Origin of the sequence: Bacterioplanoides pacificum (assembly GCF_042648445.1) — a bacterium.
Classification (GTDB): Bacteria; Pseudomonadota; Gammaproteobacteria; order Pseudomonadales; family Oceanobacteraceae; genus Bacterioplanoides; species Bacterioplanoides pacificum.
Genome location: NZ_JBHRYB010000013.1, coordinates 1 through 230,686, shown reverse-complemented (window position 1 = coordinate 230,686; position 230,686 = coordinate 1). Strand labels below are relative to the sequence as shown.

The window sequence follows — 230,686 nt, the reverse complement described above, 5'->3', positions numbered from 1 at the left end:
TGAAAGTGGTCATATCGAAGGGCCGAATTACAGCTCTGAAGCAACCCGCTTTGAAGTCTACGATGGCGATACCCTGATTAATGTTATGACGCCGGAAAAACGCCGCTATACCGCCCGTGGCACTGTGATGACGGAAGCTGAAATTGACGTCAACCTGTGGCGTGATGTGTATGTTTCCATGGGGGAACCATTAAATGACGGTGCCTGGGGAATGCGGCTGCAGGTCAAACCTTTTATGCGTTGGGTCTGGCTGGGCGCCATCTTTATGTCGCTGGGTGGCCTGATGGCGATGCTGGATAAACGGTACCGCCGTAAACAGGATGTGGCCGTTAAAGCGCAGCTGGTTTCCGGTATAACAGCACAGGAGCAACAGGCATGAACCGGGCATTATTATTTATACCGCTGGGCATTTTTATCGCCATGGGTGTGTTGTTCTGGGTCGGGCTTGGCAAAGAAAATAAAGACGTTTTGCCATCGCCGTTAATTGATCAGCCGTTCCCTGAATTTGCCGCAAAGGCGCTGGAAAGCGGCACCGGAGTATCGGCGAAAAGCCTGTTGGGGCAACCCATGCTGGTGAATATCTGGGCTACCTGGTGTCCGACCTGTAAAGCCGAACATGAGTTTTTAAATACCCTGGCGGCGGACGGCATCCGTATTATTGGTATTAATTACAAAGACGATGATTTTAAAGCCAGGCAATGGCTGACGGCTTATGGTAATCCGTACGAATTTAACGTTTCCGACCCGGATGGCAAGCTGGGGCTGGATCTGGGAGTGTATGGCGCCCCGGAAACCTTCCTGGTCGACAGTCAGGGGATTATTCGTGCCAAACATGTTGGAGATCTGAATCCGCGGGTCTGGAAAAAACTCAAACCCCGGTTTGAGGCGATGCAGTAGGAATGATGATGAAAACCGCTTTCTTTGTATTCAGCTTAGTGTTCAGCAGCCTCAGTCTGGCCGTGGTTGAAGGTCATAAATACCCGTTTGATAATCAGCAGGACACCGAACGGTTTAATCAGCTGGCTGAGGATTTACGTTGCCCTAAGTGTCAGAATCAGAACCTGGCCGATTCTAATGCACCGGTGGCGCGGGATATGCGCGACAAAGTCTACGAACTGATGCAACAAGGAAAAACCGACGATGAAGTGGTGGGTTATATGGTCGACCGTTACGGCGATTTTGTCCGTTACAACCCACCGATGCGGGCAGAAACCTTTTTATTATGGTTTGGTCCGGCGATCTTATTTGTTTTTGGTTTGATTTTACTGATTGGCATCCGGCGCAGTTCAAAAAATACCAGTAATCAGCCATTAACCGCTGAGGAAAAAGCCAAGCTGGAGCAGTTGAAAAATGCTGCGCAAAGGTCATCGGAAAAAGGTCAGAAGTCATGATTTGGGCGTTGTTGTTATTACTGGTTCCACTGCTGGGGTTTTTAATTAAGCCGGTGTTTTTCCGTGGCAATGTGCAGGTGATCAGCCAGAGTGAAGAAAATTTGCATCTGTATCAGGAGCGCTGCAGCGAGTTGAAAAACTCCGATCTGGATGAGTCAACCCGCGAGGCACTGCAGCTGGAACTGGATCGGGAATTCCTCGCCAGTGCCGATGAGCAGCAACACTCAGATGTTGATGTTGGCGGGAAAAACCGCTGGTTGCTGGCTCTGTCGCTTTTTGCCGCGACGCTGGCAGCAACGTTTCTGATGTATCAGCACTGGGGAGCGGCTAATGAAATCCGTGCCACCGAATTGCTGCGCAAAAGTTCAGAGGCCCAGCTGAGTGTGCCTGAACGTGAAGAGTTGTTATCACGGCTGGCATTGGCCGCCAGTAAAAATCCCGACGAAATTGAATGGGATTATTTGCGGGCGCGGTTATTAAATGCAGAAGGTGATTTTGCCCAGGCGGCGGCGGTGTTTGCTGATATCCTGGTGGCATTACCGGAAGAAGCGGTAGCCGACCGGGCAACGGCGATGACCATGCTGGCTCAGGCGCAGTTTTTTGCCGCTGATCAGCAAGTCGAAACACAACATTATGAGTTAATTCAGCAGGCGCTGCAGCTGATGCCGGATAATCGTCAGGCGATGGGTCTGGCAGGTATTTTTGCCTTTGAATTACAGCATTACAACGATGCCATTCAGCACTGGAAAAATATCTGGCTTAGCTTGCCGGCTGGCCAGGAAGCGGCGTATCTGGAGCAGGGTATCCGGCGTGCTGCAGAACGTCTGACACAACAAGGCGAAGCGGTTGACCTGAGCTGGTTGCAGCGTCCGGAAATTAAAGTTCTGGTGGATATTTCGGTTGCGGCTAAAGCGGCAGCCCAGGCACAGGATACCGTGTTTGTGCTGGCAAAAGCGGTGTCGGGTCCAGCGATGCCACTGGCGGCACAACGGCTGACGGTAGCCGACTTACCACAAGTGATTACCCTGAGTGACGCTCAGGCGATGATGCCAGGGATGAATCTGTCATCTTATGATCAGGTTACGCTGGTGGCCCGGGTATCTAAATCCGGCCAGCCGGTTGCACAGGCCGGTGACTGGCAGGTGGAAAAAACCCCGGTCAGTAATAAAGAACCGGCGCTGATTAAACTGGTGATCAGTGAGCTGGTTCAGTAAACGCATCCATTAGCCCTCGTAAGAGGGCTTTTTTATAGCTGCGTGAGCCCTCTCATTTATTTTGCTATTTATGTAACAACAACTTTATAAAATCGGTTTAACAACTCAGATCATGGCAACGTCGGCGTTATTTCTTTCTACTTTAGGCGGTTTATTGTTATTAGGGCTGCTGACCACCACTCTGGCCGAACGCACTTTTTTACCCCGGGTGACTCTGCTGCTGATTTTTGGTGCGCTGATCGGCACGGAAGGCTTTGACCTGATTCCGCCAGGCTTCAGCCAGCATTTTAATTTAATTGCCGAAATGACGTTGATCATGGTTGGTTTTCTGATCGGTGGAAAATTAACGCTGGAGCAGCTGCGTCAGTCGGCAACGGAGGTGTTCTGGATTTCTGCGGTGGCAGCGGTTTTTACCACCTTGTTAGTTGCCGGCTGTTTATGGCTGCTTGGTGTTTCGCCGGAACTGGCGTTATTACTGGGTTGTATCGCCTCCGCCACGGCACCGGCAGCGCTGCTGGATGTGGTGGAGGAAATTAATAAAAAACGTGCCACCGAATCGCCGTTCGGACGGTTGTTGTTATCGATCGTTGCCATCGATGACTTCTGGGCCTTGTTATTATTTGCTGTCGGTTTGTCAGCGGTAACAGCATTAAATGGCGGCGGTCTGGATGCCCATTTTTTTATGGAAGCGGCCCGGGAAGTTGTTATTGCGCTGGTGCTGGGAGTGGCAATTGGTTTACCGGCGGCCTATTTAACCGGTCGTGCCTGTCCTGGCCAGCCAATCCTGATTGAAGCGTTGGGCATCGTTTTTTTATGTGGTGGGCTGGCGATCTGGCTGGAAGTTTCTTACCTGATTACGGCTATGACGGTGGGAGCCACGGTTGCGAATCTGGCAAAACATCACGAATATCCGTTTCATGCCATTGAGGATATTGAGGCACCTTTTATGGTGATCTTTTTTATCCTGGCTGGCAGTGCGCTGGAGTTTGAGGCATTACAGGCTCTGGGGCTGATGGGTCTGGTGTACCTTCTGGGTCGCTCTGCGGGTAAATATCTCGGGGCGTTAATCGGAGCGCAACTGGCGGGTTCGCGTCCGGCGGTTAAACACTGGATGGGCCTGGCGCTGCTGCCTCAGGCCGGGGTGCCGATTGGGATGGCACTGGTGGCCGCGGCGGAATTTCCGCAGTATCGTCAGGTGTTGTTATCTGTTGTGGTCAGCTCGACCGTGTTATTTGATATTGTTGGCCCGGTATTGGCTCGGGTGGCTATTCGTCGTGGAGATTCAGCGTAAGTTGTATCGGTCATCTGTGGTCTTATTGTCGGTCATTTCCGGCATAGCTGGCAGGAAAGACCGCAGTTAGTGAGCAGAGGGGTGACAGCCGAGGCTAAATCTGTACACTGCGCGCCAACTGTTTCCCCATTCTCAGCCATCGTGACCTGATATTCCCATGATTACTGAAATTATCCGTTCTGTTTATCTCAATCGTAAAAACAAGCAACGCCGCGATTTTGCGGCGCAAGATTTTTTTGCGCCGACTAAACGTCGTTTTCGTGTTGGTTTACGCGATATCGATTTTAATATGCACATTAACAACGCTCGTTATATGGTGTTTATGGAGCGTGCCCGCTGGGATCATCCGGTGCAAACCGCGACCTGGGATAAGATGCTGGCGAATAAGCTGAACTTTATTGTGGCGGGTATCGAGATGGGTTATATCCGCGAATTGCGGTTATTTGAAACCTTTGAGGTGGAAACCTGTTATCTCGGCTGGGATGAAAAATACATTTATATGGAGCAGCGCTTTATTGCCGATGGCAAAATTCACGCCTATGGCCTGGTAAAAGCCGTTTTCCTGCAACAAGGGAAGCTGGCCTCGCCGGCCGCGGTCGCGGCCTTGCTGAATATTGCCCAGCCTGAGCAGCCACTGCCCGAACATATTGAGCAATGGCAAAAAATGGCGATCGCCAAGCGGGCGTATTCTGACAATGCCAGCTTGTCCGGCGCGAACAAAGACAAGGATGTATTAAAAAACAGTGCCTGATATTAACGGGCTTTATTAATGTGGAAGCCCGTTAAGCGGATTATTTCCGAATCGTCTGACTCAGCCAGACACAGAAAACAATCAGGCAACAAAACAGCAGTTGTAACCAGCCAATGCTTTGCTGTAACAGCAGGCTGATGAACAACAGGGTAAAAAATGGTTGCAACAGCTGCAGCTGGCTGATGCGGCCAACACCGTGAGCAGCCAGTGCCTGATACCAGAATTTAAAGCCCCATAACTGACTGATCAGAATCAGATACAGCAGTGCCATGATTGAGGTGTCGGCGATTGGCCCGGTGCTGGCGGCCTGATCTGCCCAGCTGTTTCCCCACCAGAAAGCCGATACTGGCAGGTACAGCAGCAGCGTCCAGCAGATGGTTTGCCAGCCCGCCGCCGGGCCACTGATCAGCGTTGCTGCTTTGGCTCCGGCACTGTAGCCAATTCCGCCCATCAGCAGGGTTGCCAGTAATAACCCCAGGTGGCCGCTGTCAAAGACTGCTGACCCGCCCGTGTTGAGCAGTACATAGCTGGCCAATAATAAGCCGCCGCTGATGGCGGCTAACCAGAACCCGGGGCCATGGCGTTCGTGCTGGATCCAGGCGCCCATTAATGCGGTGGTTAATGGCAGTCCGGCTAACACCACCCCCATATCGGCTGCGCTCACCTGAGTCAGACTCAGGCTTAATAAATAGGGAAAACCAATCACTACGCCGCTGCCGGCTAATAATAACCAGGGAATTACCCGGGCAGCGGGAATTTTCCAGCCGTGTTTGTAAATAATTATCCAGGCCAGCAGTCCGGCTATTAATGCCCGGCTGCTGGCAATAAAAGCGGCCTGAAAATCGGCCAGTGCCAGTTGCGTGAATGGCACGGTTAATGAAAATAACATGACGGCAAATAACGCCTGCAGCGTTCCGTGGGAACGATCTGAGTGCTGTTGTTTCAGGTTAACTGTATTGCTGATCATCTGGATTACCTCCCGGGTGTAATTGGGCCTCCCGGCCTGACGCTCAATCGCAGTGCTGAGCGGTAATCCAGTGTGAGTTTTTGGCGCAGTAAATGGCAGAGGCAGTGGCTGTCGACAATGGCAGTACAGCAGACGGTTTGTCATCACTGTACTGCTATGGATGACGGCTAACTGTACTGTTGCTTCTGTTTTTGTTTTCCGTGCTGAGGGTGATAGCGTCGTGGTTCTGATCGCGGCTATAATCGGGTTTCTGTTTCCTTTCGTTTTTCCTTCCCGAGTTATTATGAGTTATTCCCTGAGTCAGAAAGATTATCAGGCCAGCCTGAAGTTATCGAACAACAAACGTTATGAACTGTTTCTGAAAAAAGCCGCACAAAGCGGCGAAATCTGGAGTCTGGCCAACGATGAGGGATGGGTGACTATCTCTTCTGAAGAGGGCGAAAACTGTTTGCCGGTCTGGCCACATCCACAATACGCCGAGGCCTGGTGTAACGGTGAGTGGAGCGATTGTCAGCCCAGAGCGGTTGCACTGGATGTCTGGCTGGAGCGCTGGACGCCGGGGCTGGAGCAGGATGAAACACTGTTAGTGGTGTTTCCCAATCTGAAAGAAGAGGCGTTATTAGTCGATCCTTACGAACTGGACGACGGTTTACGCGCAGCGCTGGATGCGTTGTAACTGTACTGGCTGATATGGCATAAACTGTAACGGGTGTCAGTACAGTTATCTGGCTAACATATCGTTTTTGATCCCTCCCGCGACAGGAAGATGCCATGTTACAACGCCAGGCCGAACAACCTTTATATCTGCAGCTTGCTGATCAGCTGGCGGATGATATTCGCGACGGTGTTTACGCCTGCGGGGCAAAAGTGCCGAGTGTCCGTAAACTGGCGCAGCAACACGCGGTCAGCATTTCTACGGTGACTCAGGCGTATGGCTGGCTGGAGGATCAGGGCTGGATTCAGGCCCGGCCACAGTCGGGCTATTACGTTCGTTCGGAGGTTATGCCTGATGCCAGCGAACGGCCACCTTTGTCACTGGGGGATGAGCCGCGCGATGTGACCAACGCTGAGTTTATCAACCAGATGCTGACCCGCATCAATCAGCCCGCTACGGTCAATCTGGGCGCCGCCATTCCCCATATCAGCTGGTTACCACAGCGGGCGTTACAAACTCATATTCAGAAGGTCAGCCGTTTCCAGACCGCTGCGGTGCTGGACTACAGTTTCTCTCCCGGTCTTGAGGAGCTGCGGGCCCAGATCAGTGTACGCATGCGCGATGTGGGTGTTCGTTGTAACAGCGATGATCTGGTGGTGACTCACGGCTGTGCCGAGGCTCTAACGCTGTGTCTGCGGGCGGTGACTGAACCCGGCGATCTGGTGGCAGTGGAATCTCCCTGTTATTACGGTTTCCTGCAAACTGCCAAGTTGCTGGGGCTGAAGGTGATTGAAATCCCCACTGATCCGCAAACCGGTATCAGTGTTGAAGCATTAAAACTGGCGTTACAGCAATGGCCGATCAAGGCCATCGAACTGAGCAGCCGGTACTCCAACCCGACTGGCTGTTCGGTGCCCGCGGCACAACAACAGCAGCTGGTAGCCCTGGCGCGCCAGTATCAGGTACCGATCATCGAAGATGATATTTATGGTGATATCAGTTTCCCCAATCATCGTGGCCCGCAGCAGGCCCCCAATACGGTATTAAAAACCTACGACGATGACGGCTGGGTATTATATTGTTCGTCGTTTTCTAAAACGGTGTCGGCCGGATTACGGGTTGGCTGGTGTATTCCCGGACGCTGGAAAAATGCGGTGATGCAACGTCAGACTTTTACCACATTTTCGGCGGCCAGCTTATCGCAATATGCCATGTTGTCGTATTTGCAAAACAGCCATTATGACCGCCATTTGCGTCAGTTCCGGCTGAAAGCGGCCACTAATATGCAGCGTTTCAGTGAGGCGGTACGCCAGTATTTCCCGCCGGGAACAAAAATCAACGACCCGTCAGGCGGATTTATTTTATGGATTTCTTTACCGCCGGATGTGAACGCTATGGAGCTGCATTACGCCGCGCTGAAGGAGTCTATTGTCGTGGTGCCGGGGGACTTGTTTTCCAATACCGGGCATTTTTCCAACTATATCCGTATCAGTACGGCAGTGCCCTGGAACGATAAACATGAGCAGGCGATTAAAATCCTGGGGCAGCTGGCAGCCGCTCAGTTAACGGGTAAATAATAACGCCCGGCTGTTTTCTGAACAGTCGGGCGTTTTTTATGGCAGCGAATTATATGGCTTAGTTATTGGCGTGTAATTCGTTGTTCAGTTCAATCGCGGTTTTGTTGGTAACACATTGCAGTGCGCCGGTAATAGAATCACGGCGGAACAGCAGGTCGGATTTACCCGCCAGGTCGCGTGCTTTAACGGTTTCAACCACTTGTTTGTTGTCATCCAGAACCTGGATCTTGCTGCCCGCGGTGATGTACAGGCCGGCTTCTACGGTGCAGCGATCGCCCAGTGGAATACCGATACCAGCGTTAGCACCCAGTAAGCACTTCTCGCCGACAGAGATGATGATGTTACCGCCACCGGACAGCGTACCCATGGTGGAACAACCGCCACCCAGGTCAGAACCATCACCAACCACAACACCGGCAGAGATACGCCCTTCAATCATGGAAACACCCATGGTGCCGGCATTAAAGTTGACGAAACCTTCGTGCATGATGGTAGTGCCTTCACCGATGTAAGCGCCTAAACGGACACGAGCGGTGTGAGCGATACGAACGCCGCTTGGTACCACGTAGTCAGTCATACGTGGGAATTTATCGACGCTGTTGACGGATAACAGTTCGCCGTTTAAACGTGCTTGCAGTTGTGCCTCCGGCAGTTCGGCCAGATCGATAGCACCTTTGTTGGTCCATGCCACGTTGGGCAGCAGGCCGAACATGCCAGACAGATCGATGCCGTGTGGCTTAACCAGACGGTGAGATAACAGGTGCAGCTTCAGGTACACTTCCGGCGTACTGGCCGACTGCTGGTCAGCTTCCAGAATAGTAATGACAACCGGCTTCTGGCTTTCGGTACAGGCGCGGGCTAATGCTGCCTGGGCCGCATCTGTCGCTTCGATCGCATCAGCAAAGGCGGTCAGTTCACCACCGTCAGCTTCGATGGCCTGATTGCCACCTTCATAACCCAGTGTATCTTTGGCAGCCGCGACCAGTTCGCTGGCTGGATTTAATAAAGGTTGCTGATAGAAAACTTCTAACCACTCGCCTTTGCTGTTTTTAGTGCCAACGCCGATGGCCAGGGCAAATGTGCTCATTGGGTATCCTCAGAATGTATAAGGTTTTGGGTTAAGCAGGGGCTTTGTTCAGCTGAACAAAGCCTGGTATTCATCGGCTTTAAATCCCAGTACTTTCCGGGAGCCGGTGTCCAGTAACGGACGTTTGATGATGGACGGGTTGTCCAGTATCACAACTTTCGCACTATCGCGATCCATATTGTCTTTTACGTCATCTGGCAGCTTGCGCCAGGTGGTGCCACGTTTGTTGATCAGAGCTTCAAAGCCCAGTTCATCCAGCCAGCTGTCCAGCTGCGCTTCACTCAGGCCGTCTTTTTTGTAGTCATGAAACTGGTATTCAACACCGTTTTCTTCCAGCCACTTTCGGGCTTTTTTAATGGTGTCGCAGTTCTTGATGCCGTACATGGTAATCAAGGCGTATTTCCTCTGATGCAGTGCGGGTTTCTGGATGCAAAACGGTCGCTATGGTAGCAGAAGTGGACTCTGAGGTGATCCCCAAAATAGTGAAATTCATCTAAAGATCTCTCCGTACTTGCCGATAGTGACTTCTATGTCAGCTATCTGCATGGAGCTATGAGTAATGGATTCTATCTCAACAACTAACCTTGCCCCTGTTGTGCCGAAAGAAGCGCCCCAGCCGAGGCAAAATGTGTCTCGATCAGACGGGCCGGAGTTGTCCATTGCAAAGCCAAGCTATAAGGGTGATATCGTTCGCTCTGCCTTGCCAGAAGATCAGGCATTGGCTCTGACCAGACCACCCAGCGTGCTGATAACGCATGGGGGCATATTGTTGAGACCACATATGATATGCGTAATGTGTATGCCGATGTACAGTCCGATCTTCTTCGATCTAATCCATCATTGCTGGAAAAAGATTGGGACTTTACTGTGGACGCAGACGGCGAGTTATTAATTGTTGAAGGGGATGACCAACTAACAAAGCGTGAGATTGAAACGATCACGGGTGTGCTGGAAGAGTACGGCGTCGATGATTATATGAAAAATCTTGCCGAAAATATTGTAGAACGGGGTGCTGCAAGCCGAGGGCCAGAGATGCGTATGAGTGAACATGGCATCGGTTCTTACGATATCTCCATGGAAAATATGTCTGATGTTCTTCGGAGACGTGAATTGATGAACGATACAAAAATAAGGCAAGTTAACCGAGGCCCTAGCCATATTTGGCAACCGATTGATGCGTATAATCAAGGTAAGCTAAATCCATTGGATGCTGTTTTGAAACAGGTGTCATCCCGGGCTGAAAATATCTATGGATATGATCCTCATGATCATAGATAGATTGTGTACCAAGAAGCGCACAAAGGAGTGATCATGGAAGCGTCCTCACTGGGAAACGATTTTCAGAACTATTTCAACGTTTTTAAACCGCGAGAGTTTAAACCTGATAATCCTGCTGTAACGTCAGAGAAGCGGTCAGCGGAAGAAATCCGCCAGATGGTGGAGAGTTCGAAAGGCATGAATAGTGGCGTTGTTGTTACTATTACTCCTCCTGAGAAATTAGCAGCAGCCGTCGAACCAAAAATCTACAGCGACCTCCAGACCGTTATTCCTGAAGCCGGGAAAATTGTTCGAAAAGACCTTAACTCAAGCGTTCCTGCTGATGATTTTTTGGCTCAGCGCATCACTCTGGCCTCTGTGAAGGGAGGTTCTGAAGTGCTTGGTGATGAGGTAATGAAAAGTTTGCTTGATAAGGCAGCATCTCAAAAGATAGATCTGTCCGGTATTGCTCGCTTAACTGGTGCAGGCAATAACGATTCACTTTCAACAGTATTTGAAAGTCGTGTGGAATTAGGGGAGTTTCATGGTGTTTCCCCCATACTTTCAATGCAGGGAGATGTGGTGGGTTACCTTAACAGAAGAGCTGCGCCAATGAGGGTTGGCTCCGAAACCAATATCTCGTTAGGAATGGCAACCGAAAGTGGAAATAAGCTTTCGATCACTGTGTCTGTATATGATCGTTACAATCAGAATAATTTGGCAGATAAATCGACTCATCATGTTGGGATGGCCAGAGATATTCAGTTTAGTATTACGTCTGACTCTCCTTTATCTGATAAAGAAAAGGAAGTGATGTATAAAGCACTTGAAGCACTCACACCTCTGACAAATGCTTTCCAGGAGAATCTGTCCGTTACCCAAGGCGAACTCTCTGCACTGACAGACATTACTGATAGTTCTGATAGCGGTGTTAAAGCTTTATCTCTGAGGATGTCGACCTATGAGGGCAGGCATCAGATTTCATTGGATAAGGTTTCTGGCGAGCAGGAATCAATTGCTACGAAGGCTTACGCCGATGATTTCTATCGTTTGCAAGCTCAGGGAACGTCATCTGCTCAATACTATTTGAGACAATATGATTCTTTGTATTCAGAAAAACAGTGGGAAAACATGATGTATGCGCCAGCGCCCGAATGGCAAAGAGACATTATCAGTGTTGCCCATCAGGACTTTGGATATGGAGTTCGATCTTGGCTTGCATCGAATTTAGAATGACTAAAAGACGGTTTTAGCTATTGAAGTGGTTATATGGTTTAACTCACAAAAATAGCTCGCAGTTCTTGATGCCGTACATGGTAATCAAGGCGTATTTCCTCTGATGCAGTGCGGGTTTCTGGATGCAAAACGGCCGCTATGGTAGCAGAAGTCGGCAAGGCTGTTTAGAGGCTTAGGCCTGGCTGCGTTCCGGGGCAAAGGCTGCAGAATAAGAAAATTGTCGTATCTGTCAGAACGGAACTGGCAGGCCGTATGAATCCAGCTAGTTTGAATGTATTGAGGGAGGGGGGAGTATATGGATTTCCTGCGTAACGCCAGTGTGAAACATAAATTTTTATTACTGCTGCTGACGCCGTTAGTCGCGTTGTTGTTATTTCAGGGCATGTTGCTGAAGAGTCATCTGGATGGTGCCACGTCCATGGACCATATCACTCAGCTGGCGCAGCTGTCCGGGGTTAACAGCGCTCTGGCTCATGAGTTACAGAAAGAGCGTGGCATGTCGGCCGGGTATCTGGGCAGTGCTGGTAAAAAGTTTGCGGATGCTCTGCCACAACAACGACAGCTGACGGATCAGCGTCTGAGCGAGTGGCGGAGCTGGCTGCAGAACAATGACTACCAGAATTATCCGGCGATTATGAAGGAGCTGGAGCAGATTCGTCAGGGGCTGAGTCAGCTGGCTGAGGTGCGCGGTAAAGTGACTCAGCAACAGGCCGAGCTGGCCAGTGTACTCAGCTATTACACCAGCAATATCGGCCATTTGCTCAGTGTGCCAGCCATTGCTACCCGTTATACCCGCGACGGTGATATGTCTCGTGAATTACAGGCCTATTATAATTTTCTGCAGGGTAAAGAACGTTCTGGTATTGAGCGGGCGGTATTGAGTAATGCCTTTGGTCGTGATGCTTTCGCCCCCGGATTGTATGCCCGTTTTGTTGAACTGGTGGCCGGGCAAAGGTTTTTTTTAGGAAACTACCGATTGTTTGCCGATCCGGGTTCGGTACAGCAATTTGATGCGTTTTTGCAGAGCGCGGAGCAACAGGAAGTACAGCGTTACCGCGATATTGCTCATCAATTTCAGCGTGATGGCGGTTTTAATATTGAGCCCGCCAGCTGGTTTGCCGCGTCAACGGCGCGGATTAATCAGCTGAAAACGTTAGAAGACCAGTTTAAAGATGCCATGTTAGCCAGCGCCAGGCGAGCCGGAGCTGAGGTTCGCTCCGCCATGTGGAGTACTCTGTTGGTTGCGGCTGTTACCCTGATTGTGACTGTTACGATTGCCTGGTGGATGTCGGCATTAATGTACCGTCAGATCATCGAAGTTTCGGAAACGATGCACCAGGCCGGGCGTGAATTCCGGCTCGACAGCCGCAGCCGGGTTTTTATGCATGATGAATTAGGTAATGCCGCTGAAGCGTTAAATGAGATGTTAAATAATATCTCTGATTTAGTGTGTGAAATGGACCTGACGTCGCATCAGCTGGAGCTGATTTCCATCCAGAATCACTGCACTGTGTCGCTCAGCAGTAAGGGTATGCAGGTGCAACAACAGGAAACGGAAAGTGTGGTGGTTGGGGTAACCGAACTGGAGCAGGCGACCCGGGAAATTGCCAATAATATCCAGACGGTGGCTGATCGTTCTGAGCAGGCACGCCAGGTATCTCACGAAGGCGGGGATGTGGTGGAGCACAGCGTTGAGAGGATTTCTCAGCTGAATCAGCATATGGGTCAGGTGTCAGCCACAATCCGTGAATTACATGAAAGCAGTGGTGCCATTGGTGGTGTGTTAAATGTGATTAAAGCCATCGCAGAGCAAACCAACCTGCTGGCACTGAATGCCGCTATTGAAGCCGCCCGCGCCGGTGAGCAGGGACGTGGGTTTGCGGTGGTGGCCGATGAGGTGCGCACGCTGGCGCAACGAACTCAGGAATCGACAGCGGAAATTGAAAGTATTATCGGTAAATTCCAGCAGGAATCGGAAGCGGCTTTTAAAGCCGTGGAACAGTCTCAATCGGCGGTGGAAGAAAGTGTGGCGATGTCGGGCAAGCTCGACAGTGCGCTGCATGCCATTCGTAAAGCGATTCAGGATATTCAGGATATGGCCGATCAGGTTGCATCGGCTGCAGAGCAGCAGGTTGCCACCAATAAAGAGCTGGGTGACAGCATGCGCAATATTCACAATATTGCTGACCATACGGTCGCGACGTCTGAGTTTATGCGTAAAACCTCAACCGAACAGCGTGAGCTGTCGCAGCGGATGAATGAGCAGGCTGCCCGGTTTAAGGTATCAGCCGAGGCACTGGCGAATAAACGCCGCGATTTCCTCTAGTTCGGCATCACAGACTTCATGCTGAATCGGATAACTGTGCCACTCTGGTGTCAGACCTTGCTGTTGCAGGGTTTCGCAGGCTTCCTGGCCAAGCATCACCGGCACCACCATGTCCTGAGTACCGTGAGCCAGGAAAATCGGTAACTGCTGGTTGGCCGGCTGAATACTGAGGTCGGTTGCGATGTAGGTCGACAAGCAGATCAATCCGCCAAGGGTGTGCCGGCATCCCAGTGCTGCCTGATAAGCCACGGCTCCGCCCTGAGAAAAACCGGCAACAATAATACGCTCTGCAGGGATGCCGGCATCCACTTGTTGCTGAACCAGGCGCTGAATGGCGTCGACCGCCAGATTAAACTGTTGGCTGTTAATGGTACGTCGTGGTGATGCCGCCAGAATATCGTACCAGGCGGGCATATTAACGCCGCCGTTAATGGTGACGGGCAGTTGTGGCGCATGCGGGTAGATCGCCCGTAATCCTGGTAAGTCGCAGCTCTGGCGTAAAACCGGTGTTAATGGCGCAAAATCATAACCATCTGCACCGAGGCCGTGTAACCAGATAATGCAGCTGTCTGCCTGGCTGTCCGGCTCATGGCATACCAGTTCCAGGTGATTAAATTCAGACAGGGTTTTCCAGCGATTTAACATGACAATACCTCCGTAGCGCAGCAGTATAAGCGATATTGTCGTGTTTAATAATCGGCTGGCAGGTATTTAAGCAGCAACCAGCCGGTCAGTTTTTTGGGTAACAGCAGCGCCAGGCGGATGAGCCATCGGCTGCTGGCCGGGAACAAATGATCGGTTTTAGCGCTTTCCATGCCGTGAATTATATGTTGTGCAGCACGGCTTTCAGAAATTTCCAGCGGTGAGGGAATGCCGTCGTTGGCTACACGTTCGGTCGCAACAAAGCCGGGATATAAAGACACAAAATGAATGTTGTCGTTTTTCAGTTCCAGGCGGCAGGCATCCATTAATATGCGGGCGGCGGCTTTTGCCGCGGAATAGGGACCCTGCATTGGCAGTCCGAGAAAACCGGCCAGGGAGTTTGTGTGAGCAATTAATCCCTGTTGCCGGGTTTTCATATGAGCAATCAGCGGCACTAAAAAATTCACCAGTGACAGATAGTTAACATTCATATTATGACGGATGTCGGTCGCGCTGGTCGTTGCCATATTAAATGCTGGCCCATCGCCCACATTTAATAACGCGACGTCAATGCTTCCATGGTGTCGTATTGCCTCTGCAACGGCTCGTGCAGCGTCTTCTTCACAGGTTGCGTCACAAACAATTACCTGTGCCCGGCTACCCAGTGCCTCAACCTCCTGAGCCAGCTGTTGTAACTCTGCCTGACGCCGGGCGACTAATATCAGCCGATTATGTTGCTGCGCCAGCTGCAGTGCGACACAACGGCCGATGCCGGAGGAGGCGCCAACCAGCAGGATAGTCTTATGACGGAGTTTCATTGCCTGAATCAGCCGCCAACCAGGCTACGGGTGGCGTAGGCAACCGCAACGCCGAGATAATTACCAATCACATAGCCGGCAATTGCCGCAGCAAATCCGGGGATAATAATTTCACGATTTTTTAACGCACCGGCTATCACCGGAATAAAAGGCACCGACATAATGGCGGCTGAAGAGGTAATCAAAAATGTATCGATATCAATCTTCAGTAATTTGCAGATCAGTGCCTGTAACATCAGCGAACCAATCAGAATAAAGCCGATATAGGCAAACAGATCGAGGTTTAAATTGGTAATAATGCTGGTGTCGGTCATGGTTCCCATGGTGAAACAGAATACCAGGATCAGATACATGCCCAGCTGAAAACTATTAGCCAGCTGGCGTACATAAGGAATAAAGGATGCTGCCAGGCCCAGGCTGGTAATGGAGATAATGGTTACGGCGGATGACATGCTTTGCGGAAACAGTGAGGCAATCGCCACCGCGGCGCCGACACACACGGCAGAAACCACTAATGCCAGCAGTGTTTGCGGCAGGGTTTTAACCTGAGTCAGGGTTTTATAGCTATTCGCTGTTTCATCGGCCAGGTGGGCAAACTTATGATCGTGGTGTGAGTCTTCGTGCACGCCGCTGGATTCAAATGGCCGTAATAATAAACTGAAAATAGGTTTGGCCAGCGTCATCACAAACATCAGGTACAGTGCCGATAATAAAATATCGTAAGTCGTCATAGTGACAAAAATTTCCTGATCGGCCTCAATCGCGGTTTTGATCGCGGCCATATTCGGGCCACCACCGGTATAAGCCCCCACCGACATGCCGGCAATCTGCCAGATATGATCAAGTTTGTGCTGAAATAAAAATGCACCACAGGCACTGATCAGCATGACGGAAAACAGCGCAACGGCCATGCTTTTCATGGTGTCGCCCGCCATATTCAGCGAGTGTTTTACATCAATGGAAAACACCAGCAAGGGTAACGCCAGTGCAATGGCAATTTCGGATAACTGGGTCTGCACACCGGTCAGGGTTTCGGCACCAATCAGCTGGGGTAAGTCCAGTCCGGCGCTGAGCGCGATGCCTGTGCCAAAGGCCAGTACCACAACGCCGATTTTATCTAGCAGGCGGCTGTTCTGGCATAACAGAATTAACAGCGCAGGAAAAAGTAAACAGATCAGGGCGGTTATAACGGCAGTCACACAAAACTCCTTAAATAATCAGTGGCTGGTGGTTGCGGTGCTGTCTGCTACGACAACTTCCTGGCTGGGATATTGAAAAACCGGCCAATATTCGCTGATGTGGCCACTATCCAGCAGCGCGATATCGCCAAACTGTAACAACACGGCTTCGCTCTGAGTGGGGCGGAAAAACATAAAGTCATCGATCTGTAGCGGGTGTCCGGGAGGCACTTCATACAGCTCCTGGTTACTGGAATGGCCAAGGATATCCGAGCGTTTGCTGTCCGCCGGGTAACACGGCTGTGCCAGCCAGTTACCGCCATAAATAAATACACCACGCGGGGCTGATAATCCGAGTTTGCGTAATATGGCAGACAACCAGCCGGCCATGGGAATGTCCGGGTTGCTGACATCTTTTAATACCGGTGCCGCGATAAAGGCAGCTGGGTCATGATGCTCCAGGGTGAATACATCAAAGTCGGTTGGCTTGACCAGTGCGGAGGCCGTGGCGATTTCATTCACCGGCAGTTTGCCCTGGTACAGAGGGTAGGTGCTGCTGCCGCCGGCATTCAGGCACATGTTACTGACTGCCTGCTGGCCGAAAACATCCACGGCCTGGTCGACACAATGCTGATAACGCTGCATGGCGATGCGGAAGGCTTTTTCTGCACCGCCTAAAAACGCCGGTATCTTGCTGACGTGGGCCTCGTAGCCCATCAGGCCCGACAAGGTTAACCAGGGGCTTTCTTTAATATGTTGTAGCGCCTGGCGGAAGGTGTTGTCCTGATTAAAACCACCGCGATTCAGGCCAATATTGATTTCCAGATTAATCTGAAGCGGTTGCTGCTGTTGTTCGGCGTAATGCTGGTATTGCTGCAGCCGCTGGGGGGAGTCAACCAGCCATTGCAATTGTTTATCTGGCCGGAAATCGCTGACGTTGTGCGCCTGCCAGTCATAAAAACACCGTACCGCGCTGATGGGCATGGGTTTACCCAACAGGATGTCGGCTTCCGGAATCTGCTGAATAACGTGCATTAAAAACGGCAGGTGAAAACTCATCAGGCGGTGGGTGCCGGCGCGGTTCATGATATAACGCAACATGCCGACTGATGGCAGCGATTTCGCGACAATCCGGTATTGGTAATGAGGCTGAATGGCGCTCAGCAGATGGTCGATATTGCGATCCAGCCGTTGTTTATCAACCAGCAGGGTTGGCCGTGCTATACCGGCGTGCTGCAGGGCGTCAGTTAATTGCCGGAAGTAAAGATCGTTCATGGAAGTATCCGCGATATTCATGACGTTATCAGTATTATCATTGTTATGTTGTACGTTTGTACCATAAAGTTCTTGTGGCTGTCACCGTCAGTGCCGGGTTTGCGGTCAATTTCCCTGTTATCTGTAAGGGCTGCGCGGTAAACTAGCGGCTTCGTAGTGACTATGAGGAACAGACGTTGAGTTCTGTCGACCCGCAGAGGCGAGTGTTATCCGGAATGCGACCAACGGGTCGTCTTCACCTGGGCCATTATCATGGTGTGTTAAAAAACTGGGTGAAATTACAACACGAATACGATTGCTTTTTTTTCGCTGCCGACTGGCACGCGCTGACCAGCAATTATGAGCGCAGTGGTGATATAGCCAATTCCACCTGGGATATGCTGATCGACTGGCTGGCGGCGGGCATTAATCCTGGCTCTGCCACCCTGTTTATCCAGAGTCGCATTCCTGAGCTGGCTGAGCTTAATCTGTTGTTGTCGATGGTAACTCCTCAGACCTGGCTGGAGCGTGTCCCCAGTTTTAAGGATCAGCAGGAACGTCTGAGCGATAAAGAACAAAGCACCCTGGGATTTCTGGGGTATCCGCTGTTGCAGAGTGCCGATATCCTGGCCTTTCGCGCTGGGTTAGTGCCGGTGGGGGCTGATCAGGTAGCGCATATCGAGCTGGCGCGCGAAATTTCACGGCGTTTTAATCATCTTTATGGTCGTGAGGCCGGTTTCGAGACCAATGCGCAGCTGGCGATCAAAAAGCTGAATAAAAAAGTGGCGGGACTGTATACCCAGTTACGCAGCGCCTATCTTTCTCAGGGTGATGCCGAAGCCCTGGCAACCGCGCAGGCACTGGTAAAAGAACAGAGCAGCCTGACGCTGGCGGATACCGAGCGTTTATTGGGCTATCTCGAAGGAACCGGTAAAACCATTCTGCCGGAGCCGCAGGTGTTACTGGCCGATGCATCACGCTTGCCGGGGCTGGATGGCCACAAGATGTCGAAGTCGAACGGCAACCTGATTCCGCTGCGGGCGGAGCCGGATGAAGTCAGTAAAAAAGTGCGTACTATGCCAACCGATCCGGCGCGGATTCGGCTGAGTGATCCGGGGGATCCGGATAAATGCCCGGTGTGGCAGTTTCACCTGACCTATTCCGATGAAGCAACCCGTGAGCGGGTGCAGACTCAGTGTCGTTCTGCCGGCTGGGGTTGCCTGGAATGTAAACAACCGGTGATCGATGCGATTATTGCCGAGCAGGAGCCGATTCGGGAGCGTGCACGTCAATACGAAGGGAATCGTGATCTGCTGCGCAGTATTGTGGTGGAAGGTACGGAAAAAGCCCGGGACGAAGTGCGCGACACGCTGGAAGAAGTACGGGAAGCCGTAGGGCTGGATTATTTGTGACACAACAACCAACCGCAGAGCCGTCCGGAGCATCGGAAGCCGGCATCGATGAGACCCGGCCCGGTCAGCAGGAAATGCCGTTTGCACTGGTGCAGGGGCAGCCGCTGACTCAGCTGCCGCTCGATCTGTATATTCCGCCGGATGCACTGGAAGTGATTCTGGAGCAGTTCGAAGGACCACTGGATCTGCTGTTGTATCTGATTCGTAAGCAGAATCTCGATATTCTCGAAATTAACGTATCAGATATTGTCGACCAGTATCTGGAATACATCGATATGATGAAAGCCATGCAGCTGGAAGTGGCCGGTGAATATCTGGTGATGGCTGCTATGCTGGCGGAAATCAAAAGCCGCATGTTGCTGCCGCGAAATAAAGAAAGCGGAGACGAGGAAGAAGAGGATCCGCGCGCGGAACTGATTCGTCGTTTGCAGGAATATGAGCGCTTTAAAAGTGCCGCGGAAAATCTGGATGAATTACCACGTCTGGAGCGTGATACCTGGTTGGCGGATGTGGATGCGCCGGAACGTATTCAGGAGCGTATCCATCCGGAAGTGGATATGAAGGAGCTGATGCTGGCTTTTGCCGCGGTTGTGCGACGCACCGAGCGGTTTGAGCATCATGAAATTCAGCGCGAGCAATTATCGACCCGCGAGCGCATGACCCAGGTGCTTGATCAGCTTAAAGGTGGCAGTTTCACTACCTTTAAATCGCTGTTTGATCCGCAGGAAGGTAAACTGGGGGTAGTGGTCACGTTTCTGGCCATACTTGAGCTGGTGAAAGAGTCCTTGATTGATATTGTGCAGCAGGATACTTTCGGCGCCATTCATGTAAAAACCCGGGAAGCCATCAGTCCTCATCGCCAGGCGCGGGATGAGTCAGCGGATGAATAACCTGCGGATGAATAAATAACGCCGCTGTCGTTGTTTATACCAGCCGTGATAATTAAGACCGTCGTGAGACACTCTTTATGGAACGACCGCCGTTAAAAAATATTCTCGAAGCTGCCCTGATGGCCGCTGGCAGCCCGTTGTCACTGGAGCGCATGCAGAGTCTGTTTGACGACCATGAACAGCCGAAAAGCACCGAGCTCAGGCAGGCGCTGACCGAAATTAAGCAGGATTTGCTTGGTCGCGGAATTGAGCTGATCGAAGTCGCCAGTGGCTATCGTTTGCAGGTGCGCACGCAAGTGGCGCCCTGGGTGGCACGCCTGTGGGAAGAGAAACCCCAGCGTTACTCCCGCGCTCTGCTGGAAACCCTGTCCCTGATTGCTTACCGGCAACCCATCACTCGTGGTGATATTGAAGATGTCCGGGGTGTGGTGGTCAGTTCGCAAATGATGAAAACCCTGATCGAACGGGATTGGGTGCGGATTGTTGGTTATCGTGATGTGCCGGGGCGTCCGGCGATGTACGCCACCACCAAAGAATTCCTCGATTATTTTGGTCTGCAAAGTCTGGAAGATCTGCCCAGTCTGGCGGAAATCCGTGAGCTGGATGATGCTAACCGCAAGCTGGAGCTGGGTGAAGACGCTCAGGCACGTCAGGAAACACCAAAAGAATACGACTTCAGCAGTGAAGAAGAAGTGGAGCAGCGCGGTGCCAGTGTACTGGATGCCACCGAAGACGACCTGGCCAAAGCCGCAGCGCTGGTGGAGCGGGTGGAAGCTAATGTGTTTGCTCGTCCGGAGGACGAACAGGATGGCGCAGAGACACCGCAGGATCTGGGTGACCTGTTAAAACGTCTGGAAGACGCTGAGCAGGGTCGTGAGCCGCCCGTGCAGGATGCTGCTGAAGGCGACGGTGTTAGCGGTCATGCGGTTGTTGCTCAAGACACTGTTGTTATCGATGAGACTGTTGTTACCGATGAGACTGTTGTTACCGATGAGACCGCTGTTACAGAGCCGGTGGCGGCACTCGGTGCGCCGGAGTCTGGTGCAGCTAGTGTCACAGAACAGATGGCGGTGACTGACCTCGATCAGGAGCGCAATCATCAGGATGCGCCAAAAACACTGGAGGATGCTCAGCGGGCCAGGCTGCTGGCCGAACAGCAGGCTATTAAGGACCGAATTCTGGCGGAGATCGCCGCCGAACAGGCAACCGCAGGCAACGAGGGTGAAAGCCTTGGGGCAGAGCCGGAAGCCGTTGATCATGTCCCGGATGATGACCCGCTTGGCATGCCGCCTACTGCGGAGCAGGATGCTGATGAGCAGGAAAGGCTGGAGCAGGAGCGGTTGGAAGCCGAAGCACTCGCTGAAGAGTTATTGATTCAGCAGGAAATTGAAGCAGAAAAAGCCCTGCTGGCAGAGCAGCAGGAAGAGCAACCAGATGATGACGATGATACGTCACCGTCCGGGCCCAGTTTATTTGGCTGATGTGCTACAGCACCTCAGCAACAAGCGAATGTTAACTAAGTGAATTTATGAAAGAACGAGTACAGAAATTATTGGCCCTGGCGGGTGTGGCATCCCGTCGAGAAGCGGAACGTATGATTGCGGAAGGGCAGGTTACTGTGAACGGTGAAACCGCAAAGCTGGGTGATCGTGCACACCGCCTGGATGATGTGCGGGTGAATGGCCGGCCGGTTAAGCTGGATGAAGCGGGTCGTACCCGGCGGGTGCTGGCGTATAACAAACCGGTGGGTGAGGTGTGCTCCCGTAATGATCCGGATGGCCGGCCGACGGTGTTTGATCACTTGCCGAAAACCAAAAATGAGCGCTGGATTAACGTTGGCCGACTGGATATTAACACCAGTGGTTTGTTGCTGTTTACCACCGATGGTGATCTGGCCAATAAGCTGATGCATCCATCGTCGGAAATCGATCGTGAATATGCCGTCCGGGTGCGTGGTGAGGTTGATGACGCCATGATCGAACGGCTGAAGCAGGGGGTTATGCTGGAAGATGGGCTGGCACGTTTTACCGATGTGCAGTTTTTTGATGGCGAAGGTCAGAATAAGTGGTATCACGTTGTTGTGATGGAAGGCCGTAACCGCGAGGTTCGCCGTTTATGGGAAAGTCAGGGGATTGAGGTCAGCCGTCTGAAGCGGGTGCGTTATGGCTGTATCTTTATGCCGGCCAATATTCCGGTAGGTACCTGGGTTGAATTAAAACAACGTGAAGTCAATGATCTGGCTGATCTGGTGGGGCTGGAGCGTAAGCGTACCAAGCGTCTTATCGGTAAAGAAAAAGAGCAGTTTGTACGTCAGCAGAAGCGCCAGAAAGTAAGGCAGTCAGCCGAGAAGCGCAAAAAGCACTGAGTCTGATAGCTTTTACTTCCGACACGAAAAAGCCCGACCAGAAATGTTTCTGCTCGGGCTTTTATCTTTTGTCTGAGTTAAATCGTTAAACGATTAATCAGAAGCTCTGGCGCAGGCTAACCATAAAGGCTTGCACTTTACCGTCATCGCCGTAGTCGGCTTCTTCAAACTCGAAGCCAGCCAGGCGGTTGCCGCTCAGTTGATAGTACGCACTGCCGAAGATGTTGCCATCCAGCTGCAGGTTAGCTTTGTTGTCGTCTTCACCCACGCCGTAACCCAGGTTAACGGTCAGCTTTTCGCTGGCTTTATATGCGGCTGCAACGGTGGTTGAGGTTTTGCCATCGTCGTCACCGGTATCACGATCCGCTACGCGGTATGCCAGGCCGAGCTCCAGTTGTTCTGTTGCCTGGAATTTACCGCCTAAGCTGTAGATCATTGGCGCTGCAACATCGATGTTTGCATCTTTAGCTGCACGGCTTTCTTTAACGAGAGATTTAATGCCAACTGCGTTCAGCGTCAGGCTGCCGAAGGTTGCTGCGCCACCGACGGTTACAGCTGTAATGCCACTGTCGTTCAGTAATTGCTTGCTGCCACCCTGAGTCAATGGTTCGCCATTAACCAGAACCGGGTTGCCGCCAGCTGTTACTGGTTTTGCGCCTACTGTAGTTTCTCGGCCATCTTCTGCAATATGCAGTGCAACGGTTGCAGTGAATGGGCTGTTGGAGAAGCCGCCACCGCCAAAGGTGTAGTTAATGGTGCTGTCGTTACGGTAGCCGTAACCGACGGAGCCTGGCATGACTTCAGTGATGTAGAAGTAAGTGCCCATGCCCTTAACTTCGCCACGGTGTGTGTTCCAGGCGCTGTATTCAAAGAAAGGTGACCACTGTGCGCCTACTTTGATGCTGTGCTCGCCGTTAGACAGGCCAAACCAGCCTAAGCGGGTGCGTGCAAACTGACCGCCGTCATCCAGCACATTGATACGTGCTTCGACGCGGTAGCTACCGGTCCAGCCATCGCCCAGGTCCTCTTCACCTTTGACACCCAGACGAGACTGAACGCCGTTGGTTAACGCAAATTCACGGTCGTCGCTGTTGCCGTTGGCGGCGTTAGCCGGATCATCGGAGCCACCGCCCGCAAACACATGAGGGGCCTGATCCTGTGGAGAATTCAGACTCGAGGAGTAGGTTTCCAGGCCAATATCAACGAAACCATAAAAGTTTACGCTGGGTGCAGCGACAGCAGTTGAGGATAAGGCGACTGTTGCCACGGCAATGGCCAGTGGAGTTTTGTAAGACATATGTTCATACCTTCTTTTAATTCTTGTCGTGTCTCTCCAGACGAAGACGTTCCGCGAGGAGAAATCACGAAATCCACGCAACCTTACCCAATTTTGACTAAATGGCCAGTTCAATTTTGGTCTGATCTGACACACTGATTTGCAGCTGTTTAATTTCTGTTCAGACGTGATATGACCCTGATAAGGAAATTCGCGACGAATTGGTGTTATTATCTGAACAAATCCCGTAAATCACTGATATTTAAAGCTAAAAATATAAAAAATAAGCGGTTTTAAACGCTGTGATTCATGCTTTTCTGGGTATCTTGCGGAATTTTGCTGGAGCGTGATTGGCCTGACTTGACCGACTGGAAAGTCAGGTGTTTTTTGAACAATGATTGATTGTGGTCAGGAATTTGATTGAATTATCAATGAATCTGTGCGGGACGGGCGCTGAACGACGGTTTACACATATTGACAGGCCCTGTAGAGTACGCGCTCAATTTATTCACGTGGCCTGTCGTGGGGGCCACCACTGGTAAGGAACTGCTATGCCTGTTATTACCCTTCCTGATGGTTCGAAGCGCGCATTCGACCAAGCTGTAACCCTGATGCAAGTTGCTGAAGATATTGGCCCTGGTTTAGCCAAAGCGACGGTGTGTGGTCGCATTAATGGTGAGCTGGTTGATGCTTGTGAACTGATTACTGACGATGCGGATATCACGCTGATCACCGGACGCGATCAGGAAGGCCTGGAAGTGATTCGTCACTCGTTTGCTCACCTGGTTGGTCATGCCGTTAAACAACTGTATCCACACGCTAAAATGGCGATTGGTCCGGTGATTGACGATGGCTTCTATTACGACATTGATTTCGAGCGTCCATTTACGCCGGAAGATGTTGCTGATATTGAAAAGCGCATCAAAGAGCTGATCAAAAAAGATTACGACGTGGTAAAAAAGATGACGCCAATTAAAGAAGCGCGTCGTCTGTTTGTTGATCGTCAGGAAGATTACAAAGTCGAGCTGATCGATAATCTGATTGAGCTGGGAGAGACGGAAGTAGGTCTTTACCACCATGAAGAATATGTCGATATGTGTCGTGGTCCACACGTACCGAACACCCGGGTAATGCGGGTATTTAAGCTGATGCGTGTGTCCGGTGCTTACTGGCGCGGTGACGCGAATAATCAGCAGCTGCAGCGGATTTATGGTACCGCCTGGAATGATAAAAAAGAGCAGAAAGCGTATCTGACCCGGCTGGAAGAAGCGGAAAAACGCGACCACCGTAAGCTGGCCAAACAACTGGATCTGTTCCATTTACAGGAAGAAGCACCGGGTATGGTGTTCTGGCATCCGAATGGCTGGACCATGTATCAGGTACTTGAGCAGTATATGCGCAAGGTACAGAACGATGCCGGTTATAAAGAAATTAAAACGCCGCAGGTCGTTGACCGCACTCTGTGGGAAAAGTCCGGCCACTGGGATCATTACGCCGATCATATGTTTACCACTGAGTCTGAAAAGCGGACCTATGCGGTAAAACCGATGAACTGTCCGGGCCATATCCAGGTATTTAACCAGGGGCTGAAGAGTTATCGCGATCTGCCGTTACGTCTGGCCGAATTTGGCTGCTGTCACCGTAACGAACCATCCGGTGCATTGCACGGCATTATGCGGGTGCGTGGTTTTACCCAGGATGATGCGCATATTTTTGTGGCAGAGAATCAGATCCGCCAGGAAGCCTCTGACTTTATTAAGCTGACGCTGGATGTGTATAAAGACTTTGGCTTCGATAATGTTGAAATGAAGCTGTCGACCCGCCCGGAAGGACGGATCGGTGATGACGAACAGTGGGATCTGGCTGAAGCCGCACTGGAAGATGCGCTGAATAATGCCGGTCTGGATTGGGAGTTGCAGCCGGGTGAAGGTGCCTTTTATGGCCCTAAAATTGAATTCTCATTGCGTGATTGCCTGAATCGGGTGTGGCAGTGTGGTACCCTGCAGCTCGACTTTATGTTGCCGGGCCGATTGGGGGCTCAGTTTGTCGATGAAGATGGCGAGCGCAAAACCCCGGTCATGTTACACCGTGCGATTCTGGGTTCCTTCGAACGTTTCGTCGGGATTCTGATTGAGCACTATGCCGGTGCGATGCCGCCATGGCTGGCGCCGAGTCAGGTGTCGGTACTGAATATTACCGACAATCAGAGCGAATACTGCGAAAAATTGGCCCAAAGCCTGAAATCACGTGGTTATCGTGCCACTGCGGACTTGAGAAACGAGAAGATCGGCTTTAAAATCCGCGAGCACACTTTGCACAAGGTACCTTACCTGTTGGTGGTAGGGGATAAAGAAGTAGAAGCAAACACCGTTGCTGTTCGTACTCGTAAAGGTGAAGACCTGGGAGTCATGAGTGTCGATGCCTTTATTGAGTTGTTAGAAGGCGCCATAGCACAGCGCGGTCGGTTTGGAATGGAGAGCTGAGTTATCAGACGCGACAACAGAAGAGGCCGCCCAGAACCACGCGCGGCTATTAACGATAACATTCGCGCTACAGAAGTGCGTTTGATCGCGGCCGACGGCGGCCAGGTGGGTATTGTCAGTATCGGTGACGCTCTGGAGGCGGCCGCTGAGGCTGAACTGGATCTGGTACAGATCTCAGACGGTGACCCGATTGTCTGCAAAATCATGGACTACGGCAAAAAGCTGTATGAAGAGAAAAAGCAGAAAGCCGAAGCAAAGAAAAAGCAACATCAGGTGCAGATTAAGGAAATCAAATTCCGTCCCGGCACTGAAGAAGGTGATTACCAGATTAAACTGCGTAACTTAACGCGCTTTTTGTCTGAGGGTAACAAAGCGAAAGTATCCATTCGCTTCCGTGGCCGTGAAATGGCCCACCAAAATATTGGTATGGAGCTGATGAAGCGCGTCGAAGCTGATCTGGAAGAGTTAGGTACCGTTGAGCAACGGCCTAAGTTGGAAGGTCGCCAGATGGTTATGGTCATCGCTCCCATTAAAAAGAAGTAGTCTGGTTTTCAAAGACCGATAAACCCCGGCCGGTTGGCCGGGGTTTATACGTTCTGCCAGGCACAGCAGCGAGTCGGATGCCTAATCTGACTGGTTGTTAATGCGGCAGGTGCTTTAAGCCCTGCGGACATGGCAGGTGTTAGCACAGGGTCTTAGTTTCTGTGCGCACCATAACTTTGGAGTTGAAAAAATGCCTAAGATCAAAACTAAGAGCGGCGCTGCGAAGCGCTTCAAAAAGACTGCGAACGGCTTTAAACACCGTCAGGCTCACCGTAGCCACATCCTGACCAAAAAGAGCACTAAGCGTAAGCGTCACTTACGTCCAATGCTGCAACTGCACGCGGCCGACAAAAAGTTGGTTGTACGCATGTTACCTAACCTTTAATCGGTCTGTCAGGAGATAAATTATGGCTCGTGTAAAACGTGGTGTGATCGCTCGTCGTCGTCACAAAAAAATTCTGAAGCAGGCTAAAGGTTACTACGGTGCTCGTAGCCGTGTATTCCGCGTCGCTAAGCAAGCGGTTATCAAAGCTGGTCAATACGCTTACCGTGACCGTCGTCAGCGCAAGCGTCAGTTCCGTCAGCTGTGGATTGCTCGTATCAATGCGGGTGCACGTCAGAATGGTCTGTCTTACAGCAAGTTCATCAACGGTCTGAAAAAAGCCGCTGTTGAAATTGACCGTAAGGTACTGGCTGACCTGGCTGTTAACGAAAAAGCAGCGTTTGCCGCTCTGGTAGAAAAAGCCAAAGGCAGCCTGTAATTTCACCGGTAACCTGTTACCGGAACATAACCTCGGTTGACGAATTCGTTGATTGAGGCACGAAATAGGGGAGTGGCTGCCATTCCCCTATTTTTTTGTCATTTTTTTGTCGCAACAATTATTGTTGAAACCAAGCAACGTGGAAACCAAAATGGAAAACCTCGAAGCCCTGACAAAACAAGCCCTGACCGCTGTCGAACAGGCGCAGGATGTTGCTGCCCTGGATCAGGTACGGGTTCAGTTTCTGGGTAAAAAAGGGGAAATCACTTCCCTGATGAAAAACCTGGGTAATGTCGCACCGGAAGATCGCCCGAAAATTGGTGCGGTGATTAACGAAGCCAAAACTCAGGTACAAAATGCCATTAATGGCCGCAAAGAAGCGCTGGAAAATGCTGCGCTGAACGCCAAGCTGGCGAGTGAAACCATTGACATCACTCTGCCGGGACGTGCGGCGCAAACCGGTGGTTTACACCCGGTGACGCGCACGCTGGAGCGTATTGAAAGTTTCTTTGCCGGTGCTGGTTTCCAGGTCGCTGAAGGACCGGAAGTGGAAGACGATTTCCACAATTTTGAAGCGCTGAATATTCCCTCGCATCATCCGGCGCGTGCGATGCACGATACGTTTTACTTTGATGCCCACACGCTGCTTCGTACTCATACCTCGCCAGTACAGGTACGGACCATGGAGGCTCAGCAGCCGCCGATCCGTATTATTTGCCCGGGTCGGGTGTATCGTTGTGATTATGACCAGACACATTCGCCCATGTTTCACCAGGTGGAAGGTCTGCTGGTCGATAAAGACATCAGCTTTGCTGATTTAAAAGGTACGCTGGAGCAATTTATGGCGGCCTTCTTTGAGCGCGATGTAAAAGTGCGTTTGCGTCCGTCTTATTTCCCGTTCACTGAGCCATCCGCAGAAATTGACATTGAGTGGATTGTGGAGACGCCGGAAGGTACCAAGCACGGCTGGCTGGAGATTGGTGGCTGCGGCATGGTACATCCAAAAGTATTTGAAGCCGTTGGCATCGACCCTGAACAATACAGCGGTTTTGCTTTCGGTATGGGTGTTGAGCGTATGGCGATGTTGCGTTACGGCGTAAACGATCTGCGTTTATTCTTCGAAAATGATCTGCGCTTCCTGCAGCAGTTCAATTAATCCGGAATCAGGAGAACACTCAAATGAAATTCAGCGAACAGTGGTTACGCGAATGGGTGCAGCCAGCCGATTCTGAAGGCGCCTGGGACACTCAGAAATTGTGTGATCAGGTCACTCTGGCGGGCCTCGAAGTTGACGGCATTGAAGCCGTTGCCGGTGAATTTTCCGGCGTTGTGGTTGGTCAGGTTACTCAGCGCGAACAACATCCGGACGCCGATAAATTAAGCCTGTGTCAGGTGAGCGACGGTAACGAAACCTTTCAGATCGTGTGTGGTGCACCGAACGTGCGTGAAGGTCTGAAAATACCGTTTGCCAAAATTGGTGCCGTGTTACCAACAGAAGACGGTAAAGGTTTCAAAATCAAAAAAGCCAAGCTGCGTGGCGTGGAATCATTCGGCATGTTGTGTGCCGAAAAAGAACTGGGCTTATCTGATGCCAATGACGGTCTGATGGAGTTACCGGATTCTGCCCCTGTGGGTGAGGATTTCCGCGACTACTTAGGCCTGGATGACAAAATCATCGAGGTCGACCTGACGCCAAACCGTGCGGATTGCTTAAGCATTGCCGGTCTGGCGCGGGAAGTGGGTGTATTAAGCAAGTCTGACGTTCAGGGTCCGCAGGTTGAGGCGGTTGCGCCAGTTATCGATGATAAAGCGTCTATTGAGGTTCTTGCCGCTGAAGGTTGTCCGCGTTACTTAGGTCGCATCGTTAAGGGTGTGAAGGTTAACGCAGAAACGCCACTGTGGATGGTCGAGAGGCTGCGCCGCAGCGGTATTCGTTCCATCGATCCGGTGGTTGATATCACCAATTACATCCTGCTGGAACAAGGTCAGCCAATGCATGCCTTCGATCTGGCGAAGATCGACGGCGGTATCCGTGTGCGCATGGCTGAGCAGGGGGAAAAACTGACCCTGCTGGATGGTCAGGAAGTGGAACTGAAAGACAACACTCTGGTGATTGCTGACCACAGCAAGGCGCTGGCCATTGCCGGTATTATGGGTGGTGAGCACTCCGGTGTGAACGGTGATACTCAGGATCTGTTGTTAGAAGCGGCGTTCTTTAATCCGATTACCATTGCCGGTCGGGCCCGTTCTTACGGTTTGCACACCGATTCCTCACACCGTTTTGAGCGTGGTGTGGATTATGAACTGGCGCGTAAAGCAATGGAGCGTGCTACGGCATTGGTGGTTGACATCTGTGGTGGTCAGCCGGGTCCGATCGTTGAAGTATTAAGTGAGCAGGACCTGCCTGTGGCGGCTGATATCACGCTGCGCAATCGCCGTGTTAAACAGGTGCTGGGGCTGGAAATGGCTCAGGACGAAGTCACTGAAATCCTGACGCGCCTGGGGATGGATGTCACCGTCAGCGGTTCAGGCGACGACGTAAGCTGGACTGCAAAAGCGCCAAGCTATCGTTTTGATATGGCGATTGAAGCTGACCTGATCGAAGAATTGGCCCGTATTTATGGCTACAACCGGTTGCCGGTTCGTACGCCAAAAGCGCTTACGCCGCTGGCGACAGCGCCGGAAGCTAAAATGGGAATTAAAGACCTGCGCCGTCAGCTGATTGCCCGCGGTTATCAGGAAGCGATTACTTACAGCTTCGTTGATCCTAAGATGCAAAAAGCCATGGATCCGGAAGTAGAAGGTCTGGCGCTGCTGAATCCGATTTCTACCGAAATGTCGGTGATGCGTACCAATTTATGGGCCGGTCTGATCGGCGCGGTTTCTCATAACCTCAAGCGTCAGCAGCCTCGTGTTCGTTTGTTTGAAACCGGTCTGCGTTTTGTGCCGACAGAGGTTGATGGCAAGCGTGAATTAATACAGACACCAACGCTGGCGCTGGCAGTGTGTGGCAGCCGTATGCCACAGTCCTGGAGTGCTCAGGATGAGGCGGTGGATTTCTTTGATGTTAAAGGTGATGTCGAAAGTCTGTTAGCCCGCACCGGTGAAGCGGATACTTACAAATTTGTTGTGGCCCAGCACCCGGCTCTGCATCCCGGGCAAACGGCGCGTATCGAGAAAAACGGTAAAGCTGTTGGCTGGATTGGTGCGATTCACCCAAGTCTGCAAAAGCAGGTAGGTGTGAAACAAACCGTGTATTTGGTTGAACTGGATCAGCAGGCTATTCAGCAAATGGCCGTGCCGGCGTTTGGTGAATTGTCGAAGTTCCCGGAAATGCGCCGTGACCTGGCTCTGGTGGTTAACCAGGAGCAGCCGGTAGAAGCTGTGTTTGAGGCGATTCGCGCCAATGCTGGCGAATACCTGACAAACCTCAACCTGTTTGACGTTTATGTCGGCAAAGGCATTGATCCTGATAGAAAAAGTCTGGCTTTGGGCTTGACCTGGCAGCATCCTTCACGCACTCTAACTGATGAAGAAGTGAACGATTCGGTGAATGCCGTACTCGCTCACCTTGAACAAAGTTTGGGAGCAACGCTAAGGGGTTAGCATGACCGCTCTGACCAAAGCAGAATTAGCCGAAAAGCTGTTTGACGATCTTGGTCTGAATAAGCGCGAAGCCAAAGATATGGTGGATCTCTTTTTTGATGAGATCCGCTGTAGCTTGAGCCGTAACGAACAGGTGAAGTTGTCAGGTTTTGGCAACTTCGATCTGCGTGATAAAAGCCAACGACCGGGCCGTAATCCAAAAACCGGAGAAGAAATTCCGATTTCCGCACGGCGGGTCGTGACTTTTAAACCGGGACAAAAGCTCAAAATCCGGGTGGAAGCGTATGCTGGAACCCAGCCACAATAATGAGCTGCCGCCAATTCCGGCCAAACGTTACTTCACCATTGGTGAAGTCAGCGATCTGTGTGATGTAAAACCACACGTCCTGCGCTATTGGGAGCAGGAATTTCCTCAACTCAGCCCGGTTAAACGCCGCGGCAACCGACGCTATTATCAGCGTCAGGATGTTATTCTCGTTCGTGAAATCCGTGCTTTATTGTACGAAAGTGGTTACACCATTGGTGGCGCGCGTCAGCGCTTAACCGAAGAAGGTGATGCCGGCGCGGTAGCGATGGATAAAGCACTGATCAAAAATATGATTGCTGAACTGAAGCAGCTGGAAGAATTGCTGCGCCCGGAATAACGCCCGTTACCTTTATAAAACTCTTCACATTTCAGAGACTTAAGTTATAATTCGGGACGTCTGAAGTTCTTCAGATCCTGTGTCGGGATGTAGCGCAGCCTGGTAGCGCACCTGTATGGGGTGCAGGTGGTCGGAGGTTCAAATCCTCTCATCCCGACCAATTTTCCCCTTATATATCAACGAGTTAGAAAATCTATAAATTTCGGCAAGTCCCTTTGCCTAATATTCCACCTAATATCCAGTTAGGTTTAGCGGCTGTCATAGCCATAGTTACTCAATAATTTGATCAAATTTTCATCACTTAGTGATGTCAAAGTTGCTTTAATATGAAATAGCTGTTCTATCTCGTACTGACGTTCACCTTCACGCTGATCGTAAGTTGCAGAGTCTCTTATCTCGAGTATCAACTTATTAAGAAAATTAGCTGCGATAGTGATTAATTCTTCATTCATGAAATATTCCTTCAATAAATAGTAGTTTTTAGGCACAAGAAAACACCGCCGAATCTAATAAAGGGATCAGCGAACTTGTGACTGTTCGTATTAATTAAGTTTCGATAGGTGGCCGAATTGGCCTTTTGAAAAGATTGGGTTATTTAAATAGCTGTGATTCCTCCTTTAGATATTGAAAGCTAAGAATTAGATAGCAAAATTAGTTGGTAGCGTTTGATAGTTGTTGCGGAAATCAAAAGCGCCAAAAAAGCCGAAGAACGCAGCAATAACTTCAATGCTGAGTTGAAACTTAGTTGGAAAGTTTCAAGTGGTGCCAGAGTTGGCTGATGGTGGTGGGAGCTAAGTTGCTTTGCGCTACTTTCCTCATTTATTATTGATAATGTACACAATAAAGAGTGGTTGTCAATATGTATTTTCTTTTGTTTGTATTATCGGGTTGCTTTTATGATCTCAGGCTTCCGGTCATAAACAGCGAGCATTTTCTTTGACCTATGACCACTGGCTTTGGTGGCATGATCTGTAACCCCTTTGGCTTTGATGTCGTGGAAAGTGAACGATTCTTTCAGTTTTATTATCTGACCATCGATTTCTAACCCTTCAGTCATGGCCTTATCCCAGGCACTGTTAAATCCTGATTCCGAGATATTTGTACCCGCCTTATTTTTGAAAATTAGGTCTAAGCCGACTACTAGGCGGGTGTATGCGTACAGCGGGTGCTTGTATTGATGGAATGGCTTCCATGCTGGTTTTCTCCTTCCTGCCATGAGCCGGGCCTTTTTGGGCTTTTCGGCAACCGTGGTAGGATTGGCGGTTAGTTTCTTTAACAAGTGGATGCTGCAACATCAACATCTAAATATTACGAACAATGCGTAATATTTATAAATTAAATGTGATTATCAAATGGATTCTATCGATAGAATTAAGCTACTTGTTAAGTTGGAAGGCTTAACCAGAAAGGAATTGGCCGAAAAGACGGGAGTTAAGACGGACAGATGGAGAAATGTCCTCAACCGACAAGCAAAGCTATACCAAGAGGATATCGAAGCACTGCAAAGAATTTTTCCTGAATATGCGGTGTGGATTTCGACTGGCCTAGAGTTTCCTGATGGTGGGCAAATTAGTCCATTAACCAAAAAGGCACACGAAGTCTCAAAGACAGCCCCGAAGGCTGGTTGATTGCACAAAGAGTGGCAAGGTGTTGGAAGCTCCGATAGCCGCTCTGTAGGATTCCATGAGCAAGGATGCAGAGAATGAAAACACGCTTATTAGCACTTTCTAAATTATACCTTCCTTTTATATTGATAATTTTATCCTTTTGCTCGGGTTGTATACCTGATGCCCCTGAGAATCATGAAATTGCTGCTTATCGGCTTGAGCAAGAAACTGGCCTATCAACATTAATTGATCAGTTAGGCTTTTGTGAGTTGGTTTTAAATAAGCACTTGTCTTTTATGAAGAAAAAAAAGGTTAATGGCGATATTCAGGAAGAGTATATAGAAGGGCTAATTCAGATAAAAAGAATGAAGAGGAATATAATGGAAACATCTTCATTTGTTAAGAAAACATCAAATTTAAATAGATTAGTAATATATCCTGCAGAAACCATTGATGGTGCGAAACAACAGGTTACCTGTGGTGAGTTATTGGAAGGGTATTAAGTTAAAAGGAATATTTTATGTCGTTTTTTGACCCGAATGTTATACGGTATTACATACCTATGGAGCCGACTGGCAATCTTGAAAAAGAATCTGCATTTGCTGGCTTTACAAGGAATTTGATTGATAAAACTCTATTGCTAGAGTTTATTGCTAAATCTCCATTTCATGTTAAAGAATTTTCCCAGCCGACTATTACTAGTTTGAAAGTTAGGAGGACACTGGGAAGTTACGGAATAGTAATGCTTGATTCTAAATTTGTGAGGGAGTTTGCGAAGAATGATCCAGGTTTTTTTAAGGTATTTTTAAGCACGGAGACCACATATGACGCTGTGACATCAATTACCGAAAATCTTAACGAGCATTGTATTCATTTCAGTACTAAAGTTGATGGTAGGAGTTCAATATTTCTAGGTGATGTAAGCCTTAGGCGATATAGGAGAGAAATTAAAAAATCAATAGAGAAAAACTTCAAGGGTAAGGATCTATATTGGTATCGCTATATATCATCCAAAAAACCAAGGTCTTTAGGTCGTAATATTAGATATGAGCATTTTCAACATTTAACGACTTCTTCTAATCAATATTTACTCAATTTTTCTAAAGTTAAAATGGAAAGGTTGAATGATTTAAAGCCAATGCTCTCAAATAGGGCTGTTGAAAAAAACATAATGTCCTCTTACTTTTCTGTTTTAGATTTAACTAAGAACTTAAGCTTAGATTCATCGAAGAACGATGTCCATCTCATTGCGCCGAGTATTTACGCACTTTTTTATCAAGATAGAAATTTTATTAGGAATATTTCAAAGTCTGATAATTCTAGGATTGGAGATGTAGTAAAAAAGACGTTGATCAGGTTTGAATCCTACCTAGGTACGATGAATGGAGTGAAAAATGTGGAGGAGTTTTTTTCTAATGAAACACTGAATAATATTAGAAGCATCAGGAGGGATGAGATAGCAAGCTTAACTGCTTTAAGTAGTATTATATGTTCTGAAGACTCTTGTCCTTCAGTTCGTTTACCTAATGGCGTGAATTTGTGCCACCATATGCTTTCTGAATTAGAAAATACTGTTAATAATGGTAGAAATCAGAAAGATATAAAGATCAATAGAATATATACGAAATATATATCTCATAATAATCGAGTGATTCCAGAGGCTATTGCTCGGGAAGTTATATCGAAATCAAATAAGATTTTATTTGTATCGGATCAACCGCTGGAATTAATGAGTGTTGATGGTAAATTTCCATTACTTATAAAACATGAAACCTCTAGGATACCTAGTACTCCAGGGAATGCCTTAAGCAGTGTGATAACTAATAGTAATCCTTTGCTATTAAATAAATCAGATTTATCAAAGATTTTAATAATAAGGTCTTTCTCTCCTGAAGATCCGATTAAAAATCTAGTGGAAATTTCAATCGACCAATTTCTCAACGGTCAGGAAAGAGCTGTTGATATAAAAATAGTGGACGTGACTACGAAGGCGGAAGTTGTTGAAGCTCTTAATAACTTCCAGGGAAACATTGTGATTTTTGATTGCCATGGTGATCATGGAGGGAAAAGTGATACTTCATGGTTATGCATCGGTAAAGAAAAAGTGTCATCCTGGTTTCTGTATCAGGAGGCAAGAATTCCCCCAATAGTTATATTGAGTGCGTGTAGTACGTTGCCTATTTCAGGAAGTCATGCCTCTGTTGCAAATGGTTTCGTTTCATCAGGAGCCATATCTGTTTTGTGCGCATCCGTTAAAATACCAGCAGTGGAAGCATCAATTTTAATGGGGCGTCTGGTTTATAGGATTGATTCCTATTTGAAAGGCTTGCTCGACTTCCATGAAACCCCAATTTCATGGAGATATTTCATCAATAATATGCTGAGGATGTCTTACTCAACTGATATTCTCACTGGGTTCTTAAGAAAGGAGTTAATCGATATAAACCAATACACTGCAATTCACGAGGATGCAAATTTGCAAATCAATGTGGATTATGAAGAGTGGTTTCAGGTATTGCTGAACAGGGTTGCGGAAGGATCTGGGCGTTCACTGAAAGCTGTTGAAAAAATCTACACAAGCGAACTAAGGTTCAATCATACGCTCTGTTACACTCAATTTGGTAGGCCTGAGATAATCAATATGGAGACTCATGATCCATTCCGAGCAACTAGGTTCCCAGGAGGCAAGTTGAGAGTTAGAGAGGCAGTCGAACTGAAGTTGAAGGATAGAATGGCCACTAGTTGAGTGTTTTTTTTTGCAAAATACGCCCTATATACAGTACTTATAAGATTTGTAAGTTATTGATTTTACTTGTTTTTGTATTTTACTGTATTAGGCGTATTGACGCTAAGTCATTGATTTTTATAATACTTTCACCCTGTGTGGGGTGCAGGTGGTCGGAGGTTCAAATCCTCTCATCCCGACCAACTTTCCCCCTCTCTCTGATATCAAATACTAAGTGTTTCAACATCACTGTGATTCCTTCGCCTGAGATCCTGGTGGGTGCCGTCTGGTCCGTCTTTTTGACTGCCGGAGGCGCCTGCCTCCGGGCTGTTGCGGTATGGATCAGCGATTTTCCAGGCGGTTAAAGTCGAGAATGCCGGCGTTCAGTGGATCTTCAGCATAAAAACGGCTGTGCAACTGGTCGGCATGTTTCCAGAAACTGTTGTCGGTGCGGCGTACGCCATAACGATCCATCAGTCGCTGGTAATCGTCTTCGTCTTCCATGGAGTGTAACGCGTCGACAAAGTCCGCTAACCGGAAGGCGGAAACGCGGTACAGCGCCCCCGGGTAGGAGCCTAATACACCGGGTACCAGGGTCAGGTAATCTTCTTCGATCAGGCGGTTATCCTCTTCATACAGCAGGCCGGTAATATTGGTATGGCCGCTATTACGGATCAGGGTAAACAGCTGTGGCTGGCCGAGATAGTTTTCCACCATCAGAGTAGACAACTCGGGCATCAGGTTGGCTGCAATACCACGTACCTGATTCAGTGGAGCCAGGGTTGCCAATAATTGAGGCTGGCTGTGTTGTTGCAGACTGAATTTCTGACTTAATACCGGTGTCAGCTTGTGTTTCAGTAAGTTGAATAATTCGGCTTTGGGGTGGTCGGTTTTATACTGAATATCCGGGTCACGAATAATGTATTTATCCTGATTGACCAGATACTCTTTCAGCTCGTCACTGGTATCGCGATACCAGTAGTTGGCCAGTTCCAGCCGGTCTTTCTGTGGTAAAAAGGCGAGGAAATTAAACTCGCCTTCCATGCGTAAAAAATCCATGTATAAACGGGTCAGCAGCTGATGACCAATATTGCCGTAAACATCGAACTCAGCTACCAGTAAATAGTGAATACGTTCCAGCAGTGGGTAGGTAATTACCCAGGCGGTTTTCGGATTCTGGCCGACCAGCCCTTTAACGACCGTGGAACTGTCAAAATGGCGGAATACGGTCAGTGCGGCATTGGGATTCTGGCCATCACCATCCCAGATCAGGTGAGTATCAAATTTATCGTCAGGGCCTGAATATTTTTGCAGCAGTTTGTTTTTAGCCTGTAGATACTGATTTTGCAGGTAGCTGTATTTCAGCCAGTTGGTGACGATGCCGGAATTACTTTCTGACTCTCCGGGCAGGCGCAGGTTGTCGCTTTGCTGATCGAGGAATTCTTCAAAATGTTTATCGCCTTCATTTTTCGGGTCGCTGAAAAACACCCAGAAGTGATCGTCGATGACATTCAGTGCCACCTGACCACGACAAACCGGTCCTTTAATAAAGCCCATGATGGTGTATTCGGCTTCTTCCAGCATAAAACGATAACGGGCCGTCACCGGTAATTCACGATAGGTGACAAACGGATTGCTGGCGGTCTCGGTCTGATAGCCGGGCAGTTCACTGACCTGATAGTCCGGGGTAATAAATAATTGCTCAATCCAGTCGAGTCGCTGTTGATTCAGCCGATACGGCATATGGGTTTTGGCAACGATGCTGGCGTGATTCAGCTGCAGGCGATAATAAACACGCTTTACCTGAGGGTCATCGTAAGGGCGTCGTGTCGGAATAATCTGAATCGGTAGTCCCGGAGGCGTTGCTGAACGCACCAGCTTAAAAAAATAATCCGGACGCTGTTCTGGTTCCTGGTTGGTGAATAACGGCAGGTCAGAAAAGTACAGATTTGCCAGATACCAGTGTTCGTAAATATAACGACTGGTCAGTTGTTGTTTAATGGAATTACCGTTTAAAAAAGCTTCCCAGCGATCACGTTGTTGTTCAATCTCTGGCGGGAGTTGCGGCGGTAATGACATTGCAGCGCCATTTTTAATCCAGTCGCTGAGGATCGTGTGCTCCTGTTGGTTTAACGCCGGCAGTGCATAGGGCATTCCCCAGCGCGGGTTTTGTGCCGCGAACTGAGTAAAGTTTTCGCGGCTGGTACATTGTTGTTCACGATCCAGCCCGAGGCTGAGTTCGTCGCTGACCAGCGCCGAGCCGTCTTCCGCAAATTGTGGGTGTTGTTGTTTCAGAGCCAGCATCTGAAACAGCACTGAGTTCTGCATATTGATAGCGGCAGTCTGGCTGCGTTCGTTAAGAATCGGATGAAAACCGCGTTCCCGCCATTCCCGTGTGGACTGAGCATCAATGCCGAGACGGTTGGGTTCGGCGGCCAGAATCCGGGTGCCATTGTAAACCAGCTCAGGATTGGCTCCACGCATAATGCCTTCCGGTGAGGTCAGTTTCAGCTGACACGGAGCGTCGTAACAGCCATGGCAAACAATACAGCGATTCTCCAGCACGGGCCGGACAACCTGATTGTAGTGCTGTGCGCTGTTGCTGCTGGAGGGGGTGCGCCGATCGCTAATCAGGGTTTTGCCGAAGCGTTTATCGAGATCGTCGCTGAGAATGGCAACGCTGCTGCAACCTGCCAGAAAAACAATTAACCAGAAATAACGAATCATAAAACCAACTCCGCTGAAGACGGCGCGATTTTATCAGTTTGGTTGGTGGCTTTGGGGGTGGATTTGTAAATTGCTGCAACAGAACCCGCCATTGAGTGGCGAGTGACTATCCGCCAGCTGAGGGCTGGCGGATACGCTTTCGGGGTTCAGGCGTAGTCGTAAGGGCCCCCTTTCTGCAGTGCGGTCTGGTAACTTTCCAGTGCCTGTACCTGATCCACAAAGCGGGCGATGTTCGGGTAATTGCTGCGGGCTGCCCCACGACTGAGTGCGGCTTCCAGTGGGAAAATCATCTGATAGTCTGCTGCACGGCGTTGTTCACCACAGAACCAGGTGTGGTTTTGCAGGTGATTTTCGATGTAATTCAGGTGTTTTTTCAGATTAGGTCCGGAGTAAGCCGCTTCGGCTTTATCGGCGATGGCTCGGGCAATAGGCTTGATAAAAAACGGCATGGGGGCGGTGCGGACTTTTTCGAATACCAGCGTCATCACCAGCAATGGCATCAGCGATCCTTCGGCGTAATGCAGCCAGTATTTATTCGGCCAGTGATCGGCCTGGTCGTCTGCAGGCATCAGTGCCTGGTCAGCGGATTTACCCGCCAGGTATTCGATGATAACTCCCGATTCTGCCAGTGTCTGGTCGCCATCGGTGATGACTGGTGACTTGCCCAGCGGATGAATCTGCTCCAGCGCCTTAGGTGCCAGTGAGGTATTGGCATCACGCTGATAATATTGAATGTCGTATTCCAGTCCGAGGTCTTCCAGCAGCCAGATGATACGTTGTGAGCGGGAATTATTCAGGTGATGCAGGGTGATCATATCAGTCTCCGTTGTGACCAGGGTGGGGGAACCGGGTCAGTATGCAGAGTCTGATGGGTCTCTGCCAGTGTTATAAGTGCTGGCGGGCGACACAACCGCCCGTCAGTGTCACAGAGCGGCTGCGCCTGAGCCGGCGCTGACTTTAATAACGGAACTGGCCTATTTGTTGTGTGATATCAGAAGCCACCTGATCAAGTTCACCGCTGGCGTTCTGGATCTGGGAGGCGGCTTCCAGAATGCCATCCGACAGATCTTTTACGTGGGTGACATTACGATCGATTTCACTGGTCACGGCACTTTGCTCCTCGGCAGCAGTAGCGATCTGGGCACTCATTTCTTCGACCTGGTCGATCAGAGCGGATACCTCATCCATCTGATTGGCGGTGCTTTCCACTTTCTCCATGGTGTTCTGGGTTTCACCGTGGGAACTTAACATCGACTGCTGTACGGCACTGACCTGATTCTGCAGCGATTGAATTTTATCGCGGATTTCATCGGTGCTCTGAGCCGTACGGCTGGCCAGAGTGCGAACTTCATCGGCCACGACGGCAAAACCGCGTCCTTGTTCGCCGGCCCGGGCGGCTTCGATGGCGGCGTTTAATGCTAATAAATTCGTTTGCTCGGCAATGGTCTGAATCACATCGAGTACGGCACCAATCCCCTGACTTTCCTGTTCCAGTTGTTCCATATTGGTGATGGCGGTGTGCATATTTTCACTCAGCTGATACATGGTCTGACGTGCTTCGCGAGACATCGCCTGACTGTCTTTTACCCGCGAGCGGGTGTTGCGCATACTTTCGGAAGCCAGCTCGGCATGTCCGGCGACTTCGGCAACAGAAGCGCTGACTTCTGTGGTGGCGGTGGCGGCCGAATTTACTTCCGCATTTTGCTGGTGTACCTGATCAGCTGTGCGGGCAGTTGTGTCTTTCATCAGGGTCGAGTTGCGACTCAGGGTTTCAGCGGTTTGCTGCATATGACGGAAAAAATCCGATAACTGGCTGAACAGCTGATTTAATGCCTGGCCAAGTTCCGCAAATTCATCGTTGCCCTGGTCGCGGAACTGGGCGCTGAGCTGACGTTCTCGGGCGATGGTGCGGATTTGCTGGATAAATGAATCAATCGGGGCGGTCACCCGTCCACCAATCCAGACGCCAACCCCGGCAACCACAACAATAATCACCACGGCCAGTAGCAGAGCGCTTTGTGTCATACGGCTGGTCATTTGTTCTACCCCGGCAAACGCTTCGGCCGCGTCTTTTTCGCTGATCAGTGCCCAGCGGCTGCCAAGAAACTCGATCGGAGTATAGGCTGACAACACCTCGACACCGCGATAATCGGTTATGGTGTCGTTGCCAGACTGGCCATTTAAAGCCAGTTTCACCGTGCTGGTAGAAATCGGTTGAATGCCAATGGCGCTGTTACGTAACTCGATTTCCCGAATCAGCTGTGAATCGAGTCCGGCATTTTTCAGGCCCGTCAGGTAGGCGGATTTATTTTCAATTAAAAAGCGGCTTTCACTGCGTAATAACGTATCGCTGCCAACCAGATAACTTTCACCACTGCTGCCAAAACCAACTTCCTGCCATTGCTGATCATTGGTCATGATGGCGTTAATTTTGTCGATCGGCATCTGAAAAATCAGCACACCGCTGAGAGTGTTTTGATTAAAAACAGGGGTGGCGATAAACGCAGCGGCAGCGCCATAGGATGGCAAATACGGTTTAAAGTCGGCAAACGCTGCCTGGCCTTCGGGCAGGCTCAGTGCCTGGCGATAAACGTCGGCAATGGCGGTGTTGGCATAAGGACCACTTTTTAATGACGTGGCAAAATCCAGTTCTTTAAACACCGAATAAACGATATTGCCCTGCTGTGGGTCGGCAATAAAAATATCGTAATAGCCGAATTTTTGCAGAAAATCATTCAGGTAAGGGTGCAATTGCTGGTGTAGCTGATCGTAATCAGAATCATTGTTGCTGGCTGATAACTGATTTTTTTCGCCCAGTGGGTGGCGGTTGGCGGCAATATAATCGCGTTGTAATAAACGGCCGGTATCACTCACTTTATTCAGTAAACGCTCCGGGTCGGAGGATGTATTCTGATTCAATTCGCGAAAACGGGCGTCAAACTGATCGCGATAATAACGGCTGAGCTGACCCTCGCCACCCACCACCTGAGTCGGGTAGTCGTTAAAAGCCTGCTGCAGTTGCTGACTTGATTGCCGGATCAGCGGACTTTTAGCCAGCGATACAATCTGAGACTGAAGTGAGGTCAGATAACGTTCGATCGATTTACGGGTGATATCCCGCCGGCTGATCAGGCTGTCGACCACTTCTTTTTCAGCATTTTCGCTGGAGGTGCTTTCGGCAATGCTGTAGCTGATCAGGATTGCGGCAAGTGCGGCGATGATAGCGGTTATTGTGACGGTGGCAATAACCTGGTGTTTGACTTTCATAGGCGATCCGGGTGCTGGTTGGGTCGGGCTGTTCAGCCTTTGGTATTAAGATTAGAATAAACCCCGGAGTTTTCATGGCGATATGCCATAGATTTGTAACAGTGCCGCCGTTAACAAAGGCAACATTAGGAGTAACCGCTATGTCACGTATTGAACGCGATTTTTATGCCCGCGATGAACAGGATCAGCAGGATTTTCTTACCCAGACCTGGTGCAACAACTGTATGGAAGCAGACCTGGGGATGAAAGAGCCGCAGGAATACGAGCTGGACGAGGTGATTTATATCGAAGGAAAATGTCAGAAATGTGGTGAGCTGGTGGTCACCGAAATTGCCGATGACAGTACCGATGGTGATTGGGAAGACGACGATTAATAACCCTGAGTGTTTGCGGCGCTGCCAGGCAGTCGCCGCAAGCGTGGGGCCGCAATTATTGGTCGCGGTTGATATATTGCAGAATTTCCACCACCTGCTGTGGTGTTTCGCAGGTCGCCATGGCGGCGGCATCCACTTCTTTCAGCGGGTGGGTCAGCGAAGGGTCGTGTTGTACGATCAGTGACTTGCCCAGCGCTGCGGCATAACCGGCATCGAACGCCGCATTCCACTGTTTGTATTTATCACCAAAACGCACAACCACAATATCCGCATCAGCAATCAGTTTGCGGGTGCGCAGAGCGTTAATTTTGGCGGCTTTATGGTCTTTCCAGAACGGTGTGTCTTCGGCACCGAGTATCTCATCGCCACAATCATCAGAGGCTGCATGATTGGTGTTAGGGCCGGTGAGTTCAACCTCAAGACCGGCTTGTTGTACACCGTTGGCGATGGCTTCACGCCAGTCAGTATGAATTTCTCCAGATAAATACACGGATAATTTCACGCTCAGATCCTGTTTTTTAAAGGGTTAATCGGTTGGTTGCTGATCCGCTTTTTTCCAGCGGGTAAACAACATGCTGCTGATAAATAAACTGCTGCTGGCCAATACCAGTCCCCAGCCCCACAGAGAGGCCCCCGGAGTAAAGGCTAATAATACCGCCAGAATGAAATACAGCATCGACATATAACTCAGCCAGGCCGATGCTTTGTGCGAACGTCGCAACAGGCCCGGAATAAACAGCAATAAAGGTAAAACTTTAAACAGCCAGATGCCGAGGCCGGCAACAATAAACATCAGTGTCGATTCGATATTTTGTGGCGGATTATCAAACGTCGAAACGAGCAGGATGATGGCGGTTACCAGGTAGCTGCTGAGCATAAAAGAAAATGCTTTGCCGGTATGGTTACTTTCTGCCGCCGTCATGGGTTTTCTCCATTCAGTCGTTGCGCCAGGGATGCAATACGTTTGCCCTGTGCCCGGCACAGAGCAATTTCTTCGCGGCTGAGATCGTGCTGATTATTCTGGCCCGACCAGTGACTGGCGCCGTAAGGTGTGCCACCACTCTGAGTTGCTGATAAACCCGCTTCGCTGTAGGGAATGCCGGCGTAAATCATGCCGTGATGCAACAGTGGTACCAGCATGGTCATCAGTGTGGCTTCTTGGCCGCCATGCAGTGATGATGAAGAGGTGAATGCGCTGGCTGGTTTATCGATCAGGGCACCGGTCAGCCACTGATTGGTGGTGGTTTCGAGGAAATATTTCAGCGCGGCGGCCATATTTCCAAACCGGGTCGGGCTACCGATGATCAGACCGGCACAGTGTTTCAGGTCGTCCTGGCTGCAATAGATGGCGCCGTCTTCCGGTACCACAGGATCACTGGCTTCGGTTGCCGGCGATACCTCGGGCACGGTGCGGATACGGGCCTGCATACCGCTGACCTGTTCCACGCCCCGGGCGATCTGCCGTGCCATATCGGCGGTTTTGCCGTGGCGGCTGTAATACAGCACTAACACATACGCGTCGCTCATCAGATGATCTCCAGCACCTGCTCCGGTGGGCGGCCAATACGGGCCTGATCACCATTTACAACGATCGGACGTTCGATCAGTTTCGGTGAAGCGATCATGGCGCTGATGATATCGTCGTCGCTCAGGCTGGCGTCGGCCAGGTTGTGTTCTTTATAGGCATCTTCTTTGCTGCGTAATAATTCACGCGCACTGATGCCGAGTTTTTTCAGCAGTGATTGAATATCGGCTGCTGATGGTACCTGCTTCAGGTATTCCACCACCTGAGGTTCGATGCCTTTTTCCTGCAGCAATGCCAGCGTCTGGCGGGATTTGGAACAACGAGGATTGTGGTAAATCTGAATTTCGCTCATGCTGAAGCATCCTGTCGATGAAAAAACTGGCGGGCAGTATATCATTGCCGACGTTATTAAACCTCACTCTCAGGGACGAGCATGAAATCCGTTTTGCCCGAATTGATACGTTCACAGCGCTGGCTGCAGGTCATCCTGGTCAGTCTGCAGCGCTTTGAAGCTCAGCAGCGCAGGCGGGATGCCGCCGCGTTAACTTACACCACGTTATTTGCGCTGGTACCTGTGATCACCGTCAGTTATTCCATTCTCAGCGCGATACCGGCATTGCAGCAATGGGGCAACCAGGCGAATGAGCAGTTGCTGGCTTATGTTATGCCGGAGGGCAGTCAGGCGATATCGGCGTATTTAACCGAGTTCAGCCAGCAGGCGCGACAACTGACCTGGGTTGGGGTGGTGTTTTTGTTTGTCACCGCTTTTATGTTGTTGCGTACCATCGAAGCGCAGTTTAACCGCATCTGGAACGTCAGCCAGCCGCGCTCCGGGATTCAGGTGTTTCTGCGTTATTGGGCGGTGCTCAGCCTCGGGCCGTTATTGTTCGGGCTGGCTTTTGCGGCGTCGTCGTTATTGGCCTCTGCCCCGCTATGGACGGATACCGCCGCTCAGGTTCCGGGCATTGCCCGGCTGGTTCCCTGGGGAATCAGTGTGCTGGCGTTGTTGTGCCTGTATATGCTGGTACCGAACTGTCGGGTGCCCTGGCGGCATGCGCTGGTGGCTGCATTATTGGTTGCCAGTCTGTTTGAACTGGCGAAATACGCGTTTGCTCGGCTGATGGGGCTGTTTCCATCGTACCAGCTGATTTATGGCGCGTTTGCGGCGGTACCGCTGTTTTTGCTGTGGATGTATTTCAGCTGGAACCTGTTAATTTTTGGTGCAGAACTCAGCTTTGGCATTGGTCATGTACAGCAGCGTGGCCATGATCGCCAACCGCTGGTGGTGCGGTTGCAGGCGTTGCGCACGTTACTGGCTGCGCAGCAGCAGGGTGAGCCGCTGACGCTGGTGCAGTTGCAGCAGCAGCTGAAACACTGCCATGCAGCAACTCTGGAGCAATTTACCGCACTGGCTGGCCAACAGGGCTGGCTGAAAATATCCGAGCAGGGCGAACTCTGTTGGATTGCGGACCTTCAGGCGCTCACTCTGGCGGCACTGGTGCAGGACCAGACTGTGGCTCAGCTGAACCAGATCCGCACCGATGATGCGGCACTGCAGCGTTGGCTGAAACAGCTACAGCAGGGGCAGCAGGCAGCATTAGAGCAAGCTGTTGCTGGCCTTATGTAAAGAAATGTGGCTAAAATGCCGCGAAATTTTTCAGGATCAGGTTTCATGAACAAATCTATTCAGGAAACTCACGCGGATGTGACTCACCAGGATCAGAGCCCGGACATCGGTGCTTCATCGCTGACACTAAAGGTGCACCCGTGGCGTTCAGCTTTGTATGAAGAGCTGCACAACCGGCCGTCTCCTATTATTCATGGTAATTGTCAGGTCGCTCATTTTACTGTGTTGCTGAACGATAACCGCGAAGCGTTGCATAACCACGTGGTGGATTTGTGCAAACGCTTTTGTGTACCGGCGCCGGGGCCTGAGTCGTCCTGTTTGTATCAGGATTTTGGTGGCTTTGAATTGCGCTGGGAGCGCCACCTGGAATTTTCTAACTTCACGTTTATTTGTCCGGATGTGGAACCGTTTTCACCGGATGCGCTGAACTTTATTCCCAAAGACTGGCTGGCCAGTATCCCGGGTGAACTGGTGGTGGCGGTACAGATGGCGGTGGTTGATCAGCTGCCGGAAGGTAAGGATCTGCACCACTGGTTTGAAGGTCAGCGGGCGGCCGGTTGTCAGGTTGCTGATGAAAAGGCCCAGGTCTGGACCGCGTTTAAACTGCACAACGATGGTTTCGGACGCATCGTAACCTGTAATCAGGGGCTGACGCCGTATCAGACCGGACGTCTGGTGCAGCGTTTGTTTGAGCTGGAGACCTATCGGCTGATGTCGCTGATGGCGTTGCCGGTGGCGCGTGAGCTGGGCAGTGACTTGGGGCGCATCGAAGAGGGTCTGGCGCGGCTGAACGAAAGCATTTCAGACATTGATGACGACGATAAAGATGAACGCATCCTGCTGCAGGAATTATCTATGCTGGCGGCGGACGTTGAGCGTCATCGCTCCAATACCAATTTCCGTTTTGCCGCGTCGGTGGCTTACCACGATCTGGTCCATGACCGCCTCGACCAGTTGCGGGAAACTCCGATTAACGGCGTGCAGAGTTTGCGGGAGTTTCTTGAACGGCGTTTAACTCCGGGTATTAAAACCTGTAATTCAGTACGTGACCGGCTGGAAGATTTATCACGGCGCATCCACCGTACCACCAGCATGTTGCGCACCCGGGTTGAATTATCGATTCAGGAACAGAATCAGACGTTATTGTCGTCGATGAACCGCCGCAGTCAGCTGCAGTTACGGTTGCAGCAAACGGTCGAGGGGTTATCGGTGGTGGCCATCGGTTATTACATCCTGGCGTTACTTGGCATTGGCTTCGACGGCGTTAAAGCCGCAGGCATCGATACCGTTAATTCCGATCTGTTTAAAGGTGTGGCGCTGCCGCTGGTGCTGGGAGCGGTGTATTTTGGGGTACACCGGGTTAAGCGGCACATCACTCGTACCAGTCGCCGGCCGGAGTCGCAATAATCTTGTCGGGCGGCAAGCGCTGTTGCCTGACGGGACAGAGATTGCCGCTGCCGATGCCTTTTCTCCCTCTGGCTTGCTGTTAATACGCTCATTGTCTGCCTGGCCCGGCTTTTGCTGGCTTGCTGCTAACCGCGCAGTTAGCTGCGCCCACACGTCAGCTTTCAGGGAGCGGCTATGGATATTTCAGCGACAGCCTCTGCAGTGCACACCAGTGGCGCCAACGAGACACACAACAGCACCACCGAAGCGGCGCCGGCCAGCAGTGCCGGCGGCACCAGCCGCAGTGGCGAAACGGCGACCGAATGGCATTCCGACCGTTTTATTGACCGCCTCGATGCTCAGACCCGGGACCGGGTGTCTTTGTCTGCCCGGGCACAGAAGCTGGACAAAATTGCCGCCGACTTCTTCTCCGGCACCATTCGCTCCGATCAGATCCCGGCACTGACCCAGCGTCTTTTTCAGGATGGCCTGATTTCCGGTGATGAATTTCGTCAGCTGGGCGGCAGTGCCGCTCAGCAACAACAGGTATCTGCCGTTACCGAAGCCAGCCATTTTCTGAATGACTATATCCTGACTCAACCGGCTGGCGAAGAGCGTCAGCAGGCGCTATCGCTGCTGGCTGTTATTGAATCAATGAATGCGCCGCTGACGGCGCATAAGCGCCAGCAGGAGCAGCAGGCTCTGGCGTATGTCAGCGACTATACTGAAACCCTGAAAGAAAACGGTGCCCCAGCCGATATCATTAACGGTTTCGAAAACGTTGCTGAGGTGCTGGAAACGCTGGACAAGGTGCGTAACAGCGAATCCCGAACCGGCGCTATGGCCAGTTATGGTGATGTCAGCAGTGCCTTTTAATGCCGCTCAGCTGCCGTGTTGACTCTGTGAGTGCCGACTATGACAAAGTATGCCCGACGATTGTTTCTGATATTGATGTTGCTGCCGCTGTCACCGGCCTGGTCGGCCGCTGTGCTGCTGTCCAGCGAAGGTCCCGGCTCACCGGATGACGGTGCCGGTAGTGAGTTTGCCAGTCGCCAGATCAGCCTGACGTTACCGCTGGCGCAGCAGAAACAGGGCAGTGAGCAGCTGCACAGTTATCTGCATCTTGATCAGACCCGGTTTGAACTGACGGGCACCAGCGCCGCCCAGAGTGATTATTTCTGGCTGTCGCTGCCGCTTCGGTACCAGCAGCAGCGCAGCCATAACACGGCATTTCTGGTTAATGCTGAAGCTGGCCTGATGACCGACCTGAACAGCCTGAACTCGGAGTCCGTGGGGCTGAACCTGGAGCTGTTGGCACGACGGTATGTGGCACTCGGCCGGCGCTCCGACAAACAGGCCTACTGGCAGTTCGGGGTGGTACTCGACCGGGCTTTTGGCGATTATTCACCACGTCCGGCACTGATGTATTCCTGGCAGTTAAGCCCGGCAACCCGGGTGTCGCTGGGATTTCCGCGTACTCAGGTGCGCAGCCGCTGGGGCCGCGATTTTACGGCGTACCTGCATATCCGCCCGGCTGGCGGTGTCTGGCGTGAAGAGATTAAGGGGCAGGACGCTGTGTCCAGCGTCAGTTACCGTAACTGGCGGGCCGGGGTCGGAGGCGAATTTCACTGGCGCAGCCGGTTATGGCTGGTGGCGGAACTCGGTCAGACCCGGTTGCGCACTCTGACCGCTGACGATGCCAGCGGTACCCGGGTTGTTTCCCGCCCGGGCGATGATGTGTATACGCAATTTGGTTTACGGCTGCGCTTCTGAGGTTTGTTCTTTGCTGCTGGCGCGCTGCCGGGCTATCTCTGCCTGTTCTGCCACCCACTGATCTAACAACTGGCCGGCTACCGTGACGGGCACGGCCCCCTGACGTAATAACGTGCTGTGAAACGCCGCGTCATCAAAAACCATTCCCTGCTTTTTAAAGGCCAGTTCGGTGCGGATGTGCAGTTGTTGTAATTGCTGAAACCCTGACCAGCGAGCCACGGCCATGGCCGGTTGTTGCAGCAGCCGGGTGACCTGGTGCTGCGCCTGTGTCTCGCTCAGTCCACCCTGACGTGTCAGATAGTCCAGCGCCTGCAGGCGGTTCCAGCCTTTTGCATGAATACCAAGGTCGGTGGCTGCCAGGCTGGCGGCCTGCAGCAGTTTCAGTCTGACCGCTAGGCGCAGCCAGGGGTTGCTGGTATCGAATACCGAGGTCAGCTGTTGGGCATATAACCTCCAACCGGGGTTAAAGTGACCCAGGTAGGGCTGGCTGCGAAAATCGGGAAGGTCATCATTTTCCTGCGCCAGTGCGTATTGCAGATGTAAGCCCGGCACCGCATAAGCTGCGTTACTGAGAATCATGTCAGCGCGGCTGAATGCCTGGCTGAGTTGTGGTCGCCAGTTCAGTAATGCGGCCTGGCCGTTAAAGCCCGGCTGATACGTAAATGCCGGTTGAGGCCAGGAAGTGCGGCCACTGAGGCGGTTGATGGCCAGAGCTGAAGCGGGCAGCAGGGTAAAATGGAAAGGCAGTTGAGCTGCCAGCTGTTGCAGTGTATCGCGTTGGTAGTCGGTTGGCTGTGACGGTGGCTGCAGTAACGGATCCTGTGATGTCTGTTGTGGCAACCAGGCAAAAAAGTCGGCCAGTTGCTCACTGACTGATTTGTTTGCTGTGCTGAAACCGAGCAGCCGGGCCTGGTCCAGTAACTGCTGGATCAGGTCGGCACCTTGTTGTTCAGTTTGTTGAAACAGCTGGCTGGCATCGAGTTCGGTCTGGGCGTGAAAGTTCAGCAGCAACTGGTAATACCGCATGCCCTGATTGTGTTCCAGTAAGGCGGTGTGAGCACTGGCGCTGTTCAGCTGGCGTTGCAGTTCGGCGGCAATATTGCCATACGCACCGGCTGCCTGGCGTTGCAGGGCTTTGCGCATTTTGCTGAGCAGAATTTTTTCACTGGAGGGGTATAACGTCAGAGCTGCCAGTTTGGTGTTGAAATCCTGCCACAGCAAGCCTTCGCCCTGACGTGCCTGTTGCTGATGCTGGCGTGCTAAGGCCAGATTGTCACTCAGACTGCTTTGCAATAACGGATAGCCGGACTGCTGCCGTTGTTGCAGTTGTTCCTGCCAGCGTTGCATCAGCTGTGGTAAGGCTTCAATCCGGCTGATGTAATCGTGAGCGTCTTCTATATTCCGCAGTGGATGGTGATTCAGCAGAATATCGTCAACCTGAAAAAGCAGGTTATTGTTTTCAGCCAGAGGGTCTGCCAGCAGGTTGAGTGGTACACGCAACAGGTCAAATTCCAGCTGATTGAGCAGTGTCTGGTAACTGGCCTGGTTTTGTGGGGTTAATGCCGCCTCATCGATGGCTTTCAGGCGGTTACGCAACACCTGAAGATCGGCACTGCGTTTGTCCTGGGCTTCCGGCGACAGATCGTCCCAGCCGAACTGCCCCTGAATCCCCAGGCGACTGGCCAGTATCGGGCTGTTTTCCAGTTGCCAGCTGCTGTAATCGGCAAATACGTCGCTGGCTGTCGTATTGGCCTGTTGCTGCTGCTCTGCGCTGAACGTCTGTTGTGGTTCGTTATCGCCGGATTTCGCCGGCAGCAGCTGGCAGGCGGTTAATGGCAGAAAAAAACAACAGGCAACCAGCGTACGGCGCAGCCCGGGGGAGAACAACATAACAACTCGCTTGTGACGATCAACTGTGAAACGCCACAGTGTAGCAAAATCAGCGGCGTAAATCCGGCATCACCAGTGGCGACTGGTTGGCAGAAAAGGTGTGTTTGCTGATGATGTTATAGACATATCCGCACTGATCACAATGCACCACATAAAACCAGGGCGTGCCGTTTTTGGCCGTTTCATTTGCGGCTTTGGATACGATGTGATCGATTCCCTGACACTGGCATTCGGGGCATTTGGGTTGAGCCATGTTAATCTCCATAATAATCTGCGGTGGCAACCGGGTCTGACAGTATAGGCAGCCCGTATGATTGATGACAGACTGTGTCTTTTAGTTCCTGAACGGTAAGGAAAAACCTATGCGCCTGCTGGTGTTTATTGCTTTAGGGGTCAGCCTGGCGGCGACTGCGGCCCAGTCGCGCCAGATTGAACCATTTCCGTCGTCACAGCTGGTGGAGGAAAAACGCTCAGCTCCCGGGCATTACCGTCTGGTGTTGTCTGAGCTGAAACGCACCGGAGCCAAAACTTATGGCGAACAGGAGCGGCGCCTGAGCGGGCAGCTCTGGCGTCGTTATTGGGCTGTTGATGACAGTTTCTCTCTGGATGAGGTGGGGGCGTTTTTTGATCGCCAGTTTAAGCAGCTGAATCTGCTCTATCAGTGTGTCGGGTTAGATTGTGGCAGCAGCCATTTCTGGGCGAACCAGGTCTTTGACAATGGCCGGCTGGTTGGACGGGAAGCTAATCAGCGTTATTGGGTCGGGCAGCGCCCGACAGCGGATGGCCAGACTGAAGTCTGGGTGGCGTATGTGGTACAGCGCGTCTCTCGCCAGGTTTATGTGGCCCTTGATCGGCTGATGACCGCTGAAACGGTCAGTCGGCAAGTGGTCAGTGAGCAGTCAATCAGTGCCGCGTTACGCCAGCATTACGGTTGGTTGCCGGGACTGGTGGTCAATGAAGGCTCGTTGGACCAGTCGCAGAGTCAGGCTCTGCTTAACGTGCTTAAATCACTGCCGGGGCGGGATAAGCGCCGTTTATACCTGATGGTCCATTGTTACGATGCCAGTGATATGGCGAATAATCTGCGTTGTTCTGAGCGCCTGGCTCAGCAGTTGCGGGTTGCGACGTTTGATGGTGAAAGCGAACTGAATATATTAGGTCAGGGGGCGTTAACGGCGGCACCGGATGACGGTGTTGCGCCGGCGTTGCGCTACGTTTTCTGGCCTCAGCGTTAAGGACTATTATGAACGATCAGCATAAAAGCCCGGATATTGCCGTCCGGGAAGCGCGTTGTGAGCAACCCCAGCCGCCGGCAAAAACCGTTGCTTTGTGCCTCGGCAGCGGTGGTGCCCGGGGTTATACCCATTTTGGTGTGATTGATGAGCTGCAGCGTCGCGGCTACCGCATTGTGTCGATTTCCGGCTGTTCGATGGGGGCTATTGTGGGTGGCTTTTTTGCTGCCGGTAAACTCGAAGAGCTGCGCCAGTGGGTTAATAGCCTGAGTTATCTCGAGGTGCTTAAACTGGTAGATTTCAGTTTGTTGTCTAATGGTGCCATCCGTGGTGACCGGGTGTTTAATATTTTATCCGGTATGCTCAACGGGGTGCAGATTGAAGAGCTGGACATTCCTTTTACGGCGGTGGCTACCGATCTTACCCATAAAAAAGAAATCTGGTTTCAGAATGGCTCCCTGCATGATGCAATTCGGGCATCGGCTGCTATCCCCAGTTTATTAACACCGGTGATGTCGGGGAATCGTATGCTGGTGGACGGCGGGGTGCTTAATCCGCTGCCGATTACGCCCTGTGTATCGGCGCATGCGGATTTTATAATGGCGGTTGATCTGAACTGTGATGTGCCGATGCCGGATGATTTTATGCCGGAACCTCAGCCCAGCGAAGAGCAAAAAAATGACTGGTTTAACACCGTGGTCAGCAATGCGCTGGATAAAGCGGGGCAATTACTGGATAAATGGGATAACAGTCGCAAAAAGCCAGAGGATGTTGCTCATGAAAACCTTGGCAAACTGGAAATTCTTAACCAGATGTTTGAGGTGATGCAGGCGTCTTTATCGGGCTTTAAAACAGCCGGTTATCCACCTGAGTTATTGATTCGTATGCCGGCGGAGTGTTGCGAGTTTTACGAGTTTTATCGCGCCGATGAAATGATCCGTCTGGGCCAGCATATTGCCGCCAATGCGCTGGATGCGTTTGAGCAGGGCAGCAGCAGTCTGTACGGCGAAGGGTTGCTGCGACGTTAGGGGAAACAGGGTACACTATCGCGCTTTTGAACCGGGCAATTCCGGCTTATTGACCAAACAGGATAACGCGTGACTGCATTACAGCCTTTATCCCTGGCGCAGCAAAGCCAGCAAGCGATTGACGAATTATTAACCCTGCAGGATATGGTGCGCTGGGCGATCAGCCGGATGACTGCCAGCGGAATTTATTTTGGTCATGGCACGGATAATCCTCAGGATGATGCGGTGCTGCTGGTGACCCATGCATTAGATCTGGCCTGGAATCAGGCGGATCAGTGGCGTGATTGCCGCCTGACGCGGGATGAACGTCAGGCGATTACCACGCTGGTACGCCGCCGTATCGAAGAACGTGTTCCGGCGCCTTACCTGGTCGGTGAAGCCTGGTATTGTGGCCTGCCATATCTGGTTGATGAGCGGGTCTTGATTCCGCGTTCACCGATCGCTGAGTTGATTGAGCAACAGTTCCGCCCCTGGCTGAGTGATCAGCCGCAGCGCATTCTCGATTTGTGCACCGGCAGTGGTTGTATTGGCATTGCCTGTGCGATGCAGTTTCCTCAGGCGCAGGTGGAATTACTGGATTTGTCGTTTGATGCGCTGGCTGTGGCAGAGGCCAATATTCAGCGGCTGGAGGTTGATGACCGGGTAATGGCGCTGCAGTCGGATTTATTTTCTGCGGCCAGCGGCCGTTATGATCTGATTGTTTCTAATCCACCTTATGTCGACGCCGATGATATGGCGTGTTTGCCCGATGAGTTTCATCATGAACCAGAGCTGGCGCTGGCTGCCGGTGATGATGGCCTGGACCTGGTGCACGTGCTGCTTAAACAGGCGCGCCAATACCTGACGGACGACGGAGTGCTGGTGGTTGAAGTGGGTAACAGCTGGCCGGCACTGGCGGCGGCTTATCCGCAACTGCCGTTTCAGTGGCAGGAGTTTGAGCGCGGTGGCCATGGGGTATTTGTGTTAAAGGCTGCCGATTTAGACACGTTATAACAGGCCTGCTGAGTGCCGATAACCTGATTTGAAATGAGTAGATAGAAGTATGTCTGGAAATACCTTTGGTAAAAGTTTTACCGTGACCACCTTTGGTGAAAGCCATGGCCTGGCGTTAGGTGCCATCGTTGATGGTTGCCCGCCAGGAATTGAGCTGACAGAAGCCGACCTGCAGGCGGACCTTGATTTGCGTAAGCCCGGCACGTCGAAGTTCACGACCCAGCGACGGGAGCCGGATCAGGTGAAAATCCTGTCGGGTGTGTTCGAAGGCAAAACGACCGGTACGCCGATTGGTTTGCTGATCGAAAACACCGACCAGCGTTCAAAAGATTATTCCAATATTGCTAAAACCTTCCGTCCGGCTCATGCCGACTACGGCTACACCCAGAAGTACGGTTTCCGTGATTATCGTGGCGGTGGCCGTTCATCGGCGCGGGAAACGGCAATGCGGGTTGCTGCCGGTGCCATTGCCAAAAAAGTACTGGCCGCCAAAGGTATTGAGGTGCGGGGTTATTTGTCGCAACTGGGACCCATAAAAATAGATAACGCTCAGTTTGACTGGAGTGAAGTGCGCAATAATCCGTTCTTCTGCCCGGATGCCAGTAAAGTGGCCGATATGGAAGATTACATGAACGCGCTGCGCAAGGAGTGTAACTCCGTGGGTGCCAGAATCAGTGTGGTGGCCAGCGGTTTATTGCCAGGGCTGGGAGAGCCGATTTTTGACCGCCTGGATGCTGAGCTGGCTCATGCCCTGATGAGCATTAATGCGGTGAAAGGGGTGGAGATTGGTGATGGCTTTGATTGCATCGAGCAGAAAGGAACAGAGCACCGCGACGAAATGACACCGGATGGATTTTTAACGAATCATGCCGGTGGTATTGTTGGTGGTATTTCCACCGGGCAGGACATTATTGCCCATCTGGCACTGAAGCCGACATCGAGTATTACCATCCCCGGTCGCTCGATTGACAGCGACGGTCAGCCGATCGAGGTGGTAACCAAAGGCCGTCATGACCCGTGTGTCGGCATCCGGGCGACCCCCATTGCTGAAGCTATGATGGCTATTGTGCTGACGGATCATTTATTGCGGCACCGCGGGCAGAATGCCGATGTGCATTGCGACACCCCGGTGATTGCCGCACAAGCCTCTGAATAACCCTTTTCCGGCGATGACTGAACACTCTGTTTCGGGCGTTCCGCATCGCCGCCTGTCTTCTTTTTATTTTTTCTATTTTTCCCTGCTGGGGTGTGTCGCACCATTCTGGGGGCTGTTCCTGCAGCAACGCCAGTTTTCGGCCGGACAAATCGGTACTCTGATGGCGTCGCTGGCTGTGGTGCGGGTTATCGCTCCTAATCTATGGGCCTGGTGGGCCGGCTATTTTTCGTCGCCAATTATTATGGTGCGTGTGGCCGGGTTGCTGACGGCGCTGTGTTTCAGTCTGGTATGGCTGGTGGATAGCTTCAGCGGCATGCTGTTGGTGATGTTAGCTTATGGTTTTTTCTGGGCTGCCATGTTGCCTCAGTACGAAGCTATTACCATGCAGGCGCTGAAAAATCGCATCGATGAATATTCGCGTATCCGTTTATGGGGGTCGGTTGGCTTTATTGTTATCGTCCTGTTGCTGGGCCTGCTGTTTGATGTGGTGAGTGTGGGTTGGTTACCACTGGTCATGCTGCTGACAATGCTGCTGATTGTGCTTAACAGCCTGTTGTTCCGGGCCGCCGATTATCGCCGGGATGGTCATGTCAGTAGCCAGCGGAGCTTTTTAAAAGAAGCGTGCCAGCGTCCGGTTGTGGTGTTTATTCTGATCAGCATCCTGTTACAAATCAGCCATGGTGCGTATTACACCTTCTTCAGTATTTACCTGCAGGACAATGGTTACAATAAAACCGAAACCGGTTTGTTATGGTCGTTAGGGGTATTTGCCGAAGTGATTTTATTCTGGCAATTTTACCGTGTCATGGCGACGCTGAGCTGGCGTAACTGGATTGTGTTAAGTCTGTTGCTGACAGCCATTCGCTGGTGGCTGATCGCGACGTATGTTGGCCACTGGATGTGGCTGGTTGTTGCCCAGCTGCTCCACGCTTTCAGTTTTGGCGTGATGCACGCTGTGGCGATGCGTTACGTGCAGAATTATTTTTCGCCTGGCAGTCAGGCGCGGGGCCAGGCATTGTACTCCAGTATTGGTTTCGGCCTGGGGAGTGCTCTTGGAGCAGCGGCCAGTGGTCAGCTATGGCAAGCAACAAGCGGATCACTGGTGTTTTTATGCAGTGCTATTGTTGCCATGGTGGCATTGTTGCTGACATTAACCGGGCTGCGTGACCATGAGTGATCCGGGCGTGAAAATTTCTTGGTGCCTGTTAACTGGCCCTAACTTAATAGGGAAAAATTATGAAAATAAATGTGACCTTTGATATGACACCCGACGAATTCCGCCAGGTGTTGGGTTTGCCGGATGTAAAGACCTTACAGCAGGAAATATTTAACCAAATGGTCGAAAAAATGCAGGCCGGAGAGGAGGGTTATGATCCGTTGTCCTTGTATCAGCCGATGATGAAGGAGGGTATGAATGCCATGGGGCAGTTTCAGGAAATGATGTTTTCCATGATGTCTGGCACGAAAAGTGACAAGTCTGACAGTTAGCATATAACGCAGGAATTTCCAGTTAATTTTTTTATTGTTACCTTTGTTCCCGAAGTCTCAGAACAAGGACTGATTTTAATCAATAAAGCGTTACTTTCAGTGGCAGATGTCATGTAACTGTAAGATAAATTCACTTAGTATGTGATTACCACTACGGCCATAAGACCTTTGAAGGAGCAAAACCATGCAAGAAAACATTCTTAACGCTTTCGCCGAACAAGCCAAAACCATGTACGCACCCATGTCTAAATTCAACACTCTGGTTGTTGATAACATGGAAAAAATGACTGAGTTCCAACTGAACGCTATTAAGTCATACGCGGACCTGGGTCTGGATCAGATGAAAAAAGCGTCAGACGTGAAAGATGCAGAATCTATGCGTGCGTTCACCGCCAGTCAGGCAGAAGTTGCCAGCTCTCTGAACAAAAAAATCATGGATGATGCAAAAGCCCTGTCTGACATGGCGATGGATTTTAAAACCCAGGTTGAGACACTGATGGAAGAAGCTCGTTCTTCTGCCGCTGCAACCACCACAACGGCTGCTAAGCCAGCGGCTAAAACCAAAGCTTCTTAAACCTCGGTTTTTTTAAATTGGGCCACCCTGATCTTAACCGGTCTCGGTGGCCTTTTTAGGGCCTGAAAAAGGTCGGGTTTAATATTCTGTCAATTACGGAAAAGGTGGAGTATGAAGGGTTTGCCCACGGAAAACATGGACACGGCGATCAGAGACTTTTTTGACATGGCGGGTCAGGCCGCTGAGCATTATGGTCGCTTATGGGAAAAAATGGCGAAGCAGTCGACGTCAGCAGAAGACCCGGCGGCTTCGGTGCTGACAGACTTCAGTGAGTCGTTCCGCGAACTGGGTGAAGCCATGATTACCCGTCCGGAAAAAGTGCTGGCTGATCAGATGGAGCTGGTTAAACAGCAGCAGGAGCTGTTTCAGAAAACCGCACTGCGTTTTCTCGGTCAGGAGGTTGAACCCGTTATCATTCCTGAACGGGGGGATCGCCGCTTTAATGATGCGCAGTGGTCTGACAACCCATTGTTTGATTACATCAAGCAGCTTTACCTGTTACAGGGCAAAACGCTGATGAAAATGGTGCATGAAACGGACGGATTAAGTGATCACTCGCGGCAGAAAGTTGAATATCTGGTGCGGCAGTATATTAATGCGCTATCACCAACCAACTTTGCTGGTCTGAATCCGGAAGTCATTCGTAAAACCATGGAAACCGGCGGTTCTAACCTGGTTGCCGGTATGGAGCAGCTGCTGGAAGATCTGGAAACCAGTGTCAGTGGTGCATTAAATGTTGCCATGACAGATACCAGTGCGTTTCAGGTTGGCCGCAATCTGGCGACCACCCCAGGTAAAGTGGTGTATCAGAATGATCTGATGCAGCTTATTCAGTACACCCCAACCACTCAGCAAACGTTTAAACGCCCGCTGCTGGTGATTCCGCCTTTTATTAATAAATTTTATATTCTCGATATGCGCGAGAAAAACTCATTTATTAAATGGCTGGTGGATCAGGGACATACCGTGTTTGTTATTTCCTGGGTAAACCCGGGACCATCATTGCGTAATAAAGGTTTTGCCGACTATTTACTGGAAGGTCCGCAAGCCGCCATTGAGGCGATCGAGCAGGCGACCGGTGAAAAAGAAGTAAATGCCATTGGTTATTGTCTGGGTGGCACGTTATTGTCAGCGACGCTGGCTTATCAGAAGAAAAAGAAAAAAGAGAGCATTAAGTCAGCCACATTTATGGCGACTCTGATGGACTTTTCCAGTCCGGGTGAAATTGGTGTGTTTATTAACGAAACTGCCATTGCCGCTCTGGAGAAGCAGATGGATGCTCTGGGTTATTATGACGGTCGTCAGATGGCGTTCAGTTTTAATACCCTGCGTGAAAACGATCTGTTCTGGTCGTTCTTTATTAATAATTACCTGAAAGGCGAACGCCCGGCTGCATTTGATTTATTGTACTGGAATACCGACAGTACTAATCTGCCGGCTACCATGCACTCCTATTATTTACGTAATATGTACCTGAATAATCTGCTGATTGAAAAAGATGCACTGGAGCTGGATGGTGTGACGATTGATCTCGGCAGCGTTAAGGTCCCCGGGTATTTTATCTCCACGGCTCAGGATCATATTGCCTTATGGCAGACAACCTACACCGGTGCCAGAGTGCTGGGCGGCAATAATCGCTTTGTGTTAGGTGGTTCTGGTCATATTGCCGGTATTGTTAACCCGCCGGAGGCCAATAAATACGGTTACTGGACGAATGAAAAGCTGGCCGATACCCCGGAAGAGTGGTACCAGGGAAGCACAAACCACGAAGGTTCCTGGTGGCTCGACTGGCAACAGTGGGTATTACAGCAAGGCGATATGGAGATGGTAGAAGTACGGCAGCCGGGTTCCGGCAAACTGGCCGTCATTGAGGACGCTCCGGGCCGTTACGTCAAACAGCGTATTATTGACGTAGTAGCGAAATAACCAAGAGTGTCGCTAAGCACAGCCCTTACTTCCCCGAAGTAAGGGCTTTTTTGTTTAAGAATCAAGTGCTTGCAGTAATTTTCCGGATTGCCGGGCGGTTCGCAAAAGAAGGGTTTTGTGGTTGCCGGGTTTCAGCTATGATTCATACAGCTTTTTAGTGGTAAGGACATCGTGTGTCTCAGTTTGATCAGGAATCCGTTGTGTATGGCGTGATTCGCCATATTCCCGCTGCCGACCCGTTCAGTGCCCGGTTGCAGCGGCGCGCTAACTGGAGTTCGATTCAGAATCTGCCTTTAGGGGTTGATGATGAGTGGTCTTTGTTATGCCGGGAGATGTTTTCTATGCCTGGGGAAGATGTGTTCAGCGGTACTTATCAGACTCAGCTGATCCACTTTGCCGCCTCTTATAAAGCGGTGGAATACGAATGGGAGCACTGGCTGAAGCAGTTTGAAACCCTGCTGAAAAGCATGTATTGGGTTAACGCGACCGTTCATCTGGAAACCGAATTGTCGGGTAAACACACCTTTCACTGGCAGGCCGAGCAGGGCAGCCATGCGCCTTCCGATGCCGAGCTGCGGATGAGCTGTGAATGGGAACGGGAAGCCGGTTTTGCCGTCTGAATTATGACTAACGACCTTCCTCCACAGCTGGATGATGCCCCGGAAGAGGGGGTTATCGCCGTGCCGTACCAGCAGCTCAGTCGTGAGGCGCTGGATGCCATCCTTGAAGATTTCGTCGGCCGTGAAGGTACGGATTATGGCGATTACCAGTTTTCTCTGGCGGATAAAAAAGCTCAGGTACTGGCACAGCTAGAATCCGGCCAGGCGACACTTTTATTTGACCCGGTGCAGCAGACCTGCCACATTGAAATGACGCAGGTTCTGAAACAGCACGGTTGGCATCTTTGAAACGCATCAGTGATATTCAGCAAGTCAGACTTAAGCGACGCATTTCTGATGCGATGCAAGATGTCGATGCGCTTAAGGCGCAGCTGGCGGATATCCGTGATTGTTGTGCGGAACTGGAGCAAGTCATGCGTGATATTCGTTTGAACGGTGAGCAGGCCCAGAGCAAGGCCCGGGCTGAGGCGAAACGCAAACACATCAAACGGGTTGTCTGACCCACTTCTCTGCGCCGCGACATCTGATGGTGATACTGCTTCCGGGCTGGCTATAGCGCTTCCGGGATTTTACGCCGGATCATATCTCTTAATAAAAATCGCCCTGGCCACAGAGCCTCCTGAATATCACTGCTGAGCGGTAATGCTGCAGCGCAGATCTGGGCCGCCAGTAATTGCGCACATAAGGGTGCAGAGGCCAGGCCGCGTGAACCGTGACCGATATTAAGCCACAGGCCGGGAAGCTGCGGAGCCGTCACGGCCGGAACCTGTTTGGCGTTTTTCACCATCGGCCGGAAACTTTCAATAAAAGCCTCACGATTGGCTACTGCACCAACCATTGGTAAATAATCCGGGGTGGTGCAGCGAAACCCGACCCGGCCCTGAACCACACTTTCAGGATCGACCTGTTGCCAGGCCGGACCAAAGTCCGTCAGATGATTCAGGTTTGTCTGATGGTCTGCAGCGCGTATTTGTGTCTCATCATCATTCAGATTATACGTGGCCCCGAGGCAGGTTAAGCCGTGGCGGGATGGCGCCATATAGGAACGGGCACATAATACGGTGTTGATATCCGGCACCAGGCTGGTATCAAGAATGGACAGCTGGCCACGGATATGTTTAACCGGTAAATAGGCTTCGGGCAATAAGTGACGGGCATCGGCTGCGGTGGCAATAACAACCTGCTCACTGTTCAGAGTGTCCCCCGCTGAAGTGAGCAGTTGCCAGTTCTGACCGTTATGGCTGAGAGTCTCGACAGAATGCTGGCTGAAAACGATATTGGGGTGGTTGATCAGCGCCTGACAAAATCCGGCCGGAGATACCCAGCCAGCCTGAGGAAAAAAGAGGCCACCGCAGGTTTGTGGGCAACCTGCCAGACGGCTGGCCTGTTCGGCGTTTACTGCCTGAACCAGTTCTTCAGGGTAGCTCCGGGCCTGCAAAAATTTCTGCTGGCGCCGTGCTTCTTTATCATCGTAAGCCAGCTGCAGCACGCCACAGTTATGCCACTGTCCTTCCTTCTCCCCACGCCCGAGGACATTCACTACCTGGCGCAGGCTGGATTGATACGCAGTCAGATAGAAGTCGGTATGGATGGCGTTATCGCCCGCTGCCAGTTTGACGTACAGACCGCCCTGCGGGTTACCGGACGCGCCTTGTGCGACGCCAAGGCGGTCGACCAGGGTGACTTTGATGCCGCGTTCAGCCAGCGCCCTGGCGGTGCTGCAACCTGCCAGACCGGCACCCACGATCAGTACTTCATCCGGTTTTTGCTGGTCCGGACGATTCAGTAGCCAGGGCTTGTGCCAGTGTGGTGGCGGCAGCTCCGGGCCGTTTTGCTGCGTATAGCGGCCTGCCAGCATTTCCCGCTTGCGACCGAAGCCCGCAACTTTAGCTACCTCAAAACCTGCCCCCCGGATACCGCGGCGCACGATACCTGCTGCGGTAAAGGTTGCTACCGTGGCAGGCTGGCCGGGATGCATGGCATGCAGACGACGCATCTGGCGGAACAGGGAGTCGCGCCACATCTCCGGGTTTTTCGACGGTGCAAAGCCATCCAGGTACCAGGCGTGAACCGGGCCACTCAGTTGCGGCAGGCAATCGTGTACATCACCAAACACCAGGGTTAACTGAACCTTATGCTGGGGCCAGATCAGCTGATGGAATCCTTTGATCGGCAGCGGATACTGCTGCAGTAAGAGCCGGGTAAATTCATCCAGTTCCGGCCACAGTGCCATGGCCTGCTGCAACTCTTCGCGGTTTAACGGGAATTTTTCGATGCTGGTGTAATGTAACCAGAGATCGTTGTCAGTCGCTTGCTTCAGGCTTGCTGCGAAGCTTTGCCAGGTCATCAGAAAGTTAAGTCCGGTACCAAAACCGGTTTCGACGATATCGAACTCTCCCTGCCAGTGTTGCCAGCGTTGTGGCAGGTTGTTGTGTTGCAGGAACACATAGCGGCTTTCATTAAGGCCGTCGTCTACGGAAAAATAAGGATCGTCAAACTGTTGTGAAACAGGTAAGCCTTGCTCGTTCCAGCTCAGCTCCGGGCTGGTCAGTGGCTTGTTATCAGGGGTCGGGTGTTTTGGTGTGTTGGGCACGGCATCATGATCGGGCTGGGAAAACAGCCATTTTACCTGTTTGTCGGGGCGTTAACAGGCCCTGACATCAGTAGTATACCGGCGTCAGCCGGCCGCAGGCGCTGTAACAGGGAAAGGAGCATATCAATAAAACAATCAGTAAAACCGGCAGTGTACCTGCGCCAGGAGAAGATCGCGAATCTGTCCGCTATTAATTACAAAAAACACAGTTGCACTCTAGTGGTGCGCTATGGATTCGAAAGCACAATAGCAGTGCCTTATTTGCAGGATTGGTGCCGGGTTGTTGCCTTCTGATGAGGCGCTCATCCTGACAATATTCTCCTGACTGGCTTTAATCTCCGCGTGTTAATGCCTTTGTTTAGGCGCGTCAGGCTTGTTTTATAACGCTTTTTTCTGCTTATCCGGACATTGCCGACAAAGTTGGTACGCATTCTGCTGATGGCTGAGTTATGTAATGCCAAAGACAACAATTTTTAGCCGCTAATTGGTTGATGCTTCAAACGGTGGCAGGGGCTGATTGCAACGCACCAAGGCAGTTCCGGGTGTGCAGGCTAAAACACAATGACAATGAGAGAGGGTCTCAGGTGGAAAATCTTGACGTAACCAGTATCAATAGTGCCGTTGAAACGCTGATGCAGAGTGCTAACACCATGTTTATTCTGCTGGGCGCCATCATGGTGCTGGCGATGCACGCCGGGTTTGCTTTTCTGGAAGTTGGTACTGTACGCCATAAAAACCAGGTGAATGCGCTGGTGAAGATTATTACCGATTTCGGCGTGTCGACGCTGGCGTATTTTTTTATCGGTTATCAGATTGCGTATGGCGTGGATTTCTTTGCCAGTGCAACGGAACTGACTCAGAACAATGGTTATGAGCTGGTAAAATTTTTCTTCCTGCTGACCTTTGCAGCTGCTATTCCGGCGATTGTTTCCGGTGGTATTGCTGAACGGGCAAAATTTTATCCGATTCTAATTGCTTCGGCATTAACGGTTGCTTTTGTTTATCCGTTGTTTGAAGGCATTATCTGGAATGGTAATTATGGCTTTCAGAGCTGGTTAGAAAGTACCTTTGGTGCGCCGTTCCACGATTTCGCCGGTTCTGTGGTGGTACATGGTGTGGGTGGCTGGATCGCGTTTGCTGCTATTACCATGCTGGGCTCGCGGAAAGGCCGCTACCGTAATGGCAAAGTGGTGGCTTTTGCACCATCAAATATTCCGTTTCTGGCACTGGGTGCCTGGATTCTGGCAGTGGGCTGGTTTGGTTTTAACGTGATGTCAGCTCAGACGCTGGATGGGATTTCGGGCCTGGTAGCAGTGAACAGCCTGATGGCTATGGTGGGTGGCACAATTGTCGCTATGATCGTTGGTCGTAATGACCCGGGCTTTATTCATAATGGTCCACTGGCCGGACTGGTGGCTGTGTGTGCCGGCTCTGACTTATTGCACCCGATTGGTGCCCTGATTGTCGGTGGTGTTGCCGGTGGTCTGTTTGTTTATGTATTCACTCTGGCACAGAACAAGTTTCCGAAATTTGATGATGTACTGGGTGTATGGCCGCTGCATGGCTTGTGCGGTGCCTGGGGTGGTATTGCTGCGGGTATCTTTGGCACAGAAGCCCTGGGAGGCCTGGGAGGGGTGACCTTTATGGCTCAGCTGGTGGGAACACTGGCCGGTATTCTGGTGGCCGTTGTTGGTGGTTTCCTGGTATATGGCCTGGTGAAAGCGGTGTCTGGTATTCGCCTCGATGAAGAGCAGGAATTTAACGGTGCTGACTTGTCGATCCATAAAATTGGTGCCACCAGCGACGCTGAATAAGCGCTTCATTTAACTGTCATTAAGTCGTTTCATTGATATACCCAGGAAGTAAACCTGCACTATTATCCTGACGGCTTGGGCATGCGCGCACAGCCCGACGTTGAAACGGCGCCATTGTCAAAATGCTGATTAACATTAACGCTGTAAAACAGCGGCGCAGGCACTCATGAATCCGTATCTTTTGTTTCTGCCGCCATTGGCTGTGAGTACGAATGGCTCGGGTTGGCAATTTTATGACTCATGGCATATAACACGGGCACCACACCTAAAGTCAGGATGGTGGCGAAACCCAGGCCAAAACAAATCACCACCGCCATGGCACTGAAGAACGGATCAAACAGCAGTGGTAATAACCCCAGAATGGTCGTCAGTGCGGCCATCGTGACCGGCCGTAAGCGGCTGATTGAGGCGTGGAATACCGCCTCGTAAGGCGATAACCCTTCACTTAACTCCAGCCGGATCTGGTCGACCAGCACAATGCCGTTTTTGACAATCATGCCCGATAGGCTGAGAAAGCCGAGCAGCGCCATAAAGCCGAACTCAGCGCCCAGCATCAGCATGCCGGCTGATACCCCGATGATGGCCAGTGGTACGCAGGCCCAGATAACCAATGCGCTGCGTAATTCATTAAACAGCAGCACGGTGATGATAAACATAATCAGATAGCCGAGTGGTAACGAGGCAAACACACTTTTTTCTGCCTTTTGTGATGACTCATATTCACCACCCCAGCTCAGTTCGTAACCGGCGGGCAGTGGGATGGCTTCGATTTTTGGACGTACCCGCTGGAATAAAGTGTCGGCTGTAACACTACTTTGCAGTGATGGGTCGACAAATACCTGAATCGTACGTTTGCGGTCACGGCGGGCGATAATCGGGTCTTCAAACACCAGATCGAAGCGATCGACCACCTGTTGCACCGGGATATAACGATTAAAGACCGGGCTCCATATCTGCAGGTCCATCAGGCGGTCGATATTTAACCGTTCAACGGCCGGAGGACGCATAATAATCGGTTTTAACGTGGTGCCTTCGCGGTACAGGCCAATGGTTTTACCGGATACGCTCATTTGCAGCAGGTCGTCCAGATCCTGACGTGAAATACCGGCACGGCGGGCATTTTCTTCATTGAACAACGGGCGGATGATTTTGGCCCGTTGGCGCCAGTCGTGACGTACGTTGTCGGCATCTGAGTCCTGCAGAAAAATGGTTTTAGCCTGTTCGGCCAGTTGTCGTAACTGAGCCTGATCCGGACCGGAAAAACGGGCTTCAATTTTCGCTTTGGTACCCGGGCCGATTTGCAGGCGTTTGTATTTTACAAAGGCGTTGGGCAGCTGACGTTCAGTCCAGATCCTTGCCTGGTCTATCATGGCGGGAATCTGTTCGCGCTGTTCAGTACGGATCATGACCTGAGCATAAGCGCGGTACTGACGTTCCGGTGCATAAGTCAGCATAAACCGGAGTTCTCCCTGGCCCACGGTTGATGAGGTAAACACCACACCATCTTGTTGGCGGAAATAATCTTCCAGTGCCAGCGCCTGTTGTTGTGTGGCGTGAATGTCACTGCCTTCCGGTAACCAGATATCCACCAGGAACATAGGAGTATTGGATGGTGGGAAAAAACTTTTTTTAACAAAGCCAAAACCAACTACGGCAACCACCAGAGCCAGTAACATGGCGATAACCGTCGTGCGGCGGTTATGTAACATGAAGGTCAGGCTGGAACGGTAGATGTCGTATAACGCGCCTTTATAGGGTTCAGTATCTTTATTGTCGCCGGCGCCATGCTGTTCCTGGCGGCTGAATAATAAATGGCATAAAAACGGTGTGATCGACAGTGCGGTAAACCAGCTCAGCATCAGTGAAATTAATAAAACGTAAAACAGCGAACCGACAAATTCACCGGTGGAATCCGGCGATAAACCAATGGGGGCGAAGGCTGTGACGGCTATGACTGTGGCGCCCAATAGCGGCCACTGTGTTTGTTTAACAATGTCGTAGGCGGCCCGGGTGCGGCTCAGGCCTTTCTGCAACCCGACCATGATGCCTTCGGTAATGACCAGTGCGTTGTCGACCAGCATGCCCAGTGCAATGATTAAGGCGCCGAGCGAGATACGGTGTAACTCAATGCCCAGCGCTTTCATGGCGATGAAGGTACCGAGAATAGTCAGCAATAAAACCAGACCAATAATTAACCCGGCCCGGGCGCCCATAAATACAAATAACACCGCAATAACGATCACCACCGAAATGAGCAGGTTCAGTACAAACCCGCTGGAAGACGCCTCGACTTCGGCTGGTTGATCATAAAGGGTAAATATTTCGATGCCCAGCGGCCGGTTCTGATCAAGCTGTGCCAGTTTGGCCCGTAATTGTTGGCCAACCTGCACCACATTGACGCCGGCATTAAAAGAAATACCCATATGCAATGAGGCTTGCCCCTGGTAATTCACCAGGTGAGCGGGAGTTTCGGCAATTCCCTCGGAAATGCGGGCAATATCTTTTAAATAAATTAATTTATCCGACCCCGGGCTGCTGACTAATAAGTCGCCCATTTGTTGCACCGAGGTAAACTCGCCGGTGGGGTGAATACGGATATATTCGCCGGCGGAGCGAATATGACCGGCATCCTGCACTACGTTCTGAGTATTCAGCAGGCTGTACAGGCGGGCCAGCGGGATGCCCAGGTTAGCCATTTTTTCGCGTGAGATATCAATAAATACCTGTTCTTTCTGCACGCCGGCCAGCTTCACTTTGGAAACACCACTGACGGTGGCCAGCTCACGTTTCAGATATTCACTGTAGTCGTTAATTTCCTGGTAATTAAAGTCGGAGCCGCTGATGGCTAATAACACGCCAAACACATCGCCAAAATCGTCCATAACAATCGGACTGATAGCACCGGGTGGTAGCTGGTTCTGTTTATCACGTACTTTGCGGCGTAATTCATCCCAGATCTGTGGCAGTTGATGGGATTTAAAAACGGGCTTAATGACCAGATGAATTTGTGAAACGCCGGCTTTGGATATGGAATCGACATGATCGATGTAGGGCAGTGCCTGAATGGCATTTTCCAGCGGTGCGGTAACTTCTTCCTCAACTTGTAATGCGTTTGCACCCGGGTAATGGGTAATTACCATGGCTTCTTTAATGGTGAACTGCGGGTCTTCCAGCCGGCCCAGACCAAGATAACTGATCAGGCCGCCAACCAGCAGAATGGCCAGCATCATCCAGCTGGTGGTGGTGTTGGTAATAAAATACGTTGCGGCGTTATGACCGTAATCTTTGTTCTGTGACATGAGTTACAGGCCCCGTTCCTGAATCCAGGGGCGCACCCGCATGCCTTCGCGGGCCTGATGTACACCGGCTGCCAGAATCTGCTCGCCGGGCTGTAGCCCGGAGCGTACTTCGATACCCTGCTGGGTCAGTTCACCGACTTCGATGCTGCGCTGACTGATGGTCATATCGGCTTTGATAACCCAGACACTGGCCTGGCTGCTGCCTTCAGCCTGATGTTCATGCTGAAATACTGCACTGGCCGGGATTAAGATCTGGTGATGACGGTTGCTGAGCACCTGGTTCAGATCGACATGGACGCTGGCGCTCATGCCCGGTAACAGGTTCAGCGACGGCGGCCGCGGCAGGGTTAGGGTGACGGTGTAGCTGGCGGTGCCTTTATCGGCCTGGGCGGTGTGTTCTTTGTATTGCGCACGGAAGCGTTTACCGGGCAATACTTCAAACTCTACCTCGGGCTGATACATCACGCCGTTTGCTTTTTCCGGTGCGGCCTCGATGTTGGCCATCAGATATTCCGGCACCTGCAGCCGGACTTCCAGCTGGTTGCGCACCTGCAACATCACCACCGGTTTTCCGGCCGCTACCGGCTGGTGATTGTCGACGTACACTTCACCAACAACACCGGAAAACGGTGCTTTTAAATAGGTGTAGGATAAATCCGTGCGTGCTGCATCCAGCGCGGCTTTGGCAATTTCCAGTTCGGCTTTAACCTGATCAAAGCGGGATTGTGAGACCTGTTGTTGCGCGAACAGGTCTTTAATACGCTGGAACTGAGACGTCGCCAGCTGATAGCGGGCCTTGCGGTCGTCGACGGCAATGCGGTAATTCACCGGATCCAGACGGGCCAGCAGCTCCCCCCGGCGGACTTCACGGCCGGCGTGTACCGGCAGTTGCAACAGCTCTCCGGCCACCCGGAATGCCAATGCAGATTGTTCGGCAGCCTGCACCTGGGCCGGGAATTTACGCATCTGAACTTCATTTGCCTGTGGCACCTGATACATTTTTACCGGGCGTACGGCATCTTTCGTCGTTTCCGGCTGCGGCTGACTGCAGCCAGCGATGGCCAGTAAAACGACGGCAAAAGTGAATAATCGCATGAAGGGTTTCCGGTTAGCTAAACAGAAATAGGGTAATGATGAATATTGTAGGCGAAAGCAGCCAGCTCACATCACCCCGCGAATGGACAACCTATTGTTCTGGAAACTGAACTAATTATGCTCCGGGGTTTTCAGATGTTCTGGTTTTTGGGCTGATGAAAGCCCTGCTCCAGAAGTTGCTGAAAGAAGGGTGCCACTTCTTTACCTGCCGGGCCATGGATATGCAGCAGTTTACCGGCACCGGTTAATACTACAATGTTGTGTGCCATATTCAGTGCCCTGTGTCTGATGTTATCCTGCCTTCGCTGCCTGGGTAATATGATCGGCAAAAAATGCGCGTATCTCTGGCTCACGTGCCAGGGCATCGTTATAACCCAGCTCCATCAGATTCTGACAAAACCCGCGGGAAAATAACAAATAACTCAGAATGCCGGAACCATTGCGGCTGGCATTACCGCTGCCGCCCAGGGCCATTTTTAACGCCCGCGGAATCTCTCCGGCGTGTTCTCCGGCAATATCATCAATTGACTGACTGGGGTTGATTTCCAGCAGGTCGATTTTTTTCAGCTCCATCGCCTGCTGTTTGCGGATTTTATCGGGAATGATATCGACGGTGCGGTTAATCCGGCGCAGCCGTTCAACATCCGATTCCATGCTATCGAGGAAAGCGGCATTTAACATATGGCCCATTACTTTGGCCGGCGTTGGATAACTGCTTTGCTGGCGTCGCTCTTTACGTTTATGGGCCACACCGCTGACACCAATTACCATGATTTTTTCGGCGCCCAGATGCAGAGCCGGACTGATCGGGGCGAGTTGGCGAACGGCGCCGTCGGCAAAAAATTCGCGGTTGATACGAATGGAGGGAAAAATCATCGGAATGGCGGATGAGGCCATCAGGTGGTCAATGTTCAGTCGTGCCCGGGCGCCGATGCGACGTTCCCGTTGCCAGTTGGTGATGCTGTAATGACCCTGAAAAAAACTGACGGACTCTCCGGATTCCAGTCCGGAGCAGTTAATGGCGATGGCATGCAGGGCGTTGTTATCAATTGCTTGCTGAATATTGTCGAAACGAATCACTTCCAGTAACAGTTGCCGTAAGGGGGAGTTATCGAGCAAGGACACCGGATCGTGTTTAAAGCGCCGGCCGACCATCAGGCTGCGTGTCATCCGTGCCAGGCTGGCCGATACACCGAGAAAGTCAGTGCGGTAAATCTGATTGCATTCAAAATTGCCCCAGATACGCTCCAGGTGACGAATCCCGATCCGGTAGTTTTCGGCATAGCTGGCCAGGGCAATGCCGTTAATGGCCCCGGCGGATGTGCCGGAAATCACATCGAACGGGTTGTAATCACCGCGTGGCAGGATTTTATGAATCGCTTTCAGGACCCCTACCTGGTAGGCGGCCCGGGCACCACCGCCGGATAAAATCAGGCCTGTCTTTTTTACATCCAAAAGCATTTCCTTGTGGTTCGGGGCGGGAACAACTGCGTTCACCGACTCTGTATTACTGCTAGCTGTCATAATAGTGCATAATGCCGCCCTGATGTTGGCTGGAGCGACGTATGTTTACCGGAATTGTGCAAACCAAACTGCCTGTGGCAGAAGTCAAAAGTGCTGAAAATTTCGCCACCCTGGTGTTTGAGTTCCCCGAAGCGCTGTTAGCCGGGCTGCAGATTGGCGCCTCGGTCGCCATCAATGGTACCTGCCTGACGGTGCGCACCATTGATGCCACACGGGTGAGTTTTGATGTGATTGCACAAACCCTGAAAGTCACCAATCTGGGGCAGCTGAATCGTGGCTGCGTGGTGAATATTGAACGTGCGGCGCGTTATGGTGACGAAATTGGCGGTCACGTGGTGTCGGGTCATGTGATGGATCAGGTGCGGGTGATGGAGGTGATTGATTCACCGAATAACCGCATTATCTGGCTCGAGCGGCCAGAAACACTGGCTCCTTATTTACTCGATAAGGGGTTCGTCGCGCTTAATGGTTGCAGCCTGACGATTGCTGCGGTGGACAACAAACGCTTTGCCGTGCATCTGATTCCCGAAACGCTGGATGTGACCGTGTTTGGCCGTGTCCAGACCGGAGACCGGATTAATCTGGAGGTGGACTCCCAGACACAGGCGGTGGTCGAGACCGTGCAGCGCCTGCTGGGAGACCCGGAAAGCCGTAATGCTCTGCTTACAGGCTGGTCAGATAACGGATAATATCGCCGGACTCGTACATCCAGGTTTCTTTGCCGGATTCGTCTTCAATCAGTAAACAAGGCACAGTGGTCCGCCCGGTTGCCTGTTGTTGTTGCTGGCGATATTGCGGGTTTTGCATCACATTGCGGCGCTCGACCTTAACCTTAACACCGGGCAGGGCGTGCAGAACGCGTTGGCAAAACGGACACATATCGTAGTAGTACAAAGCGTATTTCATTTTTTCTCCCGTCATCTGAGTGTGTATGGATTATACCCAACAAATCTTGTTATTTCTGATCGCTGTGGTGGCTAACTGGTTTTCTGCTCTGGCAGGGGGCGGTGCCGGACTGATTCAGTTACCGATACTGATTTTTATGGGACTGCCTTTTCCGCTGGCACTGGCTACGCACAAAATTGCGACGGTTGCTCTGGGCGCCGGAGCTACGTTACGACATCTGCGTGGCGGCTATCTGGAACGGCGCGTGTTACTGCTGATTTTGCTGGCTGGTGGTCCGGGGGTAATTGGCGGTGTGTTTTTTATTCTGGATGTCGATCCCCGGCGCGCCGAAATTGCTCTGGGGGTGTTAACCCTGGCGCTGGCATTGTACTCCTGGTTTAAACCGGAACTGGGGTTGCAGGCGGAGCCACGGCACCGGGATATCCGCGGATTACTGTTAGGAGCACTGGTGCTGACGCTGATTGGTTTCGGTAATGGTGCGCTATCGGCCGGCAGTGGTCTGTTTGTTACCCTGTGGCTGGTGCACTGGTTTGGCCTGGAATATAAAACGGCCGTCGCTCAGACGCTGGTGGCGGTTGGACTGGGCTGGAACACTATTGGCGCACTGACTATGGGGGGCGTGGCTGATGTGCAGTGGAGCTGGATTCCGGCGCTGGTGCTGGGGTCTCTGGCCGGTGGCTATCTCGGGGCACACACTTCGATTCAGGCGGGCAACCGGACCATCAAGCGGGTGTATGAACTGGTCACCTTGCTGGTCGCGCTGAAGTTGCTGCTGGGCTGATCAGGCCGGCAGCCATTTTTGCACCATATGGCGAACCTGATCCATATTGATGGGTTTGCTGAGGTAGTCGTTCATACCGGCTTCCAGACACAGGTTTTCGTCACCCGACATGGCATTGGCGGTTACAGCGATAACCGGCGCGTTGGTTTCCGGGTAACTGCCTCCGCGGATGCGGCGGGTGGCTTCAAATCCATCCATGACCGGCATCTGGCAATCCATAAATATCAGGTCATAACACTCGCGTCCGGTGTCATCCAATAACTCAAGTGCTTTTTCGCCGTTATCGGCAACGTCGGTTTTCAGCTGTAAGCGGCTGAGCATGCTTTTCAGTACTTTTTGGTTAATCGCATTGTCTTCCACCACCAGTACCCGTCCGCGCAGAGTACCGGTTAACATATCCAGGCTGTTATTCTGGCGGATGAGGGCGGCAGTCTGTTGCTCCCGGCGGGCCGGTAATAACAGCTGAACCCGGGTACCTTCTCCTTTATGGGAAGCGATGGCTACCCGGCCTTCGAGACAATGACATACCGCCCGTACCAGCGATAAACCAATCCCCAGGCCCTGATAACGGCGCTGGTGGGAGGAATCCCCCTGGGCCATAAAACCCTGCACCCGTTCCAGCTCCTGGGCTGTCATACCAATGCCGGTATCCTGGATCTGAATATCGAGGCAGTCCTGATTGTTCAGACGTGACATGGCGACGCTCAGGCGGATATGGCCGCTTTCGGTGAACTTAATGGCATTATCGACCACCGCTTTGATGGCATGGCGGACGCATTTGATATCAACCAGCAACCGCTGCGGCAGATCTGGGTCACTGATCAGCTCGAAGTTCAGCTGGCGGGCATGACACTGCGGGCGAATGCTTTCTGCCAGTTGTTCCAGGGTGGTGCTGACGTCGACACTTTCCAGGCTGACTACCCGGGTTCCGGATTGTAGCTCGGTATAGGTTAAAACATTGTCGACCAGTTCCAGCATTTCGTGGGCACTGCTCTGGGCATCGCGAACAGACGATGATGCCGCTTCACCATGGCTGCTGGCTGCCAGTTCCAGTGAGCCTAAAATGCCATTCAGCGGGGTGCGGAATTCATGGCTGATGGTGGCCAGAAAATCATTCTTCAGCCGGTTGGATTCCATCAGGCTTTCGGCTTTTTTCTCCAGTTCTACCTTAATGCGTTGCTCTGCCTGTTTTTTCTCCGCCTGCAGCAGATTAATCCGGTCGGCCAGGGCGAACGATAACAGTACCACTTCAAACACGCTGCCGATTTTGCTGGCATGAATCGTCCAGATATTGTTGGGCAGCAGACCAAAAATAGTGGCGATGGTGATCAGGCCGCCAATAATCAGAGCTACCCAGGCGGCCAGGAAAAAACGTGCTGCACGTTTGCCGCGTAACAACATTGACACTGAGGCGTACAAAATAACCAGTAAAAACGCCACCACGACCGGTGCCGCCAGTGCCATCACCGTGGCCGTTGTGGTGACAAAGGCTAATAGCCCCGTGATAAAACTCATCGCCATGCAGGTTAACAGCGCCCGGTCGGCGTTGCGTGCGCTGTTACTGGTATGCAGAAAACTGCGGGTAAACGCCGTACCAAACACCCCTACCAGAGCGATGGTCAGTGGCACCGCCAGCTGCGCCAGCGCCGGGGATGCGCTCCAGATAAACTGGTAACCGATGCCGCTGGTGGCCAGCTGTAATGCTGCAAAAGACGCGATGTAACCAATGTACAGCAGGTAACTGTGATCACGGATGCTGATCCACAAAAACAGGTTATACAGAAACATAGCCGCCATCATGCCGTAATAAATACCGAGGGCGTATTGCTCGCTGGAGTGCTCTTCGATAAAGGCATCGCTGTGCCATAAGCTGATCGGCACCTGTACTGAGCTGCTGCTCTGCACATTGAGGTAGATGACCTGCTCAGGATGTTCGGAAAAATCCAACGGTACGACGAAGTTGCGATGTAGGATTGGCCGTTCGCTGAAGCGGTGTAAATCGCCCAGATCCCACAACGCCAGCCGTTGCCCCCGGGGAGTTTCAACAAAGATGTGTAAACGATCCAGTAGCGGATAACCAATTTCCATCAGCCAGCCCGGGTTTCGGGTTGCCGCGCTGCTGACCTGAAACTTCAGCCAATAACCCGACTGGGTAAAGCCTTCATTGAAGACGGCCTTGTTGTAGGCAGTAAATGGCAGGTTATGATTTTTTATATACGATAAGGATAGCTGGGACAGAGGATCGGGTAATACGTACAGTGCGCCAGCGCTGGTGATACGGCTGTCCTGATCACTCAGGCGGATGATATGTTCCGGCGCCGCCGCCCAGGCAACGCTGCAGAACATCACAAAAAACAGGGTGATAACGGATCGGACTGGTCTGTATTGTCTGGCCGTCATACAAGCAACTTCCCTGGCATTGATCATTAAGGTGGCCAGCACTGGCCACCGGGTTAGTTATTATCAGATCAACAGAGTATAGAGTGCGAATGGTCAGACTGTGAATGCTTTACGGCGTAAAAACTCCACGATGCCTAACAAAAATAACAGGCTGAATGGGCTGCCTCCGCCACCGGAACCTCCGAGATCCAGTGTGCCGCCGTTGTTCTCAAGGGCTGACAGCTCCACAGTGATGGTTTGTGTCGTGTTGCCAAGCGCCGAAATATCACGGCTGATGGCGCTGCGTGCCTGTGGGTGATCAACGGTTATCCGTATCGGAGTTTGCTGGTTTAAATCCCCCTCCCAGCGGAAGGTAGCAAACGATCCGGTTAATACCAGGGTGGTCAGATTTTCGCTTTGTCCATCGGCAAACGTCAGGGTGGCCGTTGGCGCTTCATCGAAACTGAATCCGGAAGCGTTGATATTACCATTCAGCGAAAATGCTAACGCCGGTTCCTGTAACTGAACGCTGGCGCTGGTTTGTTCCTGTGCCAGAGTGACGTTCTTACTGCCATAGCCAGACGCACTGACGGTAACTATGGTTGTTTGTCTGGCCAGTATCAGAGACGCCTGACCGTTGCTGCCGGTGGTTTCTGAGGAGTTCAGCCCCCAGCCTGTCAGGCGCTGATCATCCGCTTCTATACGTGCCCCGGTTACCGGTTGATTGGCTGTGTCTGTGACGGTAATGGTTGCGGTTTTACCGGTTAATACATCCAGTGTCTGGTTACCTTGCGGCAGATTTGTTGCGCTGGCTGTCAGTGTGGTTTGAGTTGGCAGGTTGGTCGTTGCCAGCTTCAGGTTAGCTACGGCGCGGTTAAAATTACCGCCATCGTTGCTGGCGACAAATTGTTCTGTTGCCTGTCCGGAACCATCGGTGGTGGTGATTTGTGGGCTGTCGCTGGTGAGCGTGATACTGGTGCCCGCCGCCGCTCCTTCGATCCATACCTGTTGGCCGATCGCCTGGTCGAGCAAGGCGCTGACATTGGTGTTTATCCGCAGAGGCCGGTCCAGATACAAGGTGATACTGTTGTTGTCAGCATCGGTTACCTGCAGTTCATATCGGCCAGCAAAGGCCCCGGAGGTCGGCATTTTTATGGTCAGGCTGTTAGTTTGCAACTCGACCAGTGAGTCCTGCGACGTACCGTTAACACTCAGCGTGGCGGAAAGAGGTGGCTTGCCACCGCTGAGCGGGAAGCTTGTATCTTCCGTGGGGATTGCCAGGGTCTGACCCGATGATAATGGCTGATTGTTGTAACTCAGCTGCAGTTCGGTGGCGGTGATCACCGTCCAGCCCAGATCGGCTAACAGCGGAGCGGCCAGGCCGGGTGACGTCAGGAATTCGGTATAGCTGGGTTCCATTAACTCATTGGGAGATGCGGCGGTGGAAAAATGTGACACCGAGCTGCCTCCCTCGTAGGAAGACGGCGCATACATTTGTATTTTGCCTGCGTTTAAGCCATTGCTCAGTGGTAACGCATTGGCCGCCTGATTCGCCTGAGCACCATTCCATACCAGATTGCCGTCGTTGGTTGATGACGACAGCCGTTCCGCGGAGGTCATCTGATCCCAGCTTTTGTTCTGTGTCTGATCGAACAGGTTACGGCTGAACACATCCATATAGCCGCCAGCCAGCGTACCATTGGCGTTGACTGCTGAGGTGAATCCCAGGCCGTGTAATAACTCGTGAATCACCACGGATAACAGCGAGTTATCCGGGCCATTCGGGTCATCAAAGCCGTAATACCAGTTATTGCCGCGCAGGCAGTTATCGTTGTTATCGATATCACCGTTAAACGTAGCGCTGATTTCGTAGTTTTTCTCGCTGTTGGCATTAAGGTCGGTATTGGCCAGGTCATTAGCCAGAGCGATTGGGTACCAGGTGTCTCTCAGTGGGGCACCGGGGAAGTTTCGCTGGATGGTACTGGCGCCGGCGCTGCCTAACGTAGCTGCATTCGGGCTGCAGAACAGGTTTTCATCTTCGGCACCATTGAACTGGGCTTTCACGACGATTTCTATATCGGAATCGATATAACTTTCGAGGATACCTGCGGCCCGCTCAAAAACCGCCAGCCGCTGAGCGCCCAGAGTGGTGGCGTTATTGCCGCCAACGGCGGCTACCGGGGTCGGGTCGTTAAACCCTTCTCCATTGCCATCGCCATTGAGGATGGTGATCTGAGTGGCGCAGACCAGTGCCGGTGCCAGAGTGGCCAGTGCTGCCAGGCCGGATTTAATAAATAGGTTCACAGTCATTATTGATCCACAATGGGTTTAATTTCAGTTTCTACGATGGTGACTTTGCCGTCTTCGCCAATGATGGCGACCGGCACATGCTGATATTGACCTTTCAGGTCAAGACTGACGCTGCCATCCGCATGGGTAACCGGTTTCAGTTCTGAGGCCGGAATGCGCTTGCTTTCAATGTAGGCGCGCACTTCCGCCGGCAATTCGGGGCTGGTTTTGTCTTTGTTTTTCTCATCCGTGGCTGATCGGCCGGCAGTCTGGTAATGCGCCTGATGCTCGGTATGGGTCGATAGCACCGGACGTTTGATCGGCGGCGTGGCAGCTGTAGAGGTTGTTACAGGTGCCTGGCGCTCAGGCTGATGGCCGGTGGCCGCCTGGTCGGAGGAGGTCTGCGGCACGATGACCTGAGGTTGCTGGCCCGACCAGATGCCGGCCAGTAACACCACCAGGGCGGCGGCCAGAAAGCTGAAAATAAGGGTGAGTCTGGATGCTTTCACTCGGATATCCGTTTGCTTGAACTAAAAATAACAAACAGCCAGAAGCTGATGCTGACCGTTTCAACAGCGGTCTTATATCAGATTAGACCCGCGGCGCCTTTTTATCAGATTTCTGTAAGAAACCCATATGACAGATCACCATTTTGAGAGTTTTTTCCGTTTTCAGCCTTTCTGACTGGCCTTCTTGGTAAAACGCGTCGCTGTTGCGCTGACTGGATCTTCCGGCCAGGGGTGTTTCGGATAACGGCCGCGCAGCTCTTTACGTACCTCGGGGTAGACGTTTTGCCAGAAACTGGCCAGATCCTGAGTCACTGCCAGTGGCCGTTGTGCCGGTGATAATAAATGCAGTTGTAGTGGCAGGCGACCAGACAGCAGAGCGGGCTGTTGGGTCACGCCAAACATTTCCTGCAGCTTGACCGCCAGTACCGGTGGCTGCTGGCTGTAATCGAGACGGATGCGGGAGCCGCTGGCCACTTGCCAGTGGATCGGCAGCTGCTGCTCCAGTTGTTGCTGTTGTTGCCAGTCTAAACGAGCCAGTAATGCCTGATACAGTGGCAGCTTTTTCAGGTCGCGCAGGTGGCGGGCCTGATGCAGCAGCGGTAATAACCAGACGTCGATGGCTTGTTGCAGGCTGTGCTCGTCCATGGCCGGCCAGTCAGCATTACACTGCCCCTGATGACGCAGCAACTCGGCCCGCTGACACAGGGTACGGCTGCCGTCATCCCAGGGTAAGGTGCTCAGTCCCTGACGCTGAAAATAGTCGCGCCAGGCCAATAACCAGTCGTCGTTACTGAGATCGCGCAACGGTTGGCGTCGCCAGATAATCTGTCCCAGGCGTTGTTGTTTTTCCGCTTTCAGCTGGCCATTATCAAGCCATTCAATCACAACCTGCTGATTATTCAGCCATGGGCAACATTGGGTTAATGCGTCCAGGTCATCGTCTTGCAGCGGCAGGGCCTGGCGAATTCGGGGTTGTTGCCCCTGGATCTCCGATACCGCCAGCCATTCCTGCTGTTGCAGGCCGGAATCCACTTGCAGACAGGCGCCTGTGCCACTGCTGAGCAGGTATTCACCGTGTTGCCCGGAGCGTCGCCGTGCCAGCCGATCGGGGTAGGCCAGCGCCAGCACCAGAGCGGCGTTTAAGGGTGACTGGTCGCTCTCCAGCTGCAGCGTGTCGATCCAGCGCTGTGCCAGTTGACCGGCTGCGTTACGCTGTGCCTTGTCGAGCCGGGTTAATGCCAGTTCCAGGTCATCCGTGTGGCTGGCCGAACGATTGAGCCATTGTAACTGCGCTACCAGCTGTGCAGCGGCACGGCCAAAGCCCAGTGTGGCGGCGCTGAGGATGGCATGACCCCAGCGTGGCTCCAGTCCGGAATCAGCAATGGCCTGGCCATGGTCGTTCAGCTGCCACTTGCCTGGCTGTACCATGCCCAGTTGTTGCAGCAGCGCCTGCGCCCGCTGGATAGCTGCGTCGGACGGCGGTGTCAGCCACAGCAACTCCTCCGGCCGGCAGCCCCAGCTGTATAAACACAGGGTCAGATACGATAAATCACTGCGTTGTGTCTCGGCGCTCAGATGAGCCGCGCGACTGTGATGGCTGCTTTGTGGCCATAGCCGGTAACTCTGACCCGGCGCCTGGCGGCCGGCACGGCCGCTGCGCTGTTCGGCTGAGGCCTGTGAAATCTGGCCGGTTTCCAGGCGCTCGATGCCACTGCGCACATCAAACTGTTGGCGGCGTTCCAGGCCGCTGTCGATGACAATACGGACGCCATCAATGGTGACCGAACTTTCGGCGATATTGGTGGCAAGAATGATTTTACGTTGCCCGGAGTTACGGGCCAGGGGAGTCAGCGCGCGTTTCTGATCACGATCGCTGAGGCGTCCGTGTAACGCCATTACCTGGCAGTGGTCTGGCAGCGATTGCTGAAGTTGTTGTTGCAGGGCCTGAATTTCGCCGACGCCCGGTAAAAATACCAGCATGTCGCCGGGGTGTTGCAGTGCTTCATGAATAACTTTGCGACAATGACTGAGCAATTGCTGGCGTGAGCTGAGCAGTGGTTGCTGTGCTGCCCGGTAGTGTACGGTTACCGGGAACTGGCGACCTTCACTGCGTATTACCGGAGCCTGCAGTTTGTCACTCAGACGGGCATCATCCAGTGTGGCTGACATGACCAGTAGTTTCAGGTCGTGGCGAAATAACTGCTGGGCGTTGTGAGCCAGCGCCAGTCCCAGATCGGACTGCAGGTTACGTTCATGGAATTCATCAAAAATAATCAGTCCGACCCCGCTCAGTTCCGGGTCCTGTAATATCATACGGCTGAGCAGGCCTTCGGTGATCACTTCAATGCGGCTGTCCGGGCTGGTTGCCGATTCAGAACGCATACGGTAACCCACTTGCCGGCCGGTTTCTTCGCCCAGCTGCTGTGCCATAAACCGCGCGGCGTTGCGGGTGGCGATACGGCGTGGTTCGAGCATCAGGATACGTTGCCCGGCGAGCCACTCCTGATGCAGCAGAGCCAGCGGCACCCGGGTGGTTTTGCCAGCTCCCGGGGCAGCAACCAGCACCACATTCTGATGCTGTTGCAGAGCGTTGTTCAGATCGGGCAGAACGTCGTCAATCGGCAGGGCCTGGCTCATGGGTCACTCGGTACTGGATAAATCGTGCTGAATACGGAAAAATGCGCATGGTAGCCTATTGCTGAGCAAAGGGGGAATCATGAGACAATCCGGTGAACACAAGGTGGTGGATTTCCGCTCCGCCAGTCAGCGACATCGTCAGGATAAAGAACATCAGCGGAAAGAAGATAAAGTGGCCAGTCTTCAGCAACGTTTTAAGCAGGCATTGCCGGATAAAAAAACACCGGTGAAGGATTATCTGCGCAAAAAGAAGGCCGCGAAAAAGCGCTGATCAGTGTTGTTGTAAAAAATCTTCGATGGCTGCCTGGTTCAGCGGGCGGCTTAATAAATATCCCTGAATACAGTCACAGCCTTTACGGGCTAATTCGTCTTTTTGTTGCTGCTCTTCCACACCTTCGGCAATGACCCTCATACCTAAGGCATGGCCCAGATTAATAATGCTGTCGACCAGCGCCTGTTTGCGCGGGTCGCCACACATGCGGTCGATAAAACTTTTATCAATTTTTAATTTGTCGACCGGAAAAGCGGATAAATACGACAGGGATGAAAAGCCGGTGCCAAAATCATCCAGTGCGACGCGAATGTTTTTTTCTTTTAACTGGTCGAGAAAATGCCGGGTGTCGGCCTGATTCTGAATAAATAAACTTTCGGTAATTTCAATCACCAGTAATTCCGGATCAGCGCCGCTGGCGTCAACCTGTTCGATAATATGACGCGCCAGTTCGTTGTCAAAAAATTCCGCGGTCGACAGATTCACAGCAATCGGCATACGTATGCCGTGCGCCAGAAAACGTTTAATCTGTTGCAGCGCTGCTTGCCTGACCCAATAACCAATTTCACGAATAATGCCGGTTTTCTCCGCCAGCGCAATAAACAGATCCGGACGAATCATGCCACGCTGCGGATGGTTCCAGCGTACCAGCGCCTCCAGCTGTATCACGCGGTTCGTTCTGAGGTCCAGGATCGGCTGATAATGCAGCTCCAGCTGATCTTCGGCAGCAGCATGGCGTAATTCCTGATGCAGCAGTGCCTGGGTCTGGGCATGTTGCTGCATTTGTGGCGTAAAGCTGGCATAGGTGTTACGGCCGCTGTCTTTGGCGGCATACACCGCCTGATCGGCGGCTTTCATCAGCTGTTCGATGGTCTGGCCATCATTGGGAAAACGGGCGATACCGATGCTGGATGAAATACGGCAATCTTTTACCTGGCGCAGCCGGTATGGCTGGGCGATCAGTTGCAGGCAATCCTGTAATAACAATTCCAGCCTTGCCAGATCCTGTGGCCGGGTAATCAGCACGGCAAATTCATCGCCACCGAGACGGGCGATGGTATTACTGCTACCGAAGCAACGCTGCAGGCGGCTGGCCGTCTGTACCAATAATTCGTCACCGGCATCATGACCGTGGTTGTCGTTAATTTCTTTAAAATAATCCAGGTCCAGAATCAGGACATTAAAGGGTTGTTGCTGGCGGCGACATTCCTCAATGGCCCGGGTCATGCGTTCGTAACACAGGTTACGGTTGGGCAGGTTGGTTAATACATCGTAATTGGCCAGATACTGAATGGTCTCTTCTGAGCGTTTACGCTCAGAAATATCGTTAATCAGAATCACCGCCTGACGAATGTTGCCCTGCTCGTCACGAATCACTGAAAAACAGATCTCCGCGGTAAACACTTCCTGATTTTTACGCCGGGCAGATACCTCAGAGGTCCAGCTGCGCGAGGATGGCAGCTGTTGCAATATGTCTTTGTAGTGTTCCAGCTGATGGCTGTCGTTGGCCAGCATGCGGGGGGTTTTGCCGGCGATGTCGGCGTGGCTGTAGCCGGTCATCTGGGTAAATGCCGGGTTAACGTCTGTGATATTAAACTGCTCGTCGGTAATCATCATGCCCATTGGCAGGTGCTGCGCAATCAGCCCCGACAACCGGGCGTGCAGCTGGGCTTTGTGATGTTCAATACCAAAACGTGCCAGACGTGCGGCTTCCAGAATCAGCAGAATGTCGTCAGCGTCCGGTGCCTGCGGGTGTTGATAATACATGGCAAAGGTGCCCAGCACCTGATTATCGTTACCCAGAATAGGTTGTGACCAGCAGGCTTTCAGCATGCCGGTTGCTGCCAGCTCTTTATAGGGTTGCCAATAGGGGTGGTTGTCGATGTCTTCGACGATCACCAGTTTTCCGCTAAACGCGGCGGTGCCGCAACTGCCGACACCGTCACCGATTTCAACACCATTAATGCCGTCTATGTAAGCCTGGGGTAAGGAGGGCGCGGCGCCATGGGTCAGGCGTTTGCCGTCATCGCTGAGCAACAGTACGGATGCCAGACAATCGGGCTTTTTGTCCTGAATCAGGTAACACAGCTCGTTCAGCAGCTGTGGCAACGACGTACCGGAGACCATCAGTTCCAGCAGGTGGCTGTAGCGGCTGAGCGATACTACGGCGTTGTTTGGGTTGTATTCGGCTTCTGAGGCGGACATAAACTGCGCATACAATCTGCAATAACCACAGTCTAGCTGTGATTTTTTAAATGTCAGCGCAGGTTAAAGAGTTTTTTATCAGGCCGGAAGAGCCGGCCTGATAAAAAATGCCGTGACGGCGGGGAACAGTATCAGGCGCCAACCAGCGACTGGCCGCAGACACGCACAACATTACCACTGACACCACTGGCAGCCGGGTTAGCAAAGAAGGCGATGGTTTCGGCCACATCGACCGGCTTACCGCCCTGGGACAGTGAGTTCAGGCGACGACCTACTTCGCGGGTCATAAACGGGATAGCGTCGGTCATCGCGGTTTCGATAAAGCCCGGCGCGACGGCGTTGATGGTGATGTTGTTGGCCGCCAGTTCGTCAGCCATGTACTGAACGTAACCAATCACGCCGGCTTTTGAGGCGGCGTAGTTGGTCTGGCCGACCTGGCCGGCGATGCCATTCATGGACGATACGCAGATAATTCGGCCACCCTTGTTCAGGGTGCCGTGTTCAAACAAGGCATGGTTAATACGTTCTTCCGCTGCCAGGTTGATGTCGATGGTCATTTGCCACCAGTGTTCCGGCATATTGGCCAGGGTTTTGTCGCGTGTGATACCGGCGTTGTGAACCACGATATCCGCACCGCCCATCGCTTTCAGTTTGTCGGAAATCTGTTGCGGTGCTTCGGCCGAGGAAATATCGCCCAGCAGTGCGTCGCCACCGATTTCGGCCATGACACGGTTCAGATCGGCTTCGGCCGGTGGAATATCCAGGCCGAGTACCTGAGCGCCATCCCGGGCCAGAGTACGGGCGATGGATTCGCCGATACCGCGCGATGCACCGGTGACCAGTGCGACTTTACCGGCCAGCGGTTTGTGCCAGTCCGGGTAGCTGACCTGTTCGGCTTTACGAACCGTAATCACCTGGCCGTCAACGTAAGCGGACTTAGCGGAAATAACAAAGCGGAATGCTGCGTCCAGGTTCGCTTCGGCGTCTTGCTCAACAAAAATTGCCTGAGACGTCGCGCTTTTTTTGCCAATCTCTTTGGCCACTGAGCGTGAGAAACCTTCCAGCGCACGCATGGCAGCCGCTTGTTCACCGCTGCTGGCTTTCAGGTGTGGACGACCCAGGGTAATGACCCGGCCGTTGCTGTTCAGTTTCCGCATCACCGGGCTGAAAAAGGTGTACAGCTGGTCCAGGTCACTGGCCTGAGCAAAACCGGAGGCGTCGAAGACAAAGGCATCGAATTTGTCGGTCATGTTTTTGGAAACTTCAACACCCAGCGCTTTAACGCCATTGGTTTCAGCCGCGGCGACGATAGCCGCAGCGGTGTGCGCATTGGCCTGGTAACACACGCTGGCATCGGCGTCTTTCAGGTTGCGCATGATGTCGTTCAGCAGCGCGGCGTTGTCGCTGGCGCCAACCAGCACTTTGCCTTCGAAGTAGGTTGGCTGATCGGCGCGGTAACGTTTCAGCTCGATCGGGGTTGGCAAACCAACGGTTTTCAGCAGGTTACGGCCGATGTTGTTGTTCAGCATGGATTCGTAAAAATTACTCATGGTCGTTTCCGTTATGCGTTTGAGTTCAGCAATGTGTTTCTGGTTCTTCAGGCGAACAGCCGGGCGCGAGTGATGTGACTGTGATACAGCGCCGGGAGGCAGATTACAGCAATAAGCGCTGACAGTTAAATTGACCAGTGGCCGGGCGCTGACTGTCAGTTCAGCCAATGCCTGAACGGGCAGGAAAGTTAGACTGCGGTCTGTATAAGCAGAGGTTTTTATTTTGCCCGCTTAGATTTTTATCATCCTTGGTACTATTCAGGATTCTGACATGACCCAGACTGTACGCCGCGTTGCCATTATTGGCGGTAACCGTATTCCTTTTGCCCGCTCCAACACCGTTTATTCTTATGCTTCAAACCAGGACATGCTGACCGCTGCGCTGAACGGCCTGGTCAACCGCTACAACCTGCAAGGTGAAAAGATCGGCGAATTTGTGGCCGGTTCGGTGATCAAACACAGCCGCGACTTTAACCTGGCCCGCGAAACTCTGCTGGGGACTGCGTTAGATCCTATGACACCGGCGACCGATATTCAGCAAGCCTGTGCCACTGGTCTGCAAGCCTGTATGCAGGTTGCGAACAAAATTGCGCTGGGTCAGATTGAGGTCGGTATTGCCGGTGGTTCTGATACCACCTCGGATGCGCCAATTGGTGTGTCTGAAGGCCTGCGTAAGATCCTGCTTGACGTAAATCGTGCCAAAACCACCGGAGAACGCCTGAAGCTGCTGGCTAAGATCCGTCCTAAGCACCTGGCACCGCTGGTACCGCGTAACGGTGAACCACGTACCAATATGTCCATGGGTGAGCACACTGAAATCACCGTGAAAGAGTGGGGCATCGGTCAGGAAGAGCAGGATCAGATTGCTTTTAACTCACACACTAATTTGTTGCGGTCCTACGAAGAGGGTTTCTTCGATGATCTGGTAACGCCGTTCCAGGGGCTGGAAAAAGACAATTCAGCACGTGAGCCGAATCTGGAAAAAATGGCCACCCTGAAACCGGCATTTGATAAAAAATCCGGTAAAGGCACGCTGACGGCGGCTAACTCTTCGGCACTGACTGACGGCGCCTCAGTCGTGCTGCTGGCGTCTGAAGAATGGGCTAAAGAACACAACCTGCCGGTACGTGCTTACCTGAGTTTCTATGAAACCGCAGCGGTGAACTTTGTTGGTAGAGACGCCGAAGGCCTGCTGATGGCACCGGCTTATGCGGTATCGACCATGCTGGATCGTGCTGGCCTGACGCTGCAGGACTTCGATTTTTACGAAATCCACGAAGCCTTCGCCGGCGTGGTGGCCTCGACGCTGAAAGCCTGGGAAGACGAGAAATTCTGCAAAGAAAAACTGGGCCGTGATAAACCACTGGGTGCTATTGACCGCAGTAAGCTGAACGTCCGTGGTTCTTCGATTGCAACCGGTCACCCATTTGCAGCAACCGGTGGTCGTATTGTGTCTTCACTGGCGAAAATGCTGGAAGAAAAAGGCTCCGGCCGTGGCCTGATCTCGATCTGTGCTGCCGGCGGCCAGGGCGCCGTGGCCATTCTGGAACGCCCTGAAGCGTAATTCAGGCGTTCACCACAGTATTGCTACTCTCACCAAAGCAATATAGAAGAAGCGCAAAAGCGCCGTTGAACCCGCTGGTAACAGCGGGTTTTTTTATGTCCGGGTTTTTTTGGCGCAGGCTTCCGTTAAGATGCGCACATCTTGGTTATTGATAACGGACCGGATTATTTATGAATAAATGGATCGCGCTGATTTTTCTGTATCTGGTGCAGGGCTTACCGCATGGTTTTTTTGGTCAGGCGATGCCGGTACTGATGCGCGAGCAGGGGCTGGATCTGACGCTGATCGGTCTGATGTCGCTGGTGGCTTTGCCCTGGGCGGTGAAATTTATCTGGGCGCCACTGCTGGATAAAGTCAGTCTGTATCGTGATGAATACCGCCGCAGCTGGATTTTACTGATGAATTATAGCGCTGCGGCACTGTTGTTAGTGATAGCGCTGCAGCCGGTGGAGTTCTGGGTGCAGCAAAACCTGTGGCTGTTTGTCTGTCTGTTATTGCTGCTCAATTTTCTGATCGCCACACAGGACATCGCTACCGATGCGTTAGCGGTGGAAAATCTTAAGCCTGGCGAACGCGGTTTGGGTAACGGCGTGCAGGTGGCCGGTTATCGTATTGGTATGGTGCTCGCCGGTGGTGTGCTGGTGGCGTTTTTCAGTTGGTTTGGCTGGCAGGGCGCATTGCTGTTGCTGGCGCTGGTGATGGTAGCCGGCACCTTACCTTTGTGGCGCTTTCAGCCGCGCCGGCACCAGGTGGATGATCAGCCGTTGTGGCCGTTATGGCTGGAGTTTTTCCGTCAGCCCGGTGCTGCACTCTGGCTGATGATGATCTTTTTGTTTAAATTCGGCGATGCCTTCGGTACCCAGATGATCCGGCCTATGCTGGTGGATCAGGGCTTCGGTCTGGATGAACTGGGGCTGATACTGGGTACGGTTGGTTTTGCTGCCGGTCTGGCCGGAGCCTTGCTGGGCGGCTGGCTGGTTCAGCAGCTGGGGCGGCAGACGGCGTTGCTGGGGTTTTTGCTGCTGGAAGCGCTGGCGTTGCTCAGTTACCTGGCGATTGATGGCAAAGCCCTGTATCCGGTGTATCAGGCGGTGGTGCTTGAACATCTGGCCGGTGGTATGGCAACCGCAGCATTATTTACCGTGATGATGGATCGTTGCCGGGAGCACTGTGCCGCAGCCGATTATGCTTTGCAGAGCTGTGTGGTGGTGATTGCCGGTTTAATCGCCGGGGCGTGGTCGGGGCTAAGTGCCAGTTTGCTCGGTTATAACGCCCATTTTGTGTTGGCGGCACTGCTTTGTATGATGGCGATGGTGGTGGTCTGGCTGGCGATTCAGCAACAACTGATCAGCGCAAAACCAGCCGCCGTACAGCGTGCTGACGATTAATTTTTGACAGGTGTTTTCAGCTTTATGAACGACGTTACCACCACTCATAAACTCGATGCTCAGGGGTTATTCTGTCCGGAGCCGGTGATGATGTTGCACAATATTATCCGCGATATGCAGCTCGGCGACGTGGTGGAAATTCTGGCGACAGACCCTTCGACCAAACGCGACTTCTTAAAATTCTGCAGTTTTCTCGATCAGCAAATGGTGCTCAGTGAAGAAAATGACGGGGTTTATCGTTTTTTAATCCGTAAACAAGCTGATGAATAACTGAGTTAATTCAGCTTGATGAAAAACCCCTATTATTTAAATCCTGCTAATTTACATCTCCACCCCTTTGGGGTGGAGATACCAAGGTAAAACTCTGCTTGTTTTGAGTTATTAGTGGGGATTTATCTGCAATGAAAGAGGCTGCTGGACTTTGTCAGCAGTCTGAGAGAATTAACTGTTTTTTCAGGGAGGAAGGTATGGCGCGTTGTTATCACGCGGTAATCATGCTGCTGTTTGCCACACTGCTGGGGTCTGCTAACACACTTTGTCTGGCGGCCGAAAACCGCCCGCGGCTGGCTGATCTGGTGACCCAACATGCCATTGCCGGTGATTCTGAGCTGGCTGTGGCGATTCGTTATTATCGCGCCAGCGGGCAGTTCAGCAGCCCGGAGGATGTCTATCAGCGGGCGTTTACGCAGCAGCAACAACGCTTGCAACAGCAGCTCAGCCTGGTTCAGCAGGAGCATGGGGACTGGTTGTTGCAAACCCTGCAATTGCGCCCACAGGAGATGGCAGAATTCGCAGACTGGGTGGCGGATAAGCGCTTTTCCCCGGCGGCACTGAATATGCGGGCGCTGTATCTGGCGGCGCTGTTTCAGCGTGCTGCTGATGCGTTGCAGCAGCAACAGTTTTCGTTCCGTGAGGCGTTATTGCCGCGGCTGACGCTGTATTACCCCTGTCAGTTGTTAACGCAACATGCGGATCTGGCGCTTGATGCCTTTGCGCTGGACAGTCGTGCTGCCGCGTTAGCCCTGGCCGGGCTGGATCGGCGGCTGGCATTTGATTGCCCGCAACCGCTGACGACCGGGCGGCCTGCTCAGGCCGGTTATTTACAGCGTTATGTGGCGGCCGTTGAACTGGCCAGCGGCCGTGGCCTGCAAGACCTGATTCATTCCCGGCTGCAGACGCGGGCTACGGTAGACGAAGCTCCCGCCGGCGCGGATGCATTTCCGTCGTTCGAACCGCAACCTTTAATGAGTCAGTTAGCGTCACAGCCGGAGCCACAGGCGCGCTTGTTGTACGCGCTGATGTTGCACGTCTATCAGCCGCAGCGCCGGGATGAGATCGTGACGCTGTTGTCAGAGCTGCGCCAGCAAATGGATCAGCAATGGCCTCTGGCGCAATACCCAAGGGAAGTGCTGGCAGCTAATAAACGCTTAATATCCGGCCCTTACGATGGCTCTGATCAGCGTATGCTGCAATACCTGGTGTCGTTAGCGCTGGCGTCCGGACCGGGTTTTGTTATTCCCTGCGGCGTGGTGTTGCAGGCGCCGTTTTTGTTACGCGCTGAAGCGCCGCTGTTTGGCAGTACTTACGATGTGTCATTACCACGATCCGATTGTCGCTTAACGGATTACCCGCTGCCGCCATCGGTGACGCAATATCTGACATTAACCGAACAGCCCATTGCTGACTGGCTGAATAATCATCAGGGCTCCATCCGTCATGCTCACGCCAAAAGCCGGGCCATTGCCCGCAAAAAACTGCAGTTATTTCCCGGCTTATTGCCAGCGCTGAGCGAAAAATCCGGCTATCCGTTTGCCAGCTGGTCATTACTGAATTTAACCAATCGGGCGCTCTTTAACCGTATTGCTGCCAGTTACGATCAGGCGCTGGCGGATCTGGCGCAACATTATCAGCGGTATTTTAACGTGCCGCAAAAGCGGGCAGCGGCAACGGCCCGGGCAGCATTATGGTCGGTGGTGGAGGAAGGGCACTGGGGGCAGCCCGGGGCACACGGCTTACGGGATTGGCTGGTATCGGATATCTCCGACCGGCAGATTATCGAACGCCTGGCCGGGGTGCAGGATATTGCCGAGTTGCCACAGAGTCGTATCTCAATGCGCTATTACGCGGGTTATTGGTGGCTGTTAGGACAGCCGGACTCGTTATTAATGATGGCGGTACAGCGCCCGGCGGTATTGCAGACGTTATTAGCAAAAAAGAACAGCGCGACGGCGCTTACACAAGGGACAGAACGTAATAATCCAACCACCGATATTCATTATGCCAATGCGATCGGTAAAACCGCGCTGCATGTTGCGGTGCAGATGAATCAGCTGCAGTCGGTACGTCTGTTGCTGGATGCGGGGGCGGATATTGAGGCGCGGGTGGAAGGGAATGACCGGACGCCGTTGCGTCACAGTCAGCGCAGTGTGGCGATGTACGCTGCGGCGAATGGCGAGCTGGCGCTGATCCGCCTGTTGCAGCAGCGCGGTGTGTCATTTGCGGTGCGCGACAGCGCAGGCCTGAGCCCGCTGCACTATTTGCTGGGGAATCGTTATTTGCCGATGAATCCCCACCTGAGTGCCGATAACTACCGCGATTATCTGGCATTAATTGCGCCGCAATTTTTGCACTCCGGGCAGTCAACGATTACGCCAGGGTTTAACTGCGCCAGAGCCGGAAATGATGTTGAGCAGCGGCTGTGTGATGATGCCGGTCTGGCTGCCTATGACCGGCAATTAAGCTGGCGTTATCGCCAGGCCCGCAGTCAGGCCGTGACGGAACAGGATAAAAAACAGCTTAAACAACGGCAACTGAGTTGGCTCAGGCAACGCAATCAGTGCCGTGATAATGACTGTATTGCCCGGGCTTACCAGCAGCGGCTGACGGAAATCTGATGCTTGAACGGCATAAAAAAGCCGCCGCTGAACAACAGCGGCGGCCGAAAGGTTATTGTTAAGCTGTTTTACAGGCTGGCTTTTAACGCCGCAATAAAGCGGCTGTGTAATGCTTCGCTGCGCTGTGCTTGCAGCCATTGCTCAACCAGTTGCTGGCGCTCAGCGTCTTTGCTTAACCCCTGACCCAGGCCCTGGGCCAGTTTCTGTACCTGTAATTCCATACGGCGTGCTTTATCACTGTCTGGTGATTCGACATCGGCCAGTACTTCCAGGTTAATCACCACATCCTGTGCATCGGCTGTGCTGGTTAACTGGCCTGTCAGCGCTTGTTCAAACAGTGCAGCAGGGTAGCCTGCCGGCAATTCCGCAGCGGCGGCAAAGGCATCGCTATCGTTAGCGGCGATGGCGTTCAGGCGATCAATTAACCCATTCCAGCGGGCTTTTTCTGCCGCCTGTTGCAGTTGCCGGCGTTGGTCATTCAGTGAGTTGTCGACCGCCTGCAGTTTTTTAACCAGCCGCTGATGGGCGCTTCTGGGCAGTTCAATGGCGGCAAACTGCTGTTTAAATTCTGCCAGCGCATTTTGCGCATCAGCAATCGCTGCGCTGTCGGCCAGTTCCTGGGTGATCAGGGTTTCTGCATCAGCCACAATTTTTTCGGCACTTTCAACGGCATTGTTAAGCACCGCTTTACGCTGCGCTTTTTCGCTGTCGAGGCGGGCAAAAATGGCGTCGCAGGCGCTGCGGAATTGTTTCCACAGTTTCTGATCCGGATTGCGTGGCGTGACACCTATTTGCTGCCACTGTTGCTGCAGGGTTTTTACCCGGTCGATGGCGGCGGATAAATCGTCCTGCTCAATCAGACTTTCTGCCTGTTGTACCAGTTCGCCTTTGGCGTCCAGATTGCGGCCGTATTCTGCCTGCAGGTGGGCATAAATCGCATCGCAGGCCGCCTGGAATGCTTTCTGGGTTTCTTTGTGAGCGGCGCGCTCCACCGGGGAATACTGGCGGAAAGCATCACGCGCGGCATCCAGGGTTTTTTGTACCACTTTCCAGTCGGCGTTATCCCAGTCGAGTTGTTGTTCGTAGCTGATCAGTTCGGCGGTTAATGCCTGGCGGGCTGCGACAAACTGCTGGCGTTGTTCTGCCAGTTGCGCAAAATAGTCGCGGCATGGTTCAAACGCTTTGTCTCCAGCGGCCTGAAAACGCTGCCATAAGTCGTGGTCGGGCTGAGCGCTGCCCAGCGCTTTCCACTCTTCCTGCAGGGTATGAATCTGGTCGGCCAATGCTGCTGGGTCGATATTGGCGTCGATTAAGGCTTCCATTGCAGCAATTAATGCTTCTTTTTTCGGGGTGATGGCAAACCCCTGCCAGTCACGCATTTCACTCAGTTGTGCCGCCAGTGCTTTGGCTTTGCGTTGTTGCTCCTGAGCGACCTTGTTGTCGACCTGGCGCAGATTCTGTTGTAACTGGTGTTGCAGTTTGCTGGCGTCTTTGGCGTGGCCGTCGGTCAGCGCCTGTTCCAGTTTCTGCAGCTGTTCATCGATGGTTTTCAGCCGGCTTTTTTGTTGTTTCGCCAGTTCTTCCAGCGCGTCGCTGGCCTGTTGCTGCCTGGTGGCGATGGCGGCCAGCCAGGCCGGAGCGCTGATAGCGGCTGGCCAGTGATAGTGTTTTTGCCATTGCTGCGCCTGATTGCGCAGCTGGCTCAGGCCACGCATATCGCCTGGCAGAGGTTGGTCGAGCCAGTCATGCAGCGCCTGTTGATTTTCCTGATAATGGCTCAGGCTGGTGTGAATGCTGAGCAGTTGCTGTAACTGATTTTCAAACCGGCGGTTGTCGTCGCTGCTGGCTTTATGGGCCTGAGCGGCGGTGCGCCAGTCGTACTCCAGTTGCTCGATGGTGTGTTGTCGTTCGTCACTGGCAGCGTTATCCGTGTTGCCACTGTCGTCCAGTAACGTCTGCAGCTGCTGTAATAACGCCGCCTGTTGCTGTTTTGCCTGCTGTGCCTGTTGGGCGGCAGCGGCCTGGCGTGCTTCTTCGTCGGCATGTTGGCTGAGGGTGGCCTGTGCCTGTTGCAGCTGTTGCCGCATGGCTGCCTGTTGCTCGCCCGAGGCTTGTTGTTCCAGGCTCTGCCATTCTTTGCTGATCACCTGATAGCGGCCGTTAAATTCCGGGTTGTAACCCAGGCGGTTTAACTGTTCGGCATTGGCCAGCAGGGCGTTGATACGTGCAAGGGTTGCCTGTTGTGCTTCACGCTCGGCTTTGCTGGCGTTCAGGCGGTCTTTGCATAAGCGGTAAACGGCTTTGTCTTTGCCCTGGGCATGGTGCAGTAACTGTTGCAGTTTATCGTTGTCGCTGATGCCTTCAGCAGCGGCCAGCCGGACTTTGGCAACCGGGTTGTGCATCGCCAGTTGCAACCGTTCGTCCTGATCGCTGATGCGGCCAACGGCTTCCAGTCGTTGTTGCTGGTCGTCAGTGAGTGAGGCGATACGGATCAGCGTCGGGTTATCGTGAATCTGCTCCAGGCTGGTATGGCCGTTCAGTAATTGCCCCAGCCAGTGCTGGCGTGCCGACTCGCGTACGTCCGGCTGGTTGTGGCCCAGCAGTTTCTCCAGTTCGGCATGCGACCGGATCAGGCGCACCGCGATGTCGCGTAATTCGGCCAGTGGTTCTGCGTGGATAAAGGTCAGCAGCTGGTCATCAGACCTGAGGTCGGCGATGGCCTGACGGCGTACATCCGGGTTCTGGTGTTGCCATTTGGGTTTAAATAACTTGCTTAATAACGCCATCAAAAGATTCCATAGCAGATGTCACAAAATGCGGCCTCATTTTACAGAGGACGTGACAAAGGGGAAGAGGGTTAAACGGATACAAGCCAATGCCGGATGTGCTAAAGTCGCGCTGTATCGGCCATATGAATGGCCAGAACCACGACAATAATAAGACCGTTTGGGGAATCCCATGAAAATCACCAAGTTTCTGCTGCTGTTCAGCCTGTTTCTGGTAACCACTGGCTGTGCGTCGTTAGGCATGGGCTCGCGTCCGTTGTCTGAACTGACGACCAATTACACCAATGATGCGTCCCGCTTTCAGGCGGTGGACGATCTGGTGATCCATTACCGCGACGAAGGCCAGGGCCCGGTACTGGTATTGTTACACGGGGTGGCGTCGTCACTGCATACCTGGGATGGCTGGACCGAACAGCTGAAAGACCGCTACCGTATTATCCGTATTGATTTACCCGCCCACGGCCTGACCGGGCCCGATCCGAAGCTGGAGCGTTATCAGATCGGTTATATGGTGGATAAACTGGATAAATTCCTGAATAAAATCGGCGTTCGCAAAGCGGCGCTGGCGGGCAATTCGCTGGGCGGGTATATCGCCTGGAATTATGCCTTACACCGGCCGGACCGGATCGAAAAACTGATTCTGATCGACGCGGCCGGTTATCCGCAGGATATGCCGTTTATTATGAACTTTGCCGCGTTGCCGGTTATCGGTGAAATGAGCACCCTGATGATGCCACGATTTATTGTGTCGTCGAATATTCACGATGCTTACGGTGATGAGGACAAGGTTAGTGATCAGCTGGTGAAACGTTACCACGACCTGACGTTACGTCCGGGCAACCGCAAAGGTCTGGTGAACGTGTTCCGCACCATGAAAGAACAGAGCCATAACCCGCAGCTGGGCGACCGCGTCAGAGACATTCGCACGCCGACCCTGTTATTGTGGGGCGAAGAAGATCAGTGGGTGCCGTTAACCGTGATGGAACGTTTCCGCCAGGATCTGCCAAACGCTCAGGTGATCACCTACGAAGGGGTGGGTCATATGCCGATGGAAGAACTGCCGGTTCAGAGTGCACGGGATGCGGCTCAGTTTTTACGCGGCCAGGCCGCAACCATACCTTATCAATCTGCCCAGGGCGGATAACACAGCAATACCGGGTTTCGCTGCTGCTGGCAGCGAAACCGGAAGAGGACTATTCAGTGAGCAGCAGTATCGTCTGGTACGACTACGAAACCTTTGGTGCCAGCCCCGCCTGGGACCGTCCGGCACAGTTCGCCGCCATCCGCACCGATGAAGATCTGAACGAAATCGAAGCGCCGGTGGAATTATTCTGCAAACCCGCCGACGATTATCTGCCCCACCCGCAAGCGGTATTAATTACCGGTATTACACCTCAGGATTGCCAGCAAAAAGGCCTGCCGGAAACCGAATTTATCCGCCGCATTAATGAGTTGTTTTCGGTCCCCGGGAGCTGCAGTGCCGGTTATAACAGCATTCGTTTTGACGACGAAGTGACACGTTACACCTTATATCGTAATTTTTACGACCCATACGCCCGTGAGTGGCAGGGCGGCAACAGTCGCTGGGATTTATTAGACGTTGCCCGCTGTGCTTATGCGTTACGCCCGGACGGTATTAACTGGCCGGAAAATGACGACGGCCGGATCAGCTTTAAGCTGGAACATTTAACGGCTGCTAACGGCCTGGATCATGGCAGCGCGCACGATGCAGTGTCTGATGTACGCGCCACCATTGCTTTGGCCCGTCTGATTAAAGATAAACAACCCAAACTGTTTAATTACCTGTATCAGCAGCGCAGCAAACAACGGGTCGCTGAGCTGATTGATGTTAATCAGCATAAACCCTTGATGCACGTATCGGGCATGTATCCGGTGGAGCAGGGCTGTATGGCGGTAGTGGTGCCGTTATGCTGGCACCCGAGCAATAAAAACAGTGTGATCGTCTACGACCTGCATCAGGACCCGACGCCGTTGTTTGAGCTGACGGCGGAACAGATTCAGCAGCGGTTATTCGTTAAAAATGATGAATTACCCGACGGTGTCAGCCGCTTACCGTTAAAAGAAGTGCATATTAATAAAGCCCCGGTGCTGGCGCCGGCCAAAACTCTGACGCCGGATCAGGCGGAACGCTGGAATTTATCTGGTGAGGTGTTGCGTACTCATCTGGCGCAGATTAAAAACGCGCCGGATATCACAGCCAAGCTGCATCAGGTCTTCTCCGGTCGTGACTTTGCAGCGGCCAGTGATGTTGATGCCAAATTATACGATGGCTTTTTTTCCGCTCAGGATAAAAGTGCCATGAACGATCTGCATCGTTTATCCGACTGGGACCTGGCTGACTGGCCGGCTCCGTTCGCCGATAGCCGTGGTGAAGAAATGTTATTCCGCTATCGCGCCCGTAACTACCCCGATACCCTGAATGAAAATGAGCGCGAGCGTTGGGAGCAACACCGCCAGGCGCGGCTGTTGCAGGGCATTGCCGGCTCTCCGCTGCTGAATTACGAACGGTTTGCTCATGAGCTGCAGCTGGCAGCGCAACAGGTGGCGGATGAACCGCTGAAGTTGCAGTGGATTCAGGATCTGCAGCTTTATGCCGAAGCCATTTATCCGTACAGCGATTATTAAACAAGCGGATAACCGAGGTGTTGTGGTGATATCACTCAGGGAACGATGTATTGCCGGGCTGTTGCCGCTGGTGGTGTTGTTATTGGGGTTGCTGTCGCCATTAAATCCATTGCTGGCGTTACCGGTTTTTTATGGCTTGTGCCGGTTTGCCGATTGCCGCCTGGCCGCTGCGAATACCCTGCACCTGAGTGACTTTTTATTAACTCTGGTGCTGGTTTTTATGCTGCTGATGCTGGGCCTTACGGTATCACCGCTGGCACAACAGTACGACAATCTGCTCAGTTTGCTGGCGGCCGCCATCGCCTTGTTGGGTGTGTTGGGATTCAGCATCGCGGGCTTTGCCGGCCGGCTGCTGGCTGTGCCGCTGACCTTACGTCTGGTACGGCGTTTGGTGTGACTCTCAGTCAGCCTCAGCCAGCTGTGATTGCAGCCAGTTGGTAAATACCTCATGGCGTTGTTTGCCGATGCATCCAGTCAGCGCTGGGTGTTACTAATGGCTCCTTTTGGTGCGGCAGCGTTTGCCGCTGGCCTGACGCCAGACAAAAAAAGCAGACATAAAAAAGCCCCCGTGGCAAATGCCACAGGGGCAGTGACCGGACAGAATCCGATCAGGCACAGATTTATGACGCCTGTTGTTCGTTCTCTTTTTCGCCGGAGAAAATAACTTCCTGATCGGCTTCGTGTTTGCCCAGCAACTTCGGCCGTTCGATCAGGAAATACAGCACCAGACCAATGATAATGGCATACACGGTGGATTTCGGATCCGGCATCGCCAGCGTGACGGCAACGATGCCGGCGACGCCGCGTTCGGTTGGATTGTTCAGCTGCTCCATGCCCACCATAATACAAATATAAGCGGTCAGGATCAGCGTCAGCGACAGTGCAATTGGTAACACCGGTTTAAACATAGTGACCAGCGGCAGGCATAACAGTGCCATTAAGCCTGCGATCCAGAAGGTACCGGCACCACTGTAAATGGAATCCATGGCTTTGCGGCCCATGGCATAACGTTCGGCCACGGTGGCGTGTACTGCGGTAAACAGCGGGCCGGATAAACCAGGCCAGGGGGCCAGAAAAGCATGCAGCGCGTTACGCATCGCGGTGACAACATGCACCCGGTCAACGTTGACTTCGATTTTTTCATCCTGACGTTCGCGATCGACCCGCTCCAGCAGTGTACGACCAACCAGGATGTCGCCAAAGGCAATCACATAAGCAATTAATGCAGTTGGAATGGCCAGCAGGAACATGTCGATATCCGGCATGCCGGTGGCAAAAATCAGGTAATCAGCCATTAAACCGAAGTCCGGGTTGGTGATGCCCCACTGGATGTCCGGCAGTGGGTATTCACCAACAATCCAGCCAACAATCATGGCGACGGCCATACCCGGAACCATGCCGAAGTTGGCAATTTTACGGGCAAAAGCATTTTGTTCCAGGACGTTTTTAAACGACAGTGAAAACAGAATATAAGCAGCAACAATCGAACCGGCGATCAGCGAAATAGGCGTGGAGTCCAACCGGCCACCGGTTTTTAATTCACCCATTAATGCAGCGATACCGGCGCCGATAATAATACCGGATTTCAGCGAGTTCGGGATAACACTCACCAGTTTGGAGCCCCAGCCGGTTAACCCCAGAATCAGGAAAATTAACGTCACTTCAATCTGCAGGGCAAACATGGCTTTGATGGCTTCCGGCCCGGGCTCGTAACCACCGAGGAACAGAATGACGACCGGGATCGCCGGGGTGATCCAGCCGGGCACCATAGGCACACCCAACAGTGCCGGCAGGATATAACCGAGACCGGCGATAAAGGTGAAAGCCAGTGCGGCTTCGTATGGCATGCCCAGATATTTCTGCAGCAACGGAATCATCGCCAGGCCCACCACAAACATGATGAAGCCCTGAATCATTTCCGGGAATTCCCAGCGGTAATGAATAAAGGGTAGGCGGATTTTGAACGGACCAGCCGGCCAATAGGGATGCTCTGCACCGTGTTGACGTTCGATTGCCATACTCGGCTCCTTATTTATTGTTAACGTTTGAACGAGACGGTCGAATTTAAAGAAGGGCAAGGCAATGTACGAGCGCAGCTGCTCACACCTTAGTCGCAAATTTACACTAAGGTATTAGGTGTTTTCGCTTAGGGGATTACGTAGTTGTACATTTTGTACGCAGTTTCACAGACTGGAAAATCCGGGTATTAGCCCTTAGTGGCTACTGGCCAAAAGTAGTGGCGGCTGGCCAAAAGTCGTATTCGTGATGTTTGATCGGCTTAGAATAACTGCAGCGGCGGTTGCTGGCCGGCAAAATCCGGCAGCAGCCAGATCTGTTCAAACGGGTGGGGTTGCAGCCTCAGTGACGGTACACAGCGGCGGAAGTCGTCCGCATGCCAGATCGGGCTGGCATTGCGGATCACCAGCCAGACGCGTTGCGACTGATAATGCTTTTGTGCTTTACGGCTGAGGATATGCCCCAGTGCGGTTTGTAAGCGCTGCTCGCGATTGATGTGTAATAACTCATCGAGATAGCGCGCCAGCTCAAGCTCTTTGCGGCAGGGGTGGCTGGCAGGTTTATTGTCTACCTGGCGGGTGATGGCGGCAGTCAGTAATTTGGCTTCGCTGACGCTGGCGTATAAATGGGCCACTTCCAGATCCAGCGGCTGGCCGTTCAGATGGCAGGAAATATCCGGCTTGGCCGGTTCGTTGTGCCAGATATTGCGCATCGGGGTGCCCTGTTGCTGTTCGTAGGCACGCATAAACAGCCGTGCGGCATCCCGCTCCAGCTGGCGCTTGACGGTTTCGGAACGATTCAGTGGTGAGCCGTCGTGATAGTGATGGATATCGGAAGTCATAACTGCTGGTTACCCGTAAGTTGTCACAGCATGGCAGATAATCCGCTGCCTCATACTGATTATGATCAGGATTCGCGTATTATGCAGCCAGTCTCTGGAGAATAATGTGTTAGAACTCAGTTGGGAAATTTTACTGCTGCTGGGGGCCGTTGCGGCGCTGGCCGGTTTTATTGATGCCGTCGCCGGCGGCGGCGGTTTACTGACCATTCCGGCGTTGTTGTTTGCCGGGGTGCCACCGGTGCAGGCCATTGCTACCAATAAACTGCAGGCCTGTTTTGGCAGTTTTGCTGCGACCCGTTTTTTTGTCCGCGAAGGGCTGGTGTCGCCGCGACAACAGACGTGGGCCATAGTCGCAACGGCGCTGGGGGCCGTTGTGGGCGCCATTGCCATTCAGCTGTTTAACAGTGAGCTGCTGGTGCAGCTGATGCCGTTTGGCCTGATAGCCATTGCTGTGTACTTATTGCTGGCAAAAAACTTTGGCCAGGGCGGTGAGAAAGCCCTACTGAAACCGGCGGCGTTTAACGCCAGTGTGGCGGCGGGAGTCGGGGTGTACGACGGCTTTTTTGGCCCGGGAACCGGCACCTTTTTCAGCCTTGGTTACAGCAAGCTGCGCGCGATGAATCTGGTGCAGGCCACGGCCCATGCCAAGCTGCTGAACTTCACCACCAACATCGTATCGCTGCTGGTGTTTATTGTGTCCGGCCAGATTCTGTTCCAGATTGGCCTGGCCATGGCCGCAGGTCAGGCGCTGGGTGCTCGGCTGGGGGCCGCGACAGCGGTAACGCAGGGCGTGGATTTTATCCGTTATATGACGGTGATTGTCTGTATCGCCATGAGCGTCAGTCTGCTGCTGAAGCAATAAACACGCGCCAGCGGTCAGCTGATAAACAAAAGGTGATTATTTGGGTTGATGGTTTATATGTGAACCAATATAGTTCGTATACAAACTATATAAAATGGCTGGTGATCGGTTTGGATAAACGACTCTTTTTCTTGCTGAACATGGCGCAGCGCAAACTGTTTAATCATGTCGATAAATTGTGCGAGCAACAGCTGGATGCACCGGTGACGCAGCTGGCGGCTTTGTTGTATGTCTGCAAGCAGCCGGGTTGCCAGCAGAAAGATCTGGCCCAGGCACTGGCGCTGAATAAATCCGGCATTACCACCCTGGTGCGGCGGATGGAAAATAACCAGTTGCTGGAACGGAAAAGCAGTGCTGCTGACGGTCGTGCCAGTCAGTTGTATGCGACCGCGGCCGGGCTGCAGAAAGCACAGCAACTGGGCCCGTATATCGATGAACTGAATCAGGGTTTTGCGGATCATTTCAGCGATGAAGAAATCACCACAGTGCTGAAGTTTTTAAATTTTATTATCAAACGGTTTTAGTTTTCTGGCTTTTACCTTTTCCCTTGGCAACCAGCGAATATTTACGGGGGCGCGTTATGTCGCAGCATGAAATTACCCAACATCCATTAACCACCGCCGCCGGTCACACCATTGTGGCCCGCAGTTTCAGTGTGGCGGCCACAGAACCGGCCAACAAAGGCGTGTGTGTGATCGCGCCGGCCACCGGTGTGGCGCAGTACCTGTACGATGACTTTGCCGTGTGGCTGACACAGCAGGGGTATCAGGTAGTGACCTTTGATTATGACGGCATTGGCTTATCCGTCGACCGCCATGTGAAATACAGCCGCAGCGATAAACTCAGCTGGGCGAAATACGATTGCCCGGCCGTGCTTGATTTTGTTAAACAACACTATCCGCAACAGCCAATCACCTGGATTGGTCACAGTGTCGGCGCTCATATGCTGGGCTTTATGGACGACACCTCCGCGATTGATCATGCCATTACCGTGGGGGCAGGTACCGGCACCTGGTGGTATAACGCAGCGCCTACCAAACGGGTGGCCTGGTTTTTATGGTATTTTCTGGTGCCGGCTACCGTACCGTTATTGGGGTATTTCCCCGGCGATAAACTGAAGATTATGTGTAATCTGCCCAAAGGTGTGATTATGCAATGGCGGCGCTGGTGCCTGAAAAAAGAATACGCCATCGGCTATGAGGGTGACTGGTTACGGCAACGTTTTGCGGCGGTAACCACCCCGATTACCGCACTGGCTTTTACCGACGACGACATGATGTCGATGAAAAACGTCAAAATGTTGCACAGCTTTTTCTGCAATGCACCACAACAGCTGGTGACGATCAGTCCGGCGGACGTTAATCAGAAGCGGATTGGCCATATCGGCTGGCATAAAAAACGTTATCAGCAACTGTGGCAACAATATTTTTTGCCGGCTCTGGGTTAAAACCTGCTGTGCGGATGGGTCATTAAGTTGTGAAGATTGATTCGCTGTATTGCCATACACTTATGTTTTATTTGTTCCGGGGAATGCCTGATGACCGATCTGATCACCCTGAACCGTGAGGGTTCAGTGGCCGTACTGACCATGAACAGCGCCGAAAACCGTCACAATCCGGATTTTGTCGAGGCTTTTAATCGCCACCTGGATACGATTGAAGACGATACCCGTATCGGAGCGGTGGTATTAACCTCCGCTTCCGATAAAAACTGGTCGTTAGGGATTGATCTGCAATGGATGTCTGCGCCGGATACCGACGCCGCAGCGAATGCGCAGTTTATGAACGACGTTACCGGCCTGTTTAAACGACTGATCAACTATCCGCTGCCGATTATTGCAGCGCTTAATGGTCACACGTTTGGCAACGGTTCGGTGCTGGCCTGTGCCTGCGATTTTCGGTTTATGAAAAGTGATAAAGGGTTTTTCTGCTTCCCGGAAGTGGACGTACTGGTACCGTTTTTCCCATCCATGTTGCCGTTGATTCAGAAAGCCATTCCGTTGCAGTATTTTAACCGTCTGGCGATGACTGGTGAGCGGGTAGGGGCTCAGCAGCTGCTGGACAATAACGTTATTGAAGCGGTGTTTAAAGATAGTGAAGAGTTACATCAGGGCGTGATGGCTTTTGCTGCTCAATTTAACAAAAACCGCTGGATTTATGGTCAGAACAAGTCTGAGATGAATAAAGGTATTACCCGGGTGATGGAGCAGGAAGACCCGGCCTTTATCGCTAAAATGAGCGTCATGCTGACGCAAATGATGCAAAAGAAAGAATAACTCCGGGTCATTTTTTCTGCGGAGTTATGGCGCTGTCAAAACACGTAATGAAAGATTTCTTCCACGAAGGATTTCCTCAAGCCGGACTGATTATTGATGAATTGGCTGAGCGCAGTGCGACCATTCGTAAACACATCGAATTTAAACACCTGCGCCCGTGCCAACGCTGGCCCAGTGCTGATACAAACGGAACAGCTCGTTACCCGGCAACTCAGGCAAGCAAATCCAGTGGGCTGGTGGTTCACCAAATGTAAAGGGGTTCTGTTTAAACATTCAGTATTGATTCATATTCTTAAGCTATGACGCTGAAGTTTGTTTTCGTGCTTGCTCGCATTCCTCTCTGGTGATATTTTAAACACTAAAGAAATCAGTGGCTTACGGATGTGGTTTACAAGATAGTAGGCATCCCGTAGCCGAAACAGTGTGCGCGCACGCTTTTCTGGAAGGAATTGTCTGGCTAAGGAAGGTTTTTCAATGAAATCAGTTAGTTACACAGCCAAGCTCATAAGACTCCCGCCAGAATATCAGGCACGCATACGAATAAGCTGTTACATGCCTATTCAGCATCGTGCTGCATTATAGAGAATATATAAATCATGAAAAAATCAGAATTGTTTTTAGGCGTTAGAAAAACTAACGGTCAAATCGGGTATATTTCTGAAGGCTTGAATATTCCAGAGTTCTTTGATTTGCTTCGACCGGTAAATAATGAAATCAATGTTTTGGTTGATTACTCACCCGTGATTGAAAAATTGCATGGTATACACAATAAGCATAATGATGAAGCTATTTTAAACTCATACAACTCGCTTTATAACTTCTGGCTAGATGCAAAAACTTACAGTAAGGAATCACTAAAGATTTCGAAAAGCGAAGAGCTGTCAAAATCGTCAAATTCGCTGATAAATGAATTACAACTAAGGCTTCAGAAAAAACAACGTGATTTCTATTCTGATAGGGATGCTCAGTTAAGCTTATTGAATGATATTAAATCTGACGGTGACATCTATATTGATACTCTCCTATGTTTCATGCACTCTAAAGCTTCACTTGAGATTGAATCTTTCAAAAAAGATATGGTTATTAGCTCGTATGCTGATTTTCTTCATAAGCTTGTACAAGATTTGTTTAATCGAGTTACAGGGGTAGGTCATTATAATGAATCATTTTTCAAATATCTCGCATTTGAAAAACGTGATGAATTAGAGAGCTATTTAGAATTGAAAGAGAATCAAGAATCAACTGATGAATTCCTTTTAAGATCGCTAAATTCTGAAAGACCTGAAGAGCACTGGGATCAGTATCATGGGAATATGAAGCAAGTTATAATTCAATATGAGGATTTTGATTATAATCAATTGAATATGGCACAAATTCTAAGAGATTTATTGCATAAAATAAACTCAATAAGGAAGATGATTGAGCTCTTAAAAGCTGGAAATGTCGAGTGGGATGAAAGTGATGACGCAGTAATGGCATTACAAAAATTTTTAAATGAAGAAGATGAAGATTAATCTATCGGCATGTAACAAGTTGCTGCAGTCGGACTCGTCAAACTGTCACTTTTTTTGCCATAAACCCGGCAAAAAAAGCGCCAGCTTAACTCGCCGCTGAGCAAGGCGTTATGTGAAAGGAAGATCATGAGGTTTTTTATTTTTTTTATTTGGATAACTTTGCCTGTTTATAGCTTGGCTGAAGAATTAGAGGGTTTGTGGGTCTGGGAAAAAAATAGTGATTCGCATACTTTTTCCATTCGAATAGAAAATGGAGATAACGGATTAACTGGTTACTATTGTGCTGTTGGTGCTTCCGGTAGACGTATCGATTGCTCTCCAAAGAAGCATGCACATACCTTTCCAATAGACCTTGATGGTTCTGAGTTTGAGTTCACAACGAGTTACAGTAGTAAAACTGGTACCGCAGCGCTGACGATGGTTGGCGATAAATTATATTGGGTTATTAAAAGCCAACCCAAAGGTGAGCATTATGCCCCAAAATCTGCAACGTTATTTAAATATCAATCACATAACAAGTAAAGGCACCGGACTGTGATCTTCCCCCGCTTTAACGGACACCAAAGTCAAACTGACGAGGTGTCTAATGCCCAAATATACTCAGCTAAGGAAGACCTGGCAATATTCAAATGAGCTTAAGGTAAAAGCTGTCCGGCTCAGTTTAATTGAAGGAATTCAGTATTGCTCCGGTGAGCATCAGCACCGGTTGCTCAGCAAAGACATACGCTCTAGTATGAACGGGAATATCACGAGAAGTATTCCTGAAATGGCGTCTACTTTTCGTGGGTTGGATCGTTGTAAACAAGGAATAATCATATGAGAAGGCTGCTCGTACTTTTCTTAATGTTTTCTTCATGGAGTGCATTGGGCGAAGGCTGGGATAGAAATGTACTCGTAGGTGAGTGGGAAGCATACTCCTATCAATATATGCGCTCGTATGAGCGATTTATCATAAACGATGATTTCTCCGGGTGCTGGTCTGTTTTTAGCGAACATGAACAATATATTGAGAATTGTTTCACTTCAAAAGATGTAAATTTCCAAGATGGATATGCTGTTGTCGATCTTGGCGAATCGGCGCAGTTTATACTCAGCGCATGGGGCAATGGTGGTCGCTTGCTTGGCAATTTAATGCTGTATAAACCCTCGGAAAAGGGCCGGTATCTGTTCAATTCAATGCAAATAAGCTACACCAAGGTAAGTGAAACCAACCTTGTTGAGTTCTTTAATAAAGCTAAAGTAGCCTTCGAAGCACAGGCAGCTAACAAGTAAAATCAGCAAGAGCCTGATCTTCCCCTGTTTTAACGGACACCAACGTCAAATTGACGAGGTGTCCAATGCCAGAATTTATTGATTTTATTTATATTCCTGTCCTTAGGGTTAACATTGGATGGCAGGCTAAGTTTTAATTGAAGCCTGGTGCATAGGTAATAATTATATAAAGGATCAGCTGATATGAGTGAGACTAAACTATCGGACAGTGCTTATTTTGTAGACGCTGTTGAGCTGACGTGGGGACTCACTCTCAAACAAGCCCGTGAATTGATAACAGAGGATAAGCTGCTTCGTAGCTATGGCGGGCAGTCAAATTTCCGCGCGCGATGCAAAGACGCTTTTGGCTTCCGGGTAACTGAAGTGAACGTCAGGGCTCCCCGGCAGGATGCTCCGGTGTTGCAGGTGTCCTATGAATTATCAGCGCCAGATGCCGATGCCAGTACGGTTGATCCCGGGTTCTGGGTTAACACGATTAGCCAGCTGTTGGGCGAGCCTGAAAAGAATCCTGACCCGCTAAGCTATCCGCTGGATCCATCCAACAGCGGGTCGGTTATTTACAATACGCATTGGCTGGCGGGAAATGTTCGGGTTACGTTATCGACCTACGGTGGCTATCGGGAGAATGAAGAAGGGGCAGTTTCCATTGCCGCTCTGTTTATCGATTGGGAAAATGAAATCCTGTTTGCTGAACCGTATCTTGAAGCCGTAGAGCAGATCGAACATTCATTGGTTGATACAAACGCAGCAAGCTACGCCCGTGATATTGTTGCGATCGGTAGCCGGCAAACGCCTTATTATCTTGCTAACTATTACCTGGAAAACCCTCATGCTGGCGCAGAAGATAACGCCCTTCGCCGCGCGCAACGGGTACTGAGAAAGCCGCAGCTGTTTGATACTCCAGCCAGCCTGGCCAGTCTGTTAACTGAAAACTCGGCGTTGATCTGGCAGCCGGAAGGGCAGGGTACTTTTGTATTTTCTACTCGGTGGGATTCGGTTTATTGTTATCCGGACCCGGCTGAAAATACCATTTCCTGGGTCAATATGCTGCCTGCCAAGGGTGCCGGTGGCATGTCATTAAGCGTTAATGGATTGAGTGTATCGGGGCCGCACAGTTGTGAGGCCATATCTGAGCTCGCCAGCAGAATCAGCGCCATTCAAAATAACACGATTAAATGTATGGAAGGTTATGATTGTTAGTGTTGTTTATAAGCCGGCGGGTGCCGGCTTAGTCGGGTCGTGGTCGCTGCGCTGTTACGCTTTACGCACTTTAATTTTACGGCCTTTAATGCGGCTTTGCTGTAAGTGTTCTAACGCAGCTTTCGCCTGATCACGCTCAACTGCGACATAGGCGACGTAGTCCAGCACGGCGATATTGCCCACGGCTTTGCCGTCAATGCCGCCCTGGCCGTTGGTCAGTGCGCCGAGGATATCACCCGGACGTAACTTGTCTTTACGGCCGGCCTGCAGGCACAGGCTGATATACGGCATGGGTTGTATCTGAATGGCTTGTTCAGCTGTCAGGGTTTGCTCGGCAACCAGGTCACCGGCCGGATGCTGGTTAATGGCATCCACTTTATACTGTTCTTTATCGCTGGCGATGCTGATGGCGATGCCGGTTTTATCGGCGCGGCCGGTACGGCCAATACGGTGGGCATAAACGTCGGTATCGCGTGGCAGGTCGAAGTTGATAACGTATTCCAGGTTATCAACGTCCAGGCCACGGGCGGCCACATCGGTGGCGATTAAAAAATTCGCGCTTTGTTGTTTAAAGCGAATCAGCACCCGGTCGCGGTCTTTCTGATCCATATCTCCCTGTAACGCCAGGGCGCTGCAACGCAAGTCCTGCAGTGCCTGGGTCACTTCCTGCACCACCTGTTTGGTATTGCAGAAAATCACCGCTTGCTGAATGTCGAAATAACTGAGTATTTTCTTCAGTGTTTCGGTTTTTTCGCCACGAGGGCAAATAAATAATTGCTGCTGAATTTTTTTCTGATCGTGGGTGTCTGCAATACGAATCGACTGAGGTTCATATTGTAAATGCTTACTCAGTTTTTCGATGTTGTCCGGGTAAGTTGCAGAAAATAACAGCGTCTGACGTTGTTCCGGAGTATGCGCGGCAATATCTTCAATATCGTCACGAAAACCCATGTCTAACATACGGTCAGCTTCGTCCAGCACCAGGGTTTTAATCTGATCAATTTCCAGCGTTTTTTTACGCAGGTGATCCTTAATGCGGCCGGGCGTGCCGACCACTATGTGTGCTCCATGAGCCAGTGAGCCGATTTGTGGTCCGATCGACTGACCGCCGGATAAAATCACCACTTTAAGGTTGGCGATATGGCGCCCCAGTTTGCGCATTTCCTGAGCCACCTGAGTGGCCAGTTCCCGGGTGGGGCAGAGGATCAGTGCCTGGGCGCCAAAGAAACGCGGATTAATCTTATCCAGAATCGCCAGTGAAAATGCCGCAGTTTTGCCGCTGCCGGTTTTCGCCTGGGCAATAATGTCTTTGCCATTCAGCGCCAGTGGTAATGCCTGGGCCTGGATGTCGGTCATGGTTTGATAACCCAGTTTATTGAGGTTATCGGTTTGTGCCTTGCTAAGGTTAAGCTGGCTGAAGTTAAGCTGGCTGGCGTCAGACATACTGATCAGGCTCCGGTTTTGCGAACCAGCACAACGCCGGTTTCAATGTGGTCGGTGTAAGGGAACTGATCAAACAGGGCGAAACGTTTGATATCGTGTGTTTTGCTCAGCGTGCCCAGATTATCGTGCAAGGTATTCGGGTTGCAGGAAATATAAATAATATTGTCGTATTGCTGGACCTGTTTAACCGATTCGTCATCCAGTCCGGCACGCGGTGGATCAACCAGTACGGTATTAAACTGATAGTCGTTCAGGTCAACGCCCTCGAGTCTTGAAAACTGCCGCTCGCCACGCAAAGCCTGAACAAACTCTTCGCTCGATAAACGCGCAATAATGACATTGTCGACCTGGTTGGCGCGGATATTCTCCTGCGCGGCATAAACGGAGGTTTTTGAAATTTCAGTGGCCAGAACCTTGTTGTATTTATCCGCCAGGGCGATGGAAAAATTGCCGTTGCCGCAGTACAACTCAAGCAAATCACCATGGAAAGCACTGGAGGCATCGCGCGCCCAGCTGAGCATGGTTTGATTCATTTCACCATTCGGTTGAGTAAAGCCGCCTTCAATCTGACGATAACTGAAAGTTTTGCCATCAACGTTTATCTGTTCCGTTACGTACTCGCGCTCTAACACCCGCTTTTGTTTACGCGCCCGGCCAATAATCGGGAAACCCAGTTGCTGTTGCAGTTTTTCCGCTTCCGCCTGCCAGCTGTCGTCCAGTTGTTTGTGGTAAATCAGTGTGATCAGCGCGTCGCCGCTGAGGGTGGTTAAAAACTCCACCTGAAACAACCGGCGGCGTAACAGATCGTTCGTTGTTATGGCATCTAACAGTTTTTTCATCAGCTGGTTGATCAGCTGGCTGGCGATGGGGAAGTCAGACACTTCGTATTTGGTGTTTTTGTCACCCGGCTCCGACATGGCATAAAAACAGCGTTCACCTTCGTGCCAGAGACGAAACTCAGCGCGCAGGCGGAAATGTTGTGGCGCACTGGCATGCACCTCAAGTTGGGGTGGCTGAAATCCGGCAAACAACTGTCGTAACCGCTCGGCTTTGTCGTCCAGCAGGGCTGGGTAGGCTTCGGGGTTGACCTGATGTTGATAGGGTTTGATGTCTGCCATGTTGAATCTCTGTCACGTGCGCCGCAGGCGATGGGGAAAAGGCCGGCCATTATACGGATTGTGACCATAACTGCATCCGCTGCCCGGGGTTATTTCTGTGTTGTGGGCTGAATATGACCTATTGGGCTAACCAATTGGCGCGTTAGCACTTTTTGCAGTCAGGCAGCCAATGGTAATCTTTAAACCGTAAGCGGTTTTCAGCAAGGTGAGCGTATGAGTGAGGTTCTGCAACAACTGATTGAGTTATTACGGCTGGAGCCTATTGGGGTGAACCGTTTCCGTGGCCAGAGCCAGGATCTGGGGTTCCGTAATTTATTTGGTGGCCAGGTGCTGGGCCAGAGTTTATCCGCCGCCCTTCAGACGCTGGCTGATCCGGGCTGGCATCCACATTCGCTGCATGCTTATTTTCTGCGTCCGGGTAACGTTACCGATGCACTGGAATTTGAAGTGGATGTGCTGCGCGATGGCCGCTCATTTGCCACCCGGCAGGTGAAGGCCAGTCAGAATGGTAAAGCCATTCTCACCATGATGGCGTCGTTCCAGCATCCGGAGCAGGGTTTTGAGCATCAGGTAACCATGCCAGAGGTGAAGGGGCCGGACGGCATTCCGTCGCAGCTGGAGCTGGCGCGTATGTTCCGCGATCATTTTCCCGAGCGGGTGCGTGATATTTATACCGCCGATAAACCGATCGAAATGCGGGTGCTCGATCCGGTGAATATTTTTGCGCCGCAGAAAAAAGAGCCGCTGAAATACGTCTGGATGAAAGCGGATGATCAGATGGCAGACGACGCCAATGAACATGCACGGTTATTGGCGTACGCCACCGACTTCAACCTGATTCCAACCGCGTTACACCCTCATGCGGTATCGGTGGCGCAGAAAGATATGCAGGTGGCCAGCCTCGACCACAGTGTCTGGTTCCACCGGCCGTTCCGCATCGATGAGTGGCTGCTGTATGCCATCGATAGTCCGAATGCCAGTGGTGCACGCGGTTTTTGTCGTGGTCAGATTTTTAATCAGCAGGGCGAGCTGGTGGCGTCGGTGGCTCAGGAAGGTCTGATGCGGCGGCGTGTCTTAGCCTCAGAGTCCTGATATGAGCCAGTTGTTGCGTTATCTGCGGTTGTTGGCCAGCCGGCCCTGGCGGCAACGGCGTGATCCGTTGCTTGTCAGTGAGCAGCACTTCCGGGTGATGCCCTGGGATTGCGATTTTAACTTTCATCTCACCAATGGCCGCTACCCGGTGTGGCTGGATCTGGCGCGTACCCGCTACCTGATCGAAATGGGTTGTACGCCGTTATTTGTTAAGCACGGCTGGCGCTCGGTGCTGGCCAGTCAGACGCTGACGTTTATTCGCGAAATTCCGCCACTGGCTGACGTCACACTGCGCAGCGAAGTACTGCACTGGGACCGTAAATACCTGTATATGGAGCATCGTTTTCTGGTGAACGGGCGGTTACACGCTACGGCTATTGCCCGTATCGCCATGCTGAAGGGTGGCCGGGTGCGTTCCTTTTCAGCCATGCTGGATGTGATTTACGCGAATAGCCGCCAGTTTGAGTCACCGGATTTGCCAGCTCAGGTAGCCGCTAAGATGGCGTTGCTGGATGCCAAAAAGCAGGCTTCAGAAGGTTAATCCGGGCGTGGCTGTATCCGTTCAGGAGTTAATTCAGAAAGTCATTGAGGCGAATGTGCCAGCGCGCCGGGTCAACCGCCTGGACAATTTCATCCTGTACTGTTGGCCGGCTGAGATCGAGGATTTCCACCGGCAGATAGCGTGCCTTAGCAGCGTGATAAATAACCTTGACGATTGGCAGGCGCTGGTCGGTTTCGCTGGCTTCGATCACCACCGCCAGCCGGTCACTGCGCAGTTTCACCAGTGAGCCGACCGGATAAATGCCCATTGAGCGGATAAAACGATGTACCAACGCTTCTTCCAGATGGCTGCCGCTCCATTCCAGCAGTTTTTTTAACGCGGCGGTGGGGGCCATGCCTTTGTGATACACCCGGTCGGCGGTGATGGCGTCGTAGACATCGGCAATCGCAACCATTTTCCCCTCGCGACAGATATCACAACCCTGTAATCCCAGCGGATAGCCGCTGCCATCAATACGTTCATGGTGCTGGGCGGCCACGTTGATGGTCAGTGGTTTAATGCCTGGTGTCTGTTGTAATAACTCTTTGCTGTAAATCACGTGTTTGCGCATCACGGCAAATTCATCGTCGCTGAGTTTGCCGGGTTTGTGTAATACCTCATCGGGTACCAGCACCTTGCCGATGTCATGCAGCATCGCGCCCAACACCGCCTGATGCATGGTGTCACGATCAAGCGTCATATCACGGGCAAAAATGCCCATTAATACCGCCAGGTTGACCGAATGTTCCAGCAGGTAGTTATCTTTCTGACGAATACGGCCGAGACAGGCGAGGGCATTATGGTTACGTAATACCGAATCCACCATACCGTCGGCCAGGGTATCGAAGGCTTCGATGTCGATAGCTTTACCGGTTTTGACGTCGCGCAATACATTGCTGACCAGGTTTTTGGCTTCGTTATGCAGTTTGCCGGCTTTGTGCATTTCTTCTTCGGCGCTGACCCGCAACTGGCTGTCGGGCTTCAGCTGTGCGGCTTTATCCAGTGCCTGCTGGTTATGGCGTTCGACTTCGGTGGCGGGGATGGCATCGTCGGTATCCAGGCCTCGAGCCGGGTCTATGTATACTTCGGTAATGCCACGACGGCGGATTTCGTCGACGGTGGCCTGATCGGGAATGCGGCCTTCTTTCTGATAATTATGATGTGGAATCCAGTCGCAATTGAGGTCGGCGACATACATATCGGGACGTAACTGGTCGATGGATATTTTTTTCTTCATGGCCCGCAAGGAATATTGGATCTTGTTCTGAGTATAGACCCAAGCCTCACTTCGCTACTGTTATTTTGCGTCCTTTTTTTGTGACTTTATGGTGTGCTGAGCGCCAGCGGGATAATCACTGTCTGACGGGTTGTCTGGCTCGGCCTCTGGCAGCAGTCCGGCAGCGGCACTGAAATCAAAGCCGGTGTCATCGGTCATCGCCTCCAGATCCGGGCGAATACCACAACAGGCTCCGCTGATGGCCATGGTTTTGCTGGTGCCGGGAGGCTGGCGGCTCATGGTGCTGGCTGCGCGGTTAACAGGCGCGGGTCGAGCAGCAGCAGCGGATTAATGCGGGCATTATTCAGGCTGGCTGACCAGTGCAGGTGAGGGCCGGTTGCCCGTCCGCTGGCGCCAACTTCGCCAAGCACGCTGCCGGTTTGCAGGTTGTCGCCGGTTTGCACCGTGATGGTATTGAGGTGGCAATACATAGTAATCAGCCCCTGGCCATGGTCGATAAAAACGCTGTTACCGTTAAAGAAAAAATCGCCGGTTAGAATGACCTTGCCCGCTGCCGGAGCATAAATCCGGGTGCCGGTTGGCGCTGCGATATCCAGGCCACTGTGAGGTTTGCGGGGTTTGCCATTAAAAAAACGTTTTTTACCAAACGGGCTGGTTAACGGGCCGGCCAGTGGCCAGCGCAGCGGCTGGAAAGATGACTGGCTGGCGGAAAAATGCCGGAATGCCTGTTTTATCTGTTTTTGTTCGGCCAGTACCCGCTGCAGGTTTGCTTCGCTCAGGTCGACGTGTTTCTTCTTTACCTGCAGATGTTGCTCCAGGTAGGCAAAATCGCGCACTACAAAATCGAGCGTATGATCCGCAGCCTTTACCCTGACCGGCCCGGCGGGTTGCGACAGTGGTAAACCTATGATGGCTTTCCAGGAATCGCGCTGGCCACTTTGCTGCATCATGACCGGCATGCCATTAAATTGCAGTTGCGGGCGCTCACCATAAAGGCCGGTATCCAGCACCACCAGACCGCCGGGGATGGCCTGTTGCAGTGGTAGTGGTGCGTCTGGCAGCGGGGTCAGTAAACTGCCGCTGGTAAACAGGCTGAACAGTAGCTGGCTGAGGGTATGAGGCAGTTCAAACACGATGGGCTCCGGTTAATTCAGGTGAGCTTATCAGTTGTCAGCATGGGCCTGAATCACTTCACATTCCAGCCAGCCCTGGTTCAGTCGGGTATGAACCCGGCTGCCGGGTGTGGCGGCGGCGGCGTTATCCAGTACCTGGCCCGCGCTGCTGGTGGTTAAAGAATAACCGCGGCTGAGTACCTGTAGCGGACTGAGATTATTTAATAAATGCAGTTGCTGGCCGAGCTGCTGTTTGCGTTGACCGAGCTGCTGGTGCATGCCCTGATGCAGGCGTTGCTGTAATTGTTGCAGTTGTTGCTGATACTGCTGCAGCGTGCGGCTCGGGTGCTGATGCTGTAGCACCTGATGCAGATACTGCAGCCGTTGCTGACGCTGTTGCTGTTGATGACGCCAGGCGTTATGCAGCCGGATTTCCAGCTGGTCGAGCGCCTGGGCGGCGCTGTTAAGCTGTTGCTGCGGGGTGCGCAGGCGACGGAATAACGTATGCAGCTGGTGTTGCTGATAACGCAGCCGCTGCTGCCAGTTGTGTTGCAGCCGCTGTTGTAATTGCAGTAACCGCTGTTGCTGGACCTGTTGGTCGCGGCTGATTAATTCTGCGGCTGCCGACGGTGTGGGGGCGCGCACATCGGCGACAAAGTCCGCGATGGTCACATCGGTTTCGTGGCCCACCGCACTGATGACTGGCAGACGTGAGGCAAACAGGGCACGTGCCACGGTTTCTTCGTTAAAACACCATAGGTCTTCCAGTGAGCCGCCACCGCGGCCAAGGATAATGACGTCGGCCTGCTGATCGCGGTTGGCGCGATTGATGGCGGCAACGATCTGGCCGCTGGCGTCACTGCCCTGTACCTGGGTCGGATAGATATCCACGGCGATGGCCGGGTCACGACGTTTCAGTACGGTTAACATATCGTGGATAGCGGCCCCACTGGGCGAGGTGATTAACGCTACCCGGCGCACCATGGGCAGGGGTTGTTTGTGTCCGGCAGCAAATAAACCTTCCGCTGCCAGGCGACTTTTTAACTGTTCAAACGCCAGCTGCAGGGCGCCTTCACCGGCCGGTTTCATGGCATCGACAATCAGCTGGTAGTCACCGCGGTTTTCGTACAGTGATACTTTGGCGCGGATTTCCACTTTGTCGCCTTCTTTTACTGCAAAACGGATACCTGCCACCCGCGAACGGAACATGGCGCAACGCACCTGAGCTGCGTTATCTTTCAGGGTAAAGTACCAGTGCCCGGAAGACGGTCGTGACAGATTGGAAATCTCACCTTCGACCCGCACGGAGGCAAAGGAGACCTCCAATAGTTGTCTGGCGCGTTGGTTGAGTTGACTGACGGTAAAAACCTGCGAAGATGGTGTGCGTGCCATGTTGCTCAGCTGCTGTTTAACTGCGGTTAAGGAAGGGTCGTTAATGTGTCATCCCAGCTGGTCTGAGTGCACAGAATAACGCTCAGCCTGCCACAAAAAATGCTTTGCTACCAGTCACTTAGTGCTTGAGTTCACAAAAGTGAAGTTTACTCTGGACAGCGCTAAACAGAGTGGCTAGTGTTAAAGCTCTCAGCTGCATGGCTTGCTGAAAATTACTTTGAACGAACAAGGATAACGTCCATGAAAAAGATTATTGCAGGTGCAATTCTGGTTTCTTCTTCCGCTATGGCTTTTGCTAACGGCCCTGCAGGCTGTGGTCTGGGTACTGCGGTTGTATTCCCTGATGCAAACGAATGGCACGAGCACGTACTGGCTGCGACCACTAACGGTACTTCCGGTAACCAGACTTTCGGTATGACTTCCGGTACTTTGGGCTGTGAAGCGGCTAATGGTCCTCTGAAAGCTGCTCAGGCTTTCATGGATGACAACATGGATCAGCTGGCTCTGGAATCTGCCAAAGGTCACGGTGAAACTCTGGCTGCACTGGCAGAAGTAATGGGTGTTGAAGCTCAGGATACTGCTGCTTTTAATGCAACTATGCAGTCTAACTTCGACTCTATCTTCGCGGCTGAAGGTACTTCCGGTACTGCTTACGACGTGATGACTGCTGCTATGGCACAAGACGCTGAGCTGCAAAAATACCTGGGTTAATTTAACCGGGTTGTAAGAAAAGCGCGCCAGGCTATGCCTGCCGCGCTTTTTTATTGTGACTGACATAATCCTGATGCCGATACGGGAGTAAAGCATCGTATGAACCGGTTTCGACTTCTGACAGCGGCTTTGTGCCTGTCAGTTTTTAGTGCCAGTGCCAGTGCCCAGGCCACTGAGCCCCTGCCTGACGCGTTACAGCAGCGTTTATTACAATTATCCGAAGCCCGGCAATGGCGGCACTTATTACACGTTCGTGATCATGTTTTTACGGCACGTACCATCAGCCAGAATGACGACGACAATTTTTTTCTGGCGGAGCAGGGGAAATCTGATTTTAATGCGGAAATTGTTGCCGCGTACCGAGCTTTTTTGCGCACCGGGATGGCCGATAATATGTCGGCCCAGTGTCATTTCCCGGCCCGTTACCACTGGCTGAAACAACAGTTTCCTGAACGCCATTTTATCGATCAGTCGTGTTCTGAGCTGGATGAGTGGCTGGCTGAGCTGGATGCTTATTCGCTGACGTTAATTTTTCCGGCATCACATATTAATTCGCCATCGTCTATGTATGGCCACACGCTGGTGCGGATGGATCGCAAAGACCCGCGCAAAAGCAAATTATTATCTTACAGTGTGAATTTTGCCGCCAATGCCGACCCCACCGATAACGAACTGGTGTTCAGTTATAAAGGTCTGGCCGGAGGCTATCCGGGGGTGGTGTCGGTGATGCCGTACTACGTCAAAACCAACGAATATCAGCACATGGAATACCGCGATGTGTGGGAATACGAGCTGGATTTTACCCCGGCGGAAGTACGCCAGTTTGCCCGTCATGTGTGGGAAACCCAGGACACCTATTTTGATTATTATTTCTTCGACGAAAACTGCTCCTATCGGTTATTAGCCTTGCTGGATGCCGCCAGTGAACGGGCCGATTTAGCCGATGATTTTTCCATTAAGGCGGTGCCGGTAGATACCATTCGTTCGTTGCAGAAACGCGATTTAATTAAGCGCGCCCATTACCGCCCGTCTGCGGCCACGTCGCTGGAATATAAAGGACAACAATCCTCACCGCAGGTGAATCTGGCGGCTCGTGAGCTGGTCGATACGGAACAGCAAATCGCTCAGCTGATCGCCGGGCTGACGCCACGGGATCAGGCCCGGGCACTGGAGCTGGCCCATGCCTATGCCCGATATCTGGCGATTAAGAAAAAACAATCCAGCCCACAATTACGTAAGCGGACGCTGGCGATTTTATCGGCGCGCAGCAAAATTAAAGTCAGCAGTGAATTTGATGAAACACCACCACCGCCGGTGCGTGACGATCAGGGGCATTTAACCCAGCGGGCGCGGTTTACGGCAGGTCAGTCGGGGGATGATGCATTTGCCCAGCTGAGCTGGCGCATTGCTTATCATGAGGTGATGGATTTACCCAGTGGTTTTGTGCCCGGTTCGCAGATTCAGATGGGTGAGGTTGATCTGCGCTACTGGAGCGACAGTGACGAGCTGAAGCTGCAGAATTTCAGGGTAGTGGATGTCTTGTCACTCAGTCATCAGACCTTCTTCCAGAAACCCATCGCCTGGTCGGTGAGTGTTGGTCTGGAGCGCTTTAATGCGCCTGAATCCGAGTTATACAGTTATTTAAAAGTGGGTTTTGGCCGCAGTTATCTGACCGGACTGGGACGTTTTTATGGTCTGGCGGAAGGGCAGTTACTGGCCGACAATCAGTTTGATGAAGGTTATCAGTTATCGTTTGGTCCGCGCGCCGGCTGGCTGATTCAGGATGATCAGTTCCAGCATCAGCTGGAGCTTAACTGGCAGCCGCTGGCAACCTACGACAACCCGGCACGGCGTTCGCTGAGCTGGCAGCTGGGCTATCGGTTATCCGATTCGATGCAGTTGCGGGCTGGCTTTGAGCGTCAGCTGATGCGCTCGCAGGGCAATAACGAAACGGAATTATCATTTGTCTGGTATTTCTGAGGTGCGGCGTTTAATACTGACGCCGTTGTGGCGTTTATCGCCGGTGGCGATCAGGCGGTTGCTGCTGGTGTTTGTGCTGGGGTTTCTGGCCTTACTGGCCGGCTGCGGTTCGTTAACGTCACTGTATTTCTATCCGCAAACGGTATGGATTCAGACTCCGGATAAACTCGGGCTGCAGTACCAGGATGTCTGGTTAGAAGCCGCCGATGGCACGTCATTACACGCCTGGTGGCTGCCATCCCAGAGTCATGCCGGGGATGCGGGCACCACGCTGACGGAGTTCGATACGGTGGTGTTGTACCTGCACGGTAATGCCGAAAACATCAGTAGCCATATCCGCAGTGTGGACTGGCTGCCGGGCGAAGGTTTTGCTTTGCTGGCACTGGATTATCGCGGCTACGGTGCGTCAGCCGGTACGCCGTATATGCCGGCGGTGTTACAGGATGTGGAGGCAGCGGCGGCCTGGATTCGGCAGCATTATCCGGATAAGCGCCTGCTGGTGCTGGGGCAGAGTATTGGTGCGGCGCTGGCGGTCAACTTTGTTGCCAAAGGTGCGCAGCGTTATGGTGTCGATGCGCTGGTGCTGGATGCGCCGTTTGCCGGTTTTCCGCGTATTGCCCGCAGCGCTCTGACCAGCAGCTGGCTGGGCTGGTTGCTGGTGCCGGCAACCTGGCTGATTCCATCAGACTGGGACCCACAAACACAGGCCGCCGGGATTCAGGTTCCGACGCTGGTGATGCACAGTCGCGATGATGCGGTTATTCCGCGGCAACAGGGACGGGCGGTGTATCAGGCGCTGGCCGGAGACAAGTGCTGGCTGGACAGCAAAGGGCCTCATATTGCGTCGTTTTCTTTTGCAGAAATTCGACGGATCAGTCAGCTTTTTATGCAGTCACTCAATTGTGCTCAGGTCAGGTCTGCTCTGGCTTCGGAGTAATGTTACTTAGGTAAAATCCGGCTTGGCCAGTGCCCGGGGTTCGGTTATAATGCCGCGCCTTCTTACATTCCACTTTCTGGAAGGCACTCTATGTTGCGAATCGCTCAGGATGCACTCACTTTTGATGATGTGCTGTTAGTCCCAGGTTACTCCGAAGTCCTGCCGAATCAGGTGTCGCTCAAGACACGTCTGACCAAAAATATCGAACTGAATATCCCGTTGATTTCAGCCGCTATGGATACGGTGACTGAAGGTCGTCTGGCGATTGCGATCGCGCAGGAAGGTGGGCTGGGTATTATTCATAAGAACCTGACCGCAGAACAGCAGGCGGCAGAAGTTCGTAAAGTGAAAAAATACGAAAGCGGTATCGTTAACGATCCGTTCACCGTGACCAGTAATACCACCATCCGCGAACTGCTGGAATTAACCGATCTGCACAATATCTCCGGTATGCCGGTGGTGGATAACGGTGAGCTGGTGGGTATCGTAACCAGCCGTGATGTCCGCTTTGAAAAAAATCTCGATCAGTCAGTGGCCAGTGTGATGACACAAAAGGCTAACCTGGTCACGGTTCAGGAAGGCACTGAGCCGGCCGAGGTGCAGAAGTTACTGCATAAACACCGCATCGAAAAAGTTCTGGTGGTCGACAAAGACGGTAAACTGGCTGGCCTGATGACGGTAAAAGATATCGAAAAAGCCCGCGCGTATCCGCACGCGGCTAAAGATGACCAGGGTCGTCTGCTGGTGGGTGCGGCCGTAGGTACCGGTGTTGGTACCGAAGAGCGGGTTGCCGCGCTGGTGGGTGCCGGGGTTGATGTGATTGTGGTGGATACCGCACACGGCCATACCAGTAATGAATCCGGCACCGGCGTGATCGACCGGGTGCGCTGGGTAAAAGAAAACTTCCCGCAGGTGCAGGTGGTTGGTGGTAATATCGCTACCGCAGAAGCAGCGATTGCGCTGGCCGAAGCCGGTGCTGACGGTGTTAAAGTGGGCATTGGCCCGGGTTCTATCTGTACCACCCGTATTGTTGCCGGTGTGGGTGTGCCGCAGATTTCTGCCGTGGCGAATGTGGCCAGCGCGATGGAAAAATACGGCGTACCTGTGATTGCCGACGGTGGTATCCGTTTCTCCGGCGATATTGCCAAAGCGCTGGTCGCCGGTGCTTCGGTTATTATGGTGGGCTCTATGCTGGCCGGTACCGACGAATCTCCGGGTGAGGTAGAACTGTTCCAGGGACGTGCCTATAAATCGTACCGCGGCATGGGCTCGCTGGGTGCCATGGGCCAGAGCCAGGGCTCTTCCGACCGTTACTTCCAGGACAAAAAAGCCGGTGTTGATAAACTGGTGCCGGAAGGTATCGAAGGTCGTATCGCGGTGAAAGGTCCGTCTTCAAACGTGATTCACCAGCTGATGGGCGGTGTTCGTGCGGCAATGGGTTATACTGGCTGCGCCACCATCGATGAGATGCGTACCAAGCCGGAATTTGTGAAAATTACCGCAGCGGGTATGAAAGAGTCTCATGTACACGATGTACAGATTACTAAAGAAGCGCCCAACTACCGGTTAGGTTAATTGTGATTCGTCCGGGTTAACGGCCCGGCGATCCTGGCGCTTGCAGATAAAAAGGGGGTGAACCTGGTTCATCCCCGTTTTCGTTTTTGAAAAAGTTAAAATTAACTGTTTTTGGTGTTGTATTTATGTCTCAAGACATCCACGCACAGCGTATTCTGATTCTCGACTTTGGCTCTCAGTACACACAGCTGATTGCCCGTCGGGTCCGTGAAATTGGTGTATTTTCTGAAATCCGCGCCTGGGATATGGACGATGCGGAAATCCGTGAATACAACCCAACCGGTATTATTCTGGCGGGTGGCCCGGAGTCGGTACACGAAGCCAACTCACCGCGTGCCCCGCAGCTGGTGTTCGAGCTGGGCCTGCCGGTACTGGGTATTTGTTATGGCATGCAAACCATGGCAGAACAGCTGGGCGGTAAAGTAGAAGGCTCCAACGTTCGTGAATTTGGTTACGCACAAATTGCCGCCGAAGGCTCCAGCGCACTGCTGAAAGACATCAAAGACCATGTCGATGCCGCAACCGGTAAAGCGTTGCTCGACGTCTGGATGAGCCACGGCGATAAAGTCACCGCCATGCCGGAAGGTTTTGAGCTGATGGCATCAACGCCAAGCTGCCCGATTGCCGGAATGTACCACGCCGAGAAAAACTTCTTTGGTGTGCAGTTCCACCCGGAAGTAACCCATACCCTGCAGGGCAAGCGCCTGCTGGAGCACTTCGTACTGGATATCTGCGGCTGTGAAGCGCTGTGGACACCGGCCAAAATCATCGAAGACCAGATCGAAAAAGTAAAAGCTCAGGTCGGCGACCAGAAAGTACTGCTGGGCTTGTCTGGCGGTGTGGACTCTTCTGTTGTTGCGGCCCTGCTGCACAAAGCCATCGGCGATCAGCTGACCTGTGTGTTCGTGGATAACGGCCTGCTGCGTAAAAACGAAGGCGATATGGTGATGGACATGTTCGCTAAGAACATGGGCGTTAAAGTGATTCGTGCTGATGCGGAAGAGCTGTTCCTCGGTAAGCTCGAAGGTGAAGCGGACCCGGAAGCCAAACGTAAAATTATCGGTAATACCTTTATCGATGTGTTTGACGAAGAATCGAACAAGCTGCAGGGCGTTAACTTCCTGGCGCAGGGCACCATCTACCCGGATGTGATTGAATCGGCAGCGTCGAAAACCGGCAAAGCACACGTGATTAAATCACACCACAATGTGGGTGGTTTACCGGAAGACATGAAAATGGAACTGGTAGAGCCGCTGCGTGAACTGTTCAAAGACGAAGTGCGCAAAATCGGCTTAGAACTGGGCCTGCCATACGATATGGTTTACCGTCATCCGTTCCCGGGTCCGGGTTTGGGTGTACGTATTCTGGGTGAAGTGAAAAAAGAATACGCCGACGTATTGCGTGAAGCCGATGCCATCTTTATCGAAGAACTGCATAACGCCGATTGGTACCACAAAACCTCCCAGGCGTTTGCGGTATTTATTCCGCAGAAATCTGTGGGTGTTGTTGGGGACCAGCGTCGTTACGAATGGGTGATTGCCCTGCGTGCGGTAGAAACCATCGACTTTATGACAGCGCGCTGGGCGCATCTGCCTTATGAGCTGCTGGAAAAAGTATCGAACCGTATTATTAACGAGATCGAGCACGTTTCTCGTGTGACTTACGACGTGTCGTCTAAGCCACCGGCAACGATTGAGTGGGAGTGACGGGCACTGGCTGGCAATGTCTAGCAACGGCAGGCATTTCGGCTGAGGGTAAAAGAACTTTCCGCTAAGCGATAGACTGTATGTAAACACAGTATTGCAAGGACGCGGAACATGCCTCATGTGGCGGCCAGGACGGCCAGCCGGGATCGGGATACTGGTCGTTACCAGAGCCACCGACCCGAGCAAACCCTTCTCTATCAGATCGTTGACGAGTATTACCCGGCATTCGCTGCGCTTATGGCAGAGCAGGGAAAGGAATTGCCGGGCTATGTGCAACGGGAATTTGAAGAATTTCTCCAATGCGGGCGGCTGGAGCATGGCTTTCTACGGGTTCGCTGCGAGTCTTGCCACGCCGAGCACCTGGTCGCTTTCAGCTGTAAGCGTCGCGGTTTCTGCCCGAGCTGTGGGGCGCGGCGGATGGCCGAAAGTGCCGCCTTGCTGGTTGATGAAGTACTGCCTGAACAACCCATGCGTCAGTGGGTGTTGAGCTTCCCGTTTCAGCTGCGTTTCCTGTTTGCCAGCCGGCCCGAGATCATGGAGTGGGTGCTGGGCATCGTTTACCGCGTCATTGCCACGCACCTGGTCAAGAAAGCGGGCCATACCCACCAAGTGGCCAAGACGGGCGCGGTCACCCTGATCCAGCGTTTTGGATCGGCGCTCAATCTGAATGTTCACTTCCACATGCTGTTTCTCGACGGTGTGTATGTCGAGCAATCCCACGGCTCAGCGCGTTTCCGCTGGGTCAAGGCGCCGACCAGCCCAGAGCTCACCCAGCTGACGCACACCATCGCCCACCGGGTGGGTCGCTATCTGGAACGGCAAGGCCTGCTGGAACGGGATGTCGAAAACAGCTATCTGGCCTCGGATGCGGTGGATGACGACCCGATGACACCCCTGCTGGGGCACTCGATCACTTACCGTATCGCTGTCGGTTCACAGGCGGGGCGAAAGGTGTTCACTTTGCAAACTCTGCCGACCAGTGGTGATCCGTTCGGTGACGGGATTGGCAAGGTAGCCGGGTCCAGCCTGCACGCCGGCGTGGCGGCCAGGGCCGATGAACGCAAGAAGCTCGAACGGCTGTGCCGGTACATCAGCCGCCCGGCGGTATCCGAGAAGCGGCTGTCGTTAACACGAGGCGGCAACGTGCGCTACCAGCTCAAGACGCCGTACCGGGACGGCACCACGCACGTCATTTTCGAACCATTGGATTTCATTGCAAGGCTGGCCGCCCTGGTACCGAAGCCCAGAGTCAACCTAACCCGCTTCCACGGGGTGTTCGCACCCAACAGTCGGCACCGGGCGTTGGTCACGCCGGCAAAACGGGGCAGGGGCAACAAGGTCAGGGTGGCTGATGAACCGGCAACACCAGCACAACGGCGAGCGTCGATGACATGGGCGCAACGGCTCAAGCGTGTTTTCAATATCGACATCGAGACCTGCAGCGGCTGCGGCGGCGCCATGAAAGTCATCGCCTGCATTGAAGACCCTATAGTGATCAAGCAGATCCTTGATCACCTGAAGCACAAAGCCGAAACCAGCGGGACCAGGGCGTTACCCGAAAGCCGGGCGCCACCGGCTGAGCTGCTCCTGGGTCTGTTTGACTGACGAGCCTGAAGGCCAACGATACCAATCAAAATGCTGCGTTCACAGCGCCGCGGCAGGGATCCGCCGTGCTGGTTGTCGGAAAAGGAGCCGCTAGTGGGAAAGAGGAGGGTAAATTTTCAGCGTTGCTGGCTCCCCGTCAGCCGGATTGGGTTGCATCGCAGGGGTGTCGAAAGAGTCAACTGCGGTCCAAAGCTGTTGGACTTGGGTGAAAAGGGCGTTTATTCTTCCTATACGTTGACCCGATTAAGGTGTCAGCCCCTACTAAAAAAAATCTACTCAACACCTAACTGTAATTTTGCAGAACTAAGATGAATTTCATCTTGTGTTTCTAAAGCAAAATATCCATAAGCTAGAGGTGCGGCAGCAGCTCGTTCAACTGCTTGTTCAAACAGTTTATCCCATACTTCTCCACCTTGTTTTTCGTATGCCGCAATTAAATTTTTCAGACTTTCTTCACCGAAAACAGTAACGTGACCTGAAAAATCTTGTGCTATATCGCTGACTTGTGCAGTTGACCAATCAATAATTCCACAAACTTCTCCATTATGATGAGTAAGTGTATGACCTGCATACAAATCACCGTGAATGAATTTTGTAAAATTCGGCCATAAGGCATCATTATCCAGCCATTTTTGGTACCGAAGTTCTAATTCGGCATTTATCCCTAATTCAGATTTCACCAAAATCAATCTTTCAGAAATCTCATTTCTAACCTGTTCAGGTGTCAAAATTTTTAGATTATTACGAAGTACTTCTTCCGTAGGAATTGAATGAAGTTCTATAAGTGCTTTCGCTAATGATGGTATATAAAGGTCGTTTTCTTTAGACATATTCCAGGTTACTTCATAAGTCTCCGCATCATAAGTAAGTGCAGGTTTTCCATCGAGCAAAGGATAGGCTACCAGTTTTTCATTAGCTATACGCCAATCAGGAACTTGAACCGAAAGGTATTTCGACACCAATTGAAGAATGCGTTTCTCATTCGCAATCTGTTCGCCTAAGGTTGTTCTTCTTGGAATACGCAACAACCACTTTGTGCCATCCCTATCTGTAGCGAAACCAACCTTAAAATCAATTCCCATTTCATTAAAACTCATTTCATCCGAAAGAATTAACCCATTTCTTTCCGCTAATTTTTGAATATCTCTATTTTTCATTTTTTTAAATATTTTTGATTTTACCTAATTGCATTAAGTTGCGAGTGCTAAACGAAAGAATACCCACAAGGATTGCCAAACAACCGCTTATGATAAACGTAATGTTTACACCAATAACTTCTGCAATCAGGCCTGTGAATAATAAACCGATTACACTTGGCAAAACTGCCAAACTATAATAAAGTGAAAATACACGTCCTAATTTTTCAGGACTTACCTCTGTTTGTACAATTGCTGTAAAACAGCCATTGAAAACAGACAGGCTGATACCGCCAATGGCTGTTACCATCACAAATCCTACAAACCAACTTGCAGGTAATACACCACTCAAAATAAATGTAAGTCCCAATAATACATACATAACATTGACTGCGACTACTTTTGAGCCTTTCAATTTGAAAATACTCAGGATGACACCGCCAATAAGCATACCTCCGCCCCAAACCACTTCTACAATTCCTATCTCCCATTTTCCTCCTGCAAAATGCCCTGTTGTGAGCAACGGAAACATAATGGCAGCTGGCATTATAACAAAGGTTATCGCCATTGCATAAAGAAAAAGATAACGCAAACCTTTGTTTTTTGAAACAGTCTGAAACCCTTCCGAAAATTCTGTAGCAATAGAATGTGCAGACGATTTTGACTTCGCAACCACATTGGGAATTTTCACCATCACGAGTGAAAGAATAGCCAGCAATGCTCCAATCAAATCCAAGTACAATACTTTTGAAATAGGAAGATAAGCAATGGCTAATGTGCCAATGGCAGGACCACCAATACTGCAAACCGAATGTAACACCTGATTAATTCCTGCTACCTTTATCAATTCATTTTGGGGTACAATCAGCGGAGCAATTGCCTGTAGTGCCGGAGCGTGAAAAGCATTACCAACAGAGCGTAAACCCAATAAAATGTATATCCATATAAGATTAACATTTTCATTTTGTAAAATGACGAGTAACAAAAGGGCACAGAGAGCTATAAAAGCATCCGAAAAAATCATTACATATTTACGATTGAGACGGTCAACATATACACCTGCTATTAAGCCTATCAATGCTTGAGGCAACATAGCTGCTATTCCTGCGTAGGCTAAAACTTCGGCTGACTTGTACTCCAGACTAAGCCATATAACAATAGCAAACTGAACAGCATAACTTGTAAGCATTGAAGCAAACTGTCCAGCCCATATAAACATATAGGTCTTAAACCATTTACGGTTTTCCATAAAAACTTGATTAAATTATACAACAAAATAATTGTAGCATAATACTAATAGAGCGCGAATTCAACTCCGAAGTGCGACACCCGCCTATGCAGCCTGAAGGTATTCTTGGAACACCATTTCGGGCTGCCTGAATCCGAGGCATTTACGAGGCCTCAGGTTTAACCTTTTCTCTGCCCACCGCACATCTTCATCCGTAATCAGCCTCAGATCTGTGCCCTTCGGGATGAACTGCCGCAGCAGCCCGTTGAAGTTCTCGTTCAGTCCGCGTTCCCATGAGGAGTATGGGTGAGCAAAGTAGAACTCCGCCCCCAGCGCATCCGATATGGCCTTGTGTTCGACGAACTCGCTGCCGTTGTCCGCCGTGATTGTATGCACATGGTCGGCATAGGGCATGAGCATATCGATGATCGCATCCCGCACATCCGCAGCCCGCTTGGCGTCGACCCTGCGAACCAGATATAGACGACTCTTGCGCTCCGCCAGTGTGACCAACGCCCCGCTACCATGCCTGCCCAGAACAGTATCGACCTCCCAGTCACCAAAGCGCTCCCGCGTGTCCACGATGGCCGGACGATCGTCGATCGAAATCGGCTCCGAGATGACCGCACGCTTGCTGTTGCTGCCCTTGCGGTACCGTTTGTGCCCTTGGCGCAATGTCTTGTAGAGCTTGCCGCCACGGGCCTTATCGACAGCGACATGACGGTATATCCACTCATGGCTCACCGGCAGACCAATGAGCTTGCCGATACCGCTGATCTGTTCCGGACTCCAATGCCAAGACAACGTCAGCTCCACATACATGACGGTCTGCTCCGGCACTCTGTATTTGCGTGCCATGACTCGACGTGCGCGGCTTCTGGCATGAGCTTCCTCGGGTTCATATACCCCGTCATGACTGTTACGCTTCATCTCCCGATAGACTGTGGAGCGATGAACTTCAACTACAGTAGCGATAGCTGCAGGGGAATATCCCTGCGTAAGGAGAGCCGATATCTGGTATCGTTTCCCCTCGGTCAACTGCTGATAACTCATGGTGATACTTACTTTGACTTTGGCGAGCTGAAGCGTACCACCTTCGGCAGTTGGCCACCTCTCGCCGTTCAGCCATGAGTGTCGCACTTATTATCTGAATTCCCGAGTACTATACCATAAAAGTGGGTTTTGAAGAGAATTACCCTAATAATTATTTAATCCAAGGCTTTGCCACGTGTTGTATACTTTTTGGAAGTGAAGCCACAAAAGTACAAATTATTATCTCAAAAAATAAGCTATTTTATCAAAATTAAGCCCAGCAGCTAACATGAACTCGGGTCGCCCTCAAAGGGGACATGCCTGCTGAACCGCGAATATAGAGAAATATCCCGAATGTGCAGTTAACGAATTCTTGCGGTTTCTTTCAGCGCCGCCAATACCGCCAGCCCGTCGCGCAAGGGGCGCGGCTCGTGTGTGCGGATGAAGTCAGCTCCACCTGCGGCGGCGGCAAGCTCTGCAGCGAGTGTCGCGGCCCCGACATCCCCCGGACCACGGCCTGTGAGCGCGCGCAGAAAGGATTTGCGCGAAACAGACAGAAGCACCGGCAAATCGAAGCGCAGCCGCAATTCATCGAACCGCGCCAGCACCGAGAGCGAGGTTTCGGGAGCAGCCCCCAGAAAAAACCCCATGCCGGGATCAAGGACAAGGCGGTTGCGTTTGATACCGGCACCCGTCAGCGCCGCGATGCGCGCGTCAAAGAACGCCGCAATGTGATCCATGATGTCGCCAGCGGGTGCCTCGCGCCGATCTGCCTGCCCGTCTTGCACCGAATGCATAACGACGAGTTTGGCAGATGATTTCGCCAATTGCGGATAGAACGCAGCGTCTGGAAAACCGCGAATATCATTGAGATAGGCCACACCACGCGACAAGGCATAGGCTTGCGTCGCGGGTTGATAACTGTCGAGCGAGACGGGAATGCCATCTGCCTTGAGCGCGTCCAGCACCGGCGCGATACGCGCGATTTCTGTGTCGGACGAAACAGGCGCGGCGTCGGGATTGCTGGATGCCGGACCGAGGTCGATCACATCTGCCCCCTCGGCCATCAGCTTACGCGCCTGCGCAATGGCTGCGTCTGGCGCCAGATACCGGCCTCCATCGGAGAAACTGTCCGAGGTTATGTTGACGATGCCGAAAATGATGAGCGATTTATTCATGGGGGCTTCTATAATAATAATAATCGAGCATGAGTATCATACGGATGCTCGGGTCGAAAGGGAATCCCCAGGCGAGTAACCTGTTTGCGGTGATCCATTAGCTGCAGGAGCAGAAGAGCATACATCTGGAAGCAAAGCCAGGAAAGCGGCCTATGGAGCTGTGCGGCAGCGCTCAGTAGGCAATTTTTCAAAATATTGTTAAGCCTTTTCTGAGCATGGTATTTTTCATGGTATTACCAATTAGCAGGAAAATAAGCCATTGAATATAAAAGATAAAAATGTCTTGTTTACAATAGAGTGGGAATGATCTTTAAAGCGTAGCTTTATCGAATTAATTTCATTCGGTAACAAAACCGCCTTCGGGCGGTTTTTTTATGCCCGCCGTTGGCGCTGACTACCCCCTCGTTCCCACGCTCCGCGTGGAAATGCCTGCCACTCGCTCCCATAGTGCCTCTCGGGGTGAAAACCACTCGCTCCCACGCTCTGCGTGGTAGCGGTTTGTACATTCATGCCTGTGGGCGTAGCTGGCTGCTCAGAATTGCAGAACCACTACATGTACCTCCTAAAGGAAGCATCCTTATAACCAAGACTGAGCAGCGGCACGTTACCGAAGTGCTGGGTGTGGAAGAACATAAAATTAGAGGGATTCAATCCTCAAACGGAAGTAAGTTCAAAACAATTTGTGAAAGGTGTAACAATGAACATTTAGGTGAGAATGACTCTGAGGTTGCAAGAGTCTGCAAATCGCTAACAAATAGAATACGTCGCTATTCAATCTCTCGTAATAGTCCCAATATAGTAGTAGATGTTAATGCTGTGAAATACTCTAGAGCAATGATAGGGCACATACTGTCAGCTACATCTGTTGAGGAGTGCAAAACTGAATCTCAGATATCTCCATATTTTGATCCTCTTAAGCAGTTTGTTCTTGGGAATAATGATGCAATTAGCGATACTCACGAAATCTATTATTGGTTTTATCCATATGATAGGCATGTGAGTGCTAAATACGTTGGATTCAAAAATGAGGGCCATACAGCAATCGTTAGCTTGTTAAGCTTTTTTCCAATAGCGTTCATGGTTACAAAAATTAATGAAGGTACCTATCCATTTCATGCTAGAAAGCTTTCGTTATCTGATACTAAGCTTGAGCTAGATTTGTCACCTAGAGGATTTGAATACTCGGCATTTCCATTCCATGAATTGCGAGGAAACCAGCTATTAGCTATGGTGGACTATCAAGCGACTGTCAGTGATCCAATCGAGGAATAAATAGTTAATCAGGATGCCTGAACTAATATCCCTGAAAAATCTCTTACTCCATTTCGGCCTGTTATCACTGGACCACTTTTTTGAAAATATTCAGTCGGATAAAAAATTAATAAATTCAGATTTTGAAGGTGAATGCTGCGCTCAGGTGGCTCTGATGCTGAACTCTTTTCTCAGCGGAGCGGTCGGAAAATGTGATGCAATCAGAAGTACGCGTCAGAGCCGGTGTCTGGCTTAATCACCTCTCTGATATACTGCCGCTTTCCGAGTAAATATCACGTTAAAGGAGAATACGGTGAGTCCGGAATTCAGAAAGTTGCTGTCTCAGCATGTCGGTAGTGCTTTTGCCAAACAGCTGGCGTTTGCAGAGTTATTAGGTGAAAGGGGGTGGGGCGTTGATCTGGGAGCAGGTCAGGCGACTTTTGGTGATGACTTATGTTTCCCGATTCAGTTATTGGGTACGGAATCAGACGGTGATAATTCCTGGTTGTGGGCCTGGGCCAATCAGGCAAGCAACCTGCCGGCTGCGTTGCTGAAAAGTGGCGAAGATTTAAAAGCACTGGGTGAAGAATTAAACATAGCCGAGCTGAAGGAACGCAGCTATTCAACGAGTGTTGCCGATGGTCATGCCATTGCTATGATGGCCTCCGTGCTGAATCCGTTAAGTTGTTATTATCGCGGACCTTATGACGGTGGAGCTTTGTATTTCCTGCTGAATGATCTGCCGCCACAGGTAACGGCTCCGGTATCTCCGCAGCAGGCTGTTTCTGTTATCTCTCAGGTTATTTCTGTCTTTGATGTTGATCACCGGCTTATGATAACCGCGTTTCTGACAGCACAGGGCTACGCAGTCAGTGAAACGGAAGCGTCAATTTCGGCGGTGACAGAAGCCGGTGATTTAACGTTTGTATTTGACGCTGACGGACGTCTGGCGGATATTAATGGCAACTTACAACCCGCATAAAAAATGGAGTGTTATCTGTGGCTTGTTCTGAAACCCACTGCCCGGTTTGCAGATGGATGTGCAGTATTTCAGTGATGCATGCCCTGGTTATTATTGTTTTGCTAATGAAACCAAGGAGATGACCACGCAGGAAATCATGGCGTACTTTGCTGATAAAATTTAACGGCTAACCCGATTTAAGCGCTGCCCGGTATTCTGGGACGACGATTTTTTTTGCCCGTCTGAAGCAGCAATCGCAGGGTAAGACGTTGTGTGTGATTCGATCCCTGGCCGAGCTGAATCGGCCGGCATAGTGCGATACGGTATTTAACTCAGAAAGTATTCAATGCAGAAGGTATTCAATGAGCGTCCAGGTAAATAATCGTGGATGCATCGCGTGAATATTTCAGTCTGATTTTCAGGGACATTCTTAAGAATTAACCCTTTAGGGTTAACTGAGTTACCCGGAGAATATCTGAGTTAACGATGGATCGGTTTTGTATCAGAAGGAGGGCAATTTTTCGTTGCCCTTTGCCTATCGCCGGTTAAACTTGAACAACTTACCGATACCCAAAGGACTTAGTATGTTGTTCAAACATGTCATGTCGGCTGCCTTGCTAGTGTGTTTAACCCAGCCGGTGATTGCCGAAACCTCTCTTAGCAATCCTGACGCTAAATACGCTGATCGCAGTTGTCCGTTGAAGCAGCACATCAAGCATAAAACCGCATTGGATGCCGATTGCCGCTGTGGTCATAACTCCAGCATCAGTACCGGAATTGAAGAGTGCATGCGCCCCACTGAGGTGGCTTTGAACCGCGGCAGCACCATTGGCGAAGGCCCGTCTTTTGCGACCTACCATAACGCTCATATCAGTGGTGGATTTATTGATTACGACAATAATGAGCTGATTGCCTCTGTCTACTGGGATAACAGTAAAGACGGTAAAGGTCTGGTGGTGGCGTACAATATGGATGATTGGTCGCGACGTTTTGTCAGTGGTGATGCTCAGGATGAATACGGTCATCACACCATTGCCGAGGGCCCGGCGTTTAACTTGTTAAAAGATATTAAGCCGGGGCCGGATGGCAACTGGTATGCCTTTTCTTATGTGTATCGTAAAAACAACAAGAACAGTTTTGGCAGTGGTCCGGTCATTTTGCGCGTTAATCCTGAAAACGGCCAGCGCAGTGTGGTGTGGGAAGCGCGTAATGGCGAATATGGCCAGTGCCCATCCGGGCGTAAAACCATTCGCCGGGAATCCCAGAAGTACGTCCAGTATACTCAGGAAGTGTTTGCCGTTGACCCGCAGGACGGCTCCTTCATCGTTAGCTTTAATAACAGCAAAATGGGTGGAACCGGTTTTGCCCGGGTAAGCTCAGATGGTAAGCAGTGTGATTTTATCTCTCTCAGTGGCAAGCGGGATGATGGTCTGAAAGTGGGCCGTGGTCTCGATATGCGTGGCCCGATGCTGGGGGCGTATTTGCACAATGGTAAAATCTATACCCATTCTACGGGGGAAAAAACCCTGTTTGAAATCGACCCGAATAGCGGTAATCGCAAGGCTATTTTGCGTAAATCGCCAAAGCCTCAGGCCTGGCGGCATATTCAGTGGGATGATCAGCGTGGCGTGTTCTGGATTTCCGGGAAGATGAACTCGGCGATGGTGACGGCTTATAAACCGGGTGCTAAATCGATTTTAATCACCGATAAAAGCTGCAGTGGCCGAGACCCCTGGGCCTCCTGGTTCCCGTTGTGCAAAGAAGGTCCGCTGGCAACGTTAACGCTGAATTATGGTCCGATGTGGTTGAATAAAAACACCGGTACCTTGTTGTTTGGCTACGATTCGGTCGGCATTGTGGAATTTGAGCCGGAAAGCGGCAATTCGATTAATCGCAGTTTGTAACTCACCTTTAATCATTCGCTGTTCCTCGCCTGAACAGCAATACCCTTGGCCGCTAGCGAATTTTGCCAGTGGCCTGATCAGTGCTTAATGCAAAAAATTCTGCCGGGATGTGGTAACACTCCGGGTGATGCTGTTGCGACCATAATGCCAGTTGCTGAATAACCGGCAATAAGCCCAGGCCTTTATCCGTCAGATGATACTCATAACGCAGCGGTCGCTGCTGATATGGCTGTTTGGTCAACTTTTTGTGCAATATGCTATTATCTGATAACTCATTAAAGAGAACCGTAATATGAGTGACTACCATGTCATTGCGCACGCCCATGGCATTTACCAGCTGGATGCCGATTATATCGCTGAAGGTCTGGCCAGTGTGTATTTGCTGGAGCAACAGGGCCGGCTGGCGATCATCGAAACCGGCACAGCCAGCAGTGCGGCTCATTTGCTGGCTCTGATTGCCGACCTGGGGTATCAGCCAGAGCAGGTGGACTGGATCATTCTGACCCATATTCATCTCGATCACGCCGCAGGTGCCGGCACCTTGATGCAACACTGCCCACAAGCCACCCTGGTGGTTCATCCGCGTGGTGCACGTCATATGATAGATCCACAAAAGCTGGAAGCCGGTACCCGGGCGGTGTATGGCGATGAACAATACCAGGCGTTATACGGCGCTTTGGTGCCGGTGGCTGCTCAGCGGGTGATGAGCGTGGAGGATCAGCAAACGCTGGATTTTAACGGCCGGACACTGACATTTTTCGATACCCCGGGGCACGCCTTACACCATATCTGCATCCACGACAGCGCCAGTAATGCGGTATTTACCGGTGATACTTGTGGTTTGTCCTACCGTCAGTTTGATGATGCTGATGGCCGGCCGTTATTATTTGTGACCACCACGCCGGTGCATTTTGATCCACAAGCTATGCGTGCCAGCATTAACCGGATCTGGGCACTGCAGCCTGAGGCCTTGTATCTGACGCACTTTGGCCCGGTGGCGGCCAGCGACGATAATCGCCAGCAGTTATTTGCCAGTCTGGAGGCTTTTGTGGCGCTGGCACAACAACAGGATGATGAAGCCTCGCTGACAGAGGCCATTCTGAACTGGCTGACCAGCCAGCTGACGCAACGTGGCCTGGATGGCGATCAGGCACGGCGCTGGTTACAGACGGATGCGCGGCTGAATGCTCAGGGGTTATTGGTGTGGCGCCAGCGCCAGGCTGGCTGACGGCAGCGGATTATTAGTCGGCAATGTTATGTTTATACGACTGCCTCAGGATAGCGTCATAACGGCCGTTGGCGCGAATTTCCGCCAGGCCGCGATCGAGATCGCGGGCGTAACGCCGGCTGCTGGCCTTACTTTTATTAAACGCCAGATAGATGTCGCTGACGTGATTCAGCGCTCCGCGGCTGAGTTGTCCCTGAGTGTCGGTTTGTTGCATGGTGTAGTCGGCTACCCGGTCAAACATAATCGCCATCTCTGCCCGACCGGACAGCAATAATTTAATAACCTGTTCCTGAGTCGATACTCTGACCAGCTGGAAACGTGCCTGATTAGCGACAAAGGTATTGCCGTATTCGTAGTTATTAATCACTGCAATGCGGGTATTGTCCGGTACCTCGGCCAGTGATTGATACGACTGTTCCCGGCCGCGTGGATAATAAAAATAACCACTGGCACGCAATAGTGGCTGCTGGCCAAAATGAAACCGCAGCCGGGTGGAGTCATCCAGCGTGACGTTCCAGACTGCGTCGGCATCGCCGTAATCGGCCAGTGTCAGTGCCCGGGCGTAAGGTACCGCTTCGCTGCGAAAATCATGACCAACCACCTGTAACGCAGCGCTGACCAGTTGTTGTGAAATGCCCTGGCCCTGACTGTCGGAGTAGGGTGGCCAGCTGTCTTCGGCGGCGATGTACAGGGTATCTGCGCTGAGGCTGGCTGCATAACAGCACAGCAATATCAGGCTGTGGCGAAACGATGATAAGAGCATAAGCATTCCGGCTGTGTGGCTTACATCAATATAATTGTTATGGGAATAAAAACGCCACCTTGCGGTGGCGCTGTGTGCTGCTCTGTTGAGCTGGATCAGGCTTCGCCGTTATCCTTAACCGGCTTGACGACGTACAGCAGATCGCCTTGGTTCACCTGCTGGCCATCGGCGTTCATGATGCGGGTCACCTTAAAGCGCTGGCTGGCCGGATACAGTTCGTTATCCTGACGGTTAAACTGTTTCAGGCTCAGTGGTGTGAACATTTTCATCGCTTCCATCAGACACAGGGTCTGCTGTACATCGATGATATCGCCTTCTTTAACAAAGGGCGGTTCACTCGGCGACGGTGAGCCATAAAAAATACTGGTACTTGGTGACAGTACTTTCAGCTCATCGGAACCTTCGATCTTCAGCTCCGAAGCGTCGACCGCATCGGCGCTTAAATCGGCCGCTTGCTCGATGTCGCTGATCAGTGCATCAACGTCCATCCGGGCCAGGAACTGTGGCAGATAGGTGGTATCGTAAACACCGTTACGGAAGACCTCGTCATCCAGCACCCGCTTCAGCAGCGGAATGTTGGTGCAGACGCCGGTGATCCGTACTTCGTCGAGGTAAGCACGCAGTTTGGCGATGGTATCGTCGCGGTCTTCGCCGTAACAGATAATCTGAGTCACCATGCTGTCGTAGAAGGGAGATACCTGTTTACCCGCTGCCGCCATCGAAATCAGTTCAATATGATCTTTTTCCGGCAAGACGCAGTCGCGGATCAGTCCAGGGGTTGGCACAAACTCGACGTCGTCGCCTTTACGGACGGCTTTTTCCGCGTTGACCCGGACTTCGATGGCGTAACCTTTGGCAACCGGCTTGAGATCGTCAATCGCTGCTCCTTCGGCAATTTTAAATTGGGTGCTGACGATATCGATGCCAGACACCCGTTCCGTCACCGGGTGTTCAACCTGCAGCCGGGTATTCATTTCCATAAAGTAGATGGCGTTGTTATCCAGATCGAAAATAAATTCGACGGTGCCGGCACCCACATAATTGACCGCATCGGCCAGTTTCGCTGCGAAGTCGTACGCCCCTTGTTCCAGCTCGCGTGGCAGCATGGTGGAACCGGATTCTTCAAAAATTTTCTGATTATTACGCTGTACCGAGCAGTCACGCAGGCCGAGAATTTTGGTATTACCGTGGCTGTCACGTAATACCTGCACTTCAATATGGCGCAGCGAGGTGACGTATTTTTCCAGGTAGACATCGCCGTTACCAAAGGCGGCTTTGGCTTCGGTGGAAATCTGATGGAACAGGGTATGAATCTTATCCGGTGATTCCACCACCTGAATGCCTTTACCACCACCACCGTGTACCGCTTTTAACAGCACCGGGTAACCAATTTCGTCAGCCACGCTGGCGGCATTGGCCGAGCTGGTCAGGATACCGTGCGAGCCGGGCACCACAGGAACCTCAACCCGCATGGCGGTATTAATGGCGTTGGATTTGTTACCCATGGTTTCCATTGAGGACACCGGCGGACCGACAAAATTAATATCGTGGTTGCCACACAAGGCAGCAAATTGGCTGCTTTCCGACAGGAAACCAATCCCGGGGTGCAGGGCATCGATGCCTTCGTGATGGGCAACCCGTAATACCGATTTGGCGTTCAGGTAGGATTCGTCCGGGGTATTACCACCGATACACACCACCCGGTCTTCCGGCCCCAGCATGTCCACCGGTACCGAATCCATATCCGGGTCGGATTGCACCAGTACCACTTTGATGTCGTTGTCCTGAGCTTTGCGGATCAGTTTGACCGCAGTACAGCCGCGGGCATGGATAAGTACTTTATCAATTTTGCTGTATTTTTTGTTGTCGTCGGACATTTCACCGGTATCCGGTGCTAACCGGGCGGCGGTAATATAGCCCTGCAGAACCCGATCAAGGACATCATCGACAGTGTGACGTGCGGTTGGCATATCCGGGTCGATGGCGCGCAAACGGCTATCAAGATCGTCGAAAAACGGGTGCTGAACCAGGCCGTCCATGGATTCCGGCGACACCGACAAATAGTTCGATAACGTGCAGGTGCTTGGCAGGTAACTCGGCACCACAATCTGACCGGCAAACGGCATATTGGTGCCGGAGAAATAATAGGTCTGGGCCAGCGGGTGGGTCACAAACGATGCCTGAGCACCACCGGTACAGTCACCAAAGCCAAATACCACAATCGGCAGGTCGTTATCACGAATAAAGCGGGTGATGCGGTCGTTGACAATGGCCATGGAGAACAGCGCCGCGGCCCCTTCTTTGGTTTGCATGCCACCGGAGGAAACAAAACACACAATCGGCAGCTGCTGACGGGCGCATTCGACCATCAGTTTGCAGAATTTTTCCGCACTGGCCATATCGAAGGCGCCGGCCTGAAAGTTCAGATTCGATACCAGAGCGCCCACACGTTGCTGGCGCTCACCAATTTTGATGGTGCCGATGCCGGTGATCACGCCGCAGGGTTTTTCCCCTTTGTTCAGCGCACCTTCAATTGAGCTGCGAAAACCGGGGAAGGCGACCGGGTCGGCGGACATCAGAGAGGCATTGGTCTCTTCGAAGTCGGCAAAGAAGCGCTCGATGATGGCATCCGGGGAGGTCTTTTTCTGACGTTTGGTATCGTCCAGAACCTGCTGAATCAGCAGATCGTGGTACCCCATAGTCAGACGGTTCCAGAAGTCTTTGCGGCGGCCAATGGAGACCGGGTTAATACGGCCATTGTAGTTTTTACCTTCCTGTTCGGCTTCGTGATATTCCGCCAGCAGTTTTTCGAAGATAAAGGTAATCACCACAAACAAGGTGTCAGACAGGCGCGGGAAGGCCAGCTTTTTCCACTCTTCCACGGATTTGAGGAAGTCGACCCGGGCAGAGCTCTTAATAAAGTAACTCAGCCAGTGGTTAAAGGATTCGCGTTGTTGTGGCGTATAGCTCGGACCATCGGTGGCTTCGGCGAGGGATTTTTCCAGCAGTTCCTTCACCGCATCACGTGACAACGCCCGGGTTTCGTTGGCCTCTTTGGCCACGCTTACCAGGTTGGAAATAAAGTTATCGTACAGCTGGCCAAACACCAGCATGTTCTGGCATACCTGGGTGAATTCATGACGCAGTTCGTCGTGCAGAATGGCATCAAGAATGGTGATGTCCGGGTGAGCCGGGTTCTGAATGTTTTCCTGACGAAACTGAATATAAGGCGCCAGGGCTTCTTCGACGATACGCCGGTTCGCTTCGACGCTGGCGGCGGCAACGCTGTTGGTAAGGGCTTCAGTACGGGCAGACAGCTTAAGCTGGTCGCGTACTTCAGCCGGAATCGCCTGTTGTTTTAATACCGTGTTCAGCGCGCTGGCAATCGATTGTTTCAGCGCGCCTTTGGTGTGTTCGCCGGCCATCTGACGGGTCAGGTCCTGACGCACTTCATGGGGCAGGGCTTCACGAATGTAAGCTGCCAGCGGATGAGGGTTGTTTTCGATAAAGTCGGCGACCTCATCGGTATCGAGAATATCGTTGGCGCGTAACAGGAAACGACTTTGTTTGTAGTCTTCCAGGTAATTCAGCAGGCCCTGGAAGTTTACCGGAGCATCGGCTTTCCAGCGGTTAAACAGATACAGGCCGAGGCTGAAACACAGCTCCTGCTTGGCTTTCAGATAGTTGTTTTTCGGCTCACCAAAAAACATCCGGGCAATGGTTGAACGGCTTTCGTCGCGGTCTTCGTATTTGCTCCAGAAGGTTTTCCAGTTTTTGTGCAGCTGATCGTCGTAAACGATTTTTTCCGGCGCTTGTAACCAGTTCTGGAATTTACGCGCGGCTTCACGTTCGTTGCGCTGTTGCAGCTGGCCTTCAGGAATTTCTTTTTCTGCCAAGCGGCCGTAGTTTTCCACCGTGGTGGAATGAATACGACGGCGCAGTGCCAGGTAGCGGGTGTAACGGTAGGTCAGACCAAAAATATTCAGGTGTTCGGTCGGCGATTCGGCCAGGAAGAAGTTGGTCTTTTTCTGCATTTTGGCCAGCTTTTCCGACGGGCTTAAAAAGCGTTCGATGGCACGCTGGTAATGATCCATCAGATACGGGTTATTACGGGCAAATTCCGCTGAGCTGGCTTCGATCGATTCAATGCCGCTGACCACTGCCTGGTGCAGATTAAAGCGTTTTTCATCGGCATCGGTGGGGGCGTAATCGATGATGCCATCAATGATGCCGGCTTCTTTTAACTCGAAACCGGACACCCCGACGTATTTGGCACATTCCTGCCACGACAGGTTGTATTTACGCGCAATGGACGCCAGACCCTGTGGCTGAATGGTATTAAAAATACCGTCACGCACGGATAACAGGATATTGGTGGTGGCCAGCGGAATGGCGCCACCGGAATAACCGGCACCCCAGATAATCCCCAGCGTTGGCACATCGTTATTGGCCATTTCGGTGATCAGGTGGGAAATTGAATGTGCCTGGTTACCGGCGTTTGCGGCTTCACCGGCGTCGGCTCCGGGGGTGTCGATAAAGGTCACAATCGGCATTGAACGCTGAGCAAAGGCACGTACCTGCTCTGCGGCTTTATTGTGATGTTGTGGTCCCCAGACGCCGTTGGCGTGTTCGCGGTTCTGGCAGATAAAACCAACCCGCCGCACTTTACCGGCGAAATCCATATCCGCTTCACAGGTGTACAGCGGGCCGTCTTCGACTTCGGTAATCACCCGCAGAATCAGGTGTTTAACGATGGCTTTGGCGCCCATGCGGCTATTGCTTTCGCTCGGCGCAACAACTTGCTCGATGTAATCATCGATGTTCAGTGCAGCCAGACGCTCACGTTCGTTGTCACACTGTTCCGGGGCAATCAGCCCTTTTACCGTGTGATCGACCGGGTTGTCGTCGTATTCGGGAAAAAGAGAAAAGTCCGCGGATAACTGCTCCGCTTTTAAAAACAGCTGATCGGTGCTGGCGTGATCAGAGGATGGAACCTGTTTTTCTGTCATTGTTACTCAATCCATACTAGGTCAAAACACGGCCAACCAAAGTCAGGTGATACGGGGTTGGCCAAACATAAATACCGGGCTGGCATTCGATCTTCAGGAGACGATATTCGCTTCGCTTAAAACGCCGCAGATCAGTGCTGCGGCGCTTTTTCCTGAAAGAGGGGTAATGCCCTTATTTCATCACTGAGTATGTCATTTTTTGCAGTAGGTGAACAATCACAACAAAACAATTATGACACCCATTTAACAATCAGATTTTGTTAAAAATCAGCGTGGCGTTGGTGCCGCCAAAACCAAAGCTGTTAGACATCACAGTATTGAGTTCTTTATCACGGTTTTCGGTGACAATATCGAAGCCCTGAGTGCCTTCATCCAACGCTTCGATGTTGGCGCTGCCGGTAATAAAACCGTGCTTCATCATCAGCAGGCTGTAGATGGCTTCCTGTACTCCGGCAGCACCGAGTGAGTGGCCGGTCAGGGATTTGGTGGAGCTGATCGGCGGACGTTGTGTCGCGAATGCTTCACCGACGGCTTTTAACTCAGTGATATCACCGGCCGGGGTGCTGGTACCGTGAGTATTCAGATAATCAATTACCGGGTTGCCGGCCATTTCCAGTGCCATCTGCATGCAGCGGATGGCGCCTTCGCCGGACGGCGCAACCATGTCGGCACCGTCGGAAGTGGCACCATAACCGCTCAGCTCGGCATAAATAGTGGCGCCCCGGGCGACGGCGTGTTCGTATTCTTCCAGTACCAGCATGCCGCCACCGCCAGCGATGACAAAACCATCACGGCTGGAGCAATAAGCGCGGGAGGCTTTTTCCGGCGTGTCGTTGTATTTGCTCGATAACGCGCCCATGGCATCAAACTGAGCGGTTAGGCTCCAGTGTTCTTCTTCACCGCCACCGGCAAACACCACGTCCTGTTTGCCCCACTGAATCAGTTCCATCGCATGACCAATACAGTGGGCGCTGGTGGCACAGGCAGACGTCATGGAGTAGTTCACCCCTTTGATCGAAAACGGCGTGGCCAGGTTAGCGGAGGTGGTGGAGCCCATGGTGCGGGTAACGCGGTAAGGACCGACTTTACGAATGCCTTTTTCACGCAGGATATCGACCGATTCAACGATGTCGGATGATGATGCACCGCCGGAGCCGGTGACTAAACCGGTGCGCGGGTGGCTGACGATGTCGTCGGCCAGGCCGGCGTCTTCGATGGCCTGTTTCATCGACAGGTACGCGTAGGCGGCAGAGTCCCCCATAAAACGCTTCAGTTTGCGGTCGATGTGTTCCGCCAGGTCAATATTGGGGCTGCCGGCAACATGGCTGCGGAATCCCATCTCTTCGTAGGACGGCTGGAAGGAAATACCGGAACGTTGTGCCTGCAGTGAGGCCAGCACTTCCTCTTTGTTGTTTCCTAAACAACCCACAATTCCCATACCGGTTACGACGACACGACGCATAATTTTATCTCAACTTGTGTTATTTCATTTTTTGCCAGCATATTACCGAAAGATTGAGGTAATATTTCAGCTTTGGGCAATATTCGTTAGCTCCACTATATAGCAGTGGCTGAAAAGGCTTAAAGAAAAATATTGTTGAAGCCAAGTTGTTAATATCAATTTAAAAGGTAGTATTTGTGATGTCAGATCAAGGTATTCGCTGGCAGCGGGCCCAGGAGCTGATGCGTGAGAACGCGCTGGATATTGAGACCATGGCGGCCTGCCTGGGAATTGATGAAAGCAAACTGACGGCAATGCTGGCCGATACCCCTAAGCGTAAGATTCCCGACAGTCTGGCACAGCTGATGGAGCAGACGTTTTCCAAGCCACAGGGCTGGCTGGATCAGGGTGAAGACGGCGGTATCAGTTATGATTTGTTTGGCGCCTGATGGCGCTGATTTCCGATGTTATAAAAAAGGCTCCGCGAGGAGCCTTTTTTATAACCTGGATTCACCGCCGCCGACGTTAGTCAGCACGCAGCGCCCGTAACAGCGGCAACCAGTAACGCTGCATGGCCAGCGCTAAGGCGGCCAGGCTGGCCAGTATGCTCAGCGCCTGGGTGTCGGGGTAACGATCATCGTGAAACGCCAGTGCCAGGCTGGCCAGCGTCAGTAATATCAGGCTGAAAAAACGCCAGCCATTGCTTTGCAGCCAGCGATAGCGGTACTCCAGTCTGACACATAACCAGGCGAACAGAATGCCGCTGCCGCTGCCCACCAGAATATCCAGTGGCCAGTGGGCGCCGACCATGGCCCGGCTGATCGCGGCCAGAAAACCAATCGCCAGAATCAGTAACGCCGGGGTGTGATGTTTCAGATTCAGGGCAATCAGGCTGGCTGCGCTCATTGCGGTAAAGGCATGACCGGAAGGAAAACTTTCGTTTTTCAGCGCCGGGCCAATTAAACGGAAGCTGTCGGCTTCAAGCACCGCCGGTGGCCGAGGTACGTTCAGTCCTTGTTTAATAAGGTGCACAAACAAACCACCCAGCAGCAACAATAATAATGACTGGCCTAACAGGCGGGGGTGGTAGCTGGCCACCATCAGGATGGCAGCGACGGCGAATAAGGTATCAGCAACCAGTGTCAGATTGGCCCAGACTGCGGCGGGCAGATGTGCACCGGCGCCATTCCAGAGACTGAACCAGCTGGCATTCAACTGCTGGCTCCAGAGCCACAAAGCGAGCGCTAATAACAATGCCGCCGTGCTCAGCAGCGCGATACTGAGGCGGGACTGAGTATTATTGCTCATGGCTGGACGATTCCTGCGGGCTCTCTGTCTGACTGCCATCGGTACGGCGGATAATCACAATCGGACCCGACTGAAACAAAACGTCGTAATGGGGGATGCTTTTCACCCGGTCTTCGCGGCCATAGCCCACTTCGCCGGGTTGCAGTGAACGGCGTTCGGTCCAGGTGCCGAGGTAAACGTTAAAGCTGGGCATATCGATGGACTGCGTGATAACAGGTTCATTCAGCTGTTTGGCAAACTGGGCAGCGTCCCATACCGGTCGTTGTTGCGCTTCGCTGATGGCGGGGACAAAAACAAACCAGACAAACAATGTCTGAATGCCACCGACCAGAATCAGTGCGGCCCAGGGACTGAGGCGGCGCCATAAGATCAGTGCCAGCGCCACCAACCAGGCCAGCGCGGCAATAATGGCAAAATCCTGATTAATGTATTCCGCAGCGCGTTGTGCGGCGGCAATTTCAATCGGATTGGTCAGGCTGGCGGTAATGGTTGGGATCAGCAGTGGGAAAGCCACCATTAAGGCAAAAAACAGCGACGGGAACAGCAGGCTGAACCAGCGGCTGCTGAGCCAGGTGCGATACCGGGCCATCAGAATAACCAGCGGTGTCACGCCGTACAGAATGTAATGTGGCAGTTTGGTGCTGGCCAGGCTGAATAACGTCAGCACTACCAGGAACCAGATCCACAAATAACGGTTCAGCAGGTCGGGTTGTTCGGCTGTGCTGCGAATGGTGCGGATGCTGGGCACGATGCGTAACAGCAGGGCGCCAAACGGCGCCAGGATAAACGGCAATAACACCACATAAAACAATGGCCCGCCATCGTGGCCTTCCATCGCGTTGTTAAAGCGGCTGACGTTATGTTTCAGGATAAAACCATCAATAAAATCCTGCCCCTGGGCCAGGTATTCGAGCACATACCAGGGCGCAGCGATGGCGAGAAACAGCAGCCAGCCGGGGAAATAAAACAACGCCTGCAGCAGCGCGTCTTTTTTGCCCGACCAGAGGAAGAATATTGCGGCCACCAGTAGCGGAATGGCGACTGCCACCGGCCCTTTGGTTAATACGCCCAGCGCCATCAGGGCGTAAATAATGGCCAGTAAGCGATTGGACGGGTCGGTACTGTAGCGGTAAATACACAGCAGCGAGGCCGCTAATAAGGCGTTCAGCAGGGCGTCGGCGGTGGCGACGTGGGCAATCATATTGATCCCCAGAGCGGCAGCCGCAATCAGTGCGGCGGCAATGGCGGTGCTTTGATCGAGGTAGCGACGGGTAAAGAAAAAGATCGCCAGCGACCAGCTCAGCCCTGCCAGTGCCGACGGCAGCCGGAACGCCCAGACTTCGGTGCCGAACAGCGCCATTGATGCGCCCTGTAACCAATAAATCAGGATAGGTTTATCAAACCGCACCCGGTCGTTGAGGTAGGTGGTGATAAAATCACCCCGTTCGAACATACCACGGGTGGCTTCGCTGAATGCCCCCTCATCGTGATCGAATAACAGGTAGCCGCCGAGATTGACAAAAAAGAAAGCAATCAGGGCGGCAATCAGCCAGTAGGGGACAGACAGATTACGCATAAGTGATCAGCTGTTTTCCGTGTTGTTGTCGGAGGTTGTGTTATCGGCGGTTGAGTCAGCAGAGCGCTTCTGGCCCGGTTCGGCCCAGCAGCTGCCGCTTTCTTCGCAGTCACCCTGGCGGTTGTAAATAGCGTATTGCTGACGCTGTGAGGACTCAAAATAGGTGCGCGAAATCAGCTCAGATAACACACCGGTGGTGAGGAACTGCAGCGCCGCAATCACAAATACCACCGCGATCAGGAACAGAGGCCGGGTGCCGATGTCTTCGCCGAGGAAGATTTTCAGGAAGCCCAGGTATGCCAGTAAGGCGCCACCGACTGAGCCCAGTGCCAGGCCAATGGAGCCAAAGAAGTGCCCCGGGCGGGCGCGATAACGCATGAAAAAGTACACCGACAGCAGGTCGAGGATCACCCGGAAGGTGCGCGAAATGCCGTACTTCGATTCACCGGCAACCCGGGCATTATGAGAAACCACGATCTCGCCAATTCGGCTTGGTGGTACGACCGCGGCGACCCAGGCCGGAATAAAGCGGTGCATCTCACCGTAAAGCCGCACCTGTTTAATCACCGATGAACGATAGATTTTCAGCGAGCAGCCGTAATCGTTGATGCGTACACCGGTAATCTTGCCGATTAAGCGGTTGGCGATGCGGGAAGGAATTTTCCGCAGTACCAGATCATCTTTGCGGTTTTTACGCCAGCCTGTCAGCAGATCCAGGTCTTTTTCGATCAGGTGATCCACCATGCGGGGAATGTCGGCCGGATCGTTCTGTAAGTCACCGTCGAGGGTGGCGATCAGTTCGCCACGGGCTTCGTCAATACCGGCCTGCATCGCGGCGGTCTGGCCGAAGTTGCGGCGCAGCTCCACCACCCGTACGTGGCTGCCGTATTGTTCGCTCTCTTTATACAGCGCCTGTGGTGTGCCGTCGGTGCTGCCATCGTCGACGACCAATAATTCCCACTGACCTTCGTAATCTGCCAGCCCTTCGTGCACACGGGCAACCATGGGGGCGACGTTGTCGATCTCATTAAACATCGGAATGACAACGGATAACGACGGTTTGCTTGCCTCAGTCAAGATGAACACCACTCTGTAATAAAGTCAGCTAAAAGGTAAAAAAGAGAAGGGATGATACCCAAAAGCCACTGCGTAGAAAACTAAAGTAGTGTCATGCGGCGGGCTTTTGGGCGCTGCTGAGCCGCCTTTGGCGGGAACTCACTGTTGCCCGGTGGTATGGACTGTACGAATCGTAAGCAGCGCAATCAGGCCGGTGAGTAAAAAGGTGCTGCCGAGCACAAATAAGTGCAGATTAACCGCCGCTGCCAGCGCCAGGGTTTTATCGGCGCCCCAGGGTAATAAGCCGGCGACGATACCGGCTTCGTAGGTGCCGGCACCGGCCACGCCGTTAACCGGCAGCACGCTGGACAGCTCACCGGTGGTGGCACCGACCCAGCTGTGGCTGAAGGGCATAGGCAAAAACTGTTGCAGTAACCAGGCATATACGGCCAGTTTCAGCGCCCAGTTCAGCAATGTCCAGAATAACGCGCGGATAAAAGGCCAGGGGGATTTCGGTAAGGCATGCATCAGTTCGGCGGCTTTACCCGACCAGCCGGACGGGTGGTGATGCAGCCACTGTTCAACCCGGTTTTGCAACGGTAATACCAGCAACGGCGCCATCAGTAACGCACCACTCACCGCCCAGCGCAGCTCTTCCGGCCAGGGCAGCAGGGTTTGCAGGGAAATCATCGCCAGTACCAGCAAAGCGTACAGATCGAGCAGCCGCAGCCATAACAGCGCCGGGCCGCTGTGGCGATAGGGCAGGGCAAAGTGTTGTTTCATCAGCAGCGGAAAGGCGGTTTCACCACTGCGCATGGGCAGCAGGTTGTTAAAAAAATTATGCAGTACTGTAATACGGGTCAGCAGACCCAGATGGCCACGGCAGTGATGATAAAAAAAATCGTAAAAACGCAGTGCCCGCAGGATATAACTGAGCAGCATCAGCGCCACCGCCAGTGCCAAGGAGCGCGGCGGAACCGATTGCCAGCTGGCCAGTACCTTACCCCAGCCAAAGCTGGCTTCAACCAGATAAATAAGGCCCGCTAACAGGGCGATACCGGCCCAGAACTTCCAGGATTTCAGCACAACAACTCTCGCTGGCAGGATGACAGAAAGGGCGGATGGTTGCGGCTGAGGTCGTTAAAGTCAAGCAAATGCAATTATACCGTTATCTTTTATGTCTTGGTCATCGCCCAGCGTGGGCGCCTTTGAATCCCACTCAGAATCACGTACAGTTCGGCCTCCCGCTGTGGCGGGGCCGTGTTCAGCCTGATTTCCGGAACCCCTGTTGTGAAAGTACTTGTGGTTAAAACCTCCTCACTGGGAGATGTATTTCATACCTTACCCGCCGTTGAAGATGCCTGGCAGCAAGTGCCGGGTATTGAAATTCACTGGCTGGTGGAAGAAGCCTTTGCCGATATTCCGGCCTGGCACCCGGCGGTGACTCAGGTGATTCCGGTGGCCTGGCGGCGCTGGCGTAAAAACCTGTTCAGTCACTCCAATCGCGCTGAAATGAAGGCGTTCCGCCGGCAACTGAAAAGCGAACAATACGATGTGGTACTGGACGCCCAGGGGCTGATCAAAAGCGCCTTATTTACCCGTATGGCCAGGGGCCCGCGTTATGGCCTGAGCAAAGACTCCTGCCGCGAACCGCTGGCGGCGCTGGCGTATCAGTTTCCTCAGACGATTGCCAAAGGCCAGCATGCTATCCCCCGGGTGCGGCAGTTATTTGCCCGGGTATTGGGTTATGAGGTTCCCGCCACGTTATCGTACGGTGTTGATCGCGGTCGCTGGCAGCGGCCGGCGGTTGCAGGCGATTATTGGCTGTTTTTGCACGGCACCACCTGGATCACCAAATTATGGCCACAAGCCTACTGGACTGAGCTGGCACAGCGGGTGACCCAGGCTGGCAAACAGGTGCTGTTGCCCTGGGGCAATGACGAGGAAAAACAACGCGCTGAACGTATTGCAGAACAGGTCGATGGCGCCCGGGTGTTGCCGAAAATGGGTCTCAATGAACTCAATGCTTACCTGGCTTACGCCCAGGCCATTGTCGGTGTTGATACCGGCTTGTCCCATGTGGTGGCCGCACTGGAAGTGCCGTCGGTGGCGATTTATGGTGCTACCGATGCAACTCTGACCGGTGTGCTCGGACCGCAGGTGGAAGTCATTAAAAGTGAATTACCCTGTGCCCCGTGTTTATCGAAAAAATGCCTGCTGAACGAACCGGGCGACATTCAGCCGCCCTGTTACCGCGAAATTTCACCGCAGCGGGTATTCGATTATCTGCAGTCGGTGATTGCGGCATCTGAATAGGCGGGGAGTTTGGCTTGCTGGCCGCCCGGATAACGAGCGGCTTTTCTGGGCAGCGCAGCTGGTGTTAGCTGGCTGGCGTTCTTTTCTGTGGCCGGCGAGGTGGCTTAGCGGTTGCTCCGTCTGTTTTACGATTGGTCGCTGACTTTTTTTGCCACGGTGCTTTTTTCCCATCACCACTGTTTGCCGCTCGCTGGTGATGTTTGCTGACGGACTTCTGGCCGTCCTGGTGTCCGGGCGCCTTTGGCTTTTTCGGTTTTTTAGACTTTTTTGGTTTGCTGCGCAAGGTTGATTGTGGCACCTCGTGCACCGGTTCGTAGCCCGGAATATAGTCACGTTCCAGGTGTTTACCTAATAAGTTTTCGATCTGGGATAATTCTTTGATCTCGTCGGCAGCCACCAGCGATACCGCATGACCACTGGCACCGGCACGTCCGGTACGGCCGATCCGGTGAACGTAATCTTCCGCGACGTTTGGCAGATCGAAGTTGACTACCTGCGGCAGCTGGTCGATATCGATACCACGGGCAGCGATGTCGGTGGCGATCAGGGCCTGAATTTCACCGGATTTAAATTCGCTCAGCGCCCGGGTGCGGGCTCCCTGGCTTTTGTTGCCGTGAATGGCCGCGGCGCGGATGTTGTTTTCTTCCAGGTATTTGGTTAACCGGTTGGCGCCGTGTTTGGTGCGGCAAAATACCAGTACCTGTTGCCAGTTATTTTCCTGAATCAAATATTTAAGCAGCCGCGGTTTTTGTTTTTTATCAACCGGGTGCATTACCTGTTCCACCTTTTTGGCGGTGCTGTTGGCCGGTGTCACGGAGATTTCCAGCGGATTATTGGTCAGGCTTTTGGCCAGGGTTTTAATCTCGTCGGAAAAGGTTGCCGAAAACAGCAGGTTCTGGCGCTGCTCGGGCAGAATTTTCAGAATTTTTTTAATGTCGTGAATAAAGCCCATGTCCAGCATACGATCGGCTTCGTCCAGTACCAGCACTTCCAGCTGCTTAAAGCGCACAGCATTCTGCGAGTATAAATCCAGCAGCCGGCCGGGTGTGGCCACCAGGATATCGGCACCACGGCGCATGCGTAACATTTGTGGATTAATTTTGACGCCGCCGAATACCACGGCTGAGGTTAATGGTAGATGTTCGGAATAGGCGCGGACGTTATCGCCCACCTGGGCCGCCAGCTCGCGGGTCGGAGTGACGATCAGGGCGCGTACCTGATTGGCACGGGCACGTTCGCCATCGCTGAGTTTCTGCAGGATCGGCAGGGTAAAGCCGGCGGTTTTACCGGTGCCGGTCTGGGCGGCGGCCATCACATCTTTGCCGCTCAGAACGGCTGGAATTGCTTGTTGCTGGATCGGGGATGGCGTCTGGTAGCCCTGCTCTTCAATAGCCTGCAGAAGCTCGGGGGACAACCCCAGGTTGGCAAAAGACATGATCGATTCTCTGGAAAAGCGCGCAGTATACCGGGTTATGGAGCGCGGTACGATGGCCGGGTCAAAAAGACAGTGTGCTGAAGTGTCAGTGAAGCGGAGCAGTTTGGTCATTGTGCCACTGTGACCAAACTGGCTAAGGTGTCTGCCGCCGGTGGCGGTGAGTTTCAGGATTTAAGCAGGCAGTTATGGCAGTTTTAAAGCATTATCAGTACGACAACGGTCAACACAGTGTGGTTGGCTTCCGGGTGGGGCGGTTTAATCTGGGGATTAATACCACATTTATCGTTTATCGTATCGGTAATACTCTGATCGACACCGGGCCAACCAATCAATGGAAGTTTATTCGCCGAGAGCTGGATAAGGTGGATGTCCGGCAGTTACTGATTACTCATCACCACGAAGATCATGCCGGTAATGCCGGTCGTATTGCCCGGCTTAAGCAACTGATGCCCCTGGCGCCGCAGCAGGGGCGCGAGAAAATCGCCCGCGGTTACCCTACGCCGCTGTTGCAGAAAATAATCTGGGGCAGCCCGATTCCGGCTCAAACCGAACCTTTGCCATTGGATTTCTGCCTCGACGACGGCACCCGGGTGCAGGCGGTTCATACACCGGGGCACGCTAAAGATCTGCATTGTCTGTTTTTCCCGCAGCAGAAATACCTGTTCAGCGGCGATATGTATATTTCCCGTTCGCTTAAGTTGCTGCGCGCCGACGAAAACCTGCAGCAGTTAATGGCCAGCCTGGAAACACTGCTGGCGCTCGACTTTGAGGTGTTGTTTTGCCCGCATAACGGCATTGTTGAACAGGGCAAACAAGCATTGCAGGATAAGTTCGATAACCTGAGCAAACTTTGTCAGCAGGCGGCTGAACTGAAACAGCAGGGCGATGATGAGGACCTGATTATGGAAAAACTGCTGGGTCCGGAAGATACACTGGCACGTCTGACGCGTGGCAATATCAGCAAACGCAACCTGATTCGTCAGGCCATCGAGCTTGGCTAGTAATCACAGAAAAATTCGATCCGTAGGGTGGGTAAGCGCAGTGTTACCCACCGTCCGTTGTTGCCTCGTCTATCGTTACCTGCCGTCTATCATTCCCTCGTTTATCAATCCCCCTCCTGCAGCCACTCGGGGGCGCGCCTGGTTCTGTCGCAATTTTTGACGTGTATGTGCATACAGTCATTGCCTTAGTTGTGCTGATCTGGCTGAATGAAGTCACTTCAGTGATGATTTTGCCAATAGGCTGCTCATCATGAGTAGCGGCTTACATTAAGGGAATACAACGGGATACAGGGATATGACGGCTCCGTACTTTCAATACTGGGGGAAAGCCAAAAAAGACCATGATGGTGAAGGGGCTGACTATCATTTGTTGCCTTACCATTGCCTCGATGTGGCAGCGGTGGCTGAATGCTGGTGGCGACGCAGTGCTGGTATACGCCAAGCTTTTGTAACCCAAACCCGGCTGGAAGAATGTCAGGCAAAAGCCTGGGTATTGTTTTTCATCGCATTGCATGATTACGGCAAATGGGATTTACGGTTTCAGCGTAAAGCTCCGGAGGCTTTTGCTGACGTTAATTCTGATGTAGCGGTTCAGGATATTCCACTAAGTATTAATGACATTAAAAGCTATTTTCATGGTCCTGAAGGATTGAACTGGTTCTTTGCTGATTTTGAATCACGCTTTGATACCGGTGATGATTGGATGCTCGATGATTCAGAAGATAAAGAATGCTGGCTACCCTGGCTGGCAGCGGTAGCCGGACATCATGGGGAAATTCCGGAAGCATCGGAAAATACTGGACTTCCCTTACGCTGCAAAGCTGTTGAGCCCATCTTTCGTCAGGCTCGCATCGATTGGGTCAATACCCTGGAGCAGCTGTTTTTAATTCCTGCTGGTTTATGCTTCGCTGATAATCCGCCAGTACTGGATGAGAAAAGTGCCATTATGCTGGCAGGCTTCTGTTCCGTTTGTGATTGGCTTGGTTCCTCTGATTTTTTCGGCTATGACGCAAATCCCCAAGATTCGGTTAAGGCATTGAATGACTGGTACCAAGGGCGACTTCCATCCGCAGAAGCTGCTTTACGATCTGCGGGATTGCAGTCGAGGATTAATGCTGGGCCTGATATTAAAAAGCTACTGGATAATGGTCACAATCCTCGTCAGATCCAGGCACTGATTAAAGACTTGCCCTTGAAACAAAGCTTAACCTTGATGGAAGCATCTACCGGCTCAGGAAAAACCGAAGCCGCATTGGCCTACGCCTGGCGATTATTGGGTGCCGGTTTGGCAGATAGCATTGTTTTTGCTCTGCCTACTCAAGCGACCGCTAATGCCATGTATACGCGGTTGGAGGAAGCGGCGAGTAAAATTTTCTCCAATGAAACCAATCTGATTCTGGCGCATGGTCGAGCACGTTATCACGAAGGTTTTATTAGCCTAAAGCAGTCGGCGACACCGGTAACGGCACAGGGTAAAGAAGAAGCCTGGGTACAATGCAGTGAGTGGTTGGCACAAAGTCGTAAGCGGGTTTTTCTGGGACAAATTGGTGTCTGCACAGTGGATCAGGTATTAGTCTCCGTATTGCCGATAAAACATAAATTTGTGCGCGGCTTCGGTATTGGCCGCAGTGTGCTGATTATTGATGAGGTGCATGCCTATGACAGTTATATGTATGGCTTGCTTGCTGGTGTACTTGAACAACAAAAAGCCTGTGGCGGCAGTGCGATTTTATTGTCTGCTACTTTACCTGATCATCAAAAGCAGGCGTTGGCCCGAGCCTGGCAGGCTGAGCGATATGGCGCCAACGCTGATTACCCGCTGATCACCTCCTATGCCTCAAGCGAAAGTACAACATTCGATCTGAAGCCATGTCCTGAGCTGAGGCCTGATCCTGTAACGGTGGAAATCGAATTACTCACGGATGAGCAACTGCTGCCGGATGAAAGCCTGCTGTTGCGTATCGAGCAAGCCGTTGCAGCCGGTGCGCAGGTTTGTCTGATTTGCAATCTGGTGGATGTGGCGCAGCAGCTGTACCAAGCCATGTATGAACGATTTGAAAAAAATGACACCCTGGAGGCCGAGCAACTGGGGCTGTTCCATTCACGTTTCAGCTTTAACGATCGTCAGCAAAAAGAACAACAAGTTGTAGAGACCTTTGGCAAACATCCCAAACCTGAGAATGCCCGCGACAAAGGCCATCTGCTGATTGCCACTCAGGTGGTCGAGCAGTCATTGGATCTGGATTTTGATTGGTTGATCACCCAGCTATGTCCCGTTGATCTGTTGTTTCAGCGTATGGGGCGCTTGCATCGCCATGAACGCGATAGACCGCAAGGCTATAAAAGAAGGCTTTGTTCCGTATTGGTGCCGTCAGCGCCTGAATACGATCTGCACGAGCTAATTTACGGTAACAGTCGGGTGTTGTGGCGTACCCATCAATTATTGGAGCAGGCGAGCCATGCCAGTGGTTTTGTGGAATTTCCGGCGGCCTATCGGGCCTGGATCGAGCCGGTATACGACGAAGCCGGTTGGGAAAATGAGCCCGAATCCGTACGGCTCAGTTATGAAAAGTTCAGTGAAGAAGCCTATGCATCACATTGCTGCGCCAAGCAATTAATGCAGTCCTCAATGAATTCCTTAGCGGATGACGATGCCAATGTCAGCGTTTTAACCCGTGATGGTGAAATGAGCCTCAATCTGCTGCCCTATTACCTGAATGATCAAGGTGAGCGCTGTTTATTAAATGATGAGCCACTGCCTGCGGCGGATGATCTGATCAGAAGCGAAGCCATTAACCTCAATACTGTGCCTGTTCCACATAGTTGGGGCAAGCGGGGAACAGGGCTGCCTGAGCAGGATAAAGATGGATTGATCTGGCTGGAAATGCAAAACACAGGAGAGAACTTAAACGGTCAATGGCAGCAATGGCGGTACCGCTATTCAAACCAGACCGGTTTTCAACGTAAGGAAAATCAGCCTAAAGGCGAAGAGGAAAAGGACAAACTATGAATCTGTTAACCGAGGCCTGGATACCGGTTCAACACGCCGGTCTGCCAGAAAAAATCACCTTGCAGCAACTGTTGTGCGGCGAGAAAATCGGCGAGCTCTGTCTGCCGCGTGACGATATGGAGTTTGCCTGCCTGCAATTGCTGGTGGCTTTGACTCAGGTGCTATTTACCCCAGCGGATAAAAAAGCGCTGGTGCAACGCATGCAAAAGCCGCTGACGCTTGAGGAATACGTTAACGGTTGTGAAGGTAAAATAGACTGGTTCGATCTGAGCCATTCTGAAACGCCGTTTATGCAGTTTCGTGGAGTAAAGGCAAAAGAGCCTACACCAATGGATAAATTGATGGCGGGTGTGGCGGATGGGACTAATAAGGCATTTGTCAATCCGCAGGGTCTGGCCAGCGGATTATGTTCAAGTTGTGTTGCGATTGCTTTATACAATACCGCTTATAACTGCCCCAGTATGGGAGGTGGATTCAAATCCGGAATGCGGGGCAGTACGCCAATCACTGTGCTGATAGAGGCTGAAGATTTACGGCAAACACTGTGGTTTAACGTGTTAACGGCAGAATCATTGTCGCGGGAAATGCCCTGGTATGAAGACACTTTGGCGCAAACACCTGGCTATGTATCCGGGCTGGTGAAAGACAGCAAAATTACCGCGAGCTCTATTGGCTTAACCTCCGGCCTGTTCTGGCAGCCGGCACGGTTTGAACTGATGCCGGCACAAGCAGCAAGTGCATGTAGCTGCTGCGGCCAGCAGGGTGATGTTTATACTGGTTTTAATAAAGAAAAATTTAATTACACGATAAGCGGCGTTTGGCCACATCCGCTTTCAGCTCGTACGTTTGTAATTAAAAAAGGTGAGCGTGAAGAGAAATTTCCTTCGTTTACCACAACCCAGCCGAGCTGGGTGCATTTAGCCAAGTTGGTGGTGGAAATGCAGCAGGAAAAGGAGGGTTATCATCCGGTTCCGGTGGTTGGCCAGCTGAAACGACTCGGTGCCAGACGGTTAGATTTAATGGTTGGGGGTTATCGCAATAATCAGGCGACGGTATTGGAACGACGTCACGAGATGTTCAGCCTGGCAAAAGGATGGGATCAGCAGCCTGAGATTATTGATGAGTTGGTACGAACAGCGCAAGAATATAAAAAATCATTGCGAAAAGCCCTGTATATTTTTAGTGAAGGTATTAAAGATCGATTTGCCGGTTCAGGTGTGAATTTAACCGAATCGTATGATGTGCTGTTCTATCAACAAACCGAAAACCTGATTCATAATGCACTTTCCTATATTAATTTTGAGCAACCGAAAAACGATTTGGATAAACTCTATTCCTCTTTGAAAGCAGTTGTTCTTAGGCTCTTTAATCAGGCAACAGAACCCTATCAGCAAGAGCCAAAAATGCTTAAGGCATTGGCCTCGTCACGTCGACTGTTACACAAATATCTTAACGAATTAGAAGCACAAGGAGGTAGCCATGAGTCAGCAAAATCCGCCTGATTTTATGCGTCTTTACCAGCAATATACTGAATTAAAACCGGGCCCCAAAGCCGAGTTGCGGCGGTTAGCAGAGCCGGATGAACTGGCCGAAGTGCCTGCCTTTTATCACCTGTTGAACGGTCATGCTGGGGATCGGCGAATGAAGCGGCTGATTTACTGCCTGCCCACGGTTAAAAAACACGTTGAAGGTGTTAGCTTGGGCCAAGCACTGGCCAAAGCAGAAATCAGCGAAAAGCGCTTATTTATGGTGATTCGCTCAGAATATCCCAACGATATTGTTCAACTGCGGCGCTTACTGAAAATGGTCGACCTTAACCTGGATTGGCCGAAGTTGGCAGAAGCCCTCTACTGGTGGGGGCAGAGCAACAAACAACGCATGCTGGAAGACTATTTCTTCTATCAGAATAGCAAATCCGGTAAATCAACCAACCCGAATGCGGCTTAACATGTTAAGGATAAAACCATGAGCAAGAATTTTATTAACTTCCACGTTTTAATTTCCCACAGCCCTTCCTGTTTAAATCGTGATGATATGAATATGCAGAAGTCCGCAATCTTCGGCGGTAAGCGCCGGGTGCGGGTATCCAGTCAGAGTTTGAAGAGAACGATGCGACAGGGGGATTATTACCAGGCTAATCTGGGTGATCCTAGTGTACGCACCAAGCACTTGATGGATTATCAGAATTATGTGGTGGAAAAGCTGACTGGTCGATTTGATGCTGAGTTAGTAAAACAAGCCGTAGCGCTGGTTTCCGGTAAAGATACCTTGGCCGAAGATGTTAATGCCGATGCGGTTGCTCCCTGGGTTGTTGAGGAAATCGCTTATTTCTGCGCTCAGATTCAGAAGCTGGAAGGGGAAGAAGTTGATTCTAAAAAAATCAAGAAATTAATAGAAAAAGACTCCGCGGCCTTTCGACAAGCTGTGGCAAACAGTGTCGATATTGCCTTGTCAGGTCGCATGGCAACTTCCGGTTTAATGAGCGAAGTCGGCAAAGTTGACGGTGCACTGGCCGTTGCTCATGCTATTACCACCCATGCCGTCGATGCCGATATTGATTGGTTTACTGCGGTTGATGATTTGCAGGAATTGGGCTCTGGTCACCTGGATACGCAAGAATTTTCCTCCGGTGTGTTTTACCGATACGCCAGCCTGAATATTGCCCAGCTGCAGAAGAATCTGGGTGATGCGCCACGCGAAAAAGCCCTGGAAATTGCCGCCCATGTATTACACATGCTGGCGACCGAAGTGCCCAGTGCCAAACAGCAAAGCTATGCCGCCCATAATTTAGCCGACCAGGCGATGGTTTCCTTCTCTGACCAGCCAATCTCACTGGCTAACGCCTTTGAAGCTCCCGTCAAGGCAGATCACCAGGGCGGTTTTCGCCAGCCATCTGCTAAATCACTGAACGAGTACTGGGACAAGATTCATCGCGGCTATGGTTTGGATGAGTGCTGCGCCGAGTTTTCATTAGAGCCGGTTGAGCTACCTACGGGCGTGCTGGCGAAGGAGTCGCTGCCAGCATTAGAAGCCTGGGTACGTGCTGATGGGCAGATTGATAGCAATGACCAATAAGGTGGCCTTATGAAGGACTATCTTCTACTGAAATTGCAGGGGCCACTACAAGCCTGGGGGCGAGAAAGCTTTGAGGGTTTTAGACCATCAGAGCTATACCCCGGCCGCAGTGCATTGCTGGGGCTGTTGGGGGCCTGCATGGGTATTGATCGACTGGATAGCAATGGCCAGCACGAGCTGGCCACCAGCGTTCAGTTTGCCGTGCGGGTAGATCAGCAGGGGCAGAAAATGACTGACTACCATACGGTTAAAAATGCCCGTAAAGAATACACAGGCCTGAAAAGCCACGAAACCATACAAACCTGGCGAGAGTATTGGCAGGATTCCAAATACACGGTTTTGCTTTGGTTGACGGAAGAAGCCGTGCTTAGTCTGGGGCAGATTGAAGCCGCGCTGAAAAAACCGGTCTATACGCCGGTACTGGGCCGTCGCAGTTGTGCGCTTTCCCGCCCATTATACGATGGGCGGCTGGCAGCTCGATCTGTGCTGGCAGCCTTCAGCTTGTGCGAACCGGTTGGTGGCACCATCTATTCCGATGAATTTGACGAGCACGCAATACCTCTGAAAAAGCGAGATGTGCCCATTGTTGATCGCCCTCGTCAATTTGCCAGCCGCCGGGTGTATATGACACGGCCCAAGCCTTTACAGCAAGGAGGCGAATATGTATCTGAGTAAAGTTAAACTCAACTGGACCCAGGCTAAAAACCCCTACGAACAGCATCGTGCCTTATGGCAATTGTTTCCTGACCGCCCGAATGATGATCGTGATTTTTTGTATCGGGTTGAGCAAATTGTAAAAGGCCAGGGTGCATCTGTGATTTTGCAATCACAGCAATGTCCTGCCGAAACAGAGTCGGTCGAATTATTAGCTGCAAGGGAAGTAACGTTTGCTTTATACGAGGGACAAATGTTGCGCTTCAGATTGAGGGCTAATCCGGTAAAAGCGATTAAAGATGAGCGTAAAGGCGAACGGATAAAAAATGGCAAAACCTTCACTCGCTCGGTTCGCGTACCCTTGATCCACGAAGAACAGCAACGGACCTGGCTGGCGCGTAAGCTGGAAGGATGTGCCTCTATTCAGGCTCTGAATATTCAGAAAGAGTTACCGCTGAACTTTTATAAGAAGCGGGAAAATCGCAGCGGAAAGGTTCAGCCAGTGTTATTCGATGGCGTATTAATGGTTGAAAATGTGAATGCTTTTACTGAGCTGCTCAGTCGTGGAATAGGCCCTGCTAAATCTCTGGGTTGTGGACTGTTATCTTTGGCTCCGGGTTAAGCAGACATTTACCCTGATATTGAGGTGGTCTATATTTAGACCATATTCAGTCTGGAGTTGTCAGTATGAGCTTTTCTACCCACATCAAACCGATCAGCTACCTGAAAGCGAATGCTGCGAAAATCGCTCAGGAGCTTAAAGAAGATGGTGAGCCTTACATCATTACTCAAAATGGTGAGGCAGCCATGGTGGTGCAATCTGTTCAGGAATATGAGCAGATGCAGGAAACTCTGGCGATGTTGCAACTGGTTGCACAGGGGCGGCAAGCCAAAGAGCAGAGCGCAACGGTGCCTGCGGATGAAGCCATGGCAAGGGTGCGCCAGAGTTTAGGGCTGGATGAATGACCTATCGGGTAGAGCTCCTTGAAGAGGCACTGGAGGACATTCTTTCGATAGTTGGTTACTACCAGGCTCATGCGGGAACTTCTGTGGCAACACAGATTTACCAGAAAATTAATGAAGCTGTGCAGTCTTTAGCTGATATGCCACAAAGAGGGCATGTTCCCCATGAGCTTTGGCACATTGCCACAACAGACATATTCGAAATAGTTGCCGGACATTATCGGCTGATTTATCAGTGCTCAAACCAGGACGTCACCATTTTTGCTGTGTTGGATGGTCGGCAAGATGTCAGAACCCATCTGAACAAGCGTCGGAGGCGGCTTAAGCTGTAAAGCTAAGTGTCACTACAGGATGTTACATGACCTTCATTCCACTCAAACCCATTCCTATCAAAGACCGCAACTCCATGATTTTTGTCGGTATGGGTCAGATCGACGTAAAGGATGGCGCTTTTGTTGTTATCGATTGCAACGGTGAGCGTATGCACATCCCGGTTGGCAGTGTTGCTTGCATTATGCTGGAGCCAGGTACCCGTATCAGTCATGCGGCGGTGAAACTGGCCGCCACCACCGGCACTTTGTTGATTTGGGTGGGGGAAGCCGGCGTACGTTTGTATGCCTCCGGGCAACCCGGTGGTGCTCGTTCCGACAAGCTTCTGTATCAGGCGCAGCTGGCACTGGATGAAGACCTGCGCTTAAAAGTTGTGCGTAAAATGTTCGAAATTCGTTTTGGTGAACCAGCGCCACAGCGTCGAAGTGTTGATCAGTTGCGTGGGATTGAAGGGGCTCGGGTTCGTAAAACCTACCAGTTGTTGGCAAAACAATATGGGGTGGAGTGGCATGGGCGCCGATATGATCCGAAAGACTGGGAGAAAGGCGATCGAATTAACCAATGCTTGAGTGCTGCGACGTCATGTTTATACGGTGTCACCGAAGCTGCCATCCTGGCAGCGGGTTATGCGCCGGCGATTGGCTTTGTGCATTCTGGTAAACCTTTATCGTTTGTCTACGACATTGCGGACCTTATTAAATTTGAAACTGTGGTGCCGGTGGCGTTTAAAATTGCCGCCAAACATCCGAAACAGCCGGATAGAGACGTGCGCATTGCTTGTCGGGAACAATTTCGTAGCAGCAAAGTGCTGAAACGCTTGATTCCCCTGATTGAAGACGTGCTTGCGGCCGGAGAAATCGAGCCTCCTCAAGCTCCTGAAGACAGCCAGCCGCCAGCGATTCCGGAGCCACCTGCAATCGGTGATGAAGGTCACAGGAGTTCCTGAAATGAGTATGGTGACGGTTGTTACTGAAGCAGTACCACACCGATTGCGTGGACGCCTGGCTGTGTGGCTACTGGAGATTCGTGCTGGAGTTTATGTTGGTGATGTTTCCCGTCGGGTACGAGAAATGATTTGGCATCAGGTAAATGAGTTGGCAGAAGACGGTAACGTCGTTATGGCTTGGGCAACGAATACGGAGTCCGGCTTTGATTTTATAACCTATGGTGAAAACCGTCGCATGCCCGTCGATTTTGATGGCTTGCGACTTGTTCGGTTTTTACCGGAAGAACGTGAATAGCAGCAGGGTCGTTAATAATCAGGTGGAAGGTTCAGGTTGTTGCTGTGCCGACCTTGGTGGCTCTTTAAAAACTCAGAAATAACTTGGTAGATTTTAGATGGGGGTATTTCCTTAATAAAATCAATCATGTAGATTTAGAGTGTTCCCCGTACCCACGGGGATAAACCGATCATCGGCATCTTCATCTTCAATGAGATTGAGTGTTCCCCGTACCCACGGGGATAAACCGCTCTTTTCTGACACGGTCGTCCGGAGCCAGGCGTGTTCCCCGTACCCACGGGGATAAACCGTGAGTTACACGATCACCCACCGGATCAACAACGTGTTCCCCGTACCCACGGGGATAAACCGTTACTTCAAATTCAATAACGGGCAAGCCCAAAGTGTTCCCCGTACCCACGGGGATAAACCGATGCCCTACGCACCAAGTAACAACATACTCACGTGTTCCCCGTACCCACGGGGATAAACCGGATTGGCCCTGGTCTGAATATGTATGATGAGGGTGTTCCCCGTACCCACGGGGATAAACCGTTCTTCTATATACTCTAAATAGAGCTTCCCAACGTGTTCCCCGTACCCACGGGGATAAACCGCTGGCTTCGGTAAATTCTTCCGGCGGCGTTGTGTGTTCCCCGTACCCACGGGGATAAACCGCCCTATCAGATGCAGTGAGCCTGATAGAGCTAGTGTTCCCCGTACCCACGGGGATAAACCGCAGGGGTCGCTATCATCAATTTCTGGTATTTAGTGTTCCCCGTACCCACGGGGATAAACCGGGTGGACAACTCACTTTCTAACCTGGCTTTTAGTGTTCCCCGTACCCACGGGGATAAACCGTTTCGGCCTCTTCGACGATATCCTCATCCGGTGTGTTCCCCGTACCCACGGGGATAAACCGCCTCATGATTTCGCCATAAACTGGCCTTACCGGTGTTCCCCGTACCCACGGGGATAAACCGCAAGTTTTAGTTTCGGAGATAAGGACCGCGGACGTGTTCCCCGTACCCACGGGGATAAACCGGCACAATCAGGGAATAGTAATTTCGGCGTATTGTGTTCCCCGTACCCACGGGGATAAACCGAAAGGTCCGCTAGTCATGAAAGATCATCCTAAGTGTTCCCCGTACCCACGGGGATAAACCGTTGATAGATCGATCTTCAATTGCCTTCTTGGAGTGTTCCCCGTACCCACGGGGATAAACCGGGGCGCATCTTTTTGCTGATGTTGCTATTCAGGTGTTCCCCGTACCCACGGGGATAAACCGCAGCAACAAGGAATGTAGAAAAACCGGCAAGAGTGTTCCCCGTACCCACGGGGATAAACCGCAAAATCCATCAGCTGCCGTATTACGCCAGGGCGTGTTCCCCGTACCCACGGGGATAAACCGCCAGGGGGCGCAGTGTTAATGACGGCACAAACGTGTTCCCCGTACCCACGGGGATAAACCGGCTCACGGCCTTGCCGTCGTTTGTCATGCGCTGTGTTCCCCGTACCCACGGGGATAAACCGACGATCTGCTTCAGAAAACGCACCAGGGCAAAGTGTTCCCCGTACCCACGGGGATAAACCGCTGCGCGACATCGAAAACAACAGCAACCAACCGTGTTCCCCGTACCCACGGGGATAAACCCAGTATGAGCACGGGCGTGGCGGGCAAACATAAGTGTTCCCCGTACCCACGGGGATAAACCGCGATGGGTCCATCGCTGGCCACGGCGTATCAGGTGTTCCCCGTACCCACGGGGATAAACCGCGGTTTCAGTGCCTGACTGTCGATTGCTGAAAGTGTTCCCCGTACCCACGGGGATAAACCGCCCAGGGGTTTTTGCCCGGTTATATCCATGACGTGTTCCCCGTACCCACGGGGATAAACCGCATTTATTCGACTGCTTATTGGGCCAGAAACAGTGTTCCCCGTACCCACGGGGATAAACCGTGTATTGTGCTGCACCGGGATCACGGCGAGATGTGTTCCCCGTACCCACGGGGATAAACCGGCATAACAAAGCAGTCTTTCATTTTAACTATCGTGTTCCCCGTACCCACGGGGATAAACCGGTCTTGATTTTCTGCTGTCGACCGCTGACCTCGTGTTCCCCGTACCCACGGGGATAAACCGTAAAAAACTGCTACTGTCTGGCGTTCGTACTGGTGTTCCCCGTACCCACGGGGATAAACCGGCGAGTCGGCGCTAATGCCCGTGTTCAACAGCGTGTTCCCCGTACCCACGGGGATAAACCGCTGCTGGCAGAGGCCACCCGTGGCTACGGTGTGTGTTCCCCGTACCCACGGGGATAAACCTGTCATTCGGCAGGTATACGCGGCCTGCCTTGAGTGTTCCCCGTACCCACGGGGATAAACCGCCTGGTTGTAGCTGTCGTGTCTTTATAATGTGCGTGTTCCCCGTACCCACGGGGATAAACCGCCATTAACCGGCCCTGCCAAACGCAAAGCCAAGTGTTCCCCGTACCCACGGGGATAAACCGCGTTAGAAGTATTTAAGCCGGCCAAAATCATGGGTGTTCCCCGTACCCACGGGGATAAACCGCGCGAGACGTTTTTATCTAAAAATATTACAAAGTGTTCCCCGTACCCACGGGGATAAACCGTTTACTTTTCATCGAACACACTCCTAAATTGAGTGTTCCCCGTACCCACGGGGATAAACCGTAGTTGAGGGCATGATTAACGCCAACCTGCCGGTGTTCCCCGTACCCACGGGGATAAACCGCTCCCTGCTGTTGTGCGGCTGGCCGTCTAACACGTGTTCCCCGTACCCACGGGGATAAACCGACATAAAAAAAGTTCTCTATAAGATGCGTGATGTGTTCCCCGTACCCACGGGGATAAACCGCGCCTCCAGCAACTCAGGCGCAGCGGCGATCAGTGTTCCCCGTACCCACGGGGATAAACCGCCAATCTGAGCCAGCTTCTGTTCCATCTCGCGGTGTTCCCCGTACCCACGGGGATAAACCGCAATCCAGCGCTATGCCGCGATCAACAATCGTGTGTTCCCCGTACCCACGGGGATAAACCGGAGTGGCCTCAATGACGGCATCTAATCTGCAGGTGTTCCCCGTACCCACGGGGATAAACCGCAAACTGGGCCTCACGCGCAAAATTGATTTCGTGTGTTCCCCGTACCCACGGGGATAAACCGGATTCGCCAGCGATGGCCAAAATTAATGAATTGTGTTCCCCGTACCCACGGGGATAAACCGCCGCATCTTATGCCAGTCATCGGTGCCCTGCTGTGTTCCCCGTACCCACGGGGATAAACCGCTCTGGCCGCGCCACTTACTCAGCAGTTCTTCGTGTTCCCCGTACCCACGGGGATAAACCGCAGGCTGGATGGGCTGGCCTTCAGCAAATGTGGTGTTCCCCGTACCCACGGGGATAAACCGCGCACTTTTAACCCGGCAGGCGTACCTAACCCGTGTTCCCCGTACCCACGGGGATAAACCGGACAGGACAATGGCACGCATCAGAACAATTAAGTGTTCCCCGTACCCACGGGGATAAACCGCCGGTTGTGCCGGTGTCGGCGTTATCCGATAACGTGTTCCCCGTACCCACGGGGATAAACCGCGTTACATGGCAATGGTGTATCGCAGCATCGCGTGTTCCCCGTACCCACGGGGATAAACCGCTGAAAACCAAACTGTCCTACTTCCGGGGTGCGTGTTCCCCGTACCCACGGGGATAAACCGACGTCCCTGGCTGTCTGATGATATCGTCAGCAGTGTTCCCCGTACCCACGGGGATAAACCGTTTGGCGCCACCCGCGATTGCGACCCCAATCAGTGTTCCCCGTACCCACGGGGATAAACCGCCTTGTGCTCATCCTGGTTGCGGCGTGCTGGTGTGTTCCCCGTACCCACGGGGATAAACCGGCGGCTATGTGGTTATCCGTTTTCTGCCGGATGTGTTCCCCGTACCCACGGGGATAAACCGATCAGCAGCATGAATGCTGTGGTGGTGAGCACGTGTTCCCCGTACCCACGGGGATAAACCGTTCGGCGATTTCTTCCCTGCTCTCTGTGTCGTGTGTTCCCCGTACCCACGGGGATAAACCGGGTGCATTTTATTAAGCAGACCATCAATATTTGTGTTCCCCGTACCCACGGGGATAAACCGGAATGGAATGCTGTAATTGAATATGCGAGGAAGTGTTCCCCGTACCCACGGGGATAAACCATAGCTGCATCGCCAGCGAGTCTCGAACTTTGCGTGTTCCCCGTACCCATGGGGATAAACCGCGCTTATCCTTGGTGCCGTACTCCAGCGATTTGTGTTCCCCGTACCCACGGGGATAAACCGACATGGAGAATATTTTTCTGTTCGACTTTGGCGTGTTCCCCGTACCCACGGGGATAAACCGTTATCTGCTGATGACCAATCAATACGCGGGTCGTGTTCCCCGTACCCACGGGGATAAACCGTGAAAATTTTTGTGATGGTAGCGCCGGATTTAGTGTTCCCCGTACCCACGGGGATAAACCGAATCACCCGCCCTGGTGTTCGGCACAGCGGCACGTGTTCCCCGTACCCACGGGGATAAACCAGGAGTTTGACTATCGCGAACTGTCTGCCACTGCGTGTTCCCCGTACCCACGGGGATAAACCGCCGCCGATTGTGTTGCACTGGTACCTCAGCTGGTGTTCCCCGTACCCACGGGGATAAACCGCACTGCTAGGAATGCTGGCAATCTACAAATCTGTGTTCCCCGTACCCACGGGGATAAACCGAGGTTTTAGGAATGGAGGATGAATCATGAGCAGTGTTCCCCGTACCCACGGGGATAAACCGCTGTCCGGCATCGGTTCGCCACGTTTGCTATGGTGTTCCCCGTACCCACGGGGATAAACCGCCGTCAGCCGGCCCGGCCTTGCGCCGCGAGTGGTGTTCCCCGTACCCACGGGGATAAACCGATAACGGCATTCCGGGCGACAGTGGCGGCGTTGTGTTCCCCGTACCCACAGGGATAAACCGCGAACAACAACAAACCGCGCCGCCGACTGACAGTGTTCCCCGTACCCACGGGGATAAACCGCCTTTGTGCTGAGCTGTATCCTGATGATATTCGTGTTCCCCGTACCCACGGGGATAAACCGCCTGAAGAAGATTGAATTAAATACAAATTAATGTGTTCCCCGTACCCACGGGGATAAACCGCAAAATCCATCAGCTGCCGCATTACGCCAGGGGCGTTCCCCGTACCCACGGGGATAAACCGTTTTAATGCTGGCGATGGATCTTGCTGGTGGGGTGTTCCCCATATTTATGGGAAGAGGCGAGGTGACTTAACGGCCGTGGCGCTGGCGGTATTCCCCGGGTGTAATGCCGGTCCAGGTTTTAAAGCGGCGATGAAACGAGCGTGCTTCGCTGAAGCCTAAGCGCAGGGCGATATCGTTAATCGCCATATCGCTGTTGGTGAGCCATTCGCTGGCGGTTTCGCGGCGTAAATCATCCAGTAGTTGCTGGTAACCGGTGCCGGCATCCTGTAAGCGGCGCTGTAATGTACGCTCGGTAATGCCCAGTTGTTCGGCTACTTTTTCCCGCCGCGGAATACCTTCGTCCATTAGGGTGCGCAGCAGGGTGCGGGTTTGCATCACGATCGGATGACGTTCCTGAATTTCGGCCATGACGGCTGCGGCCTGTTGCTCCAGCGTGCTGAGTAACACCGGGTCGGGCTGGCGCAAGGGGGTGTCGAGTACGTCTTCCGGGAATATCAGTGCACTTTTTCCGGCATTAAATTCCAGCGGGCAGGCAAAGATGTCTTCGTAAGCCGGGATCAGCCGGGCATCGGGCTGGGGGCGTTCGAACAGTACTTTTTCCGGCTTGCCGTCCTGCAGGTCGGCAAGCCAGCGGGCGAACAGCAGCCAGGAGCCTAATACGTTGTCAATCATATGGGGCCGTACCACGGGGTCGTCGTACTGGCATACCCAGCGCATGGCCAGATGAGGGCCGTATTTTTCGATGCGGGTGATGCCCATGTCGCCAACGATGGCTTCGTATTCCGGTGTCAGGTGTAAGGCTTCGCGGGCTGAGCGGGAGTTCATCGCCATATAGCCCACCAGGCTGTAGGAGCCCGGTTGTACGTAACGTGCGCTTTTCAGGCCAAATAACGGATCGCGGGTCTGTTCGATCAGCCAGCGGATCAGCGCCTGAAAACTGCGGCCGCTGACCCGGGCGATGGTGTTGTCGAGGATACCGGCCGGAATCGCCGCAGCATTCAGCGCATCTTCCGGCTGAATGTCGTAGTCCTGAGCGGCGCGCAGATACTGGCGGATCGCATTGGCGGAAGCAGTACCGAGGGAATCTGAATCGATCATGGGCTGGCTGAATTTACTACTTCTGTTGTCCCATTGGGTCAGTGATTGTCCTGGCAAACGCGATATAGTAAGCCCCATAACAAAAGGCCCCGGCATTTGCTAACCGGCGGCTAGTGTAACCCCGTCGGCTGGCGGGGTCTAATCGATAAAACGATAAAAGGTGGAAACATGGGTCGTCGTTGGAATGGCTGGGGTGATGAAAGCTACGTTAAAGAGGTATCGGATCACGGTCGTGCTCTGATTCACTCCATCATTGGTCAGCCTGAGCCTCTGCCATCGGTGACCCTGGAGCAGGTTACCGCACAGGTGCCGGCGTCCCGTTTACCACAACACCCACTGATCGTGACGGACGCGGAAGATCGTGTGCGGCACGCCCGTGGGCAGAGTTTTCCGGATTGGCTGGCAATGCACAGTGGCGAATTTGGGTTTTTCCCTGACGGTGTCGCTTATCCGGAAACCAGTGGTCAGGTACGTGAACTGCTGGATTTTGCTGTACAGCAGGACTTTGAGGTGATTCCTTATGGCGGCGGTACCTCGGTTGCCGGTCATATCACTCCGCAACAAAGTCAGCGTGCCATTCTCACCATCGATATGAGCCGCATGAATCAGCTGCTCGACCTGAACGAAGAAAGCCAGATTGCCACTTTTGGTGCCGGTACTCCGGGGCCTCTGGTTGAATCTCAGCTGCGCGCCCGGGGGTACACTCTGGGGCATTATCCGCAGTCGTGGGAACTGTCTACCGTGGGTGGCTGGATCGCATCGCGGTCGTCGGGGCAGCAGTCATTGCGTTACGGCCGTATCGAGCAGATGTTTGCCGGCGGCCGTATGGAGACGTTACACGGCACGCTGGATATTCCGACTATTCCGGCTTCGTCGGCGGGACCGGATATGCGCGAAATCACCATGGGTACCGAAGGTCGCATGGGTATCTTTACGGAAGTGCAGGTGCGTGTCAGCCGCCTGGCGGAAGAAGAGAAGTTTTTTGTTTACTTTATGCCGAACTGGCAGGCCGCGAAAAAAGCCGTGCGCGAACTGGTGCAGCAGCGTGTACCTATGTCGATGATGCGGGTGTCTAACGCCAAAGAATCAAAAGCACATGCGCACCTGGGAACGAAAGAATCACAATTTAAAGCGCTGGATAAGTTCCTGCGTTTCCGTGGCCTGGACGACAACCGTTGTATGTTGACTTTTGGTGTCACCGGCACAAAATTCCAGAATAAAACGTCGCTCCGACAAATCCGCAAAGTACTGAAGTCGAACGGTGGTGTTGGTGGTGTGATTGCCAATATGATGGGCACTATCTGGGCCGAAGGTCGTTTTAAGTTTCCGTATTTGCGTGAAAGCACCTGGGAAGAAGGCATCGCCATCGACACGCTGGAGACGTCAACCGACTGGGATAATGTCGATCGCCTGTTAAACGATATTGAAGAAACGCTGGAAAATGCCTTAAAAGACGAAAACGAAGAGGTGATGGTGTTTACTCACTTATCGCATCTTTACAGCCAGGGTTGCAGTATTTACACCACTTATTTTTTCCGTTGTGCCGATTCTTACGCCAACACTTACAAGCGTTGGCAAAAACTGAAATACGGTGCATCCGAAGTTATTGCCCGCCAGCGTGCGACCATTTCGCATCAGCATGGTGTGGGCAAAGATCATGCGCCGTATCTGGAAGCGGAAAAAGGCAAGCTGGGGATGCGGGTATTGCACACTCTGGCGGATGACTTTGACCCGGATCAGCGTCTGAACCCCGGGACGTTGCTGGAGCAGGGCAAGTCGTACAAATAAATCCGATATTTTAACAGTTGGCTGGGTTCTCACCTCGTCATGGCACTGTTGCTGAAGCCAGAAAAAATCTGCGCAGACGGATGGTTTCAGTAGTCAGTGCACTCACAGCCCGGCCTGGAAAATTCCAGTGCCGGGCGACTTTGTGAAACAGGAATCAAAACAGTATGTGGCAACAAGCATGGCAGGCGGGTAACCGACAAAATCTGCTGCAGCGTCTCAACAATAAACCGGAACATTGGGATTTGATCGTCGCTGGCGGCGGCATTACCGGAGCGGGTATTGCCCGGGAAGCGGCCCGGCGTGGATTAAAAACCCTGTTGCTGGAACGGCAGGATTTTGCCTGGGGGACCTCCAGTCGTTCATCCAAAATGGTACACGGTGGTTTGCGTTATATTGCTGCCGGTGATGTGAAAACCACCATGCATTCGGTGCAGGAGCGTGAGCGACTGATGAGTGAGGCGCCCGGTCTGGTTGATCAGATGGCGTATATGATGGCGCATTATCAGGGCAAATTTCCCGGTCCGTTTGTATTTAATACTTTGTTGCGTATTTACGACTTTTTTGCCGGTCGTCGCTACCGCCAGTTTCATCAGAAAAGTGCGGTGGAATATTTAAGCCCGCAAATTAATGAAGATCAGTTAATCGGTGGTACTCAGTTTGCTGATGCGGTGACAGATGATTCACGTCTGGTGATCCGGGTGTTGCGTGAAGCGCAAAAAGACGGTGCTGAAGTGATCAATTACGTCGCCGTTAAATGTCTGAAAAAAGACGGTGATAAAGTTGTCGGTGCCGTACTGCAGGATACCCTGAGCGGCGACAGCTTTGAAGTCAGTGCCGATGCGGTCGTGAATGCGACCGGTGCCTGGGCGGATGAGTTGCGCAGTGAAGTCAGCGCGGAAAAAAATATTCGCCCGGCACGTGGCAGTCATATTGTGGTGCCTTACTGGCGTTTACCGGTCGCTCAGTCTTACACCGCCATTCATCCGGATGATCAGCGGCCGATTTTTATCTTTCCTTGGGAAGGCCGGACCGTGGTTGGTACCACCGACCTGGACAATAATGGCATCGATAACAGCGAAGCCAGTATGACCCGCGACGAACTGGAGTATTTGCTGAAAGTGGCACGTTTCCAGTTTCCGAAAGCCGAGCTGCAGGAAAGCGATATTATTTCTTCCTGGGCCGGGGTGCGTCCGCTGGTGTCTTCCGGTGCTCTGAATCCATCAAAAGAAAAACGGGACCACAGTGTCTGGGACGACAACGGCCTGGTGTCGGTTTCCGGCGGTAAGTTAACGACCTTCCGTTTGATTGCGCTGGATGTCTTAAATGCCAGCAAAAAATATTTGAAAAACTGGAAGAATGGTGAATTTTCTTCGCAGATTTTCACTCATGCAGCACCGCTGCATAACGGTTTTGACACTTTGCCGCGTTATTTGCAAAAACGCCTGAGTGGTCATTATGGTATGGATGTCGATGCCTTGCTGGAATGTGCCCATAGCGGAGAGCTGGAGGTTATTCCCGGTGCGCGGGCGATCTGGGCTGAGTTGCGCTGGGCGGCGGCAAACGAAGCGGTGGTTCATCTGGATGATTTATTGTTACGGCGTACCCGGCTGGGCTTGCTGGTGGAGCAGGGCGGGCTGATTTATGAAGATAAAATCCGTGCTATTTGTGCGGAAGAGTTAGGCTGGACTGAACAACAATGGGCGGAAGAAAAAGCCCGTTACCAGGCAATCTGGCAAAAACACTACTCAGTCCCGGCATAAAAAAATAATAAAAAGGAAAACGTGTGAGTCAGTCTCCTTATGTACTAGCCATCGACAATGGCACACAGAGTATTCGTGCCCTGGTGTTTGATATCCAGGGTAATGTGGTTGCTAAAAGTAAGGTGGATCTCGAGGCCTATTTCTCCCGAGAGCCTGGCTGGGCGGAGCAGGAAGCGGATTATTACTGGCAATCTCTGGGGCAGGCCTGTCAGCAATTATGGGCGCAGGGCAAGGTAACGCCGCAGCAGATTGGCGGCGTGTCACTGACGACTCAACGTTATACCATGATCAATCTGGGTGCCGATAAAAAACCGTTGCGTCCGGCTATTGTCTGGATGGATCAGCGTCGCGCAGAAATTGATAAACCTGTGGGCGGCATCTGGGGTGTGCTGATTAAAGCGCTGGGTCTCAGCAATGTGATTGCTGAACTGCGTTCGAAAGCCCGTGACAATTGGATTGCCCAGTATCAGCCGGATATCTGGGCGAAAACCAAACACTACGTCAGCTTGTCGGCTTATTTAACCTATAAGCTGACCGGTGATTTAAAGGATTCCACCGGCTCAACGATGGGCTACTTACCTTATGATTACCGCCGTCAGCAATGGGCGAAAAAAAGTGATCTGAAGTGGAAGTTGTTGGCCGCTACTCGCGATATGATGCCGGAACTGGTACAGCCGGGTGAGGAGTTGGGCACGCTGAGTGATGAGGCCGCCGCACTCACGGGTTTGCCTGCCGGTTTAACCATGATTGCCGCTGCGTCGGATAAGGCCTGTGAAGTATTGGGTGCCGGGGGAATTGATGCCCATATCGGTTGCCTGAGTTATGGCACCACCGCCACCATTAATACCGCCACCAGAAAATACGTCGAAACGTTACCCTTTATCCCGCCTTATACCGCGGCCATGCCCAAAGTTTATAACACCGAAATGATGGTGTACCGCGGTTTCTGGATGGTCAGCTGGTTTAAAAATGAATTTGCCCAGGCGGAGCAACGCAAAGCCAAAGAGCTGGGTGTTGAGCCGGAAATGTTATTCGATGAATTATTAAACCAGGTGCCTGCAGGTTCTATGGGGCTGATGATGCAGCCTTACTGGTCGCCGGGTGTACGTCAGCCAGGACCGGAAGGTAAAGGCGCTATTATCGGCTTTGGTGATGTGCATAAACGTGCTCATATTTACCGCGCTATCCTCGAAGGCCTGGCGTATGAGCTGCGTGCCGGTAAAGAACAGATCGAAAAACGCAGTGGCACCAAAATCACCCGTCTGCGGGTTTCCGGCGGGGGCTCCCAAAGTGATGCCGCAATGCAGTTAACGGCCGATATCTTTGGTATGCCGGCCGAACGACCACATACCTATGAGGCCTCTGGCCTGGGGGCGGCCATTAACTGTTGTGTGGGGCTGGGGCTGTATCCGGATTATGACAGTGCGATCGAAAATATGACTCGTGTAGGGGATATTTTCCAGCCGCAACGGCCGACGGTGCAGTTGTATGATCGTTTGTATAAAGAGGTTTATCAGAAAATGTACAAACGTATGAAGCCTCTGTATCAGTCGATTCGTGACATTACCGGTTATCCGAAATAACCGGTAATGACGCTGTCCGCGGCCATCATATTATCTCTGGTGTTGCGGCGACAATAATTCACGGCAGTCCTGCAGTGCCTGCTGATAACACTGACTCAGTTGCGCGCTGTGAATGCCCAGTTGTTGCAGTCGGGGCCAGTCGACTTTATGCCAGTTGGCTTGTTCATAATGCTCGGTTAGAGACAAAAGTTCGCCATAATTTCCCTGGCGTGTCAGTAAGGCGTCGCGCAGGGCGTCGGGTAAATGTAAGCGGTCACATAGCTCGGACATCGGCAGATCCATAAACGCATCCAGTAACGAAAACAGGCCGATGGTGAAAGCGGTATTCGGGTCGAGGTGTGTGCTGATACTGGCCAGTTGCTGAGCCAGGTAGCCACGTAACACCGCCTGTTCCCGTAAAATCTGCGGTTTATCGCTCAGCTGCCCCAGTGCCAGCACGTTGGCCCAGGCGCGGATGCGGTCCAGTCCGGCGAGGGTGATGGCATGCTGGATCGAGGTGACTTCACTGACGCAGCCGATGGCTGCGGAGTTCACCAGTTGTAGCAGACGAAAGCTCAGCTGTGGTTCGCTTTGCAATACGCGGCTGACGTCAGTAATCTCGACATCCGGCCGGTTGAGTTGTTCGATCAGCTGCATGATGCTGATTTTGTTGTCCGGAATGCGGCGGCCGTACATGACCGCTGGTCGGGCGAAAAAATATCCCTGAAATAAGGTGCAGCCGGCATCGCGACAGATTTCGTATTCTTCCGCGGTTTCCACTTTTTCCGCCAGCCAGGTTAACCCGGGGCGCTGATAACGGCTGATCAGCGCAGCCAGCTGATCCAGGTCGTCCAGTTGCAGTATGTCTACTTTAATGATGTCGACATAGGGCAGCAGTGCCACCTGATTATCGGCACCGACAAAGTCATCCAGCGCCACCCGGTAATTCATCCGCCGCAGCTTTTCAATCGCCCGGATGCTGTCGTCATCGGCCTGGATGTATTCGAGAATTTCTGCCACCAGCACCTTGGCGGAGATGATCGGCGGGTTAAGTAACCAGCCCCGGGTAAAGTTGATAAATGCTGGCAGGCCACGAGTGACGGTCTCAAACCCGATTTCCTGATAGGCGCCAATCATCACCTCGCTGGTGGCGTAATCGCCATAGGTTTCCTGCCATTGCTGAGTATCCTGCGGCAGCGGCCGGCACAATAACTCGTATCCAACCACCTGAAGATTGTTGTCGAGTATGGGTTGGCGTGCCAGCAGGGGTAATTCAGACATTGTTCTTGTGTTCTTTTCCGACATAACCCTTCTAGTGTAGCTGCAATTGCGGTGCGTTTTTCAGTAGCTTGGCTACACTTTCAGGAAAAGTAAATGATTGGAGTGTGATATGAGCGGTGTTCTCAGTACCGTTGACGCCAGAACCAAGCTCGTTGGCCAGAATCGTCTCGAGTTGTTGCTGTTTAATCTGGGTGGCACTCAGCAGTTTGCGATTAACGTTTTTAAGGTGCAGGAGGTGATGCGCCTGCCCCATCTGACTGAAATACCGGACCGGCATCCGGTGGTGCGTGGGGTGACTCACCTGCGTGGTCAGACGGTACCGGTGGTGGATTTACGCCAGGCTATTCGTATGGGGCCGCTGAAGGCTCCGGACGACGAGGCCACTATTATCGTGACGGAATACAATATGACGGTACAGGCGTTTCTGGTGGGCGGTGTGGACCGGATTGTTAATATGAACTGGAGTGAAATATTACCGCCGCCGGGTGGCGCGGGTCGTCAGCATTATCTGACGGCCATTACCCGGATTGATGACCGTATCGTTGAGATTATCGACGTCGAAAAGGTGTTGGCGGAGATCGCACCTTACAATATGAAATTATCGGACGATGTCTACGATCAGGAGCTGCTGCAGCGTATCAAAGGCAAAGATATTCTGATTGTTGATGATTCGTCGGTTGCATTGCAGCAGATGCACTCTGTGCTGGAGCCGATGGGGCTGAATATCGTGCAGGCTAATAACGGTCTGGAAGCTCACCAGTTACTGATGCACTGGAAGGAAATGGGGCGCAATATCAGCGAAGATCTGGTGATGATCATTACCGATGCGGAAATGCCGGAGATGGATGGTTATATGCTGACGACTGAGATTCGTCGTGATCCGGATCTTAAAGATACCTTTATCATTTTGCATACTTCGCTGTCGGGTAACTTTAACAAAGCCATGGTCGAGAAAGTCGGCTGTAATGGTTTTCTGTCGAAGTTTGCGCCAGAGGCCATGGCGAAAGAAACACAACGCTTAATGCGCGAAAAACTCGGTATGCCACCTTTAGGCTGACACCAATCTGCTATAGCATGATGCTCTTGAGTTCTTTGTCAGGCAGCATCATGATTATTTCCCGTCTTTTTATCTATCCGATTAAATCCTGCGCCCCGGTTGAGGTTGATCAGCTGGGTTTTGATGACTTCGGCCCTCGTGGTGACCGGCGTTTTATGCTGGTTGATGAACAGGGGAAGTTTCTCAGTCAGCGGCAGTTGCCGGTTATGGCACGTATTCAGCCGGAACTGCGCTGGCGCGAAGACGGAGAGCTGGCGGGTTTACTGATCCGTGCGCCGGGGCAGGACGATTTTGAACTGGCGCTGAGCAGTGATTTGTCCTTGCGTGAGGTGACTGTCTGGAAAGATACCCTGATGGCCGAGGATTGTGGGGATCGGGCTGCTGACTGGTTCTCGGCGCTTTTGCAGCGCCGTTGCCGGCTGGTGCAATTGCCTGTCGGCAGTCAACGACAGGTCAGCCCTAAGCGTGCTCCACAGGGGCGTTATCATGCCTTTGCCGACGGTTACCCGCTGTTGGTTGTGACTCAGGCCTCACTGGATCATTTGTCGCAGCAGGTCGGGCGTGATATCGCGGTTGAGCGATTTCGCCCTAATGTGGTGGTAGCGGGGGCGGAGCAGCTGTTTGCTGAGTTAAGCTGGAAGCGCCTGGAGCTGGAGCGCGGATATCTCGACCTGGTGAAACCCTGTGTTCGTTGTGTGGTGCCCACCCGCGGGATGGACACGCTGGAGCGGGAAGCGGATGTGCTGGAGGCGCTGAAGCAGTCGTTTCGTGTGGATGGTCAGATTGTCTTTGGCCAGAATGCCATCGACTACGATGTCACGGAGCTGGCTGTGGGAGACTCATTGATGGCCAGCTTGTGCGCTGAGTCAGAATAACTCGATTTCATCACTGGTACCGAAGCTTTCGTCGTCTCCCTGTTCGAAGTGATGGCGATAAATTTCCAGCGCCTGGGAAACGGAGTGTCCTGCCATAATATGCTCAAACATAATGCGCTCCGCTTCCATGGTGTAATTGCCTTTGATGTGTTCCTGTAGGGTGCGCCAGGCGTCGGGTTGATAGCGTTCTTTGGCGTCGGCCATCAGGTGTCCCATGCGTTCCAGGCTGTCACCAACGTGTTCCAGTCGCTGGGTCAGGCGGTCGTAAAACTGAAAAGCAATAACCGCCTGCTGAATTTCATCGTTCACCTGGTGGGCCAGGTCGGAAATATCGCTACCGGCGGCTGAATCTTCATGGTCATGCTTGGGAGTGTCTGCTTTGTCTGTTGGCTGGCTGGCCAGTTGCAGAATTTTCTGGGTGTTGGCCGCCATGGTGGTAAAGCTTTGTGTCAGCTGATCAACCGACTGGCTGCCTTCGTTCAGGGAGGTGTCGATCTGGGCGATGGCCAGCGCCAGCATGGCCAGGGTTTCGCCGATCTGGCTCCAGTCGGGTTCTCCCTGAGCAGCGCCGGAAACACTGCCTAAGGTATGGCGTGGTGCAGAACTCATAAATATTCCATCAGTAATAGCTGGATAAAGAATAGTTGAGGTTTGCGGCTTCACAACGCTGATGTCTGATGGCGGGGTATAAAAAAACCGCTCAGCTGAGCGGTTTTTTCAGGATCGGCGGATTATTTTGCCGGGTAATCGCGCTTCTCATGACCGGTGTACAGCTGACGTGGACGACCGATACGGTAATCGCTGCTGATCATTTCATTCCAGTGGGCGATCCAGCCTGGCGTACGGCCGGTGGCAAAGATAACGGTAAACATTTCCGTAGGGATGCCAATCGCTTTCAGGATGATGCCGGAGTAGAAGTCGACATTCGGATACAGGCCGCGTTTGACGAAGTATTCGTCTTCGGTGGCAATTTTTTCCAGCTTCATGGCGATCTTCAGCAGAGGATCGTTTTCCATGCCCAGTTCAGCCAGAACTTCGTCACAGGTTTGTTTCATAACCTTCGCACGTGGGTCGAAGTTTTTGTAAACACGGTGACCGAAGCCCATCAGGCGGAACGGATCTTCTTTGTCTTTCGCTTTGGCGATGAATGTATCGATGTTGGATTCGTCACCGATTTCTTCCAGCATGTTCAGTACGGCTTCGTTAGCACCACCGTGAGCAGGACCCCACAGGGCCGCAATACCGGAAGCGATACAGGCGAACGGGTTGGCGCCGGTAGAGCCAGCCAGACGTACGGTAGAAGTAGAAGCGTTTTGCTCGTGGTCGGCGTGCAGCAGGAAGATGCGGTCCATGGCTTTCGCCAGTACCGGGCTGATTTTCTTCTCTTCACATGGGGTGTTAAACATCATGTGCAGGAAGTTTTCAGCGTAATCCAGGTCGTTACGCGGGAACATGAACGGCTGGCCGATGCTGTATTTGTACACCATTGCTGCCAGAGTCGGCATTTTAGCGATCAGGCGGTGCGCAGATACCACGCGGTGATGATCGTCATGAATGTCCAGTGAATCGTGATAGAACGCAGACAGTGCGCCAACCACACCACACATGATGGCCATTGGGTGGGCATCGCGGCGGAAGCCATTGAAGAAGTGGCTCAGCTGTTCGTGAACCATGGTGTGGTTCTTGATGGTGCTGAGGAAGGTTTCTTTTTCCTCTGCGGTTGGCAGTTCGCCGTGCAGCAACAGGTAGCAGGTTTCCAGATAATCGGATTTTTCGGCTAATTGCTCAATCGGGTAACCGCGGTGCAGCAACACACCCTTACCACCGTCGATGTAAGTGATTTTGGATTCGGTGGCAGCTGTCGATACGAAGCCAGGGTCATAGGTGAACAGGCCTTTGCCCGTCAGACTACGGACGTCAACGACGTCGGGGCCCAAAGTGCCTTCATATACCGGCAGTTCTAGGGTTTCCTCAACGCCATCAACTTTCAATGTTGCTTTTTTGTCAGCCATACAGGCCTCCTGGTTGTTCGAATTAAAACCTTATAAATAAGGCATGACCTCAAAAGAAAGGGCACAACTATAGGTACTGAAGTTCGTTTGTCAATTACCCAGCGGTCGAGCTGCGCCTGTGAGTGGGGTCTAGTATAGTTGCTGAGCGCCGGTTAGGTATTACTACCATGGTGAGGTGGATTTAACGTCACTTTGAGTCAGGGTTTGTAAATCGACCGGCCCGTGACTATAATTTGTCGCAACCTGAAACTTATACAATGCTTGTACAAGCGACGGGTTAGTTTTCATAAGCCTGTGTTTATCCCGGGGTTTTCCCCGAGAATAAGCCGAAATGAGAGTGTAGAAGAGCCGTGAATAGCAATAGACCTACAAACTTAGATCTGACTACTATTGAGCTCCCACTTCCTGCCAAGGCCTCCATCCTGCACCGTATTTCTGGTGTCATCCTGTTTGTTGCTGTTGCTTTTATGCTGTGCGCTCTGGATGCCTCTCTGGAATCTGCTGAAAGCTTCGCTGATTTTAAAGCGGGCTTTGATAATGGTCTGGTTAAGTTCATCACCTGGGGCATTCTGTCTGCGCTGGGCTACCACTTTGTAGCGGGTATTAAACACCTGTTGATGGATATGGGAATTGGTGAAAGCAAAGAAGGCGGTCGTACCGGAGCCATTATTACCCTGGCAGCCGGCGTGATCGTCATCGTTCTTGCAGGAGTTTGGGTATGGTAGCAAGTGTCACTAACTTAGGCCGTAGCGGCCTGTACGATTGGGTGGTGCAGCGTTTGTCTGCCGTCATCCTTGCCCTTTACACTCTGTTTTTACTGGGCTTCCTGATCGCTTCCCCTGACTTGCAGTTTGCACAGTGGCAGGGTCTGTTCGCACAAACCTGGATGAAAGTATTCTCCATGGCTGCGCTGATCGCTCTGTGTGCCCATGCCTGGGTTGGTATGTGGACCATTTCAACTGATTACCTGAAAGCAGCCGGTGTTCGTTTTGCTTTCCAGCTGGTGTGTGCAGGCGCTCTGTTTGTATACCTGGTGTGGGGTATCGACATTCTGTGGGGTGTGTAAGTCATGTCTAAAATCAAAACTATGTCCTACGATGCCATCGTAATCGGTGGTGGTGGTGCAGGCATGCGTGCTGCGCTGCAATTGACAGAATCCGGTCTGAACACGGCTTGTGTTACTAAAGTATTCCCGACCCGTTCACATACGGTATCGGCTCAGGGTGGTATTACCTGTGCAATCGCATCTGCCGATCCGAATGATGACTGGCGCTGGCACATGTACGATACCGTCAAAGGTTCCGATTACATCGGTGACCAGGACGCGATCGAATACATGTGTTCTGTTGGCCCTCAGGCGGTTTTCGAACTGGAACACATGGGTCTGCCGTTCTCTCGTTTCGAGAATGGCCGTATCTATCAGCGTCCTTTCGGTGGTCAGTCTAAAGGCCCTGATAATCCAACTCAGGCTGCACGTACCTGTGCCGCGGCCGACCGTACTGGTCACGCTCTGCTGCACGCTCTGTATCAGGGTAACCTCAAGGGTGGTACGACTTTCCTGAACGAATGGTATGCCGTTGACCTGGTGAAAAATGCCAAAGGTCAGGTAGCGGGCGTTATCGCTATTGATATCGAATCCGGTGAAACCGTTTACATCAAAGCCAAGGCAACTGTGCTGGCAACCGGTGGTGCGGGTCGTATTTATCAGTCCACCACCAACGCGCTGATCAACACGGGTGATGGTGTTGGTATGGCGATCCGTGCGGGTGTGCCGATGCAGGATATGGAAATGTGGCAGTTCCACCCAACCGGTATTGCCGGCGCGGGTGTACTGGTTACAGAAGGCTGTCGTGGTGAAGGTGGTTACCTGGTCAACAAAGACGGCGAACGTTTTATGGAGCGTTATGCTCCAAATGCCAAAGACCTGGCGGGTCGTGACGTTGTTGCCCGTTCCATGGTGCTGGAAATTCTGGAAGGCCGTGGTTGTGGCGAAGACGCCGATCACGTATTCCTGAAGCTGGATCACCTGGGTGAAGAAACTCTGAACGCTAAGCTGCCGGGTATTCTGGAGCTGTCACGCACCTTTGCCCACGCTGACCCGGTGAAAGAACCGATTCCGGTTGTACCGACGTGTCACTATATGATGGGTGGTGTACCAACCAATATCGGTGGTCAGGCGCTGACTCAGGATGAAAACGGCAACGACGTGATCATCGAAGGTCTGTACGCGGCTGGTGAAATTGCCTGTGTATCGGTACACGGTGCTAACCGTCTGGGCGGCAACTCGCTGCTGGACCTGGTGGTATTCGGTCGTGCGGTAGGTCTGCAGGTTGAGCAAAGCTTCAAAGAAGGTTTTGACTTTGTTGATCCGACTGATGCGGATATCGAACGCGCAATGGCTCGTCTGGATCGCCTGAACAATGCAACCACCGGTGAAAAAGTGGCTGAGGTTCGTGCTGATCTGCAAAAAACCATGCAGCTGTATTTCGGTGTATTCCGTGAAGGCGACAGCATGGAAAAAGGCCTGGAGATGCTGAAGGAAATCGGCGCACGCGTTAAGAACACGGTTCTCGACGATAAAAGTGGTCCGTTTAATACCGCCCGTATCGAAGCGCTGGAGCTGGATAACCTGTTCGAAACCGCTTATGCAACCGCTGTTGCTGCGATTGAGCGTAAAGAATCCCGTGGTGCTCACGCCCGTAACGATTACACCGAGCGTGATGATGAGAACTGGCTGTGCCACTCTCTGTACTTCCCTGAAACCAAGACCATCGGCAAACGTGCTGTGAACTTCGCTCCTAAGACAGTTGAAGCATTCCCGCCGAAAGTACGTACTTATTAATAAGGGAGTCTGACCGTGTTAGTTAGCATTTATCGTTACAACCCAGAAAAAGATGAAGCGCCTTACATGCAGGACTACGACATCACGATCCCTGGTAACAAGGATCTGATGGTTCTGGATGTACTGGCTCTGGTAAAAGAACAGGATCCAACCGTTGCCTACCGTCGCTCTTGTCGTGAAGGTGTGTGTGGTTCTGATGGTATGAATATCAATGGCAAAAACGGCCTGGCGTGTATCACACCGATCTCAGAAGCTACCAAAGGCAAAATGGACAAGCTGATTCTGCGTCCGTTACCCGGTTTACCGGTTATTCGTGACCTGGTCATCGATATGGCTCTGTTCTATCAGCAGTTTGAAAAGATTCAGCCATATCTGCAGAACGACAAGCCGGCTCCGGCGATCGAGCGTCTGCAGTCTCCGGAAGAGCGTGAGAAGCTTGACGGCCTGTACGAGTGTATTCTGTGTGCATGTTGTTCAACGGCTTGTCCGTCTTTCTGGTGGAATCCGGACAAATTTGTCGGCCCTTCTGGCTTGTTACAGGCTTACCGCTTCCTGGCGGACAGCCGTGATACCAAAACAGAAGAACGATTGGCGGAATTGAGTGATCCATTCAGCGTTTTTCGTTGCCGTGGGATCATGAATTGTGTCAATGTATGCCCTAAAGGTCTGAACCCGACCCGGGCTATTGGTCACATCCGTGACATGCTGCTGAGCCAGCAGCTGTAAGGATTACCACAGACCGACCATGTGGTATTAGACGTAAGTTGGGCTGGACACACAGCCTGCTTACGTTAACATTTTTTCAAAAATAGCGCCCACAAAGCGCTATTTTTAACTAAGCTAGTTTGTTAGTTGAGGGAACGGGGCATCCCCGGTTCAACTCAGAGGCATTACAACTTATCCGGTTGGCCCCCCATATGCCGTTTTATACGCAATGTGTCGGTGCGTGCGCTCTGTAGTGAATCCCTCGTTTTAAATAAAAACAGGGTGGTCGTACAACATGCACGAGCAGACAATGGAGCAACTATGGAGCACCTCGCAGTTAGCGGGTGGCAACGTTGCTTACGTGGAAGAGCTCTTCGAAACCTACCTTCGCGATCCGAACGAAGTCCCAGAAGAGTGGCGCAGCTATTTTGATCAGCTTCCACGCGTCGACGAAACAACGTCCGTCGATACTCCTCACAAACCCATTCGGGAACAATTCCTTCTTATTTCTAAAAATCAGAATCGTCTGCGTCCTGCTTCGCAATCGGCGGTCAGTTCCGATTTTGAGCGTAAGCAGGTTAAGGTTTTACAGTTAATTAACGCCTATCGCGGCCGTGGACATCAGCACGCTAAGCTGGATCCGCTGGGGCTGATGGAGCGTGAAATTGTTCCTGATCTGGATCTGTCCTTTCACGGGTTGTCCCAGGCAGATCTCGATAGTCAATTCCAGACCGGATCGTTATTTATTGGTCAGGAAGAGGCAACACTGAAAGAAATTGTTGATGCACTGGAACTGACCTATTGCGGCACCGTCGGTTCTGAGTATATGCACATCGTTAACACCGCCGAGCAGCGCTGGTTTCAGCAGCGACTGGAAAGTGTGCGCGCGCATCCGAAATTTGGCGATGAAGTAAAATTACATTTGCTGGAACGTCTGACCGCCGGTGAAGGCCTGGAAAAATATCTGGGTTCACGTTATCCGGGTGTTAAGCGTTTTGGTCTGGAAGGGGGCGAAAGCCTGATTCCGCTGATGGATGAGCTGATCCAGCGCAGCGGAACTTACGGTGCCAAAGAAATTGTGATTGGTATGGCGCACCGTGGTCGTCTGAATACTCTGATTAATACGCTGGGTAAAAAGACCTCCGACCTGTTTGACGAATTTGATGGCAAGGTTGAATTCCACTCTCACGGTGACGTGAAATACCACCAGGGTTTCTCTTCCAACGTTATGACGTCTGGCGGAGAAGTGCACCTGGCGCTGGCGTTTAACCCGTCTCACCTGGAAATTGTATCTCCGGTGGTTGAAGGCTCCGTGCGGGCTCGCCAGGATCGTCGTAACGATCCGAATGGCGATAAAGTCGTACCGGTACTGATCCACGGTGACTCGGCCTTTGCCGGCCAGGGTGTGGTCATGGAAACGTTCCAGCTGTCTCAGACCCGTGCTTACAAAACCGGTGGTACCATCCATATTGTCATCAACAACCAGGTGGGCTTTACCACCTCTCGTCGTGACGATAACCGCTCCACTGAATACTGTACCGATGTTGCCAAAATTGTTGAGGCGCCAATCCTGCACGTGAACGGTGATGATCCTGAAGCGGTGTTGTTTGTCACTCAGCTGGCGGTTGATTACCGCAACGAATTCAACAAAGACGTGGTTATCGACCTGGTGTGTTATCGCCGTCGTGGCCATAACGAAGCGGATGAACCGTCTGGTACTCAGCCGCTGATGTATGCTCAGATCAAGAAGCAGAAAACCACCCGTGATCTGTATGCTGCGAAGCTGATCAGCGAAGGCGTATTGTCTCAGGATCAGAGTAAGGAACTGGAAGAAGAGTACCGTACGGCGCTGGATAATGGTTTGCATGTTGCCAAAAGTCTGGTGAAAGAACCGAACGAATCTCTGTTTGTTGACTGGTCTCCTTACCTGGGTCATGAGTGGACGGCTAAAGCGGACACCTCATTTGAGCTGAAGCGTTTGCAGGAGCTGGCCCTGAAGCAGCTTGAAGTGCCGGAAGGCTTTTCGGTACAGCGTCAGGTGAGCAAAATTCTGGAAGACCGCCGTAAGATGGCAGCCGGTGCGTTGCCGATCAACTGGGGCTTCGCGGAAACCATGGCTTATGCCACGCTGCTGGACGAAGGACATTCAGTTCGTATGACTGGCCAGGATGTGGGGCGCGGTACTTTCTCTCACCGTCATGCTGTGTTGCACAACCAGAAAGACGGCGAACCTTATATTCCTCTGTGTAACCTCAAAGACGAACAGCCAGCCTTTGATCTGTACGATTCGACATTGTCGGAAGAGGCAGTGTTGGCATTTGAATACGGCTATTCCACCACAACACCGGGTGCTCTGGTGATCTGGGAAGCTCAGTTTGGTGACTTTGCCAACGGTGCTCAGGTGGTGTTTGACCAGTTTATTTCATCTGGTGAACACAAATGGGGCCGTTTATGTGGACTGACTATGTTGTTGCCACACGGCTACGAAGGTCAGGGGCCAGAGCACTCCTCAGCACGCCTGGAACGTTATCTGCAGCTGTGTGCTGAGCATAATGTTCAGATTTGTGTGCCGACCACGCCGGCACAGGTGTATCACATGTTACGCCGCCAGGTGATTCGTCCTCTGCGTAAGCCGCTGGTGGTGATGTCACCGAAAAGTCTGCTGCGTCATAAACTGGCGACCAGCACCCTGGAAGAGCTGGCTGAAGGTCAGTTCCAGACTGTGCTGGATGAGATTGATGAGCTGGATCCGGCCAAGGTGAAGCGCGTTGTGATGTGTTCCGGCAAAGTTTATTACGATTTGCTGGAGCGTCGTCGTGCGGAAGAGCTGGATGACGTGGCGATTGTGCGTCTTGAGCAGCTGTATCCGTTCCCGGCTGATGATCTGGGTGTTGTACTGCAGAAATTCAGTAACTTAAAAGAAGTTTACTGGGTACAGGAAGAGCCGATGAATATGGGCGCCTGGTACAGCAGTCAGCATCATATGCGTCGTGCTGTGGCTGATCTGGATGAAAAATTACATCTGGAATACGCCGGACGTGCAGCATCCGCATCACCAGCAGCTGGTTATATGGCGCTCCATCTGGAGCAACAAGAACAATTGATCCGTGACGCTTTAGGGCTTCAGGGCTAATTACAGGAATACTAAGGAAAACACCAATGAGCATCGAAATTAAGGCACCCACTTTTCCTGAATCCGTCGCCGATGGCACTGTAGCGACCTGGCACAAGCAACCAGGTGAAGCGGTACAGCGTGACGAATTAATCGTCGATATTGAAACTGATAAAGTTGTACTGGAAGTTGTGGCGCCGGCAGATGGCGCCCTGAAAAACATTCTGAAAGGAGAGGGCGATGTTGTCCTGTCCGACGAAGTACTGGCAATCTTTGAAGCCGGTGCAGTAGCGGATGCGGCTCCGGCAGCAGCTGAGGCTCCGGCGGCTGAAGCAGCGGACGACAGTGGTTCAGATGATGCGGTAGCCGGGCCGGCGGCACGTAAGCTGGCAGCAGAAAAAGGCGTTAACCTGGCGGATGTTAAAGGTACCGGCAAAGGTGGTCGGGTTACCAAAGAAGACGTTCAGAATCATCTGAAAGCAGCGCCAGCAGCAGCTCCGGCGGCCGCCGCTGCGCCAGCAAAACCAGCTGCACAGCCAGCGCTGAATCTGCCAGCTGGTGAGCGTATCGAAAAGCGTGTGCCAATGACTCGTCTGCGCGCCACGATCGCCCGTCGTCTGGTAGAAGCGCAGCAGAATGCCGCCATGTTGACCACTTATAATGAAGTGAACATGAAGCCGGTTATGGAGCTGCGTGCGAAATACAAAGATCGCTTTGAGAAAGCACACGGTGTGAAGCTGGGCTTCATGTCGTTCTTTACCAAAGCGGCGACGGAAGCGCTGAAACGTTTCCCGGCTGTGAATGCGTCGATTGATGGCAATGATATGGTTTATCACGGCTATCAGGATATCGGTGTTGCGGTTTCCTCGGATCGTGGCTTGGTAGTTCCTGTATTGCGTGATACGGACGGTATGGGTTTAGCCGAAATTGAAAGTACTATTGCGGATTTCGGTAAACGTGCCCGTGACGGTAAACTGGGCATCGAAGAAATGCAGGGTGGTACTTTCACTATTTCGAACGGTGGGATTTTTGGCTCACTGATGTCGACTCCTATTCTGAATCCACCACAAACCGCTATCATGGGGATGCACAAAATCCAGGAACGGCCGATGGCGGTTGACGGCGAAGTGGTTATTTTGCCGATGATGTACCTGGCACTGTCGTACGACCACCGTATGATTGATGGTAAAGAAGCGGTTCAGTTCCTGGTGACTATCAAAGAGTTGCTGGAAGACCCTGCACGTCTGCTGTTAGACATTTAACCGCACAGATTAAGGAAATAGGTAATGAGTAAAAAGTTTGATGTTGTTGTAATCGGCGGTGGTCCTGCAGGTTATGTCGCAGCGATCCGCTGTGCCCAGCTGGGGCTGGAAACGGCTTGTATCGACAAGTGGATTAATAAAGAAGGCAAGGCTGTTTTTGGTGGTACTTGTCTGAATGTCGGTTGTATTCCGTCTAAAGCTTTGCTGGATACTTCGCACAAGTACGAAGAAGCGCACGAGAAGTTTTCTTTGCATGGTATCAGCACCGGCGAAGTCAGTATTAATATCGCTGACATGCTGAAGCGCAAAGATCAGATCGTAAAAAATCTGACCATGGGTGTGGCGACGCTGTTTAAGGCTAACGGTGTTAAAGCGCTGGAAGGTACCGGTAAGTTGCTGGCGGGTAAAAAGGTGGAATTCACCAATCACGCGGGTGCTACCGAAACCATCGAAGCAGATAACGTGATCATCGCCACTGGCTCTGTGCCTGTGAATATTCCGCCAGCGCCGCTGACGGAAGGTGTCATTGTTGATTCAACCGGTGCGCTGGAATTCACTGAGGTGCCAAAGCGTCTGGGTGTGATCGGTGCGGGTGTGATTGGCCTTGAGCTGGGCAGCGTCTGGGGCCGTCTGGGTGCTGAGGTTGTGGTTCTGGAAGCGCAGGATAACTTCCTGCACCTGGTTGATCAGACCGTTGCCAAAGAAGCGAAAAAGCTGTTTACCAAACAAGGTATGGATATTCGTGTGGGTGCACGGGTGACCGGTTCCGAGGTGAACGGCAAAGAAGTGACCGTCACCTATCAGGACAGCGAAGGCGAAAAATCAGAGACCTTCGATAAGCTGATTGTTGCTGTTGGTCGTCGTCCGTACACCGAAGGTTTATTGGCTGGTGACAGCGGTGTAAATCTGGATGAGCGCGGCTTTATTCACGTAGATGAAACCTGCATGAGCGATGCTCCCGGTGTCTGGGCTATTGGTGACGTGGTTCGTGGTCCAATGCTGGCTCACAAAGCATCAGAAGAAGGTGTGATGGTTGCCGAACGTATTGCCGGCCATAAAGCCCAGATGAACTACGATGTGATTCCTTCTGTTATTTACACGCACCCGGAAATTGCCTGGGTAGGTAAGACGGAAGACGAATTGAAAGCAGCCGGAGAATCCTACAATGTAGGTATGTTCCCGTTTGCCGCTAATGGCCGTGCCATGGCAGCCGCGGATACCGACGGTTTTGTTAAAATTGTCGCCGATGCTGAAACTGACCGCATTCTTGGTGCCAGTGTGATTGGCCCCAATGCTGGTGATCTGGTGCAACAAATTGTTGTGGCAATGGAATTTGGTTCAACCGCTGAGGATGTGGGTATGATGGTATTTGCTCACCCAAGCATTTCAGAAGCGGTTCATGAAGCGGCACTGGCCGTGAACAATGCTGCGATTCACAAAGCGAATCGTAAACCAAAGAAAAAGTAATATTGATGAGTTAGGTAAATGCCCGGGTCTCCGGGCTTTTACTTTATGACTGAGTGAGGCTGGTCTGTTTTGCCAGTGCCGACACAATCGGTTGCTCAGTTAACAGTGGCTGCCGGGTTATCCCCGGCTCAACAAAAGAAACAGGACGAAAGCGATGAACCTTCACGAATATCAGGGTAAACAGCTTTTTGCGCAGTATGGTTTGCCAGTATCAAGTGGTGTGGCAGCCCAAACTGCGGAAGAGGCTGCAGCAGCAGCTGACCAAATCGGTGGCGACAAATGGGTCGTTAAAGCTCAGGTACACGCCGGTGGCCGTGGTAAAGCGGGCGGCGTAAAACTGGTATCTTCTAAAGAAGAAATCAAAGAGTTTGCCGAACAGTGGCTGGGCAAAAACCTGGTGACCTATCAGACTGATGAAAACGGCCAGCCTGTTAGCCGTATTCTGGTAGAAAGCTGCACCGATATCGCTAATGAACTGTATCTGGGTGCGGTAGTAGACCGTTCAACCCGCCGTGTTGTCTTTATGGCATCGACTGAAGGTGGTGTTGAAATTGAAAAAGTGGCGGAAGAAACGCCAGAAAAAATTCTCAAAGCAACCATCGATCCACTGACAGGTGCACAGCCTTATCAGGGTCGTGAGCTGGCCTTTAAACTGGGCCTGCAAGGTGATCAGATTAAACAGTTCACCAAGATCTTCATGGGTCTGGCGCAACTGTTTGTGGAAAAAGATCTGGCGCTGATCGAGATCAACCCGCTGGTGATCAAAGAAGATGGTGATCTGCACTGCCTGGATGCCAAAATTGGCGTTGATGGCAACTCTTTATACCGTCACAAAGACCTGCAGGAAATGAACGATCCTTCTCAGGAAGATGCTCGTGAAGCTGAAGCAGCGGAATGGGACCTGAACTACGTTGCGCTGGATGGCAATATTGGCTGCATGGTGAACGGTGCGGGTCTGGCCATGGGTACTATGGATATGGTTGCACTGCACGGCGGTTTCCCGGCTAACTTCCTGGACGTTGGTGGCGGCGCGACTAAAGAGCGTGTTGCTCATGCGTTCAAACTGATTTTGTCTGATGACAAAGTGAAGGCGGTTCTGGTTAACATCTTCGGTGGCATCGTTCGTTGTGACATGATCGCAGAAGGTATTATCGGCGCAGTAAAAGAAGTGGGCGTTAACGTTCCTGTGGTTGTACGTCTGGAAGGCACCAATGCTGATCTGGGTAAGAAGGTTCTGGATGAATCCGGTCTGGATATTATCGCAGCAGAAAGTTTAACAGATGCTGCAGTTCAGGCAGTAAAGGCAGCGGGGAACTAAGACATGTCCATTCTGATTAACAAAGACACAAAAGTTATCTGTCAGGGTTTTACTGGCGGTCAGGGTACTTTCCACTCTGAGCAGGCAATTGCTTACGGTACACAAATGGTCGGCGGTGTAACACCGGGTAAAGGTGGTACTGAGCACCTGGGTCTGCCGGTATTTAATACCGTTGCTGAAGCGGTTGAAACCACTGGTGCAGAAGCGTCTGTTATCTACGTACCAGCACCTTTCTGTAAAGATTCGATTCTGGAAGCCGCAAACGCTGGTATCAAACTGATCGTTTGTATTACTGAGCATATTCCGGTGATGGACATGCTGGAATGTAAGGTGAAGTGTGATGAGTTAGGCGTTCGTCTGATTGGTCCTAACTGCCCGGGTGTTATCACTCCGGGAGAATGTAAAATAGGTATTATGCCGGGTCACATTCACCTGCCAGGCAAAGTGGGCATCGTTTCCCGTTCCGGTACCCTGACCTATGAAGCAGTGAAGCAGACGACTGACTACGGTTTCGGCCAGTCTACCTGTGTTGGTATCGGTGGTGACCCGATTCCGGGTTCTAACTTCATCGATATTCTGGAAATGTTCCAGAATGATCCACAGACTGAAGCCATCGTTATGATTGGTGAAATCGGTGGTACCGCTGAAGATGAAGCGGCTGCTTATATCAAAGAAAACGTGACCAAGCCTGTGGTTTCTTACATCGCGGGTGTTACTGCTCCGAAAGGTAAGCGTATGGGTCACGCGGGTGCGATCATCTCTGGCGGTAAAGGTACGGCTGACGAGAAGTTTGCCGCCCTGGAAGACGCGGGTGTTAAAACCGTTCGCTCTCTGGCGCAAATCGGTGAAGCACTGAAAGAAGTAACTGGCTGGTAATCGCCGCTGTTACGAAAAAAACCCGCTACGGCGGGTTTTTTTATGCCTGTTTTTACCGGATTCCGGTTGTTGGTCACGGTTTATGCGGCCTGCAGGCGGATCGACTTTCGTGGTATGACCCTTGGTCGAATAGTGCGCCTGACCCTGTTTCCCATAAGGTAATTCCAATAAAAACAACAGGGGAACTTGTATGAGTTACCAACAGGAATACCAGACATCCATTGAGCAACCAGAGCGTTTCTGGCAACAACAGGCCGACAAAATTCATTGGTTCCGTAAACCCCGCACCCTGCTGCAGAAAGATGATCACGGCATTGATCGCTGGTTTGTCGACGGTGAGCTGAATACGGCCTACCTGGCTCTGGATCAGCATGTGCTGGCGGGCCGGGGTGATGATATTGCTCTGATCTACGACTCGCCGGTAACCGGCAACAAAAAACAATACAGCTTCAGCGAGCTGACGGAAGCGGTTGCTCTGTTTGCCGGTGTGTTGTTGAACCAGGGCGTTGAGAAAGGCGATCGTGTGATCATTTATATGCCGATGGTGCCGGAGGCAGCCATTGCTATGCTGGCCTGCGCCCGTATTGGTGCGGTTCACTCGGTGGTATTTGGCGGCTTTGCTGCGCATGAGCTGGCGGTGCGTATCGACGATGCAGAGCCGAAAGTGGTGGTGTCTGCTTCCTGCGGTATCGAAATTGACCGGGTGATTCCGTACAAGCCGATTCTGGACGAAGCGATTAGCCTGGCACAGGCGAAGCCGTCCGGTTGCGTGATTCTGCAGCGTGAACAGCACCCCTGTGAGCTGACTGCTGGCCGGGATGTTGACTGGCAACAGGCACTGGCGGCTGCCCAGCCTGCGGACTGTGTGGCCGTGAGAGCGACCGATCCGCTGTATGTGTTGTATACCTCGGGGACAACCGGTAAGCCCAAAGGGGTGGTACGTGATAACGGTGGCCACGCGGTGGCCATGCACTATTCAATGGAGCTGGTGTATGACATGCATCCGGGTGATGTGTTCTGGGCTGCGTCGGATGTTGGCTGGGTTGTTGGTCACTCTTATATTGTTTATGCGCCACTGATTCGTGGCTGTACCACGGTGTTTTATGAGGGGAAACCGGTAAGGACTCCGGATGCCGGTGCGTTCTGGCGGGTTTGCGAAGAGTATAAAGTAAAAGGCATTTTTGCTGCACCCACCGCCTTCCGTGCGATTCGTAAAGAAGATCCGCAATGTCAGCTGGCCAGACAATACGACTTGTCGGCGTTAAAAACGGTGTTTATGGCGGGCGAACGTCTTGATCCGCCCACTTACGACTGGGTTGATCAGCATATTCAGCGACCGATCGTTGACCACTGGTGGCAAACCGAAACCGGTTGGGCGATTGCCGGTAATCACATGGGGCTGGAGCCGGCAACACCGAAGGCCGGTTCAGTTACCCGACCTTCACCGGGTTATCATGTGCAGATTCTGGATTCCCGCGGTCAGCTGGCCGCCGCCGGTGAACAGGGCAGTATTGCCATTAAATTGCCATTACCGCCAGGCTGTTTGCCGACCATCTGGCGTAATCACGAGCGTTTTGAGGCCGGTTATCTGAATACCTATCCGGGTTATTACGTGACCGGTGATGGCGGTATGCTGGATGAAGACGGCTATCTGTTTGTACTGGGGCGGACTGATGACATTATTAACGTTGCCGGGCACCGCTTATCAACCGGGGAGATGGAAGAAGTGGTGGCTGGTCATGATGCCGTTGCCGAATGTGCGGTCATTGGCCAGAGCAGTGATCTGAAAGGGGAGGAGCCGCTTGGTCTGGTGCTGTTAAAAGATGGCGTGGATATTGACGAAGAGCAGCTGAAACAAGAACTGGTACAACGGGTGCGCGATAACATCGGCGCGGTTGCCAGCTTTAAGAATGCGGTGGTGGTGCAGCGTTTACCAAAAACCCGCTCCGGTAAAATCCTGCGGAAAGTATTGCGTAATATTGCTAACAATGAGGAATACAGTACGCCATCAACCATTGATGATCCGGCCTGTCTGCAGGAAATTGAGCAGGCGCTGAAGGAGAAAGGTGTCAGTTGAAACCAATGCGGTTCAGTATATGCCCTGATCCAGTGCCAGGGTCAGGGCACAGGCCAGTTCCTCGGTTTGCTGTAAAAAATTGTCCTGCCAGTCACCACGTAACACCAGTGGTTGCTGTACCCAGCGCCAGCGCAGGCCGGTGGTGATGGTTTGTAAAGCCCGTACGCTACCGGTGCCATCATGCCCGGCGCGGATAATGGCTGCACAGGGTTTACCCTGGGTGTGTTCGAGGCAAGGGTAGTAACAGCGGTCGAAAAAATCTTTTAACGCGCCACTGATGTAGCCGAGATTTTCGGGTGTCAGCAGTAATACGCTGTCTGCTGCTATCACCTGATCGGGCTGGCATTGCAGTGCCGCGACCGTCTTAATGGAGACCGCTGGGCATATCGCCTGCTCATGACCGCTGATGATGGCCTGGCGTAACTTCTCCAGGTTTGCTGAAGGACTGTGGTAAATAACTAATAACTGTTTCATAACATACAAAAGAGGCCGCAACGGCGGCCTGTGTAATTGTCAGCTTTCTTTATTCAGCATCAGGTTTTACCCCGTCCTGAGGTTTGATGACCAGCACATCACAATTCACTTTATCCACCAGGGCTTCGGCCGTATTACCGATCAGCACGCCCGCCAGCCCTTCACGGCCAACGGTGCCGACCACGACCAGGTCGGCTTCAATACGAGCCGCAATCTCTGAAACCACATCGTCAGTGTCACCTTCGGCAATATGAATATGATCGTTGTCGATGTTGTATTTCTGCGCCCATTGCTGGCAGCCGCTTTCGTGTTGTTCTGTGACGTAGCTCTGAATATCATCCGGGGCTGTTACTTCCGGCACCATGGCGAACGCCACGCTGACTAATGGGTAGGCGTTGCCCAGATGCAGGTCGGTGTCAAAGTGATCAGCCAGGTGCTCGGCAAAAGACAGGATGTTGTCGTTGATCAGATCGTGGCTCTGGTCGGGGGCCGTGGCATCGACTGCGGCCAATATGCGGTTGTGTTGCCAGGGTTGCGCATTTTTAACCAATAACACCGGTGCCGGGCAGTGGCGCAACATATTCCAGTCGGTGTGGGTGAAAATACGATCAACCAGGCTGTGGGGTTGGGTACCTTTGATGACCAGGTCGAAGTCTTTGTTGCGCATGGATTCAATGACGGCATCGTGCAAGTGTTTTTGCCAGTGCACCTCCGTGCTGGTGTTGACGCCACTGGTTTCTGACACAAAGCTGTTAATCCAGTTATCCGCCTTTTTCAGCAGGGCCTGCTTAATGCGCAGCTGGGTGTTGCTGTCGATGGCCGATAATGCCGAACCTTCTTCGCAGTGGGGTTCGTACGTGTTGGTCATCAATGTCAGGTCGGCATCCAGAGAGCGTGCCAGCCAGAGTGCCCGTTCCAGAGCAATTTGCTCCGGGTGATCGCTGTCGAGCACGACCAGAATGTGATTGATATCCAACATAATATTTTCCTTGTGTGGGTTAACACCAATAGCCTAGCCGGATGTGGCGGCGACCATCTTGTGTTGAATCAATGTCGGCTTTTTTAGGCAGAAATTCAACCGTTTAAAACAGAAGCCGGATCAGCGCCTGGGCGGCATTGCTGAGCGTTCTTTCCTGTAAATGAATGAGTCCCAGGGGACGGCAAATTGCCTGGTCGGGCCAGATCAGACGATGTAGCTGTTGGTCGTTACTGATCATCGATGCCGGCAGCATGCTCCAGCCAAGACCGACCGATACCATCATTTTAATGGTTTCCAGATAGTTGGTGGGCATTGGCGCCTGCAGCGTTAACCCCTGGCGGACAAAGGCGGACTCGACCAGCTGAAACGTAATAGTATCGCGTTCGGGCAAAATGGCCGGTGACTGACTCAGTTGCTGCAGCGTGGGCTGGTTCAGGCTGGCCAGCTGGTGGTCGGGAGCACAGACACACACCATCTCGTCCTGCCATAGCAGGTGCGATGTAATGTGTGCCGGCGGTTGCTGCTCCAGAGTCGTCAGTGCCAGCTCTACCTGGCGAGCGTCGACGGCCTGATAGGCCCGTTCTGAACCCATGAATTCCAGATTGAGCTGGGCCTGGGGGTAACAGCGAACGAATTCTTTCAGTACTGGCGGTAAGCGGTGCAGGCCAATATGGTGGCTGGTGGCCAGTGACAGGGTGCCACTGACCTCGCCGCTGAGGTTGTGCAATTGCAGTTCTGTATCGGCTACCAGAGCGAGGATCTGCTGCGCTTTAGGCAATAATGCCTGGCCCGCCTCAGTCAGACTGATGGTGCGGTTGTGGCGGTCAAATAACTGGGTGTCGAGTTGTTGTTCCAGTTGCTGAATACGTTTACTGACTGCTGACTGGGTCAGGTGCAGGCGCTCACCGGCGAGGGAGAACGACGAGCAGGCCGCGACACTGAGAAAAGCCCGTAACGCTTGGGTATCCATTTGACTCCTTCCATTCCAGTATGGAATTTAAACTAGAAAAAATATGAATTTATGTTGTTTAGCATTTGGCGTATATTGATGCAATAGCTAACGCGGAAATAACCGCGGAAATGAGATGAGATACATCCCCTGAGTTAAGGAGCCAACCATGGCTGGACAAACCCTCTACGATAAGTTGTGGCAACAACATCTGGTAAAAGAGCGTGATGACGGCACGGCGTTAATTTATATCGACCGCCAGTTGTTGCACGAAGTAACGTCGCCTCAGGCGTTTGAAGGTTTACGCATTGCCGGCCGTAAGCCGTGGCGTCTGGATGCCAACCTGGCAACACCGGATCACAACGTTCCTACGACATCGCTGGAGCGTGAGTCGGGTATTGAAGGTATTCAGGATCCGGTGTCTAAAATCCAGGTGAAAACACTGGATGAAAACTGCGATGATTTCGGCATTGTTGAATTCAAAATGCAGGACAAGCGTCAGGGCATCGTACACGTGGTGGGCCCGGAGCAGGGTGCAACCTTGCCGGGTATGACGGTTGTTTGTGGTGATTCTCACACCGCCACCCACGGCGCTTTTGCTGCGCTGGCTCACGGTATTGGCACCTCAGAAGTTGAACACGTACTGGCGACCCAGTGTCTGATTCAGCGCAAAATGAAAAATCTGTTGATTCGTGTTGATGGTGAATTAGCGCCGGGTATCACGGGTAAAGATGTGGTGCTGCACGTCATTGGTGTTATTGGTACTGCTGGTGGTAATGGTTGTGCGATGGAGTTTGGTGGCAGCGCCATCCGCAGTATGAGTATGGAAGGCCGTATGACCATGTGTAACATGGCGATCGAAGCCGGTGCTCGTGTCGGTATGGTGGCATTTGATGAGATCACAGCGGAATACGTTAAAGATCGTCCGTACGCACCCAAAGGTGAACATTGGCAACTGGCATTAGACGCCTGGAAAGAGCTGGTGTCTGACGACGATGCTGAGTTCGACAAGGTCGTGGAAATCAAAGCCGAAGACATCAAACCGCAGGTAACCTGGGGTACGTCTCCTGAAATGGTAACCACGGTTGACGGCACGGTGCCGCGTGTTGAAGACGGTAAAGATGATGTTCAGCAATCAGCTATTAAGCGCGCTCATGAATACATGGGGCTGACTGGTGGTCAGAAGATTACTGATATCAAACTGGATCGGGTATTTATTGGTTCTTGCACCAACAGCCGTATCGAAGATTTACGTCAGGCTGCGGAGATTGCTAAAGGCCGTAAAGTAGCGGACAGCGTGATGCAGGCGTTGGTGGTTCCGGGTTCTGGTCTGGTGAAGGAGCAGGCGGAAGCTGAAGGTCTGGACAAAATCTTTATCGAAGCCGGTTTTGAATGGCGTGAGCCGGGCTGCTCCATGTGTCTGGCCATGAATGCCGACAAGTTGGGCAGCGGTGAGCATTGTGCCTCGACTTCCAACCGCAACTTTGAAGGTCGTCAGGGATACGGTGGTCGTACTCACCTGGTAAGCCCGGCGATGGCGGCTGCTGCGGCGGTTGCTGGTCATTTTATTGATATTCGTGATCTTTAAGGAGCTAATGCGATGAAACCTTTTGTTGTACACAGCGGTATTGTGGCTCCGATGGATCGCCCGAATATCGATACTGATATGATTATTCCAAAGCAGTTTCTGAAATCCATTAAACGCAGTGGTTTTGGTCCGAATCTGTTTGACGAATTACGTTACCTGGATGAAGGTCAGCCGGATGCGGATAACTCCGGTCGTCCGTTAAATCCGGACTTCGTTTTAAACCAGCCGCGTTATCAGGGTGCTTCGGTTTTATTAGCCCGTGAAAACTTTGGTTGTGGTTCCAGTCGTGAACACGCGCCCTGGGCATTAGAAGATTTTGGCTTCCGTGCGATTATTGCGCCGAGCTATGCGGATATCTTCTTTAATAACAGCTTTAAAAACGGCCTGCTGCCAATCATCCTCGACGAAAAGATTGTTGATGATTTATTTAAGGCGGTTGAAGCCAATGAAGGTTATGAATTAACCGTGGACTTGGAACAGCAAAAAATTATCACACCGGATGGTGGTGAGATTGCATTTGATGTCGATCCGTTCCGTAAGCATTGCTTACTCAATGGTTTGGATGATATTGGCCTGACGTTGCAGGATGCGGATGATATTAAGGCGTATGAAGAAAAACGCCGTGCTGCTAATCCGTGGTTGTTTGATCAGGTTAAGTAGTCTTTTACTCTGAAATCGGCTGCATCAAATTGACTGAGTTGTTTTCTTTCGGGGCGCTACAAGTTCATCCTTGAAGGCTAGACGATCACATCCATGTGATCGACCCCTGCAGCAAACAACATCAGTCAGTTTGATGCTTCAATATTGTTCGGAATTGAATTAAGCAGTTTGCGGTAGGGTGGTTTTTCTTAGCAGGCAACAGGACGTTGCCGCCGGGGCGCTTTTACAGGGATGTTGCCTCGCTCCGGCGATAGAAAAACCACCCTATTGCAAAATGCGTTTGAAAATTTTTAAGAAAAATTAAGCGAAAAGACAATGACTCAGAATGTTTTAATTTTGCCAGGTGATGGCATTGGTCCGGAAATCGTAACCGAAGCGGTTAAAGTTCTGGAAACGGCGAAACAAAAGTTCAACCTGAATATTGAACTGGACAACGCTCTGGTGGGTGGTGCGGCCTATGACGAGTTTGGCACGCCGCTGCCGGAAGTGACCATGCAAAAAGCTGAAAAGGCGGATGCCATTCTGCTCGGGGCTGTGGGCGGCCCTAAATGGGACGAACTGGACGATCGTGAACTGCGTCCTGAGAAAGGTCTGTTAGGTCTGCGTTCCGGCCTGGAATTATTCGGTAACCTGCGTCCGGCGATTCTGTATCCGCAACTGGCGGATGCATCTTCGCTGAAGCCGGAAGTCGTGTCTGGCCTGGATATTCTGATCGTACGTGAACTGACCGGCGGTATTTATTTTGGTCAGCCACGTGGTATTCGCGAGTTGGAAAATGGCGAACGTCAGGGTTACAACACCTACGTTTACTCTGAATCTGAGATTCGCCGTATCGCCAAGGTCGCATTTGAGTCGGCGCAGAAGCGTGGCAAAAAACTGTGCTCAGTCGATAAGGCCAACGTTCTGGAAGTGACCGTGCTGTGGCGCGAGATTATGAATGAAGTGGCAAAAGACTACCCGGACGTTGAGCTGTCGCATATGTACGTCGATAACGCGGCGATGCAGCTGGTGCGCGCACCGAAGCAGTTCGACGTTATGGTAACGGGCAATATGTTTGGTGACATTTTATCCGACGCCGCCGCCATGCTGACCGGTTCGATTGGTATGCTGCCGTCTGCGTCTCTGGATAAGAACAACAAAGGTATGTACGAGCCGTGTCACGGCTCGGCGCCGGATATTGCCGGGCAGGGAATTGCTAACCCGCTGGCCACAATTTTGTCAGCGGCCATGATGTTGCGTTATTCTCTTAACGAGAGCGCAGCGGCGGATGCGATTGAGCAAGCGGTCAGCAATGTGCTGGATCAGGGCTTGCGGACGGCCGATATCTATTCTGACGGTATGAAGAAAGTCAGTACGGCTGAGATGGGCGAGGCGGTTGTCGCTGCGCTGGCAAATGCATAAGCAAATTTAAAGGTTACAGAATGTCTGAACAAAATGTAGGTCTGGTTGGCTGGCGCGGGATGGTAGGTTCCGTGCTGATGCAACGTATGCAGGAAGAAAACGATTTCGACCTGATTAAGCCGACCTTCTTCACGACCTCTCAAAAAGGCCTGCCTGCGCCACGGGTTTATGGTAAAGAAGGCGCCGTTAAAGACTGTGGTGTGCTGGAAGATGCCTTTGATATTGAAGCACTGAAACAGCAGGACGTGATCATTACCTGTCAGGGTGGTGATTACACCAAAGACGTGTATCCGAAGTTGCGCGAAGCCGGTTGGGATGGCTATTGGATTGATGCGGCTTCAGCACTGCGTATGGATGATGACGCCATTATTGTGCTGGACCCGGTGAATCGTGATGTGATTGATGCCGGTATCAAAAACGGCGTTAAAACTTATGTTGGTGGTAATTGTACCGTATCGCTGATGTTGCTGGCGCTGGGTGGTCTGTTCGAAAAAGGCCTGGTTGAGTGGGCAACGCCAATGACCTATCAGGCCGCTTCCGGCTCAGGCGCAAAACACATGCGTGAGCTGATCAGTCAGATGGGTGCGATTCATGCCAATGTAAAAGATAAGGTAGAAGATCCGGCCACTGCAATTCTGGATATCGATCGTCAGGTGGCGGACTTTATTCGCAGTGGCGATTACCCGAAAGATCAGTTTGGTGTGCCGCTGGCCGGCAGTCTGATCCCTTACATTGATTCACAGCTGCCATCCGGGCAAAGCCGTGAGGAATGGAAGGCGGAAGCTGAAGCCAACAAGATCCTGGGTACGGCTGCAGCGCCAACGCCAATCGACGGTTTGTGTGTCCGTGTCGGCGCTATGCGTTGTCACAGTCAGGCAATTACGCTGAAGCTGAAGCAGGATCTGCCGGTAGAAGAGATTGAGGCGATTCTGGCCGGGCATAACGACTGGGTGAAAGTGATTCCAAACGACCGTGAGGTAACGATGGAAGATCTGACGCCGGCTAAGGTCACTGGCACCTTAAGCATCCCGGTTGGGCGTATCCGTAAGCTGACCATGGGTCCGGAATACATTTCAGCGTTCACCGTTGGTGATCAGTTGTTGTGGGGGGCAGCGGAGCCGTTACGGCGGATGTTGCGCATTTTGCTCAACGCTGGCTGATTTTGACCTATATAAGAAGCGGGAATTAATCCCGCTTTTTTGATTACTGCTTCACATTTCTCATCTTGTTTCTTCTGAAAATGCGCTAACTCATTCTTTAATATCGGTTTTATGCCTCTAGGGGCGGTCAAAATATTGCGAATTGCATTTTTATCACTGATACTTACGCTGCTTATGAATGGAATCGATAACTAAGCTGGGTTAGGAATATCTCAAATACACGGTTTCGGCATTAGATTCGATACACACGAAGAGGCGAGACGTCGCCTTAAAAACAAGGAAGCCATAATGAAGCGCCTAATTGCGAAATCCTTGATGCTGGCGGGTGGACTGACATTGTCTGCTCAGTTAATGGCATTGGGGCTTGGAGAACTGACTCTTAAGTCAGCACTCAACCAGCCGTTAACGGCAGAGATTGAGCTGGTTGATGCTCAGGATTTATCCAAGTGGGAAATCAAACCTTCATTGGCCACTACGGCGGACTTTGAGCGTGCTGGTGTTGATCGCGTATTCTTTCTTACGAAAATCAAATTTACCGTTGAAGACGGCAAGGTTGTGCTGAGCTCGCGCGAAGCTGTGACCGAACCTTTTCTGAATTTCCTGGTTGAACTGAACTGGCCATCCGGACGGGTATTGCGTGAGTACACCGTATTACTTGATCCGCCGGTGTTTGAAGAAGAATCCATTCGGCCGCTGGTGGTGACACCAGCAGCGACGGAAGTAACTTCCACTGCATCCGTTCAGGTACAGCCGCAGCAAGGCGGTGCGGTAAGCCGTCAGGGGAATGATTGGTTAGATAACCCGGCAGCACCGGGAACCTATAAAGTTCAGACCAACGACACCCTCTGGCAGATTGCATTACAAACCCGGCCGGATAGCAGTGTCAGTCCTCAGCAAATGATGCTGGCCATTCAGCAGCAAAACCCGAATGCGTTTATCAACGGCAATATTAATCGGCTGAAATCTCATCAGGTGTTACGAATTCCGGATGCCGGCCAGGTTGCGGGCATACAGTTTGGTAAGGCGGTTGCTGAGGTTGAGCGTCAGAACGAAGCGCTGGAGGCGGGTGCTGCTCAACTGGATGCGACCGGACGACGTACGCCGGCAGCTCCGGTAGCTGGTGGTAGCGACGGCGGTGAAGTACGGCTGTTGTCTGCCGGTGCAGAGCAGGCGGAATCTGCGGGTGCCAGCGGTGATGTGGCTGGCGACGGTGGAACTGGCCGGCAGCAGGCACTGGAAAATGATCTGGCGATTGCACTGGAAACTCTGGACAAAAGCCGGCTGGAAAACCAGGAGTTGCGTCAGCGCCTGGAATCTCTGGAAGGTCAGATCGAAACCCTGCAGCGTCTGATTACCTTAAAAGACGATCAGCTGGCGAATATTCAGACGACTGAAGCGTTGCAGCAGGAAGCAGGCGTTGAGCAGGCGGAGGCAACAGAGGCGGCTGCCGTTGTTGCAGAGGATGCAGAAGCGACGGCTGAAAACGCAGCAGCGAATAACGGTGACGTGACTGAGGCCCCTGAGGGTGAGGTTGCGGCGGATGAATCTGCGCCAGTGGACACTGAAACAACAGGTGCTGATATTACCGAAGAGGGCGCGGCGGCGGACGACGCTGAAGCGACCGATTTTAATTATCAGGATGAAAGTACGGCCGCTGATGACTCTGTTAATGACACGGTAGCGCAGCAGGAGGCAGCGGCTCAGGAAGCTGCAGAGGCCAAGGCGCGGGAAGAACGCCGTAAACGTATCGCAGCCATGCTGGAAGAGCAGAACCGCCCACAGCCTACGCTGATGGACACTATTCTGCAGCGCCCGGAATTCCTGGCGGGTGGATTATTACTTATTTTATTGATTGCGCTGGCCGCTTATAAGCTGGTTCAGGCCCGTAAAGCTGCCAAGGGCGATGACGCCGATGAATTTGACGGTACGGATGTTGCTTTTGCCGATGGTGATGTTCATGGTGCTGATCTGGATGATCTGGAATTTGATGAGGCCGAACTGACGGCTGCTGAACTGGACCTGGGTCACGATAATGAACTGGACCTGGGAGTGGCGGGTGATGATGCCCCGCTGGATGATTTTGACGATGAGCATGCTGATGCTTTTGCGCCTGTGGCCCAGACGGAAGACGTTATCAGTGAGTCGGATATTTACATTGCTTATGGCAAGTTTGAACAAGCGGTCGATCTGTTACAGGGTGCCATTGCTCAGGAACCAAGCCGCTCCGATCTGCGCCTGAAGTTGCTCGAAGTGTTTGTTGAGATGGATGATGCAGAGGCATTCGCGTCTCAGGAAGCGGATCTGATCGCAATTGGTGATCAGGATGCCAATGGTCAGGCGGAGCAGATGCGCGGACGGTTATCGACTCCTATTGCACCTGAATTACTGGCATCCGATGCTCAGGGTGGTTTGTCGCTGAATGATGATATTCCATCACTGGATGATTCTCTGGGTGAAGAATTCAGCGAAGGTCTGGATTTTGGCGATGCGCTGGATCTGGCCGATGGTGCGGATGATCTGGAGGATGATGCTCCGGCGGAAGCAGATCTGAATCTTGGCGGCGATGATGCGCTGGACTTTGACTTATCATCTGCAGTGGATGAAATCCCTTCGCTCACGGAAGAAGCTCCGTTGGATAATGCCGCGGATTCATCGCTGGAAGATGTACCGACACTGGATCTGGATGAAAGTCTGGAGTTCGACCTCGACGCTGAAAGCAACGGACTGGATCTGAGTGATGATGCTGAGGATACGGCCGAATTTGAACTGCCGGCCGCTGATGATGCTGATGACGCGCTGGAATTTGATCTCAGCAGTCTGGATGAAGCGACGGATAGCGACGCTGATACTGACGACGTCGCGGTAGCGGCGGAAAGCAGTGATGATAACGCACTGGATTTTGATCTGGGTGAGTTAGCCGCCGATGAGGGGCAGCCTGAGGCGGAGCAATCTACTGGTGATGAAGTCATTGATATCAGTGATGCTGCTGACGACGATGATGCGCCTGATCTGGCGGATCTGGAAAGCTTGCTTGATGCCGATGGCAGCACCGGTGATGACGAGTTGTCAGATCTGTCGTTTGATATGGATGAAAGCACGGGTTTTGCGGAATCTGCTGATGATGATCTGAAGGCGCTGGAAGCCGAGCTCGATTCCGCCAGTGATGAAAACGTGTCCCTGGACGAGCCGGAGCTTGACGAGGCTGTTGACGTTGAGGACGTTGTCACTGAAGCGCAGGAATCAGCTGCAGATGAGCAGGAAGTTGATTTTGCTGCCGATCTGGCTGAACTGGATGCTGAGCTGGATGACTTCAGCGTGCCAGCTGAAGAGCATGATATTCCGGTTGTGGACGAGCCCCTGGTTGACGAAGCACCGGTTGCTGACAGTGCTGAGCAGTCTCCTGCGGCGGCCGCTGATCAGGATATCGATCTGGATAAGCTGGCAGCAGCCGATGATGAGTTCGATTTCCTGGCAGGCACCGATGAATGTGCCACTAAGCTGGATCTGGCACGCGCTTATATCGATATGGAAGACAGCGATGGTGCCCGTGAGTTGTTACAGGAAGTGTTGCAGGAAGGCAGCGATCAGCAGAAGCAGGATGCTCGTAGTCTGATGGATACCTTATCCTGATACTGACCAAGAGCGTTTAATGAAAGTAACACGGCGCTTTGCCGCCGTGGTTGAGTACAACGGTACTTATTTCCACGGCTGGCAAAAACAACTGCACCATAATAATCCTACCGTTCAGGCCGCTCTCGAAGCGGCCATTTCGAAAGTAGCTAATCATAAAGTTGATATCTTCTGTGCTGGCCGCACCGATACCGGTGTGCACGCAACCCGCCAGGTGATTCATTTTGATTCCGACGCTGCACGCAGTAATTACAGCTGGCTGATGGGAGTGAATACCAATCTGCCGGATGGCGTTGCATTGCAGTGGGTGGACGAAGTCAGCCCGGAGTTTCATGCGCGTTATAAGGCCCGGGCGCGGCGTTATCGTTATCTGATTAATAATTCGCCGGCCAAATCGGCCCTGCAACACGATCAGCTGACCTGGTGGCGCTATCCACTGGATGCCGAAAAAATGCATCAGGCCGCTCAGTATTTGCTCGGGGAGCACGATTTCAGTGCCTTTCGTGCGAAAGACTGTCAGGCCAAATCACCGGTTAAAACCATGCATCGCATTGCTGTGCAACGTTGGGGTGAGCTGATTATGCTGGAGCTGGAAGCGAGTGCTTTTCTCTACCATATGGTGCGCAATATTGTTGGTGTGTTATTGCCTATCGGTGAAGGCCATCAACCGGTCGAATGGATGCAGCAGGTGTTGTCCAGTCAGGACCGTAATCAGGCCGGGGTGACAGCACCCGGGCAGGGTTTGTATTTTGTTGGCGTCGATTATCCGCCGCAATTTGAGGTGCCGTGCGACCCTTATGGGCCATTATTGTTGCAGCCGTTGCTGGAGGTCAGTGGTTTTCAGCGGCCGTTTGTTAATCAGCAGTAACAATCCGGCTGAATAGCTATGCAGGGGTCTGATATGATTGGGGCCTTTTCTGCTCTCAGTTTTTCTGGTTTCTGCTGTTATGTCCTTTCGAACCCGTACCAAAATTTGTGGCCTGACCCGGCCGGAAGATGCCGCGGCGGCGGTTGCCGCCGGTGCTGATGCTCTCGGTCTGGTATTTTATCCCCCCAGCCCTCGGGCGGTTAGTCCGCTTCAGGCGGCTGACGTGGTGGCTGATGTACCGGCATTTGTGACGCTCACTGCCTTGTTTGTGAATCCGACCGCAGAACAGGTGCAATCCGTTCTGGATGTCGTTAGAATCGACTTACTGCAATTTCATGGTGATGAAGACGAGGCTTTTTGTGCTCAATTCAACCGTCCCTACATCAAAGCTATTCGTGTCCGGCAAGCGTCGGATGTGGTGGCGTCTTGCGTGCGCTTCCCAGGCGCCCTGGCAATACTGCTAGACAGCTATAAACCCGGTGTTCCCGGAGGAACCGGCGAAACCTTTGACTGGTCGCTGGTTCCTGAATCTGACGATTTAAAACCGATTATTCTTGCCGGTGGTCTGAAGCCGGATAATGTTGCTTACGCTATTGAGCGGGTTAAGCCGTTCGCCGTTGATGTCAGCGGCGGCGTGGAAGCTGAACTCGACGGTGTGGCACAGAAAGGCATCAAAGACCACGGCAAAATCAATGCATTTTTAGATGAGGTGTATCGTGTCGATGCAAACACCAGAACAATCAGCACCAGACAACACAACAATTGATTTAACACTGCCGGATGAGCGTGGCCATTTTGGTATTCATGGTGGCCGGTTTGTGTCCGAAACCCTGACCAGTGCTTTGGATGAATTGCAGAGTACTTACGAACAGCTGCGCAACGACCCTGAGTTCCAGGCAGCCTTTGATTCCGACCTGGCTCATTATGTCGGCCGCCCATCACCACTGTACTTTGCCGAGCGTCTGACTCAGGAGTGTGGTGGTGCAAAAATTTACCTGAAGCGTGAAGATCTTAACCATACCGGTGCGCACAAGGTTAACAACACCATTGGTCAGGCATTGCTGGCTAAGTTTATGGGCAAGAAAAAAATCATCGCTGAAACCGGTGCCGGTCAGCACGGTGTTGCTTCAGCAACGGTGGCCGCGCGCTTTGGCCTGGAATGTAAGGTTTTTATGGGTTCTACCGATGTTGAGCGTCAGAAGCTGAATGTGTATCGCATGAAGTTGCTCGGCGCTGAAGTCGAGGCGGTTGAATCCGGTACTAAAACGTTAAAAGACGCCATGAATGAAGCCATGCGTCATTGGGTGACTCACGTTGATGATACCTTCTATGTGATCGGCACCGCCGCCGGCCCACACCCGTATCCGATGCTGGTGCGTGATTTTCAGAGTGTGATTGGCCGGGAATGTATTCGTCAGTGTGATGAACAGTTAGGGCGTCAGCCGGATGCACTGGTTGCCTGTGTCGGTGGTGGTTCTAATGCCATTGGTCTGTTCCACCCGTACCTGGGTTACGAAGATGTTGCCATGTATGGCGTTGAAGCGGGGGGGCTGGGTCTGGATGGCGACGACCATGCCGCGCCTTTATGCAAAGGTCGTCCGGGCGTATTGCACGGTAACCGCACCTATCTGATGGAAGATGATAACGGCCAGATTATGGGCACGCACTCTATCTCTGCAGGCCTGGATTACCCGGGTGTTGGCCCGGAACATTCCTGGTTAAAAGATGTGAAACGCGCCAATTATGTCGCGGCAACAGACGCCGAAGCGCTGGACGGTTTTTATAAGCTGACTCAGCTGGAAGGTATTATGCCGGCTCTGGAATCTTCACATGCAGTGGCGTACGCCATGAAGCTGGCGGCTACGATGGACAAAGATCAGGTGATTGTTGTGAACCTGTCTGGTCGTGGCGATAAAGACATTCATACGATTGCGTCGCTTGACGGCATCACAGCTTAAGGAATAAAACATGAGCCGTATTTCGACTGTTCTGAACGCTCTGAAGGAGCAAAATCGCCAGGCGTTAATCCCTTACATTACCGCCGGTGATCCAAATAAAGAAGCCACTGTACCTATGATGCACGCACTGGTGGACGCCGGCTGTGACATCATTGAGTTGGGGGTGCCGTTCTCCGACCCGATGGCCGATGGCCCGACCATTCAGCTGGCGTGTGAACGCGCGCTGGCGCATAACACCTCACTGACCGACGTGTTAGCCATGGTTACCGAATTTCGTGAAACCAATGCTGACACAGCAGTGGTGTTAATGGGGTATCTCAACCCGGTGGAAGCCATGGGTTATCAGACCTTTGTTGATCGTGCTGTTGCAGCAGGTGTCGATGGTGTATTGCTGGTGGATCTGCCACCGGAAGAGGCGACCGAAGTGGAAGGTATCTTTAAGGCCCGGCAGCTGGATATGGTCTATCTGATTGCACCCACCACCAGCGATGAGCGCATCGAAAAAATTGGTCAGTCTGGCAGCGGCTACGTGTATTACGTATCACTGAAAGGCGTGACCGGATCCAAAGCGCTGGATGTGGACGATGTGGCCCGCAATCTGGAGCGTATCCGCAAACACGTCTCGGTGCCGGTGGGGGTTGGTTTTGGTATTACCAATGGTGAAACCGCCGCTCAGGTGGCCAGTGTTGCTGATGGCGTGATCGTCGGCAGTGCGATTGTGAATCGTATCGCTGCTAACGCCGATAACCCACAGCAGGCCCAGGCCGAAGTAACGGCCTTAATGCGTGACATGCGGGCGGCGATGGACCAATAGTCGCCAGCATCAGAGCTGCGTTACAATCACTCTGTTGAAACAGGCTGAAATGCCGCTGCTGAAGTATCGGCGTGCATTTTTTGCCTGTTTTTTATTATCTGCCTGAAGGCCTGAAGTAAAACGATGAAACGAACTGTATCCGACTGGCTCGAATACCTGGAGTCATTACACCCCAGCGAAATTGAACTTGGCCTGGAGCGTATCCGGGGAGTTGCTGAGCGGCTAAATTGCCTGAAACCTGCGCCTTTGGTGATTCTGGTGGCCGGTACCAATGGCAAGGGGACCAGCTCCGCGTTGCTGGCCAATCTGTTGCGGGCGCAGGGAATGACGGTCGGGGTCTACAGCTCGCCGCACATTCAGCGTTATAACGAGCGGGTGCAGATTAATGGTGAACAAATCAGTGATGCTGAATTGCTGCACTCATTCGAGCAGGTGGAGGCCGTACGTGGCGATGTCGGGCTGACTTACTTCGAGTTTGGTACGCTGGCGGCGCTGAGTTATTTTCAGCATCAGGCGCTGGATGCTTGTGTGCTGGAGATCGGCCTGGGTGGACGGCTGGATGCGGTGAATATCGTCGCTGCGGATATTTCTCTGGTGACCTCCATCGGGCTTGATCATCAGGCCTGGTTGGGAGATACCGTTGACCAGATTGCGTTTGAGAAGTGTGGTGTGGCCCGCTCCGGGAAATACCTGGTGTGTGGTCAGGAAAACCCACCGCATACCGCGAAACAGCAAACCGAAGCGCTGGGTGGGCAATGGTGTGGCCGCGGCCAGCATTTCGATATCGTTGAGCAGGGCGATGGTTTGTTGCTCAGCTTTATGACCGATCAGGGGCAGGCTGAGTGGCACCTGCCGGCAGCAAAAATTCCTTATCATAATGTCGCAACAGCCATTCAGGCGCTGGCCTTGCTGGGGCGTTTACCCAATCGGGCTGTGGTGGCTGAGGTCGTGGCGAATACGGCGGTGCCTGGCCGGTTGCAGCAGCTGGAAGTGCCGGTCAGCGGTGGGGTATTACAGCTGACGCTGGATGTGGCTCATAACCAGCAGGCGGCGGCTTATATTGGCCAGCGGCTGAGCGGTGTTAACGGAGCAATTATCGCTATGTTGGAAGACAAACCGGTTGCTGAGCTGGTTGCTGCCTTACCGGATATGGCGCACTACCGCCTGGCCGGGCTCGATTGCTGGCGTGGTCTGAGTGCCGGACAGCTGCAACAGCGCCTGCAGCAGGGCGGCTTCTGTCAGCCGGTTGAGAAATTTGATACTGTAGCGGCGGCGCTGGATGATCTGTTGCAACAGCCGGATCTGGCCGGGCAACACTGGCTGATTGGCGGTTCGTTTTATACGGTGGAAGCGGCGCTGAATCATTTGGCACTGAATCATGGGCAACCTCGCGGTTAATACAGGGGCGGTATGGAACAACATCTGAAAAAACGCATATTGGGCGCTTTTGTGACTGTGGTTGCGCTGGCCATTGCCATGCCTATTGTCCTGGATGGTTCCCGCAGTCAGATCCGGCTGACATCTGATATGCCGGCGCAGCCTGAATTAGGCGCCTGGCAGCCCATTGAAAATGAGCGCCGGGTGCGTATTGATCTGGAAGACCTGGCATCGGGGAAGACCCGGGCTGACGTTGAGTTGCCGTCGGTACGAACGGTGGAAACTGATGATCCGGCTGCGCTGGGTTCGCGCGGAGACCGGGCGGCCATTGATGATCAGCAAAAAGCCTATGCCTGGACGGTGCAGTTAGGAGCGTTCAAACAACGCAAGAATGCCCATGCGTTACGCGATTCGTTGCGGCAGAAAGGTTATAAAGCCTATGTTCAGGAAATGAATACCGATGGCTTAACCCGGGTATATGTCGGGCCGGAACTGCAGCGCAGCAAAATCGAAGCTCTGCAACAACAGCTGAAAAAAGAATTGCAGCAGAGCGATCTGCATATTAAACGCTTTAAAGCAGAATCCTGACCGATTGGTCGGCGGTGAATTGTCTGAATGCAAGAGCCCGACCGTTTTTTTTGTGGCTTTTTCTCACCTTCGGCGTGGTATTTCTGGTTCCGTCGTCCCCGGCGCGTTTGATATACTGCGCGCTTTCGCACAGTGTCTGAGGCACCGCTCGCATGGCAGTAATCGATTGGGTGATTCTGGCTGTTCTGGCCATTTCCAGCTTAATCAGTCTGAAACGTGGTTTTGTAAAAGAAGCCTTGTCGCTGGCCAGCTGGGTTGTGGCATTTCTGGTGGCGCGCTTATTCAGCGGTAATCTGGCTACCTTACTGGAAGGCAGTATCGACACCAACTCATTACGCTGGATCGTTGCCTTTGCCATCCTGTTTGCCGGCACTCTGGTTATCGGTGCCATGATCAATCATTTATTAGTAGAAATCGTTCGCCTGACCGGGCTGGGCGGTACGGACCGGGTATTCGGTATGGTATTCGGTTTTGTTCGTGGTCTTATTATTCTGGTGGCAGCCGTGTATGGGTTGCAATTCACCATGGTGCCCCAGGATGTCTGGTGGCAGGATTCAGTCATTATTCCTCATCTGGAATCGGTTGCCGACTGGGCGAGGAAAACATTGCCTGGCGCGACTGATCAGGTGATGTCGTTGTCTGTTTTAAATCAATAAAGTCTGTTTGAGGTTATACGCGCATGTGCGGAATAGTGGGTATCGTTGCTAAAACCCATGTCAACCAGGTCATCTATGATGCTCTGACAGTTTTGCAGCACCGGGGTCAGGACGCAGCCGGCATTGTTACCAGTTATGGTGGCAAATTTTATCTGCGTAAAGACAATGGCCTGGCCAGTGATGTGTTTCGTACCCGTCATATGCAGCGCCTGATTGGCAGTATGGGCATTGGTCATGTGCGTTACCCGACGGCCGGTTCGTCCAGTTCTGCTGAAGCGCAGCCGTTTTATGTTAATTCGCCGTACGGTATTACACTGGCGCATAACGGTAACCTGACCAATTCTGAACAGCTGGCGGAAGATATTTACCGCGCTGACCTGCGCCATGTGAATACCACATCCGACTCAGAAGTCCTGCTGAATGTGTTTGCGCACGAACTGCAGCGCGAAAATAAAAATCAGCTCAAACCTAATCCGGATATGATTTTTGACGCGGTAAAGCGTGTGCATAATCGTGTTCGTGGTGGTTATGCTGTGGTTTCTATGATTTGTGGTTATGGCATTATCGCGTTCCGCGATCCGAACGGTATTCGGCCGGCGATTTATGGCTCGCGGGAAACCGAAAACGGCACTGAATATATGGTGGCTTCGGAATCCGTGGCACTGGATGCGGCCGGTTTTAAAATTGAACGCGATATCGCACCGGGTGAAGCCATTATTATCACCGAACAGGGCGAGTTATTTACTCGTCAGTGTGCCGCAAATACTCAGCTGGCTCCCTGTATTTTTGAACACGTTTATTTTGCCCGTCCGGATTCCATCATTGATGGCATGTCGGTGTATAAAGCACGTTTGCATATGGGTAAAAAACTGGCTGAAAAAATCATGCGTGAGCGCCCTGAACACGATATCGATGTGGTGATTCCGATTCCGGATACCAGTCGTTCTTCGGCGCTGGAACTGGCCAACCGTCTGGGTGTGAAGTTCCGTGAAGGATTTATGAAAAACCGCTATATCGGCCGTACTTTTATTATGCCGGGGCAGCAGCAGCGTAAAAAATCAGTGAAACAAAAACTGAATGCGCTGGAGCTGGAATTCCGTGGTAAAAACGTATTGTTGGTGGATGATTCGATTGTCCGCGGTACCACCTGTGAGCAAATCATTGAGATGGCACGCGAAGCAGGGGCTGCGAAGGTGTATTTTGCTTCGGCAGCACCGGCGGTACGATATCCGAATGTTTATGGTATCGATATGCCGGCCAAAGAAGAATTTATTGCCCACGATCGTTCTACTGAAGAAATCGCCGCTGAAATCGGTGCTGACTGGCTGATCTACCAGGAACTGGAAGATCTGGTGGAAGCCTGTCTCGAAGGCAGTAACACCGATGCCAAACAATTCGATTGTTCGGTATTTAATGGCGAATATATTACCGGCGATATCGATGAAGCGTATTTTGCGCGGTTGCAGGAACTGCGTAACGATGCATCCAAAAGTAAACGTAACACCGTTGAAAACGTTGCTATCGATTTACATAACGACTCTCAATCTTAAGGTGATCGCCCGGCCACTGGCTGGGTGAGCAAACAATGTTATGGCAGATTTTTCAGAATTTAATGCTCGTTACCAGTCGGATCTGAGCGGCGTAGAATTTGAAACCCTGGCGGTGCGTGCCGGGCAGATGCGTACACCAGAGTGTGAACACAGCGAGGCCATTTTCCCGACCAGCAGTTATGTGTTTAATTCCGCAGCGGAAGCGGCGGCCCGTTTCTCCGGCGAAGCGGAAGGGAATGTGTATTCACGCTACACCAACCCGACGGTGCGAACCTTTGAACAACGTCTGGCAGCACTGGAAGGCGGCCAGGCCTGTGCGGCAACGGCGTCTGGTATGGCAGCGATTTATGCCGTCTGTATGGGACATTTAAAAGCCGGTGACCACCTAGTGTCGTCACGCAGCGTATTTGGCAGCACCAATGTCTTGTTCGAAAAATTTCTGAAAAAATTTGGTGTTGAAGTCAGTTATGTCGACCTGCTCGATCTGACTGCCTGGCAGTCTGCGTTACAGGATAACACCCGTTTGTTCTTTCTTGAGTCGCCGTCAAACCCGGTGATTGAAGTGGCCGACATTCCGGCGATTGCCGCGCTGGCCAAAGCAAACGATGTATTACTGGTGGTCGACAACTGTTTCTGTACCCCGGCGATTCAGCGTCCTTTAAGTCTCGGGGCTGATCTGGTGGTGCACTCTGCCACTAAATATATCGATGGCCAGGGGCGTTGTGTCGGTGGTGCGGTGGTTGGTTCGGAGGAATTAATCGAACCTGTGATTGGCGTGTTACGTTCCGCCGGCCCGACGATGAGTCCGTTTAATGCCTGGGTATTTACCAAGGGGCTGGAAACGCTGGCGCTGCGTATGAAAGCGCATACTGACAACGCGCTGGCGCTGGCGCAATGGTTAGAACAGCAGCCGAAAGTAGTCAAAGTGAATTATTGTGGTTTGCCATCGCATCCCCAGTATCAGCTGGCGCAACAACAACAATCCATGTTTGGTGGTGTGTTGTCGTTTGAAGTGGCCGGTGGGCGTGAAGCCGCCTGGCAGGTCGTGGATGCCACCCGGATGATTTCAATTACCGCCAACCTGGGTGATGCTAAAACCACCATTACCCACCCGGGCAGTACCACACACGGGCGTTTAACCGATGAAGAACGTGACCGTGCCGGTATTTCTCAGGGGTTATTGCGGGTGGCTGTTGGTCTGGAAAATATTGCCGACATTCAGCGTGACCTGGCCCTGGGGCTGGACGCTCTGTAAGCCTGCTTGCTGGCGCTGGCATGACAAAACCCCGCAGGTGTATCGCCTGTGGGGTTTTTTATTTCCGGCGGGTTGTTTGCGTAGAATGTGGACCAGGTTGACACTCTCTGACTTTTAAAGTGAATTCGGGTCACTTATTCTTGTCTGTCTTTTAGCGCCGTCTTTCTTATAACAGGATGCATCATGTCAGACCCGATTCAACAGGCTCTCAGCCAGCTTAACCAGGTAGTGCTGGGTAAAGAAACTCAGCTGAAAATGGCGCTTGCCTGCCTGCTGGCGAAAGGACATCTGCTGATTGAAGATTTACCCGGCATGGGTAAAACCACGTTATCCCATGCGCTGGCCAGTGTGTTAGGGCTGCAATACAACCGCATCCAGTTCACCAGTGATTTATTACCGGCTGACATATTAGGTGTCAGTATTTTTGAAAAAGAGCCAGGTACTGAATTAGGCCGTTTTCGCTTCCATCCGGGGCCGGTATTTTCTCAATTATTGCTGGCTGACGAAATTAACCGCGCGACGCCTAAAGCACAAAGTGCACTGCTGGAAGCGATGGAAGAAGGTCAGGTGACTGTCGAGGGTGAAACCCGGCCGCTGCCACAGCCGTTTTTTGTCATTGCCACACAAAACCCGGTATCACAGTCGGGCACATTTCCGTTGCCGGAATCTCAGCTGGACCGGTTTCTGATGCGTATTCAGCTGGGGTACCCGCATGAGCAGGCGGAACGGGAATTACTGGAAGGTAAGGATCGACGGGCGATGGCAAACAACCTGCAAGCGGCGATTTCGCCAGCGCAGCTGCAACAGCTGCAGCAGCAGGTCAACGATGTTCAGGCCTCGGCAAGTTTGCTCGATTATGTGCAACGTATTATTCGTTTCAGTCGTTATGATGGTGGTTACCAATACGGCTTATCGCCCCGTGGCTCGCTGGCTTTATTACGCAGCGCCAAGGCCTGGGCACTGATTGAAGGGCGCCAGCATGTGTTGCCTGAAGATGTGCAGGCGGTGCTGCCGGCGGTGGTGGACCATCGTCTGGCTGAAGCCGCCGATGGTGGGGCACACAGCGTATCGCAGCAGATCCTGAACAGCGTGCCGGTGCTGATCTGAATGGATTTTCTGATCTCCCGGGGCTGGAAACAACGCTGGCGCCGTTGGCTTGACCGGCGTATCCCGCCGGCGCGTCAGCTGACATTATCGCATCGCTCCATTTTTATTATCCCTAATCGCCTGGGGTTGTTATTAACGACGGCGCTGGTGTTGTTGCTGGTGACGGCGATCAATTATCAGAACAGTCTGATTTTTGCCCTGACGTTCTGGTTGTTCAGTCTGGCGTTAGCGGCGATGCATTTTACTTACCGTAATTTATCGGCGCTGACGCTGGCGGCCGGGCATGCCTATCCGGTGTTTGCGGGGGAGGTTATCGAGCTGCCGCTGCGTCTTGAGGCCGCAGCTAAACGTCGCTATCAGGCGCTGGATTTAGGTTTTCCGGATAATCCGGTGGTGGCGGCGGACGTAAGCAGTGACCTGAGCAGCGAAGTGGGCCTCAGTTACCGCACTCATCAGCGGGGTTGGCTGCAACCAGGCAGGCTGAGACTGGAAACCCGTTTTCCGGCCGGTATTTATACCGCCTGGACCTGGGTCAGTCTGGATTTTAAGGTGTTGATTTACCCTAAGCCTGAACGGGTGCCTTTTGTGTTTGCCGCCGGTGACGGTGGTGAAGAGTTGCCCGGAGCCACGTCAGAAGTCAGCGGTGATCAGGATTTTCATGGTCTGCGGCCGTATCAGCCGGGCGATTCGTTAAAACAAATCGCCTGGAAGCAGCTGGCCCGGGGTAAAGGCCTGGTAACCAAAGAATTTGATAGCGATAACGCCGCCAGTTGCTGGCTCGACTGGCACAGCCTGGCCCCGGCGGCTCAGGAGAGCCGGCTGTCGCGGTTAACCGGCTGGGTATTACAGGCGCATCAGAATGGCTGGAAATACGGTCTGCGGTTACCCGGCGTTGAGATCGCACCGGATAACAGTGAACTGCATAAAGAGCACTGTCTGCAGCAGCTGGCGCTGTACGGTTTACCGTCGGAGGCTAACTGATGCGGTTCTGGCGTAAATCCCGGCGGGCGGGCACGGTGGCGCGGCAACATGCTTTGCCGGCCGTTGCCATCATCTGGATGTTACTGGCACTGGCCAGTGCTTTGTTGTTACACACGGTTCATCTGCCACTGTGGCTGTGGAGTGTGGCGCTGTTCAGTGTTGGCTGGCGCTGGCTGGTGTATCGCGGACGGCTTTCATATCCCGGCACCCTGATTAAAACGGCTGCGGTGGTGGTGGCGACTCTGGGTGTGGTGTTCAGTTTTGATAAAACCTTTTCGCTGGAAAGTGCCGCGGCGTTTCTGGTGGCCGCCAGTACCCTGAAACTGCTGGAAATGAAAGACCAGCGTGATGGCCATATTCTGGTGTTCCTCAGCTATTTCCTGTTAGCCGTGGGCTTTCTGTTTGAGCAGGGTATTCTCGCCGGTGTGCTGGGGATTGTAGCCGTGTGGCTGATTACCTCGGCTCTGGTGGCCCTGCAACAACGCAGCCTGCATGCCGCCGGCATTGATGCCGCCCGGATTGCGGCCAGGCTGCTGCTGGCATCGTTGCCCTTTATGCTGGTGATGTATCTGGTGTTTCCGCGTTTCGGCCCGTTGTGGAGTGTTGGTTTGCAGTCTTCGGCGGCTAAAACCGGATTATCCGACCAGATGGCGCCGGGGGATATTGCCAGTCTGAGTCAGTCCGATGAGCTGGCTTTTCGGGTGTCCTTTAAAGATGGATCGCCGCCACCCAGGCAACAATGGTACTGGCGCGCGCTGATTCTTGATCATTATGATGGACGCCGCTGGCAACCGGGCCTGAACCCTGCGATTGAGTGGTACAGTCAGAAGGGCTGGCGGCCACCAGCCGATGCTGATGGTGTGTTGCACTACGAAGTGATTCAGGAGCCAACCGATCAGAAGTGGTTGTTTGCTATGCGTGGTGTGGCTGCGGTCAATGAACGGACCGGAATGACCGAGGATGATCGTCTGGTGCATCGCCGCAAGGTCCGTCAGCGTCTGCGTTATGATGTGTTGTCCTGGCCTGAGGTCACGCTGGATGAAGCCGGCCTGCGGCCGTTGATACAACGACAAACCACCCGTTTTCCGGAACATACCAACCCCAGAGCGCAGCAATGGGCACGGCAGCTGTTGCAGCAGAGTGGCAGTGAACAGGCCTTTATTGCGGCGCTGTTGCAACATTTTCGTGAGCAGGCGTTTTATTACACCCTGAAGCCACCGGCACTGGGGGAAAACGATATTGATGCTTTCCTGTTTGACACCCGGCGCGGATTTTGTGCGCATTATTCCGGTGCCTTAACTTTTCTGGCCCGTGCGGCCGGGATTCCGGCACGGGTTGTGGTGGGTTATCAGGGCGGAGAATGGAATGCCGACGAGCAATATCTGACGGTGCGCCAGTACGATGCCCATGCCTGGGTGGAGGTCTGGTATGCCGGTCAGGGCTGGACCCGGGTTGATCCGACCGCGGCGGTATCACCGGCACGGATTGAATTTGGTCTGGAGCAGGCGGTAGCCGACGAAGGGACGTTTCTTGAAGAACAGGTTTTTTCGACTCACCGGCTGAAATCCATCGGCTGGCTGAACCGGCTGCGGCTGGAGTGGGACAGCCTGAATTATTATTGGCAACGCTGGGTGTTGTCGTACGATAAACAGCGGCAACAAACCTTATTTAATCAATGGTTGGGGGTACGCTCCTACGAAACCTTACTGTACGGCCTGGCGCTGGCGTTTGCTGTGTTCTTTTTGCTGGCAGCTGTGTGGTTGTGGTGGTCTCAGCGCCCGAAAGCCAACAGCCGAGAACTGCGCGCCTGGCTGAGTCTGCAGAAAAAAGCGGCGCGCCTGGGGGTTGAGGCACAAACGGGTGAAACTCCGGCGCGCTACCTGCAGCGTCTGGCACGGGCTTTTCCGCAACAACAGGCGCAGATTCAGGCACTGGAACGTTTATTGACCCAGGCATTTTACGCTCAGACGGATGGCCCGGATAAAGTACAGCAACGTTTGCTGGCCGCTGCGATCTCGCGCCTGCGACGAGCGCTGTAGCGGTGCTTGCGGTTATGGCTCCCAGCTGCAGAAACAGCCGTCGCCGGCAACGTTCATAAACGGACCGTAGGGGCCGCGTTGCAGATTGCGGATAATGTTCGGAAAGAAATCGTCATTGGCGACACTGCACAGGGCGCCAAAGCCATAAGCACCAAAATATCCCATGCGGTATTCGCCGTTGACGCGATTAAATAAGGCCAGCCCCGGACTGGCCGATAACGGCAGTTGAGCAGCAGGGATCTGCAATAATGTCATACGCTGGCCATTCAGACGGTTAAATTCGGCAATCTGCGCCGCGCTGGTGTGTTCTGACGTGATGGCAATCACACTCAGTTCAGCGTCATTAAACGCCTCTAAAATACCATTAAAATGCCGCTGGCTAACCTGGTTGCAGAGGCAATCCGGGTTCCAGAAATGCAATAACACCACATCGCTGCTGTCGGCCGGTAATTGTTGTAATGCCGTCTGGAATAACGCCTCGGTGGCTTGTGCCTGCCATAACCGGGCGTCGTCTTCTGGGGCAATAAAAGGCCGCAGTGTCTGCTGCTGAAACCACCATAAGCCTAATAACGTCAGTGTCAGCCACAGCAATACACTGAGGCCAATAACCAGTTCTTTAGCGGACGGTTTATGTGGAGTATTGGATGTTGTGCTCATGGCCGCAGTATACTCGCATCCCGGCTTATGATGTTACTGCCAATCAGGAAACCCTTGCCTTGGATCAGTTACCCGAACTCACACTGCAAAACCGCCTGCACTGGTTCGCCCAGCCTTTGTTGCTGGTGGATGCCTGGGCGCCTTCGTGCGTGGCTTGTCTGGCTATGCGGCCGTTGCTGGAGAAGCTGAATCAACAACATCCGGCTTTGGCGGTGGTCACTCTGAATCTCGAGCAGCAGAGTGAGTTAGCGGCAGAGCTGAATATCCGCAGTTTGCCGGAAATTATTTTATTGTCCGCGGCAAGCGAACGGCAGCGGCTTAGCGGTGTGCTGGCAGAAAACCAGCTGCAACGTTGGCTGGCACCGTATCTTGATAACAGCCGGGAGCAGCAGTGGCGGTTATTAGCGCAGCAGCGTCAGCAGGTTTTTCAGCCTGAGCGCTGGTGGCAGGCAATCGATTGTCTCCGTGAATGGTTGCACGACACGCCGGAACAGGGGGAGCTGCGGGCGTTACTCATTCATTATTATCTGGATGTTTTTCGCCGCCAGTCGCGGCCGGACTGCCTGCAGGCGGCTCAGCAGTTGTTACAAACCGATCAGTTTGACTGGCTGCGTTCACCGCAGGTGCAGCAGGCCAGTGCGCGGTTGCAGTTGCTGGCTGGCGCCTTTCAGGGTCCGCAAGACCCGCAGCTGCAACAACACATTCGTAACGAGCAATATGAGCAGGCGGCAGAGCGGTTGTTGCAGCAGCCAGCGCTGTACCGGGATGATCCGGGATTATTGTTTCGGCTGCTGGATGTGTTGCCTGATCGGCGCCGCGCCAACCAGCTGCGGCGCCGTTTTATTGCCGAGCAAAAGGACTGAGATTTTTTCTCAGGCTGTTTTTTTATTGCTCAGCAACGACAGTACTCCAACTAACAGCCCGCCGGCTAATAAGCCGGTTAAGCCTCCGGCCAGGGTCGGCAAAATGGCCTGTACCCAGCCGTTGTCCGACAGTCCGTGCAGCCAGTGCTCTGCGCCCGGGATGCCGTGCATTAAGATGCCACCACCAACCAGAAACATGGCAATGGTTCCCACCACGGACAGGGCTTTCATTAACCACGGAGCAAACGCCAGTAAGCCACGGCCGATAGTGGCCTGCAGCGCTGCTGATTGTTGGCTCAGATACAGGCCGACATCATCCAGTTTTACGATGGCGGCGACAAATCCATAAACCCCGAGGGTAAATAACAACGCCAGCAACGACAACACACTGACCTGGGTTAAAAACGGTTCGTTACTGACGGTACCCAGCACAATGACAATAATTTCGGCCGATAATACAAAGTCGGTGCGGATTGCACCTTTGATCTTATCCTGCTCAAAGGTTTTTAAGTCCAGCTGAGGATCGAGCAATGCCTGTTGAATCTCGGCCTTATGTTGTTGCTCATCGGCCTTGTGAAACAGTTTGTGGGCGATCTTTTCAAACCCTTCAAAACACAAATAGGCGCCACCTAACATTAATAACACCATCACCGCCCAGGGGATAAAGGCACTGATTAATAACGCTGCGGGCACCAGGATCAGCTTATTTAATAACGACCCTTTGGTAACAGCCCAGACTACCGGTAATTCCCGATCGGCACGTACCCCGGTGACCTGTTCCGCGTTCAGGGCTAAATCATCGCCCAATACTCCGGCGGTTTTTTTGGCTGCCACTTTGGATAATACCGCGACGTCGTCGAGTACGGTGGCGATGTCGTCGATTAGGGCTAATAAACTGGAGGTGGCCATACACGGTCCTTATCAGGCGAAAGCAAATAAAACGGGCGCACAGTGTAATCAATGCCCCCGCCGTGATCGAATGTTTTGTGGTTGGGTGCCAGCGCAGCTCAGCTGAGTGGTTGTGCCAGTCTGGGTTTGTGGCTGACTTTATACAGCCGGTAACCCAGTGCAATGGCGGCTACCGTCAGGCCGGATACCAGGCCAATCCAGAAACCCCGGGCACCTAACGGTTCACCGCCATTAAATTCCTGCGGGCTGAAGGCCAGGTAATGGCCTAATGCCAGGCCGATGGCCCAGTAGGAAATAAAGGTGATTAACATCACCGGCAAGGTGTCCTGATAACCCCGTAATGCCCCGGCAGCACCGACCTGAATGGCGTCCGATAACTGAAAAACAGCAGCAAATAACAATAACCCGGCAGCGGTTTCCACCACCTTAGGGTCCGGAGAATACAGACCGGCGATATAGGCCGACAGGGTGACCATCAGGGTGGCGTTGAATACCGCAATGGCCAGATTGGTTTTAACGCCCAGCCAGGCGGTTCGGCGCGCCAGTTCCGGCTGATTACTGCCAAGGTGGTGACCGACCCGCACGGTCAGAGCCATCGCCAGGCTGAGCGGAATCATAAAGGTCAGGGATGATACGTTCAGTGCCACCTGATGTCCGGCCACAATCACAGGCCCGAGTTCGGTCAGAAACAGCGAAATCACCGAAAACAGACTGACTTCAAAAAAGATGGATAAGCCGATAGGCAAACCTAAGGTGGTCACCGCCATGACCTGTGTCCAGTCGGGGCGGAACACATTGCGCCATAATACCTCGTTGTTGCTGAGGCGATGTTTGCGGGTATTGATGGCCATGGCGATGGCCATACCGGTAAACACCAGGCTCGAGCCGATGCCGCAACCGACACCCCCGAACTCCGGCAGGCCAAACCAGCCGTACAGGAATAGGGCGTTAACCGGTACGTTGAGGGCCAGGCCAATCAGCATAATGCGGGTGACATGGGCCGGCTGATTCAGTGCTTCGGCGTAAAAGCGGTAGGCCAGAAACACCCCGGCGGACGGCATGCCCAGGGCGATAGCAAACAGGTACTGGCGGGCGATACCGGCGGTAACCGGGTCATCAATCCAGTGCGGTAAAAACTGCGCCAGGCCGGACAGAGCCAACGCCGACACCGCACCAAAAGCCAGCCCGGTAAACAGAGCGGCTGCCAATAACTGTGGCAGGCCGGCGGTCTGGCCGGAGGCGTTAATGCGTGATGCCAGGGGCGATAATGCCACCAGAATGCCTGCCAGCAGCAACCAGATTGGTAACCAGATGGATGTACCAATGGCGACGGCAGCCAGATCGCGGGTGCTGATATAACCGGACATCAGGGTGTCGATGGTGCCCATGCCAATCTGGGCCAGCTGAGTTGCAAGAATAGGCAAAGTAAGCCGGCGCAGGGCACGCAGCTCTTGTGCTTTGAAGGTCATGCCGATATTTTTCCGGGGAGCGCGCCAGGCGCAGATGATTTCTGGGGCGGCATTTTGCCCCGAATAGTAATAAGAGTGAACCGATTTTTGTTAATAGTTGATGATCTGATCAGTCTGTTTAATCAGTTGTTCCAATCCAGTGAGAATACCGTGCTTATCGCCGGCGACGATGAACCCATTTATTTGCCGGCGGATGCCCGTCATCCTCATCACCGTGTTGTGTTTGCCCACGGTTTCTACGAATCCGCACTGCACGAGATCAGCCACTGGTGTATTGCCGGTAAGGCCCGGCGTCAGCTGGTGGACTTTGGCTACTGGTATGAACCCGATGGTCGCAGCGCCGAGCGCCAGCGCCAGTTTGAGCAGGTGGAAGTGAAACCGCAGGCACTGGAGTGGATTCTGTCGGAGGCCTGCGGCCGTAAATTTCACGTCAGTACCGACAATCTCGACGGTGACCCGGATGAGGTTGCCGCCGGGATCGCGAATTTTCAGCAAAATGTGGTGCACCAGGCGCAGAAATACCTGCAACAGGGGCTGCCACCACGGGCTGAAGTGTTAAAACAGGCATTATTAGATTATTATCAACGCCAACCTCAATTCAGCGCCGAGTTATTTGTGCTGGACCGACTCCGGAGTTCGTTTTGTTAAAAAAATTGTTTGGCGGTAGCGATAAGCCCGCAGCAAAGACCGATCAGAAAAAAAGCGCATCATCCAGCGCCGCTAAACCTCATAAAAAGAGCAACCAGCCAGCGCGTGATACACACAGTGCAGCAGGCCATAAACAAGGCCAGAAAACGAAGGCTAAGAAAAGCAGCAAAGCCCAGGGCAATGGCCGTAAACGTCAGCCGGCGGCAGCGGTAACACCGTGGCAGTTGTCTGACTTTCAGGTCGAGCCGCAGGCTGGCAAGGTGCGGTTTCACGATTTCGATCTGCCGGATTCGGTGATGCGTGGCATTCACGAGCTGGGTTTCCAGTATTGCTCGCCGATTCAGGCTCAGAGCCTGCCGGCGGCGTTGCGTGGTCGTGACACCATTGGTCAGGCCCAGACCGGTACCGGTAAAACCGCAGCCTTCCTGCTGACCATTCTCAATCAGTTGTTAACCGATAAAATTGAACAACGCTACGCCAGTGAGCCGCGGGCGTTAATTGTTGCACCAACCCGCGAACTGGCGATGCAGATCGGTAAAGATGCCGAAGGGCTGGCAAAATACACCGGCCTGAATGTCTGTACCGTGGTCGGCGGAATGAACTACGAAGAACAGCGCCGTCAGCTGCGCGACGAAGTGGTCGATATTCTGGTAGCAACCCCGGGACGTCTGATCGATTTTATGCGCAGTCAGGATGTGTTCCTCGATCAGGTCGAAGTACTGGTACTGGACGAAGCCGACCGTATGCTGGACATGGGTTTTATTCCGGATGTGCGCCGTATCGTGCGTGCCACACCACCCAAAGACGAACGCCAGACGCTGCTGTATTCCGCTACCTTTAACTACGATGTCCGTATCCTGATTGATCAGTGGATGTTTGATCCGTTAACGGTAGTGATTGAACCGGAACAGGTGACCACCGACCGGGTAACCCAAACGTTATATCTGGTGGCCGAATCGGATAAATACGAGCTGTTGGATAAAGTCCTGAAAGAAGATAAACCCGAGCGCTGTATTATTTTTGCTAACCGCCGCGATCTGACCCGTAACCTGTGCGATAAGCTGAACAAAAACGGCCATGTGGCGGTGTTGTTATCCGGTGAAGTAAATCAGCAAAAACGGATTCGCACACTGGAGCGTTTCCGTGATGGTCACGTCAATATCATGGTGGCCACGGATGTGGCGGGTCGTGGTATTCACGTCGATAACGTCAGTCACGTTATTAACTTCACCTTGCCGGAAGATCCGGAGGACTATGTGCACCGCATCGGTCGTACCGGACGTGCCGGCGCCAAAGGCATATCCATCAGTTTTGTGTCGGAAGATGATGCCTTTAATCTGGCACCACTGGAAAAATACCTCGGCACTAAGCTGGAGCTGACTCAGCCCGAATAGGGCTGTTGCAGCCAGTGAGTTGAGTGATGCGATTACTGCAGACATTGCTGACGCGACCAAAATTGAAATGGCTGTGGCTGCAGCAGTTGTTGTGGCTGAATGTGTTAACCGCCAGCGTGGCGTTCGCGGCTGATGATCGTGCCGCGGCCCCGCGCTGGATAACACCACAGGCCGCTGAAATTTACCTCGACCACAGTCAGTCGCCGTTGATGGCAGACAGCCACAACGACCACGTCGTATCGCTGTATTTTTTTGGCGAATATCAGGATCGTACCTTAATCGGCCTGGAACGGGTGAAAGGTGACGATTACGAGCAGTTTTTTTCGTTATTGGTTTTCGAGAAAAAACAGCTGTTGGGTTATTACCAGAACGTTGCCAGTTTTCCCTCTCAGGTGCAGTCGGATGGCCGGGTGATTTTCCCTAAACGTTTCCGGCCACAGCCCCGGCAGCCGGGTGAGTTTTTCTCGCTGGCGGGCCCTTCTTTTCCCGCGCTGTGTTTCAGTGCCTCCGACACCTGCGTAAGCTGGCAGCGGTATTCGCACTAACGGCAGGCGTGTAATACCGCATCAGGCCCATAAACCGGCCCTGATCAGCCGGCTTATGGGACGGTGTGGTCATCATTAACGCTGTTGTTGCTGCTCCAGCATGGCCCGGGCAATGCTCAAGGCGGCAGGGGCAAATGCTGGGTATGACAGCAGTTGTTTCAGAATCTCCGGTAGGAGTATGAGTTGACAAGGATTAATGATCATTTTTGAGACACCGGTTCATTGCTGCCAAGTGTGAAGCTATGTAAGATTGCGCCCGGTTTTACTTGGCTCAGATACAGGATGTCCTGCTTTGAAATATGGATATTGCGCGCTTGTTGCGCTGCTATGCAGTGGTGTGACGTTGGCCGAAATTGTACCGGACGGAACAACGGCTACTCAGGTTTCTCTCGACTCGCTGGGGCGCACTGTCGTGGAGCTGGCCGACGCCGATGCCGATCGCATCAGTCATAATCGCTATCAGAGTTTTAATGTTGGCGACAATGGCGCCATCCTCAACAACCGTACCGCCGGTGCGAGAACCATCATTAATGAAGTCACTGGCGCCGAACCATCAAGCTTAAACGGTGAGATTCGGGTGCTTGGTACCCGTGCTCATGTCGTGATTGCCAACCCTAATGGTATCTCGGTGAATGGTGCTGAAGTCTTTAATATGGCATCGCTGGCACTTGCTACAGGGGAGATCAGCTATCAGACCCGTACTGGCAATTTTGGTGATGATTATCGTAATCCTGTTGTAAACGTTTCAGGCGGAAGCATTTACATCGGTGCGGATGGTCTGACAGGCTCTCTTAACCGGTTAGAGTTGTTATCTCAGCGGTTTATTGCGGAAGGGGAGCTGCATAATAACAGTGAGTCGGCTTTTGCCAGTATCGGTGTTAAAACCGGAGCAGGCTCTCATGAAATTAATTCCAGATTGGCCATGTCAGATCCCGCTGATGGTTGGCTGAATTCGACCTATTCGAATGCGGAGTCAGCGGTACTGGCGGTGGATATCAGTAGTGCCGCGAGCTTGCGGGCCTCTCGTGTCTCAATGCAGGTAACGGCTCTGGGTGCTGGTGTGCGCAGTGCCGGAAATATCTATGCAACCGCCAACCATTTTAGTCTGACCTCCGAGGGTAAGGTCGAAATCAGTGGTGACGTCAAAGCGGCGGGGGATCTTGCGATTGAGGCCGACAACATCTCCAGCATTGCAGCGGATGGCCAACAAAACACCATCGAGTCTCAGTTTGGCGCAGTGGCGCTGTCATCAGACAGCGACATCTATTTAGAATCGACTCTGCTTAGTGCGGCACAAACAGCGGATGGTGGCAACGCCCTAACGTTAACGGCGACCGGAGATATTAAGCTTCGCGCCCGTTCAGAGGAGCAGCGCAGTATTCTTTTTTCGCTGCAGGGAATTCATCTCAACAGTCAGCGCTTGTATAACCACAGCGGTCGAATCCTTGCTAATACTGGACTGACCATTAATACCACACTATTCGACAACAGCGTTGAGATCGAAGCATTCGATCAGCTTGGTGAAATCAGTCACAACAGTCACGACGGCAAGCGTCTGTGGTACACCGCATTTCTTCAGCGAGAGCGCCAAAACGAGCGAAGTATTCGCTTTGGCGAGCCCGATGCCGGCCGTCTGATTTCGGAGATTATTGTTGCTCAGGGCGATGCTGACATTACGGCAACGGAAGCTTATCGCGGCTATGGTGCCGATATTATTGCTAATGACGGCAATATCCAGATTAATACCGCACGTTTTCAGAACGAATCGGCGTTAGTGGGAGAAGCCTGGATGACCAGCCGCTGTAACCTAGGAGGATGTGATGAGCGTGGTGGGTCGGATGTTGATCTGTTGGGGGGGAATATTCAGGCCAGTCAGCAATTGACGATCGATGCCAGCGAATCTCTTATGAATGTGGGTGGCACGCTGCAGGCAGTAAATGATGTTCACCTGCAATCACCGGTTATGGAAAGCCATGGCGTGGTGGTATATGACGTTCTGACTCGGAATAAAGGTCTGCGTGGTTTGTTACTGAAAAATGACGCTATCTGGGTGGCCGTTGATCAGGGAGGTGCCGTTGTATCCAATATGGGCACCCTGAACCTTTCGGGTGGAACGCTGCAGTTTTATGGTGCCGGTGTCGCAGCCCCTGATATCAAGGGTGACTACCGCACTGTGCGCGAGCCAACCACACAGGAGTTGCTGCTGCGGCGTCGGATTGGTTTGGGTGGGGATTTGTTTTAATGATTCGCACACGTTTGCTGGCAACCCTGGTGGTGGTGTTGTTGTTGTTGTTGTTGTTGTTGTCGGCTCACTCATGGGCCGTTGATCCGGTAACTGAACCGGGTCAGAAATTTCTCGAAGATCAGCGCCGACAAAATGAACTGAACAACCTGCAGCAACGCCAGGATGCCTTTCAGCAGCCACCTGGATACCGTGATATCCCGCTTGAAGCAAGCTGTTTTCCGGTGGATGAAATCCTGATTTCCGGTAATACCATTCTGTCACGTTCTGACATCACTTCGGTGGTATCCCGTTACCGTAAACGTTGCCTGGGTAAAGACGGTATCAATCAACTGATGCAGGAGCTAACGGCCGAATACATCGATCAGGGGTATATCACATCGCGGGTGTACATACCGCCACAGGATCTTCGCCGTGGCATTCTTGAGCTGGTTGTGATTGAAGGCTACGTGGAGGCCATCTCGATTAACAATAATCATCAGGATGATCGCGATAAGCTGTGGTGGGTGATGAGCCCTTCCTGGGGAAAGCATCTGAGGTTGCCCGAAATTGAACAGGCACTGGATCAGATTAATCGTGTGCCGTCAGCGAATGCCACGATGAAACTCTGGCCCGGACAGAAAACCGGTTCGACCCACGTGCAGATTCTTAACTCGGTGGACGACGAAGTGCGTGGTTCAGTAAGTGTCAGTAATGATGGTCAGGAAAATACTGGTCGCAATAAAACCCGTCTGGGAGTCGAAGCCGATAATATTCTGGGGATTAATGACTCAGCTTCTCTGAACCTGATTAGCAGTACCAATACCAATGCGGTGACGCTGAATGCGGGGATGCCCTTTCGCTGGTGGAACTTCGATGTGTCCCATAGTTACTCCGAATACCTCAATGTATTGCCTGAAAACACCGACTTGTTTGGCCAGTCCAATACCTCGGCAATGAACGTTGCTTATCTGGCCTTCAGAGATAGTCGTAGTCGTCTGACTGTTAAATCCAGTGTAACGGTAAGGCGCTCTGAGCGGCATATTCTTGGCGTTAAACTGACACCCCAGAAACTGGCACCGATTCGGCTGGCAGTGAATTATTCAAGTAACAACACTTGGGGCTTTTTCAGTGCAGAGCTGGCCCATATCCATGGTACTGGGCTGTTTGGTGCAACCCATGACTCGCCTTCTGCATCAGGACATACGCCGTTGGCCAGGTTTCAGAAGCAAGATGTGCGGCTAACACTCGGTGCGCCGGTGTTTCGTTATGCGTCGCTGCAGACCACGATAGCGGGGCAGTATACGGATGACTCGTTGTACAGCTCTGAGCAGATCCATTTAGGGGATGCCGCCAGTGTACGTGGCAGTGATACAACCTTCGCTTCGGGGGATCGTGGTTTCTATATTCAGAATACGCTGACGCTTCCAGGCAGAAACATGGCTTCTTTGTTAGGTATCGACTCACCTGTACTGTCAGGAATCAGTGCAAGAGTTTTCAGTGATTACGGCCGGGTGAGGAATCTGGCCGCACCAGACAACATCGAAGGTACCGGCATTGGCGCTGGTATCCGGATTGTGTATCAACACTTTAACGCGGACCTGTGGTGGGCGCGTTTGGCTCAGTCCCGGCGAGAATATGCCGGGCAGAATGTATTTTCGTTTAATTTAGGACTGAAAGTGTTCTAAGACCACGATGGTCAAGGATATACCATGATATTAGCTACACTGCGTAATCGTAAAAACAGCCTATCAGCACGGCTGTTTTCAGCTCTGCTGATCAGCAATATAATTTTCCCAGCCGGCCTGGTCGCACCGGTAGCTGCGCAATTAATTACCGACCCGAATGCCGACGTGCGCTTCACGCCTGTGATTCGTAATCAGCATGGGGTATCGGTTGTTGATATTGTCAGGCCTGGTGCTACCGGAATCTCTCACAATAAATACCAGGACTTCAATGTTGATCAAAACGGACTGGTTTTTAATAACTCCTTGAGCAATGGGGACTCATATCTGGCCGGACGTCTCGCAGCTAATCCGGCATTGGGAGGGCGCAGTGCCTCAACGATCCTGAACGAGGTAACAAGTCAGAACAATAGTGAACTGAAAGGCGTTATGGAGGTGTTTGGCGATAAAGCAAATATCATTATTGCCAACCCAAATGGCATTACCTGTGATGGTTGTGGTTTTATCAATACCGGGCGTTTATCGCTGACGACCGGGCGTTCTTATTATGACAATGAGCAACTAAATTTCTCTGTTGATAATGGTGAGATTAATTTTCGCGAAGAAGGACTCAGTTACCGCTACAAACCGTATGATCTCGATGTGTTGTCACGCTATGTAAAGGTGGATGGCGAAATCAATATTCCAGGACAACTCAATATTGTATCCGGTGTTTACGATATTAATTATGAGGAATCATTGAGTAATCCTGATACCAATATAGACATCACCCGAAAAGATGCCGCTACAAATGCAGAGCGTGTCGTTGCTATTGATGCATCTGTATACGGTGCTATGCAGGCAGGCAATATCAATATCATTGGTACCGAGCAGGGGCTGGGAGTTAAGGCCGATGGTTACCTCTTTTCTCATGCCGATGACCTGTTTATAAAGTCCGCTGGTGGTTTGAGCGTGACGGATGCAGACGCCTTTAAAACCATGACCTTAAAGGCTGATGGAGAGATTAGTGTCAGTGATGATCTGATCGCGAATGAGCGTATTGTTGTTGGGGCTGATAGCCTTGAAACCTCAGAGCGTAGCGGTTTTATTTCGCAGCAGTTATCTTTGGACATCTCCGGACAGGCGGCGCTCAATGGTGAGTTAAAAGCCCTGGAAGTGGACGTCAAGGCTGGAAGTCTGCGTAGTGAAGCCGACGTTCTTGCTATAGAAAGGCTCAGCATCGGCGTCGATGGTAGTAGTGAATTTGAAAACTCCACACTGGTTTCTGAACAGGCTGAGATAGGCAGTGATCAGCTAACGCTGGATCACGTTTTAATGAGTTTTTCGGAGCTGGGATTAACTAGCAATCAGGCTCACGCCGAGCAATTAACGATGCAGCTGGATAAAGCGGATTTACGATTCGGAAATCTGATCAGTTCAGGGATCGATCTCAATGCAAACGATTTAGAGCTGAAAGCAGGTGACTGGAGAGATAATCAAAGCCAATTTAGTGTGAATTCTTTTACATTAAGTGCAGATGCATTATCACTCACTGGTGCAGATTGGGTATTTTCTGAAGGCGAAATGAATGTATCAGAAATCGCATTGCATAATAGCCGGATGTACTCGCGTGAAAATCAAATATTGGCAGAAGGTATTCGGCTTGTTGACTCACAAATGCTATCGGATGAGCTAACTATTGAGGCAACAGAATTTGCTACACGTTCATCAATTATGCGGGGCGGCAATGTGATTCTGAATGCTGACCGTGCAGACTTGGTTGATTCTGCCGTGGCGTCGAATAACCTCAGTATGTCGGCCGATCTGTCTTTGGGAGCAAACAGTGTCGCTTTAGCAACAGACGATATGTCAATTTCAGGTGACTATCTTGAGCTACTGGGTTCCATAAAGGCAGATAACTTAGTCGTGGTTGCTGATCAGGCCGAGATAGCTGGTGTCTGGCAGGTCGCGGGTGACATTTCCGCCGAGGTTTCCGGTTCATCTAGCTTGAATAATTTAGCCATCGGAAGCGGATCATTTTCACTGCACAGTGGCCAGGCTGGATGGGGCAACGTATCGCTGCAAGCGAGCACAGTTGATGTCAATGTAGATGCAGTGCTGGGAATAGAAAGCAGCATAATCGAAGTGGCTGAAATTGCATTCTCAGCAGAGCAGATGACTGTTGATAAAAATAGCTTTATTAATTCACTTAGTACTAATGTTTCTGTTGAGAGTCTTACTAATCGTGGCACGTTGTTAAGCGCCACTGAACTGCAGTTAACGGCAGAAGACAGTATCGCGAATACTGGGAATATTGCTTCATTTTCGGAGCTAGGCGTTCGTACACGCCAATTCAATAATACGGGCCTGCTTACCAGTGAAAATTTTCTGCTTAGTGCTGAAAACATTGAAAATGCAGGTGATATCGGTGCAGAGGCCCTTGAAATACGTTATCAGAGATTTATTAATCAGCGTGATGCGTCTTTGATTGCCAGTCATGCTAACTATCGGGCATCTGAAGAAACCGCAGTATTCATTAATCGTGGTGAGCAAGTCGCTGAGAATGCCATTCGATGGCTGAAAGCTGATGATGCTAGTCATTCTGGGCGCTATGTTAATGAAGGTCTTCTGCAAGGGAGTGCATTGAATTTTTCTGGTCTTGCAGGTGTTGAAAACGGGCTTGCGGGGGCACTTGTATCGAATGGTGAGGTTCATATTGGTGATGAAGAGTTCTTGCAGAAGGGACGAATTGAAACAAACACACTGAGTATTACTCGATCAGAAAATACATTTACTAATAACGGAGAGATATTTGCAGACCTTTTAACGATAGACGCCTCAGTGGATATCAGTAATGACGGCAAAGTCGCTGCGGATACCGCTGCGATTGATCTTGCTCTGGGTGGTGCTTCTGGCAACCAACTTATTGGCCGTGAAGGGAGTATTCTGAGTGTAGGTGACCTGACTCTCACGCATGGTGGAGTCGACAACTCTGGGACGTTCATTGCAACAAATTTTGACGCCAGAGGAAATCTTGCCGATTCAACGACCTCAGATTTTGTTAATCACGAAACTGGTGTGATCGTTCAGAGACACAGACGTGCTGATGATGGCTCAGTGCTGGACTACGGTTCAGCTTCGTTTTCAGGGTTTAATCAGTTTACCAATCAGGGAATTATAGAGTCTGATGAGCTGATTCTTATCAGAAACGTCAATAAATTTGATAATAATGAAGAGAATCTTGCAGCGCATCAGGCAGCTGGCACTTTAAAGCAAGCGGCAAGCATCAATAGTACCGGTGGGATTGTGATTGATAATGCCGGATCTTTTAGCAATAGCGGATTTATGAATGCTTCCTCATTGTTCGCAGAAGTAAATCAGTTCGAAAATAACGGTGTTATTGGCGCAGGTGAGGCCATAATTCAGCTAACCGACGATCCGTTGGTTAACAACGGGCAATTATACCAATCTGAACTTGTACTAACTGATGCTCAACGGAGCCGGATCTTTGATGATTTCAGTGTAGTCCCCGGAAAAACGACCACAGGCTTGTTTGAGGTTTATGCTGGAAGTTTTGTTAACGGTGATGGTGCCGCCATTGAAATATCCAATGGCAGTATTGCCTTGACAGCTGATCGTCTCGAAAATCGGGGTCTTATCCGTGAACTCAATGATGGTAATACAGAAACAGCTTTGCATCTGAATGGCATTGGTATTCTGGAAAACTATGGTGATATTGCAATAAGCAGCGCATTGGTTCTGAACGATTTCGGAACACTGAACAATCATGGTGTTGAAAGCTATCTTCAGGCTGGATTAATAACAAGTGCTCCAGCAGCCATTGTGAAAGACATCCACAATGATGGCACCTTGTTGGTGCGGGATCAGATTGATTTAGACGCTCTAAATATCATTAATAGTGCCGGAGCGCGGGTATTTGCTAACGAAATCAGTCTCACCAGTCAGGGTGTTCTTGCGAATTCTGGTTTGATACAAAGTGAAACCGATCTTTCATTAAAAGCGAGCCGTTTACACAATAGTGGTGAATTAATAGGCAAAGGCACAACCTCTGTCGCAGTCAGTCATCTTGACAACGAGCATCTGATTTATGGCAATACACTGAATGTTGGCAGTACTTCACAGCGTATTAATGAAGTCAGCACGCTATCGGCTATCCGGGTGCAAGCACTTGCAGCAAATCAGCCTACCGGATTAGTTGCCGCTGAAACGTTGAATCTTTATGTCAGTGGAATCATGGGCGATGTTTATCAGGCATCGAATATCTTTATTGACGGTGAAGGCCTGTATGTTTCCGGTACAGTCATTGGTGATAATAAAATTGATATCATCACCAATACCTTGGCCGTTGAGCAGCACGGAAAAATTAATATCGGCACTGGTGGTGGCCTGAGTCGGTGGAATATTGCCGGGACACTGCAGAATGATGGCGATATTGACTTTGCCTCTGATCTTAATGTTACCAGTAGCTCATTCCTGAATAACGCCAATATTCGGGGTGAGGCTAGCTTAGATATCAATACAGACCGCTTTGAAAACCGTTCGGTGGGGATTGTCTCGACCAAGAATTCTGATTTAGGTAGCGGCAGCAGTATCCGCATATCCGGGCTGGCTGATGGATTCTCTGTAGCAGATCAAGCCTCTGATTGGGTTAATAATGGTCAGGTGTATTCCGATGGTGGGTTGGATGTTTCTGCTGGAAATATCTCCGTTAATGGTAACGTTAAGGCTTTAGGAAATAGTCAATGGTACTTCGATTCACTTGAAAATAATAGTCGCATTACGATTGATGGTGATTGGAGGCTAGGCGCTGAGGGTAGCCGTTCAGGTGAAATAATTAATAATGACCGTATGTATGGCGGATCGATATTGGCTTACTTGAATGACAATATTGATAATACAGACGGTTCTAAGATTGTTGCATATCGAAACGAGCTGAAGCTTGAAGCTTTGGGGGATATTAGTAATCACTCTGGTGCGGTTCTCTATGCAAAGGAGAATTTTGATATCGTAGCTCGCGGCAGCCTATTTAATAATGGGAATATTGAATCTTTTGATGGTGGATCAAAGAATAGTATAACAGCATCGACTCTTAGAAATGGTGATGGATCTACTCTGGTTGGCTCGATAAAAACAAGTGGGTCTTTATTTATTGATGGTGATGTAGAAAACTTGGGGTTAGTTGATGACTCTTCACGGAAAGAGGTGTTCGAAACAGTTGTCTCATATAATTACAGCAGTTGGACAAAGAAAACTGGACCAAGTTATGACAAAAGTACAGATTATTACTGGCAGCATGATGTAGGCTATGTCTCAGAGGAGGTGAGTGCCGGATCAAAACGTAGCATAATACAATCAGGGGGTGAGCTGGGAGTAAATGGTAACCTTTATAATCATATTTCTGATGTGAGTGCAGTTGGGGATATTGATATCCAAGGGGGGATAAATAATAGCAGTGAAGAATTCGATGCTGTTGTTAAAAACATTCGATGGAAGAGAAAGACAGAAAATAATAAGTCTGAGACAAATGCATACGGAAATTGGATTGAAAGCAACTATTTGTCATCTGACTCTAGTAAGAGGAAGCTTGCAGTAGATCATTTGATCTCAGAAATAGAGATGACAAATGACTACTATTGGAAGGGTCCATGGAGCTCGACGCATACTGGGAATACGGTTAAAAATTCATTTTTTTCGGGAGATGGTAGTACAAAAATAATAAACCCTTTTGCTATTGGAACAATTTACTCGGGTGGAGTCATAACATACGAAGGAAATAGAAGTTTTAATAATACCGGGTCTTTGATTTCTGGTGGTTTGAAAACCCAGAATTCAGATGATCAATCAACCGCAGTAGACGCAGTAGGCCTTCAATCTAATGGTAATGTTCAAGGTCAGTCTCAGGAGAAAAAGGGCTCGTTTAACAATGGGGCAGATGATGTTGTTATCGATATTATTGGCAGTGGCCCGCAATCCTCAATTTCATTGTTGTCCTTTGTTATTCCGGGTTTGTCATTTGATGCCCTCAATGCTGCCTCCGTTGCGGGTGATAAAACCCCACAGGAACTAGCCGCTCAGGCTGAACTGCAGTCACAACTGGATTCGCTCAGTAATGAGAGACAAAAGAACGGGCAAGCTTTGCAGTCACAGTCTACTGCTCATGCGACTACTGCCCCGAGCCTGTTTGACCTTGACGAAGATATTCTCAGTCAGATTATTGCCGATACAGAATACGAACTGCAGCCCGACTACATCTTTGATCGCTTAACCGATACTCAGCAGCCAGACGTTGAGCCAATATTCTTCCTTGACCCGTATCAGGAAGCACAAGCTGTGACTCAGGCGGCGTTGGCACAAACCGGTACCTCCTTCTTCTCACCCGACTGGAGCAGCTCGGCCGAGCAGCGCAAGGCGTTGTACGACAATACGCTGGCGTATGTAGAAGCTTACCAGAATGACGGCAGTGTGAAGTTGGGCAAGGCGTTAACGCGCCGGCAAATTGCTCAGCTTGAGCAACCGATGATCTGGTACGTGGCGATGGACATTGGCGGGCAGTCGCAATTAGTGCCGACCGTCTATCTGCCAGAGGCAACGCTGGAGCAGATCACTACACCAACCGCTGGTACTCTGATTGCCGATACGATGGATGTTGATGTTTCTGAGTTTAAAAACACCGGCAATATCAGTGTTGCCAATCGGGCGCGTATTCAGGCGGATGTGATTACTAATCAGCGTAATGTGATGCGCTTCGGTGACGACAGCAACTACAATGCGTTGGCCGGCCGTGGTGGCAATATTGATGCCGGAGAGCTGGCTTTGAATAGCCAGGGCGATATCAACAACCTGGGGGGCACGATCAACAGTCGTGGTGATTTATCGCTGTTTGCAGGAGGCGATATTAATCTCAGTGCGTTACAGCTGGATCGTCGCAATCAATTCGGGAAGAACATTGATGAGCGGACCGAGTTTGTTACTAGCCAGATTCGCAGTGGTGGTAATCTAACCGTGAATGCCAACGGGGATCTGAATTCACAGGCCGCGCAGATTGATGTTGCCGGTAATGCAAGTATTAATGCCCGTGATATTAATCTGATGGGGGTGACTGAACGTACTTTTGAGCAGCGTTACAGTAAGAAAAGCGGCACGTTCAGTTCATCAAAAACCACAACCCAATCAGAGCAGTTAGATTTTATTGGTACAAATCTGAACGTTGGTGGCGACCTTGCACTGACGGCTGATAACAATATGACCCTGCAAGGCACCAGTGTGTCGGCGGGTAATAATATAAAACTGAAAGCTGGGAATGATATCCTGTTGACCGCCGGTATTAGCCAGGACAGCTATAGCAAGGATAAAAAAGGCAGTGGTGCGGTGACCACCAATGCCCATCAGCAGGGGTACGTCAAACAAACCGCAACTGCCAGCCGGTTATCGGGTAATAATATTCAGATTGATTCCGATGGTGGTGATGTGGCGATTCTTGCTTCTGAATTAGCCGCGGAAGAAAACATCCTGCTTGGGGATGTGACGGTCAAACGCGATGAAAACGGTGCCCCGATACTTGATGACAATGGTCAGTACATCACAGAAGACGGTTCTTCCATCAACAACCTTACCATTGGCACTGTCGAGCTTACCGACAAGAGTTGGGACAAAAAGCAATCCGGCTTGAAAGGCCCGCTCAAAGACCTGGCAGCCGCCGCCACCTTAGCGCTCAGCGCCAGTGGTGTTGGACAGCTGGCCATGGCCGCCGGGGTTAATCCGGAGATTACGGTGGGTAAGAGCAGTGAAACCGTTGTTGAGAGCACCACTCACCAAACCAGCACTCTGAATGCGGGTGACAAACTGATTGTGCGCACTGATGGCGATACCCGCATTGAGGGTGCTGACATTAGCGCTAATACCGCTTATTTGGAAACCCGCAACACCACCATTACGGCAGTTGAAAACACCACTACAACCACAGAAAGCCAAAGTACCCATACTGTGGCAGGTACCAAAGGCGAACTGAAAAAAGACGAAGTGACCGTCGCTGGTGTTACCGAAACCAAACACAAAGAAACCACCACAACCACCGACACTAAGCTGAAAAAATCCAGCATTAGTGTCGGCTCACTGGTGATGAACTCGGAAGATGGCATCAATGTTCTCGCTTCGGATATCGAAGTTGAAGGTGATGCCAGCGTTAAAGCGAATAAAATCCGCATCGCGGGGATGACAGAAGAAACAACGACCGAACATCAAGAAAAAACCGAAACCACTACAACTTCCGTGGGTGTCAAAAATGCTTATGTGGATGCTGCTTATGCTGCAGAAGCGGTTGCTGATGCCGGTGCTGCCGTTGAGGATGCTCAGGAGGCTCTGGATGATGCCCGACGTCGGGTTAAAGACGGCACTCTGGCAGCCGATGCCGTATCCGATTATGAGGCCAACCTCGCAGCGGCCACAGCCCAGTTAAGCCAGGCGACGATATCACTGGCGGCCAGTGGTGCCACGGCGGCTGGCACGACTGGAACGGGCGGTTTTTACGCCAGCGGCAGTGCTGAAAAAACCATCACCGAAAAAACCAGCACCAGTACTGAACAGCGATACGTCGGCTCATCGTTTAATGTCGGTGGTGACGCTCGCTTTGATGCGGCGCAAAGCATCGACATCATCGGTTCCTCGATGGATATCGGTGGCGGTTTAGGACTAAATGCTAACGATGTCACCATCAAGGCTGGTACCGAAGAGAGTACCAGTAGCAGTACTGAAACTACCCGCACAGCCGGGATGACCGTCAGCTATGGCTCGGGCGGCTCAGACCTGGCCGGAGGAGTGAATGCCAGCGGCAGCAATACTGACTCCGACAGCTACAGCAAAACTCATATCAACAGCGCCATTAACGCCGGTAGCCTGAGCAGCAATAGTGAGAACCTGACGCTGTCCGGTGCCAATGTTGAAATCGCGGGCGATATCGATATTGAAACCAGCAACCTGCTGATTGAAAGTCTGCAGGACGTTGCTACATCCAGCAGTAAAACCGAAGGCTACAACGCCAGCCTGAGTATGGGAGCGGATAAAAATATAAGCCCAGGCAGCGTTGGTGCTAACCAGAACAACAGCAAATCCAACTCCAAGTGGGTCAATAATCAGACCACCCTGATCGGCGGCAGCAGTGGAACAGGCGAAGTAAATATCAGCGCCGATAAAACCACTGTGCGTGGTGCAGTGGTTGCCAGCGCCACGCGTAATGAAGATGGGACGCTTACTGATAATGGCACTCTTAACCTGACTACCGACGAACTCATCGTCGAAGACATCCAGGATAAAAATCACAGCCAAAGTGATGGCTTTAATGTCAGCACCAGTGGCTACTCGGGTACCGGCAGTACCACCGTTGGCCTGACCAGTAATGGTCATGAGCGAGAGCAAACCACATTTGCAACCTTAGGTGGTGGCTCGGTTAAAAACCGTGATGGAGAAGACCACAATCTGGATCATACCAATCGCGACCTTAACAACAGCCAGCAAATTACTAAAGACCAGCAAACTGCAGGGCTGGATGCCACAGTGACGGTGGATCATCGTTTGGCGAGTGAGGAAGGGCGAAACTCGATTAAAAAAGACTTTGTCGACAGTTCGCAGCATGCACAGGAAATTGGACAAACCATCGAAGATGTTGCCACAACTGATCTGGGCGCGACTGATGTGTTTGAGCGTGTTGACGATTACGCCACTGATCGTAAAGTCC

189 protein-coding genes, 1 tRNA gene and 1 CRISPR repeat array (1 of these 191 cut by a window edge) are annotated in these 230,686 nt (G+C 52.0%); of the genes, 127 read left to right on the top strand and 63 right to left on the bottom strand.

Annotated elements, in window-relative coordinates; all coding sequences use genetic code 11:
- From ACFOMG_RS12265 to ACFOMG_RS12240, 6 genes are all read left to right on the top strand, one after another.
- Positions 1 to 379, top strand: partial view of a heme lyase CcmF/NrfE family subunit gene (locus ACFOMG_RS12265; protein ID WP_376866971.1) — the end only. 1,625 nt of this gene lie to the left of the window's left edge; the window shows 379 of its 2,004 coding nt (coding positions 1,626-2,004); the start codon falls outside the window, past its left edge; its stop codon occupies positions 377 to 379.
- On the top strand, positions 376 to 897 hold the full coding sequence (locus ACFOMG_RS12260) for a DsbE family thiol:disulfide interchange protein (RefSeq protein ID WP_376866970.1): 522 nt from the start codon (positions 376 to 378) through the stop codon (positions 895 to 897). Before ACFOMG_RS12265 ends, ACFOMG_RS12260 begins: the two co-directional genes overlap by 4 nt.
- 2 nt (positions 898 to 899) lie before the next feature.
- Positions 900 to 1,391, top strand: coding sequence for a cytochrome c-type biogenesis protein (locus tag ACFOMG_RS12255; RefSeq protein WP_376866969.1), 492 nt, complete (start codon positions 900 to 902; stop codon positions 1,389 to 1,391).
- Positions 1,388 to 2,605 carry a c-type cytochrome biogenesis protein CcmI gene (gene ccmI, locus ACFOMG_RS12250; protein WP_376866968.1) on the top strand — a complete coding sequence of 406 codons (1,218 nt, stop codon included), beginning with the start codon at positions 1,388 to 1,390 and terminating at the stop codon, positions 2,603 to 2,605. The genes ACFOMG_RS12255 and ccmI overlap by 4 nt, the downstream gene beginning before the upstream one ends.
- Before the next feature lie 112 nt (positions 2,606 to 2,717).
- Positions 2,718 to 3,896, top strand: coding sequence for a cation:proton antiporter (locus ACFOMG_RS12245; RefSeq protein ID WP_376866967.1), 1,179 nt, complete (start codon positions 2,718 to 2,720; stop codon positions 3,894 to 3,896).
- Positions 3,897 to 4,053: 157 nt separating this feature from the next.
- The gene (locus tag ACFOMG_RS12240; protein ID WP_376866966.1) at positions 4,054 to 4,647 is read left to right on the top strand and encodes an acyl-CoA thioesterase; all 594 of its coding nucleotides are present in this window, start codon (positions 4,054 to 4,056) and stop codon (positions 4,645 to 4,647) included.
- A gap of 40 nt (positions 4,648 to 4,687) precedes the next feature.
- On the opposite strand, the gene ACFOMG_RS12235 is transcribed toward ACFOMG_RS12240, so the two are convergent.
- Positions 4,688 to 5,614 (bottom strand): DMT family transporter, encoded by a 927-nt coding sequence (locus ACFOMG_RS12235; protein WP_376866965.1) that lies wholly within the window; start codon positions 5,612 to 5,614, stop codon positions 4,688 to 4,690.
- A gap of 283 nt (positions 5,615 to 5,897) precedes the next feature.
- Between ACFOMG_RS12235 and ACFOMG_RS12230 the strand changes: the two genes are divergently transcribed.
- Together ACFOMG_RS12230 and ACFOMG_RS12225 are read left to right on the top strand one after the other, a co-directional pair.
- Complete coding sequence (locus ACFOMG_RS12230) at positions 5,898 to 6,290, top strand: DUF2750 domain-containing protein (protein WP_376866964.1); 393 nt, start codon at positions 5,898 to 5,900, stop codon at positions 6,288 to 6,290.
- 95 nt (positions 6,291 to 6,385) lie between these two features.
- Positions 6,386 to 7,846 (top strand): aminotransferase-like domain-containing protein, encoded by a 1,461-nt coding sequence (locus ACFOMG_RS12225; RefSeq protein ID WP_376866963.1) that lies wholly within the window; start codon positions 6,386 to 6,388, stop codon positions 7,844 to 7,846.
- Positions 7,847 to 7,904: 58 nt separating this feature from the next.
- Here ACFOMG_RS12225 and dapD read toward each other — a convergent pair whose 3' ends face one another.
- Entirely contained in the window at positions 7,905 to 8,933 is a 1,029-nt protein-coding gene (gene dapD / locus ACFOMG_RS12220) for a 2,3,4,5-tetrahydropyridine-2,6-dicarboxylate N-succinyltransferase (protein ID WP_376866962.1), read from the bottom strand.
- Positions 8,934 to 8,981: 48 nt separating this feature from the next.
- Entirely contained in the window at positions 8,982 to 9,326 is a 345-nt protein-coding gene (locus tag ACFOMG_RS12215) for an ArsC family reductase (RefSeq protein ID WP_376866961.1), read from the bottom strand.
- Positions 9,327 to 9,719: 393 nt separating this feature from the next.
- On the opposite strand from ACFOMG_RS12215, the gene ACFOMG_RS12210 reads away from it, so the two are divergent.
- From ACFOMG_RS12210 to ACFOMG_RS12200, 3 genes are all read left to right on the top strand, one after another.
- Positions 9,720 to 10,211: a hypothetical protein gene (locus tag ACFOMG_RS12210; RefSeq protein WP_376866960.1), complete on the top strand. Its 492-nt coding sequence runs from the start codon at positions 9,720 to 9,722 to the stop codon at positions 10,209 to 10,211.
- A gap of 33 nt (positions 10,212 to 10,244) precedes the next feature.
- On the top strand, positions 10,245 to 11,426 hold the full coding sequence (locus ACFOMG_RS12205; protein ID WP_376866958.1) for a hypothetical protein: 1,182 nt from the start codon (positions 10,245 to 10,247) through the stop codon (positions 11,424 to 11,426).
- 295 nt (positions 11,427 to 11,721) lie between these two features.
- The gene (locus ACFOMG_RS12200) at positions 11,722 to 13,752 is read left to right on the top strand and encodes a methyl-accepting chemotaxis protein (protein ID WP_376866957.1); all 2,031 of its coding nucleotides are present in this window, start codon (positions 11,722 to 11,724) and stop codon (positions 13,750 to 13,752) included.
- Here the strand turns inward: ACFOMG_RS12200 and ACFOMG_RS12195 are convergent.
- From ACFOMG_RS12195 to ACFOMG_RS12180, 4 genes are read right to left on the bottom strand one after another with little or no spacing between them, the layout of a single operon-like run.
- Entirely contained in the window at positions 13,711 to 14,397 is a 687-nt protein-coding gene (locus ACFOMG_RS12195; protein ID WP_376866956.1) for an alpha/beta hydrolase, read from the bottom strand. The genes ACFOMG_RS12200 and ACFOMG_RS12195 overlap by 42 nt on opposite strands.
- Before the next feature lie 44 nt (positions 14,398 to 14,441).
- The gene (locus ACFOMG_RS12190) at positions 14,442 to 15,212 is read right to left on the bottom strand and encodes an SDR family NAD(P)-dependent oxidoreductase (RefSeq protein WP_376866955.1); all 771 of its coding nucleotides are present in this window, start codon (positions 15,210 to 15,212) and stop codon (positions 14,442 to 14,444) included.
- A gap of 8 nt (positions 15,213 to 15,220) precedes the next feature.
- Complete coding sequence (locus ACFOMG_RS12185; protein ID WP_376866954.1) at positions 15,221 to 16,411, bottom strand: DUF819 family protein; 1,191 nt, start codon at positions 16,409 to 16,411, stop codon at positions 15,221 to 15,223.
- An 18-nt stretch (positions 16,412 to 16,429) separates the two neighbouring features.
- A complete protein-coding gene (locus tag ACFOMG_RS12180; RefSeq protein ID WP_376866953.1) occupies positions 16,430 to 17,665 on the bottom strand; it encodes an alanine racemase in 1,236 nt (411 codons plus the stop codon).
- Positions 17,666 to 17,841: 176 nt separating this feature from the next.
- Here ACFOMG_RS12180 and ACFOMG_RS12175 point away from each other — a divergent pair, with 176 nt between their 5' ends.
- From ACFOMG_RS12175 to rluB, 4 genes are all read left to right on the top strand, one after another.
- Positions 17,842 to 19,056 carry a tryptophan--tRNA ligase gene (locus ACFOMG_RS12175; protein WP_376866952.1) on the top strand — a complete coding sequence of 405 codons (1,215 nt, stop codon included), beginning with the start codon at positions 17,842 to 17,844 and terminating at the stop codon, positions 19,054 to 19,056.
- The gene (locus ACFOMG_RS12170) at positions 19,053 to 19,946 is read left to right on the top strand and encodes a segregation and condensation protein A (RefSeq protein WP_376866951.1); all 894 of its coding nucleotides are present in this window, start codon (positions 19,053 to 19,055) and stop codon (positions 19,944 to 19,946) included. Before ACFOMG_RS12175 ends, ACFOMG_RS12170 begins: the two co-directional genes overlap by 4 nt.
- Positions 19,947 to 20,023: 77 nt before the next feature.
- The gene (gene scpB / locus ACFOMG_RS12165; protein WP_376866950.1) at positions 20,024 to 21,427 is read left to right on the top strand and encodes an SMC-Scp complex subunit ScpB; all 1,404 of its coding nucleotides are present in this window, start codon (positions 20,024 to 20,026) and stop codon (positions 21,425 to 21,427) included.
- A gap of 47 nt (positions 21,428 to 21,474) precedes the next feature.
- Positions 21,475 to 22,311: a 23S rRNA pseudouridine(2605) synthase RluB gene (gene rluB, locus ACFOMG_RS12160; RefSeq protein ID WP_376866949.1), complete on the top strand. Its 837-nt coding sequence runs from the start codon at positions 21,475 to 21,477 to the stop codon at positions 22,309 to 22,311.
- Between the two features lie 97 nt (positions 22,312 to 22,408).
- Here rluB and ACFOMG_RS12155 read toward each other — a convergent pair whose 3' ends face one another.
- The gene (locus tag ACFOMG_RS12155) at positions 22,409 to 23,608 is read right to left on the bottom strand and encodes a porin (RefSeq protein WP_376866948.1); all 1,200 of its coding nucleotides are present in this window, start codon (positions 23,606 to 23,608) and stop codon (positions 22,409 to 22,411) included.
- A 530-nt stretch (positions 23,609 to 24,138) separates the two neighbouring features.
- Between ACFOMG_RS12155 and thrS the strand changes: the two genes are divergently transcribed.
- The 9 genes from thrS to ACFOMG_RS12110 all read left to right on the top strand — a co-directional run bounded on the left by thrS (position 24,139) and on the right by ACFOMG_RS12110 (position 31,784).
- Positions 24,139 to 26,070, top strand: coding sequence for a threonine--tRNA ligase (gene thrS, locus ACFOMG_RS12150; protein WP_376866947.1), 1,932 nt, complete (start codon positions 24,139 to 24,141; stop codon positions 26,068 to 26,070).
- Between the two features lie 3 nt (positions 26,071 to 26,073).
- Complete coding sequence (infC, locus tag ACFOMG_RS12145; protein ID WP_376867493.1) at positions 26,074 to 26,613, top strand: translation initiation factor IF-3; 540 nt, start codon at positions 26,074 to 26,076, stop codon at positions 26,611 to 26,613.
- 190 nt (positions 26,614 to 26,803) lie between these two features.
- On the top strand, positions 26,804 to 26,998 hold the full coding sequence (rpmI, locus tag ACFOMG_RS12140) for a 50S ribosomal protein L35 (RefSeq protein ID WP_068658711.1): 195 nt from the start codon (positions 26,804 to 26,806) through the stop codon (positions 26,996 to 26,998).
- A 22-nt stretch (positions 26,999 to 27,020) separates the two neighbouring features.
- Positions 27,021 to 27,374 (top strand): 50S ribosomal protein L20, encoded by a 354-nt coding sequence (rplT, locus tag ACFOMG_RS12135; RefSeq protein ID WP_376866946.1) that lies wholly within the window; start codon positions 27,021 to 27,023, stop codon positions 27,372 to 27,374.
- Between the two features lie 151 nt (positions 27,375 to 27,525).
- Positions 27,526 to 28,530: a phenylalanine--tRNA ligase subunit alpha gene (pheS, locus tag ACFOMG_RS12130; RefSeq protein ID WP_376866945.1), complete on the top strand. Its 1,005-nt coding sequence runs from the start codon at positions 27,526 to 27,528 to the stop codon at positions 28,528 to 28,530.
- 23 nt (positions 28,531 to 28,553) lie between these two features.
- Complete coding sequence (gene pheT / locus ACFOMG_RS12125) at positions 28,554 to 30,980, top strand: phenylalanine--tRNA ligase subunit beta (RefSeq protein WP_376866944.1); 2,427 nt, start codon at positions 28,554 to 28,556, stop codon at positions 30,978 to 30,980.
- Between the two features lies 1 nt (position 30,981).
- On the top strand, positions 30,982 to 31,287 hold the full coding sequence (gene ihfA, locus ACFOMG_RS12120; protein ID WP_376866943.1) for an integration host factor subunit alpha: 306 nt from the start codon (positions 30,982 to 30,984) through the stop codon (positions 31,285 to 31,287).
- Entirely contained in the window at positions 31,265 to 31,624 is a 360-nt protein-coding gene (locus ACFOMG_RS12115) for a MerR family transcriptional regulator (protein ID WP_376866942.1), read from the top strand. Before ihfA ends, ACFOMG_RS12115 begins: the two co-directional genes overlap by 23 nt.
- Before the next feature lie 83 nt (positions 31,625 to 31,707).
- Positions 31,708 to 31,784: transfer RNA gene (locus ACFOMG_RS12110), tRNA-Pro, on the top strand.
- 88 nt (positions 31,785 to 31,872) lie between these two features.
- Here the strand turns inward: ACFOMG_RS12110 and ACFOMG_RS12105 are convergent.
- Together ACFOMG_RS12105 and ACFOMG_RS12100 are read right to left on the bottom strand one after the other, a co-directional pair.
- Entirely contained in the window at positions 31,873 to 32,076 is a 204-nt protein-coding gene (locus ACFOMG_RS12105) for a hypothetical protein (protein ID WP_376866941.1), read from the bottom strand.
- A 428-nt stretch (positions 32,077 to 32,504) separates the two neighbouring features.
- The gene (locus ACFOMG_RS12100; protein WP_376866940.1) at positions 32,505 to 32,903 is read right to left on the bottom strand and encodes a hypothetical protein; all 399 of its coding nucleotides are present in this window, start codon (positions 32,901 to 32,903) and stop codon (positions 32,505 to 32,507) included.
- Positions 32,904 to 32,976: 73 nt separating this feature from the next.
- Here ACFOMG_RS12100 and ACFOMG_RS12095 point away from each other — a divergent pair, with 73 nt between their 5' ends.
- The 3 genes from ACFOMG_RS12095 (at position 32,977) to ACFOMG_RS12085 (ending at position 35,977) form a co-directional block, all read left to right on the top strand.
- Positions 32,977 to 33,252, top strand: coding sequence for a helix-turn-helix domain-containing protein (locus ACFOMG_RS12095; protein ID WP_376866939.1), 276 nt, complete (start codon positions 32,977 to 32,979; stop codon positions 33,250 to 33,252).
- Between the two features lie 74 nt (positions 33,253 to 33,326).
- Entirely contained in the window at positions 33,327 to 33,734 is a 408-nt protein-coding gene (locus ACFOMG_RS12090; RefSeq protein WP_376866938.1) for a hypothetical protein, read from the top strand.
- Positions 33,735 to 33,751: 17 nt separating this feature from the next.
- On the top strand, positions 33,752 to 35,977 hold the full coding sequence (locus tag ACFOMG_RS12085) for a hypothetical protein (RefSeq protein ID WP_376866937.1): 2,226 nt from the start codon (positions 33,752 to 33,754) through the stop codon (positions 35,975 to 35,977).
- Between the two features lie 321 nt (positions 35,978 to 36,298).
- Here the strand turns inward: ACFOMG_RS12085 and ACFOMG_RS12080 are convergent, their stop codons facing one another.
- The 3 genes from ACFOMG_RS12080 to ACFOMG_RS12070 form a co-directional block, all read right to left on the bottom strand.
- Positions 36,299 to 38,683: a fatty acid cis/trans isomerase gene (locus ACFOMG_RS12080; protein WP_376866936.1), complete on the bottom strand. Its 2,385-nt coding sequence runs from the start codon at positions 38,681 to 38,683 to the stop codon at positions 36,299 to 36,301.
- A 146-nt stretch (positions 38,684 to 38,829) separates the two neighbouring features.
- Positions 38,830 to 39,498 (bottom strand): glutathione S-transferase, encoded by a 669-nt coding sequence (locus ACFOMG_RS12075; protein ID WP_376866935.1) that lies wholly within the window; start codon positions 39,496 to 39,498, stop codon positions 38,830 to 38,832.
- Positions 39,499 to 39,640: 142 nt separating this feature from the next.
- Positions 39,641 to 41,950: a methyl-accepting chemotaxis protein gene (locus tag ACFOMG_RS12070; RefSeq protein ID WP_376866934.1), complete on the bottom strand. Its 2,310-nt coding sequence runs from the start codon at positions 41,948 to 41,950 to the stop codon at positions 39,641 to 39,643.
- A 140-nt stretch (positions 41,951 to 42,090) separates the two neighbouring features.
- On the opposite strand from ACFOMG_RS12070, the gene ACFOMG_RS12065 reads away from it, so the two are divergent.
- Positions 42,091 to 42,324, top strand: a complete 234-nt coding sequence (locus ACFOMG_RS12065) for a hypothetical protein (protein ID WP_376866932.1) — start codon at positions 42,091 to 42,093, stop codon at positions 42,322 to 42,324.
- 55 nt (positions 42,325 to 42,379) lie between these two features.
- Here the strand turns inward: ACFOMG_RS12065 and ACFOMG_RS12060 are convergent, their stop codons facing one another.
- Genes ACFOMG_RS12060 through arsC form a run of 4 tightly spaced genes read right to left on the bottom strand, consistent with a single transcriptional unit; the run spans position 42,380 to position 44,201 of the window.
- Positions 42,380 to 42,826, bottom strand: a complete 447-nt coding sequence (locus ACFOMG_RS12060) for a YtoQ family protein (RefSeq protein WP_376866931.1) — start codon at positions 42,824 to 42,826, stop codon at positions 42,380 to 42,382.
- Between the two features lie 24 nt (positions 42,827 to 42,850).
- Positions 42,851 to 43,246 (bottom strand): DUF2069 domain-containing protein, encoded by a 396-nt coding sequence (locus ACFOMG_RS12055; RefSeq protein ID WP_376866930.1) that lies wholly within the window; start codon positions 43,244 to 43,246, stop codon positions 42,851 to 42,853.
- A complete protein-coding gene (gene wrbA, locus ACFOMG_RS12050) occupies positions 43,243 to 43,851 on the bottom strand; it encodes an NAD(P)H:quinone oxidoreductase (protein WP_376866929.1) in 609 nt (202 codons plus the stop codon). Before wrbA ends, ACFOMG_RS12055 begins: the two co-directional genes overlap by 4 nt.
- Positions 43,851 to 44,201: an arsenate reductase (glutaredoxin) gene (arsC, locus tag ACFOMG_RS12045; protein WP_376866928.1), complete on the bottom strand. Its 351-nt coding sequence runs from the start codon at positions 44,199 to 44,201 to the stop codon at positions 43,851 to 43,853. The genes wrbA and arsC overlap by 1 nt, the downstream gene beginning before the upstream one ends.
- Positions 44,202 to 44,282: 81 nt before the next feature.
- Here arsC and ACFOMG_RS12040 point away from each other — a divergent pair, with 81 nt between their 5' ends.
- The 4 genes from ACFOMG_RS12040 to ACFOMG_RS12025 all read left to right on the top strand — a co-directional run bounded on the left by ACFOMG_RS12040 (position 44,283) and on the right by ACFOMG_RS12025 (position 48,635).
- Complete coding sequence (locus ACFOMG_RS12040) at positions 44,283 to 45,476, top strand: YihY family inner membrane protein (RefSeq protein WP_376866927.1); 1,194 nt, start codon at positions 44,283 to 44,285, stop codon at positions 45,474 to 45,476.
- A gap of 45 nt (positions 45,477 to 45,521) precedes the next feature.
- A complete protein-coding gene (locus ACFOMG_RS12035) occupies positions 45,522 to 46,883 on the top strand; it encodes a DUF3422 family protein (protein WP_376866926.1) in 1,362 nt (453 codons plus the stop codon).
- A gap of 174 nt (positions 46,884 to 47,057) precedes the next feature.
- Positions 47,058 to 47,738: a hypothetical protein gene (locus ACFOMG_RS12030; RefSeq protein WP_376866925.1), complete on the top strand. Its 681-nt coding sequence runs from the start codon at positions 47,058 to 47,060 to the stop codon at positions 47,736 to 47,738.
- A 39-nt stretch (positions 47,739 to 47,777) separates the two neighbouring features.
- Entirely contained in the window at positions 47,778 to 48,635 is an 858-nt protein-coding gene (locus ACFOMG_RS12025; protein ID WP_376866924.1) for a DUF6268 family outer membrane beta-barrel protein, read from the top strand.
- Here the strand turns inward: ACFOMG_RS12025 and ACFOMG_RS12020 are convergent.
- Positions 48,618 to 50,525: a DUF885 domain-containing protein gene (locus ACFOMG_RS12020; protein WP_376866923.1), complete on the bottom strand. Its 1,908-nt coding sequence runs from the start codon at positions 50,523 to 50,525 to the stop codon at positions 48,618 to 48,620. The genes ACFOMG_RS12025 and ACFOMG_RS12020 overlap by 18 nt on opposite strands.
- Positions 50,526 to 50,574: 49 nt before the next feature.
- On the bottom strand, positions 50,575 to 50,778 hold the full coding sequence (locus ACFOMG_RS12015; RefSeq protein WP_376866922.1) for a transcriptional regulator: 204 nt from the start codon (positions 50,776 to 50,778) through the stop codon (positions 50,575 to 50,577).
- Between the two features lie 109 nt (positions 50,779 to 50,887).
- Between ACFOMG_RS12015 and ACFOMG_RS12010 the strand changes: the two genes are divergently transcribed.
- From ACFOMG_RS12010 to ACFOMG_RS11960, 11 genes are all read left to right on the top strand, one after another.
- On the top strand, positions 50,888 to 51,760 hold the full coding sequence (locus tag ACFOMG_RS12010) for a DUF4892 domain-containing protein (RefSeq protein WP_376866921.1): 873 nt from the start codon (positions 50,888 to 50,890) through the stop codon (positions 51,758 to 51,760).
- 8 nt (positions 51,761 to 51,768) lie between these two features.
- Positions 51,769 to 52,785: a patatin-like phospholipase family protein gene (locus ACFOMG_RS12005; protein ID WP_376866920.1), complete on the top strand. Its 1,017-nt coding sequence runs from the start codon at positions 51,769 to 51,771 to the stop codon at positions 52,783 to 52,785.
- A 69-nt stretch (positions 52,786 to 52,854) separates the two neighbouring features.
- Positions 52,855 to 53,778 carry a 50S ribosomal protein L3 N(5)-glutamine methyltransferase gene (gene prmB / locus ACFOMG_RS12000; protein ID WP_376866919.1) on the top strand — a complete coding sequence of 308 codons (924 nt, stop codon included), beginning with the start codon at positions 52,855 to 52,857 and terminating at the stop codon, positions 53,776 to 53,778.
- Between the two features lie 49 nt (positions 53,779 to 53,827).
- Complete coding sequence (aroC, locus tag ACFOMG_RS11995) at positions 53,828 to 54,934, top strand: chorismate synthase (protein WP_376866918.1); 1,107 nt, start codon at positions 53,828 to 53,830, stop codon at positions 54,932 to 54,934.
- 13 nt (positions 54,935 to 54,947) lie between these two features.
- Entirely contained in the window at positions 54,948 to 56,111 is a 1,164-nt protein-coding gene (locus ACFOMG_RS11990; RefSeq protein ID WP_376866917.1) for an MFS transporter, read from the top strand.
- Between the two features lie 59 nt (positions 56,112 to 56,170).
- Entirely contained in the window at positions 56,171 to 56,422 is a 252-nt protein-coding gene (locus tag ACFOMG_RS11985) for a DUF6489 family protein (RefSeq protein ID WP_376866916.1), read from the top strand.
- Between the two features lie 184 nt (positions 56,423 to 56,606).
- Positions 56,607 to 56,996, top strand: a complete 390-nt coding sequence (locus ACFOMG_RS11980; RefSeq protein ID WP_376866915.1) for a phasin family protein — start codon at positions 56,607 to 56,609, stop codon at positions 56,994 to 56,996.
- Positions 56,997 to 57,107: 111 nt separating this feature from the next.
- Positions 57,108 to 58,922 (top strand): class I poly(R)-hydroxyalkanoic acid synthase, encoded by a 1,815-nt coding sequence (gene phaC / locus ACFOMG_RS11975; RefSeq protein ID WP_376866914.1) that lies wholly within the window; start codon positions 57,108 to 57,110, stop codon positions 58,920 to 58,922.
- A gap of 173 nt (positions 58,923 to 59,095) precedes the next feature.
- Positions 59,096 to 59,542 carry a hypothetical protein gene (locus tag ACFOMG_RS11970; RefSeq protein ID WP_376866913.1) on the top strand — a complete coding sequence of 149 codons (447 nt, stop codon included), beginning with the start codon at positions 59,096 to 59,098 and terminating at the stop codon, positions 59,540 to 59,542.
- A gap of 3 nt (positions 59,543 to 59,545) precedes the next feature.
- Positions 59,546 to 59,830, top strand: coding sequence for a YheU family protein (locus tag ACFOMG_RS11965; RefSeq protein WP_376866912.1), 285 nt, complete (start codon positions 59,546 to 59,548; stop codon positions 59,828 to 59,830).
- On the top strand, positions 59,827 to 60,042 hold the full coding sequence (locus tag ACFOMG_RS11960; protein WP_376866911.1) for a hypothetical protein: 216 nt from the start codon (positions 59,827 to 59,829) through the stop codon (positions 60,040 to 60,042). Before ACFOMG_RS11965 ends, ACFOMG_RS11960 begins: the two co-directional genes overlap by 4 nt.
- Positions 60,043 to 60,092: 50 nt before the next feature.
- Here the strand turns inward: ACFOMG_RS11960 and mnmC are convergent, their stop codons facing one another.
- Positions 60,093 to 62,135: a bifunctional tRNA (5-methylaminomethyl-2-thiouridine)(34)-methyltransferase MnmD/FAD-dependent 5-carboxymethylaminomethyl-2-thiouridine(34) oxidoreductase MnmC gene (mnmC, locus tag ACFOMG_RS11955; protein ID WP_376866910.1), complete on the bottom strand. Its 2,043-nt coding sequence runs from the start codon at positions 62,133 to 62,135 to the stop codon at positions 60,093 to 60,095.
- 632 nt (positions 62,136 to 62,767) lie between these two features.
- On the opposite strand from mnmC, the gene ACFOMG_RS11950 reads away from it, so the two are divergent.
- Positions 62,768 to 63,949 (top strand): ammonium transporter, encoded by a 1,182-nt coding sequence (locus ACFOMG_RS11950; protein WP_376867492.1) that lies wholly within the window; start codon positions 62,768 to 62,770, stop codon positions 63,947 to 63,949.
- A gap of 164 nt (positions 63,950 to 64,113) precedes the next feature.
- Here ACFOMG_RS11950 and ACFOMG_RS11945 read toward each other — a convergent pair whose 3' ends face one another.
- The 4 genes from ACFOMG_RS11945 to ACFOMG_RS11930 all read right to left on the bottom strand — a co-directional run bounded on the left by ACFOMG_RS11945 (position 64,114) and on the right by ACFOMG_RS11930 (position 69,798).
- Positions 64,114 to 67,248, bottom strand: a complete 3,135-nt coding sequence (locus ACFOMG_RS11945; protein ID WP_376866909.1) for an efflux RND transporter permease subunit — start codon at positions 67,246 to 67,248, stop codon at positions 64,114 to 64,116.
- A 3-nt stretch (positions 67,249 to 67,251) separates the two neighbouring features.
- Entirely contained in the window at positions 67,252 to 68,343 is a 1,092-nt protein-coding gene (locus ACFOMG_RS11940; protein WP_376866908.1) for an efflux RND transporter periplasmic adaptor subunit, read from the bottom strand.
- 131 nt (positions 68,344 to 68,474) lie between these two features.
- The gene (locus tag ACFOMG_RS11935) at positions 68,475 to 68,612 is read right to left on the bottom strand and encodes a hypothetical protein (RefSeq protein WP_376866907.1); all 138 of its coding nucleotides are present in this window, start codon (positions 68,610 to 68,612) and stop codon (positions 68,475 to 68,477) included.
- 22 nt (positions 68,613 to 68,634) lie between these two features.
- Positions 68,635 to 69,798 carry a patatin-like phospholipase family protein gene (locus ACFOMG_RS11930; protein ID WP_376866906.1) on the bottom strand — a complete coding sequence of 388 codons (1,164 nt, stop codon included), beginning with the start codon at positions 69,796 to 69,798 and terminating at the stop codon, positions 68,635 to 68,637.
- Between the two features lie 110 nt (positions 69,799 to 69,908).
- Here ACFOMG_RS11930 and ACFOMG_RS11925 point away from each other — a divergent pair, with 110 nt between their 5' ends.
- A complete protein-coding gene (locus ACFOMG_RS11925) occupies positions 69,909 to 70,556 on the top strand; it encodes a riboflavin synthase subunit alpha (protein ID WP_376866905.1) in 648 nt (215 codons plus the stop codon).
- On the opposite strand, the gene ACFOMG_RS11920 is transcribed toward ACFOMG_RS11925, so the two are convergent.
- A complete protein-coding gene (locus ACFOMG_RS11920) occupies positions 70,531 to 70,773 on the bottom strand; it encodes a glutathione S-transferase N-terminal domain-containing protein (RefSeq protein WP_376866904.1) in 243 nt (80 codons plus the stop codon). The genes ACFOMG_RS11925 and ACFOMG_RS11920 overlap by 26 nt on opposite strands.
- 25 nt (positions 70,774 to 70,798) lie before the next feature.
- On the opposite strand from ACFOMG_RS11920, the gene ACFOMG_RS11915 reads away from it, so the two are divergent.
- Positions 70,799 to 71,554: a sulfite exporter TauE/SafE family protein gene (locus ACFOMG_RS11915; protein WP_376866903.1), complete on the top strand. Its 756-nt coding sequence runs from the start codon at positions 70,799 to 70,801 to the stop codon at positions 71,552 to 71,554.
- Here the strand turns inward: ACFOMG_RS11915 and ACFOMG_RS11910 are convergent, their stop codons facing one another.
- The 4 genes from ACFOMG_RS11910 to hrpB form a co-directional block, all read right to left on the bottom strand.
- Positions 71,555 to 73,954 (bottom strand): hybrid sensor histidine kinase/response regulator, encoded by a 2,400-nt coding sequence (locus tag ACFOMG_RS11910; RefSeq protein WP_376866902.1) that lies wholly within the window; start codon positions 73,952 to 73,954, stop codon positions 71,555 to 71,557. It abuts the gene before it with no gap.
- Between the two features lie 93 nt (positions 73,955 to 74,047).
- Entirely contained in the window at positions 74,048 to 76,243 is a 2,196-nt protein-coding gene (locus tag ACFOMG_RS11905; RefSeq protein ID WP_376866901.1) for a hypothetical protein, read from the bottom strand.
- The gene (locus ACFOMG_RS11900) at positions 76,243 to 76,731 is read right to left on the bottom strand and encodes a hypothetical protein (RefSeq protein ID WP_376866900.1); all 489 of its coding nucleotides are present in this window, start codon (positions 76,729 to 76,731) and stop codon (positions 76,243 to 76,245) included. The genes ACFOMG_RS11905 and ACFOMG_RS11900 overlap by 1 nt, the downstream gene beginning before the upstream one ends.
- A 162-nt stretch (positions 76,732 to 76,893) precedes the next feature.
- Entirely contained in the window at positions 76,894 to 79,368 is a 2,475-nt protein-coding gene (gene hrpB, locus ACFOMG_RS11895; protein WP_376866899.1) for an ATP-dependent helicase HrpB, read from the bottom strand.
- A gap of 79 nt (positions 79,369 to 79,447) precedes the next feature.
- On the opposite strand from hrpB, the gene ACFOMG_RS11890 reads away from it, so the two are divergent.
- Complete coding sequence (locus ACFOMG_RS11890; protein WP_376866898.1) at positions 79,448 to 79,639, top strand: tRNA (uracil-5-)-methyltransferase; 192 nt, start codon at positions 79,448 to 79,450, stop codon at positions 79,637 to 79,639.
- Here ACFOMG_RS11890 and ACFOMG_RS11885 read toward each other — a convergent pair whose 3' ends face one another.
- Both ACFOMG_RS11885 and ACFOMG_RS11880 read right to left on the bottom strand, forming a co-directional pair.
- Positions 79,640 to 81,844 (bottom strand): bifunctional diguanylate cyclase/phosphodiesterase, encoded by a 2,205-nt coding sequence (locus tag ACFOMG_RS11885; protein WP_376866897.1) that lies wholly within the window; start codon positions 81,842 to 81,844, stop codon positions 79,640 to 79,642.
- A gap of 131 nt (positions 81,845 to 81,975) precedes the next feature.
- Positions 81,976 to 83,394, bottom strand: coding sequence for a 3-oxoacyl-ACP reductase (locus tag ACFOMG_RS11880; RefSeq protein WP_376866896.1), 1,419 nt, complete (start codon positions 83,392 to 83,394; stop codon positions 81,976 to 81,978).
- Positions 83,395 to 83,665: 271 nt separating this feature from the next.
- On the opposite strand from ACFOMG_RS11880, the gene ACFOMG_RS11875 reads away from it, so the two are divergent.
- From ACFOMG_RS11875 to ACFOMG_RS11860, 4 genes are all read left to right on the top strand, one after another.
- A complete protein-coding gene (locus tag ACFOMG_RS11875) occupies positions 83,666 to 84,958 on the top strand; it encodes an acetyl-CoA C-acetyltransferase (RefSeq protein ID WP_376866895.1) in 1,293 nt (430 codons plus the stop codon).
- 170 nt (positions 84,959 to 85,128) lie between these two features.
- Positions 85,129 to 86,346: an MFS transporter gene (locus ACFOMG_RS11870; protein WP_376866894.1), complete on the top strand. Its 1,218-nt coding sequence runs from the start codon at positions 85,129 to 85,131 to the stop codon at positions 86,344 to 86,346.
- Positions 86,347 to 86,370: 24 nt separating this feature from the next.
- Positions 86,371 to 86,616 carry a sulfurtransferase TusA gene (gene tusA / locus ACFOMG_RS11865; protein ID WP_376866893.1) on the top strand — a complete coding sequence of 82 codons (246 nt, stop codon included), beginning with the start codon at positions 86,371 to 86,373 and terminating at the stop codon, positions 86,614 to 86,616.
- Between the two features lie 197 nt (positions 86,617 to 86,813).
- Positions 86,814 to 89,240, top strand: coding sequence for an ankyrin repeat domain-containing protein (locus tag ACFOMG_RS11860; protein WP_376866892.1), 2,427 nt, complete (start codon positions 86,814 to 86,816; stop codon positions 89,238 to 89,240).
- A 68-nt stretch (positions 89,241 to 89,308) separates the two neighbouring features.
- Here ACFOMG_RS11860 and ACFOMG_RS11855 read toward each other — a convergent pair whose 3' ends face one another.
- On the bottom strand, positions 89,309 to 92,026 hold the full coding sequence (locus ACFOMG_RS11855; RefSeq protein ID WP_376866891.1) for a DUF349 domain-containing protein: 2,718 nt from the start codon (positions 92,024 to 92,026) through the stop codon (positions 89,309 to 89,311).
- Between the two features lie 172 nt (positions 92,027 to 92,198).
- On the opposite strand from ACFOMG_RS11855, the gene ACFOMG_RS11850 reads away from it, so the two are divergent.
- Genes ACFOMG_RS11850 through ACFOMG_RS11840 form a run of 3 tightly spaced genes read left to right on the top strand, consistent with a single transcriptional unit; the run spans position 92,199 to position 95,069 of the window.
- Entirely contained in the window at positions 92,199 to 93,170 is a 972-nt protein-coding gene (locus tag ACFOMG_RS11850; protein ID WP_376866890.1) for an alpha/beta fold hydrolase, read from the top strand.
- A gap of 56 nt (positions 93,171 to 93,226) precedes the next feature.
- Positions 93,227 to 94,672: an exodeoxyribonuclease I gene (sbcB, locus tag ACFOMG_RS11845; protein ID WP_376866889.1), complete on the top strand. Its 1,446-nt coding sequence runs from the start codon at positions 93,227 to 93,229 to the stop codon at positions 94,670 to 94,672.
- Positions 94,638 to 95,069, top strand: coding sequence for a hypothetical protein (locus ACFOMG_RS11840; RefSeq protein WP_376866888.1), 432 nt, complete (start codon positions 94,638 to 94,640; stop codon positions 95,067 to 95,069). The genes sbcB and ACFOMG_RS11840 overlap by 35 nt, the downstream gene beginning before the upstream one ends.
- Positions 95,070 to 95,292: 223 nt before the next feature.
- Here the strand turns inward: ACFOMG_RS11840 and ACFOMG_RS11835 are convergent, their stop codons facing one another.
- Together ACFOMG_RS11835 and ACFOMG_RS11830 are read right to left on the bottom strand one after the other, a co-directional pair.
- On the bottom strand, positions 95,293 to 96,690 hold the full coding sequence (locus tag ACFOMG_RS11835) for a solute carrier family 23 protein (RefSeq protein WP_376866887.1): 1,398 nt from the start codon (positions 96,688 to 96,690) through the stop codon (positions 95,293 to 95,295).
- 260 nt (positions 96,691 to 96,950) lie between these two features.
- Positions 96,951 to 97,529 (bottom strand): hypothetical protein, encoded by a 579-nt coding sequence (locus tag ACFOMG_RS11830; RefSeq protein WP_376866885.1) that lies wholly within the window; start codon positions 97,527 to 97,529, stop codon positions 96,951 to 96,953.
- Between the two features lie 106 nt (positions 97,530 to 97,635).
- Between ACFOMG_RS11830 and ACFOMG_RS11825 the strand changes: the two genes are divergently transcribed.
- The 9 genes from ACFOMG_RS11825 to ACFOMG_RS11785 all read left to right on the top strand — a co-directional run bounded on the left by ACFOMG_RS11825 (position 97,636) and on the right by ACFOMG_RS11785 (position 104,652).
- The gene (locus ACFOMG_RS11825; RefSeq protein ID WP_376866884.1) at positions 97,636 to 98,391 is read left to right on the top strand and encodes a TSUP family transporter; all 756 of its coding nucleotides are present in this window, start codon (positions 97,636 to 97,638) and stop codon (positions 98,389 to 98,391) included.
- Between the two features lie 110 nt (positions 98,392 to 98,501).
- Positions 98,502 to 98,915: a MarR family winged helix-turn-helix transcriptional regulator gene (locus ACFOMG_RS11820; RefSeq protein WP_376866883.1), complete on the top strand. Its 414-nt coding sequence runs from the start codon at positions 98,502 to 98,504 to the stop codon at positions 98,913 to 98,915.
- Positions 98,916 to 98,971: 56 nt separating this feature from the next.
- Positions 98,972 to 99,838, top strand: coding sequence for an alpha/beta hydrolase family protein (locus ACFOMG_RS11815; RefSeq protein ID WP_376866882.1), 867 nt, complete (start codon positions 98,972 to 98,974; stop codon positions 99,836 to 99,838).
- A gap of 90 nt (positions 99,839 to 99,928) precedes the next feature.
- On the top strand, positions 99,929 to 100,666 hold the full coding sequence (locus ACFOMG_RS11810; RefSeq protein ID WP_376866881.1) for an enoyl-CoA hydratase/isomerase family protein: 738 nt from the start codon (positions 99,929 to 99,931) through the stop codon (positions 100,664 to 100,666).
- 26 nt (positions 100,667 to 100,692) lie between these two features.
- A complete protein-coding gene (locus ACFOMG_RS11805) occupies positions 100,693 to 100,920 on the top strand; it encodes a hypothetical protein (protein ID WP_376866880.1) in 228 nt (75 codons plus the stop codon).
- 342 nt (positions 100,921 to 101,262) lie between these two features.
- Positions 101,263 to 102,180, top strand: coding sequence for a hypothetical protein (locus ACFOMG_RS11800; protein WP_376866879.1), 918 nt, complete (start codon positions 101,263 to 101,265; stop codon positions 102,178 to 102,180).
- A gap of 126 nt (positions 102,181 to 102,306) precedes the next feature.
- Positions 102,307 to 102,702 (top strand): hypothetical protein, encoded by a 396-nt coding sequence (locus tag ACFOMG_RS11795; protein ID WP_376866878.1) that lies wholly within the window; start codon positions 102,307 to 102,309, stop codon positions 102,700 to 102,702.
- Between the two features lie 294 nt (positions 102,703 to 102,996).
- Positions 102,997 to 103,452 (top strand): hypothetical protein, encoded by a 456-nt coding sequence (locus tag ACFOMG_RS11790; protein WP_376866877.1) that lies wholly within the window; start codon positions 102,997 to 102,999, stop codon positions 103,450 to 103,452.
- Between the two features lie 183 nt (positions 103,453 to 103,635).
- On the top strand, positions 103,636 to 104,652 hold the full coding sequence (locus ACFOMG_RS11785) for a hypothetical protein (RefSeq protein ID WP_376866876.1): 1,017 nt from the start codon (positions 103,636 to 103,638) through the stop codon (positions 104,650 to 104,652).
- A gap of 54 nt (positions 104,653 to 104,706) precedes the next feature.
- Here the strand turns inward: ACFOMG_RS11785 and dbpA are convergent, their stop codons facing one another.
- On the bottom strand, positions 104,707 to 106,095 hold the full coding sequence (gene dbpA / locus ACFOMG_RS11780; RefSeq protein WP_376866875.1) for an ATP-dependent RNA helicase DbpA: 1,389 nt from the start codon (positions 106,093 to 106,095) through the stop codon (positions 104,707 to 104,709).
- 5 nt (positions 106,096 to 106,100) lie between these two features.
- Positions 106,101 to 107,213 (bottom strand): tRNA (uridine(54)-C5)-methyltransferase TrmA, encoded by a 1,113-nt coding sequence (gene trmA, locus ACFOMG_RS11775; RefSeq protein WP_376866874.1) that lies wholly within the window; start codon positions 107,211 to 107,213, stop codon positions 106,101 to 106,103.
- A gap of 213 nt (positions 107,214 to 107,426) precedes the next feature.
- On the opposite strand from trmA, the gene ACFOMG_RS11770 reads away from it, so the two are divergent.
- On the top strand, positions 107,427 to 108,305 hold the full coding sequence (locus ACFOMG_RS11770) for an acyl-CoA thioesterase (protein ID WP_376866873.1): 879 nt from the start codon (positions 107,427 to 107,429) through the stop codon (positions 108,303 to 108,305).
- Position 108,306: 1 nt separating this feature from the next.
- Positions 108,307 to 108,846 carry an acyl-CoA thioesterase gene (locus tag ACFOMG_RS11765; RefSeq protein WP_376866872.1) on the top strand — a complete coding sequence of 180 codons (540 nt, stop codon included), beginning with the start codon at positions 108,307 to 108,309 and terminating at the stop codon, positions 108,844 to 108,846.
- A gap of 28 nt (positions 108,847 to 108,874) precedes the next feature.
- Here the strand turns inward: ACFOMG_RS11765 and ACFOMG_RS11760 are convergent, their stop codons facing one another.
- The 4 genes from ACFOMG_RS11760 to xseA are packed head-to-tail and all read right to left on the bottom strand — an operon-like array spanning position 108,875 to position 112,587.
- Positions 108,875 to 110,083 (bottom strand): HD-GYP domain-containing protein, encoded by a 1,209-nt coding sequence (locus ACFOMG_RS11760; protein WP_376866871.1) that lies wholly within the window; start codon positions 110,081 to 110,083, stop codon positions 108,875 to 108,877.
- 60 nt (positions 110,084 to 110,143) lie between these two features.
- Positions 110,144 to 110,362, bottom strand: coding sequence for a hypothetical protein (locus ACFOMG_RS11755; protein WP_376866870.1), 219 nt, complete (start codon positions 110,360 to 110,362; stop codon positions 110,144 to 110,146).
- Positions 110,359 to 111,216 (bottom strand): peptidoglycan DD-metalloendopeptidase family protein, encoded by an 858-nt coding sequence (locus ACFOMG_RS11750; RefSeq protein WP_376866869.1) that lies wholly within the window; start codon positions 111,214 to 111,216, stop codon positions 110,359 to 110,361. The genes ACFOMG_RS11755 and ACFOMG_RS11750 overlap by 4 nt, the downstream gene beginning before the upstream one ends.
- A gap of 30 nt (positions 111,217 to 111,246) precedes the next feature.
- Positions 111,247 to 112,587, bottom strand: a complete 1,341-nt coding sequence (gene xseA / locus ACFOMG_RS11745) for an exodeoxyribonuclease VII large subunit (protein WP_376866868.1) — start codon at positions 112,585 to 112,587, stop codon at positions 111,247 to 111,249.
- A gap of 240 nt (positions 112,588 to 112,827) precedes the next feature.
- On the opposite strand from xseA, the gene ACFOMG_RS11740 reads away from it, so the two are divergent.
- The 6 genes from ACFOMG_RS11740 to ACFOMG_RS11715 all read left to right on the top strand — a co-directional run bounded on the left by ACFOMG_RS11740 (position 112,828) and on the right by ACFOMG_RS11715 (position 121,101).
- Positions 112,828 to 113,298 (top strand): DUF3015 family protein, encoded by a 471-nt coding sequence (locus ACFOMG_RS11740; protein WP_376866867.1) that lies wholly within the window; start codon positions 112,828 to 112,830, stop codon positions 113,296 to 113,298.
- A gap of 99 nt (positions 113,299 to 113,397) precedes the next feature.
- A complete protein-coding gene (locus ACFOMG_RS11735; RefSeq protein WP_376866866.1) occupies positions 113,398 to 115,278 on the top strand; it encodes an Lnb N-terminal periplasmic domain-containing protein in 1,881 nt (626 codons plus the stop codon).
- Positions 115,262 to 116,215 (top strand): alpha/beta hydrolase, encoded by a 954-nt coding sequence (locus ACFOMG_RS11730; protein WP_376866864.1) that lies wholly within the window; start codon positions 115,262 to 115,264, stop codon positions 116,213 to 116,215. The genes ACFOMG_RS11735 and ACFOMG_RS11730 overlap by 17 nt, the downstream gene beginning before the upstream one ends.
- Positions 116,216 to 116,305: 90 nt before the next feature.
- Positions 116,306 to 117,790, top strand: a complete 1,485-nt coding sequence (gene guaB / locus ACFOMG_RS11725) for an IMP dehydrogenase (protein ID WP_376866862.1) — start codon at positions 116,306 to 116,308, stop codon at positions 117,788 to 117,790.
- Positions 117,791 to 117,915: 125 nt separating this feature from the next.
- A complete protein-coding gene (gene guaA, locus ACFOMG_RS11720) occupies positions 117,916 to 119,496 on the top strand; it encodes a glutamine-hydrolyzing GMP synthase (protein ID WP_376866861.1) in 1,581 nt (526 codons plus the stop codon).
- A gap of 111 nt (positions 119,497 to 119,607) precedes the next feature.
- Entirely contained in the window at positions 119,608 to 121,101 is a 1,494-nt protein-coding gene (locus ACFOMG_RS11715; RefSeq protein ID WP_376866860.1) for an IS91-like element ISCR2 family transposase, read from the top strand.
- 272 nt (positions 121,102 to 121,373) lie between these two features.
- Here ACFOMG_RS11715 and ACFOMG_RS11710 read toward each other — a convergent pair whose 3' ends face one another.
- The 4 genes from ACFOMG_RS11710 to sul2 form a co-directional block, all read right to left on the bottom strand.
- A complete protein-coding gene (locus tag ACFOMG_RS11710; protein ID WP_014386803.1) occupies positions 121,374 to 122,258 on the bottom strand; it encodes an Mph(G) family macrolide 2'-phosphotransferase in 885 nt (294 codons plus the stop codon).
- A 4-nt stretch (positions 122,259 to 122,262) separates the two neighbouring features.
- Positions 122,263 to 123,486 (bottom strand): macrolide efflux MFS transporter Mef(C), encoded by a 1,224-nt coding sequence (gene mef(C) / locus ACFOMG_RS11705; RefSeq protein ID WP_085286200.1) that lies wholly within the window; start codon positions 123,484 to 123,486, stop codon positions 122,263 to 122,265.
- Positions 123,487 to 123,570: 84 nt separating this feature from the next.
- On the bottom strand, positions 123,571 to 124,518 hold the full coding sequence (locus tag ACFOMG_RS11700; protein ID WP_376866859.1) for an IS30 family transposase: 948 nt from the start codon (positions 124,516 to 124,518) through the stop codon (positions 123,571 to 123,573).
- A 341-nt stretch (positions 124,519 to 124,859) separates the two neighbouring features.
- On the bottom strand, positions 124,860 to 125,675 hold the full coding sequence (gene sul2, locus ACFOMG_RS11695) for a sulfonamide-resistant dihydropteroate synthase Sul2 (RefSeq protein ID WP_001043260.1): 816 nt from the start codon (positions 125,673 to 125,675) through the stop codon (positions 124,860 to 124,862).
- 621 nt (positions 125,676 to 126,296) lie between these two features.
- On the opposite strand from sul2, the gene ACFOMG_RS11690 reads away from it, so the two are divergent.
- The 3 genes from ACFOMG_RS11690 (at position 126,297) to ACFOMG_RS11680 (ending at position 129,791) form a co-directional block, all read left to right on the top strand.
- Positions 126,297 to 126,947, top strand: a complete 651-nt coding sequence (locus tag ACFOMG_RS11690; RefSeq protein ID WP_376866814.1) for a hypothetical protein — start codon at positions 126,297 to 126,299, stop codon at positions 126,945 to 126,947.
- Positions 126,948 to 127,239: 292 nt separating this feature from the next.
- Complete coding sequence (locus tag ACFOMG_RS11685) at positions 127,240 to 127,908, top strand: DUF6882 domain-containing protein (protein ID WP_376866813.1); 669 nt, start codon at positions 127,240 to 127,242, stop codon at positions 127,906 to 127,908.
- Between the two features lie 563 nt (positions 127,909 to 128,471).
- Positions 128,472 to 129,791: a hypothetical protein gene (locus tag ACFOMG_RS11680; protein WP_376866812.1), complete on the top strand. Its 1,320-nt coding sequence runs from the start codon at positions 128,472 to 128,474 to the stop codon at positions 129,789 to 129,791.
- 52 nt (positions 129,792 to 129,843) lie between these two features.
- On the opposite strand, the gene ACFOMG_RS11675 is transcribed toward ACFOMG_RS11680, so the two are convergent.
- Complete coding sequence (locus ACFOMG_RS11675; protein WP_376866811.1) at positions 129,844 to 130,098, bottom strand: winged helix-turn-helix transcriptional regulator; 255 nt, start codon at positions 130,096 to 130,098, stop codon at positions 129,844 to 129,846.
- Between ACFOMG_RS11675 and ACFOMG_RS11670 the strand changes: the two genes are divergently transcribed.
- Positions 130,084 to 131,019: an MBL fold metallo-hydrolase gene (locus ACFOMG_RS11670; RefSeq protein WP_376866810.1), complete on the top strand. Its 936-nt coding sequence runs from the start codon at positions 130,084 to 130,086 to the stop codon at positions 131,017 to 131,019. The genes ACFOMG_RS11675 and ACFOMG_RS11670 overlap by 15 nt on opposite strands.
- A 13-nt stretch (positions 131,020 to 131,032) precedes the next feature.
- On the opposite strand, the gene ACFOMG_RS11665 is transcribed toward ACFOMG_RS11670, so the two are convergent.
- From ACFOMG_RS11665 to fabB, 3 genes are all read right to left on the bottom strand, one after another.
- On the bottom strand, positions 131,033 to 131,782 hold the full coding sequence (locus ACFOMG_RS11665; RefSeq protein ID WP_376866809.1) for a substrate-binding periplasmic protein: 750 nt from the start codon (positions 131,780 to 131,782) through the stop codon (positions 131,033 to 131,035).
- Positions 131,783 to 131,877: 95 nt separating this feature from the next.
- Entirely contained in the window at positions 131,878 to 136,791 is a 4,914-nt protein-coding gene (locus tag ACFOMG_RS11660) for an ATP-binding protein (RefSeq protein WP_376866808.1), read from the bottom strand.
- A gap of 250 nt (positions 136,792 to 137,041) precedes the next feature.
- On the bottom strand, positions 137,042 to 138,253 hold the full coding sequence (fabB, locus tag ACFOMG_RS11655) for a beta-ketoacyl-ACP synthase I (RefSeq protein WP_376866807.1): 1,212 nt from the start codon (positions 138,251 to 138,253) through the stop codon (positions 137,042 to 137,044).
- 176 nt (positions 138,254 to 138,429) lie between these two features.
- Between fabB and ACFOMG_RS11650 the strand changes: the two genes are divergently transcribed.
- Entirely contained in the window at positions 138,430 to 138,681 is a 252-nt protein-coding gene (locus ACFOMG_RS11650) for a hypothetical protein (protein ID WP_376866806.1), read from the top strand.
- A 76-nt stretch (positions 138,682 to 138,757) separates the two neighbouring features.
- Here ACFOMG_RS11650 and ACFOMG_RS11645 read toward each other — a convergent pair whose 3' ends face one another.
- The 4 genes from ACFOMG_RS11645 to ACFOMG_RS11630 all read right to left on the bottom strand — a co-directional run bounded on the left by ACFOMG_RS11645 (position 138,758) and on the right by ACFOMG_RS11630 (position 143,258).
- The gene (locus ACFOMG_RS11645) at positions 138,758 to 139,540 is read right to left on the bottom strand and encodes a phosphatase PAP2 family protein (RefSeq protein ID WP_376866805.1); all 783 of its coding nucleotides are present in this window, start codon (positions 139,538 to 139,540) and stop codon (positions 138,758 to 138,760) included.
- Positions 139,530 to 141,116, bottom strand: coding sequence for an ArnT family glycosyltransferase (locus tag ACFOMG_RS11640; protein ID WP_376866804.1), 1,587 nt, complete (start codon positions 141,114 to 141,116; stop codon positions 139,530 to 139,532). The genes ACFOMG_RS11645 and ACFOMG_RS11640 overlap by 11 nt, the downstream gene beginning before the upstream one ends.
- 6 nt (positions 141,117 to 141,122) lie before the next feature.
- Complete coding sequence (locus tag ACFOMG_RS11635) at positions 141,123 to 142,193, bottom strand: glycosyltransferase family 2 protein (RefSeq protein ID WP_376866803.1); 1,071 nt, start codon at positions 142,191 to 142,193, stop codon at positions 141,123 to 141,125.
- Positions 142,194 to 142,331: 138 nt separating this feature from the next.
- Positions 142,332 to 143,258 carry a lysylphosphatidylglycerol synthase transmembrane domain-containing protein gene (locus ACFOMG_RS11630; RefSeq protein ID WP_376866802.1) on the bottom strand — a complete coding sequence of 309 codons (927 nt, stop codon included), beginning with the start codon at positions 143,256 to 143,258 and terminating at the stop codon, positions 142,332 to 142,334.
- 204 nt (positions 143,259 to 143,462) lie between these two features.
- Between ACFOMG_RS11630 and waaC the strand changes: the two genes are divergently transcribed.
- Entirely contained in the window at positions 143,463 to 144,488 is a 1,026-nt protein-coding gene (gene waaC, locus ACFOMG_RS11625; RefSeq protein WP_376866801.1) for a lipopolysaccharide heptosyltransferase I, read from the top strand.
- A 64-nt stretch (positions 144,489 to 144,552) separates the two neighbouring features.
- On the opposite strand, the gene ACFOMG_RS11620 is transcribed toward waaC, so the two are convergent.
- Positions 144,553 to 145,923, bottom strand: a complete 1,371-nt coding sequence (locus ACFOMG_RS11620; RefSeq protein ID WP_376866800.1) for a DEAD/DEAH box helicase — start codon at positions 145,921 to 145,923, stop codon at positions 144,553 to 144,555.
- A gap of 185 nt (positions 145,924 to 146,108) precedes the next feature.
- On the opposite strand from ACFOMG_RS11620, the gene ACFOMG_RS11615 reads away from it, so the two are divergent.
- The 11 genes from ACFOMG_RS11615 (at position 146,109) to cas2e (ending at position 156,197) form a co-directional block, all read left to right on the top strand.
- Positions 146,109 to 146,924, top strand: a complete 816-nt coding sequence (locus ACFOMG_RS11615) for an MBL fold metallo-hydrolase (protein ID WP_376866799.1) — start codon at positions 146,109 to 146,111, stop codon at positions 146,922 to 146,924.
- Positions 146,925 to 147,219: 295 nt separating this feature from the next.
- Complete coding sequence (cas3, locus tag ACFOMG_RS11610) at positions 147,220 to 149,934, top strand: CRISPR-associated helicase/endonuclease Cas3 (RefSeq protein WP_376866797.1); 2,715 nt, start codon at positions 147,220 to 147,222, stop codon at positions 149,932 to 149,934.
- Positions 149,931 to 151,436, top strand: coding sequence for a type I-E CRISPR-associated protein Cse1/CasA (casA, locus tag ACFOMG_RS11605; protein WP_376866795.1), 1,506 nt, complete (start codon positions 149,931 to 149,933; stop codon positions 151,434 to 151,436). The genes cas3 and casA overlap by 4 nt, the downstream gene beginning before the upstream one ends.
- Entirely contained in the window at positions 151,414 to 151,881 is a 468-nt protein-coding gene (gene casB / locus ACFOMG_RS11600) for a type I-E CRISPR-associated protein Cse2/CasB (RefSeq protein WP_376866793.1), read from the top strand. The genes casA and casB overlap by 23 nt, the downstream gene beginning before the upstream one ends.
- Positions 151,882 to 151,899: 18 nt before the next feature.
- Positions 151,900 to 153,009, top strand: coding sequence for a type I-E CRISPR-associated protein Cas7/Cse4/CasC (cas7e, locus tag ACFOMG_RS11595; RefSeq protein WP_376866791.1), 1,110 nt, complete (start codon positions 151,900 to 151,902; stop codon positions 153,007 to 153,009).
- A gap of 9 nt (positions 153,010 to 153,018) precedes the next feature.
- A complete protein-coding gene (gene cas5e / locus ACFOMG_RS11590; protein WP_376866790.1) occupies positions 153,019 to 153,684 on the top strand; it encodes a type I-E CRISPR-associated protein Cas5/CasD in 666 nt (221 codons plus the stop codon).
- Positions 153,671 to 154,285, top strand: coding sequence for a type I-E CRISPR-associated protein Cas6/Cse3/CasE (cas6e, locus tag ACFOMG_RS11585; RefSeq protein WP_376866788.1), 615 nt, complete (start codon positions 153,671 to 153,673; stop codon positions 154,283 to 154,285). Before cas5e ends, cas6e begins: the two co-directional genes overlap by 14 nt.
- A gap of 65 nt (positions 154,286 to 154,350) precedes the next feature.
- Positions 154,351 to 154,629, top strand: a complete 279-nt coding sequence (locus tag ACFOMG_RS11580; protein ID WP_376866786.1) for a type II toxin-antitoxin system Phd/YefM family antitoxin — start codon at positions 154,351 to 154,353, stop codon at positions 154,627 to 154,629.
- Complete coding sequence (locus tag ACFOMG_RS11575; protein WP_376866785.1) at positions 154,626 to 154,958, top strand: type II toxin-antitoxin system RelE/ParE family toxin; 333 nt, start codon at positions 154,626 to 154,628, stop codon at positions 154,956 to 154,958. Before ACFOMG_RS11580 ends, ACFOMG_RS11575 begins: the two co-directional genes overlap by 4 nt.
- Before the next feature lie 26 nt (positions 154,959 to 154,984).
- Positions 154,985 to 155,902 (top strand): type I-E CRISPR-associated endonuclease Cas1e, encoded by a 918-nt coding sequence (cas1e, locus tag ACFOMG_RS11570; RefSeq protein WP_376866784.1) that lies wholly within the window; start codon positions 154,985 to 154,987, stop codon positions 155,900 to 155,902.
- Between the two features lies 1 nt (position 155,903).
- Positions 155,904 to 156,197: a type I-E CRISPR-associated endoribonuclease Cas2e gene (gene cas2e, locus ACFOMG_RS11565; RefSeq protein ID WP_376866782.1), complete on the top strand. Its 294-nt coding sequence runs from the start codon at positions 155,904 to 155,906 to the stop codon at positions 156,195 to 156,197.
- A gap of 139 nt (positions 156,198 to 156,336) precedes the next feature.
- A CRISPR array of direct repeats spans positions 156,337 to 161,438; the repeat unit is 29 nt; unit sequence GTGTTCCCCGTACCCACGGGGATAAACCG.
- A gap of 67 nt (positions 161,439 to 161,505) precedes the next feature.
- Here the strand turns inward: cas2e and ACFOMG_RS11560 are convergent.
- Complete coding sequence (locus ACFOMG_RS11560; RefSeq protein WP_376866781.1) at positions 161,506 to 162,537, bottom strand: AraC family transcriptional regulator; 1,032 nt, start codon at positions 162,535 to 162,537, stop codon at positions 161,506 to 161,508.
- A 168-nt stretch (positions 162,538 to 162,705) separates the two neighbouring features.
- Between ACFOMG_RS11560 and ACFOMG_RS11555 the strand changes: the two genes are divergently transcribed.
- From ACFOMG_RS11555 to ACFOMG_RS11545, 3 genes are all read left to right on the top strand, one after another.
- On the top strand, positions 162,706 to 164,325 hold the full coding sequence (locus tag ACFOMG_RS11555) for an FAD-binding oxidoreductase (protein ID WP_376866780.1): 1,620 nt from the start codon (positions 162,706 to 162,708) through the stop codon (positions 164,323 to 164,325).
- A gap of 164 nt (positions 164,326 to 164,489) precedes the next feature.
- Entirely contained in the window at positions 164,490 to 166,085 is a 1,596-nt protein-coding gene (locus tag ACFOMG_RS11550; protein WP_376866777.1) for a glycerol-3-phosphate dehydrogenase/oxidase, read from the top strand.
- Positions 166,086 to 166,108: 23 nt separating this feature from the next.
- On the top strand, positions 166,109 to 167,668 hold the full coding sequence (locus tag ACFOMG_RS11545; protein ID WP_376866776.1) for an FGGY-family carbohydrate kinase: 1,560 nt from the start codon (positions 166,109 to 166,111) through the stop codon (positions 167,666 to 167,668).
- 30 nt (positions 167,669 to 167,698) lie between these two features.
- Here ACFOMG_RS11545 and ACFOMG_RS11540 read toward each other — a convergent pair whose 3' ends face one another.
- Positions 167,699 to 168,928: an EAL and HDOD domain-containing protein gene (locus tag ACFOMG_RS11540; protein ID WP_376866775.1), complete on the bottom strand. Its 1,230-nt coding sequence runs from the start codon at positions 168,926 to 168,928 to the stop codon at positions 167,699 to 167,701.
- A gap of 109 nt (positions 168,929 to 169,037) precedes the next feature.
- Between ACFOMG_RS11540 and ACFOMG_RS11535 the strand changes: the two genes are divergently transcribed.
- Positions 169,038 to 169,985: a chemotaxis protein CheV gene (locus ACFOMG_RS11535; protein WP_376866773.1), complete on the top strand. Its 948-nt coding sequence runs from the start codon at positions 169,038 to 169,040 to the stop codon at positions 169,983 to 169,985.
- Positions 169,986 to 170,035: 50 nt separating this feature from the next.
- The gene (locus ACFOMG_RS11530; protein WP_376866772.1) at positions 170,036 to 170,860 is read left to right on the top strand and encodes an MOSC domain-containing protein; all 825 of its coding nucleotides are present in this window, start codon (positions 170,036 to 170,038) and stop codon (positions 170,858 to 170,860) included.
- On the opposite strand, the gene ACFOMG_RS11525 is transcribed toward ACFOMG_RS11530, so the two are convergent.
- Both ACFOMG_RS11525 and gltA read right to left on the bottom strand, forming a co-directional pair.
- On the bottom strand, positions 170,852 to 171,469 hold the full coding sequence (locus tag ACFOMG_RS11525) for a hypothetical protein (protein ID WP_376866771.1): 618 nt from the start codon (positions 171,467 to 171,469) through the stop codon (positions 170,852 to 170,854). The genes ACFOMG_RS11530 and ACFOMG_RS11525 overlap by 9 nt on opposite strands.
- Positions 171,470 to 171,591: 122 nt before the next feature.
- Positions 171,592 to 172,872, bottom strand: a complete 1,281-nt coding sequence (gene gltA, locus ACFOMG_RS11520; protein ID WP_376866769.1) for a citrate synthase — start codon at positions 172,870 to 172,872, stop codon at positions 171,592 to 171,594.
- Positions 172,873 to 173,222: 350 nt separating this feature from the next.
- On the opposite strand from gltA, the gene sdhC reads away from it, so the two are divergent.
- The 10 genes from sdhC (at position 173,223) to ACFOMG_RS11470 (ending at position 186,531) form a co-directional block, all read left to right on the top strand.
- The gene (sdhC, locus tag ACFOMG_RS11515; protein WP_376866768.1) at positions 173,223 to 173,597 is read left to right on the top strand and encodes a succinate dehydrogenase, cytochrome b556 subunit; all 375 of its coding nucleotides are present in this window, start codon (positions 173,223 to 173,225) and stop codon (positions 173,595 to 173,597) included.
- A complete protein-coding gene (gene sdhD, locus ACFOMG_RS11510) occupies positions 173,591 to 173,938 on the top strand; it encodes a succinate dehydrogenase, hydrophobic membrane anchor protein (RefSeq protein WP_376866767.1) in 348 nt (115 codons plus the stop codon). The genes sdhC and sdhD overlap by 7 nt, the downstream gene beginning before the upstream one ends.
- A gap of 3 nt (positions 173,939 to 173,941) precedes the next feature.
- The gene (sdhA, locus tag ACFOMG_RS11505; protein ID WP_376866765.1) at positions 173,942 to 175,714 is read left to right on the top strand and encodes a succinate dehydrogenase flavoprotein subunit; all 1,773 of its coding nucleotides are present in this window, start codon (positions 173,942 to 173,944) and stop codon (positions 175,712 to 175,714) included.
- Between the two features lie 15 nt (positions 175,715 to 175,729).
- Positions 175,730 to 176,440, top strand: coding sequence for a succinate dehydrogenase iron-sulfur subunit (locus tag ACFOMG_RS11500; RefSeq protein ID WP_376866764.1), 711 nt, complete (start codon positions 175,730 to 175,732; stop codon positions 176,438 to 176,440).
- A gap of 274 nt (positions 176,441 to 176,714) precedes the next feature.
- Positions 176,715 to 179,552, top strand: a complete 2,838-nt coding sequence (locus ACFOMG_RS11495; RefSeq protein WP_376866763.1) for a 2-oxoglutarate dehydrogenase E1 component — start codon at positions 176,715 to 176,717, stop codon at positions 179,550 to 179,552.
- Between the two features lie 26 nt (positions 179,553 to 179,578).
- Positions 179,579 to 180,793, top strand: a complete 1,215-nt coding sequence (gene odhB, locus ACFOMG_RS11490; RefSeq protein ID WP_376866762.1) for a 2-oxoglutarate dehydrogenase complex dihydrolipoyllysine-residue succinyltransferase — start codon at positions 179,579 to 179,581, stop codon at positions 180,791 to 180,793.
- Positions 180,794 to 180,817: 24 nt separating this feature from the next.
- The gene (lpdA, locus tag ACFOMG_RS11485) at positions 180,818 to 182,260 is read left to right on the top strand and encodes a dihydrolipoyl dehydrogenase (protein ID WP_376866761.1); all 1,443 of its coding nucleotides are present in this window, start codon (positions 180,818 to 180,820) and stop codon (positions 182,258 to 182,260) included.
- A 154-nt stretch (positions 182,261 to 182,414) separates the two neighbouring features.
- Positions 182,415 to 183,578, top strand: coding sequence for an ADP-forming succinate--CoA ligase subunit beta (gene sucC / locus ACFOMG_RS11480; RefSeq protein ID WP_376866760.1), 1,164 nt, complete (start codon positions 182,415 to 182,417; stop codon positions 183,576 to 183,578).
- A 3-nt stretch (positions 183,579 to 183,581) separates the two neighbouring features.
- Positions 183,582 to 184,454: a succinate--CoA ligase subunit alpha gene (gene sucD / locus ACFOMG_RS11475; RefSeq protein ID WP_376866759.1), complete on the top strand. Its 873-nt coding sequence runs from the start codon at positions 183,582 to 183,584 to the stop codon at positions 184,452 to 184,454.
- A 190-nt stretch (positions 184,455 to 184,644) separates the two neighbouring features.
- Positions 184,645 to 186,531: a propionyl-CoA synthetase gene (locus ACFOMG_RS11470; RefSeq protein ID WP_376866757.1), complete on the top strand. Its 1,887-nt coding sequence runs from the start codon at positions 184,645 to 184,647 to the stop codon at positions 186,529 to 186,531.
- A gap of 12 nt (positions 186,532 to 186,543) precedes the next feature.
- Here the strand turns inward: ACFOMG_RS11470 and ACFOMG_RS11465 are convergent, their stop codons facing one another.
- The 3 genes from ACFOMG_RS11465 to ACFOMG_RS11455 form a co-directional block, all read right to left on the bottom strand.
- A complete protein-coding gene (locus ACFOMG_RS11465; RefSeq protein WP_376866755.1) occupies positions 186,544 to 187,005 on the bottom strand; it encodes a flavodoxin family protein in 462 nt (153 codons plus the stop codon).
- A 49-nt stretch (positions 187,006 to 187,054) separates the two neighbouring features.
- Positions 187,055 to 187,984, bottom strand: a complete 930-nt coding sequence (uspE, locus tag ACFOMG_RS11460) for a universal stress protein UspE (RefSeq protein ID WP_376866754.1) — start codon at positions 187,982 to 187,984, stop codon at positions 187,055 to 187,057.
- A 103-nt stretch (positions 187,985 to 188,087) separates the two neighbouring features.
- The gene (locus ACFOMG_RS11455) at positions 188,088 to 188,954 is read right to left on the bottom strand and encodes a LysR family transcriptional regulator (protein ID WP_376866752.1); all 867 of its coding nucleotides are present in this window, start codon (positions 188,952 to 188,954) and stop codon (positions 188,088 to 188,090) included.
- A 148-nt stretch (positions 188,955 to 189,102) separates the two neighbouring features.
- Here ACFOMG_RS11455 and leuC point away from each other — a divergent pair, with 148 nt between their 5' ends.
- The 17 genes from leuC to ACFOMG_RS11370 all read left to right on the top strand — a co-directional run bounded on the left by leuC (position 189,103) and on the right by ACFOMG_RS11370 (position 210,565).
- On the top strand, positions 189,103 to 190,521 hold the full coding sequence (gene leuC, locus ACFOMG_RS11450; RefSeq protein ID WP_376866751.1) for a 3-isopropylmalate dehydratase large subunit: 1,419 nt from the start codon (positions 189,103 to 189,105) through the stop codon (positions 190,519 to 190,521).
- Between the two features lie 12 nt (positions 190,522 to 190,533).
- A complete protein-coding gene (leuD, locus tag ACFOMG_RS11445; RefSeq protein ID WP_376866749.1) occupies positions 190,534 to 191,181 on the top strand; it encodes a 3-isopropylmalate dehydratase small subunit in 648 nt (215 codons plus the stop codon).
- A gap of 315 nt (positions 191,182 to 191,496) precedes the next feature.
- Entirely contained in the window at positions 191,497 to 192,582 is a 1,086-nt protein-coding gene (gene leuB / locus ACFOMG_RS11440; protein ID WP_376866748.1) for a 3-isopropylmalate dehydrogenase, read from the top strand.
- 20 nt (positions 192,583 to 192,602) lie between these two features.
- On the top strand, positions 192,603 to 193,742 hold the full coding sequence (gene asd / locus ACFOMG_RS11435) for an aspartate-semialdehyde dehydrogenase (RefSeq protein WP_376866746.1): 1,140 nt from the start codon (positions 192,603 to 192,605) through the stop codon (positions 193,740 to 193,742).
- 288 nt (positions 193,743 to 194,030) lie between these two features.
- Complete coding sequence (locus tag ACFOMG_RS11430; RefSeq protein WP_376866745.1) at positions 194,031 to 197,372, top strand: FimV/HubP family polar landmark protein; 3,342 nt, start codon at positions 194,031 to 194,033, stop codon at positions 197,370 to 197,372.
- Positions 197,373 to 197,391: 19 nt separating this feature from the next.
- Positions 197,392 to 198,240: a tRNA pseudouridine(38-40) synthase TruA gene (gene truA, locus ACFOMG_RS11425; protein ID WP_376866744.1), complete on the top strand. Its 849-nt coding sequence runs from the start codon at positions 197,392 to 197,394 to the stop codon at positions 198,238 to 198,240.
- A 79-nt stretch (positions 198,241 to 198,319) separates the two neighbouring features.
- A complete protein-coding gene (locus tag ACFOMG_RS11420; protein WP_376866742.1) occupies positions 198,320 to 199,006 on the top strand; it encodes a phosphoribosylanthranilate isomerase in 687 nt (228 codons plus the stop codon).
- Positions 198,963 to 200,198: a tryptophan synthase subunit beta gene (gene trpB, locus ACFOMG_RS11415; RefSeq protein WP_376866741.1), complete on the top strand. Its 1,236-nt coding sequence runs from the start codon at positions 198,963 to 198,965 to the stop codon at positions 200,196 to 200,198. The genes ACFOMG_RS11420 and trpB overlap by 44 nt, the downstream gene beginning before the upstream one ends.
- A 10-nt stretch (positions 200,199 to 200,208) precedes the next feature.
- Entirely contained in the window at positions 200,209 to 201,012 is an 804-nt protein-coding gene (gene trpA / locus ACFOMG_RS11410; RefSeq protein WP_376866740.1) for a tryptophan synthase subunit alpha, read from the top strand.
- A gap of 123 nt (positions 201,013 to 201,135) precedes the next feature.
- Positions 201,136 to 202,410, top strand: a complete 1,275-nt coding sequence (locus ACFOMG_RS11405; protein ID WP_376866739.1) for a bifunctional folylpolyglutamate synthase/dihydrofolate synthase — start codon at positions 201,136 to 201,138, stop codon at positions 202,408 to 202,410.
- Between the two features lie 12 nt (positions 202,411 to 202,422).
- Positions 202,423 to 202,977 (top strand): SPOR domain-containing protein, encoded by a 555-nt coding sequence (locus ACFOMG_RS11400; protein WP_376866738.1) that lies wholly within the window; start codon positions 202,423 to 202,425, stop codon positions 202,975 to 202,977.
- Between the two features lie 152 nt (positions 202,978 to 203,129).
- Positions 203,130 to 203,633, top strand: a complete 504-nt coding sequence (locus tag ACFOMG_RS11395) for a CvpA family protein (RefSeq protein WP_376866737.1) — start codon at positions 203,130 to 203,132, stop codon at positions 203,631 to 203,633.
- Between the two features lie 23 nt (positions 203,634 to 203,656).
- The gene (purF, locus tag ACFOMG_RS11390; protein WP_376866736.1) at positions 203,657 to 205,183 is read left to right on the top strand and encodes an amidophosphoribosyltransferase; all 1,527 of its coding nucleotides are present in this window, start codon (positions 203,657 to 203,659) and stop codon (positions 205,181 to 205,183) included.
- A 40-nt stretch (positions 205,184 to 205,223) separates the two neighbouring features.
- A complete protein-coding gene (locus ACFOMG_RS11385; RefSeq protein WP_376866734.1) occupies positions 205,224 to 206,438 on the top strand; it encodes an O-succinylhomoserine sulfhydrylase in 1,215 nt (404 codons plus the stop codon).
- 183 nt (positions 206,439 to 206,621) lie between these two features.
- Positions 206,622 to 207,545, top strand: coding sequence for an AAA family ATPase (locus ACFOMG_RS11380; protein ID WP_376866733.1), 924 nt, complete (start codon positions 206,622 to 206,624; stop codon positions 207,543 to 207,545).
- A complete protein-coding gene (locus tag ACFOMG_RS11375) occupies positions 207,546 to 208,526 on the top strand; it encodes a DUF58 domain-containing protein (RefSeq protein ID WP_376866730.1) in 981 nt (326 codons plus the stop codon).
- On the top strand, positions 208,526 to 210,565 hold the full coding sequence (locus ACFOMG_RS11370) for a transglutaminase TgpA family protein (protein WP_376866729.1): 2,040 nt from the start codon (positions 208,526 to 208,528) through the stop codon (positions 210,563 to 210,565). Before ACFOMG_RS11375 ends, ACFOMG_RS11370 begins: the two co-directional genes overlap by 1 nt.
- A 12-nt stretch (positions 210,566 to 210,577) precedes the next feature.
- Here ACFOMG_RS11370 and ACFOMG_RS11365 read toward each other — a convergent pair whose 3' ends face one another.
- Positions 210,578 to 211,222, bottom strand: a complete 645-nt coding sequence (locus ACFOMG_RS11365) for a DUF6436 domain-containing protein (RefSeq protein WP_376866727.1) — start codon at positions 211,220 to 211,222, stop codon at positions 210,578 to 210,580.
- 59 nt (positions 211,223 to 211,281) lie between these two features.
- Here ACFOMG_RS11365 and ACFOMG_RS11360 point away from each other — a divergent pair, with 59 nt between their 5' ends.
- Positions 211,282 to 212,085 carry a thioredoxin family protein gene (locus tag ACFOMG_RS11360; RefSeq protein ID WP_376866726.1) on the top strand — a complete coding sequence of 268 codons (804 nt, stop codon included), beginning with the start codon at positions 211,282 to 211,284 and terminating at the stop codon, positions 212,083 to 212,085.
- A gap of 9 nt (positions 212,086 to 212,094) precedes the next feature.
- On the opposite strand, the gene ACFOMG_RS11355 is transcribed toward ACFOMG_RS11360, so the two are convergent.
- Both ACFOMG_RS11355 and ACFOMG_RS11350 read right to left on the bottom strand, forming a co-directional pair.
- Positions 212,095 to 212,994 (bottom strand): DUF808 domain-containing protein, encoded by a 900-nt coding sequence (locus ACFOMG_RS11355; RefSeq protein ID WP_376866725.1) that lies wholly within the window; start codon positions 212,992 to 212,994, stop codon positions 212,095 to 212,097.
- Between the two features lie 98 nt (positions 212,995 to 213,092).
- Positions 213,093 to 214,463: an MATE family efflux transporter gene (locus ACFOMG_RS11350; protein WP_376866724.1), complete on the bottom strand. Its 1,371-nt coding sequence runs from the start codon at positions 214,461 to 214,463 to the stop codon at positions 213,093 to 213,095.
- An 87-nt stretch (positions 214,464 to 214,550) separates the two neighbouring features.
- Here ACFOMG_RS11350 and ACFOMG_RS11345 point away from each other — a divergent pair, with 87 nt between their 5' ends.
- From ACFOMG_RS11345 to ACFOMG_RS11320, 6 genes are all read left to right on the top strand, one after another.
- Entirely contained in the window at positions 214,551 to 215,111 is a 561-nt protein-coding gene (locus tag ACFOMG_RS11345) for an elongation factor P hydroxylase (protein WP_376866723.1), read from the top strand.
- Positions 215,105 to 216,505 (top strand): ATP-dependent RNA helicase RhlB, encoded by a 1,401-nt coding sequence (gene rhlB / locus ACFOMG_RS11340; RefSeq protein WP_376866721.1) that lies wholly within the window; start codon positions 215,105 to 215,107, stop codon positions 216,503 to 216,505. The genes ACFOMG_RS11345 and rhlB overlap by 7 nt, the downstream gene beginning before the upstream one ends.
- Positions 216,506 to 216,528: 23 nt before the next feature.
- Positions 216,529 to 217,050, top strand: a complete 522-nt coding sequence (locus ACFOMG_RS11335) for a hypothetical protein (protein ID WP_376866720.1) — start codon at positions 216,529 to 216,531, stop codon at positions 217,048 to 217,050.
- A 343-nt stretch (positions 217,051 to 217,393) separates the two neighbouring features.
- Positions 217,394 to 219,292, top strand: coding sequence for a filamentous hemagglutinin N-terminal domain-containing protein (locus tag ACFOMG_RS11330; RefSeq protein WP_376866719.1), 1,899 nt, complete (start codon positions 217,394 to 217,396; stop codon positions 219,290 to 219,292).
- On the top strand, positions 219,292 to 220,959 hold the full coding sequence (locus ACFOMG_RS11325) for a ShlB/FhaC/HecB family hemolysin secretion/activation protein (protein WP_376866718.1): 1,668 nt from the start codon (positions 219,292 to 219,294) through the stop codon (positions 220,957 to 220,959). The genes ACFOMG_RS11330 and ACFOMG_RS11325 overlap by 1 nt, the downstream gene beginning before the upstream one ends.
- A 24-nt stretch (positions 220,960 to 220,983) precedes the next feature.
- On the top strand, positions 220,984 to 230,686 hold a 9,703-nt coding region (locus ACFOMG_RS11320; RefSeq protein ID WP_376866717.1), incomplete at its 3' end, for a two-partner secretion domain-containing protein.

Excerpts from the sequence above, each read along its gene's own strand:
- ACFOMG_RS11950 (WP_376867492.1), top strand. The coding sequence starts at position 62,768 with ATGCAGAGTGCTAACACCATGTTTATTCTGCTGGGCGCCATCATGGTG.
- ACFOMG_RS12025 (WP_376866924.1), top strand. The coding sequence starts at position 47,778 with ATGACAAAGTATGCCCGACGATTGTTTCTGATATTGATGTTGCTGCCG.
- tusA (WP_376866893.1), top strand. The coding sequence starts at position 86,371 with ATGAACGACGTTACCACCACTCATAAACTCGATGCTCAGGGGTTATTC.
- ACFOMG_RS11740 (WP_376866867.1), top strand. The coding sequence starts at position 112,828 with ATGAAAAAGATTATTGCAGGTGCAATTCTGGTTTCTTCTTCCGCTATG.
- ACFOMG_RS11965 (WP_376866912.1), top strand. The coding sequence starts at position 59,546 with ATGACTAACGACCTTCCTCCACAGCTGGATGATGCCCCGGAAGAGGGG.
- ACFOMG_RS11710 (WP_014386803.1), bottom strand. The coding sequence starts at position 122,258 with ATGAAAAATAGAGATATTCAAAAATTAGCGGAAAGAAATGGGTTAATT.
- ACFOMG_RS11395 (WP_376866737.1), top strand. The coding sequence starts at position 203,130 with ATGGCAGTAATCGATTGGGTGATTCTGGCTGTTCTGGCCATTTCCAGC.
- fabB (WP_376866807.1), bottom strand. The coding sequence starts at position 138,253 with ATGCGTCGTGTCGTCGTAACCGGTATGGGAATTGTGGGTTGTTTAGGA.
- ACFOMG_RS11790 (WP_376866877.1), top strand. The coding sequence starts at position 102,997 with ATGAGAAGGCTGCTCGTACTTTTCTTAATGTTTTCTTCATGGAGTGCA.
- ACFOMG_RS11800 (WP_376866879.1), top strand. The coding sequence starts at position 101,263 with ATGAAAAAATCAGAATTGTTTTTAGGCGTTAGAAAAACTAACGGTCAA.
- leuB (WP_376866748.1), top strand. The coding sequence starts at position 191,497 with ATGACTCAGAATGTTTTAATTTTGCCAGGTGATGGCATTGGTCCGGAA.
- ACFOMG_RS12020 (WP_376866923.1), bottom strand. The coding sequence starts at position 50,525 with ATGTTGTTCTCCCCCGGGCTGCGCCGTACGCTGGTTGCCTGTTGTTTT.
- ACFOMG_RS11915 (WP_376866903.1), top strand. The coding sequence starts at position 70,799 with ATGGATTATACCCAACAAATCTTGTTATTTCTGATCGCTGTGGTGGCT.
- ACFOMG_RS12065 (WP_376866932.1), top strand. The coding sequence starts at position 42,091 with ATGTCACGTATTGAACGCGATTTTTATGCCCGCGATGAACAGGATCAG.
- ACFOMG_RS11805 (WP_376866880.1), top strand. The coding sequence starts at position 100,693 with ATGGCGCTGTCAAAACACGTAATGAAAGATTTCTTCCACGAAGGATTT.
- asd (WP_376866746.1), top strand. The coding sequence starts at position 192,603 with ATGTCTGAACAAAATGTAGGTCTGGTTGGCTGGCGCGGGATGGTAGGT.
- ACFOMG_RS11540 (WP_376866775.1), bottom strand. The coding sequence starts at position 168,928 with ATGTCTGAATTACCCCTGCTGGCACGCCAACCCATACTCGACAACAAT.
- ACFOMG_RS11870 (WP_376866894.1), top strand. The coding sequence starts at position 85,129 with ATGAATAAATGGATCGCGCTGATTTTTCTGTATCTGGTGCAGGGCTTA.
- ACFOMG_RS11555 (WP_376866780.1), top strand. The coding sequence starts at position 162,706 with ATGGGTCGTCGTTGGAATGGCTGGGGTGATGAAAGCTACGTTAAAGAG.
- ACFOMG_RS11385 (WP_376866734.1), top strand. The coding sequence starts at position 205,224 with ATGGCAGATTTTTCAGAATTTAATGCTCGTTACCAGTCGGATCTGAGC.
- cas7e (WP_376866791.1), top strand. The coding sequence starts at position 151,900 with ATGAGCAAGAATTTTATTAACTTCCACGTTTTAATTTCCCACAGCCCT.
- ACFOMG_RS11580 (WP_376866786.1), top strand. The coding sequence starts at position 154,351 with ATGAGCTTTTCTACCCACATCAAACCGATCAGCTACCTGAAAGCGAAT.
- ACFOMG_RS11495 (WP_376866763.1), top strand. The coding sequence starts at position 176,715 with ATGCACGAGCAGACAATGGAGCAACTATGGAGCACCTCGCAGTTAGCG.
- ACFOMG_RS12235 (WP_376866965.1), bottom strand. The coding sequence starts at position 5,614 with ATGATCAGCAATACAGTTAACCTGAAACAACAGCACTCAGATCGTTCC.
- dbpA (WP_376866875.1), bottom strand. The coding sequence starts at position 106,095 with ATGTCTGACGCCAGCCAGCTTAACTTCAGCCAGCTTAACCTTAGCAAG.
- gltA (WP_376866769.1), bottom strand. The coding sequence starts at position 172,872 with ATGGCTGACAAAAAAGCAACATTGAAAGTTGATGGCGTTGAGGAAACC.
- ACFOMG_RS12115 (WP_376866942.1), top strand. The coding sequence starts at position 31,265 with ATGCTGGAACCCAGCCACAATAATGAGCTGCCGCCAATTCCGGCCAAA.
- ACFOMG_RS11980 (WP_376866915.1), top strand. The coding sequence starts at position 56,607 with ATGCAAGAAAACATTCTTAACGCTTTCGCCGAACAAGCCAAAACCATG.
- sdhA (WP_376866765.1), top strand. The coding sequence starts at position 173,942 with ATGTCTAAAATCAAAACTATGTCCTACGATGCCATCGTAATCGGTGGT.
- ACFOMG_RS12255 (WP_376866969.1), top strand. The coding sequence starts at position 900 with ATGATGATGAAAACCGCTTTCTTTGTATTCAGCTTAGTGTTCAGCAGC.
- ACFOMG_RS12200 (WP_376866957.1), top strand. The coding sequence starts at position 11,722 with ATGGATTTCCTGCGTAACGCCAGTGTGAAACATAAATTTTTATTACTG.
- ACFOMG_RS12030 (WP_376866925.1), top strand. The coding sequence starts at position 47,058 with ATGGATATTTCAGCGACAGCCTCTGCAGTGCACACCAGTGGCGCCAAC.
- leuD (WP_376866749.1), top strand. The coding sequence starts at position 190,534 with ATGAAACCTTTTGTTGTACACAGCGGTATTGTGGCTCCGATGGATCGC.
- ACFOMG_RS12245 (WP_376866967.1), top strand. The coding sequence starts at position 2,718 with ATGGCAACGTCGGCGTTATTTCTTTCTACTTTAGGCGGTTTATTGTTA.
- aroC (WP_376866918.1), top strand. The coding sequence starts at position 53,828 with ATGTCTGGAAATACCTTTGGTAAAAGTTTTACCGTGACCACCTTTGGT.
- ACFOMG_RS11670 (WP_376866810.1), top strand. The coding sequence starts at position 130,084 with ATGAGTGACTACCATGTCATTGCGCACGCCCATGGCATTTACCAGCTG.
- ACFOMG_RS11365 (WP_376866727.1), bottom strand. The coding sequence starts at position 211,222 with ATGAGCACAACATCCAATACTCCACATAAACCGTCCGCTAAAGAACTG.
- ACFOMG_RS11890 (WP_376866898.1), top strand. The coding sequence starts at position 79,448 with ATGAGACAATCCGGTGAACACAAGGTGGTGGATTTCCGCTCCGCCAGT.
- ACFOMG_RS11835 (WP_376866887.1), bottom strand. The coding sequence starts at position 96,690 with ATGGCAATCGAACGTCAACACGGTGCAGAGCATCCCTATTGGCCGGCT.
- trpA (WP_376866740.1), top strand. The coding sequence starts at position 200,209 with ATGAGCCGTATTTCGACTGTTCTGAACGCTCTGAAGGAGCAAAATCGC.
- rpmI (WP_068658711.1), top strand. The coding sequence starts at position 26,804 with ATGCCTAAGATCAAAACTAAGAGCGGCGCTGCGAAGCGCTTCAAAAAG.
- casA (WP_376866795.1), top strand. The coding sequence starts at position 149,931 with ATGAATCTGTTAACCGAGGCCTGGATACCGGTTCAACACGCCGGTCTG.
- ACFOMG_RS11455 (WP_376866752.1), bottom strand. The coding sequence starts at position 188,954 with ATGGATACCCAAGCGTTACGGGCTTTTCTCAGTGTCGCGGCCTGCTCG.
- wrbA (WP_376866929.1), bottom strand. The coding sequence starts at position 43,851 with ATGAGCGACGCGTATGTGTTAGTGCTGTATTACAGCCGCCACGGCAAA.
- ACFOMG_RS11325 (WP_376866718.1), top strand. The coding sequence starts at position 219,292 with ATGATTCGCACACGTTTGCTGGCAACCCTGGTGGTGGTGTTGTTGTTG.
- lpdA (WP_376866761.1), top strand. The coding sequence starts at position 180,818 with ATGAGTAAAAAGTTTGATGTTGTTGTAATCGGCGGTGGTCCTGCAGGT.
- ACFOMG_RS11795 (WP_376866878.1), top strand. The coding sequence starts at position 102,307 with ATGAGGTTTTTTATTTTTTTTATTTGGATAACTTTGCCTGTTTATAGC.
- ACFOMG_RS12240 (WP_376866966.1), top strand. The coding sequence starts at position 4,054 with ATGATTACTGAAATTATCCGTTCTGTTTATCTCAATCGTAAAAACAAG.
- ACFOMG_RS12225 (WP_376866963.1), top strand. The coding sequence starts at position 6,386 with ATGTTACAACGCCAGGCCGAACAACCTTTATATCTGCAGCTTGCTGAT.
- cas1e (WP_376866784.1), top strand. The coding sequence starts at position 154,985 with ATGACCTTCATTCCACTCAAACCCATTCCTATCAAAGACCGCAACTCC.
- ACFOMG_RS12015 (WP_376866922.1), bottom strand. The coding sequence starts at position 50,778 with ATGGCTCAACCCAAATGCCCCGAATGCCAGTGTCAGGGAATCGATCAC.
- ACFOMG_RS11885 (WP_376866897.1), bottom strand. The coding sequence starts at position 81,844 with ATGTCCGCCTCAGAAGCCGAATACAACCCAAACAACGCCGTAGTATCG.
- ccmI (WP_376866968.1), top strand. The coding sequence starts at position 1,388 with ATGATTTGGGCGTTGTTGTTATTACTGGTTCCACTGCTGGGGTTTTTA.
- ACFOMG_RS11400 (WP_376866738.1), top strand. The coding sequence starts at position 202,423 with ATGGAACAACATCTGAAAAAACGCATATTGGGCGCTTTTGTGACTGTG.
- ACFOMG_RS11810 (WP_376866881.1), top strand. The coding sequence starts at position 99,929 with ATGACCGATCTGATCACCCTGAACCGTGAGGGTTCAGTGGCCGTACTG.
- ACFOMG_RS12075 (WP_376866935.1), bottom strand. The coding sequence starts at position 39,498 with ATGATCACCCTGCATCACCTGAATAATTCCCGCTCACAACGTATCATC.
- ACFOMG_RS11945 (WP_376866909.1), bottom strand. The coding sequence starts at position 67,248 with ATGTCACAGAACAAAGATTACGGTCATAACGCCGCAACGTATTTTATT.
- ACFOMG_RS11920 (WP_376866904.1), bottom strand. The coding sequence starts at position 70,773 with ATGAAATACGCTTTGTACTACTACGATATGTGTCCGTTTTGCCAACGC.
- guaB (WP_376866862.1), top strand. The coding sequence starts at position 116,306 with ATGTTGCGAATCGCTCAGGATGCACTCACTTTTGATGATGTGCTGTTA.
- ACFOMG_RS11700 (WP_376866859.1), bottom strand. The coding sequence starts at position 124,518 with ATGAGTTATCAGCAGTTGACCGAGGGGAAACGATACCAGATATCGGCT.
- sdhD (WP_376866767.1), top strand. The coding sequence starts at position 173,591 with ATGGTAGCAAGTGTCACTAACTTAGGCCGTAGCGGCCTGTACGATTGG.
- ACFOMG_RS11375 (WP_376866730.1), top strand. The coding sequence starts at position 207,546 with ATGGATTTTCTGATCTCCCGGGGCTGGAAACAACGCTGGCGCCGTTGG.
- ACFOMG_RS12210 (WP_376866960.1), top strand. The coding sequence starts at position 9,720 with ATGCGTAATGTGTATGCCGATGTACAGTCCGATCTTCTTCGATCTAAT.
- ACFOMG_RS12055 (WP_376866930.1), bottom strand. The coding sequence starts at position 43,246 with ATGACGGCGGCAGAAAGTAACCATACCGGCAAAGCATTTTCTTTTATG.
- ACFOMG_RS11420 (WP_376866742.1), top strand. The coding sequence starts at position 198,320 with ATGTCCTTTCGAACCCGTACCAAAATTTGTGGCCTGACCCGGCCGGAA.
- ACFOMG_RS11880 (WP_376866896.1), bottom strand. The coding sequence starts at position 83,394 with ATGAGTAATTTTTACGAATCCATGCTGAACAACAACATCGGCCGTAAC.
- ACFOMG_RS11350 (WP_376866724.1), bottom strand. The coding sequence starts at position 214,463 with ATGACCTTCAAAGCACAAGAGCTGCGTGCCCTGCGCCGGCTTACTTTG.
- hrpB (WP_376866899.1), bottom strand. The coding sequence starts at position 79,368 with ATGAGCCAGGCCCTGCCGATTGACGACGTTCTGCCCGATCTGAACAAC.
- odhB (WP_376866762.1), top strand. The coding sequence starts at position 179,579 with ATGAGCATCGAAATTAAGGCACCCACTTTTCCTGAATCCGTCGCCGAT.
- ACFOMG_RS11550 (WP_376866777.1), top strand. The coding sequence starts at position 164,490 with ATGTGGCAACAAGCATGGCAGGCGGGTAACCGACAAAATCTGCTGCAG.
- ACFOMG_RS11860 (WP_376866892.1), top strand. The coding sequence starts at position 86,814 with ATGGCGCGTTGTTATCACGCGGTAATCATGCTGCTGTTTGCCACACTG.
- trpB (WP_376866741.1), top strand. The coding sequence starts at position 198,963 with ATGCAAACACCAGAACAATCAGCACCAGACAACACAACAATTGATTTA.
- rluB (WP_376866949.1), top strand. The coding sequence starts at position 21,475 with ATGAAAGAACGAGTACAGAAATTATTGGCCCTGGCGGGTGTGGCATCC.
- ACFOMG_RS11925 (WP_376866905.1), top strand. The coding sequence starts at position 69,909 with ATGTTTACCGGAATTGTGCAAACCAAACTGCCTGTGGCAGAAGTCAAA.
- ACFOMG_RS12095 (WP_376866939.1), top strand. The coding sequence starts at position 32,977 with ATGGATTCTATCGATAGAATTAAGCTACTTGTTAAGTTGGAAGGCTTA.
- ACFOMG_RS11855 (WP_376866891.1), bottom strand. The coding sequence starts at position 92,026 with ATGGCGTTATTAAGCAAGTTATTTAAACCCAAATGGCAACACCAGAAC.
- ACFOMG_RS11535 (WP_376866773.1), top strand. The coding sequence starts at position 169,038 with ATGAGCGGTGTTCTCAGTACCGTTGACGCCAGAACCAAGCTCGTTGGC.
- ACFOMG_RS12230 (WP_376866964.1), top strand. The coding sequence starts at position 5,898 with ATGAGTTATTCCCTGAGTCAGAAAGATTATCAGGCCAGCCTGAAGTTA.
- sul2 (WP_001043260.1), bottom strand. The coding sequence starts at position 125,675 with ATGAATAAATCGCTCATCATTTTCGGCATCGTCAACATAACCTCGGAC.
- phaC (WP_376866914.1), top strand. The coding sequence starts at position 57,108 with ATGAAGGGTTTGCCCACGGAAAACATGGACACGGCGATCAGAGACTTT.
- ACFOMG_RS12105 (WP_376866941.1), bottom strand. The coding sequence starts at position 32,076 with ATGAATGAAGAATTAATCACTATCGCAGCTAATTTTCTTAATAAGTTG.
- ACFOMG_RS11530 (WP_376866772.1), top strand. The coding sequence starts at position 170,036 with ATGATTATTTCCCGTCTTTTTATCTATCCGATTAAATCCTGCGCCCCG.
- casB (WP_376866793.1), top strand. The coding sequence starts at position 151,414 with ATGAGTCAGCAAAATCCGCCTGATTTTATGCGTCTTTACCAGCAATAT.
- leuC (WP_376866751.1), top strand. The coding sequence starts at position 189,103 with ATGGCTGGACAAACCCTCTACGATAAGTTGTGGCAACAACATCTGGTA.
- ACFOMG_RS12080 (WP_376866936.1), bottom strand. The coding sequence starts at position 38,683 with ATGATTCGTTATTTCTGGTTAATTGTTTTTCTGGCAGGTTGCAGCAGC.
- rplT (WP_376866946.1), top strand. The coding sequence starts at position 27,021 with ATGGCTCGTGTAAAACGTGGTGTGATCGCTCGTCGTCGTCACAAAAAA.
- ACFOMG_RS11620 (WP_376866800.1), bottom strand. The coding sequence starts at position 145,923 with ATGTCTTTTGCCAACCTGGGGTTGTCCCCCGAGCTTCTGCAGGCTATT.
- uspE (WP_376866754.1), bottom strand. The coding sequence starts at position 187,984 with ATGTTGGATATCAATCACATTCTGGTCGTGCTCGACAGCGATCACCCG.
- ACFOMG_RS11735 (WP_376866866.1), top strand. The coding sequence starts at position 113,398 with ATGAACCGGTTTCGACTTCTGACAGCGGCTTTGTGCCTGTCAGTTTTT.
- ACFOMG_RS11465 (WP_376866755.1), bottom strand. The coding sequence starts at position 187,005 with ATGAAACAGTTATTAGTTATTTACCACAGTCCTTCAGCAAACCTGGAG.
- ACFOMG_RS12090 (WP_376866938.1), top strand. The coding sequence starts at position 33,327 with ATGAAAACACGCTTATTAGCACTTTCTAAATTATACCTTCCTTTTATA.
- ACFOMG_RS12155 (WP_376866948.1), bottom strand. The coding sequence starts at position 23,608 with ATGTCTTACAAAACTCCACTGGCCATTGCCGTGGCAACAGTCGCCTTA.
- ACFOMG_RS12070 (WP_376866934.1), bottom strand. The coding sequence starts at position 41,950 with ATGAAAGTCAAACACCAGGTTATTGCCACCGTCACAATAACCGCTATC.
- ACFOMG_RS11905 (WP_376866901.1), bottom strand. The coding sequence starts at position 76,243 with ATGACTGTGAACCTATTTATTAAATCCGGCCTGGCAGCACTGGCCACT.
- cas6e (WP_376866788.1), top strand. The coding sequence starts at position 153,671 with ATGTATCTGAGTAAAGTTAAACTCAACTGGACCCAGGCTAAAAACCCC.
- ACFOMG_RS11935 (WP_376866907.1), bottom strand. The coding sequence starts at position 68,612 with ATGGCACACAACATTGTAGTATTAACCGGTGCCGGTAAACTGCTGCAT.
- ACFOMG_RS11665 (WP_376866809.1), bottom strand. The coding sequence starts at position 131,782 with ATGCTCTTATCATCGTTTCGCCACAGCCTGATATTGCTGTGCTGTTAT.
- pheS (WP_376866945.1), top strand. The coding sequence starts at position 27,526 with ATGGAAAACCTCGAAGCCCTGACAAAACAAGCCCTGACCGCTGTCGAA.
- ACFOMG_RS11355 (WP_376866725.1), bottom strand. The coding sequence starts at position 212,994 with ATGGCCACCTCCAGTTTATTAGCCCTAATCGACGACATCGCCACCGTA.
- ACFOMG_RS11525 (WP_376866771.1), bottom strand. The coding sequence starts at position 171,469 with ATGAGTTCTGCACCACGCCATACCTTAGGCAGTGTTTCCGGCGCTGCT.
- ACFOMG_RS11380 (WP_376866733.1), top strand. The coding sequence starts at position 206,622 with ATGTCAGACCCGATTCAACAGGCTCTCAGCCAGCTTAACCAGGTAGTG.
- ACFOMG_RS12190 (WP_376866955.1), bottom strand. The coding sequence starts at position 15,212 with ATGAAACTCCGTCATAAGACTATCCTGCTGGTTGGCGCCTCCTCCGGC.
- ACFOMG_RS11815 (WP_376866882.1), top strand. The coding sequence starts at position 98,972 with ATGTCGCAGCATGAAATTACCCAACATCCATTAACCACCGCCGCCGGT.
- cas2e (WP_376866782.1), top strand. The coding sequence starts at position 155,904 with ATGAGTATGGTGACGGTTGTTACTGAAGCAGTACCACACCGATTGCGT.
- ACFOMG_RS11830 (WP_376866885.1), bottom strand. The coding sequence starts at position 97,529 with ATGACTTCCGATATCCATCACTATCACGACGGCTCACCACTGAATCGT.
- ACFOMG_RS11675 (WP_376866811.1), bottom strand. The coding sequence starts at position 130,098 with ATGGTAGTCACTCATATTACGGTTCTCTTTAATGAGTTATCAGATAAT.
- scpB (WP_376866950.1), top strand. The coding sequence starts at position 20,024 with ATGGAACGACCGCCGTTAAAAAATATTCTCGAAGCTGCCCTGATGGCC.
- ACFOMG_RS11640 (WP_376866804.1), bottom strand. The coding sequence starts at position 141,116 with ATGCGTAATCTGTCTGTCCCCTACTGGCTGATTGCCGCCCTGATTGCT.
- ACFOMG_RS11875 (WP_376866895.1), top strand. The coding sequence starts at position 83,666 with ATGACCCAGACTGTACGCCGCGTTGCCATTATTGGCGGTAACCGTATT.
- ACFOMG_RS11575 (WP_376866785.1), top strand. The coding sequence starts at position 154,626 with ATGACCTATCGGGTAGAGCTCCTTGAAGAGGCACTGGAGGACATTCTT.
- cas3 (WP_376866797.1), top strand. The coding sequence starts at position 147,220 with ATGACGGCTCCGTACTTTCAATACTGGGGGAAAGCCAAAAAAGACCAT.
- ACFOMG_RS12010 (WP_376866921.1), top strand. The coding sequence starts at position 50,888 with ATGCGCCTGCTGGTGTTTATTGCTTTAGGGGTCAGCCTGGCGGCGACT.
- ACFOMG_RS12040 (WP_376866927.1), top strand. The coding sequence starts at position 44,283 with ATGAAATCCGTTTTGCCCGAATTGATACGTTCACAGCGCTGGCTGCAG.
- ACFOMG_RS11715 (WP_376866860.1), top strand. The coding sequence starts at position 119,608 with ATGCCTCATGTGGCGGCCAGGACGGCCAGCCGGGATCGGGATACTGGT.
- trmA (WP_376866874.1), bottom strand. The coding sequence starts at position 107,213 with ATGGCAGACATCAAACCCTATCAACATCAGGTCAACCCCGAAGCCTAC.
- ACFOMG_RS11770 (WP_376866873.1), top strand. The coding sequence starts at position 107,427 with ATGAGTGAGGTTCTGCAACAACTGATTGAGTTATTACGGCTGGAGCCT.
- ACFOMG_RS11840 (WP_376866888.1), top strand. The coding sequence starts at position 94,638 with ATGCCGAAGCCATTTATCCGTACAGCGATTATTAAACAAGCGGATAAC.
- ACFOMG_RS12180 (WP_376866953.1), bottom strand. The coding sequence starts at position 17,665 with ATGAACGATCTTTACTTCCGGCAATTAACTGACGCCCTGCAGCACGCC.
- sucD (WP_376866759.1), top strand. The coding sequence starts at position 183,582 with ATGTCCATTCTGATTAACAAAGACACAAAAGTTATCTGTCAGGGTTTT.
- ACFOMG_RS11985 (WP_376866916.1), top strand. The coding sequence starts at position 56,171 with ATGAAAATAAATGTGACCTTTGATATGACACCCGACGAATTCCGCCAG.
- ACFOMG_RS11660 (WP_376866808.1), bottom strand. The coding sequence starts at position 136,791 with ATGACAGAAAAACAGGTTCCATCCTCTGATCACGCCAGCACCGATCAG.
- ACFOMG_RS11940 (WP_376866908.1), bottom strand. The coding sequence starts at position 68,343 with ATGCGATTATTCACTTTTGCCGTCGTTTTACTGGCCATCGCTGGCTGC.
- xseA (WP_376866868.1), bottom strand. The coding sequence starts at position 112,587 with ATGGCACGCACACCATCTTCGCAGGTTTTTACCGTCAGTCAACTCAAC.
- dapD (WP_376866962.1), bottom strand. The coding sequence starts at position 8,933 with ATGAGCACATTTGCCCTGGCCATCGGCGTTGGCACTAAAAACAGCAAA.
- ACFOMG_RS11765 (WP_376866872.1), top strand. The coding sequence starts at position 108,307 with ATGAGCCAGTTGTTGCGTTATCTGCGGTTGTTGGCCAGCCGGCCCTGG.
- ACFOMG_RS11785 (WP_376866876.1), top strand. The coding sequence starts at position 103,636 with ATGAGTGAGACTAAACTATCGGACAGTGCTTATTTTGTAGACGCTGTT.
- ACFOMG_RS11430 (WP_376866745.1), top strand. The coding sequence starts at position 194,031 with ATGAAGCGCCTAATTGCGAAATCCTTGATGCTGGCGGGTGGACTGACA.
- ACFOMG_RS12205 (WP_376866958.1), top strand. The coding sequence starts at position 10,245 with ATGGAAGCGTCCTCACTGGGAAACGATTTTCAGAACTATTTCAACGTT.
- ACFOMG_RS11645 (WP_376866805.1), bottom strand. The coding sequence starts at position 139,540 with ATGAGCAATAATACTCAGTCCCGCCTCAGTATCGCGCTGCTGAGCACG.
- ACFOMG_RS11910 (WP_376866902.1), bottom strand. The coding sequence starts at position 73,954 with ATGACGGCCAGACAATACAGACCAGTCCGATCCGTTATCACCCTGTTT.
- ACFOMG_RS11680 (WP_376866812.1), top strand. The coding sequence starts at position 128,472 with ATGTTGTTCAAACATGTCATGTCGGCTGCCTTGCTAGTGTGTTTAACC.
- ACFOMG_RS11470 (WP_376866757.1), top strand. The coding sequence starts at position 184,645 with ATGAGTTACCAACAGGAATACCAGACATCCATTGAGCAACCAGAGCGT.
- thrS (WP_376866947.1), top strand. The coding sequence starts at position 24,139 with ATGCCTGTTATTACCCTTCCTGATGGTTCGAAGCGCGCATTCGACCAA.
- ACFOMG_RS11755 (WP_376866870.1), bottom strand. The coding sequence starts at position 110,362 with ATGAGCCGCCAGCCTCCCGGCACCAGCAAAACCATGGCCATCAGCGGA.
- ACFOMG_RS12035 (WP_376866926.1), top strand. The coding sequence starts at position 45,522 with ATGAACAAATCTATTCAGGAAACTCACGCGGATGTGACTCACCAGGAT.
- arsC (WP_376866928.1), bottom strand. The coding sequence starts at position 44,201 with ATGAGCGAAATTCAGATTTACCACAATCCTCGTTGTTCCAAATCCCGC.
- cas5e (WP_376866790.1), top strand. The coding sequence starts at position 153,019 with ATGAAGGACTATCTTCTACTGAAATTGCAGGGGCCACTACAAGCCTGG.
- ACFOMG_RS11370 (WP_376866729.1), top strand. The coding sequence starts at position 208,526 with ATGCGGTTCTGGCGTAAATCCCGGCGGGCGGGCACGGTGGCGCGGCAA.
- ACFOMG_RS11850 (WP_376866890.1), top strand. The coding sequence starts at position 92,199 with ATGAAAATCACCAAGTTTCTGCTGCTGTTCAGCCTGTTTCTGGTAACC.
- ACFOMG_RS12005 (WP_376866920.1), top strand. The coding sequence starts at position 51,769 with ATGAACGATCAGCATAAAAGCCCGGATATTGCCGTCCGGGAAGCGCGT.
- ihfA (WP_376866943.1), top strand. The coding sequence starts at position 30,982 with ATGACCGCTCTGACCAAAGCAGAATTAGCCGAAAAGCTGTTTGACGAT.
- guaA (WP_376866861.1), top strand. The coding sequence starts at position 117,916 with ATGTCTCAAGACATCCACGCACAGCGTATTCTGATTCTCGACTTTGGC.
- ACFOMG_RS11405 (WP_376866739.1), top strand. The coding sequence starts at position 201,136 with ATGAAACGAACTGTATCCGACTGGCTCGAATACCTGGAGTCATTACAC.
- ACFOMG_RS12260 (WP_376866970.1), top strand. The coding sequence starts at position 376 with ATGAACCGGGCATTATTATTTATACCGCTGGGCATTTTTATCGCCATG.
- ACFOMG_RS11760 (WP_376866871.1), bottom strand. The coding sequence starts at position 110,083 with ATGAAGAAAAAAATATCCATCGACCAGTTACGTCCCGATATGTATGTC.
- ACFOMG_RS11560 (WP_376866781.1), bottom strand. The coding sequence starts at position 162,537 with ATGATCGATTCAGATTCCCTCGGTACTGCTTCCGCCAATGCGATCCGC.
- ACFOMG_RS12085 (WP_376866937.1), top strand. The coding sequence starts at position 33,752 with ATGTCGTTTTTTGACCCGAATGTTATACGGTATTACATACCTATGGAG.
- purF (WP_376866736.1), top strand. The coding sequence starts at position 203,657 with ATGTGCGGAATAGTGGGTATCGTTGCTAAAACCCATGTCAACCAGGTC.
- ACFOMG_RS11615 (WP_376866799.1), top strand. The coding sequence starts at position 146,109 with ATGGCAGTTTTAAAGCATTATCAGTACGACAACGGTCAACACAGTGTG.
- pheT (WP_376866944.1), top strand. The coding sequence starts at position 28,554 with ATGAAATTCAGCGAACAGTGGTTACGCGAATGGGTGCAGCCAGCCGAT.
- ACFOMG_RS11990 (WP_376866917.1), top strand. The coding sequence starts at position 54,948 with ATGACTGAACACTCTGTTTCGGGCGTTCCGCATCGCCGCCTGTCTTCT.
- truA (WP_376866744.1), top strand. The coding sequence starts at position 197,392 with ATGAAAGTAACACGGCGCTTTGCCGCCGTGGTTGAGTACAACGGTACT.
- ACFOMG_RS12195 (WP_376866956.1), bottom strand. The coding sequence starts at position 14,397 with ATGTTAAATCGCTGGAAAACCCTGTCTGAATTTAATCACCTGGAACTG.
- sucC (WP_376866760.1), top strand. The coding sequence starts at position 182,415 with ATGAACCTTCACGAATATCAGGGTAAACAGCTTTTTGCGCAGTATGGT.